This window comes from Bdellovibrio sp. CKG001, assembly GCF_055397465.1.
Genome location: NZ_AP029173.1, coordinates 3096290 through 3323159, shown reverse-complemented (window position 1 = coordinate 3323159; position 226870 = coordinate 3096290). Strand labels below are relative to the sequence as shown.

Genomic DNA, 226870 nt, shown 5'->3' with positions numbered 1-226870 from the left:
ATAGATCATGGATTTGCCATGCTCGGCACACCATTCAAAGATTCTTTGCGTGTAGTGGGTGTTGTTTTCCCATAGGAAGTCCTTGTTGGTTTCAGTCGTGGAAGAACAGGCCCCCATGTGAATGATCCAAGTGACTTTCTTTTTGGCTTCATCGGTTTCAAGAAAAGGCCAAAGCTCATCCTTTAGCAGGAATTTGGAAATCTTTTGTTTGCGAAGAAGGTTGCGTTCGCCCAGACCCACAGAGTCCACGGCGACCACATCGTTGAACCCCTTTTGGTTGAGTTCCCACACCATCACACTGCCAATAAAACCGTTTGCACCTGTTACGATAATCATAGTGATTTTAAGGTATTACAGGCTCTGGGAAAGCTCAAGGCCGGGGGCGTTGTTTAGGGCCTTGGCGAATAGGAAAAAACTTCCAAAATACACCGCCGAAGTGCAACCAATTCGATCTGAGCGGGCATGGCCGTTGCTCTAGGAAAGCCGTCGGGTCGGAGGCTTTGAGTGCTCAGTTCAGCAAGGTTCTTTACAATCTCACTTTCCGTATTGGTTCTGGGGGCCAGCCTGTATTTATGGCGTGTCTCTGGCACGGAAGGCCGCGGGATTAAAACCACAGAAGACTATTGGGCAGAGACGGGACTGGGGCCGGCGGCTCTGGAGGATCTTTTGCAGGATCAGACCTGCAGCAGCTCGCAGCGCTACTTCCTGGCGTGTGCCAATTCCATTTTGACCGTTGCCAATCGCTTCAACCTCAGTCTTGGATTGAATGGCAAACTTGTGCCTGTTCACGAGTCATTGTCCGCCGACATGAGCTCTGAGAAGAAGCAACTGGAGCCTTGGCAGAAGTTCTTTGCCGAGAATACAGACAAGGCCGTGAAGATTTCTTTCCTGAAGGTGTGGAATGAGCTGCAGGAAGAGTACATACCTGAATCTCAGCGTGCGATGATGATCGGGCTGGGGTTGAATGGGTTTATCTCTGTTTTCCGCGATCCTCATACCTACTTCATGCCGGTGTCCCAGTTCCAAGAAGTGATTTCCCGTGCGGACAGTCGCTCTGTCAGTTTGGGGATCTCTCTGGGCACGGCCCATGGGAAATATGTCATTCGTAAGCTGACTGAAGGCAGTCCGGCCAAGCTGGCGGGCTTGCAAAAGGGCGATGTTCTGTTATCGATTAACGGCACTGAAGTGAAGGGCCTTTTGCAGGCACGTGTGTCGGAACTTCTGAAAGGCGAAGTTGGAGAGATCGTTAAGATCCGCGTTTTGCGAGATGGTGAAGAACTCAAGTTCCGTCTGCGCCGTCAGGAGATCACTATTGCCACGGTTTCAACCCGTGTGATTGAAGGCATTAAGCCCATTGCAGTGATCGGCATCAACAAGTTCGCCCGCGGGGCCTGCGAAAAAGTGAAAGAGTCGCTGGATATTTTAAAGAAATCCCATGTTCGTGGTTTGTTGTTGGATTTGCGCGACAATCCGGGTGGTCAGATGGAAGAAGCCGCATGCATTGCCAGCTTGTTTGTCGGACCGGATGAAAAAATCTTTGAAGTTCGTTACCTGGATCCCAGCAAAAAGGCAGAAGAATTTTATGGTGGCGAGGAAAAACGTTTTGATCTGCCGATGGCGGTGTTGATCAACGCGGCATCCGCCAGTGCTTCTGAGATCGTGGCGGGCGCCTTGCGTGATCTGAATCGGGCGGTGCTGGTGGGTGAACGCACCTTCGGCAAGGGCTCGTTCCAGGAGGGTGAGTACTGGTCTCAGAACAAAAAGATCGCCTTGTTTGAAACCAAGGGCTTCTATTATCTGCCTTCGGGCAGATCCCCGCAGATGAAGGGCCTTGAGCCTGACGTGGCGGTGAACTTTGAGGAGATCTCTGTGGTGCGTGAGGCGGAACAGTTCATTCATCCGCTGCGTGCACCGGAACGACAGATTCGTATGCTGGGGAAAGCTTTCGCCACTGGCGACTGTCTGGAGATGGAGGACGCAATGTCTTCTGAAGATATGCAAATGACAAAAGCACGACAGATTTTATTTTGCACAAAAGCGGTCGCTAGGGCAGGGCTATGATCACGACAAACCTTTTTAAGCATAAGTTTATTCCCGCAAAAAAGAAGTCAGACTTTCTGATGATTGTTCTGCATGGTCGCGGGGACAGCATTCGTCCGTTCTTTTCTTTTGATGAAGAACTGAATCTGCCAGAGATGAACTATCTGTTGCTGAATGCTCCCAGAAAGTTCCTGGATGGCTATACCTGGTATGGTGAGCCTCCCTTCCAGGGCCATGGGGTGATGAAGATTCGGGAAAAGCTTTTTGATCTGCTCAACGATCTGGAAAACCAGGGTTGGGACAGTCGTAAGATCTTCCTGTTTGGCTTTTCTCAAGGGTGCCTGATCAGTGCCGATGTCGGGTTGAACTATCCCAAAAAGCTGGGGGGTATTGTCGGCATCAGTGGCTACTTCAATTTCTATCCGCGCTGGCGTAATAATCTGTCCTTAGAGGCCAAGCAGACTCCGTGGTTGTTTACGCACGGTTATCAGGACGACATTCTGCCATTGGAAGAAACCAAATTTGGAGTGGAGAAGTTGAAAGACGCCGGGCTCAAGGTCCAGTGGGTTGAGATGGAAAAAGATCACACTTTGAAAGAAGAAGAGTATCCCATAATAAGACGCTGGGTTCGTGACCAACTTTCTGACCTCAGAAAAAATTAGATCCTTATGATGGCCGTCATGTAGTCCGCTATCCACCCCTCCGATGAGTTAGATGTTACAGAGATTTAACAAACCGGACCAAGGGGAAAAAGATGTCTGATTCATTCTTTAAGTGGGATCAAAGTCGACTGACGACTCATGTGGATGCCATGGACAATGAGCACAAAAAGCTGATTGAAATCATGAACAAGCTTTACGATCGCAACGAAAACAAAGCGGGCAAGGCTGAGCTTGCGGCGATTGTGCGTGAGCTTGCCAGTTGGACGGTGACTCACTTTGAACACGAGGAAAAGTTTTTCGATACACTTCCGTATTCTCATGCGACTGTTCATAAAAAAATCCACCGGGATCTGATCGAGCGACTGAAAGGCCATCAGGCAGAGTTTGAAAAGACGGACACCTTGTCTCAAGCCTTCTTTCAGTTCCTAAAGACCTGGCTGACCGCTCATATTATGGGTATTGACACCAAGTACGGCGAAATTGCAGCCAAGAAGTCGGCCTAAAGAATGTGAAATGCACCTCAAGAGGGTGCATTTCCTGTTTTAGAATCCGCCTTTTTCCAGCAGACTGACCAAGGAATTTGCCTGGGGTTTGATGGGAAGTTCCAGATGATAGATCAAACCTCCTCCGCCGGCTTGCGGGACACTTTCGTACTTGTCGTTGGTGATTCTTCCGACAAGTGCCTTTTGTGTGCCCTCCGGAGAGATGATTTCAATCTCCTCCCCGGGGCGCAGGCGGTGCCGGGCCTCAATCTTTACAAATCCCGGCTGATCTGAATCGCCAATCACGACACCTGCAAACTTCTGACTGTAGTTTCTGGAGGTTGAGTGGCGGTATTCCTGGGCATGATGGCTGAGGTTTCCAGCCACAAAACCTTTGTGGTAGCCACGGTTGGCTATCTTATCCAGCTCCAGCAGCAAACTGCGATCAAACTCTTTACCCGCCATCATATCATCAATGGCTTTACGGTAAATGCGTGAAACCATCGCAGCATAGTAGATGGATTTTGTACGTCCCTCGACTTTGAAGGAACACACCCCGGCGTCGCGCAGTTCGCGCAGATGCTCGATCACGCACAAATCCTTGGCGTTCATGATATAGGTGCCGTTTTCGTCTTCATCGATCTGGTAGAACTGGCCTTTGTTGCGCAAGTCCTCCAGATAGAACTCCTCTTCTTTGCTGGTGTCGGCTTTGTAGATATTGTAGCCATAACGGCAGCTATTGTCGCAAACCCCCTGATTGGCATCTCGATAACTCATGTAGTGTGACAGCAGGCATCGGCCCGAGTAGGCGATGCAGATCGAGCCGTGCACGAAGGCTTCCAGCTCGATGTCGGGCACACGCTCGTGGATCTCTTTGATTTCCTCCAGGCGCAGTTCGCGGCTTAGGATGATGCGGGTGGCACCCTGTTGCTGCCAGAACTTCACGCTTTGCCAGTTCATGCAATTGGATTGAACGCTCAGGTGGATGTTGACATCGGGATCCACTTCTTTGGCGATCATCATCAGGCCGGGGTCGCTCATGATGAAGGCATCCGGTTTCAGATTCACCCATTTTTTGAAGTTTTCGCGGAAGGATTTCAGCTTCAGATTTCGGGCAAAAATATTGGCCGTGACATAGATCTGTTTTCCATTCTCGCGAGCGAATTGAATTCCTTTTTCCAGATCCTCAAAGGTCATTTCATTTTCGCGGGCGCGCAGACTAAAAAGCGGGACTCCGACGTAAACTGCGTCGGCACCGAAGTTGTAAGCGTACTTTAGCTTTTCAAGAGAGCCTGCTGGCATTAGAAGTTCCGGACTCATTCCAACCCCTTTTGGTATTGATTCGAGGGGAGGTTCTAATCCTTTCGCAGCGTGAACTCAACGGAGGGGATGAAAAATACAACCCTGGGGTTGAGGACCGGGCTTTGCAGCCAGGTCCTTTTTTCTTAGATGGATTCCTTGTGCTCTTCCACCAGACTTAAAAGTTTGGCGTAAAGATCCATTTTGACTGCGGGGGTGGCCAGTTGGTCACGATAGAATCGGCTGACCGGAATCTCGGGCATGCCGTTTTGCTCATAAACCAGCTTGTCGACGATTTTCTGAATCTGCTCCATCGGAAGACCTTTTTTCTTTTCGGTGATGATTTCCTCAACCATCTCGATCAAGGCATTTCCGGTGATGCGTTTATCAGAATTCAGTTTTTCGGCTCGTTCGCAGATTCCTTTTAGGATATGTTCCGGTTTGTTGCGACCAGCGGCGGTTTCCACCAGTTCGCGATAGACACGTTGGAAGGCCTCGATATGACGGCGCTGTTTTTCGCCCATGCGAGCGTCGCGGGATTTGGCAAAACCTGAAAGCACGGTCTTAAAGAAAGTGTTTTCCGTCATCCAGCGTTTTTCAAAAGGAAGCGGGCTTTCCATCAGGAAGCGCGGATAGTCCTTCATCAGGGTGCGCATGTTGTAAAGAGCCGGATGATTGACACCGTCGGCGACTTTTTCGGTGTTGCCGCTGACTTTGGCTCTTTCAAAGAACGAGAATTCTTTATCGAAGCGCTCAAACAAACCGTCTTTGGCCATGATATGACTGCGCTGGGTTTCGTTGAAGCCCATACGATATAACAGACGTTCAGCGCGCTTCTGATCAAAGACCTTGTTGAAGTTCAGCACTGCCGAATGCTGGGCGAACTCTCGCAAAGGTTTTTTCTTTTTTGTCTTCAGATAGTCGGCCATTTGAGCAAAGACCTGCACAATCAGACGGGCCTTTTGCTTTTGTTCGTTCAGATTGGTTGAGAATCTTTCCACATCGTCGTAGCGGTATTTATCGTGGCGGATTCCAAACTGGCGAACACTGCCATAATCGATGATACCGGCATCGGCCAACACATTGTCGCCGTCCCAGTCCAGCCATGCGAAGATATAGTCCGTATCCAGAATAGCTGTGAATTCACCGAAGGATTTGGAAATCTCGATCAGCATTTCATCGTATCTTCCCGAACCTTTTGCCTTGATGTCCCAGACTCTGTTATCAATCTGTCGATCAATCATATAGTCGGTTGCCGCTTTCAGGTTGTCCCAGCGTTCCTGCTTCAGATATAGGAACAAGTGCGCCGGACGGATCAGATTTCGCGCAGCGCGAACACCGATGCCGTAACCTTTGCCCAGATCAATCACACACAGCATGCGCTCTGTGCCGATGCCTTGCAGGTGCATGACTTCAGCCAGGATGGAGGCACCTAAAAGCTCGTCGATTTCAGCCAGGCCGCAGCCATAGCCAAACTCGGTGCCACCGGTTTTCAAAGGTTTCTGGGCCTGAACTGCTCCAGGGGCAAGACAGGTCACGCCCGTGCCACGGCTGGATACATCCCAAGTGGTGCCGCGGTGATAGACAGTTCCGTTCCAGATGCCGCGGCCATCGCCGGATGTTTTACCCTGCTTGTTGCTGTGTTGCAGTTGCAGATAGCGGGTGGCCATGTATTTGTGAGGACGAATGGTGGCGGGATCAATGCGACGCTGAGTAAGTTCGTCGTATTCGTTGATGATCTGCAAAGAGAAAGTTTCTATGAGTTTTTGTTGCAGCTCTTCGCTCATCTGATGGGGGTGATCAGGTGGGATCAGTCCCATTTCTTTTGCGAGTATGAAGTTGAAGTAAGCGACCTTGCCCGTGTTGAGTTCCCGAACCCTGTAGGAAACAAACCCGTCTTTGACTGCATCCATCCAAGGATGCACACCATTAAGTTGATCGAAAGACGAATAGAAGTTCGTCAGTTGCTGTAACTTTCGAGTGCCACTATGTTTCATCGTCATGTTGCTTCCACCATCCTTGTAGAAAAATGAGACACTCTCCATATCGGCAAGACTGGCCTGCACTTTAATATTAAGCCCTAAAAAAGTTCTTCCGAATACTAGACTGGACATAATAAGGGGAAACAATGAAGACATCTGGCTTTTTACTTCTGGTGCTGATCTCAACAACTTCGTTTGCCTTCAAAGGGTCACCCCCAGGAAAGCTTCTGCGCCCGCAGTTCACGGCGGCTCCGGCCTGTGGCAGCCGACCCGAGTTTCTGACTGAGCTTCGCAGCGAGCTTGTAGGCTCCCTGAAACGCTTACCAGAAACGGTTTTGGTGGCGCGTGATGTGGAATACTATGTGGAAAGCACCTCTGGCGCGGAAAAGACTCGTTTGCATGGCTATCAGTCCTTTTTAAAGAGCTCCAGTGCCGCGCAAATCCTTTGTGGTAATGTTTCTCAGGACCTTGGCCAGAGGTTTTCTTTATTGGCACCGACCTTGATCGACACGCATAAAAAACATCGCGTCGGCCAGAGTCTTTGGCAGTTTCAGCTGCTGACAGAAGCTCAGCGCTTTTCCTTCTGGAACCTGAAGAGTGCAGCGATGCCTCAGGGGGAAAATCTGGAAGAGTGGCTGGAAGCCAGCGGTGCGCAGTACAAGATCTATCAAAGATCTCACTCCGAGTTTGAACTGATGCTGGTCAAGAAAGAGGGAGACACGTCCCAGTATTTGTCAGTTCGCTACGATGCTGTGCCGTTCAGGCCTTAAGTCGATCAAAACCTGCGGCGAAAATAGCCGGGGTACTCCAGCACCAGACAATCTTTATCCACCTTGAGGTCCGCACTAAAGTGGACCTCTTTTGTTTTTGCGTCGATGGATTCAAAGCGATAGATGCTTTGCTCGGCACCCACCTGAAGCTCTGTGTAGCGTTGTGTGGCGATCTTTGTTTTAAACTGAAGAGCATCCACCCAGGTGACTTCCAGCTCGTAAACCTGCAGGAACTGCGAGCGCATCCATTGAATCGGCAGGGTGTTGGTGAAGGGGGAGGGATAGATGTCCACGAATAGAGATTCAATCAGGTCCGAGGTGCCAACTTTCTTGCTTGGTTCTGTCAGGGAATGAACGTGATAGTTTTGCACGCTGTAGGAATCGTCCAGGGTGATGCTGTACTTGATTCGTTGCAGTTTTCCATTGGCGTCAGGACAGACCAGCAGCGAGTCTGCGAAGATATTCTCGCCTGATTTCTTTATGACCAAATGCTCAAAACCCGGTCCCTGAAGGGATTCCCAGACAACGTCCTGCAGATGCATTTTCACCTCACAAAGAATCATAACACAGTGGGAAGGGATTGCCGGGTCAAAATTTGGGGGGAAATGACGATGTTTTGGACAGCTCAGTTTTTTGCTTCACGCTGAGATAGCCTCTCCGATAAGTAGGGCAGAGGTTGGTTTTTTTATGGGATCCGCATCCATTCTTAGGACATTGCTTGTTCGTTACGGGGTTGAGATCGGCCTTTTGGGTTTGATGGCCCTGGGATACCTGACCTTTCAGCGTCCAGAACTGCTGCAGCTGAGTCAGTATTCAGAGCGCCCCAAAACTGAACTGGCTGATGTTCTGAACAATGTGGAAAGTGTTGTTGCCCGCGCGGATCATTTTCATAAGGTTTTTTTGAGAACCCGAAATGCTCAGGACCTGCAGGAGTACAATGAAAGTATCTCGTCCTTGAATGGGCAGTTGGCGCGTTTGTCGCTAGCCACTAAAAAAGATCCCCCCGTTCAAGCGGAAGCGGTGAAGCTGGGGCATCTGATTCGTCAGCACATCGAAGCGGCCAACGGTCAAATGACAAATCCTGGGCGCAAACCTGCCCAGGCGCAAGAGTCCCTCGAGAAAACCAAATATCAAATTCAGCATCAACTTATCGAAATGAAAGCGGCTTCAGCGCCCTTGCGGTTCAAGCCGACCTCCCAGGGGCTTCAATTTTTGTGGGGTCTGGGGGCTGCGGTTTTTCTGATTCTGGTCAGTCGTGTGCTGCAAAGAAAAGAGCTACGGCAGCGGATGCAGCTTACGCAGAATCTGGAGGGAAAATCCATTCTGCTGGACACAATCTTGAACAGTATGAGCGAAGCCCTGATCGTGGTTGATCAAAATGGCTGGTTCACGCATTACAATGCGGCCGCGCAAAGAATCATCGGATCCAAAATCAAAGAAATTTCCACTGAATCCAGTGTGGAGGCCCTGGGCTTCTATAGTCCTGAAGAAGGGCGTCCCTACACACGCAAAGAGCTTCCTTTGTATCGCGCCTTAAGTGGTGACCGAGTGGATGATCTGGAAATCTTTGTGCAGAATCAGGAGCATCCTGATGGCATGTATATTTCTTTAAGCAGCCGCCCGTTGAATGACATTGACGGTGGAATCTCTGGCGCTTTGATCGTCTTTAAAGATATCAGTCGGCGTAAGATGGTGGAACAAGAATGGATCAGGGCGCGGGAGGCGGCGGTCGAGGCTTCGCAGAAAAAATCGGACTTCCTGGCAGCGATGAGCCACGAGATTCGCACCCCCATGAACGGTGTGATCGGGATGACGACACTTTTGCGTGACACCCACCTGGACCCGGAACAGCAGGATTATGTGGGGAACATCAAACGTTCGGCAGAGTCTTTATTGATGTTGATTAACGATCTTTTGGATCATTCCAAAATTGAAGCCGGAAAAATCCGTTTGGAGCCGCAGCCGCTGGATCTGCAGTTCCTGGTTGAGGATGTGCTCGAGATGTTTAAGCCCACCACCGCGGAAAAAAATATCGGCCTGGAATGTCGTTTTGATGGAAGAGTGTCATGGCACTATCGGGGGGATGGCGGAAGGTTGCGCCAGATTCTGGTGAACCTGATTGGGAATGCAGTGAAGTTCACTGAAAAAGGTTTTGTTCGTATCGAGGTTTCCAGTCGCGGTGATCATGACGGAAGAACCGCTTTGTTGTTTGAAATTAAAGACACCGGGCAGGGATTGCAAGAGCACGAAAAGAAGTCGTTGTTCCAGAAATACTTCCAGGCTGGTGCCGGGATGAAGTTTGGCGGAACGGGCCTGGGCCTTTCTATCTGTAAACAGCTGGTGGATCTGATGGGCGGAACTATCGGTGTGGAAAGTGTGCCCGGTGTAGGCTCAAATTTTTGGTTTCAGGTGGAACTCCCTGTCTGTGCGGAAGATGAATTGACACAATCCTCGGAAACGCGTTTTGCAAAAATCTTCCGAGGTCATGTTTTGGTGGCCGAAGACCAGGTGGTCAATCAACGTGTGGCAGAGTCTTATCTGCGCAAGCTGGGTTTGACTGTGGATATTGCAGGCAATGGCGAAATCGCTTTGAAGAAGCTTCAGGAGCAGAATTACGATCTGGTCTTTATGGATTGTCAGATGCCAGTGATGAATGGCTATCAGGCCACACGTCAACTGCGCCTGTTGGAAAACACGAAAGCTCGCAAAACCCCGGTGATTGCCCTGACCGCGGAGGGAACCAGCGGTGAGCGCAAGTCCTGCTTCGAAGCGGGGATGGATGACTTTTTGACGAAGCCTTTGGAGCTTCATAGACTGATCGAGGTTTTACACCGGTGGAACAAACCCACGGAAAAAACTTTGGATCTGAAGGCTTTGCAAAACCTGAAGGATCTGGTGTCACAGGATCGTGATCTGACGGATGTTTTAATTGAAGATCTGGAACAGTCCGGCCCGGCTTTGTTGCATGAGATTCGCGAGGGCATCAACCAATCCAACCGGGAGCGGGTTTCTGAAGCTGCCCATGCCCTGAAATCCAGCTCGGCAACACTGGGAGCCAAGACTGTGGCTGAACTATGTCAGAAGTTGGAAGACATCGAAGACTTTGTGGAGGCCGAATTCCTGCTCAAACAAGTGGAGCGAAAGTTCTTTGAAAGCTTGTCGGAACTAAAAATGTACTCTGCCAGAACGAAGGTGGCGTGAAATGGCAAAGATACTGATTGTGGATGATCAAAAAAGTGTCCTGCTGACTTTGGAGGCTTTGCTTCTGAAGGACAATCATATTGTCACGTCCTGTACGAATTCCATCGATGCTTTGGATCGCCTGACCACTGAGCCGTTTGATTTGATGATCACGGACGCCATCATGCCGGGGGGCGCGACGGGCTACGCCCTGATTCGCACCGTTCGCAACAATCCCCAGATTGCCAAGATGCCGGTGATTCTTTTGACCGGAAAGCGCGAAAAGGCGGATGTTGAAAAAGGCATTGAGTCCGGTGCGAACGACTATGCGGTCAAACCGATTGATCCCGAACTGTTGCTGGCCAAAATTAAAAATCTTCTGGCGAAAAGCGAAAAAGACACAGCTCACTTTGTGGAAGCTCCGGTTTATGTCAAAGCCGAATGGGAAACCAAGACGGAAATTATGACTGTTTCTGAGCTGGGCATGGTGATTAAGTCCAATGTGCCGATGCCGCTAGGTATGGTTTTGCGTCTGTCGAGCAGTCTTTATGATGATATTGGAATCAGTAAGATGCCCTTACGGATCACGGCTTGCGAGGAAACCAAAACAACGACGGAGACATTCTACCGTATTCAAGTTCACTTTGTTGGACTGACGGAAAAAGAACTGACGCCGTTGCGCCTGTGGATTCGCTCAAAAAAACTATGAACCTTTAAGTACTGTTGCAAAGCCACCATATGGCGTGCGCAGATTCGTCACCTGTCCTTGATACAGACGGGCCAAAATCAGCTGCATGCGCCCCTGGTAAGCATAACAGCGCAAATCGTACTTGAAGGCCTGCGGCCCCTCGGGCGTTTCAAAAGTCTGCTCCGGTGCCGGAACAAACTCTTGTGCGATCATGTCGTGGCCGACGATCTTGTCAAAAGCACTTCGACTGATGGAAGAACCACGATAAGACTGCTTCGAGCCGAAAGCATTTTTTGGCTTGAAGAAGAATCTTTTGCGATCGGCCCAAAGCTCCGCCGCCTTGGACTCGCAGACGTCGTAGGACTCGGGGACGGAAGTGCGGATCAGGTCCAGATCCGAACCTGACAGTCCTTGAGCTTCCAGGAAGCCCGGGACACCCCAGTCAATCAGACGCTGCTTATCAGCCAGCATCAGATATTCAAATGGATTCGGAGACAGACAGACAGCACCGTTCAGGAACTTTTCGCGCAGAACGGAGCTAGAAGGCTCGGTCAGGAAGAAATCCGTGTAACGGTTGTAAATAAAGTCCGGCGAAAAGTCCTTGAACAGATCGCGATAGTCCACAATGCGGGAATCCCAACCATAGGATTTAAACAACTCATTGTAAGCCAGGAATTCCACAAACAAACGTTGCTGAGAAGGGGTTTCGTCAGTGATCGCCACTTTGAGGGGGGCCGACACTGTCTTACCCTGCAAGGACATCTCTGTTTCAATCATGTGGCGGATTTCATCGCGCGTGAAGTCTGCCACTGGCAGGGGATGACCTTTCATCTGGTACATTTCATAGCCCAGAATCAGGAAGGCTGCATTGGTGTTCACCTCGATAAGCTTCAGATTCTGATGCTCATCCAGGTGAAAATCATAGCTCATCATGATCGACTTGTTGCCCGGGTCTTTCAGACCTTTTTCTGCGATCAGATTATCGTAGTGTTTCAGATATGAAGACTGTTCACGCAGATTAAAAAGCAAAGAAACAATTTTTTCGGCTTTTTTGATCACGGTTTCAGGCAGGGTGACGGTAAAGGGAGAAATCAGATTTTCGGAAACCAGATCCTCAAGAGGCTCGTTGGCAAGCCCCTTGTAAGAAGAACGAAGCTGTTGGATGAAATCAGCTTTCAAGTTCATGGTTATTTCAGTGGTGTGATGTGATCATCACCGGCTTTCCATCCCGCCTGGCAAAGCTCGCCGCTTTGACAGCCTTGAAGAACGCGCAGAATTTCTTTCGCGTCGCGACCCACGGACGTGTTGTGAATGCCCATGTACTGAATTTTTTGATCCGGATCGATGATGAAGGTGCCGCGAGTCGCGATACCACGTTCTTCAAACAAGACACCGTAATCGCGGGCGATACGCTTTGTCAGATCCGCCATCAAAGGATAACCCAGGTTGCCCAGATCATCTCGCAACCAGCGTTTGTGAGAATGAACAGAGTCCACGCTGCAGCCAATGACTGTGGCTCCAGCTTTTTGGAAAGATGTGATGTGTTCACGGAACTGAGTCAACTCTGTGGGGCAGACGAATGTGAAGTCCAAAGGATAGAAGAACAGGACAACCCATTTTCCTTTGAAGTCATTTAGGGAAATGTCACGAACTTCACCTCCATCAAAAACAGCCTGTGCGGTGAATTGTGGAGCGGGTTGATTAATCATTGGCATACAGAAGTCTCCTTGCTATTAATTGATGCCTTTGGTGGGCCTTAAAAGGCAAGGAGAAACTGTGAAAATCGTCTCTTGGAATGTGAATGGAATTAGAGCTTGTTACAAGAAGGGATTGATGGATTTTTTAAACACGGAAAAACCGGATATTTTCTGTGTTCAGGAAACAAAAGCTCACATTGATCAGGTTGAGACCGAAACACGCACGCTGCGCTGGGAGCACTCCTACTGGTCCTCGGCCCAACGCAAAGGTTATTCCGGTGTGGCCACGTTCACACACACACCTCCAGCAAATGTGCAGTATCACTTTAATGCGATTCCTGACTATGAGTCCGAAGGACGTATTGTGATGACAGACCATGGTCATTTTGATCTTTACAACATCTATTTCCCCAACGGGGGATCAGGCATTGAACGTCACAACTTCAAACAGCAGTTTTTGAAGGATCTCAACCTTCACCTGAAGGAAAAATTGCAGACGGGTCGTCAGGTGATTGTGGTGGGGGATTACAACGTGGCTCACGAAAATATCGACGTATTTGATCCGGTTCGTCTGTCGAAGGAAAGCGGTTTTTTGCCAGAAGAACGTGTTTGGTTTGATCAGTTCCTGGAGCTGGGCTTTATCGACACCTTCCGTTATTTCAAACCCACCGAAGCAAAGCGTTATTCCTGGTGGGATATGCGCACTTTCGGCCGCATTGCCAATCGCGGTTGGCGCATTGACTATGTTTGTATTTCAAAAGGTCTTGAGAAATACCTGTCTTCAGCGGATATTCTCGAACAAGTTGAGGGCTCTGATCACTGTCCGGTCGTAGCCACATTGGACTTTTAATCCGAAGGAGTCCCCATGCTGATGATTCCATTTCCTTTTGTGATAGCCGAGCTGGTGATTTTCATTCTGGCGGTTCAGAAGTGGGGCTTTCTGAACACGTTGGGTTTGTACTTGTTGCCTTGTCTTCTTGGTTTTTTGATCGTGGCAACAGTCGGGCGTCTGGCGATGATGAATCTGCAAACCTCGATGATGCGGGGGCAGCTGCCTGCGAATAAGATTTTGCATTCCGGGGCCATATTTATTTCTGGTTTGCTGTTCTTGATTCCGTCTTTTTTTGCACGAGTGGCGGCCGTGGTGCTGTTCCTGCCGGGTCTTCGTCATTTTGCTATCTGGAGATTTAAGTTCTATATGGCCAAGAAGATGGCTCAAGGGTCCGCGCGAGTGTTTAACTTTGGCGGCCCCTTCGGATTTGGCGCGGGCATGGGGACGGGCGGCGGTCCAAACAGCTCAGGTGGCTTTAGGTACTATGAGTTCCGCAATAATGGGACCGGTTTTGAGGAAGTGCGTGAGGAGCGGGAGATCAACGCAGAAGTTCTGGATGTAACCCCGTTGGAGATTACTCACGACACGAAGAGCGAAAAAAACAACCCAAACGGAGAGAGTTGATTCAGCACCCTTGAAAAAGTGGGAATAAAAAAAGCGAAATGAGGAGTCTCATTTCGCTTTTTGTTTTTCTGGCGTTGGTGAAAACTAGCGAGAAACGACGCGGCCGCCTTTGGATTGGTTTGAAACCACCGGGCCGAAGTATTTGCGGAACATGGATTGTCCCAGGTGCGCTGACTTGACCGTCCAGAACTTTTTGTTCACGGTGATGGCGGCCACAGCGATCTTGCGTTCGTCATCCAAGGCGTAGCCGACAAACCAGTCTGTGCGGCCACGAGGATTGTCACCGGTAAGGTGTCCCGTCTTGCCACCCATTTCAATTTCACGGAATTTGCGGTCTTTGGTGATGGGGCGGAAGGAACGACGGGAAGTTCCCGCGATCACAGTGCGCTCCATCAGTTCACGAACTTTTGCTGCGGACTCTTTTGTCATGATGTGACCGTTGTTCAAAGTTGCGCCTTCGTACAGCGGTTGACCTTTTTCATCCGTCATGGTGCGAACCAGATAAGGAACCACGACCTGACCATCGTTAGCGACAGAGGCGGCGATCATCGCACCCTGAACCGGGCTCATGCGGTTGGTTTTATTATAGCCGGAAGCCACTTCGGCCATTTCAAAACCCTTGCCAGGAGGAACGTAGGCCACACCCATCTCAACCGGGAAGTCTGCGGGGATTTCCTGATTGAACATGAAGCGGTTGGCGTATTCGTTGAGATCTTCGGGGTGAAGATTCTCGATGCTCAAGCGACCAAATGCGGTGTTAATAGAGCGAGCGAAGGCGTCTTTCAGGGTGATCACATTGGTCCAACGGGTCACTTTGTCAGAAAGAACGTTTTTCTTGTAAAGTGTGTAAGCGCCGCCATTGTAGCGGATCTTGTGTTCCGGGCTGACGCCAGCCTTATCCACGGCCGCGGTGGCGGTCACAACTTTAAATACGGAAGCCGCCGGGAAAGTAGCTTGCAGATTCAGATTCGGAGCATGAGCATCGTCGCGCTGATAGCTGGACATTGCCAGAACCTCGCCCGTCATGGCGTCGATCATAAAGATGGCGCCGTAATCGGGTTTGTAGGCTTTTAAAAGGCGATCCGCTTCGCGCTGAAGAGATTCATCAATCGTGTAGCTGATTTTGACGGCCTGGTTGTCGCCATTCCAAGGGAGTTTAAGAGACTCTGGAAGGTTGTTTGCACGAATCTTTTCACCAAGAGCTTTGGCAAGCTGAGTGCGCTGTTCAAGTTGGGATTGGATCTTCTGATGAGCTTGAGCTTCCTGACTGTCGGCAGAGGACGTGAAACCCAGAAGAGAGTAAAGGCCTATCAGGCTGGCTCCAGAAAAAACGAGCAGTTTTAGTAACTTAGATTTGTTTTTAGATAACATTGTTTTATGGTAGCACCAATTTTTTAACGCTTTCAAGAGCATTCTCAGAAGAAGGCGCGGGAAATGCCATTCTGGTGCGCTTTTCGGGGCATTCTTGCGTGACTCTCGAGGGGACTTGGACTAAAGACTAATATACATGAAGACCAAAGAACGCATTCTCGTTACCTCCATTGAACTCTTCAATCGCAGCGGTGTGGTGGCGATCACGACCAATCACATCGCCAAGGCCATGGATATCAGCCCAGGCAACCTCTATTTTCACTATGACAACAAAGAAGAGATCCTGATTGAGCTGTTTAAGAGAATGGCGAAAGAGACCTACGATGTTTGGCGCCCCAGCCGCACCAAGAAATACACGCCGTTGGCCTTCATCAGCGACAACTTTGATCTGTACTGGCGCTATCGCTTCTTCCATCGGGAAATGTACGCCCTTCGCCGTAAGGATCAGCAGCTGGCGAAGATGTGGCGCAACCATATCCAGAAAATGATGAAGCTGATGGTCATCCTTTACCGCCAATGGGTGAAGGACGGCAAAATGATCAAGATCGCCGAAGTCTCTGAAATGCAGTACATCGCTGAATCCCTGTTGGCGATGGCGACCACCTTCCTGCAGTTCTTTGAATCCGCAGAAAAACAGCCCGGAAAGCGCAGTATCGAGCGTGGTAAACGCCACGTGGCCCGTCTGCTTTTGCCCTACACAGCTGGCGAAACCAAGAACGAGTTTGAAAAATTTCTAAAGTCCTAGCCTAAAATGTCACCTGAGATCGAATATAAGCCGATCTCAGCTGGCAAACTCATTGCTTTAGGTCAGAGTCATCGACACGAAAGGCTCTGACATGAAAACGATTGCTTCCTTCTTTGCAGTTCTTCTTTTTGCTTCCAACTCTATGGCTGCAAGTCAGTGTGCTGAGCTGAAAGCGGAACTGAAAGCCATGCAAAAGGCGCAACAGCAGATCATGGCAAGTCTTGTGAGCAATCACGAAACTTTCGCATCTTCGATGGAAGAATATTCTGTATCTGTGAAATCGGCGCAGGGGGCGACCGTCAAGTCAGTTTCTCAGGATATGGATGATTCCGCCCAAGCCTTCCGCAAGCGCGGTGTTCAGGGGAAAAAAATGGCTGCTCAGCTCAACAACGCCACGGGGGATTTGTTGGCTCGAGTGGCTTCCTGTCTTAAGTAATTAAGACGTTATTTTATAAATACATCCTGTGGGATGGGCTTCTCGGGGGAGAGTCCATTCTGAACTCGAAGGCGACCGAATTGAAGTAGGTCGCCTTTTCTTTTGATTTTCGGCGGTCCCGCCTGTGTCGATGCGCAGTTTTTCTGAATCAGTTTGAGAAAATGGGGGCTCTTCAGGGGCCTGCTCTTTTCTTTTCTTTAAGCCTAAGGCTAGAATATAACGCGTTGCAATTATGAGGCTGGATGTAATCAAGCTTCAGGTTATAATTGTAAGAAGATGACTTAAGAATGAAAAACTGCGGTCGTCCGCTATGGCGCTTCCATGGCCACAGTCAGGGAATCGTTAGGGTTTACAACGCTTTATTTAATTTTAAGTTAATGTAAGATTTTTTACTTGCAAATTTTACAGGTGTAGAACTTAATAGGTCAGTTCCAAATTGGCACTTAAGCTGGAAGGAACTCGAGGGGGCAATATGGCTATCTCTGAAAAGCTTGTCAGCGAATGCAGACACAGACTTTTGCAAACGAAGCAAGATATCCTCAACAGAGTGAAAGAAGCTCGTTTGAACTTGGATCAGAATGAGGAAAAAGGCGGGGACGAAGGGGATCAAACCGTTCGTGTACTGGCGGAACAAGAATTCCTCAGCATGCATGAAAGAATGCGTGGTCAATTGATGGAAGTTGAAAGCGCTCTAGCTCGCATTGAGGGCGGAACTTTCGGTTACTGTGAAGAAACCGAAGAGCCTATCGAGCCGGAAAGACTTCTGGCAATTCCTTGGACTCGCCTAAGCATCGAAGGTGCTGAGATTCGCGAATCCATGAACAAGCGCTACGCTCGCTAGTTTCTGCATTAGCAGCGATATAATAGTTTTAGAATTTCTCGAGGGGAAAAGGGGATGGGCACGAGTGTGCAGCATCCCCTTTGTTTTTGGGGGCGGTCGACGAAAATAGCCCCTTCGACTGCGTTGTCGGTGGCTGTCCTCGCTTCGACGTGCTTGGAGCACGCCTGCGCGCTGCGGGAGCCGCCTCCGCCTTGCGCCTGGGCTATTTTGATCAACCTTTCAAGTTTGTTCTGTGAATACCTGTAAAATTACCATGAGTTAACTCATTGCGTTGGTGGTGAGGGTGGGGTGTGCTATAAGCGCCTCATTCAAAAGTCATTAATAAGGAGTTAAACGATGAAAGTTCTTTCTGTTGTGGCGGCATTGTTGGTCACATCTTCTGCTCAAGCCTGGAGTGATAAATACGTAGACGTTAAAAATGGTCGCACCGTGGCGGTTGAGGCTGTGGGCGCTTCCAGCCAGGATGGCATTGTTTCCTTGCGCGTGGTTGTTAAAAACCAAGCTTTGAACTTGATTGATCCAAAAGCGGTGGTGACCTCTGAGCAAGACGGTTTCACTTGTGATGTTCAGCGCGTGATCCTTTTGAACAGCTCATTTGATTCTGCAACGAAGACATTTACACAAGATTATGAAGTGAAAGTGGCTTGGACTCCGGGTGCGGACTGGAGCTCTTGCACAGTTCAGGTGTTCCATCCCTCTTTGCAGTCCAACAGTGTGGTTCTCTATGTTGAAGGCTCTGGATTGTCTCCAATCGAAGAGCGTCCCAGCGATTGGTACTAGTTCTTCTTTTGCATCTTAGTGAGTGAACTTAAAAACCGCCTGTTCAAGGGCGGTTTTTTTATTTCCGGTATTTAGCAAAGGTGAATTTGCGTTAAAGGCGGGGTTCGCCGGATCTTCAGGCAAAAGTCGAAGGCCACTGGCTGCCCTTGATCAGGATCTCTGCAAACTGCTCCAGTCCTTTTTGATCTTCAAGGTCGAAGCGATTCAGGTTTGGAGAGTCGATGTCTAATACTCCCAGAAGCCGCCCTTCATGAATCAGGGGGATCACAATTTCAGAGCGTGAAGCGCTGTCACACACGATATGCCCCGGGAACTGATCCACATCGGCGACAAGTTGAGTTTGTAATGTCTTCGCCGCAGTCCCGCAGACACCTTTGCCGATTGCAATGCGGGTGCAGGCGGGAAGTCCCTGGAACGAGCTCAGCAGTAATTCGTTGTTGTGATACAAATAGAATCCGACCCAGTTGATGTCGGGCAAATGCTGATTCAACAGCGCAGCGAAATTTGCAAGATTCACAAACCATTCATTTTCACGAAGACCCTGCGCCTCGGAAAGAAGTTCTGAATAAAATTTGGCTTTATTGGCATAGCTGATTCTGTTGGATTGATGCATGAACGAAGGTTATCACAAAAGTGGAATTGATTAAAGGAGCTGCCGCAGGGGGCAGCTCAGTATCTGTACTTAGCCGCGATCGAATTCTTTTAGAGCGGATTTCACTTTGTCACAATCTGCTTTGACCTTTGTACTTTCAATGGTCGTTTCCTTGTAATCCAGTTTAGCTTTGCATGAGACATCGCTGTGCTTGGCGAGGAATTGTTCGCAGGCGTTATGAACCACGCGAATTTGTGAGATGATTTCGGACTCAGAACTGCGAGAGGCAACTTTCATGTTCAGGAGGCTGGCCTCGAGGACAATATCATTATACCTAGAAACAAAATCCAAGCTGCAGTTGCCAGCTGAATCCATGCTCACATTCTGAGTGGGCACTGTGTGAACCTCGGCGCCACCGCTGCCCCCAGCGCATGCAGAAAGTGCCATCATTGCTGCCAGAACGCCCAAAAGTTTGATTGTTGTTTTCATATTACTACCCCTTATTCCGTCCCAAATCCAAGAATCCAGAACTTGATTTAAGAAAATGAGCCGGAATTCTTGGTCCGGACCGCGTATATCCCATTTGGATTACTCGGAGGACCTAAAGAGCAAGGGGGGTGCCACGAGTTGTGGCACAAGATCAGATATTAGAACCTACGGATTAAACCCACGACGATACCGCGGATAGAGACTTCGTCCGGGGAGTACCACATGGATTTCATTGAGGAGTTGGACGGACGTAGCTCCACCATTTTATCTGCGGCCCCAGTTTCCGGGCGGGGACGCAGATAAAAGCGCTTCACGGTGGCTTCGTTATCTACAGTCGCCACGATGATATCGCCGTTGTTGGCAGAATCTTGTTTCTGAATCAGGATGATGTCTTCATCAAAGATCCCGTCTTCAATCATGGAATCACCCTGCACCTTCAGTGCAAAGGACTTGGAAGGATTTCTGACCATGGAAGGGGGAACGTCCACGAACTCGTCGTGTTTGATGGCTTCGATAGGTTGGCCCGCCGCCACTTTCCCGAGAAGGGGAAGTGACAGGACCTCATCACGAGCCTGGAGGAGCTGAGTGCGAGGAGATCCTGTCTTCGTCGAGACTGATTTCGATTGCAGATGCTCTTGCACTGCCGAAGCAGAGTGAAGCACCTGAATGGCTCGCTTCAAGTTCTGGGGATTGGAAATGTATCCCTTATTCGTCAGCTGCTTCAGATAGTTCTGAACAGAGTTGAACGAAGCCAGACCGAAGTGATCCTTGATTTCTTGATACGACGGTGAAACTCCTGAGCTTAGGATGTGCGCCTCGATAAACTCGAGAACGGATTTTTCTTTCGGCGTCAGTGGGGGGAGGGGCGTTTTCATCGTCATAACTTACATACGAACTTACAGTGTAAATTATATGTAAGTCAATAGGCTATTTTCAAAAAAAGAAAGGACCAGCCCAAGGGCCAGTCCTTCGTCCTTTTCGCGCCCAGAAAGGCTTTTATTGGCCTTTAGGGGGTGCTGGAGGTGGTTCCGCAGGCCCCTGAGCCTCGCGAACGCTGTGGCGACGGGCGGCATGGCGATCCTTGCGGGCTGTGTCGATCAACTTCTTGGTCGCCGAATCAACAGGCTTATCCAGAGCTTTCAGGATTTCTGCGATGCGGACGATGTTGCTGCTCCAATCCGTGAAGATGATCTGGTTGGTGGCAGAAACGCTATTCATCTCGCCATCCCTGGATGGCAGAACACGCACTTCGCGCATCACGTCCTCGACAGAAATATTTTTCAGTTTAACGACCCACGCCACCATTCTTTGTGGTGTCACTGATGGAACCTCTGTCGTCACATCAATCAGGTCACGCTGAATGCTGCGTGCAGATTTCACCACCATCACGTCGGCCTGTTTGGAAATGGCAAAGCCGTTGGTGGAAAGGGCCAGGGACAATTGATTGAAGGCCTCGGTCAGCTCGACAGGTTCTTGATTGAAGATCGAAATCTTCCCGCGCACGCCAGGATCCAAAACGAACTTCTGGCCAGTGGCTTTCGAGTAAATCTCGATCACCTTGGAAAGCTCTTCGTTATTGAAATACATTTTGATTTTATCGGTGGCATGAGCTGAAGACAGAGAGAAAAGGCAAATAAACAACGCGCTGCTGACGTACTTAAGCATGGGACCTCCTGCAGCCTTAAAGGCTAGGAGGCGGACGAAGGGACGGCAAGTCCAGCTTTATTAAAGCTGGGCGGCCAAACAAGCCGCCAAGGTTTGCTCTGCGTAAGGGGACAGGGCCATGCGAGAGTGCCCCTGCGGATCTCTGTGTTCCGTATAAAGGTCGCTGGCATCAGTCATGCGTTCAATCATGCAGCCTGTTTTGCGCTGCTGCTGGATTTCCATCTTCACAAGGCAAGTGCGGTTGCGCAAAGAACAGCGGATGTCCTGAAAATGAACCCCTGGGTTCAGGTTTTCTTCATTCAAAGTTTTAAGGATCTGAGCCTTATCCTGAGGGGCAAGAAAAGCATGGGCAGGAGAAGCCACAAAAGCGAAAAGGGCGAGAATGAGTCCGAAAGTGTTGTTCATAGAAGCCTCCTTGTTATGAACTGTTACTTCTTAACGTACAGTTCTAACAAAGGCCCCCATGATGAGTAAAAGGCATATAAAGAATTCGAATATGCACGTAACGAATACTTATTCGTTACGTGGGCATTCTTTTTTCTCGTCGTTGCAGGTGGGCTTGATGTCAGCCACCACGGGTTGTGACTCAGAAGCCACTTGGCGGGTGATCACTGGAACAGTTGTGGTGTTTTTGGCGTGGCTGATCGGGGCCATCGAGCAATTCTGATAGAAAAGTATCACTACGGGATTTATCACCAGCATCGCTACGAAACTAAAACTGCCCTTATTCATCATACTGCCTCCACACTGAGTCCTAATGGTCACACCCTTTCTTTTACGGACGAAAGCCTGCAAGACTTTAGTCAATTTGTAAGGATTCTCACCTTGATTCAAAAAAAGGCACTTTCTCATCTTGAGAGAATCAAAAGACCCAGAGATAATAGCTAAGTGGTGAAGAGGCCTATGAAAGCATTTATCTTGAGCGCGATTACGTTGATGTCATTGGGGGCAAAAGCCGTCGAGTTCCCCAATCTTCAACAAGAGTGTATGAACGAGCTTAAAAAGTTTCCTGGTGCGTGGGATGACAAACTCCTTAAGCAAGCTTGTGACAAAGTACAAATTGATTCCCAGTGTGTTAGCGCCGAAGGGCGCCCCATCTATCACTATGACAAAATGTCATCTGCAACTGGAGCCAAGAAGGTTCTGGTCATCAGTCTGATCCACGGGGATGAAACTCCGGCCGGCACTGTGGGCCGTTATTGGATGGAACGACTTGAAGGGATAGATCCGCGCAACTCTTGGCGTGTGATTCCCATGCTGAATCCTGATGGCGTGAAATATAAAACCCGCTACAACGCCAATAAGATCGATATCAATCGCAACTTCCCAACAAAAGATTGGGATGCGGGGGCTTTGACGGCATGGCGTCGGTCCACGAACTCCAACCCGCGTCGTTTCCCGGGCAACCAAGGGGGCAGTGAGCCTGAAACAAAGTGTGCACTGAAGCACCTTGAGGATTTCCAGCCCGACTTTATCGTTTCTGTGCACACACCTTTGAAGGTGCTTGATTTTGATGGACCAAAAGTGTCCCCACCACCGAAGTTTGATTATCTGCCATGGAAGTCTTTGGGGAATTACCCTGGCAGTCTGGGGCGCTACATGTGGGTTGAAAGACAGACTCCTGTGTTGACGATGGAGTTAAAAGAGAATCTGCCGCCGAATCTGGCACCTTTTGAGCAGCTTCAGGATATTATCGGCTCTTTGGTGATGCTGGAAAACGGCAAAAAAAAAGAGGAGACATCAAACGTCTCCTCTCCAACTAGCTTTTTACCGGTAGCGCTTGAGCACTAGAAATCGCTGATTGAATCTTCCAGGCCAGGGAAATCGATGAATGGATTTCTGTTTCCCTGCATTTTGTGAATCTCATCATTACGATTTAACTCTTCTTCATCAATCGGATCTTCTTTGGACCATTTGCGAAGTGTGGATTCCTGACGGGAATCAATTGGAAGGTCATAGCGGACTGAGAAGTAGAACAAGGCACGAGCCACGTTGCCGCGGTGATTTGCCGGTGGTTCGAACACATCCCCACTGCCGGAAGCCCCTCGGCCGAAGCGGGAGACTTTGCATTTCAATGTCTTTCGATCCTGTACAACCTCGCCAAATGGATTGTTGCCGCGGATGGAGTTCATTTCATTGTCCGTAGGGTACAAGTGGTGCATGTCGGCTTTTTGCATGTTTTTGTTGTGGCGGCCAGAGAAACGGCTTTGTGGCCAGGTGTGCTCAGTGTTGACAACGTTGCCGTCTGGAATCGTGCCGGGGTGAGGAGCGTTGCCGCCGCGGAAATCATCTGAAGTTCTGATCTTGTCACAGTAAACATCTTTGATGGCATAGTCGCCGCTGCCTTGGTCGATCAGGTAGAAGCTGCCCAGAAGGAAGGTGCGGGCGCCATCATAACCCAGGGAAACATGCTGATAGCAGTTTTGACCGTTGCAGCCGTTCACAATCTGATCGTAGCTGCCATTGACACGAAGGTGGAAACTGCGAAGAACAAAATTGATATTCTTTTTTAGATCATCGTTAGAGATTCCAGAGCCCAGATCGCGATAGAATTGTTCGCCGTAATAAGGAACTTCATTGGAAGCGGGAGCTGCAAATACCAACTGTCCGCATAGTGTCGTAACGAGAACCAGAAGAGAAATCAAAGTGGCCTTCACTAAAACCTCCATAGTCAGGCATTTGAGGTGCCTGGTAGAAACGCTGCGCCCTATTCGCAACATATACGGGGAAAATCACAGTGAAGTTATTTCCAAAAGATCTGCGCCTTGCAAGAAGTTAATGAAAACTAACCGTTTACAAACAAATTTGTGCGGCGCAATGGTGATTTTAAACAGAAGAATTGTCGCAAATGAGGTCGGGACGACCCCATTTGTGGAAGGAATTAGCGGATCTTTTCGCACTGAAGTTGAAGGTCCCATCGAGTTTCCCATTTGTTCTGGAAAACCAATGCGGCTTCACGAGACTGAACCACAAGGCGGGCTTTCAGAGTGCGTTTGTCTAGTTCCAATTGGGAACGAATGTCGGGATCATAGGTCAGGGAAGAGCCTTCGAAGAAAGATTGCATTTTTAAGCTCTTGGAATCCTCTTGCAGCTCCTGACCCGCGAAGGCCAAGCCCGTATAAAAGGTCTCAAAGAACTTGTCGTTGATTCCGGCGTCTTTGTTGAAAGGGTTGTTATATTGAGAAAGTGGAATCCACTTGAGCTCCGCATGAGCATAGCGCTGGCCATCCAGATAGGGAACATTCCCAATGCACACTTCAAGGCGGTGCAGTTTGCGGTCTTGAAGCACCTCTGCGCCGACCGTGCAGGCATACCCCTTGTCAGAATGCCATCCTGAAGACAGGAACTTTTCGCATTCATGCGCCCAGGATGAGGCGGGAACAAGTGCTAAGGTGATAACTAATAGATGTTTCATTGAGAGGACTCCGAAGAAAAGCCCCCACACTGTATCGGGGCGATTCGTGTTATTTTTGTTGCAGAATTTGCGACAGGGAATTGCAGCTTGTATGCCAGTTAAAATAACCCCAGATCTGCTATATAAACGGCCTTCGGGATGTGGGTGAAAAAAATACGGGACCGAATAGAGGTTGGGCACCGTGGCTATTGAGGCTGTCGGGACTTTGGCAGCTCCAAAATCCCGACAACTTTTAGTGTGCGGCTTGTTTAGAAACCGGAAACATTTCCGATTTTACGTTCTTTTGAATCCTCAAGAGGCAGGATATCTTCTGCTTCCTTCTTAGGATGCTTCGCCAGCGTTGGCTTGAAGGCCGCCTTGACCGGCGGCTGGGATTTTTTTATTGGTCGGGAAGCTTCACGAGACTTGGTCGCGCCGACTCCATTTATCAGGACTCTTAGGTCTGTCACAAGATCTGCCAGCAAGACGGCTTGAGATGACATTTCTTCAGAGGATGCTGCGACTTCTTCAGATGACGCCGCATTGCCTTGGGTGGCCTGGTCCAACTGATTCATCGCTTTAGAAATCTGTTCAAGCCCTGTGGATTGTTCCTGGCTGGCGACGGAGATCTCGCTGTTTAGATCGGCCACTTTTTTCACGGACATTACGATGTCATGCAGAACCGTACCACTTTGACTTGCTACACGTGCACCGTTTTCACTCTTTGATACATTCTCTTTGATCAAAGAATTGATGTCCTTGGCAGCGGCAGCGCTTCGTTGTGCCAGGTTTCTGACGGCTTCAGCGACTACGGCAAAACCTTTTCCTTGTTCACCAGCGCGCGCAGCTTCTACTGCCGCATTTAAAGCCAGCAAGTTCGTTTGGAAAGCGATATCATCGATGACTGTGATGATCTCCTCGATTTTTTTAGATCCGCTGGCAATGTCTTCCATGGCGCCGATAAGTTTATTGATCTCGCGTTCGCCTTCTTCGGCAGAATCACGTGATTTCGCTGAAAGAGCATTGGCCTCTTTGGCATGATCAGCATTCAGTTTTACCATGCTGGAAAGCTCTTCCAACGATGCGACTGTTTCCTCAAGTGAAGCTGCGGCTTCTGACGAACCTGAAGACAGCTGCTGGCTGGCTGCAGAAAGTTGTGTTCCGGCTGAAGAGGTCTGTTCTGCAGCACCCGAAATATCACCACTGATGCGTCCCAAAGTGCCTGCCAAAGAGTTGGCGAACAGGAAACCTAGCACAGAAGCAAAGATAAAACCGATAGAGATAGTCAGAATGACCAGGATTTCCCCGCGTCGAGACGTGGCTTCGGCAGAAGCTTTTGATTTGCGGACTTCTTCTTCGTGGAACTTCAGTAGTGCATCAAGGCTTGCGACATGCTCATTGCGAAGATCGCGCACTTCCTCGTCCAAAACTTTCTGGGCCAGGGCGCTTTGATCTTCATGTGCGGCAAGCTTTAACACGCGTTCTCCGGCTGACACGTACTTTTTCCAGACGTCATCGACTTTATTGAACAAGGCTTCTTCGCCAGGAAGAAAAGGAGTTTCCAGATATTTTTTTGTGAAGTCGCTATAAATCTGTAAAGACTCTTCGAACTGTTTTTCGTACATAGCGTATTCATTGGGGTTTTTTGCCATCACTGCGCGCAGCATGGTGCGGTTGACTTCTTGCGCGCGATAGCGAATGCGTCCCAGAGCTTGTACATTTGGCAGGTTCTGGTTTGTGATCACGCTATAGATGGAAACAACGTTGCTGTTGGACCACCAGCCGATTCCGCCGACCACCAGGAGCAGCAATGAGATCCCCACAAACCCTGTTAACAATTTCGCCCTTAAACTCAACTTTGCAAACATACCGAAGCCCCTTATATATGACTTTTTTTTATTGAATACGGCGGAATCAACCAGAGTTGTATTTTTGCCGTAAACTCGGGGGCATCTATCGGAGTCGTGTTGGTTTACTTAATAGGTGAATAATAATATTATTCAAATCCGCCAGGATCACTGTCAGATTTGAACAGGTGAGTGTTTCATCGTATTCGATACAAATGTAGGACGGTCGCGGGACAGACTTTTAGTAAGAGAAAATCTTTTTGATATCCTTGTCGATCTCAGGAGTGATTTCGACTTTCAGAGCGCCGAGATTTTCTTGCAGTTGTTCGATGCTGGTGGCCCCCAGAATCACACTGCTGACGCCGTTTTGCGCGGCCGTCCAGGCCAGGGCTAGTTGGGTGCGACTGCACTCTAGCTGGTCAGCGATCTTTTTTAGTTCCCATACGCGCTGGCAGTTTTTTTCTGTGTAGAACGTGTCTTTCAACCAGTCGATGCGTGACAGGCGACCTTCAGTGACGCCTTTGTCGTATTTCCCTGTCAGCATTCCTGATGCCAGTGGAGACCACGTCACTAAACCCATTCCGTGTTGCTGCGCTTTGGGCTGCACGTTGGTTTCAAACTTGTCGCGCACCAAAAGATTGTACTGAGGTTGTTCGACTTGCGGCTTGTAATAGCCGCCTTTATCGCACACATCCATGGCTTCCTGAATCTGTTCGGCGGTCCATTCGCTTGTTCCCCAATATAAAATTTTTCCGTGATGAATCAAGTCGTCCATGATGCGCACAGTTTCTTCGACGGGAGTTTCAGGGTCATAACGATGGCAGAAGTAGATGTCCAGATAATCGGTGCCGATACGTTGCAGGGATTTGTTCACGGATTCCAAAATATGTTTGCGGGAAAGACCTTTGTCGTTGATGTCTTCGCTCATCGGCCAAAAAACTTTTGAGGAAATGACAAGTTCATGGCGAGGGAAGTCTTTCAGGGCTCCCCCCATGATGCGCTCGGATTCGCCTTTGGCGTAGATGTCAGCGATGTCGAAAAAATTGATCCCGGCCTCAAAAGCCACACGCAGAATGCTGCGCACAGAAGTGAAGTCTTTGACGGTGCCACCAAATGTAGTCCAGCCGCCCAATGAATAGGCGCCGATTTTTAAGCCGCAACGGCCAACGCTGCGATAAGGCATGTTAGGATTGAACATCAGGGCCTCCTTGCAGAAGCCCCATTATCTTAATGAAGAACCGGATGTTGCAAGTAATGATTGATTTCGACGATTCTGTCTTGTTGACTGACCACAGAGTCCTGGATCGCGATCAGCTTTTGCATCAGGTTGTGTTTAGCCATGCGAATTGCTTCAAAGATGTCCTCGTGAACGCCTTCAGCCTCGGCCTTCGCGCCGCTTTCGTTCAGAACGATCGCAATGCGGTACAGCTTCTTTAATCCTTCCTTGGTAAACTCGCGACCTTCTGTTTCATACTGGAGCGCCAGTTTTCTTGGGTCCCGGGCTACGACAGCGACCACTGTTTGTGGAGTTACAAAGTGCTCGAACTCCGCGATCTGCTGGTAGATAAAGGACTTAACCTCAGGATTTTGTTCAATAAGCTCAATGGTGGGGTTGAGAAGGGTCGTCATAGGCGGCCTCCTTTTCCTCGTAGTTATAGTGTAACAATGGGGTCGAATTTTGTCTGGTCAAGAAGGTTGGCATTCAAAAAATAATTTGAAATCGAATAGGTTTGCATTAGAATCCCGAACCTGGACCATAGGCTTGTGTCAGATTGAGATCATGGAAAATATTAAATCCGAAATAAAATTAGACTCATCTTGGAAGCAGCATCTTCATCTGGAATTCGAAACGGATCGCATGAAGAGGCTTAAAAGTTTTTTGGCTTCTGAGTACAAAGCCGGCAAGACCATCTACCCGCGGGGGGATGAATACTTTGCAGCTTTGAATCTGACTCCTTTTGACAAGGTGAAGGTCGTCATCGTCGGGCAAGATCCTTATCATGGTCCAGGGCAGGCGCATGGCCTTTGCTTCTCAGTGCGTGAGGGGGTTCGTTTTCCTCCATCTCTTCAGAATATCTACAAAGAGCTGCACAGTGATCTGGGGCTCCCCATCCCTCAAACCGGTTCGCTGACCAAGTGGGCTGAGCAGGGTGTGCTTCTGCTAAATGCGGTACTGACTGTGGAAGATGGCAAAGCGGCGGCTCACCAGGGTAAAGGCTGGGAAGAGTTCACGGATAAGATCATCCATGTGCTGAACGACGAAAAAGAAAATCTGGTATTTATTTTGTGGGGTTCTTACGCGCAGAAAAAAGCGTCCTTTGTGGACCGTAAGAAGCATCTGGTCTTGGAATCTGTGCACCCCTCTCCGCTGTCAGCGCATCGAGGATTCTTTGGGACCAAGCCCTTCTCTAAAACCAATGCCTATCTGAGATCCAAGGGACTTGGTGAAATTGACTGGGATTTGACGAAGCCTTCCTAGGTTCAATTGCAAAAACCGATGCTCTCATCCTGGTACGTGTAGGTCTTCTTTGGTAACCTTCCAAAGGATTTAAATGTCATTCCACCGATTCAAAGGTGCAAAAGCTCTAGCTATGCGGTGGTGCCTTGGTTAAGATTATAGAAGAACCTTTAATCTGAAGGAGAGTATCATGAGATGGCTTCTGGCGGTGGCAATGGTGTCTCTGGGGTTGGTGGTCTCTCACACAGAAAGGTCCGAGGCTGGGCCGGCGATTCGAATTATTGCCAGCGTTGAAACCGTCAAGGTGGCGGACGTGGTTAGAAAACTGCGCAGCGATAAGGATGGTGTCAAAGTGCTGTTGAGCAAGCACCAGGGTTCTTACTATCTTCCCAAAAGCAATCCGCAATTTGCCGAGTTACTGAAAAAACTCGAGTCCAGTCTGAAGACCCAAAAGGCCGTGGATGTCACTGCGGAGCAAGGTCAGCTCAATATTGTTGATGTGAAATAAGCCCGCGTTGTAAACTGGTCTCCATCTTTTAAGGAGATCTTTATGCGCAGTCTTGTTCTGGTTCTTGCTCTTATCTCATTGTCGTCTCATGCCCTGGCCACTTCGGCGGAAGAAGTGAAACAGAAAACAGCGGAAGCTGCATCTGCGGCGGCTGAATATTCCAAAGAACAAAAAGAAGAGTTCCAAAAAGACATGGAAACAAAACTCAATTCCATGAAAAAAGAAATCGCTGAAATGAAGGCGGAAGCCGCCAAGAAAACCGGCGAAGCCAAGGCGGAAATGAATGACCAGATCAAGGCTTTGGAGAAGAAACAAGAGGAAATGAAAAAGGACTTGGCGAAGCTGAAGAAGAGCTCTGGCAAAGCCTGGGGTGAAATGAAAGCTGGTATGAGCAAGGCGTGGGATGCAATCTCCGAGTCCTATGGCAAAGCCAAAGCCCACTTGTCTGAAGAAAAATAATGAAAAAAAGCTCATTGCTCTTTATTAAGGACCTGCCTCGTCTTTCAGATCTGGGAGACGAGCTTTTACTGATCCACGATGAGATTCTTCCCAAGAAATCGGCGGCCTTCCGCAAGTGGATGAAACAGTTCCCGTTGCGTTATCCGGTAAAGGCTGGAGAGTCTTTAAAATCTGTTGATCAGTTCCCTGAACACATCGCCAGAATCGTCCAGCTCTGTGAAGGGGCTTCGGCGCGCCGTTTGACGTTGGTTGTGGCAGGTGGAGGCAGTGTGGGTGACTTTGGCGGCTTTGTGGCCAGCATCCTTAAAAGAGGTGTGGGGTTGGTTCACCTGCCCAGTACCTGGCTGTCGGCTATTGACTCCGCTCACGGCGGTAAGACGGCGCTGAATGTGGGTTCTGCGAAGAACCAGATTGGGACATTCTATCCGGCACAGAAAATCATTCTTTCCAGGGCCCTTTTGATGTCCCAGCCCGAAGCTCGGGCCTTTGAAGGATTCGGAGAGCTGCTGAAGATCGCCCTGATATCGGGTGGTTCTTTGTGGAAGGATCTTTCTCAAGAATACGAAGTTCATGCTGATACTTTGTGGAAGTATCTGGCCCGGTCAATCGAGGCCAAGTACAAGGAAGTGGCCAAAGACCCTGAAGAAAAGTCAGGCCATCGGCATGTTCTGAATCTGGGGCATACCGTGGGGCATGTTCTGGAATCTTTCAATGAACTTCCGCACGGGATTGCGATCAATTACGGTTTGGACTTTGCCTTGCGTTTTAGTCTGCATAAGAAAATCATCACTCCGAAAGACTATGAAAAGCTGATGCTTTCGCCGGTGATGGGTTACTTGCTGTCACCTGTACGAGATGGTTTGTTGCAAAGCAAGGAATCAGTTCTGAAGGATTTCCGCAGGCAGCTTCTAAGTGATAAAAAGAAAACAAGTTCTTCGGATCTGCGTTTTGTGTTTCTAAAAAAGCCGGGACAATGTGTGATTCGTGAAGTTCCCGTGGACGAAATCCTGATGGAAATTGTTCGGCAGAAAGAAGATGAATGGTATGACTGAGTATCGCTTTCGCGGAGAGATTCCGGGTTCCAAATCCATTTTCAACCGGGCCTTGATTGTAAAAAGCTATTTCCCGGTGTTGGATTTGCAAGGTCACGCTGAATGCGATGATGTTCGCTTTATGCGTGAGGGCTTGAAGGGAATCCGCGAACGCAGTCGTATTGATTGCGGAGAGGGTGGCACCACTTTCCGTTTTATGGCACTTCGAGCGTCTCGGGTGCCGGGAATGCACACGCTGGAGGCGACGGCGCGCTTGCTGCAAAGGCCACAGCAGGGACTTTTCGATCTGCTGTCTCAGCTGGGCGTGCAAACTCAAGTCAAAGGGCGTGAGCTATTTATCGCCTCTCAAGGCTGGAAGCGTCCACGCACACCCATCAAGGTCAACACCTCCGAATCCAGTCAGTATGCTTCGGCGTTGATCCTGAACTCCTGGCTTCTGGATTTTGATCTTGAGTTTGAATTGGTGGGTGAGAAGGTTTCTGAATCTTATTTCGAACTGACCGTAAAGATGTTGAAAGAACTGGGCATGCGATTTCAGGTGCAGGGAAATAAGTATTTGATCCCGGCCGGTCAGCGTATCAGTAAACTTGAGTACCGGGTGGAATCAGATCTCAGCTCTGCCTTCACTATGGCGGCGGCCGGGGCTTTAAGCGGTGGGGCAAGACTTGAGAACTTTCCCATCAGAAGTTCTCAGCCGGATGTCGTGTTTCTGGAAATTTTTAAGCGAATGAACATCGCTTGGGAATTCAAAGAGCAAAGTCTTTGCGTCAGCTCCTCGGCGGGACTGCGTGCGACGGACTGTGACTTGTTCCAGTCGCCGGACTTGTTCCCGGTTTTGGCGGTGCTGTGCAGTTGGGCGCAAGGAAGTTCCAAACTGTACAATGCGCCTCATCTGGCAGCGAAAGAATCCAATCGCATTGCCAAGGTGGCGGATCTATTTCAAAAGCTCGGTGTAGCACATGAAGTTCTGCCAGACGGCATGATCATTCACGGAGATCCGGGCCAGGTTTTAAAGAAGGGAATTGTCTTTAATCCTGATCAAGATCACCGCATGGTGATGGCGGCCACTTTGATGAAGCTAAAAGGCCACGAGATCAAGATTGAGCATCCCGAGGCGATCAATAAGAGTTTCCCCGAGTTCTGGGGCATGATAGGAATCAAACCATGATCACTGTCGTTGTTGGGCACCGCGGAACGGGAAAAACCGAGTTGATGAAACGTATGCAAAACTATTTGCGGGACGCTTCGGTTGAGTTCGTGGATCTGGATGAATTAATTGAAGAGAAAATCGGCAAAACCATTCCTGAACTCTTTATGGAGCATGGAGAGGCCTACTTTCGCGAGCTGGAGCGTCAGTTATTCTTAGAAACCCTGCAAAAGCCACACACGGAAATGTATCTGGTTGTGGGGGCGGGATTTGATCTGACGGTCATCCCTGAAGCCGTGCGCGTTTTGTGGGTGCGCAGACAGACGGATCTGGATGGACGTATTTTTCTGAATCGTCCGCGCCTGAATCCTGAGATGTCTCCGTTGGAAGAATTCCAAAAAAGAGCGGTTGTACGCGAGGAAAACTATCGGGCCCATGCCGATGAAGTGTATCTGATGCCAGAGGGTCTTTTTGAAAATCGCCATCATGCGATGGCAGTTGAAAAAGCCCTTCTGACTCACAGCCTGCAGGATATTTCTGGCGTTCTGACTTTGACGCCGGACATTTTTAAATCTGAAAAGCGCTGGAATCTTTTTAAGACCCGTTTCGCCCGCAAAGGCGTGGATCTTTTTGAATTGCGCGATGATCTGCTAAGTTTTGAGCAGATCCAAAAAGCTCTGACCGAAATGTCTTCAGAAAACTTTATCTATTCGTTCCGCACAGCCCGGGAAAACCTTCCGGCTGAGCAGTCCCTGCTGGAGCTTTTAAAAAAAGTGTCTTGGGTGGACTGGGCAATTGAGCTCGGGAGTCCGGAAGTTCTGCTTTCAGTCGTTCCAGGTACGAAAGTGATTCTGTCCCTGCATGAAGAAAAGTTGAAAGACTTGTGGCAGGTTTTTGCCAACCAAGTGGCGCATTTGAAGTATGCGCCTTTGGTGGAAAGTTTTGGGGATCTTTGGGTCGGGCATCAGTGGCAGGCGCAGGATGAGTCTCGTCGCAGCTATCTGCCGAGGTCGCGCACAGGTCGCTGGGAATGGTATCGCCGTTTGCAAAAGGGGCGACAACTGCTGAACTTCTGGAGAGAAGGGGATGGCACGGCGGGGGATCAGCCTTCTTTGTGGGCTTGGATGATGACACCGGGCCGGCCGGCTTCCTTTGCTGCGGTTTTGGGGGATCCTGTTGTGCACAGCTATACCCCCATGGAACATTCTGATTTCTTTTACAAGATGAATCTGCCGGTGTTCGCAGTGGCGATTTACCGGGACGAATGGGATCAGGCTTTCCCGGTCTTGCAAGCCCTGGGGCTTTCACATGCCGCAGTGACATCACCGCATAAAGAGAACGCGGCGAAAAGCTGCCAGCATGAAAATCTGAAAGCTGTGAATACCTTATACCTCGACCGGAAGGCCCATCGTTGGATAGGCACGTCCACTGATGATCAGGGCTTTATGGAACTGATCGAGGGCGTAGGTATGATTGCGCCTTTGCAGAAGGAAATCTTTGTCTGGGGCGGTGGCGGAGTGCTGGAGATGATTGAAAAGGCCCTGCCCCATGCGACTTATTTTTCATCGCGCAGTGGACAGCCCAGAGCGTGTTCGGAAGCTTCCGCGGAGCTGAAGCCTAAGATCGTGATCTGGGCCGCCCCGAGATCCGCAGAAACCCAGCTGCCTCCGGCCGGTTGGAGTCCTGCGATGGTGTTTGATTTAAATTATAAAGAAGATTCAATGGGGCGCGAGTACGCCCAGCGCTGTGGGGCTAATTATCAATCTGGTTTGGTGATGTTCACAGCGCAGGCTCAAGGACAAAGAGCATTTTGGCGAAAGCTTGAGGAAAAATCATGAGTGCAAGTCAGTTCGGGTCTCGCTTTACGATAACGACATTTGGTGAAAGTCACGGGACAGCTCTGGGTGTGGTGATTGATGGGTGCCCCGCCGGTGTTGAATTTGACGAAGCTTTGTTGCGCAAAGAACTGGAGCGTCGTCGTCCCGGGAATCACGGTTCAGGTCAGATTGTGTCTGGTCGTCAGGAAGGGGATTTGCCTGAAGTGTTAAGCGGGGTCTTTGAGGGAAAGACTTTGGGAACTCCGATGGCGATCATTGTGCGCAATCAGGATGCGCGTTCTCAGGACTACGGTGTGATCAAGACTTCTCCGCGTGCGGGGCATGCGGATGATATGTGGAAGCAGAAGTTCGGCCATAGCGACCACCGTGGTGGCGGGCGCTCCTCAGGGCGGGAAACAGTGTCGCGTGTGATGGCAGGGGCCGTGGCGCAGATGATGTTGAAACATGTCAGTGCGCCGACCCAAGTGATCGGCTACGCTTCTCAGATCGGTCCGATCACCCTGACATCAGCGGAACGCGCCGAGGTTCAGAAAAAAGACATAGATTCCTTCCAGGCTCGCTTTCCGTCGGACCGAGATGCCGAAGTGGGAGAGCTTCTAAAAAAAGCCCAGGAAAACGGCGAAAGCCACGGCGGTGTTGCTGAAATTCTGATACAGAATCCGCCGGCCTACTTGGGTCAGCCTGTTTTTCATAAGCTGAAGTCTGATTTGGCTATGGCCTTTCTAAGTGTCGGTGCAACCAATGGCTTTGAGTTGGGTCTGGGCTTTGAGGCCTCCGAGGTGAAGGGGACCGAGTTTCATCAAAACAGCGCAGGTTCACAGTATGGGGGCATCCGGGGTGGGATTTCCACCGGTGAAAGCATTTTGTTGCGCGTGTCTTTCAAGCCCACCAGTTCTATCCTGGATGTGGCTAAGAAAGGTCGACATGATCCGTGCATCGTGACCCGGGCGATTCCGGTTTTAGAGGCGATGACATGGCTGGTGTTGGCAGATCACTATTTGTGGTCTAGAACAGACAGAATATAAGAGGTAATGATGGTTTCAGATATTTTCAATCCCGAATGGTGGACAGAAGTTCCTGGTTTTAAGTTCCAAGATATCACTTATCACCGCGCTAAAGATCAGGGGACTGTGCGTATTGCCTTCAATCGTCCTGAAGTTCGTAATGCCTTCCGCCCGCAAACGGTGGACGAGCTTTACACGGCTCTTGAGCACGCACGCATCACGGCGGACGTGGGTGTGGTTTTGATTACAGGTAACGGACCTTCACCGAAAGATGGTGGTTGGGCGTTCTGTTCCGGTGGTGATCAGCGCATTCGTGGTAAGGACGGTTACAAGTACGAAGAAAAAGAAGCTCAAGGAAAAATGGATCTGGCTCGTCTGGGGCGTTTGCACATTCTGGAAGTTCAGCGCTTGATTCGTTTCATGCCTAAAGTGGTTATGGCCGTGGTTCCTGGTTGGGCTGTGGGTGGTGGTCATTCTTTGCATGTCGTGTGCGATATGACGATCGCCAGTCAGGAACATGCCATCTTCAAACAAACAGATCCAGACGTGGCCAGCTTCGACAGTGGTTATGGTTCTGCGTATCTGGCTCGCATGGTGGGGCAAAAGCGTGCGCGTGAAATCTTCTTCCTGGGACGCAACTATTCTGCCCAAGAAGCCTTCGATATGGGCATGGTGAATGCGGTGGTTCCGCACAAGGATCTGGAAAAGGTCGCATTGGAATGGGCTTATGAAATGAACTCCAAGAGTCCGACAGCGATGCGCATGTTGAAGTACGGTTTCAATATGATTGATGACGGCTTGGTCGGTCAGCAGCTCTTTGCGGGCGAGGCGACTCGTCTGGCTTACGGGACGGAAGAAGCTGTGGAGGGGCGTAATTCCTTCGTGGAAAAGCGTCCGAAGGACTTCTCCAAGTTCCCTTGGCACTACTAGATTCAGCAATAACAGAATATACGCTTCGAAAAAGGAGGACAGATATCCTCCTTTTTTTGTTCACAGGAACTTCGTCGAGCTTCATGTCACTCAACTAGACCTTATTTGAGATTTTCTTGAATACGAGGGTTGCTATTAATTCTTGTAATCTGTGTTTGATCACAAAACAAAAATGGCAAGGAGCCACAAAATGAAATCTACAGGGATGAAGATTCTATTCTCAGCATTGGTACTCACACTCGCAGCCTGCTCCGGCGGTGGCGGCGGCGGAGGCGGAGGCAGCAACAGCGGTGATGTTGCGAACCCGACGCCGACTATCACAAATCCACCAACTAAAGCCAGTGGTACTGCATCGGAGTTGGGTACGATTCTAGGCACCGTTGACGAAGCGGCTACTCAGGTAGCTGTGCAGAATATGGTTGATGATTTTGAGCTTCCTACGACGGGTATGTCCCCTGCTTTGAAGGTTTTATCCTCTGTGCGTGCAGGAGAAAGCTGTATCACAGCAAATGAAGGTTGGGATATTGATGCAGATCACGATCGTTTCTTGGATGATGCTTCTGTTAAGGCTACCAATTGTGAAGTAACTAAGTCGGAAGAGGGAGTAGGAACCTCTTATATGACTGCCAGCCTTCAGTCCAAGGATACAGATACTACAACATTCTGGGCGGATGCTAGTATTGCATACTCCAGTAACATGATTACGAAGAATGCCAGTGGTGCTACAGATGGTCAGTACTATTTCTCATTCAAATCGACTTTAGATATGGCAAAAGGGACTCTGATGATCAATTCAAAAGAGGGTGGTTATGACAAATCTAAAGAAGAGGCACATGAATACTCTGCATTTTGGTTAACTTTCGCTTCGGATGAAGTAGGTGTTATTTCCTTGTCGGGCTATGTTCAGTATTACTCTGAAGGTAAAGGACTTGTTACACTTCAGGTGATTGGAACTGATGGTTCTGTAAATGAGTCGACTGAATGTATCGAAGGGATAAATGTGTCCCTCAAATATGCTAGCGGTGATACGGCAGGCAGTGTGAGTGGTAAAACATTGTGTCTGGCTGGTACCGTTGAGACTGTTACTAAGGCTGGCCTTAAGTAAGTCATCCAGTGTCTGAAAACATCTGCCTCTATTAGGCTCGCAGAGAGACAATAGAGGCATGAAATTCGTTCTCTTCTTCGTATTGCTGGCGGCTGTAGGCTTGGCATTCTGGGGATGCCCGACGAAGAAGTATATCCCGGACCCAACGCCTCCACAGCCTCAGGTCATGCGTTATGATGAGATACTAAGACAAAACGGTCAGGCCCCTCATGTGGGGCCACGGCTGGATCAGCGACGAATGTTGGCATAAAAAAAGACTCCCTAACGGAGTCTTTTTTGTTTTCTCAAATGTCTTTATCAAAGAACTACTTCACAGTGCCTTTGTAGATGTAGGCAATTCCACCAGTCAAAGAGATGTATTCCATATCAGAATAAGCACCGCTTTCTTTCATCAGCTCCAGGAAACCTTCTTTGCACGGGAAGGCTGCAGAGGATTTTTGCAGATACTCGTAAGCTTCCTTCTGACCCGTTACCAGGCCGCCAATTTTAGGCAGAATGTTCTGGGAGTAGAAGTTGTAAAGCGCCCCGAAAACAGGAACGCTGACCTGGCCGAACTCCAAGACCATGACCTTACCACCAGGGCGAGTCACGCGGGCCATTTCTTTGAGTGCTTTCACCGGGTCACCGACGTTGCGGATACCAAAAGAGATGCTGCAAATATCAAAGCTATTATCCGCGTACTGAAGTTGCGTCACATCGGCTTGTTCAAACTTGATGTCCAGACCACGTTCTTGCGCTTTACCCGGTGCTGGAATCATCATCTCAGGGCAGAAGTCTGTGCCGATCACAGCCCCGGTTCCCACCGTCTTCTTGAACTCAATTGCCAGGTCACCCGTGCCAGTCGCACAGTCCAAAACCTGTTGGCCAGCTTTGGCGCCGCTGTATTTGACCAGTTTTTTTCTCCACAAGTGGTGAATCCCCATGGAAAGGACATTGTTGCCCTTGTCATAGTTCGCCGCCACTTTTGAAAACATAGAGCGGATGATTTCAGGATTTGGAGAGTGCTTTTGATTAGTGTGCATGAGCGGTCACCTTGTGAAGAGGGCGGTCAATCGCAGTCAGGATCTTATCCAGTTTGCGCATCATCATCTGGAAGTCATTCAAAGTCAGGGCCTGCATGCCGTCGGAAAGAGCTTCCTCGGGGCGCGGGTGAACTTCCACGATGATACCGTCAGCGCCGACAGCGGCCGCCGCGTAAGCCAGATCCGGAACCAGGGCGCGGATGCCCACGGCATGGGACGGATCGACGATCACGGGAAGGTTGGTGTTTCTTTTCGCAAACGCCACGGCATTTAGATCCAAAGTGTTGCGAGTGGCAGTTTCAAAAGTGCGAATGCCACGTTCACACAGAATCACGTTCTGGTTTCCGCCATTGGTGATGTATTCAGCGGCTTTGATCCATTCTTCGATGTAAGCAGCCAGGCCACGCTTCAAAAGCACAGGCTTTTTCTGGCGACCCAGTTCCTTCAGAAGTTCGTAGTTCTGCATGCTGCGCGAACCCACCTGGAAACATTCAACCAGGTCATAGATTTCTTCGATTTGTCTGACGTCGGTGACTTCAGACACCAAGCTCATGTTCAGTTCTTTGCAAACGGATTTCACGATGTCGAAGGATCCGGAACCCAGGCCTTGGAAGGCTTTGGAAGAGGTGCGCATTTTCCAGATACCACCACGAAGCAAGTGCGCGCCTGCGGCTTTAACTCCGGAAGCAGTTTCCAGGAATTGGGCATGACTCTCGATGGAGCATGGGCCGGCGATCACAGTGAATTGAGGACCCCCGATAGAAAAACCGCCAACATTGACGATTTGGGTTGAGGGACTTGTTTGCATAGTTAGCGTTTCCATAATACGAACTTCTTCTCACCCTGGTTAACGTTTTAACAACTTGAAAGTCGTAAAAAGAGGGTCCTTTTGTGGAACGGCAGAATAGCATAACGCTGGAAGGCATTACAAACTTTTTGGAGGCAGGGGCCCTCTTGCGACATAGAAACCAATGGATTCTCATTGAAGGCCCATTCAGAGCGGCAAAGAGCCCGGATAGTGTCGAAATTTCAGTGTTTTGCCCCGATTTCTATGACCTGAACAGGCCCGCGTTGTGGCACGGAAAGGCCGTCCATAGGCTGTCTTCAGCAGATTTACGCCAGATTTGTGAGGAGTACTTGGCTCAAGGGCCCTCTATTGCGGAGTCCTTAGCGAAGGCCGTGTGGGCGGAACCGCGTAAGGAGGATTTTGCCGAAGCCTTGCGTGTCATTCAGAGCAAAATTCAAAAAAATGAAATTCAAAAAGCAGTCCCTGCAGTCTTTGCGCGCACAACGCAGACAGTGGCAGCGCGCGACCGGGCCGAGATGATTTTGCAACTTCTTCAGGCGCCACAGACCTTGTATGTCTATGGATTCTGGCAACAGGGCGAAGGACTGTTGGGAGCGACACCAGAAGTTCTTTTCGACTATTCGCAGGGTGTCCTGAAGACCATGGCCTTGGCAGGGACCTGCCCCAAAAGCGAAAGCACCGAGCGGGAGTCTCTTCTTAAAGATCCCAAGGAAATGCAAGAACATCAGCTGGTGGTGGAAGATATCGCCAGACTTCTGGGCCAGTGGGGCGAGGTGCAGGCGCAGGGGCCTCACATTCTGGAGTTGCCGATTCTGTATCATCTAAAAACCGACATTCAGGTACAGTGTCAGACGCGCCCTGACTTTGTGGCTTTGGCAAAAAGTCTGCACCCGACACCAGCGCTGGGCGTGGCTCCGCGTTCTCAAGGCTACTTGTGGATGCAAGATCTTCCGGGGCAGGAGGGGCGACGCTATTTCGGGGGGCCTTTTGCATTTATGAATGCGGAGGAGGCTCTGTGTCTTGTTGCGATTCGCAATTTGCAGTGGAGCAAAGACTCTGCGATGATTGGTTCCGGCTGCGGTGTTGTGGCAGCCAGCGAATTGGAAAGAGAATGGCGGGAACTTTATCAAAAGCGCCTGTCAGTAAAAAAAGTATTGGGGCTTGAAGTATGACAAACATGGAACTGGCAGCAAAAGTCATTCAGGAACTGGTTCACACCGGAGTGAGAGAATTCATTCTGTGTGCCGGAGCCCGCAACAGCCCCATGGTTCACATTCTGGACGAATGTAAAAATCTGAAGGTGTACTCGTTCTTTGAAGAACGTTCGGCTGGATTCTTCGCTTTGGGTCGTATTGCCAGCACTCGTCGTCCGGTGGCGGTGATCACCACTTCCGGAACAGCGGTGGCAGAACTTTTGCCGGCAGCGGTGGAAGGTACTTATTCCTCGTTGCCATTGATTCTGGTGACGGCAGACCGCCCGAAGCATTATCGCGGCTCAGGTGCGCCTCAGACGATTGAGCAGGTGGGTATTTTCTCTTACTACAATGAAGTGGCCTTGGATCTGGACAGTGAAAACTCGCACTTGTCGTTTAAGTCCCTGTCCTGGAAAAAGCCGATTCATGTGAATGTGAGTTTTGAAGAGCCTCTGATCGACGGTCCGGTGCCGACAATTCATATTCCCAGCGTTTCAGAAAGAACCAAGCTGCCGGCTCAGATTCCGCTGGGCACGTTAAAGGAAATGGAAGACTTCATCAACTCCCACAAGCCATTGGTGATTGTGGGGATTCTGCCGGAAAAAGCCTATGGCACGGTGCTGGAGTTTTTAAAGCAGTACAAGGCGCCGGTTTACTGCGAAGGTATTTCCAGTTTGCGCGGCCATCCGGACATCAAGGATGTTGAGATCCGTTCGGGCGAAAAAATGATTCATCGTATTCTGGGGATGGGGGTTTGTGATTCCATCCTGCGCATCGGCGGGGTGCCGACGGCACGTGTGTGGCGTGATCTGGAAAGCAAGTACAAGGATCTTCCGGTTTTCTCTGTCAGCTTTAATCACTACACAGGTCTGAGCCGTCCGGGGCAGCATTGCAACTCGTTGGATCTGCTCAGTCAGGTGGAATTCAATTATCCTCACCATGAAAATGTAAAAATCAATATCGAGGATTCTGCGCGGGCCTTGCAGATTCGCCAGCTGCTGGAAAAATATCCTGACTCAGAACAAGGGCAGATCTACGCGCTTTCAAAACGTATGAAGGGGGCTTCGGTTTATCTGGGGAACTCGCTTCCGATTCGGGAATGGGACTCCAGTTCGTCGCACGATTTCCCTCCGGCGCGTGTGGCGGCCAATCGCGGCGCCAATGGTATTGACGGGCAGATTTCCACCTTCCTGGGCTGGGCTCATCCAGAGCTTGAAAACTGGTGTCTTGTTGGAGATTTAACCGCGCTGTATGATTTATCGTCACTTTGGGCAACTTCCCAGTTGGATGCGAAAAAACTGCGTATCGTGGTCATCAACAATGGAGGAGGCCAAATCTTCCATCGCATGTTTAAGAAAGAGATTTTCATAAACAAACACCAGATTTCGTTCGATTCATGGGCAAAGATGTGGAACTGGTCCTATCAGAAGTGGCATACTATTCCAGACGAGGCTGTGACGTTGGACTTTGCAGATCACCAGATCATTGAGCTCTGTCCGAACTGGGAGCACACCCAAGAATTCTGGAAGGAGTACGACTCGTTGTGGAAAGAGTGAATCTCTTTTTTCTTCATGGCTTCTTAGGAAGACCGACGGACTGGGCGCAGGTAAAAGCGCACCTTCCGCAAGTTGAAGGACTGCGCATTTATACGCCTGATTATTTTAAAGAACTGTCTTTGGGGCCCAGCAATTCATTTGAAAGCTGGGCAGAGAACTTCGTTAAACTGGTTGAAACCCACGGATCTGCGGCGGAAAGAAACATTGTCGTGGGCTATTCCCTGGGGGGACGCCTGGCTTTGCATGCTCTGGAAAAGAAGCCCGCCCTGTTTTATAAAGTCGTATTGATATCGACCAATCCCGGCTTCAATGATGTTCATGAAGCTTTCGACCCTATCTCTGAAGAACGTCGTCAGCGCTGGATGAATGATTCCTATTGGGCGGAGGAATTTCTAAAAGCCCCGTGGGACATGGTGCTGCGTAACTGGAATGCGCAGCCTGTATTCGGTGGTGGGGAGGCCGAACCCCTGCGTCTGGAGAAAGACTATTCCCGGGAAACGTTAAGCCTGGCGCTGACCCAGTGGTCCCTGGCTCAACAAAAGAACATGCGTGGTCTGTTGGCCAAGCAGACGCAGAAACTGATCTGGCTGGTCGGTGAACGGGATGAAAAGTTTGTGGAAATGTCCAAGCGTATCGAGGATGAGGTGGCCGGCTTCCAGTTTGAAGTGATTCCGTCCTCATCCCATCGTGTTTTGTTCGACAGCCCCAAGGATCTGGGCGAACGAATTCGGCAGTTAGTTCAAAAGCTTCTTTGATTCCGTGTCGATCCAGGTGCGGAAAGTTTTAACGTTCATATAAATCGACTTCTCTTTGCAGACATCCTTGTTTTGGATGTACTGATTGCGTTCGTCGGCCTTCACTTCGTCAGGAACTGTCCAGGACACAGCAGAGGCTACACCCACGACATAGTCCTTGCCTTGATATCGCATCAACGCTGGACCACCGGAATCACCACTGCAGATGCCCTTGCCGATTTTTTGATCGATGTAAAATTGAGTTTCATCCTGACTGAACTGCTGGATGGCCAGATCCACATGACGAAGCTGGCCCGAGCCCTGTGTGTCCGTCGGAGTGCTGCGTTTGCCGGAGATGCGCCCATAACCAGCCGCCGTGAAAACCTGCCCCTTGCGAATCGGGAAAGAGGCGTCGGCCAGTTCTACGGGGCGATAGTTTGAAGGAGCGGGCTCTTTCATCAAGATCAGTCCCAGGTCGTTACGATCTTTGGAGTTTTGTTTTTTGTATTTATCGTGTGTGGCGGTTTTATAAGCCTGGCGCAGAACATAGTTGCCGGTCAGCGGATTGATCCCAAAAGCCAAAGACAGGTCTGAAGCATTTGCTCCCACGCAATGAGCTGCTGTCAGGATCAGATTTCTTTTGATCAGAGTGCCTGTGCAATAGGTCTTTGTCGGGTTGTCATAGATCAATACGACATAATTGGAAACGGTGTCATTTTTGGTGGTGTTCGCACCACCGACAATAGCGCTGTCATTAGGGACAGGCGAAAAACTGTCCTGAGGTTCCGCACAGGCAGACAATGTTAAAACGATCAAAGAGCCAACGTACAACTTCGCTTTCATAGTCCCTCGGTCAAATAGGCCCATGAAATAACAAAAGGGCTGCTTTTTGAGTAGCAGCCCTTGGCGATTGTGAAAAAATTAGATGCTTATTTTATTAAAGAGCTTGCTCCGGATTGACCAGGGATTTGGACAGTTTGGTGGCCATACGGTTGATCCAGATCTTGTAGTACAACGTGCTGGTAAAGGCGGAGAACTGCGAACAGTCGTTGTTTTCGTCTTTCACTCCGCGGCTGGTGACACCCATCAGGTACAGCTCACCCTTGATTTCAACGTAGGCAGGACCACCCGAATCACCGTGGCAGGCACCAGTGCCCTTGGTTTGGTCAACAAGGAACTCTGAAGTGCTGTAATTCAAGTTACTGATGGTGACTTTGGTAGATCGCAGACGGCCTACACCCTCACCCGTGACGCCGTCAGAAATGCCATACCCTGCAACTGTGATTTCCATGCCTGCTTTTAAGTTGCGTTTGTTTGGCAAGAATTTAACAGGCTTGTATCCAGCAGGCACCGTCCCGGTGAAGTGAATCATGGCGATATCGCCCGTGTCGAATTCTTCATTCTGGCGATTTTCCCAGTAAGGGGAGAACTCAACTTTATCCACCTGGCGACGCTCGCTCAGGGCATTGATTTCTGTACCGAAGAAGACATACATGTCTTCAGTGAAGTAGCCGACACAGTGAGCGGCGGTCAGAACGATGTTGTTTGGAAGCAAAGACCCTGTGCAGATTTCGCCTTCGAAGGCGTCGTAAACAGCGACGATGCTGTTTTGAATCTTGTCGGTGGCTTGTACCTCGGTGCCTCCGATGATTCCGTCTCCATTTGTGATAACGCTGGAATTGTTCGCTTGAGGTGAGCAGGCTGTGAGAGCCAAGCTTGTTAGGATCCCCGAAATTAGCAACTTATTCAGCTTCACTAAAATCCCCCCGGATTGCGATCTACAAATACTGTAGTTCGTGGGCTGAATAAACCCCATTTTGGCACCACATGACAAGATGATAATACTAATGAGAAACATAAGGGGGACTTATCCCCCTTAGGCTTGAAAGACTTACAGGTTTTTGAAGCTGTCGGTGGCCTCAATCAAAGCTGAACGAGTTCCGGGCTCGGCCGCCGCATGGCCTGAGTCAGGAATGATTGTAAATTTTGCCTCCGGCCAGGCCTTATGAAGCTCCCACGCAGAGGTGGCCGGGCAGACCACATCGTAACGGCCTTGAACAATGACCCCGGGGATATGGCGGATTTTATCCACGTTTTCCAGGATCCAGTTATTGGTTGTGAAGAAGGCGTTATTGGTGAAGTAATGGCATTCGATACGGGCAAAGCTCAAGGCATATTCCGGATCATCGAATTCATCCACGGCTTTAGGGTCCACGATCAGGCGGGAGGTGGCGGCCTCCCACTTGCTCCACGCCTTGGCCGCTTCCAGGCGGATGTCGGCATTTTCGTGGGTCAGGCGTTTGTAGTAAGCTGCAACCAGATCATGGCGTTCGTTCTGCGGAATGGGCTTGAGGTATTCATCCCACACATCCGGGAAGATGTTGGAAGCACCCTCTTGATAGAACCATTTGATTTCAGAAGGACGGCACAGGAAGATTCCGCGCAGAACCAGAGCTTTTACGCGGTCAGTGTGAGTGATTGCATAAGTCAGTGCCAGGGTTGAACCCCAGCTCCCGCCGAAGACCACCCATTTGTCGATCTTCAACATCTCGCGAATGGTTTCAATGTCCTTCACTAGGTCCCACGTGGAATTTTCACGCAGTTCTGCGCAAGGAGTGGACTGACCGCTGCCACGCTGGTCGAACAAAATTATTCGGTAGGCCTTTGGATCAAAGAAACGCCGGTGATCCGGCGCAACGCCGCCACCTGGTCCCCCGTGCAGAAAGACGACGGGTTTTCCCTGGGGGTTGCCGCACTCTTCCCAGTAAAGGGTGTGGATATCAGAAACTTTCAGCATGCCTTTGTTGTAAGGCTCGATGGCTGGATAAAATTCGCGCATATTAACCTCGCTGTGAGAGACAAAAAGCCTCTCGCAGATTAGTCTTTAAGTCAAAATGCGCGGAGCCGAAAAGAAGGGGTTGAGAATCAACCCCGATCCTGAGGGAGCTTATTTGGCAATACTGGTGCCGATATCGCGGGGATCAGCCACGCCGTGCAATTTGTCGCCTTCCTTGGTCACGGCCATCACGTTGCATGGAATAGGTTCCACGCGAACGTCATAGCCCATGTCCTTCAGTTCTTTCAGCACTTCAGGTCTTGGTCCTGGAGGATCGATGAACAGCACATCGGGTTGCCATTGCTGGTGATAGCGAACCATCGCGACAGATTCATAAAGCGGAAGTTTGAACTCCACATAATTCAGGATGGTCTGGGCCACGCAACTGATGATGCGAGTCCCGCCGGGAGCTCCCACAGCCATCACGGGCTTATTATTTTCCAGCAAGATCGTCGGTGACATGCTGCTGAGGGGAGTTTTGCGGGGAGCGATGGCGTTGGGTTTACCACCGATGGCGCCGAACAAGTTGGAGGCTCCGACTTGAGCGGCGAAATCATCCATTTCGTTGTTGAGCACAATCCCGGTTCCTGGCGCCACAATGGCGGCACCCATCCAGCCGTTGATGGTTTGCGTGGAAGCCACAGCATTGCCCTGATTGTCGATCAAGGACATATGAGTGGTGTCAGTGGATTCATATTTCAGAGGATCGCCACCATACACTTCCGAAGCTTTGCGGGCGCGTTTTTCTTCAAACTGGGAGCGGCGTTGTTTGAGATAATCCTGCGACAGCAAGCCTTCCACCGGGACGTGGCCGAAGTCAGGATCACCCAGATAAACGGCACGATCTGCAAATGCAGACTGCAGGGCTGAAGCCGCCAAATGAATGGACTTGGTGGAAAGGGGACCGGCTTTGGCCAAAGAATCCTCCTCGAGCAAATCCAGGAACTGAATCACATGCACACCGCCGGAACTTGGAGGTGGCATGGAGATCACCTCAAACTTGCCGACTTTGCCTTCAACGGGTTTTCTGAATTTAACCTCGTAGGTGTCGAAATCTTTCTGGGTCAGCAGTCCCTTTCTTTGTTTGGAAAGTTTCAGGATGGAGTTTGCAACAGGGCCTTTGTAGAAACCGTCTTTGCCTTTTTCGGCAATGAGTCTGAGTGTCTTTGCCAGATCCTTTTGCACAAGTTTTGTGCCGATCGGGGGAACTTTTCCGTCCTTGGTCAGGAAAATGGCTTTGGCGGCGGGATCCTTGGCAAGAACGTCCGCGCGGTCCATCAGGGCACGGTGAAACTCAGGATAAATATCAAAACCGTTTTCAGCCAGCTCAATAGCTGGTTGCATGATGGTTTTCAAAGGTAAAGAGCCGAATCTTTTGTGAATCTCCAAAAGACCTGCCACCATTCCTGGAACAGCGACAGCCAGGATGCCATCTTGGGAAAGTTTGGAATCCGCTTTGCCGTCTTTTCCGATGTACATGTTCTGTGTGGCTTTTAGTGGGGCGCGTTCGCGGAAGTCGATGGCATAGGTGTCTCCGGTTTTTGCTTCATGGAACATCATGAAACCGCCACCGCCGATGCCCGTGGATTGCGGGCGCTCAACTGAAACAGTGAACGATGCCGCCACAGTCGCATCAATGATGTTTCCACCCAGATTAAACATTTTCTCTGCCGCTTGGCTCGAGTATCGCCCTTGGGTGGAAATGGCGAACTGGGTGCCGAAGGCTTCCGCCGTGGCGCGGTCGGGACGCTCTTGAGAAGTGCGAATGACCGGGTTTTGAATTGATTTCGTGCTTTGACAACTGAGAGTCAAAACAGAAAGTGACAGCACGAGCAGCTTTGTTGTTTTCATCAGGCTTTCCTCCAACCTGTTTTATGAGTCCATTCAATGAATTCTTTGTGTCGTTTCATGGGATCGGGTGGGTGATAGTCGCCGTCCATGGGCGTGATCACCAAAGTTTCCAAAGGCGAAAGACCCATCTCGGCTCGACGGGTGTTAAGAAGTTCTTCGTCCTCAACATCCGTAACGCGCAGGATTCCGTTTTCGTCCCAGTCGGCATTGGTGCCATAGATCTGTTTGCGGCCTTCGTAAAAACGAATGCGATCTATCATAAAGGCCACGTAGGGTTTGGGAACTTGCCCGGCCTTTGCAAGATCGGTCAATACCGGTTCCTGTGCGCGCATGAATTCCGGCCAACTGATCGCATGCAGAATTATTCTTAAGGCCGCAGTGCAAGCCTCTTCACCCACCAGTGGAATTGTCGGGAAGCCATTTTTTTCGATCAATTCCTGCAGACGGTGGGCATTGCGCAGATGAATCTTTTCCATCTGCGGGTGATAGCCGTGAAAAAGCTCGCCCGTACTGGCCAGGACTTCTCGCACGGCTTCGTCTTCTCGGATCAGATGAAGAATTTCTTCTGCATAGGTCATCCGAAGAACTCCGCCATCAGACGATTTTTTTCTTGTTCCGGGAAGAAGCTGGCGTCAAAGGCGATTTGATTGCAGCGATGGAAATCAGCCGCGGTGAATCCATGCACGCGGTGAAGAACCTCATAGTCATCACTCAGGCAGGTGGCAAAGACGCCTGGGTCATCCGAGTTGATCGTCACCAAAACTCCGGCATTCATCAGTTGGCGAATTGGATGGGTTTCATAGGTTGGGAAGGACTGGGTCAGGTAGTTGCTGATCGGGCAGACTTCCAACGGAATACGACGGTCCTTCACAAACTCGAGCACAGAGGGGTTGTTGATAATTTGAATCCCGTGGCCGATGCGTTCCGCCCCCAGGATCTCGATACTGTCGCGAACCCAGGATGCGGACTGTGGCTGTGGGGTTTCGCCAGAATGAACCGTGATACGCAGGCCTGCTTTCTTGGCTTTTTGAAAAAGGGGAGCAAATGTTTTCGGGTCAAAACCCTCTTCATTGTCCGCCAGATCCAGAGCCAAAAAGCTGTCCTTGTTGTCGATGGCGAAATCCACGACCTTTTCCGCGATCTCATAAGATTTGATCCTTTGAATGATGCAAATCAGTCCGATAAGCATAGGGAACTGCTTGCGTGCTTTATCGATGCCTTTTAGCAACGAGCGGTGGATTTTCTCAAAAGTCAGGGATTTGTGCCCGTCAGCAATAAAAGTCGGCGCATAACGCAACTCCAAAAGGCGCACGCCGTCGTTAAAAGCGTCTTCACAGGCCTCGTAGGCAACTCGGGTCAGGATCTCTTCACTGGCCAGCACCTTTTGGGCGTTCATGAATTTATTCAGCACAGATCCCAGATCTTTCATGGGGCCTGTGATCAAAAACTGATCCTTTTGTCCCTGTGAAGTGGGGGCTAAGGGAATTCCCACCTGGGGGGCCAGTTCCAAGATGGTGCTCCAACGCACTGAGCAGTCTAAATGGCGATGCAGATCCACCTTCAGGATGTCGCGAATATTGTGAGAATAAAGCCTTTCCATTTGATGTTCCTCGCTGTGGGCAGTAAAACTATATCCTATGACAGAACCTATTCAGATCAAAACAAAACTCGCAGGCAATCCTACCCAAGAACCCCAATTCAAAAGCTTTGTGAAAAGCAAAGACGGACGTCAGATTCCAGTGGCCGATCCTAACGCGACTCGCGCACTAGTTTCTTTGATGGATATGAACGCCGTCCTTGGTGGAGCAGCTTCTCACTACGGTGGTCCTGCGGCCTTGGCTGAACTCATGTCCGCATTGCATGGACATGTTTTTGATGTGGCTCAACGCGAAGGCAAGCAGTGGTATGAGTTGTTCCATATCGTGAACGATGCGGGTCACTGTGAAAATGGTCTGTATGCCCTGAAGGCCAACTACAAAATGGCGGGTTTGACTTTGGACAGCCTGAAAAAGTTCCGCTCCATCGAAAGCGGTCTGACAGGTCACGGAGAGGTTCACTGCTTCCCTGAAGGTGTGTTTATTTCTAACGGCCCTCTGGGGTCTGCGTTCCCACAAACTCAAGGTGTCGCAATGGGTGAGGCTTTGTCCGGTCAAAATCGTGTGACAGTGACAACCATCTCTGACGGCGCCTGCATGGAAGGGGAGGCGAAAGAAGCGTTCGCTGCCATTCCGGGTTTGGCCAAAATTGGTAAGATGGGTCCTTATGTGCTGATCATCAGCGACAACAACACAAAACTGTCCGGTCGTATTGATGCGGAATCTTTCTCGATGGCTCCGACATTTGCGTCGTTGAAGGATCTGGGCTGGGATGTGATCCATCTTCCTGAAGGAAATGATCTGCAAAAGTGCTATGACACTTTGGTGACTGCGATCGAGACAGCCAAAGCCAATCCAAAAGCGCCTGTTGTGATTCATGCAAGAACCATCAAAGGGATCGGCACAAAGAAAACTGCCGAATCGGCTTCGGGCGGTCACGGTTTCCCTCTGAAAAGTCCCTCGGAGCTGCCAGCATTTTTGACAGAAATCTACAATGGCGCGGCACTGCCCGAAGTTTACAACACGTGGATTTCTGAGTTGTTGAAATGGGAAGCGGAAATTAAAGCCAGTGGCGTGAAAGACTCTGGAGAGAAAATCCAAGTGGGTATTTCTTCTGCGATGATTCGTGCCCGTAAGGCGGGTTTGCCGGTTCTGAGTGTGACTTCAGATCTTCCGGGCTCCACAGGGGTTGCGGGCTTCCGTAAAGAATTCCCTCAGGATTCTTTTGACGTCGGTATTGCTGAAAGCAACATGGTTTCCACAGCAGCGGGTCTTTCCAAGTTGGGTTACATCCCGGTGGTGGACACATTCGCTCAGTTTGGTGTAACTAAAGGGGCTCTGCCTTTGACGATGGGGGCTTTGTCTGAAGCGCCGATCATTGCGGTGTATTCTCACACAGGATTCCAGGATGCGGCCGACGGCGCTTCTCACCAGGCGTTGAGCTATGTGGCGATGACTTCTTCGATCCCTCATGTGGATGTTTATTCGTTGTCGTGCAGTGAAGAAGCCGACGCTTTGATGTATTCCGTGATCGAGAACTTTGCCAAAGCTCGCAAAGAAGGCAAGGTTCCCAATTCAGCGGTGTTCTTCCTGGGGCGTGAAAACTTCCCTAAATCCTATGTGGCGGGTGCCACTTACGACTTGAGAAAAGCGCAGGTGCTGGCAGATACAACAGCCGGCAAAGCGAAGTCAGTGACTATCGCTACAACGGGTTCTTTGGTGCCTCAAGCTTTACAGGCGGCTAAAGATCTGGAAACCAAAGGTGTGGGTGCTGTTGTGGTGAATGCGGCTTGTGTGAACCACGTGGACGTGGCGACTTTCAAAGCGGCTTTGGGTAAAACACAAGGTCACTTGATCACAGTGGAAGATCACCAGTTGTTGGGCGGCTTTGGCCAGTTGTTGTGCCATGCCCTGCTGACGGCCGATGTGCCGATGAAAGCAAAAAGCCTGGGTGTGCAAGGTGAGTTCGGTCAGAGCGCTTATACGGCCTTGGATCTGTACCGCAAACACAAGATCGATGCGTCGGCCATCGTGGAAACAGCCGGATCTTTCTTCTAGATTAGCGCTCACGGGGCGATCTTAAAAATTGTAATGTTGAGGCCCACAGTGGAAACGCTGTGGGTTTTTTTGTATGCAAGGCTTTGGTCGCGTAAACAGAACTCGGGACTAGTAGGGTGCAAGGTCCTCGGGAAAAATAGAGATAAGAAACTGTGTTTCCCGAGGAGCCTATGAAGGTGTCGTGCATCCTGGCGTTGTTTTTTTCTGTAACTCCTGTGTGGGCGGCCACGATGCCTGCATTTACGAAGTTTGAAAAAAGCGCGTTTGCGGTTCAGCCAAAGTCTGAAGTTGTTGTGAATATGCCGCGGGTGCAGTCTCAGGATACTCTGGGACTTTGTTATTCCTTTGCCACCTCCGCCATCTTAACTGCTGAAAACTGCCGGATTATGAAAAAAGACTGCAAGAGTCTTCCAGACTCTGAAATTTTCTCTCCGGTGGATGTGGCCCGGTTCGGCAATCAGCCGGATGGGGAGGTGGGATTTGAGTCTTCTTATCGCGGCATTCGGGAAGGTGGGCCCGGTGCATTCACCTTGGAAATTGCGGGGACCTTCGTGGGCAGTTCCGCTTCGCAGGAATGCCTGTCGCTCGATAAGATCCTAGGTAAAATGGGGGGCGCACAGTTTGGTACGGATGCTCAGTTGGCGGCATTTAAACGCCTTCGCAAAAAGTATGATGAGTATCAGAAGATAGATAGGAACTGTGAGACGTGCCTCACAGACTTCTTTGCCACCGCCAAGACCGAAATGGATAAGGATTTCAATCTGGATACAGATCCGACTCGATTGCTGAAGGCTTTCAGTGAGGAAACTTACGAAAAGTTCTTTGATCGCCTGATCTATCCCAAAGAGTGCAGCCGCGCCAAGAATCGCGCCTATTTCGAGGGAAAAGACTCGACGGAATTAAAAGTCTTCCCACAAAAGGGCCAGAAGGCAGATTATGCCAGTGTTATGGCGCAAATTAAAAAGCAACTTGGCAACGGCCATCCGGTGATGATCTCCGGAATCTGCCTGAATGAAAAGTACACAAAGGATTGCTCAGCCCCCGGTGTTGAAGGTGGAAACCAGCATGCCACGGTGATTTCTGGTTATCGTCGTGTCTGTGATAAGGCCAACAAGTGTTACGACGCTCTTCAGATTCATAACAGCTGGGGACAGGCATGGCAGGATATGCATGACGGCGGCTGGGTCGATGCCGAAAGTCTTTTAAAGTACACCGGCTATGAAACCGAGATGCTGGCCTGGCTCGAAGATAAGCCAAAGGGGAAATGATGAAAAAGATGATCGTCATTTTTTCTATGCTGATGTGGACTTTGCGGGCTGAAGCCAGCTTAAAAGTCTTTGATGGGAAAAGCTATCAGCCCTTTAAGGTGCAGGAGTATCAGCAACTGAAGCTTTCGGCGGAATGTTTCAAGGGGCAAAAACCTGATTGTGAGGCTTGGAAGGTGGCTCAGAAAAAAGCGTCCAAAACAAATCTGCCTCAAGCGTTGGGGGGAAACCCCGCAGCTCGCTATTGTCTGGATGCTGGTGGTGAGAACCGCATTGCCAAATCCGATGACGGGACGGAGTATGATTATTGCCGCTTTAAAGATGGCTCCATGATCGAGGCCTGGAGTCTGTACTTCAAGTTTAATCCGGCCAGTGTCAGAAAATAAAAAAGCCCTTGGAAGTCCCAAAGGCTTTTTACTAATGAGCTTAGCTGTGCGCAGGCTTATTTGACGGAAACTTCGCAGGCGAAAGTGCCTACTTCAGTTTGTTCGCCCAAACCCCACCAGTAAACTTTGGCAGTGTGGTCGACAACGCTGATGACCAGTTCGAACTCATAAGAACCTTCAACCCAGAAGTCATAACGAACTTCAGTGTCGGAAGCGGAACTGGATTCTCTTTCCAGTGCAGGACCGTTCATATCCAAAGTGGAGACAGAGTAATCACCAACGCTCAAGGACCAGTTCTTAGCATCTTCGATCAAGAGAACTGTCGGGTTCTTCAGGATGTTGAAATCGGCATTGATTTCAGGGTTTTTGGAAAGCTTGGTTGCCTGGCAGTCAAATACTCTTTGTCCTGCAAAAGAAAGGCTGGAGAAAAGCATCGCAGTCACGAAAAATACTGTTTTCATCGTCTAAGTCCTTTGTTTGATGGGCTCTTGCCTATCAAGACTTTGATGAAAAGTCTGTTTATAATTCTGTTAGCGGAATAAATCGTGAAGTTTTTTGCTGGTTCCGCGGTGGTGACGATCTGGGGGCCCGCTGCGGAGTGGACTAAGTTGCTGTATTTACTGAAAAAAGAAAGCCCGCGCTCTCGGCGCAGGCTTTCGTGGAAATTGCTGTTTTTAAGAGCTTATTAAGCCGCTTTGGCTTCGTCCTGATGGGAGAACTGTGCAATTTGACCCATTTGATCCTGGGAGAACGCCGAAACGATATCCACCAGAATAACCACTTTGTTGTCAACTTTACCCATACCACGCACGAAGGACATGGCGTGTTCATTCCCCAGAACCGGAGATGGTTCGATTTGTGATTCCTGAAGATCCACAACCTCTTTCACGGAATCGACGATCATACCCACCTGACCGATGGAGGTGTCGATCACGATAATGCAAGTGTCACGAGTTGTATCTTGCGCCTGCATGCCAAACTTGATGCGCAGATTCACAACAGGAATGATTTTACCGCGTAGATTCATCACGCCCTTCACATAGTCCGGAGTTCTTGGAACAGGGGTGATTTCACCAAACTGGTTGATCTCGCGCACTGTTTCGATGGCCACGCCATATTGTTCAGACATAAGTTGGAACGTCAGATACTGGCCCGGTTTTGCTTTCATTGATACATCGCTCATTTTTATAGCCTTTCAAAGTCGTAAAGGAAGCTTGACCCTGATCTCATCGCGAAAAAGGGCGAACGACTTAAGAGGATTTCTCGAGGGGGGTTAAAAAATAATATTCTCGGTTCTGGACTGCCTCATCCTGGGTCAATAGTCCTGTCAAACGTGACAACCTTTATACCTTGGGTGGAACCAGTCTCATTCTGGACCAAGGTTGTAAATAGAAGACCTGCGGAGTCTCCGATAGAGGTTTGTGATTTTCTTACCTTATTTGGAGCGACCATGAGCGGTGATAATGCCTTTTTTGAAGAACTACAGATGGATTTCCTGAATGAATCCGCTTTTATGTTGGAGCAGTACGAAGAGTACATGATGAGACTGGAAAACAGTGTCGATCCAGCCAAAGACCTGACAGATATTTTTCGTGTCGCGCACTCGGTAAAAGGAGGAGCCGCAGCGGTCGGTCTTGCGGATCTTTGTAAGTTCGCCCACGTGATGGAAGATCTTTTGGATCTGCTGCGTTCCCGTCCGGAACTGGTGAACTCGAATGTGATTTCTTTGCTTCTGCAATCCGGTGATGAGTTAAAAAATCGAGTGGGAGCTTTGCAGCAGGGACAGAATAATCCCTGGGACCCTTCGGCTTTGACGACTGAGCTGATCACCTTGACTGAACAGCTTTCGGGTAAAACTTCGAAGCACTCTCAGGTTGCAGCGCCTTCTGCTGATGAACCCAAGATTGAAGCGCCTGATGATTTCTTTGCGCAGGCACCGGCAGCAGAAGCTGTGGCTCCCGTCGTCGAAGACGATGTGACCAATCACGATCTTTTAGCCGAACTTCTGGCACAATTGTCACCCGAAGATCAGGCCGAGTTCCACGCCAAAGAAGAGGCCGCGAAACGAGCGGCCGATGAGGCAGTGCCAAAGCCGTCTCCGGTGGCGGCTGTTGCGACTCCGGAGCCTGTTGTTGTTGAAAAGCCAGCTCCAGCCTTAAAGGTTGTTCCATCTGCTCCAGCGACCCCAGCCCCAGCGGCCAGCGCCTCAGCGGGTAACAGTGGCGGCGGCAGCAATAAAGGCGGCAAAAACCTGAACAGCACCATCAAGGTGGATACCGGCCGTGTCGACTCTGTTTTGGATGCTGTGGGTGAGTTGGTTGTTCTGAAAAATCAATTGGTGCATGACGAAACAGTTCGCAGTGGAGTGAATCTGCGCCTGGAAGCCATCGTGGATCAGTTGGACAAGGCTGTGCGCGAGCTTTATGAGAAAACTCTGAGCATCCGCATGACGCCGCTGAAGTCCATGTTTATCAAAATTCAACGTATCGTTCGTGACGTGTCTTTGACTCTGGACAAGCCGGTTGATTTGCAACTGATTGGTGAAGAAACCGAGGTTGAAAGAACCGTGTTTGAGCTTTTGGGGGACCCTTTGGTTCATCTTGTGCGCAACTCGATGGACCACGGTGTGGAGAAAAAAGAAATTCGCCAGGAGCGTGGCAAACCCGCAACTGCCAAAGTGGTGGTTTCTGCCAAACAATCAGGTGGTAATGTCATTATTGATATTTCTGATGACGGTGGTGGTATCAACCGCGAAAAGGTTTTAGGGAAAGCTATTGAAAAAGGCTTTGTACCGGCAGGTGTGGATCCGGCGTCTATCCCGGATGAACAGGTTTTCCAATACATCTTCTATCCGGGATTCTCTACGGCGGATAAGATCTCGGATCTGTCCGGTCGTGGTGTCGGTCTGGATGTGGTGAAATCGAATCTTGATAAAATCAATGGTAAAATCAACATCTATTCCAAAGCAGGTCAGGGCACAACTTTCCGTCTGACCATTCCACTGAGCACGGCAATCACGGATGGCATCATCGTGGCTTTGGATGGGGCTCGCTACATTCTTCCGATTCATTCGATTCGCGAAATTGTGCGTGTTCTGCCAAAGGACTACACGCATGTTTCAGGCGCAGGCAAAGTGGCCAGCATCCGCGGACATCTGCTGCCGGTGATTGATGTGACAAAAACATTGGGTTCTATTAACTGGGCCCTGAACAAGAAAGATGCGCAGTTGGCGCAACGTCGCGAGAACTCTTTAAGTGCGCGCCGTGAAGAAACCATGTTGGTGATTATCGAATCCATGACAGGCCAGATGGCATTCCCGGTGGACGATGTCCTGGGGCAGGCGCAGGTGGTTGTGAAACCAATCACCACCGGTCAGGATATTCCGGAGGTTGCGGGTGCTGCAATTCTGGGTGACGGTAAGACGGTTCTGATTTTGGAACCTGGTGCGTTGGTGAGTAATGTGTCCAAAGGTCGGGAGATCGCAGCATGACGGCTGTTAAGAAGAACGAAATTGTAGGATCTCTGTATGATTTTGAAGAGATCAAGCTTTCAGATAAGATGTTTTTGAAGTTCGCAGAGCGCATGTACAGTCTGGCAGGGGTGGATCTTCCATTGACGCCGAAGAATCATGCTCTGATTCGCAATCGTATTGTGAAGTTGCTGCGTCGTCATTCCCTGAAAAGCTATGAAGAGTACTGGTCCATGCTGGAACGGGGCGGTTCTGACGTGACGTCAGAATTTATCTCGGCACTGACGACCAATATGACGTCGTTCTATCGAGAGTCCAATCATTTTGATTTTCTTAAAAGTGTTCTGCCGGATCTGGCGAAGAAGTTTGGGTCCGATTTGCGCCTGTGGTGTGCTGCGGCCAGCACAGGGCAGGAGCCTTACACCATTGCGATGACTTTGAATGAGGCGGCTGCAGAGATGCCACCGTCCACGAAACCCCGGGTGCTGGCGACAGATATTGATTTGCAGGTTCTGAAAAAAGCCTCGACGGGCACCTATGAAGATCGCGAAATGCAGGGGCTTCCCCCTGCGCAGCGTGCTCGTTACTTTGAAAAGGTCAAGGCTAACGGGGATGAATACTGGAGAGCCAAGGATCAGATTCACGACATGATTCGCTTTGCTCCGTTTAATTTGATGAATCCCAAGTACGAGTTTCAGCATAAGTTCCATGTGATCTTCTGTCGAAATGTACTGATTTACTTTGATGAGCCGACCACCAAAAGAGTCATCGACAATCTGGTGTCCTGTCTGGCACCGGGTGGTTACTTGATCCTGGGGCACTCTGAATCAGGCAATGTGAAGCATCCTGGTTTGAAGCCCATGTCGCGCGCGGTTTATCAAAAACTTTAAAAATAGAGGCCCCTATGGCTCAAAAAATTCGTGTTTTGATTGTGGATGATTCGGCGGTGATTCGTAAGTTGCTGGAGAAAATTTTCTCCACCTGTCCGGACATCGAAGTGGTGGGGACGGCCTCAGACCCGTATATCGCTCGCGATAAGCTGGTGGCTCTGAAGCCGGATGTAATGACTTTGGACGTGGAAATGCCCCGTATGGATGGCATCAGCTTCCTGGAAAAAGTCATGCAGCACTTTCCGACAAGAACGATTATCTTTTCCAGTTTGGCGAAAACAGGCTCTGAAACCTATCTGCGGGCGTTGGAGGCTGGGGCGATTGAAATCATGGAAAAGCCTTCCATCGACGTCAGTCAAAGTCTGGAGTCTTTGTCCCAATCTATTATTGAAAAAGTTAAAGCCGTTTCAAAAGCCCGCATCAATCCGGTAAAAGTTGTGGTGCCTACAGGGGCTGCAGCGGTCAAAAAGCCTGTGACTTCGTTGGCGCGCACGACGCACCAATTGTTGGCCGTGGCCTCTTCGACCGGTGGAACCGAAGCTTTGAAAGTCTTTTTGAGCGGAATGCCGGCGGATATCCCGGGAACTTTGGTGGTGCAGCATATGCCGCCGGGTTTTACCAAGTCCTTTGCTGAAAATCTGAATAAGATGTTCCCTTTCGAAGTCAAAGAGGCTGAAGAAGGGGATCAGGTTGTTCCCGGTCGTGTGTTGATTGCCCCGGGCAACTATCATATGGAAATCACGCGAAGTGGTGCGTTCTACTATGTGAAACTTCACCAGGGGCCGGCATTGCACAGTGTGCGCCCGGCGGCGGACTATCTGATGAAATCCGTGGCGAAGTTCGTTGGTAAGAATGCGATGGGTGTGGTTCTGACCGGTATGGGTAAGGATGGCGCGGAAGGTCTGTTGGAAATGAAGAACGCCGGTGCATACACCGTGGCTCAGAACGAAGAGACCTGTGTGGTATACGGGATGCCTGCCGCAGCGGTGGCTTTAGGGGCGGCGGACAAAGTGCTGCCACTGGATCGCATCGCCAACGATCTGCTGAATCAACTGCAAGCTCGTAACGCAGCTTAAACAATCCACAAATTTTCAGATAAGACCCCTGCATCTTTTGCGGGGGTTTTTTATTGCCCTTTCTAGGATCTGCTTTCTAAAATGTCCGGATCGCAAGGAGCCCGTCGGTGTCCCAGAAATCTTTAGTGTTACTTTTGTCGTCTTTGTTGTTCATTGGTTGCAAATCGTCTGTGGTAAGAAATGAGGTTGAGGCTATGAATCTGAATGATCCCTATATCTGGCTTGAAGAAGTGGAAGGTCCGAAAGCTTTGGAGTTTGCCAAGGCAGAAAACAAACGCACGCTGGAGCACTTTCAGGGCACCTCGACCTACAAAGAAGTGGAGCAGGGTGTTCGTAGGATTCTGCTGGCTAAAGACCGCATTCCCGGTGTCAGTCTGAAAAAGGGCGAGCTTTACAACTTCTGGCAGGATGACAAGCATGTGCGCGGCCTGTGGCGCAAAACCACTTTGAGCAGCTACAAAACGGCGGAACCCAAATGGGATGTGATTCTGGACATTGATGCACTTGCGAAAAAGGAAAAGGAGAACTGGGTGTGGAAGGGCGCCAGCACTCTGGGGCCGAAACATGATCGTGCGCTGGTGTACCTGTCCCGTGGTGGAAAAGATGCGACGGTTGTGCGTGAGTTTGACATGAACACACGACAGTTCGTCAAAGATGGTTTCAACTTACCGGAAGCCAAAACCAATATGTCCTGGAAGGATGAAAACACTGTCTTTGTCGGAACTGATTTTGGCCCGGGCTCTTTGACCGATTCAGGCTATCCCCGTATTGTGAAGCTATGGAAGCGTGGCACACCGCTGTCCGAAGCAACGGTGGTTCAGGAAGCAGCCCCGACAGACATGTCCGCTTATAGCTACATCATGGATGAAAATGACAAACGTTATGTTTTCCACAGCATCCGCAAAGGCTTTTACAGCAGCGCCAACTGGTATGAAGACAAAAGTGGCAACAAAATTCGCCTGCCGATGCCTGAAGATTCCGAATTCTGGGGTGTTTTTGAAGGCAAGCTGTTCTTTGAACTGAAGTCCGATCTGGGCTCTTTCAAAACTGGCAGTATCGTGTTTATGCCCTTGAGTGAAATTACAAAAGGCGAGGCTGCGCAGAAGTCTTTGAAGGCCTTATTTGTGCCGACAGAAAAAAGATTCATTCAGGGGCTAAATCCCACGAAGAATCATATCCTTTTGCATGTAACTGATAATGTTCTGTCACGCATTGAAAAAGTGACGTTCACCTCGCAGGATACCTGGACCACCGAACCCGTGAAGCTGGGTGAAAACGGCATGGCCTACGTCACCTCTACAGAAGAGGAAAGTGACACCTATCTTGCGCAGTATGTGGATTTTCTGACGCCGACTTCCACTTATATCGGAAATGCTTCTGATAAAGGGAATCACCTGGAGCTTTTGAAAAAATCCCCTGAGCGCTTTAATAGCGAAGGGATGAAGACCGAGCGCTTTGAAGCCGTCAGTGCGGACGGAACAAAGATTCCGTACTTTGTGGTTTGCAAGAAGGATCTGAAGCTGAACGGGAAAAATCCGACACTCCTTTATGGATACGGCGGGTTCCAGTCACCGATGCAGCCTTCGTATCTGAACTTTGTTGGCAAAGTGTGGGTGGAAAAAGGTGGCGTTTATGTGCTGAGCAATCTGCGCGGCGGCGGAGAGTTTGGCCCCGCCTGGCATCAGGCAGTGCTGAAGGAAAACCGCTACAAAGTTTATCAGGACAACATTGCCATTGCTGAAGATCTGATCCGTCGTGGAATTACGTCCCCACAGCACCTGGGGATCTCGGGTCGTTCCAACGGGGGGCTTTTGACAGGGGCGACTTTCACAACACGTCCGGATCTGTTCAATGCCGTAATCGTGGGTGTGCCGTTGTTGGACATGCTTCGCTATCACAAACTGCTGGCGGGCGCGAGCTGGATGGATGAATACGGAAACCCGGAAGAACCCAAAATGCGCGAAGCGATCTTGAAGTACTCGCCTTACCAGCGCGTGCAGAAGGATGCCAAGTATCCAGAAGTGCTGATCATGACCAGCACCAAGGACGATCGTGTTCATCCGGGGCATGCACGCAAGATGGTGGCACGTATGAAAGAACAGGGACATCCGGTTTACTATTATGAAAACATGGAAGGTGGTCACGCGGGCAGCGCCAACATCGAACAGGCCATCCTGTGGAACACGCTGGAATACAGCTATCTGTGGGAGAAGCTAAAATAAGGGCTGCCTTGCAGCCCGCTTGGCCGGCGTTTTAGCCTGTGAGGGCTTTGTTGGCCTTTTTAAGGCGCTGGGATAGTGTTTTCACCAATGCCTTGGCCCACGAAGGACGCGCGAAGATCACGTTGTCCAAAGAGCCATTGGGGATGGCAATCAACTCCACCTCTGTGATAGCTTCGACGGTGGCGGAACGGGGTTCGTGATTGAAATGGCCCATTTCGCCGACGAACTCGCCAGGCATGATTTCCCCCAACATCACCTTGTCGCCATCGCTTCCCTCAGAGTAGGCGCGCAGGCTGCCTTTTTTTACGATGTAAGCCACTTCCGTGATGTCACCTTCTTTGAAGAGAACATCACCGGGCTGTAGCTGTTTCAGTTCATACTGCGGTTGATTGGTGTCTGTCTTGGGCGAGATGATCTTTGCAACACAGTCCACCAGCGCTTTTTCCCGGTCCGGTTCCGTCAGGAACTGCACACGACCCGAAGCCACTTCGTTTTTGAAAATATCGTGATCCGCGACGTAAGACATGATGATGATGGCGATGTCGTCGTTGTTTTTCTCTTTCAGAATTTTGGAAACAATGTCAAAGCCTGACCCTTTGGGAAGATACTCATCCACCAGAACCGCTTTGGGGTGAACGTTGTCGAGCTTGTATTTGGCTTCAAACCATTCCGCCCCATGAAAGACCGAGCAGTTTTCAAAATTCCGTTGCAGGCTTTCGGTGCATTTATGGATGCGCGTTTTATCGCCGCTGACAATAAGGAAAGTGTTCTTCTTTTGGTCGTTCCGTCCCATGGGTAAAACCTTCCATCGTTTTACGTGGATCTTTCAGGCAGTCCACGCTGGGTGACACTGCCTTTATTATCTGCTTTTCACAGGGGAGCTTCAATAAGTTGGTCTCAATTCAATTTGAAATGACTTGAATTGAGACGCTGAGGGAACTTAGTGGTGGGTTTCTTCGTGCTTGGCCCGGGCAAAGGCGCCGGAACGGGAAAACTTCTCAAGCTGCTGATTCCAGAACAACATCTGCGCCGGTGACAACGAGAAATCCATGATCGCCAGCTTCATCGCCAGTGGGAAGGCTTCGTTCATCACGAAAGCCGCCTGACGGCGTTCGCCTTTGCGGCTGTACTGCTCGATACGGTGAAGGCCCTGCATGACGTGCAAGGCTTTAAAGAACACAGCGGCTTCCTGTTTGAAGATGCCCATTTCCTCTCGCATGAAGTAGGCAAGCTTGGCATCGTTGGCCAGTTCATCGTGATTCCACGGATCTTCGCCATACTGAGCTTTCATAAAGCCCATCATAAAGGCGGCAAACAGCTCCGTCGGATCATTCTTATCAATGCCGGCGGTATTCATGCGAGCCATATGCAATTCAAAGGTTTCCATCTTCGCGGGGTTTACAAACACAGACTGCAAGCCCGGCAGGATCTGTTCCAGAATATGCAGATCAAACAGCTCCATGAAGGCCAGGTGCGGCTCTTTCAGGCGCATGAACTTCAGCCATTCTTCACGACGGCGCGGAAGAACGGATTTTTTCAGTTCGCCACTGCATTCCGCAATCGCTGCACGCATGCTGGATTCAATGGAAAAATGCAGTTTGTGCGACAGGCGAATGGCGCGCAGAATGCGAATTGGATCTTCGATGAAGCGCTCTTTAGGATCGCCGATCATGCGCAAGACACGATTTTCGATATCCTGAATACCGCCGCAATAATCGATCAGCTTGTGAGCGCCTGGATCATAGAAGACCGCATTGCAGGTAAAGTCGCGGCGAACCGCATCTTCCTGAACCGTTCCGAAATAGTTGTCACCTTCAACACTGTCATCACCTTGCTCAGCCAGTTCTTCCTGGGTCACATTGCGACGGAAGGTCGCGACCTCGAACTGTTGATCACCGCGTTTGACAAGCACCAGCTTGAAGCGGCGGCCAATCACGTAAGCATTGGGAACTTTTTTGCGCACCTGATTGGGGTGGGCACTGGTGGCAATATCAAAATCTTTAGGATGAATCCCTACAAGCAAATCTCGAACGCAACCACCGACAAGGTAGGTTTCAAAACCGGCGTCTTGAAGGTTCCGAACAATTCTTAATGCGTAGGAGTCGATCCAGTCCTCGTGGAGCTGGGGTTTTTGTTGGGCAGTCATTGAGGGTGAATCTACATCCCTTCGCATCAAAATTCAAACGTGAATAATAAAAGACCCGCAGGACAAGTCTTTGATCTTAAGTCCTTGAAATAATTGAGGGTCTTTTGAATAAATCAACATGACGGCGCGGGTTCGGAGGAGTATAAAAAGTTATGTCTTACCTCAATAATTTCTACCATCATGTCTATGGCCCCGAAGACGGGCGCAAATGGGTTTTCGTTCACGGCCTTATGGGCTATGGGCAGAACTGGCGCAAGATCATTCAGGGGCTGGAGGCGACCGAGCGTTGTCTGGCGTTCGATCAACGGGGCCATGGCCGGTCTTTCCAACCGGCAGAAGGTTACAGCCCGGAAGATTATGCCGATGACCTCAAAATGATTGTGGACGAGTTGGGGTGGGATCAGTTCGTTTTGGTCGGCCATTCCATGGGAGGGCGCAATGTTTTGAACTTTGCCTCACGGTTCCCGGAATATGTGTCCCAGTTGGTGATTGAGGACATTGGACCAGAAGCCAACCCCCAGGCTCACGAGTATTACGAATATTTATTGAATTTGGTGCCGACGCCGTTTGCCACCCGAGAAGAGGCCAAACGCTATTTCTTTGAGGACTTTGTGAAAACCGCAAAGACCCGCGAGAACATCCAGGTCATGGCCAATTATTTCTATTCGAATATGACCGAGCAGCCCAATGGCACTGTGGATTGGCGCTTTTCGAAAAAGGGCATTATTGAATCCGTTCGATTGGGAAGAACGGGCGAGAGATGGGATGAGGTGAAGTCCCTGAAAATGCCGACCCTGCTGGTGCGAGGAGCCAACTCCAAGGAACTATCGCAGGAAAATTACGACAAGATGCTGGCTAGCAATCCTATGATGAAGGGCGTCGTAATCCCCGGAGCTGGACATTGGGTCCACTCAGATCAACCTCAGGCTTTTACAGAAGCCTTGAAAATGTTTGTGGGCGGCTTTTAAGCCCCTGCTTTGACTTTTAGCTTCCTGCTAAGTAGCTTGGAAGCTTCAGACCGGAGTAATGAAAGTTGAAATTCTCAGAATTGAATTTAGATTCCCTATTAGTATCTGCAATCCAAAAAATTGGCTACGATGATTGCACCCCAATCCAGGAACAGGCCATGCCTCCTGTTCTTGATGGCAAAGACGTTGCTGGTCTTGCGCAAACAGGCACCGGAAAAACGGCAGCCTTCCTGATTCCTTTGATGGAGCGTATTTTGCGCGCTCGCCCGGCTCAGGGTGAAGTTTCTGAAGAACAAAAAGCCGTGATTGAAAAACGCGCTTTCGCGGATTGGAAACCTCAGAATTTTATTCTGATTCTGGTGCCGACACGTGAGCTGGCCGAGCAGGTTCAGGACAACATTAACAAGTTGAGTGTGGATTCAGGCCTTCGCGGTTTTGCGATTTACGGTGGAACGGGTTACGACAAACAAAAAGAGGCGCTTAAAAACGGTGTTGAGTTTATCGTGGCAACCCCAGGCCGCTTGATTGACCTGTACAAAGAGCACCTTGTTGATTTGAAACAAGTTCGTGCGATTGTTTTCGACGAAGCCGACCGTATGTTCGACATGGGTTTCAAGGACGACATGAAATACATCCTGCAACGTGTTCCTCGTGAACGTCAGTTGCTGGTGTTCAGTGCGACTTTGAACTTTGATGTTTTGAACACGATTTACCAGTTCGGTTCCGAGCCGGTTGAAATCAACATCAGTCGTGACCAGGCCAAAGCAGAAAACGTGAAAGACCAGATTTTCCACGTGGGAAGCGATGAAAAGCCTCAGCACCTTTTGTCTTTGCTGAAAGTGCATAATCCCAAACAAGCCATCATCTTCACGAACTTTAAAATGAGCGTGGAAAGAATTGCGAAGTTCCTGACTGAAAACGGAATTCCGGCGATGGCGATTTCCAGCCTTTTGACTCAAGCTCAGCGCAACCGCGTGATTGAACAATTCAAGGCTGAAAACGACATGAACATTCTTGTTGCTACAGACGTTGCGGCTCGCGGTCTGGACATCAAGGGTGTGGACATGGTTGTGAACTTCGAGCTTCCGATGGACTCTGAATCCTATGTTCACCGTATTGGCCGTACTGGTCGTGCGGGTACAACGGGCCAGGCGTTTTCTTTGGTGGGTGACAAAGATATCGAATCTTTGGCTCGTATCGAAGACTATTTGAAACACAAAATCGAAGTGGGCTATCTGGAAAATGACCAGCTGGTCAAAGAATTCAAACCGATGTCTTCCCACTTCGAAGGTCATTATCCAAAGTCTTTGGATCGTGCACGTGCGCCTCGTGAAGGCGGCCGTGGTGGTGACAGAGGCCCGCGCCGTGAAGGCGACCGTGGCCCTCGCCGTGAACGCGGTGATCGCGGACCTCGTCCAGAGCGTGGTCCACGTCCAGAAGGTCAGCAGAAGTCTGCGCAGGCCGGTGGTCAAGGCCAAGGTCAACCAGGCCGTCAGGACAACCGTCCGAAAAGACAGCATGAAGGCGGACCAAAACGTCAACACGACCAAAAACGTGGTGAGCAGAAACCAAGACAAGAACAGCAGGCTCGCAAGCCGCACGGTCAACCGCAACAACGTCAGGGAGCTTCTGCCAAGAAAAGAGTTCCAGTGGCGGCGCAGAAATCCATCGGCCAAAAGGTCGCAGGATTCTTCAAGCGTCTGTTCTCTTAATCCTTTCCGGGGATTGAAAAAAGAAAAAGCCTGCTCCGAATGGATGCAGGCTTTTTTATTTTCAATGACTCTAATTTTTACTTCTTAATTTTTTTGGCTAAAAGAGCCGTCGTGTCCGCATTGCTGGCTTCTTTTGCCACATCCAATGCAGTCTGACCTTTGGAGTTTTTCAGCTTCAGGTTCGCACCGTGTTTGATCAAGAACTGAATGTCTTCAGGTGTTCCATAGCGGGCTACCGAGAACAAAGCTGTCTCACCCAGTTTATTGGTTTTGTTGATCAGAGCCTTGTTCTTTTTCAGAATGATTTCTGCCGTCTTCTTGTCGTTGGCGGCGGCTCTCATGAATAAAGTGTCCTGCTCGTCACCGGCGACGGTAATATCCACGTTGGCACCAGCGGCGATCAGGGCCTGAGCCACTTCATAGTTGTCATTGGTGACAGCAAAAGCCAGAGCTGTTTCACCACCGTTGTTTTTTAGTTCCAGTTTCACTTTCTTAGAAAGAAGAAACTTTACGATATCCAGGTTCCCGCCCATGGATGCCATCATCAAAGGTGTCATGCCGGTGCTGTCCTGGGCGTTAAGATCGATTTTATTTTTCGTCAGCAAGGACTTCACTTTGGCAAGATCACCTTGCTCAGCAGCCTCGTTCAGAGCCGCGGAAGCCTTGCCGGTTCCGGCAAAGGCTGTTCCGTGAAGAAGTCCGGCGAAGAAGAAGATCAGCGCAGCCAGGACCATGGATTTCTTGCTCATAAATCACCTTCTCTATTTTTTCGCAACCACAGCTGGCGCAGCTGCGGCTACGAGATAAGATTTAGCATCAAATGGCAGAGGCAACTGCTCGGTGTAGCTGATTCTTTTCGGGCCACCGTTGGTGTTGATCAGCTGAGCCACTTTGTTTTTGATCTGCTGGCTGGCAACACCCCAGTCAGAACGATTTTTGTCCTGATCGGTATGCATAAGAACCGCAAAATAAATCTCACCATTTTTAGTGGAAATACTGCCAGCCAGAGTCTTGGCTTTGTTCACGCTGCCTGTCTTTGCAATCGTGGAGGCTGACATGACGCCGCTGTAGTTCTTAACTGTGGAATCACGATCTTTCCCGGCAACAGCCATCACATCACTTAAATCATATCCTTTTTCAGCCAGTTTTTTATCAAGACGATAAAGAACCTTCACCATCATTTCACAAGTGGCTTCGTTGTAAATTGGTCTGGCAACGGAACCTTCGTTGTTTCCGGAACCATTGTAGAAGACGATGTCTTCATCGCTGGCTGCCAAAGTTGTCTTTACATACTGTTCAAATTTATCAGTGCCACCCAGATTCCAGAACAGGGTGTCTGCGATATAGTTATTGGACTGATTGTTCATTCTTTTTAGAATGGAACGAAGAGGTGCCGATCTCAAAAGAACTGTTTTTGTTTGCGCATCTTTTTTGAATGTTGCTTTTGGAACATAAGCGACGTTGCGAATACTGAGGCTTGGCAACGATTCCATTTTAACGCCGATACGGGCCGCTTTGGATTTAAGCGACTGGTACATCAAAGGTTGCACAGCCGTGCCCAAAGCATTGATGATCGTACTGCGCACGACAGAGGCTTGTTGTTCCACCGTTTCGTATTTAGGAGTCGTGCCGGCCACCAAAGGTTTTTCCTCGGCCTTCCAGGTCAGAAGGAAGTTTTCATCGAACGTCATCTTCTCCACTTTTTTGATTTTCATGCGGTTGAGCTCTGAAATCAGGAAGTAGCTAAGATTGCGACCGAACATAGGGTCGCGGCTGCCTTCAATATGAATGTCCACTGAACCATTGGCTGTCGGGGTGATGTGGAGTTTGGTTGTATAGCGGTAGTCAGGCCCAAGACGATCAATGGCCCAAAGTGCGGTTACGACTTTTGAAATCGACGCCAGTGGGAACTTATCATCCTTGTTCTTGTCACCTTGAACAGCACCTTGAGTTGAATTCGCAGCCATGTGGCACATAGAATTCAGATAGACCTTGGCAGATGCCGCGGAACTAATCAGGAGCGTACCAACAGAAACGTGCAGTATTTTTTTGGTTAGACCTGTAAACATCAACAACCTCTCCTTTGAGACAATCCGGTTATTTCACAATCCGTACCAACATGAGATCCTCCTCAGCCACCTCAGAATCAACGAAGATGTCCATCCCGTTGACGAAGGTGCCCCAATTTGTCGGCACCTTGGGGGAGCTAAGGGGAACACCCGTGCAGGGTGCCCAGAGTCTTATGCAGGCTTTGCTCTGACTTATATATGGAAAGGGCATTTTGAACCTTTTCCAGATGAGATCCCGCATCCTGATTCACCCGGATCAGGGTTATCAGTTTTTGGGCTTCAATCGAGGCAATCTGTTCCGACCTGGTCAGGTTAAGGGAAGGATACGCCTGCTTGACGTCAGCCATTTCAACGGAGCTGAACTCGGGAAGAGTGGAGTCCGTTCCAATATAGACGAAGGCTGTTTGCAGAGACTCTTCCCCGCAGATGACATCCAAGTCAGAGCGCCAGAGATATTCGGCCATCATAATGTTTTCGGCCTTCAAGGCTCTTTGTAACAAAGAGCGGAAGCGTGCATTTTCCGGGCGCAGAATCGTGTTCAGGGTCATCTCCGAGATACGCATGGAATCGGGGATTTCAAAACCTGGATCAGCTGTCAGGTGGTGTTCGGCGTAAATGGCTTTTACGGTGTCCGACTGAAGATATACTCCGCGAGCCAGGTTAATATAGAAGGTCGAAGGTTTGACCTTAAATTCGATCAGCATTTTTCCGTAACTTTCAGAAACACTGGGATCAATGGCAAGATAAAGCCCTTCCCCAGCAAAAAGCCCTTTGGCAGCGGAGGCCGGAGCCCAGAACTTTGAGGTCGCATATGAAATGCGGTCTAGCATAATCTTTCGTCGTCCCTCGGGAGAGGTCATTAAGGCCTGAGTGGAGCTGTCCTCTTCACGGTAGATATCAAAGTAATGATACAGGCGCTGTTCTTGTCCGAACTGAATCTTGGCAGCACGCAGGTCGCGGGCCAAAAGTGCTTCCGCCGAAAGCGCCAGGGCGTGGGAGGCGAAGGTCAGGCTCACGGCCGCAAATGCCAGGAATCTTCCAATCTTAATCATAGATAAGCTCACTCTCTTTGAATCTGTTTTAAGTGACTGCAAATCGCAGACCCGGATACGACCTCGGCAGTTGTCTCAAAATGAGATAGTGGTATAGTGCGAAGATCATGATTTTAGCTTTATTGATCCTGCTTTCCTTCCAGCTTTTAGGTGAAGCCGTTGTGCACTTCCTGAATCTTTTTGTTCCCGGGCCGGTTTTGGGGATGGTGTTCTTTTTTGTCGCTCTGGTGCTGAAACCGTCACTGAAGGACAAGGTGGAGTCTCTCAGTCGTTCTATCACGGCACACTTGGCGTTGTTTTTTGTTCCAGCCGGGGTCGGTGTCATAGATTACTTTGATCTTTTCGGGCGCTATGGTGTGGGCATGGTGGTGACGGTTCTGTTAAGCACGGTGATCACTTTGGGAGTGACAGCTATGATCTTTCACCAGTTGATGAAGGTTGGATCCAAAGGGGGCCCAGCATGATTGAGCTTCTGGCACTGATTGTGACCTTGGGTTTTTATCTGGTCGCCCGTCGTCTGAGCAGTTGGGGGAAAGATCATCCGTTGCTAAGTCCACCCGTGCTGACCATGCTCGCGGTGGTGCTGGTTCTGCTTGTCAGTAAAATTCCCTACAAAGACTATTTCCAGGCAGTACGACCGATTCATTTTATGTTGGGACCGGCGACCGTGGCCTTGGCGTTGCCGCTATACAATCAGCTGGAAAAGCTAAAAAAAGTACTGGCCCCTTTGATGGTGGCTTTGGTGATCGGTTCGACAGTGGGTATTTTAAGTGCGGTCTTTTTCGGTGCGCTGTTTGGGCTTCCGCATGAAGTATTGCTGGCGCTGACTCCGAAGTCCGTGACGACTCCGATTGCCATGGGTATTGCTGAAAAGATCGGAGGCGCCCCTTCGCTGGCCACCGTGTTTGTCATGATCACCGGGATTGCCGGAGCTATCATCGCAACGACCGTCATGAAGCTGGTGCGGGTGCAGGATCCGGTGGTGAAAGGATTTGCCATGGGCCTGGCCGCCCACGGTCTGGGAACTGTGCGTGCTTTTCAGATCAGCGAAATGGCGGGGGCTTTTGCCGGTCTTGCCATGGCATTGAATGGCCTGATGACGGCCATTCTGGTGCCACTGCTTTTATCTTTCATTCCTTAGACGGACTTTGTCGGCAGGTTCTGAATCAGCTTGGCGAAGCCTTGAACCCATTGTGGATTTTCATTCACACAAGGAACCAGATAGTAATTTTCACCGCCGAACTCGTGGAAGGTCTCTTGGCCTCCCATGCCGATTTCTTCCAATGTCTCGATACAATCGGCGACAAAGGATGGACAGATCACTGCGATATTCTTCTTACCTGTTTTCGCCAGGACTTCCAGACTGTGATCCGTTGCAGGCTTCAGCCACTCGGCTCGTCCCAAACGTGATTGGAAGGAAACGCTCCAGTGACTTGGTTGCAGATTCAGGGATTCTGCGATCTTGGTGGCTGAGGCAAAACACTGCGCCCGATAACAGTTTTTAGCGCAGGCATTCTTCTCAAAGCAGCAGTCCTCGGAGATCAGGCAGCCTTCAATTCTGCGAATGTGACTTTCCGGCAGACCATGGAAGGAAAACAGATAGTGATCGACTTCCTTGTCCTGTAAGGACTCGCGCGCAATTTCGACAGAGGGCTCGATAAAGGCGGGCTGGTCGAAGAAGGCCGGCAGTCGGCGCAGAGGGATCTTAATTCCCTGAGATTTGACCAGCTCATCGACAAGATTGAAGGAGCTTCCATTGGTGGCTTCCGCGTACTGCGGGAACATCGGAGCCACGATGATTTCATCAACTTTGGCATCCACCAGTTCCTGTAAAGCTGTTTCCACGGAAGGTTCACTGTAACGCAGACCGATTTTAACGACATAGTCATCGCCCAGATGTTTTTTCAGATCATTGGCAAAACGACGCGTGTAAACGGCAATTGGGGAGCCTTCGTCCATCCAGACTTTTTTGTAGTTTTCGGCTGAAAAGGGGGCTCGGCGAGGCACGATCAGCAGGTTTACCAAAGGCCAGCGCAGCAGGAAGGGAAGATTGATCACCTCCTTATCCATCAAAAAGGCTGTCAGGTATTTCTTCACATCCTCGACTTCGTAAGAGCGAGGGCTTCCGATATTAATTAGCAAAAGACCTTTTTTACTCATGTTGACTCGCAATTTTTTCTGCAATGAGGTCACTGCGTTCTAAAATTTTACTTAATCCGATGCCACTTAGATAATTGCCATGCAGGTGAAGATCCTTTGGCAGCTCCACTTGATCAAGATCTGCCAGGGATTCTTCCAGCTGCATATTGTAATAGGGAAGGGCATTCTTCCAGCGGTTGATGCGATAATCCAGCAGACTGTCTTTTTGTCCCAGAATACGGAAGCGCTCTTCCGCGATCAGCTTAAGCAGATCCGCATCGTTCAGATCCAAAAGCTTTTCTTCTTTGGCGCCGCCCAGGATCCAGGTTTCATTGTAAGTTTTGTCGCGGTCCTTAAAGATATAGGAATTCATCAGAACTCCCAGAGCTTTCAGATCAAAACCACGTGGGATCAGGCAGCCAAATCCTTTGAACTTGTCCTGGGCCTTTGCGAAGAACAAAGTCACACTCATCAATGACGACATCTGTATGCGCGAAAGAACCTGAGCCACACTGGGGTAACGAACCTTGGTCAGTTCGGCAGCGGCTTTGGCGGAAGTGGCCACCACAACAGGGCCCTGCAGGTTTTCCAGTTTGATGTTTGTATTCAGGTGGATGTTCACGCCCAATTTACGAAGGCGCTGCTCCAGATGATTCACCAAATCCTGCATGCCTCCCGGGCCTGTCAGAAGACCTTGGTATTTTCCTTTTTTGGTTCGGGAGAAAATCGGCCCCAGAATCAGACTGGCGCTGAGATCGGTGATTTCATTGCCATAGATGCCCTGCATGGCCGGTCCCAGAATAAATCGTGTGGGGGCTTTCCCCAGGTGACGCTCGCCCCAGGTTTGCAGGGTTTCCCCGGCCTGCGGCTTAAAGCCTTTTTTTCCCCGCAGAAAAACCTGTGGCAGAACCCGGGCCAGAGTCGCAAGGGTTTCAAACAAACTTAAAGGCCATGTTTTCGGTGAGCCACGGAACAAGAATCTTTTTTTAGAAGACTCCAAGGGCAGGCTGACCGGAACTCCCAGTTCTTTAAACAGCGCCTCTGATTTTTCGGTGCGGATCAGCGCATTGGCAGCGCGTTCAGCGATACCGTACTCCGTTTGATCGGTGCCCAAAAGGCCACCGACCCGATGGGCGGTTTCATAGAGTTCAACTTGAAAGCCTTTTTGGGCGAGTCTTAGCGAAACCGTCAGTCCCGCAAAGCCCGCGCCGATCACGTGCACTGTTTTCATATGGATTGAGAGAAGATCTTCGTTTGAGGTTGTTTGTTTTTCAAGCGCTCATCAAAAAAGACACAAGCGTTACGCAGGAAGGGGCGACCCTCCTCTTTAACCAACAGTTTGTGATCTTTGACCTCGACCAGGGCATCCTTGATCATTTCAGCAAGGAATTCTTTGGACTTGGCCTCTTGTTCTTCATTGATGAATGACACCTCAAAGTTTGTCATCAGCTGAAGGATTTGCTCGCGGCGGACCTTGTCTTCGTCAGTCAGGATATGACCACGCAGGGTCGGCAGGCGTCCTTCATTCAGAGCGGCTTCATACAGTGGCAGAACTTTTTCATTTTGATGGAAGCTGTAAGGTGTTTCAGAAATAGAGGAAACACCCATGCCCAAAAGAACGTCGGTGCGTTGATCCGTGTAACCCATAAAGTTTCGATGCAAACGCTTTTCATTCATGGCGATGCAAAGATTGTCGGTTGGAAGAGCAAAGTGATCCATGCCGACTTCAACATATCCGCCGTCCAGCAGAATGCCGCGGGCGATCTCATAAAGCTCACGCTTTTCAGCAGACTTTGGCAGATCTTCGTCCTTGAACAGACGCTGTGCGGGCTTGATCCACGGTACAAGCGCAAAGCTGTACAAGGCAATACGATCTGGTCTTAGTGCCACGGTTGCCTTGGCTGTTTCTGTGATGGATTCTGGAGTTTGTTTTGCCAGTCCATAGATCAAGTCAAAGTTCACGGAAGTGTAGCCCATATCGCGGGCTTCCTGAGTCAGCTTCTGAGTGATTTCCAGGGGTTGAATACGATTCACCAGGCGCTGAACTTCGGGGTGGAAATCCTGAACACCCATGCTGACACGGTTAAAGCCCAGCTCACGCAGTGCTTTAAGCTGCTCAACATTGGTTCGACGGGGATCCACTTCGATAGAGCCTTCAAAATCCTTTGTGTCGATTTTCACGCGGGACAAGATGGGCTTAAGTAACTGGGTCAAGGCTTCTGCAGAAAGGAAAGTCGGCGTTCCGCCGCCCAAGTGAATGTGCTTTAGCGGCTTTTCCAGAAGCTCGGGAACACGATCCAGGTAAAGCTGCCATTCTTTCAGCACCATATCCACATAAGGTGTTTCGCGTTTGTGGTCTTTGGTGATGATGTTGTTGCATCCGCAGAAAGTGCAAAGACTTTCACAGAACGGGATGTGCAGATACAACGACCAGCCGCCAGTGCCTTCCTTCAAGGTCGCGCGCAGATGCTGCACCCATTGGTCGGTGGTGGGGTTGGTTTCCCAGTAAGGCACTGTCGGGTAGGAAGTGTAACGGGGAGCCGGAACATCATATTTTGCTAAAAGATCTTTCATCATGACAACACCTCACGAACAGTATCTACGAGCAGCTTTACGTGCTTTTCCGGGGTCTTTGGCAAGACCCCGTGGCCTAGGCCGCAAACCCAGCCTGCGCGTTGTTCAATGCTCATGTCTTTCATTGGTTTCAAGAAGGTCTGAACGGCTTTTTTGAAATCGCTTTCTTCCATGAACAACAGGCTTTGATCGAAGTTTCCTTGCACAAAACCCTTATTCTGGATGTTGAAGCATTCAGGGATATAACAGCGGTGATCAAAGCCCTGCCCCGCCCAAGGAAGCGCGCGGAAGGCTTCGTCAAAGAACACGGCCTGGGTGCCTTTGGAATAGTAACCGATTTTGCCCGGGTAGTCCTGCGACAGACGAGTCAGAACCGGTTGGATCCATTCCTTAAAGAACAGAGGCGACACTTCGCCAGCGGCAGTGTCAAAGATCATCACGATCTCCACGCCGCCTTCCAGTTGCAGACGGATATTTTCTTTAAGCAATGGATACATCTTTTCAAGGAACTGCGGGAACATCGGAGCCAGTTTTTTAGACTGAATCAACGAGCCAGCGTGAGAACCTTCCACCGCATAAACGAACAGTGTCCAAGGGCCGCCGACAAAGCCGATCAGACTTTTGTTGGAAGGCAGAACCGCGCGGGTTGCCTGAACGGCTTCCTTTTGGAAGTGCATGAACTTGACGGCTTCTTCCACGCCGCCAAGCTGACCCAGGGTTTCCGGGTTCAATTTAAAGCCCAGTTGCGGACCGTGATCCGTGTACTCCAGACCCATGCCCAAAGCTTCCAAAGGGAACAGGATGTCGCTGAACAGGATGGACACGTCAAAGTCAAACTCTGCCACCGGACCACGAGCGACTTCCGCTGCCAACTCGGGCTTTTTGCAAAGTTCATCAAAAGAATGATTCGCGCGCATGCCTTGATAGTGTTTGTGATAACGACCGGCCTGACGCATAAACCAGATAGGTGGCACCGCCTGAGGAGTTCTCTTAAGAGCGTTTTGGAATAATGGATTCATGTTGCCTCCTCTGTGGACCACTGATAGCCAACCCCGCGAACTGAACGGATGTGTTTTTCTCCGTCGTCGCCCAGAAGCTGGCGCAAGCGCACAATAATGTTGTCGATAGTTCTATGGCTGGGGTTTTTATCAACGCCCCAGATTTCATTCATAATTTCATCCCGGCTTAGCACGCGGGGTGATTTTTCAATCAAAAGCTGCAGAATCTTCAGATCCGTCACCGGCGGATATTCGATCTGTCCGGTTTTTTTTGTGACCGACATCTGCGTGAAGTTCACGGTGCAGGTCTCAAGCTGCAGTTCACGCGTCGGCGCATGGGCATCCAGAACGTGTTTCACGCGGATCAGAAGTTCTTTCAAATGGAACGGCTTGGGAATGTATTCTTCCGCGCCCAGCTCAAACCCCTTCAGACGGGATTCCGCATCGGCTTGAGCCGTCAAAAACAGGAACAGAATCGGAGAAGTCTGGCGGATCTTTGCCGCCAGTTCAAAGCCGCTGCCATCAGGCAGTCCCACATCCAGAATCGCCAGATCAAAATCCTTGGTCTTTGAGAACAAAGACCAGGCCTCTGAAAGATTTTTGGCCCAGGCGACATCATAGTCGCGCTTCAGGCGTTCGTTCAGAGTTTCACCCAGGGAAATATCGTCCTCGACCAGAAGAATTTTTCTCATGGCAAAGTTCCTTGCAGTTCGATGTGAGATATAAAGCCTTCATTTTCCTTGGACTCAAACCAGATATCGCCCTTCATCTTTTCCAGAAGGCGTTTGGTCAAAAGCAATCCGATACCGTTGCTGCGAACATCCTGCGACATCAGAATTTCAGAACCGAGTTTTTTTAGAATGCCCTTAAAGCCCAGGCCGTTGTCCTGCAAGGTCAGCTCAATACGACCTTCGCCATGCGGACGGACTTTGATTTTTACCGTAGTGGCTTTTCCATGCAAAACTGAGTTTTGCAGCAGATTGCGCAAGACACTCAGCAGGGCACGGCGATCGCCAAGGATTTTGGCTTCACGCTCAAGCTCCACAGTAAGTTCAGAAAACTCACTGCGCAGACTGGAAAGAAGTTCACTCAAGGAAACCTGCTCTTTTAAAAGAGTTCCGGCTTCCAGATTCGCCAGCAACAAGGAATTTTCAAGCTGCAAATCCAGGCGCTGGATATCCTGAATCAGGCGTTTCATGACGGGATGGGAAGTGGTGTTCAGATCCTCTTCCAAAACTTCGGCCTGCAGGCGCAGACGGGCGATGGAGGTCTTGATGTCATGACTGAAGGTCGAAAAGAAGAAACGCAGACGCTGGTGGCGCTTTTGATCACGGTACGTGAAGATCACCAGCGCAATGCCGCCAAACAAGATTGCTGCCAAAAGGATGGAGCCCTCCCACGCAAACATGCGATGGGAAAACTTCATCTCTTCCAGGGATGCATTTTCCGGACTGAGCTTGATCAGGAAGTAAATCCACCACCATCCCACCAGCGAGAACGTAAAGGCGAACCAGAGGATCGCCAATGCCGTCTTGATATGGGGTTTGATGAAGGATTTGGTCATGTTACTCTGCCGCCTCAATAATGATTTGCGCAGCCTGATCCAGAAGATCTTCGGAATGGGCCATGGACACGAAACCTACTTCGTAGGCGTTTGGTGCCAGATACACGCCGTTGTTCAGGGACTTCAGGAACAAGTTCTTGAAAGTGCCACCCTGGTTTTGCGGGATCTGATCAATAGAGCGGATCGGAGCCGGTGTTTGGCCATGAATCCAGAACAAAGAGGCCACCTGGCTGACTTCCAGGTTCAGTCCTTTTTTCGCAAAGCCGGCTTTCAAAGTCTGTGCGAACTTGTGAGTTCTTTTTTCAAGAACATTCCAGCCATCCAGACGCTGCATTTTTTTAAGCGTGGTCAGACCCGCGCGCATCCCAATCGGGTTCGCACTCAAGGTTCCGGCCTGATAAACATCACCACTTGGCGCCACCATGTTCATCAGTTCCGCTTTACCGCCGTAGCAACCCACAGGGAAGCCACCACCGATGATTTTACCGTAAGTCACAAGGTCAGGACGAATGCCGGTTTTTTCAACCATGCCACCCAAACCTACGCGGAAGCCCGAGATCACTTCATCGAAGATCAGCAAGCTGCCGTTTTTCTCGCACAATTCAGCCACTTTACGCAAAAACTCCGGACGCTGAACCAAAAGACCATAGTTCGCCGGAAGAGGTTCAATGATCACGGCGGCAATGTCTTTGCCTTGGGCTGCAAACACTTCCGCCAGTTTCACTTCGTCATCCAACGGGGCCACGACGGTGTGTGCGGCCACTTCTGCCGGAATTCCCGCGCTGGAGGAAGCTGCTGTTCCGGCAAGACCGCTACCGGCTTTCACCAGCAAGTTGTCCACGTGACCGTGGTAACAGCCTTCAAACTTTAAAATCTTTGTGCGACCAGTTGCCGCACGTGCCACACGCAAGGCGCTCATCACGGCTTCTGTGCCGGAAGAAACAAAGCGCAGCTTTTCCATGAACGGCAAAGTGCTGGTGATCCATTCCGCCAGCTCCAAAGAATAAACTTCGGCGGCGCCGAACGTCCAAGCGGTGTCGACCATGCGGTGAACTTCTTCTTTTACCTCTGCATCCAAGTGACCCAGAATCAGCGGGCCAAAGCTTTGGCAGAAGTCGATATATTTTTTGTCTTCAACAGAAGTCAGGAAGGCCCCTTCGGCCTGTTTGAAAAACACAGGGGCGCGATCCAAACCTTTAAAGGAACGAACCGGAGAGTGAACGCCACCAGGGGCAACTTTAAGAGCGCGTTGGAATAATTCTTCCGATGTTACTTTGTGCATTGTTTTCTCCAGTCTTCCTGATCCAAAAATATATGTAAACGCTTGGGATCGTATGATTTTTTATTTTCCAAGTAAGTGCGGATCACCTGGTGGCTGTTGCCGGGGCCTGAAGCGTGGTGTTGGGAAAGAATTTCGGGATTCTCTTCAACCGCTTTCAGGAACTGACTGCCGCTGCTCCAGAAGAAGAACTTTTTACCCTGCAGGGAGTTCTTATCCTGTTGCGCTTTCAGGGTGTAGGTCGGAACCAGGGTTATGTTTGCTTGAGCAGAGTCATAACCGTCTTCGTGGCTCAGCTTGGCCCAGGTCAGTTTTTCACCGGCCAGGATGTCCAAACGGGCTTCTTCCTGCTCGCCAAGGCTTTCCGCACATCCGTGCACCCATATACCTTTTTGAGAGAGGTTTTTCCATGTTTTTAGACCCGCAGTCCACACAAAATCCGACCATTTCAAGTCAGCAGGCCAGGCTTCACTGCGTGCAACGAAAAGCCCTCTGGTGCCAGCTGGAATCTGGTAGGTTTTAAGCGCCTCTCGCTCGGCCGTGACGTCAGAAGACCACAGTTCGTCCGCAGCAAATTGAGGCGCAGGGGATTTTAACTCCAGCTCTCTTTTATCCAGCACCTGGCCTGCGTCCGTCAGGCCCTTCAGTAAGGTGATGCGACCATAAGGGCGGGAAAGCACGGCGATACCGATTTTTTGGTGGCAGCCGCCCCCGAAACTGGAAAGAACATCACGTTCTTTTTGGGCACAGTGGAATGTTTCGGGATCATGAATGGTTTTTAGAATATCCAGAAGATCTGTGCGGGTTTTTAAAACCTCCACAGCCAGGGCTCCTTGTGCTGCCGCATTCGGATTCACAGACAAAGGCAGCACCACCCAGTTCAGTTCCTTGAAGTACTGGCGCAGCTGCTGTTGTCCTTCCAGGAACTCGGGCAAAGAGGCGCTGAACAGGCGGTCAAAAGCGGCTTTGGCCACGATCAGGCCATCTGTTTCCGGTGATTCAATCAGCTTACGCACACGAGTCAGCATGTTGCCGCGCACACTTTCAAATTTGACCTGCTGAAGACCAAAGGGAAGATGTTCCTTGAAGAAACCCGTCAGGTTGTATTCACGGCGTGGCGAAGAGCTGAAAACATTCAATGTCTTGCTGCTTTTGATTTTGTCGAAGTGGGATTTTTTCACCAGCAACAGATCGCGCTGATCGGCGCGCGGCAAAGTCGCGGCAATCACCGTTTCAGATTTGTGTTCGGTCGGAAGGTCTTTCCACGAATGAACCACCAGATCGGTTTCGCCGCGCAAAAGCTCGCCGAAGAAGTCTTCAGTGAAGACGCCTTTTTCGGGAATTTTCCACAAAGGGTCTGTGAGGTTTTTATCCCCCAGAGATTCCCGGAAGCGGTATTCGATCTCGATGTCTGGATTTTTTTCTTTGAGAGCGTCTCCGACCATGTAGGCCTGAAGACGGGCCAGATCACTTTTCCTTGCGGAAATTCTTAAGCGCATATGTCGTCCCAACCAAGTGGGCGAAGCTCTGTCCTTTGTGTGAAGGCCAGGGCTCTTTCAAGAAGAGCGGCTTTAAGGGCCTCCAGTTTAGTTGTTGTATCTTTCTTGGTTTCCTCGATCTCCGCAAAGAATTTGTGAAGACCCATGAAAGCCACATGAGGGAATTGTGTCGCCACGATTTCAGCAAGACGGTTGTCCTCGCCGCGCAGATCATAGACCGCAGAAGGACGGGTGTCTTGTTTGATCATCAGCTCGACAATGCGCTCATCAGTAAGAGGTGCAGCAATTACCAAAGCTTCGCCGTGAATATAAGCATCATTGTAAGTGGAAACAGTCAGGTTGTCGTATTTGTCGGCGAAGACCTGCATTTTGGCAGGATCACGGCAGATCACCTGATTGGACTTCTTCAGGGCCAGCCACGGCAGGATTTCCTGAGCCAGGTGGCCGGAACCGCAGATGGTCACAGAGTCCATGTCTTTGGTGTAGCGACGCAAAAGACTGCCATAGCTTTGTGAGCCCAGTCCCACCAGATGTTGGGCGCGGGTCTTTTTCACTTCAGCCATGACAAAGTTCAACCACTTCTGGTGGTCACCGAAGAGAGGGTCCTGAGCCTGTTTGCGAGATTCGACAAAGAGTTTGAATTGGCCGAACACTTCCGTTTCACCAATGATCGGTGAATGCAGGCCGCACAGAATCTCAAGCAACAAGCTTAATGCGTTTTCGCCACGAAGAATGGTGTCTTCTGGTTCAATGATATCCGCATAGTTGTTCAGCTCCATTTCAGTGCAGAACAAAATCTTGCGCAGGCAGGTTTTAAAGATGGCAGCGTCTTGAAGTGAAGCCGAAAAACCTTCCGCGAAGTTTCTATTGGATTTTCTGTGAACGAGAAGTATATCTTCCATGTGTACGTTAGGTTTATCACTAACCTTTCATTAAAGTGTCATCGAAATGTCATGGACCCTGCGGAAATGAAGCCTAAAAAATAGGCAATGACTCAATATAAGACCCCAGGGTGGAGGCCATATATGAAGCTCACTCAAAGACCGAGACGAAATCGTAATACTGAAGCTTTGCGCCAAATGGTGGCGGAGACCGATTTAAGGGTTTCCCAGCTTGTTTTGCCGCTCTTTCTAGTCGATGGAAAGGGGGAACAGCAAGAGATTAAGACAATGCCGGGCATTTTCCGTCTGAGCCCCGACATGATTTTGAAAGAAGTATCCAAAGCTGTGGATTTAGGGGTTAAGACCTTCGATTTGTTCCCGGCGCTTCCGGAAACACAGAAGGACAAATACGGGACCGAGTCTTTGAATCCGAATGGTTTGGTGCCAACGACCTTGAAAATGATCCGCGACAAGTTCCCCGATGTGACATTGATCACGGATGTGGCATTGGATCCGTATTCCTCGGATGGTCATGATGGCGTTGTGGAAAATGGCAAAATCCTGAATGATGAAACGGTGGAGCTTCTGGCGAAGATGTCTGTGGTCCATGCGCGTGCCGGAGCGGACATCGTGTCGCCTTCGGATATGATGGATGGGCGCGTGGGAGCGATTCGTGAAGCTCTGGACAATGAGGGCTTTATCAACACCGGGATTCTTTCTTACTCTGTGAAATATGCCTCGTGCTTCTATGGCCCGTTCCGTGATGCTTTGGATTCGGCGCCGAAGTTTGGCGACAAAAAAACCTATCAAATGGACTACCGCAATACGCGCGAAGCTCTTCGTGAAATTGATCTGGATGTGGCCGAAGGCGCTGACATGGTGATGGTGAAACCGGCGCTCAGCTATTTGGATGTGATTGCGAAAGTCAAAGCGCACACCCATCTTCCGGTGGCGGCTTACAACGTCAGTGGTGAATACAGTTTGATCAAAGCCGGTCACAAAGCCGGGATCATGGATGAAACACGCGGAATGGTGGAAACGCTTTATTCTATCCGCCGTGCGGGGGCGGATGTGATCTTCACGTACTTTGCTCTGCCGATGGCCGAGTGGCTCAGAAAAAATCAGAACTAAAAAAACAAAAGGGAGTCGGAAGGACTCCCTTTCTTTTTTCGAGCTCCCGCTTTTATCGGCTGCAAGGAGCCATTTTAATGTCGTAAACCCGTATGCCCGTGTCGATCTGGGCAATGATGAGGGTTTTCGTGGCAAGCTCCAGGGTCCTGATGTCGGTCAGTGCAAAATCGCCTCTGTTTTTAATGGTCTTTTGAATGATCTGTTCAATTTCTTCCAGGGTCCCCATGTAGCAGATCTTATCCGTGAGAAGAACATTGGCAGGGATCTTCGTCGCTTGGTCGATAATCGTAATTTCGTTGTAGGCGCTGACGATAATAGCAGCGCGTTGTTTAGCCTGTGCGGCGGTGGCGAACATAAAGGGCAAAGCGGTCAGGAAAAGAAGTTTGCGCATCATGAAAGTCTCCTTGTGTTTTTGTTAAAGCAGTTAAAACAAGGGCTTGCGCGGTTTATGCCAGTTGAGAATGTGGGCATATTTGTACTGAAGGCGTGGCGCCTGTTTAAGCCTCACCGGGAGTGACACCTTTGGGCACTGCGGAAGGTCTGTTTCTGAGGTGACTTATTGCTTTTGGGTCGGAGCGGGAGTCTCTGGTGCTGGTACGCTGGTGGCCGTCTTTTTTTCGTCTTCTTTGGACCAGGCAAAGGACTTCATGATCTGGTTGCAGTTCTTCAAAGACTCGCTAAAGGTGGCTTTGTCATCAAGGCAGGTCATCACAGCCACACGGTCATCATGCTTCAGAATCACCTGGCGGATTTGTTTGTTCTTCGAGCGTGACAACATGTCAACCACCAGCGCCGGACTGCCATTGAGTTCAAAGTTCTTGGCAGAGATCACCTCGAAACCATAGTTCGGGTAATCGCGCATCCATTTGCGTGTGTAAAGATCCAAAGAGGCATTCTTGGCGATTTTATCGGTGCGAATACTCAGAGTGCCTTTGCCGTTTTCCTTGGCAGCAAAGCGGACGGTGTCCAGAATGCTTTGTTCAGAGTTGGCTTGGGGCACCCAGGAGGTGCCCTCGGTTTTCAGCGTAAAGCCCTTATGCAGGAAATAAAGCCCTTTTTCCGGATTGGTCAAGGCCGAGGAGCTGGTCGCCGGGTAAGGCGCCGCCAGGGACATGACAGGAGTTAAAAAAAGAAAGGCAATAAAGGTCTTCACTCCTTGATGGTAGCTTGAGCAGGTGGTTCCAAGCAAGGGCCTAAATCAGATGGCAAAGTCACAATGTAAATTTGTTTCTTGTCCTGAAAATTACGCGTGAAGGCCAGGCGTTCGGTGGACTCATCGGACACGGTTGGGGCCGCTAACGAGTCATTTCCCTTAAAGACGACCTGTGTGCACTGCCTTTCAATGTCATAAACCTCAAGCTGGCTGTGCTTTTCCCCTTTGCGTACGATGCTATAGAAAAGACGCAGTGGGGGGCGGGGCGCAAAGAACAAATCGCGATATTCGCCCTCATTGGATTTCAGGACGGACGGGATTCTTTCTTTCAACTTGAAAAGCACCAGGCTTTCCTCGTGGGTCTTTAAGTTCTTTTCAACCCACGCGACCTGCTTGGTGTCCGGGGTCAATGCCGGGAAGCGCTTTTCCTTGTCTTTTTCCGCAGAGATCAGGCTGACCGGCAGATTCTTCAGGTCCAGTCGGTAAATCCCGGTCAGGCCACCTCGACGAGAGGTGAATAGGATGGCAGGCTTGCTGGGGTGAGGCAGGAAGTTGCTTTGACCGTCATAGCCAGGTTGTTGGGTCAGGCGCAAAATCTGTGTGCCATACAGGTCGCTCATGTACAGATCTGACGGAGGAACTTCTTTGTCGAAGTTTTTGTTCAGCAGGGGGCTTTCCTTGATTTCATCAGTGGTTGAAGAATACAGAATTTCAAAAGGACTGATGTAGATCGCATCGAAGGCATCGCCATCAGAAAACGTGATTCTGCGTTCTTTGTTCTTCACCAGATCCATTTCGTAAATCTGCGAGCCCTTGTGGCCGTTGCGCTGACGGCTGCTGTAAAGCAGTTTGCCGCCATCATCGGAAAATCGCGGATGATTGTTGTCGCCCAGGAAAGTGATCTGTTTGGAACCCTTGGCCAGCAGGTAATCCGGAGTCAGAACATCTTTGGTCACACTGAGGTGGGAGCACCCCACGGAAAGAAAACAAAGAGCCCCGATCGCCTGACTGAACCACAACTTCATATCTCAACCTTGTGCAATACTTTCTGGAGTAGTGAAGAAGGATTCACCTTCTTCAGTTCTTTCAAATTCACCCACTGCAGATTTTTACCTGCCAAGGACTTCTTCTGGGTGATTTGAATAAAGATATCATGATGGGTAATGTTGTGTTTGGCATCATAGGCTTTGGGCTTGTTTTTTTCCATGCTGATTTCCCCGGGGAAAATCAACTGTCCCTTCAGGAATGGAGCATAGTCATTCTGTACCAAAGCCACCTTATGGTCTTTGATCGCGACCAGGGGCTTCCAGACCCAGACCTCGGATTCTTTGCGTGGCTTTTTCAGTGGTAACTTGTCCACCAGATTTTTTTCCCGGGACACACAGCTGGCAGCCCAAGGACACAGCATGCAAGTCACCTTTTGTGGTGTGCAGACAGTCGCTCCGAGCTCCATCAGGGCCTGATTGACCACGTCGGCTTGTCCTAACAGGGAAAGCTGATCAGAGATCTTTTGCAGTTGATCACGTCCCTTACCACTCCACCATTCCAGTTTTAATCCATATCGCCGGGACAGCACACGAATGACGTTGCCGTCCAGAACGCCGACCTTTTCACCAAAAGCAATGCTGGCAACCGCACGGGATGTGTAGGGTCCGAAGCCGGGCAGTTGCAAAAGCTCTGCTGCGGATTGTGGAAAGCCTTTTTCGGCCAAAGCTTTGGCGGCTTTGTGCAGGTTGCGCGCGCGCGAGTAATAACCAAGACCCGCCCAGGCTTCCAGAACTTCACTTTCCGGAGCTGCTGCCAGATCCTGAACGGTGGGAAACTTTGTTAGAAATTTCTCAAAATAAGGGATCACGGCAACCACGGTGGTTTGTTGCAACATCACTTCAGATAGCCAGATTCGATAAGGATTTTTATTTTCCCGCCAAGGCAGGGCGCGATGATTCTTTTTGTACCACTGGGTCAGTTGCTTGTGATCTGTCTTGTAATCGTATGGGGCCGTCATGCGCGGTAATTTAGTCGTCGGGTCATGGCAGAGTCAATGCTGGCCCCAAAACGGGGGAGCGTCATTGCCCAACTCCGGCCTGAGGGGTAGGATAAGACTTACTTTCGATGGAGGAGTTCATCATGGAATACAAACCTCTCAGCGGGCGTGAGTTCCCGCGTTTTTCTGCAATTAAAACTTTCTTCAGATTGCCTTATGTCTCTGTGGATGCTGACTACGAGGTGGGTATCTTTGGCATTCCCTATGACGGGGGAGTTTCTTATCGTCCCGGCGGGCGCTTTGCTCCGGCCAAGGTGCGCGAGGTTTCCAGTTTGGGACGTGGTTTCCATATGACCCGTATGGAAAATTTCTTTGAAAAGCTCAAGGTTGCGGACATCGGGGATTGCCCGACAGTTCCTATTGATCAGCATCAGACTTACGAGCGTATTGAAAAGTTTGTGGGTGAAGTATTAAGTCACAACAAACGCTTCCTGGCCGTGGGAGGAGATCATTCCACGACACTTCCGGTGCTGCGAGCTTTGCGCAAAAAGTACGGTCAACCTCTGGCATTCATTCACTTTGATGCCCACCTGGATACTTATCCGGCGGCCTGGGGGCAGGAATATCATCACGGTGCCTTTGCCCGTCATGCGGTTGAAGAAGGGTTGGTCGATCCTAAAAAAATGGTTCAAATCGGAATTCGTGGCCCTTTGGCGGGCGGGGATGATCTGGACTTTGTGAACAAGCACGGCATCCGTGTCATCACAGTGGATGAAATTCGCAATCAGCCCCTGAATGACTTCCTGCGCACACTGCCGGCGTTTGATGAAACGCCGACCTATATTAGCTACGACATTGATAACTTGGATCCAAGTTGCGCTCCGGGAACGGGGACTCCGGTTCCGGGTGGTCTGACCACCTATGAAGTGCAACGGATTTTCCGTGCTTTGAAAATCCCGAACCTGGTGGGTGGCGACGTGGTGGAAATTTCACCTCCGTTTGATCATGCCGACATCACAGCTTTGGCCGGCATGGACGCCCTGTTTGAGATGTTGCACCTGTTTCAGAAGAAGTAACTAATTGCGTTCGCCGTGGGATATCACCAGAATTTGTGACCTGTTGATGTTCACGGCGATAAAACTGACGGCATTCACGCTGGGAAACCAGTAAGTGTCGGGGTCCACCCAAAAATGCTCCAACCCCTGTTTGAGCTGTAGCAAGAACCAGTGATTTTTGGCTCTTGTTTTTTCCATGATCATTCGATCTGCAGGATCTTCATAGCGATTGATTTGATGATTCATGGAACTCATCAGAGCCTCGACCAGCAGGGGCCAGGAAGCTTGCTGCAGACGCCAGTCGTTGAGGTCCTTGAGTTCCTCCAAATCCTGAAATAAGGCTTGTGGTGAGCTTTGATAGAGTTCAAAACGCAGACAGGCAAAATCCGGAAAAGATTCTTCGACGCGGTCACATTCTGCTCGTAAGGCCATTTGATCAGGAGTTGGCGGGATCTCAGTCAACGCCCAGGCCTGTGCGGAAAAACTCAAGATAAATACAATTATATTCACAGATCTCATAAACACCTCGATGTCTTGCGTGTGCAAGGCAGGATCCCTGCGTGAAAGTTTTGAGAGGCCATTTTCAAGATAGGCCCTGTCCGAGGATTGGATTTGCAGACAAAAACACTGACGACAACTTGAGAAATTCTTTATTTTTCATAATTTGAAAGTTCCGGGCAGGGTTGTTAGGATGGGCACATGAGACTAATTATATTTTTGTTTTGTCTGTGTTCGACGGCGGTCGCTCAAGAGGTCTCCACCCCGAAGCCTTTGGTGATGGGCGTTCCTTTTCAAGTGAAACGGGTCAAATCCATCATGGAGTTCCAGGATTTTATAAGTCAGGCCTTGGCGGATGCGGGCTACAGCGTTGTTATTCAGAACACTCCAGCGCAAAGACCGTATGAGCTTCTCATTGAAGGCAAACTGGATGCGATTCTTTATGATGACAAATCCTTCTCGGAACAAAGGGATCAGACGGTCTCGCTATCCTTTCCTCTGATGCAAACCAGCGGACGAGCCTTCTATCGGGGATCCGACGCGAAGTTTCGAGAGGATCAGCTGAAGGCAGTTAAGGGCGGCATTTCGATCAACAATCATGCTCTGGTGCTGGAGGCCACTCGCCGACGTTTGAAGTTTATCCATACGACGAACCCCATGCAAAGCGTGGCCCTGCTAGTGGATGGAAAAATTGATTACTTTCTGGCGATTCGGGAAGTGGGACTGAGTGCGATAGAGGCCTATCCAGCGGCAAAGGGAAAGGTGGTTATGGGGAAGAAAGACTTTTTGACGCTGCCTTTGTTTCTGACCTTTCATAAAAAGCTGAAGCCGGACCTTCCAAGGATCGAAGCCTCGGTTCGGAAAGCACTGGCGGGGGATCTAAGCAAATATCCGCTGATTCGGGATAATCTGAACAAGAGCCCTTAAAAAGAAAAAACCCGCTGCAGGAACAGCGGGTTTTGTTTTTTTAAGTCGGGGTGACTTCGTTTGGAGGAGTCAGGCCTTTCTTTTTGATCTTCTCCACCAAAGTGGTGCGGTTCAGTCTTAGCAGGGCCGCCGCCTGGTTGCGATTCCAGCCGGTCTTTTCCAGGGCTTTCAGAATCAGCGCGTTTTCATAAGCATCGACTGCCGAGTTGAAGTCCATGCCCGCGTCGGGGATCTCCAGGCCTCCGACTTCCGCTGAAGCCGTCTTGCCGGATTTATATTTCAAAGGAAGATCAGATATGTCCACCTGGCCCTGACCTTTCAGGATGGTCATGCGTTCAACCAGATTTTCCAGTTCACGGATATTTCCAGGCCAAGGATAGTTCACAAGGCAGTCCAAAGCATCGGACGTGATGCCTGTCAGGCCACGGCCTTTGGATTTATTGAAGATATCCATGAAATGATTCAGAAGCATCGGGATGTCGCTCTTACGTTCGCGCAAAGCTGGAACAGTGATGGGAATGACGTTCAGGCGATAGAACAGGTCCTCACGGAACCGCCCATTTTCAACAGCCTCTTCCAGATTCAAGTTTGTCGCTGCGATCACGCGGACATTGACGGTGACAGTTTTGGTGGATCCCACCGGCTCGAAACTGCGCTCTTGCAAGGCGCGCAACAGCTTTACTTGCAAGGACGGTTCAAGATCACCAATTTCATCCAGGAAGATCGTTCCGCCGTCCGCCATTTCAAAACGACCCACGCGGTTGGCAATGGCTCCGGTGAAGGCGCCTTTCATGTGTCCGAAAAGTTCACTTTCCAAAAGTTCAGACGGAATCGCGCCGCAGTTGATCGGTACAAAAGGTCCTTGCGCGCGCGGAGAATTGTAATGAATCGCGCGGGCAATCAATTCTTTACCGGTTCCGGATTCCCCGGTGACCAGTACTGTGGAATCTGAATCCGCCACACGCTCGATCATGCGCAGAACATTCTGGATTTGATCACTGCTGCCGATGATCTGGTCGAATTTGTATTTCTTGTTCAACTCAGAACGCAGCTGCTGGTTTTCCTGCTGCAGTTTTTTGTGAGTCAGAGCTTTTTCGATCAAGCTCATCAGCTCTTCCAAATTGAAGGGCTTGGTCACGAAGTGGAAGGCCCCTTTTTGAGTCGCACGAATCGCAGACTCAATAGTGGCGTGACCGGTCAGGATGATCACTTCCGTGGAAGGGGTCAGGGATTTCAGGTAAGTCATGAACTCGATGCCATCGCCATCCGGCAGATTCAAATCGACGATCGCCAGATCCACCGGGGTGTCGCCCTGGCACAGAACTTTGGCTTCTTCGATTTTGTTGGCAGTGATGACATTCAGGCCTTTGCGATCCAGCACTCTGAACAGAGCTGTGCGGAGCGAGGATTCGTCATCTAATATAAGCACACGTTGATTACGCATGAACCTTCCTTCCATGGTGGGTCCCAGCTGAATTTTCAGCTAGATTTAGGATAGGGGGTTTTTGACGGTACTGTCAAAAAATCCGCGCCTGGCAAGGCTTTCAGGACCTCAAAACTGGACGGGGGAAGGAAATTTTTGCCATATAAGGCTGGCCTAGAGCCGAGGAAAATTCGAGCTCAGCCTCGTGATCTCGCAGAATCTGTGATGCCACGGAAACTCCTAAGCCCATAGGAAGACTTGGATTTTTATCGGTAGGACCATTGTCTTTGATTAAAATAACGGCAGATTCCGTTTCGACATTGATTTCAATGTCGAGAAAAGCTCGAAATCCTTTTTCCTGGCGGATTCTATCTGTCAGGCGGTCGATGGAGTTTTGCAGGACATTCTTCAAAGCCTGCGCCAACAAATTTAAATGTCCTCTGACAGAAACATCATCTGCCGGGAAGTGCAGCTTCACTTCAATACCTTGGGACTTCGTTTGCAGCTCGACAATTTTCAGGGCTCGCAAACAGATTTCTTTCACGCTGACTTCGCCTTCTCGATCGGCATTTGGATCGCGAGTGAAACCCAAAAGATTTTGCACGATCTCTTTGCAGCGTTGAACACCGGCTTCCATTTCCACGACATCAGGATACAGAGGATGCTGCGGGTCCATGTCCATTTTGATCAGCTGGGTGAAGGAAAGAATGCCCCCCAGAGGATTGTTCAGTTCATGTGCGATGCTGGAACCGATGGTTCCCAGCTCTGCCATTTTTGCAGACTCCAGGATCTGTCGCTCCATTTTCAGTTGCTGGGTGATGTCGTGGTAAAGATTCACAAACACCGGTGGTTTTTCCGAATCCAGTAGCAAACTTTGCGAATAGACCTCAAAGGTGCGCGGAGAGGAACTGCGTGACTGAACGCGGAAGTTACTGCCGCGCTGACATCCGGGGCAGGGCTCGTCGCGGTTGTAAAGGACCTTGAAGCACTTGCGTGAAGTTTCCTGGTGCGGCTGTTCTGCCAGTCGTTCTTCCAGAGCCTTGTTGGACTGAATGATGTCGTAGTTCGTATCAATCAACACAACCGGATCGGACATGGAATTAAACGTGGCCTCCCACTGTTCTTTCAGGGACTCGGATTCTTTCAGTTTCTGAATACGATCCAGTGCCAAAGCCACGGCTTCGGCGACACGGTTCAGGAAGTCACTTTCCTCGCGGGAAAAGGGATGATCCTGTGCCCGCAGGAAAAAGATCGAACCAACCTTTTCGTGCTGACGGAAGAGAGGCACCTGGTACTGGGTAAAGCTCAGCTGGCTTTGTACCTGATTGGCAAAAAGTTCGTCCTGTGGATGAAAGAACAGACGAATCCATGAAGTCTGAACCGTCGCTGCCAAAGAATCATTCAAGAGTTGTTCGATTTCCACCACTGAGCTGGCTTCATGCACCGCCATCAGGGCACGTTTGAAGCCTTCGATACGGGAGTTCGTCATAAAGAGTTTGCGGCGGGCTTCCGTCAGGAACTTGGTTCTTTTTTGAACACGTTCTTCCAGTTCAATTTGCAGGCGTTTTAGTTGCGATGTCTGTTCGCGTATCAAAAGAGCCAGATTTTCATCCTGCTTGCGCTGATTGGCCTCTTCCAGGGCGGAAAACAAATGTTGTTCCAGATCAGCATCCTGAAAGCTTTCCATCACACGCAGGAACGAGTATTCCTCGTGCAGCAAGGCCAGTTGGTTGGCGGAAAAATCCGCCGGCACCACGGCGATAAACTGGGTTGCGGGATGGGCGCGTTTTATTTCGTCGTAGAACTCGCGAAACTTCTTTCCCAAAATCAATGTCACGGACAGGGCGACCACGTCATAGGTGGAATCCTGAATCCAGTGCCAGGCCTGGTTTAAGTCCGTGGCAATGTGAGCACCCAGCTCTTGCAGGCGTGGATCCCAGGGGCCAATTAACAAAAATCCGGCCTTTAAAGTCCGCATGTGGCGATCAAATCCTTATGGTGGGAAACGGTGAAATCCGGATGGTCCTCAGGGTATTGCGGTTTTTCGCCGACGTGCTCTCCATAGGCGAAGTAGCAGGTGTCAGCACCAATGCGCTTGCCGTCACGGATCTCGCTGGACAATCGGTTGCCGATGCTAAGCAGATGTTTGGGGTCGTGCCCCTGTTTGCGAACGATGTCGCGGAAGGCGCTGTCTTTTTTCTCGCCCAGAAAACCGTTCAAAATATAGATTCCGTCGAAGAACGGGGCGATGTTCAGGGCCTTGATCTTTTTTTCCTGGGAAGGGATCGAACCGACCGTCACCAGAAACAGTTTGTAGTTGGACTTCAAAGTCTTCAGATTTTCCAGCGCGCCTGCCATCAGCGGCAGGGATTCTGGAACCTGAGGGTTGTAGAATTCTTCCAGAGCATCGTGGACGGCTTTACCCTGTTGGTTGGTGCCAAAGCGATTGACGATGCGGGTGAAGATTTCCGTGTGAGAAAGCTCAGTGGCCAGTTCGGCGCGCGCCTGCATGCATTCATCCAAAGTACAGCGCAAGCCTGCCGCCAGCATGGCCTCGCATGCACGTCGGGACGCCATCGGAACCAGCAGGCCCGAGGTGTCCAAAAGAGTGTCATCCAAATCAAATGCGAGGCTTTTGTATTTCATCAAGAATTCCGTCCTGTGATCAGCATCTGGAGGCCCGTTCTAAAGTGAGGCCATACCAGATTCAGATCGATATTTTCCTGCTCTTCGATGCACACAACCGGTGTTTGTTTTTCCAGCCAGCCGTACTGTCCCAGGCTGCCAGGGGTCGGGTAGCCAATGTCTTCGCGGGCTTCATAGCCCGTGCCGGTTGCAAGAATCTCCGCTGCTATTTTTCCGGGTTGGCCCGTGTAAACAACGCAAGGCTCCCACGAATGAAAGTGTACTATAAGCTGTGGCTTTTCGTCCTCAATGAGTTTTACCAATGCCTGAACTTCCTTTTCACTCCCGGGCGAAGGGCCAGGGTAATATCGAGGGGCCTTGGCTTCCGGGCTCCAGTCTCGGCAGGGGAAGTTGCGATTCAGGTCCACGCCATTGGCATTGGTGCGCTGATTTTGCGCGTAGCCGTCCGGGTTGATGCAGGGAATGAGAATCCAGGGGCGGATTTCCGCACTGCGGGTGGCTTCAGCCTGTTTCAGCCATTGCAGAAATTCTTCGGCCAGGCGGACACCCTCGGGTTCATCACCGTGAACACCGCCAACGAAGAGCACAGGACGCTCGGAAAAACCACTGAGACTGTGTGTTTTTTTATACAGCTCAATCGGCGTTCCCCGAATTGTTGTGGCCCAAGAAGTTTGATGAAAAATTTCTGCTTGCATGAGACAATTAAGCCTGTTTTTTTCAGAGAAGAAAAGCTTTTAAAAGGAAGTTTAAAACATGTCTGCAAATGCATTTGAGAAGTTGACGGTCATCGCTCTTGCGGCAGGAAAAGGGACGCGTATGAAGTCTCCGCTGCCAAAAGTTCTTCATCCTGTCGCGGGCCGTCCCATGATTGAAAAAGTGATTCAAGCTTCCAAACAGGCGGGTGCCGCGGAAGTGCGCGTGATTGTCGGCCATGGTCAAAGTTTGGTGCGTCAGGTGGTGGAGCCCATGGGCGTGGCCTGTTATGTTCAGGACGAGCAGTTGGGAACGGCCCACGCCGTTCGTTGTGCAAAGCCTGAGACGATTGAAGGCATCGTCGTGATCATGAACGGGGATCATCCGCTGATCGAAGCGTCGGATATCAAGGATTTTGTGCGCATCTTCCGTGATGAAAAATGTGACTTGGCGGTTGTGACGGCCACACTGAAGAATCCGGCGGAGTTCGGTCGTATTGTGCGCCACAAGGGTGATCTGGCGGCGATTGTGGAAGCCAAAGATGCTTCCGCGGAAACCTTGAAGATCCGTGAAATCAACACTGGCATCTACGTGGTGAAGGCGTCTATTCTGAGCGAATATCTGCCGAAGATTCAAAATAACAACTCCAAAAAGGAATTCTACATCACCGATCTGATTTCCTTGTGCATTCAGGACAAGTGCCGTGTGCAAGCGATTCAGTCCACACCAAAAGTGGCTGTGGGAGTGAACAATCAGGTGGAACTGGCGAAGGCGACACGTTTGCTGTTTAAGCGCAAAGCCCTGCGTCTGATGGAAGAAGGTGTGCTGATGATCGATCCGCGCACTGTTTATATTGAAGACAGCGTGGAAATCGGCGCCGGGACTGTGATTTATCCCAATGTCTTTATCCGCGGCCGCAGCAAGATCGGTTCTTTCACGGTGATTGAATCCAATGCGTTTATCTCGGATTCAGAGATCGGCGACAGTGTTCAGGTGCGTGGGGGCAGCTACTTGGAAAACTCCAAGCTGCACAACAAAGTGTCTGTCGGACCTTATGCGCGTCTTCGTCCTGAAACAGAGATCTTCGAAGAAGCCCATGTCGGGAACTTCGTGGAAATGAAGAAAGTGAAGTTCGGCAAAAAATCCAAGGCCGGTCATTTGACTTATTTGGGGGATGCTGAAATCGGCGAAGAAGTGAACGTGGGTTGCGGAACTATCACTTGCAATTACGCTGCGGATAAAAAGAAATATAAAACGAAGATCGGCAATCGTGTCTTCGTGGGCAGTGATACTCAGTTTGTGGCTCCCATCGAAGTTGGTGATGATGCCATCATCGGTTCCGGCTCCACGATCACGAAGAACGTGCCAGCCAAGGCTTTGGCTGTGGCGCGTGGAAAACAGTTTGTAAAAGAAAATTATACTGCGAAAGCCCCAGTGGCTGAAGAAAAAGAGTAGGTGAGTTTATGTGCGGAATTGTCGGTTATTTGGGACCACAAAACCCTAAAGATGTGATTGTCAGCGGTTTGAAAAAGCTTGAATACCGCGGCTATGACAGTGCCGGTGTTGCTATTTTGAATCAGGGGAAAACCAAGCGTGTGCGTGCGCCTGGTAAATTGAAAGCCCTGGAAGACAAACTGGCGACAGAAACATTCGACGGTCACATCGGTATTGGTCACACCCGTTGGGCGACTCATGGAAAGCCTTCTGAGCGCAATGCCCATCCCCACCAGGTTCGTGGCATCAGTCTGGTTCACAACGGTATCATCGAAAACTATCTGGAAATCCGCGAGGAGCTTTTGGCCGAAGGGGCGGAGATCACTTCCGACACCGATTCCGAGCTGGTGGCCCACCTGATTTCCAAAGAGGTGGAAATCACCAAGGATCTGTTCAAGGCAGTTCAGAACACTCTGGAAAAAATCCGTGGGGCGTTTTCGATTTTGGTGATGTGGGAGCAAGAGCCCGATCGTTTGGTGGCCTTTAAAGACGGCCCACCGCTGGTTGTCGGCTTGGCGGAAAAAGAGATCTTCGTTGCCAGCGACGTACAGGCATTGATTCAGTACACCAAGAACTTTGTGTATCTTGAGGACCGCGAAGTAGCCTCTATCAAGGGTACGGATGTGCAGTTCTTCTCTGCCAACGGTTTCCCGATTCAGAAAAAAATCGTGGAACTGAACTGGAACCCTGAGATGGTGGAAAAGCAGGGCTATGCGCACTTCATGCTCAAAGAAATCTATGAGCAACCCCGTGCCGTGGCGGCGGCGATCGAGCCGCACGTCAACCCAGAGACCTTCTCTGTTGCATTGAAAAACATTGGCTTCGGTGGACATCCGGTTCAGAAATTGGAAGAACTCGACAGCAAAGCGGACTGGGCTAAAACGCAGGAAGTGTTCAAGGGCATTGAGCGCGTATTTATCATCGCCTGCGGGACCAGCAACTATGCCGGCATGATCGGAAAATACCTGATCGAGCAGTTGGCAAAGGTTCCTGTGGAAGTGGATATTGCCAGTGAGTTCCGTTACCGCAACCCAGTCATCCCGCCAAAAAGTCTGGTGATGACAGTTTCTCAAAGCGGTGAGACGGCTGACACTTTGGCAGCTATTCGCATGGCCAAGGAAATGGGTGCGATCACTTTGAGCATCTGCAACGTGAAGAACTCCACGATTGATCGTGAGGCGCATGGACATTTGTACATGAACTCCGGACCGGAAATCGGTGTGGCTTCCACCAAAGCGTTTACGAGCACGATGGCGGTTCTTAATACCGTGGCTATTGCCATGGCCCGCACTCGCGGTGTGATGAGCGAGGCAGAGGAAAAAGACCTGGTAAAATCCCTTCTGGCTGTTCCAAGCCAGATGGAAGGTGTTTTGGCTTACGACAAATACTTTGAGGAAGCAGCTTCTAAGTTGAAGCTTTTCCGCGGCTTCTTGTACATGGGCCGTGGCACGAGCTTCCCCATCGCAATGGAAGGCGCTCTGAAACTGAAGGAACTGGCCTACATGCACGCGGAAGGTTATGCCGCCGGTGAAATGAAGCACGGTCCTTTGGCACTGATCGATGAACGCATGGCGATTGTGATGGTGGCTCCGACAGATCATCTGTACGAAAAAACCATCAGCAATTTAGAAGAAGCACGTGCTCGCGGCGGTAAAGTGATTTCCATCGGAACAGGCGACAATGAAAAGCTTCGTGGTATCAGTGAATACTATCTGGCGATTCCGAAGGCTCACTGGACTGTGAATGCGATCTTGTCGGTGATTCCATTGCAGTTGATGTCTTACCACCTGGCATGCAATCTGGGGTACGACGTGGATCAGCCACGAAATCTGGCGAAGTCCGTCACCGTAGAATAGATCTCAAAAAACATTTTTTTTATCAAAGACTGGGGCCGGTGATGGATATCACCGGCTTTTTATTTTGGAGTCATAGTTTGGCGATTGAAATAAAGAGCCATCAGAATCAGGATGAATCCCGCTACCATGACCATCATGTGCAGGTACATAAACTGAATCCATTCGTTGCGGATCGAAATCCAGTACACGGGCTCTGGTGCCATGGGATTGGCCCGGTACAGGATTTCGTTAAGTTTGTAGTGCCCCCAGTATGACAGAATGATTTCGTCGACAAGACAGAAGAAGGTCGCTGCGACACAGATGAATTCAAAGCTCTTCCAGAGTCGCCGACGCAGAATCAGCCATAGCGAAGTGCTTAGGATCATGGCGATGTAAAGCGATTGCACCCGGGGCTCAAAGATGGGAACGGCGGTCTGATGGAACTCGATGTATTGGCGCAGCTGCATGGCAAGCAGTGTGGGATTAACGACTGTCACAAAGAAGGTCACGAAGCCCGCAAAAAGGCCTACCAGAAGGACAGTAATAAAAATAGTCGCAGTCAACAGGCGTTCGGCCATTTTGAGCTATTCTATTTTCTGGATTTCAGAATTCAAATTTTAGATCGGTAAGAAAACTAAATGTCGGATGATTTGGGCCAGAGAGGGAGAGCCCTTAGCTGGCAGAGTTCATAAGATTGTAGAAGGACTTCACACGTTCAACAAAGTCCACAGTTTCGTAGCCACGGGCGGGACCGTATTCCAATTCAGCTGCATAATCGGGATCTGCCAGCAATGGCAGGATTTCCCGCATGTGTCTCCAAGAATGAGGATTGCGGCCCATTTTTTCTGCCAACTTTTGTGCGTCCTTCAGATGGGCTAGGCCCACATTGTATGCTGCCAAAGCCAAGGCCAGGCGATCTTTGGGATTCAGGTGGGCAGGGACACGATCCATCAGATAGCGAAGGTACTTGGCTCCACCCCAGATGCTTTGAACGGGGTCGGTGCGATCTTCAATTCCCACATGCAGGGCTGTATCCGTCGTTAACTGCATCAAACCACGCACGCCGGTGTAGCTGCGGGCCTCGGCGTTCCAGTGAGACTCCTGGTAAGCAACAGAGGCGATCAACTGCCATGGCAAATTATGCTCACGAGCTGCTTCACGGAAGGTGTCCTTATAAGTTGGTAAAGTCGAACGTACCTTTTTGAAGAACTGGGCAATGTCACGTTTATCCAACTGGGCCAGATAGGTTTTGTAGCGATCCAGAGTTTGCATGATTTCATCTTCACGCGAAGCTTGCTGATACCAGGACTGCATCAGATGCAATAATGCAGCATTGTCCGGAGACAGTCTCCAGCTGAGAGAGTAGGGGGAAGTCAGAGTCGTCACTTTTTCGATCGAGGTGTGATAGCGGGAGTAGAAGTCGCCACTGAAGTTTTCGGCGATCACACAGTCTGATTTACGTTGAGCCAGATTGGCCATCAGATCTTGGGTTTTTGTGTTTTCCAGAATCTCTACGCGCACTTGCGGGGAAAGCTGGTTCAGGCGTTGGGACAGTCCCAGGTAGTTGTCCTTGTTCAGCAGCGAGATGCTTTTGCCGTTCAAGTCTTTGATGTTCTGAATCTGGGCCTTCCTTTGGCAGTACAGACTCAGGTAAGTTTCTTCGTAAGCTGGGCCCGTCAAAGCCCCCGTACTATTGTGAGGAGTCCTCAAGCGGGCGGCTGCGATATCTCCTTCACCTTTGGAGAGCGCCCGCATCACCGAGTCTTCATCCGGCAGAACTACATACTTCAGTTTAAGTTTGTAATGAGTGGCGAAGTTCTCCAGCAAGTCATGGTCGATCCCGAAGGCGTCGCCACGTTTGGGCTTACTATATATAAGAGGACTTTGTGTGGTCAGGACAACGATCTCACCTTTGGACTGAACCTGAGCCAGGCTCTCCTGTTCGTCCCAGATCATGGCGTCGCAGCCATTCATGGCGACGGTCGTGAACCCAAGAGCTCCTACTAAAAGAGCCCGGGCGATTTTCTGTCGAAATCTTAAAATCGTTCCCATAGCGTGGGGCTTTGGTATCCTTTGGCGCGGCGCCAGTGCAAGCAATAAGCACCTCATTTCCGTCTTTAAATGCGAAAACTTTACGGATCTTGCACAAATTCGTCGCTGAATTGTAAAAAAGTACAGGCTCCGACAGCTCTTACAGGAGGGCGTCACAAAGTCTCAGTTCACTCATTTTTCTAACGCATGACTGTCAAAATTAGGCCAGATCGGGCGTTGACAGCTTTGTCAGATTCCATAATCGTGATTTTAAGAGGGTCACTAAGGGGGGATTTGGTGTCTGAGTTTTCCTATGTCCACAGCCGTGGATGGATTGAAGTTGTTGTAGGTTCCATGTTCAGCGGGAAAACGGAAGAACTGATTCGCCGTCTTCGTCGTGCAGAGTTCGCCCGCCTGCAGATTCAGGTTTTTAAGCCCATTATAGATAAACGCTACAACGACATGGCTGTGACTTCTCACGATCTGACCACCATCAAATCCACACCCATTCAGGATGCCGAAGAAATCTGGTCTTTATTGAAGCCCGACACCAAAGTGGTTGGCATTGATGAAGGTCAGTTTTTCTCTCAGAATCTGGTGCAGATCTGTCAGGACCTGGCGGACCGGGGCTTGCGTGTGATTATCGCGGGCCTGGATACCGACTGGCAGGGGAAGCCGTTTGAGCCGATGCCGACCTTGATGGCGATCGCCGAAAGTGTGACCAAACAGCATGCCGTGTGCGTGGTCTGCGGATCACCGGCCAGCCGCACGCAAAGAACAGCGGGCGGGGATGGCCAGGTTCTGGTCGGCACGCACGATGCCTACGAAGCTCGCTGCCGCCAGCACTTCAAACCGGAAGTCGACGCACCCACGATGGACTGGAAACTAAAACGAGAAATGGAAATCTCCTAAGGTACCTGCTCACCTTTGCAGAAGCATTGCATTAAAGGCCCCATCTGTGGGGCCTTTTTCTTTTTATGGATTCCACTGCTCCATCGCAGCTCTGGCGATGGAGATTTGCTTTTCCTTGCGAATCGTTTTATCGCGCTCTTTTTCAGCCAAGGGTGGCAGTAACGCGAAGTTGATGTTGGTTGGTTGGAAGTGTTCCGCCCGCGTTGGGTCGGTGATCGCTTCCAGCAAAGAGCCAAAGGCGCTTTCGCGCGGTGGTGGATTGAATGGCTGGTCTTTCAATTTTTGGTTCAGGAAGCGGGAAACCATCAAGCCCGTGCACGTGGATTCAAAGTATCCTTCTACACCCGTGATTTGTCCGGCGAAGAACAACCAAGGGTCGTTCTTGCTGGAAAGGTCCTTGTTCAGGCGCTTCGGCGAATTGATGAACAGATTTCTGTGAATGCTTCCCAGCTTCAGGAACTCGGCATTTTCCAATCCAGGAATCATCCGGAAGACGCGCACCTGTTCGCCATAGGCCATGCGGGTTTGGAAACCCACCATGTTGTAGGCGGTGCCTTCTTTGTTGTCCTGACGAAGTTGCACGACAGCCCATGGATAGCGGCCCGTGCGAGGATCATCCAAACCAATCGGCTTCATCGGGCCAAAACGCAACGTCTGAGGCCCACGCTCGACCATCACCTCAATTGGCATGCAGCCCTCAAAAAACTCAGTAGTCTCGAAGTCCTTCGGCTCGATCTTGCGCGCTTTTTGGATTTCCTCGATGAAGCGGTTGTATTCTTCCTTGTTCATCGGACAGTTGTAGTAATCGCCAGTTCCTTTGTCATAGCGGTCCGCTTTCCACGCGATTTCCGTATTGATGGAATCCGCATCAATGATCGGTGCAATGGCATCAAAGAAATACAGGAATTCGTCGCCAAAATGCTGGCGCATGCTTTCGGCCAGATCGTCATGAGTCAAAGGCCCCGTGGCAATAACGGCCGGGCGGGGAATGTCGTTCAAGGACTTCACTACATCGTTGCGAACTTCGATGTTGGGATGATTTTTGACCTTTTCAGTCATGATGGCAGAAAAGACCTCGCGATCCATACCCAAGGCCTGACCGGCAGGAACCTGAGCTTCAAAAGCGGCCTGCAGGATGTGAGAGTTCAGCTTTTTTGCCTCCCATTTCAGTTGGCCGGGAGCAGAGTGTTCACCCAAGCTGCCAAAAGAATTGGAGCACACAAGTTCTGCGAATTTGTGGGTTTTGTGCGCCGGGGTCATGGTTTTATCGCGCATCTCGTAAAGTACGACACTGTATCCCATGTCAGCTAGCTGTAGAGCGCACTCTGAGCCCGCAAGGCCTGCGCCAACGACTGTAATTTTTTGATTTTGAGTGAAATTTGTCATCTTTGTGGTAGACCTTTTCTTACATGGATCCCAATCAGAAACCCAAAGGCAAATTATCTATCGGCTCGGAAGTACTACAGAGACTTTTCGAAAATGGCAAGTCGCCATTGTCCGAGCAGTTTATGCGCTGGAAGCTGTGGGCGAAGTGGGATGAAGTCGTAGGGCCCACAATTGCAAAAAACGCCGAGCCCGTGGGCTTCCAGAGGGGCGTATTGTACGTTTGGGTGCGAAATTCCTCGTGGATGCAGCAGATGATCTTTATGAAAGATCCTATTCGCGACACCATCAACCAGAAGTTTCAGAATAATTTTGTAAAATATATCAAGTTCACTCTGGATCGCCGTGAAGTTCCAACGCAGGATCAGACGGATTTCAAAGAGATGATTTCCAAGATTGCTCCTGAAAGTGATGATGACTAACAGGGTTCTATTTTAAATTTTTAAGAGCTTCCAACCATGGGGCCATCAGACGTTCCAACTGCGGACGGCTTTCTGCTGGCAAGTAGGGTTTTAGATCTTGTAACGCCAGCAGAGTTTGCAGGCGTTCCGGGAAGCTCAGTTTGCTGCCATCGCTGTTGATGTAGAATTCTTCTTTGGCACTGAACAAAGAGCGGTTCATTGCATAGTAAACTTCCTGTGCAGACCACAGGTAAGAATCAATATTCGTCAGTTGATACGCTTTTAGCAGAGCCCGGATAGCATAGGCCTGTTGCACCACCAGGAAGGGTTTTTTGCCGACCGCTTTACGATCACTCAGACCCATCTGTGTGATTGCCAGTTTGTTTTCCTGAATCAACTGATTGGAAATGAAATTAGCCACAGCCAAAGCCAGCAGTTTCATATCTTTGCGACCTGCCAGCAAGACATCCAGAGGCGCTTCGTTGTTGGCATCTTTGCTCAGCAAGATAGAGGATTTGGTTTTTTCAACACCTTCCGTGGCTTCCAGGAATTCGCTCATGGCCAGCAGGAACTGGGCAGTGTCCTTGGTGGTCACAAAATTCAGGCGTTCCCCTTTTTTAATGTCCACGATGCCGGCCATGATGGCTGTGTCCGGAGTGCTGCCATAGCTGTCAGCCCAAAGCAGATTGTTCTCTGTCGTGAGCAGGAAGACGGGTGTCGCCTTTTTTGTGATGTCCTGAAGTAGAACGGCCGCATTTCCCAGATTCAAGGCAAAGAGCATGTCCTTGGGGAATAAAGGCTGCTTCAGATCGTCGTGTTCTGCATCGGTGGTCAGATCCTGAGCCATGATGTGCCCCAGTTGCTGGTCCATGACGGTTTTCTCCCAGTCGCGAGTCAGGCGCATCATGCGGCTCAGCCCACGCACCTGGGCGGCAAAAGCCGCAGCCGAAAAGTCGCGTTCATAGATCATACTAGGATCGGCATGATAGGGGTCCTGCAAAGCGATGGTGTCAGGAATACGGAAAGACAAATCCGGATCTTTGGATTCATCGAAGTTCATAATGTCCAGCAGTTTGCCGCGATGTTGGACTGGCGCCAATAAAGATGGAATCAGATTATTGTCGACATCGCGGTAGCCACCGACTGCCACCAGTTTGTTGACCTGAGCCAGCATATGCGAAAATGCCATCGGTCCCAGATTTCCGTCTTTCATCAGAAGTTCCGCACTGGCGGAAAGCCCGGCCCCCACCGTCTCTCCAGAGACATTCAGGGAAGCCGCAACAGTGCTCAGCTCAGTTTCTTTCCCCGAAGCGATATTGACCTTCACGCGGTGGGTTTCAAAACCAGGCAGGCGGCCCTCGGATTCTGGCAGCACTTTTTTCTGCCAGACCTTGAACAGATTTGAAACGTAGTTGCCATAGCCATCGCGCACACGAGCGATCGCCGCGGCCTTGTCGATGATGGCCGCATCGATGTTGTCAGCAAAGGTTTGTGGCATGGTTTTCACAAACTCAGCCGCGAACGATTCAATCGAACTGATGACATAGCCTCGGGTGGCTTCGTTCATTTCGGTGCGAAGTTTGTCGATGCCGTACTTTTTAATCTTCGGCAGAATGAAAAGTTTCTTGGCAATACCGTTGATAATGCCACCCAGACATCCTTCGGTCTGCAGGCACTCAAGTTCTTTAGCGTCCTGCTTTGTCAGGAAGTCGTACAGATCCTCATTCACCGGCTTGAAGTACTGCGCGCGCTCTTCCGGCGTCAGGATGCGCCAGATGTCCACCAGAACGGCCAAGGAAGTCTGCGGTCCGTTAATGCCATCAAGGCCCTTGGCCAGCTGGCGTCCTTGCTTCATGCTCTTTTGAAGTTCGGGATCCAGTTCAATCTCGAACTTTAAGATGGCCTCGTCAATCAAAGCCAGGGATTGTGTCAGCGTCTTTGTCGCCATCAAACGCTGCAGGAATGCCCGGGCATCGGCAAAAAGAGGTTTGGTTGTGTCGATCAGACCCACTTTCAATCCGTCTTCAATTGTGGGTGTAAGCCCCATGCGTGGGATCTCGGCCAGAACCATATTGGTGAACATCTCCGCTCGAGTCAGCATCGCCCCAAGCCCGGTGACCGGAGTTTGTGGCAGTCCTCCGCCAAGGTTCAGAATGTGAGTGCGGATTGTGGGGCGGGCGGCTTCCAGTTCTACCAGAACTTCCCCAAGTGTGGTGCGCACCTGTTCCTGGGTTTGGCCTGTGGCCAGAGCGGCAAATGGGGATTTAGCCAGCTCAATGGAAAGGGTGGAATCCGGTGTTTTATAGAACTTTCGGATCCAGGAAAGCCCGGTGTCTTTGAGTTGTTCCAGCGAAGTTTTTTCGCCCAACTCAATCAAGGTCTCTGCTTGCTCAAAGTAAGTGGCGGACGAAACAGTGTCCTTCCAAATTAGTGACGGGGCAGCCTGACCGTATTGGCGCAAACGCAGATTGAGCTGCGTGTCTTTGGATTGCGGTCCAAATGTGGTCTTGGGTTGGTCAAAGACACGATCTTCGACTTTGGGGGCACAGGCACTCAGGACAAGGGCGGATGATAGCAATATGTTTAAAGACTTTTTCATACGCCCTCCTTTCTAGAAGAACAACATCAGGTTCATTTCCTGAGCGGTTTGACGTTCGATATTCACGCCTGAGAAAGTGTCAGACACCTGGAAGGAAACCATCAGGGGGATCACGGCTGTTTTTTTGAAATAGGATTTGACCGAACTATAGGTGATCTCGGCCTTCACCCGGTGGGCTGTGGAGGCGGAGTTAGTGGCCAGAAGGTCGTAGCGAGTTCCGCGCTCACCAGTGTATCTGTCAGCATCTTTGGTGGAGTAGTCATAACCGCCCCCCACCATCCAACTGTCAGTTATTTCATAGAAAAGATTGCCGCCCACGGTGGCGATGTTTCCCAGTGTGCGAGTCACATCTTCCTTGGTGTTGGCGTCTGGCAGGGTGTCGTCTTCATTCAGCGGAACCCGGGCCGTGACAGTGTCGGGAATATTAATCAGGTACGAGACATAAGGCACCATCGACAGACGACCGATCAGGTACTGTGAGTAAGCCAATGAGTTGGTGATATTGGTGCGACCAAAAACATTCAAAGAAGCCAGGTCATCGGGATCAAACTTCGGCCCTGTCGGAAGATTCACCTGCGCCTGATAGGTCAGGACCTTTTCGTTCTTTTCGTACAGTTTGTACATGCTGACGACCTGAATATCACCGACGAAGGTTTCATCGCGATTGTTCAAAGCTTTATAGCCTTTGCCAGTCAAAGTTTCGTTGGTGGCTTTGCTCAAGTCCGTGTTCAGGGCGTCATCCAGCTCAGGATTCAGACCCGAGAACTGCTGACGATAGTATTCGATATTGGAAAATTCCTGCGAAAGGGAGATTTTGTTAGTATAAGAAATAATTGGAACACCAACTCCGACGGTCCATCGGTTGGTGATTCCCCGGGCAAAAACCGGAGCTGAATACTGAACACGTGGCATTGTATCAACGCGCAGAACTCCCAGGTTGAATGAGTCCCCTAAAGCGTGGCCGCCAAAACGGTTCAAAGCATCAATCAGGCGTTTGGCATCAGAATTAAATTTGGCCAGATTTTTTGCATCAAAGACTATAGATTTGTAATCTCCCAGATTCATCAGGCTGCCGGATTCTGTGTACTTCTGACCGATGCCGTCGATGATGCCGAAACGGAAAGAAGGGCTGTTAATTCCTTCGGGCAAGGTGCTTGTGGACATCAAGGCCTGAGCGCAAATTGAGCTCATCAGTCCGCAAAATGTTACAAGCAATGCCCGAAAGTTCACAGCATCATCCTCAAGAACGTTATATTGATAATAAAGGCGCAGTTTTAGCGCCTTTTGAAATTAAAGTAAAACTCTTGAAAAACCTGTGCCAGCTGTTCGGACTATTGCATGATGAATTTCGCGGACTCCGTTAAAATCCAGTCTAGATGGAACTGCACATTCATGTACTGACCTTCCAGCATGCACAGATTCCTTTCTTCATCAGGTGCCCACTCCAACTTGTGAGTTGTTTTTGAGGCGACACCCACAACGGTGTTCTTACCGTTGATAAGAGTTATTGCCGGGCCACCGGAATCACCTTGGCAGAACCCTTTTCCTTCTGTCTGATTGACCATGAAGTAAGGAAGGGTCGGATCATACTTCGATACGTTCAGGTCAACTGTGCGCAAAACACCCGCATTTCCAGGTTGCGACGGGCGCCCATCCATTCTGCCATAGCCCGCGGCAGTGACCGAAGTCAGCAGCATCGGGACGTCTTTTTGCGGCAGATTCAAGATCTCAATATCAGGGGTTAGGTCTGATTCCAGATAGGCAAGGGCGACATCGAAGTTCTTGTCACCTTCAAGATACTTTGGATGAATTGCCACTTGAAGGGCTTTGTATGTGATGTTTTGCCCGTCACCATTTTTAATGTCCACGCGATGGGTGGCATCTTCTCTTGGAATAATGCAATGGGCGGCCGTCAGGATCAGACGGGAGCCGATGGCGCTGCCGGTGCATTGAGCGACTTTATAGTAGGTTGTGATGCTCTCGGAGTCTTGTTTCGTGGTAGGGGAATGGAAAACACGGAAATTCAGAGCTTGTTTGGAGACGGGGTCTGAATCATCCACCTGGCGACCACCGACAATGGCGTCGTCAGGTAAAGGCGAGATCTCGCCATTTTGCAGGTTTTCTTGGCAGGCTGTTAGTAGTAAAAGTCCGAATATAAGCAGTTTTCTCATAAGGTGGCTTCTATGCAAAAAAGCAACACACCCCAAGTTGAAGATAACCGCCTTCGGCCTGTCAAAAAGTTAGATAGTGCCGCGAAATGATCAAAAATCCCAGCTGATCTGGGCTGTTGCCCCCAAGTTTTCCGTGTTCATCAGGCTTGAGACCTGAACGGATATAGGGGCTTTTTTGAAGGTCTCAGTCCATGAAAAACGGACTTCTCTTTTCTCGTCTTCGGCGCTTTCTTCATCGTGATAGATTAGTTCCGTGCCAAATCGTTTCTCCTGAAGTCCAGGCAGGGGCACTTCCATACGGTGTTCCTTGGCTTGTGCCGTGCCTGCCAGAATCAGAAGAAGAGTGATGCCTATTGTAATTGCTTCGAGTGTTTTTGATCTTTCCATGAATCTGAGCCTAGAGAGGCGGCCCGTGATTTTCCACTCAGGTTCTTCGCAATTCCGGACTTAGTGGAGGAAGCTTGCAGAATTAAAATGAAGAAGGCCCCAGAAGCATTTCCTAGGGCCAGCTTTAACTAGTCTTTGGTTTCTTTTTCGATCGATGTTCGCAGAAGCGACTCGACGTGGTTTTTGCGGTTTGAACCGCCCAGCATGGATTTCAGGCGGTTGTGAATGGAAGGGTCGTTAATCAAAGCGCCCAGGCTTCCTTCTCCGCGATCAATCTTTGACAGAATGGCATCCAGTTTGTCGATGGATTTCGCCAGCTTTTCGCCGCCGCCATGTGAATTCAATCCCGCCACAAATTTCTGACTGTCCTTGCTGGTTTGTGCCAGGCTGCTGGCCACGGTGTCCAGGTTGTTCATCACGCGCATCATGCGGTTGTCGACATTCATGGCGTGGGTGATTTTATACAGCTCATTGATAATATCAAAAATGCGCGATGTCTCATTGCCACGTTCGGCGATGATACCCAGCACGTCAGTGGGTTTGGCCACCGCCAGGATATCGCCTTCTTTCAGGTTTTCTGCGCGCGGGTCGCCCGGGATGATAAAGACGAATTTGTCACCCAAGGCTCCTTGAGTGCGGATTTCCACCTGTGATCCCTGACGGATGCGATCAATGTAGTCTTCGTTGATCTTCATTTTTACGTCCAAAGAGTTTTTCTCTGGCAGGAAGGTGATGGATTCGACATTTCCGACAGTCACACCGGACAGGGAAACGACACTGCCCACGGCCAACCCTTGAACCTGATCAAAATGGGCGTGAACACGAACGTAAGACGTGAAGATCGCCTTGTCGGCCCCGAGGAAAAAAATCGAGGCTAAGATCAGGAAAATCCCGATGGTCAGGAAGATGCCGACTTTGACTTGGGTGCTGAAGTGAGATTCCATTAAGCACTTTCTCCGTTAATAAACTGACTCATAACACCAGCAGGTTCCTGCTTGAGCTTTTCAATTGTGTATTGTTCACCGATTTTTCCATTCAAGAGCAACGCCACCTTGTCGCAGACGGCATAAACTGTCGGCATATCGTGGGTGACCAGAATGGAAGTCACACCTTTGGCTTTTAGATTTAAGATGGATTCCTGGATACGTTTGGTATTGTAGGGATCCAGCCCTGCCGTGGGTTCATCATACAGAACCACTTCCGGATGCATCATCATGGCACGAGCCAGACCCACGCGCTTTTGCATCCCTCCGGAAAGATTTCCTGGCAGAAGATTTTCCGAACCAGGCAGACCGAATTCCTGCAATTGATCATGGATCTGCTTGGCAATTTCCTCTTCCGTGAAATTGAAATGTTCGCGCAAGGGATAAGCCAGATTTTCATAAACTGACATCGAATCAAAAAGGGCGCCGCCTTGGAAGGCATAGGCCACTTTTTTGCGGATCTCAATAAGCTGCGTTTCGTTCATGGGGGTGATATCTGTACCTTTGATCAGAATCTGGCCCTTGTCCGGCTTTTCCAGGCCGACAAGGCTGCGTAGCAGAACGCTCTTGCCGGTGCCCGAACCTCCAATCAGTCCCAGACATTCGCCTTTGCGCACATAGAAGCTGACACCTTGGTGAACCTTTTTGCTGCCAAAGGATTTATGGAAATCAACGACTTCGATAACGCCATTGCGTTCGTTACTCATATCATTTTCTCCACAATCCAGAAAAGTTTTGACAGGAAGAAGTCACCCACAACAATCAGAATGGATGAAACGACCACGGCTTTGGTGGTCGCGATGCCGACCTCCTTGGTTCCGGCCTTTACATTCAAACCGAAGTAGCAAGAAGGAATCGCGATAAACAAAGCGAAGAAGAAGGTTTTAGCAAACCCTGACAAATAGTCTTGAATCGAAGAGGTGGTCATCACTTTGAGCAAATAGAAGTTTGGGTCCAGATTCAGTTCCGTGGCCCCGACAATGAGACCTCCCAGGTTGCCGACCAGATTGGCGATAGAAACCAGAATAGGCAGGGTGATGAGGCAAGCCAGCACACGGGGGATAACAATTTTCTTGATCGGCGAGGTGCCGAGTGCCCGGATGGCATCAATCTGCTGAGTCACCACCATACTGCCAATCTCGCTGGCGATTCCGGCGCCGACACGCGCTGCCAGCATTAAACTTGTAAAGACCGGACCCATTTCACGCAAGATGGTCACGGCCAGAAGTTTTGGGACATAAAGTTTGCCACCGAATTTTTCCAGCCCCAGACCGAACTGCAGGGACATCACCATGCCAATGCTGACGGCAGTGATCACGATCAAAGGCAAAGAACGCATGCCAATCTGATAGATTTGTTCGGCGATCAGTTTGAAATAGATGCGGCCGTGAATGGTTTCACGTAAAACATCGCGGCTCAGCAAGCCCACTCCACCGATAAAGTGGAAGACTTCCATCATAAAAGCTGTCAGAGGAAGTGCGAGGTTATTCATTAGGGTGCCTTAAACTTTGTTTTAAACTCTTCAAAATAGTTTTGCTCAGCCGCAAACTGTTTCTGAACGCCACCATAGCTAAGAGTGTAGTTGCAGTTGTTTTTCTTAAAGACAACCAAAGCCAGTTGAACAGGTATGCCGTCGACAGTGCCCGTGGCCACGGATTGACGGGCCTCACGGCCATTAAACATCACAGATTCAGAGCTCTTCACATCCAGATTCGAAAGAGCCGCCTGGGACTCCGTTTCCATCTGCTGCAACGAAGGGTCCGCCCCGCCACAGTCAGAAACAAAAGAAATGGTATTGCCCGTGGCCTCACTCAGCCAAGCCTTGTCAGAAGAAGCGGAATCAATAGCTTTAAAGGGCGCCCGAGGAGCAGAAAACTCCACCCCCTTGGCAGGCACGGATTTCCGGCCCGGCAAATTCACCGACACACAGCTCGTAAGCAGCACACTCAAGATGCAAACACCAAAGAAGTTTCTCATAGCACCCATCCATCGGAATAAATTGAGGAAAAATCCAGAGCTTGTCCGTCGAAACAGTGCCTCGGTCTAGGGGAAAGGGGGCCGTGAGCGGCTCATCCCCTTCGGACACATCCTCGCGGACGTGATCCCTGCGGGATCTACTGCTGCGGAACTTGGGGTTGATCCGCTCACGGCCCCCTTTCCCCTAGACCAAGCTCTCTCGTCGTTTAAACAATGCACTTTCCTCTGCTGTTGGCGCACCAAGCCGCAGTCCATCTTCGCGGCAGAAAGCTTGAAGTATCCGAGCCATTCTGTTTCGCGATGTTAAACATGTCGGCACACCAGGATCTTGGCGGAGGGCTGAGGGGAGTCCGACGCAAGTTCCGCAGCAGCAGCCCGAAGGGCGCGTCAGCGAGGACTGTCCGAAGCGGCGGCCTCCCCTCAGCCCTCCGCCAAGGGCCGGGTCGTCAAGCCGTCATTGTTTTGGCGGAGGTGTTGGAAATTCTATGAAACTTTTTGCCCAGCTTGAACTTATTTGCCATCAGGCCTTTGAAAGGGGTGGCACTGTATGTGCAACAGCAAAGCGAAGGGAAGAGAAGGGGTTCAAGGAGTGAACACTTTACGATTTGTGATGATGGCAGGATGCCTGTTCTTTGGTCTAGCTTCGGCAGAAGCTAACAAGGTCAATGGCGTGATCAATTTTCAGGGGGACACGGTTCACCTGGAGCTGACTGGTCAGCAGAACTGGGATTACGACGTTAAGCGCTTGGATAAAAAGGGCCAGACCGTTGTAGAGATGACAGTGCCTGCTCTGGATGAATCCACTATTGATTCTCTTTCTTCTTTTAAAAGTGATTTTGTGACCTCCGTGGCCGTGGATCGCAAGGGGCCGGATGGCAAGAACGTGATTCAGTTCACCTTGTCTGGTGAAGACATTGATACCTTTGATTACCTGACTGATCAGCCGTCGCGTTTGATTATGGACTTTTATGTGAATCCGTCTGCGAAAGCCTCCAAATCGAGCAAAAAAACTGTGGCGGAAAAAGAGAAACAACTTCCCACGGAATTGCCAGCTAAGGTCTTAAAACCTATAGCAAAAAGCAAAACAGACAAGAATCGAAAGCCCGCGACAGCGGACACTTTGGCGATCGCTCAGCAGGGCGGCGTGGCGGTGGCTCAGAATGACAGTGTGAAGTCGGGGATTTTTGACGGAGGAGATCCAGAGTACGAGCGCTTCTCTATTAAAGATTATGAGATCAAAGAAGATGCCCTGATTCGCGCCAAGGATAACTATTATATCCCGTTCCCGATGCTTGAAACTCCTGTCAGCTATTGGGAGAAGATGAAGGTGACGCCGGCAATCTATCAGATCACGCCGAAATCTTCGGAAGAAAACAAACAGGCTCGTCTGCTTTTGACGTTGTTTGAAAAGCAGCGCTATGGCGTTTATCTGAAAACCCAGCAGTGGTTCAAGGATAAGTATCCGCAATCAGAATACAATGAAGTCATCGACTTTATGACCGCCGATGTGCATCTGGCCATGTGGCAGGAAGAGGGTCGTGTAAAAGATTACGATCAGGCGATTCAGAAATACAAAGAAGCCGTGGCGAAGTATCCGCGGTCTCCTTTGGCGGAAAGAACCTCATTGAAGCTGGGCTATCTGGCTTTTGAAAAAGGTGACTATCTGAATTCACTGCGTTTCTTCCAGGAACACATTGAAAATAAGAACTTCGCTGACAAGGAATCCCTGTCCAAGGATCTGGCCCGTTTGGGAATGGGTTTGGATTTCATGAAGTTGAACAAGTGGGACGATGCGATTGCGCACTTTAATCAGGTTGAAAAAGACGCTTTCAATCGTGATCTAAAAGTGGAAGCGGCTTACCGCCGTGGCGATGTCTGGGTTCGCAGCAAAAACTATCCAAAAGCCATCGCTGAATACCAGAGCGCCTTGAAAAAGTATCCGGAAGGTCAGGGACTTTATCCGAATGCTTTCTTCAATCAGGCGGAATCCCTGTTTATGACCAATAAGTATCAGCAAAGTCTGGATACTTACCGTGAATTTGTGAAAAAGTTCCCAAGCAGCAATCATTCGGCTTTTGCCATGACACGCATGGGAGAACTGCTGGATATCTTCGGCGCAGACAAGTCCCGTGTCATGGGAGCTTATCTGGAGACTTATTTCCGCTATGGTGAAACTCCGAATGCTGTGATTGCGCGCTTGCGTTTGCTGAGTGCACGCATGAAAGGCATGAAGCCGAAGGAAGTGAACCATGCCGTGGCAGAAATCATGTCTTTGGCAAAGAAGATTGATCTTCCTAACATTGAACAGTTTGCAACGGTGATGGTGGCCGATGGTTACACCAATCGTGAGGAGCATCAAAAGGCCATTGACCTGCTGTCAAAGTATTACAAAGAGCATCCGACGTCAGTGGATGTTCCTTTGTTGACCAATCGTATTGTGTCCAACATCAACGACAAACTTGAATCTGAGGTCAATGCCGGTAACTTTATTGCGGCTCTGAAGACACACAGTCAATATGCTGACAACTGGCTGAAAAACTCCAGAAGACTGGATACGAAATACAACGTGGGACGCGCATTTGAGATGGCGGGCGTTCCTGTTGAAGCCGAACGTTATTACAAAGATGTTTTGAATCGCACCTACGCGATCCGCGGGACTCCGGAAGCCAAGGAAGTTCAGGTAAAAGAACAGGTGCCCTCCGAGGATGAGTTGAATCTGCGATTGGCAACAGTCTTTACTGAAGAACAAAAATACAATCAGGCCTATGACTATCTAAAGAATATCAAAAATCCAGAGAAGATGGATGAGAACTCTCAGATTGAGCGAGTGAATGTGGCAGTTCGCTTGCTGGAAAAGCGTGGCGACAATGACTCCGCTGTTCGTTACTTGGGTGAGCTGTTGCGCACTTGGAAGGGACAGCCACAACTGGTGGCTGAGCCGTACCTGAAGCTGGCGGATCTTCAGATCAAGCAGGGGAAGTCAGATGAGGCCCTGAGATCCTTGGAGATGATTGATCAGCTGCAAAACGATTCCGGCAATATTGCGCCTGTGATCCACGCGAAAGCTCTTGAGACAATGGGCGATATCTATCTGGAAAAGAAGCAAAGGAATCTGGCTACAGGTTCTTATGAAAAGCTTCTGGAAAAATATGAAGACAGTCGTCCTCTTTCGTCCATTCGCTACAAGCTGGGTCAGATCTACTTCAAGGAAGGTGAGATTCAGAAAGCGGCGGAAGTCTGGAACGAGTTCAAAGGTGATAAGAGCGGCTTCTGGAAGAAGCTGGCTCAAGAACAACTGCAGAATTCGGACTGGAGAGACGGTTACAAGAAATATATCAAAAGAATTCCAGCTATGTCTGAGAACGAACAAGGCCAATAGGAGTTTGGATGTCGTACTTTGATTTTGATGCCCTACACATCGAAGATAGAAGAATGCACGAAGTGAAGCAGTTGAGTCTTCAATTGGCCGGCACCCAGGCCAGTTTGTTGTTGGTAGGTGAAGCCGGTTCGGGGAAAACAAGTCTGGCCCGCTATATTTACACAAAAAGCCGTTCTTCCCGTTTGTATTGTCTGGATTGCAAAAACGCCGGTGGCTTTGATTTTTCGCGTGTGGATGGTGGCACTTTACTGATCGAGGATTTGGATTGTGCGTCTGTGGCCTTGCAAAATGATCTGATGAAACTGGTGGAAAGAACTGACGGCACCCGTCCTCGTTTTATTTCAACAAGTCGTCGCGACATTCGTTCCTTGGTGAAGCAAGAGCAGTTCCGTCAGGATTTGTTCTATAAGTTGGCGGTGGTTCATTTGGAAATTCCAAGACTGGAAGATCGCAGTCTGGATTTCCAGAATATCGTGAACTTTGTGCTGGAAGTATCCCAGATCATGCATGGTAAGTCGGGCTTGCGTTTGACGGCCGAGGCCTATGAGCGCCTGAATGCCTGGAATTGGCCTGGCAATATCCGGGAGCTGGAAAATGTCCTGGAAAGAGCCGTGGTTCTTGCAAAAACTTCAGACATCGGCCCTGAATGTATTCAATTTGAGGCTGAATTTTCGGATATGGACCTGGATTTTGCTCCGGGCATGTCCCTTTCCGAGGTTGAAAAGCGTCTTATTCTACAGACCTTGGAGCTGACGGCCCAGAACCGCACTCGTGCGGCGCAGATGCTGGGAATCAGCATTCGAACATTGAGAAATAAACTTAATGAATACAAGGAAGAAGGTGTTTTATGAGTGGTCTATTCGATAAAACAACCAACGCACTGGCGACCTCATTGCACATGAGGCAGCTTCGTCACAATGTGACGGCGTCAAACATTGCCAATGCGGAAACCCCTGGTTATCACGCCAAGAAGATGGACTTTGAAGGGGCTCTGCAACGAGCTCTGGATCTGGATGGCGCCAACAGCCTGAGCACCAGCAATCCCGAACACTTCTCTGTCGGCGGTGTTTCCGTCGCTAAAACCCGTCCGGATATTTACGATGATCCGGAAGGGGCGGTGAACAACGACGGTAACACTGTGGACGTTGAAAAAGAAATGTCAGCGTTATCCGAGAATGCGATCCTTTACAAAACAGCCCTGCAACTTATCAACAAGAAAATGGCTGCTTTGAAGTATGCGGCTACGGAAGGGCGGTAATAGATGGCTGATTTTTTGACCGGCATGAGAATCAGCAGCAGTGGGATGGCAGCGCAAAGAATGCGCATGAACACCATTGCCAGCAATATCGCCAATATTAACACGACCCAGACGCCGGAGGGTGGTCCGTACCGTCGCAAAGACGTGGTGTTCGAATCCATGCCCGATGCGAAGAACTTTGGTGAGATCATTTCTTCGACGGATCCCGCAGGAAGCTTCCAGCGAGTCCAGGTCACGGATGTGATATCTGACCGAAAGGCTCCGCTGATGAAGTATGAGCCGGACCATCCTGATGCAAATGCAGAAGGGTATGTGGCCTATCCGAATATTAATCTGATGGAAGAAATGACCAATATGATACAGGCGTCGCGTTCTTATGAAGCCAACGTGACAGCGGTGCAGGCGTCCAAGGATATGGCCCTTTCCGCGCTGGAGATAGGCAGGTAATTCCTTCCTAGACCCCGGCAAAATTTAGGGACTTTTTTGTTTTAGTTTATTACAATTTTCATAAGGAGAAGGTGAAGCCATGGAGGGTTTTACTGTATCAAATGCAAACAGGTTTCTCGACACTGGGATCGTTCGTGATTCCAAGTCGTTAAGCATCGAGAACACCCCTTCAACAAGTCCGACATCCGATACGGGCAAAAGCTTCGCCGACACCCTGAAAGACGCCGTTGGCAGTGTGAATGAAATGCAGAAGGCTTCAGACAAAGCCATGCAGAATCTCGCAACTGGCAAGACGGACAATGTGGCCGATGTGATGATCGCCGCGGAAAAAGCAGACATCGCCCTGAAGGTGATGGTGCAAGTGCGCAACAAGATCATTGATGCGTACCAAGAAGTTATGAAGATGCAGGTTTAGTTTCTTAGGCTGGAGGGGTTTCCTTGAATAAGATTTTTGGTGGATTGGTTGTCCAGTTTCGCGAGTTCTTCAAAAACCTGGGTCCGACCAAAAGACTTTCAGTAATTGCGGTTACTGTTATTGCGGCGGTGGCACTTTTCACGATGCTGTTTATGGCTTCAGGGAAAGACTATGTACCTCTGTTCACGAACATTCCGACTGAGCAGGTTTCCACGATCGTGGCAAAACTGAATGAAAAGAATGTGCCTTTCCAGCTGCGTGATGGCGGAAAAACTGTCGCTATTCCAAAAGAGCTTTTGCATTCCACGCAAATGACTTTGATGGCGGAAATCGGTTCTCCTAAAATGGGTTCTATCGGTCTTGAGATCTTTGATAAACAAGATTTCGGCATGAACTCGTACGCTCAAAAGATCAACTATCAAAGAGCTTTGCAGGGCGAGCTTATGCGCGCTATCAACACCTTGACGGCCGTAAAGCAGTCCAAGGTGATTCTGGCTTTGCCGAACAAAAAAACCTTCCTGGAAGAAGGCGGTCAGGCCTCTGCCTCTGTTGTGGTTGAATTGCACCAAGGCAAAGAACTGGCACCGGAACAGGTGCGCGGCATTCGCTATTTGGTGGCAAACTCTGTTGAAGGCATGGACGCTGACAAAGTGACAGTCCTGGACGAGCGTGGGAAGGTTCTAACCCGCGTGGCAGACGGAACTACCGGCGGATCCAATGAACTGCTGGACTTGAAAGCAAAAATTGAAGGTGACCTGGAAGACCGTATTGAAGACATCCTGTCCAAAGTTGTCGGTCATGCGAAGGTGGTGGCTAAAGTCGATGCCACTTTGAATCACCGTGTGATTTCTTCTGTGGAAGAATCTGTGGATCCGGACAAAACCGCGATCCGTTCCCAACAGTCCGAAGAGGAATCTTTGGATGGTTCGCGTACAAATCCAGCCGGAGTTCCGGGTTCCCGTTCCAATTTGCCGGGAGCGGAGGATCAAGGCACGGTGGGCTTCCGTCAGGATGTTAAGAAGGAAATCAAGACGACAAACTATGATGTTCCAAAGACGGTCCGCAATATCCGTGAATCTGCCGGGAATCTGGAGCGTGTCAGCGTCGCCGTCGTTGTTGATGGTGTGATGACGACAACAACGAAAGCAGATGGCACGACAGAAACCACCTGGAAACCACGTTCTGCGGAAGAGCTAAGAAAATACGAAGACCTGGTTAAGAATGCCATCGGGTTCAACACCGCTCGTGGTGACAGTGTTAAGATTGAAAACATCCAGTTCCAGCCGGAAGATTTCTCAGAAGCTGAAAAGATCCTGACGACACTGGAAAGAAAAAAGCTGATCCATGCTTTGTTTAAATGGGCATTGCTGGGCTTCAGTTTGGCGTTGTTCTTCTTCATCGTGGTTCGTCCATTCATGCAGTGGATTACTGACAGCTTCCAGGACTCTGTGGAAGAAATGCTCCCGCGCACCATCGAAGAGCTGGAAGAGCTTCAGTCGGTGGATAACACCCTTCCAGGCATGTCGACGGCTTTGCCGGTGCTTCAGGAATCCATTGATCCTGAGAAGGCTGAAAGTGAATTGTTGAAAGATCGTATCCTGTCATCAATGAGTCGTGATGAGGAAAAAGCAGCCAATGCATTTGGAATGTGGCTGGTTAGGAAGGATGGCTAATGAAACTTCATAAGGCTGAGAATATTGAGTATGAAAATCTCAAAGGCTTCGACAAAGCCGCTATCCTGATCAATTACCTGGGCAAAGATGCCGTGAAGGTGCTTCTGCGCCGCATGGATGACTCTGACATCCGCAAGCTGATCAATCAGATGAGCAAACTGCGTGTGGTGCCGGTGCATGTGACCAAGCGTGTTCTGGAAGAGTATTACGAAATGATCTCTGAGACAGAAGATTATATCTTCTCCGAAAATATCTCTGCCAAGGACACCATCGTGGATGCTCTGGGCGAGGAAAGAGCCCGAGGCATCCTGGGGGGGTTGAATATCTCCACCGGTGGATCTCGCTCTTTAGAGTCCTTGGAGATGGTCGATGCGAAATCACTGGCCACCTTCTTGGTGAATGAGCACCCGCAGACAGTGGCCGTGATTCTGGCCCATTTGGAACCAGAGAAAAAAGGCGAGGTTCTGAAACGTCTGCCAGAGGCTTTACAGGCCGAAGTGGTTTTGCGTATGGCCAATCTGGAACACGTGGACCCTGAGCTTATTGCTGAAATTGACCGCGTTCTGAAAAATCAATTGTCCAATACAGCGACAGTTGAACAGGCGGCTCTGGGTGGTGTTCATCCTGTGGCGGAAATGCTCAACGTGATGGATAAAAACACGGAAACGGCGATCATGTCCCGTCTTGAGGAAAAAGATCCTCTGTTGGCGGAAGAGATCCGTAAGTTGATGTTCGTCTTCGATGACATCGTTAAAATCGATGACCGTGGTATTCAGACTCTTCTTAAGGAAGTGGCCAACGACAAGCTTCTGCTGGCACTGAAAACATCCAGCGAAGAGATTCGCACGAAGATCTTCAAGAATATCTCTGCCCGTGCGGCCGAGATGCTGCGTGAAGATCTGTCGAATATGGGACCTTCGCGTCTGTCCGACGTCGAGTCGGCACAGCAGGAGATCGTGAATGTGGCGCGCCGTCTGGAAGCCGAAGGAAAGATCCTGATCGCAAGAGGTGGTTCAGAAGATGCAATGGTCTAATCGCGCGTCTAAGTCTGTCTTGCCTAAGGAGCTTGCCGAGAACACAGTTCTTGAGTTTGTTCCCATGCGCTTTGACTTGGGGACACCCGAGCAGGCCATGAACTATCTTGCTGAAAAGAAGAAAGGTTCGGACTTCCGCATGAACGATGCCGTGCGTGTGCAGACGGGCATCGACGAAGTCGAAAAAGGCAGCGAAGAGGAAAAAGTAGAAGTCGCTGCTTTGGAAAAGCTTAAGGAAATACAAGAGGCGGCTTACCAGGAAGCTTACAAGCTGGGTCTGGAAGAAGGGCGAAAAGAGGCGTTCGAGCAGATTTCTGCAGAGCTTGCCGAGCGCATGTCCTCTTTGGATACGCTGCTATTGACGATCAAGGATCTGAAGAAGGACATGACTTCGTTCAACGAAGCTCATTTGTTGAAGTTGATGTTCCAGATGGCCGCTCGCTTGGCGAAAACGGAACTTCAAAGTAATAATGAGGCGATGGTTGGTATCCTGCGCGATGCTGTTGGTTTGGCGCAGGACGAAGAGGAGATCACCGTTCATGTATCGCAGGCGCAATTTGATTTCCTGGAGACTTTGAAGCAGGAAACGGGCCGCGAGTTTGAATTTATTAAGAAAATCAACTTCGAACCCAACCCCGATGTGGCTGAAGGTGGATGTATCGTGGAAACCAATTACGGTGAAGTCGATGCCCGCATTGAACAGCGCATAGAACAGTTGTGGTCTGTGCTTTCTGAAAACATGCCAAAAGTAAAAGACAGGATTGCCGGCTGATGAGCGAGCTTGAACTGAATCTGGATAAGTATTCTGAAGTGATTCAGTCCATCCATTTGACCAAGGACAGTGGCAAGGTCACGGAAGTCAATGGGATGCTTATCAAGGGTTATCTGCCCGGAGCCAGTGTTGGCAGTATCGTTTCGATTAATCCCAGCGGGACCGAAAAGTCTTTCCTGGCTGAGGTTGTCGGTTTTAAAGACAAGCACGTACTGATGATGGCCCTCAACGATATGAGAGGCGTTGCTTTGGGGTCCAAGATCGTTTTGGCCCGCCAGATCGCCACGGTCCGTGCCGGGGAAGAGCTTTTAGGGCGTGTTGTGGACGGCTTGGGTCGTCCCCTGGATGCCCTGGGTGAAGTCGAAAATTTCAAAGAAGTTCCTTTATACAGTGAAGTCCGAAATCCCTTGGAGCGCAGACCTATTCGCGAGCCTATTGATCTGGGGATTCGCGCCATCAATGGCGCATTAACCGCAGGTCTAGGCCAGCGTGTCGCAATTATGGCGGGTTCTGGTGTGGGTAAGTCCGTCCTTCTGGGGATGATGGCCCGGAACACCAATGCCGATGTCAACGTGATTGCCATGATTGGTGAACGTGGCCGTGAGGTGCGCGAATTTATTGAACATGATCTGGGACCTGAAGGGATGAAACGATCCGTGGTCGTTTGTGTGACCAGTGATCAAAGTCCTCTGCTGCGTATGCGGGGAGCCTACGTGGCAACGGCCTTGGCTGAATATTTCTCCTCTCAGGGGAAGAACGTTCTGCTGATGATGGATTCGGTGACTCGTTTTGCCATGGCTCAGCGTGAAATCGGTTTGAGCACAGGCGAGCCGCCTTCTCAGAAAGGTTATACGCCGAGCGTGTTTGCAACCTTGCCGAAGTTGTTGGAGCGTGCCGGTTCCTTTGAGGGCGAAGGCAGCATCACCGGATTCTATACGACCCTGGTTGAAGGGGATGACATGAATGACCCGATCGGGGACTCTGTACGTTCCATCGTGGACGGGCACATTGTTCTAAGTCGTGCTTTGGCGCAGAAGGGACACTTCCCGGCCATTGATGTCATGCAAAGTGCCAGCCGTGTGATGCGGGCGGTTTCATCACCAGAGCATGTGAAGCTGGCGCAGAAGCTGCGTGAAACCCTGGCGGTGTACAAAGACGCCGAAGATCTGATCAATATCGGAGCTTATAAACCGGGTTCTAATCCGAAAATTGATAAGGCCGTGAAGGTGATCGATGCGGTGAACGACTTCCTGAAGCAACGTGTGGAGGATCCGACCAACTTCACGCAGACGATCCGCCAAATGCAGCAAATCCTAATGAACGCTTAATGGTCCCATGAGGTTCTACAATGAAGTTTAAGTTTCCCCTTCAGAAAGTTCTGGAGCATCGCAAGATCAAGGAAAATCTGGCGCAAAAGGACTTCCAAGAGGTGGTGACCCAGCTCAATGAAGAACAGGGGCGGCTGGAGGCCATGCTAGGGCAGGTGCAAAACGCCCATCAGCAGGCGGGAAGCCTGTCGCAGGCGGGTGGGGCTCAAGGTCCAGCCCTAAGTCAGATTCATGAATTCCTGAAAGGTCAGGAAGTCCGCATCCAGCGTCAAAGGCAAAAAGTACAAGAAATCGAGAAATTGGTCGAGTCCAAGAGAGAAATTTTGCGACAAGCCGCTCTGGAATATAAAATTATGGAGAAGATGCGTGAGAACAAGTTCGAAGAATATCGGGCTGAGCGTCTTTCTAATGACCAGAAGGAAATGGATGAACAGTCCATTCTGAGGTTCAAAGCTGTGAAGGAATCATAGTCGATGAAAAGCGGATACGATCAGTTCTTTAAGAATGCCCGTCAGGTGGCGGACAACAAATCAGGTGTAAAGTTTCAAAAAAGACCGCAGTCTGCAAAACTTCATCTGGATTTGGCTTCTGAAGACGTCGAACAGCAGATCCGCCGCCGCATGAAAATGTCGGCTCCAAAAAAATCCAAGAAAGTTCCGGTGCCCTGGAAGATGATCGTGTTTTCCTTTGTGGGTTTGCTGGTGGCGATCTGGGGATTCCAGAACTACGAAGAAGTCGAAAATATCGTTAAACGCGTCGAAGTTCAGATGACAGGCGAAGCCATTGCTCAGGCACCGGCACAGCCATCCGCTCCGGCTCCTGGAGATGCGGGACCTCAGTTGGAAAAAACGGAAGCTCCGGCGGCTTTAAGCAGTGTGGAAATTGATCATCTGCAAAAGTTGAATGAAAGAAAAAAAGAGCTTGATGCGCGCGAGGAAGAGCTAAACCGCATGGAAGCCGAACTGGGAACTCAAAAGGTGGAGCTGGAAAAGCGATTGAAGGACCTTGAAGAAATGCGTGCCCGTATTTCATCCATCCTGGAAGAGCGTGTGAAGGCCGATGCGGAGAAAGTCGATACTTTGGTACAGATGTACACCAATATGAAGCCTCCACAGGCGGCCAAAGTCTTTGAGACGATGGACGAGGATTTGGCCATTGAGATACTTGGCCGTATGAAAAAGAAGAATGCTGCTGATATTATGAATTTGTTGAAGCCTGAAAAAGCTCAGATCCTGTCTGAGATGTTTGCGGGCTATAAGCGTCGTGCTCCTGCGAGCGCGAAATAGTAACAACGATTTTTTCCACGGAAGGAGGAAGGTTTGTTACAAAGTATCGTACCCCCTATGGCGGGTGCGACCGAGATGAAGTCACCACCCGGTAAATCGGGGGACAAAGACTTCAAAGGTTCCGGATCCGATTCTTCATTCGGAAAGGCTCTCGAAGAGAAAATAACTTCGAAAAGCCCGAAGGAAGCGAAAGAATCTCCGCAACGGGAAGTGAAGGCAAAGAACGAAAAGCCGGAACAAACCGAAGCGAAGAAGGGGAAAGAACCCGAGGTCAGCCAAAGCGATGGGAAGATAGAAAAGAAGGGAACGGTTCGACAGCAAAAAATTAAAGAATTCATGGACTCCTTCGAGAGTGAATTCGAGATATCCCCCACGCGACTCGTGGAGGCGATGGCCCAGCTGGACGACACCCAACTAGTACAATCCCCGGAAGACACGGCAGAAGCTGTGATCGCGCAATTGGGACTGCCAGAGGAAGACGCTGACAAAGCTCAGGCGATGTACGCTTCCCTGTTGGTGCAATTGCAGCAGGCTCCTGCGCCGGCAAAGGCGCCGCAGTTCACGATAGGCACTGGCGTGACCCAGCAGGGCATGCAGATGCGCGTGGATCAGGCGCAAGCCAAGCAGGATATGCTGGGTGCCACGGTGGATCGTTTAAATCAAAAATTCTGGAAGTCCCCAGAGCCTCAGTCGGCAGCAATGTCCCATCTTGATGCGGGCATGATGCAGAATATGGATCTGGATGAAGCTTCTTTTGAAACGCCAACGGAACTTCCTTTGGCGGAAGATATGGCTTTGCCGGAAATGCCGACTCAGGCGCCGATGGCAAAACTTCCGGAGCTTCCTCCACATCTGCAAGGTCAGATGCAGGAAGTAATGTCTCCGGCGTTGCTGGCGGCATTGGCGGCGAAGAAGGCCGCTGAGGCTCAGGCAGCTCAAGGAGCCGGCGTCGCTGAGGGCATGGCCGCTTCCGAAGAGGGGGCTGAGTTGATGGCGGAGTTCACCCAGGCGCTGAAAGCACCGGAGGCTCCGAAAGTGCCGACTTCTCAGGCTCTGAATCCTTTGCAAGTGCAGGCGAAAATGCAGGATCTGATGCGCAATGAATCACAAGGTTCAATGATGCAACAATCCAACAATTTCATGCAGCAGGGAACAGGCTCTGAGAAAGAGGCGGTCGTTGACAAAATGAACATCAAGTCAGCGGACTTCAAACAAAGTCTGCAGGGACTTGAAGGCATTCATGGCGCTCCGATCAAGGGCGAAACTTTAAGTGTGCCGACAAGTGCGGCTCCGGTTGCCGGCATGGCTCCGCAAGGGCAGGCCAATCCCGCTGAAAACGAAGCAGCGGTGAAGCAGCTGATGAATCAGGCGCAGTACCTGATCAAGCGCGGTGGCGGTGAAATGAAGGTTCAGATGACCCCCGAGGGCATGGGAACCATTCACCTTAAAGTGATGCTCCAGGATGGCAAAGTGAACCTGCAGATGTCAGCAGATACTCAGGAGGCTAAAAAGACCATCGAGTCTAGTCTAGCTGAACTGAAAACCAGTCTTGCTGCTCACAAATTGTCCATGGAGAATGTAAAGGTGGACGTTGTGAACTCGACTTCCGCAGATACGGCGACGCAAAACCAGACGAACATGAACGGCAATCAGCAAAGAGATCAAGCCCGTCAATTCTGGAACCAGTTTAATGAAAACTTCGGTTCACAGGGACGACGTGAATCTTTGACCGATATGCCTTCGTTGAAAGGTTACGGCGGACGTCGGGATCCACTTCAGCCGATCGAGACGCGCTCCACGGCGCCAGCTCGTAAAGTTGAAGGCAAAGGCAGTGGTCTTAATCTAGTGGCATAGCGGCGACAGCCGGCAAAGCTGAAGCCCCGGCAGGGGCGGAAGCTGAAGCAGCAGTAAAGGAGCATAAATGACAATGGTGAATCCGAAATTAGGAGTGAATGCATTCGGAGCGACTCAGGTGAAACCCGAGAACGCTGGCACTTCTAATATCAGTGCCCACGATAAGGATAAGCTTGGCGGCGAAAATGTCGGCGAGGTTCTGAATAAGATTGTCGATGCCAACTGGCAGGATCCTGCGAAAAAAGTTCGTACCACTGGAAATCCAAACCTGGATAAGGATGCTTTCTTCCGCCTGATGATGGCGCAGATGAAAAATCAAGATCCTACGAATCCGTTGAAGAGTCACGAGATGGCGGCACAGCTTGCAAACTTCTCGTCACTTGAGCAGATGCAGAACATGAATCGTACACTTGATGAAATGAAGAATGGCCAAAAGCCTTCTGAAAATTTCCAGGCATTGAATCTGATCGGCAAAGCCGTTGCCGGGGATTCTTCCAAAGTGGTGCGCGGTGTGAATGATAAAGAGCATGACTTTAAATTCAATCTGCCAATGGAAGCCAGTGAAGTGACAGTGAAGGTTCGCGATGCAGAAGGCACTGTTGTGCGCACGTACAACTTGAAAGGCCTGAAGCAAGGTGCGAACAAACTGACATGGAATGGTGAGGATGAAAGAGGCATGAAGTCCCTTCCCGGTGAATACCAATTCATGGCGGAAGCAAAGACAGCAGATGGCAAAAAGATGGGAATTAAGACAGACTTCGACGGAATGATCACAGGTGTGAGTTATTCCTCTGAGGGCCCTGTTCTGCACGTGGGGAATCAGGCGATTCGTTTCTCTGACGTGAAGAAGATTACGGACCCACGTCTTATGACCACTGACCAGAAAGTAAATGATGTAACAAACCTAGACTTGAAGAAAGATGATGCTAAAGGACAAACTGTAAAAGAGGGGAATGCAGAGTTACAAAACTCTTCCATGACTCCTGCTCCTGTAGCAAAATCTAACATCATGAACACTGTGGGTTTGTCCCGCGACATGATGGAAAAGATCGCTAAGGAGACAGCGAAGTAATGGTCGATTTAAAGAAGATACAAACTCTTGATCAACTCATCCCGCAGCAACCAGGGAAGGTGAAACAACCGGATCTGGCTGGGGGACCCTCCTTCCAGGAGACACTGAATCAGGTCGGCGGCGTCAAGCCTCAGAATCTGGGACAGATGCAACCTCCAGGGCTTGCAAAAGCTGTTGAAGGAGTGAAGTTTTCGAATCACGCGATTGAGCGGATGAGAACACGGGGAATTAACTATTCACCGGAGGACATCTCAAGACTCTCAGAGGCGGTTTCGAAAGCGGCGGCGAAAGGCTCCAAGGATTCATTGATTCTGATGAATGACTCGGCACTGATCGTCAGCGTTAAAAACAACACGGTTGTGACAGTGATGGACAAGAATGCATTGAAAGAAAATGTGTTCACGAACATCGACTCAACAGTGGTGCTTTAAACGCAAGCGCTGAAGCTGTCCTGAAGAGACGGATAAAGCGTGGAATCCTCCTTCGCTCATGAATGAGCTACGGCGGATAAATTGTGAAGCTGTCCGGAAGAGGCAGATAAGCAATGATTGCACAATTTAATATTAGGGCTGGTCCTCGTAGAGGAGGCCCTCCAAAACGGTGGTTCTCGACTAGAACTGCCAACGACATGGAGGTCACATGGGTATTCTTTCTTCATTGTACACGGGTGTTTCCGGTATGACTGCTCAAGGCGAGGCTTTGGGTGTTATCGGGGACAATATCGCCAATGCCAACACGACAGGTTTTAAAGCCAGCCGTGCAGAGTTCCAGGACATCATCTCTAAAAATCTTAAAGGTATCCTTGGTGGTAACCAAATCGGCCGTGGTGTGAAGATCGGTGCCGTAAATCCAATCCTGACTCAGGGTAATATCGACGCGACAGAAAAAGTGACTGACTTGGCGATTTCCGGTGACGGTTATTTCAAAGTTAAAGGTTCTGATGGTGAGTCTTACACTCGTGACGGTTCCTTCCACTTTGACCGCGAAGGTTACCTGGTGACTAACGACAATCAGAAAGTTCAAGGTTTCGCAACAGACGAAAAGGGCAATATCGTTAATAAAATGACTGATATCAAGTTCCCTCGTGCCTTGATCCCTGCCAAAGCGACTAAAGAGTTGAAGTTGGATCTGAACCTGGATTCCCGTATGGAGCCAACGAAGAAGTTCGATATCAACGATCCTTACTCCACTTCTCATTACTCTACGGGTGTTGAGATGTACGATTCTCAAGGTAACAAACATCTTGTCAGCTTCTTCTTCAACAAAGTGAATGACCGTGAATGGGAATTCAAAGGTTTGGTTGATGGTAAAGAAGTCACTGGCGGCGAAGACGGAAAAATGTCGGAAGTTGCTGCAGGTAAGTTGACGTTCACTGTTGACGGTAAGTTGGAGTCTCAGGAAACAACTTCCACAAACTTCAACTTCAAAGGTGGTGCTTTGCAGGACCAACAAGTGAAGTTGAACTTCGGTGATGCGATTAAAGAGGGTGGTAAAGGTTTGGACGGTACTAAACAGTACGGTAAAAACTCTGATCTGATCTCTTGGCACCAGGATGGTGCGGCGGCTGGTACGATCACTGGTTTGTCATTCAATGACGACGGTATCCTGACAGCGGTTTACTCCAACGGTCAGGCTTCTGACCTTGCTCAGATCGCTCTGGCGAAGTTCGAAAATCCGGAAGCTCTGTTCAAAGTGGGTAACAACCGTTTGAAAGAATCCAGAGATTCCGGCACAGCGTCTTTGGGCGGCCCGGGCGCTGCTGGTCGTGGTAAGCTGTTCGCAAAATCCTTGGAAAGATCCACTGTTGATTTGGCGACAGAGTTCGTAAACATGATCCAAAATCAACGTGGTTTCCAAGCCAATGCGAAGACAATCACGACGACAGACGAACTATTGAACGAGGTTATCCAGCTTAAGCGTTAATTCTAGATAATCTGCCCTAAACCATAAAAAGACCATGTCACAGGCTCCCTGACCAGGAGCCTGTTTTTTTTGGCATTGCAAGCAAGTTTCAAGGGTGGATTTGTTTCATCTCGGCAATCCTTTGATGGGGAGCGATTAAATCTCTGTAATAATGAGCTTTTCAGGCTACAATATGAATATTCATCCTTTTGTTTAGAAACAAATCTGCTATAAATTGGCTTACAGATATTACATTAGGAACCCGAAACAAAGGTGACTCGAGATGAGATGCTTAGTAGTCGAAGACGATAACGAAATTGCAACGATCGTAAAGCAGGGCTTGGGCGAGCTGGAAGGCGAAGTCGAAGTTGAGTCCAACGGTCGCCGTGCTTACGAACGTGCACTGACGAATCATTACGATATCATTGTATTGGACCTTATGCTTCCGGAAATGGACGGTTACACTTTCGCAAAGTCGTTGCGTGAAAAAGAAGTGAACACTCCAATTCTGATCCTGAGTGCATTGCGCGAGCTGGATGACCGCCTCAAAGGTTTGAGCATGGGTGGTGATGACTATCTGACCAAGCCATTTGCAATGGCTGAACTACAGATCCGCGTGAAGAATCTTTTGAAAAGATCCCAAAAAGCTTCTGAAGTGACTCAGTTGGTGTTCCAGGATCTGAAGTTGAACCGTCTGAATCGTGATGTGGTTCGCGCGGGTCGTAAACTCGACCTTCAGGAAAGAGAATTTGTTCTTCTTGACCTGTTCATGAGCAATCCTAATAAAATCATTGGTAAGCAGACGATCCTGAAGGAAGTCTGGAACTATGATTTTGATCCCCAAACCAACGTGGTAGACGTACTTGTATGCAGACTCAGAAACAAGCTGGAAAAAGATTTCCCTACACGCCTTATCTATACGGTTAGAGGTGTAGGATATGTTCTCAAGTCGTCTTAAGCCGACGCTATTTCGAATCAGCACCAAGTTGACACTTGCGTACTCACTGGTTCTGATTCTGAGTTCCACCGTTATTTTCAGTTTTCTCTATTTTCAAATCAGCCATGGACTGCAAGACCAGGAAAGAGATCTTTTAACGTCAAAGTTGGAAGAGTATCGAAACCGCATTGAGGTGCGGGGGCTGAGCGAATTTAACGATTACTTTCTTTATATTCCCAATTATGACAGGGATGCCGCTTTGTTGGTGACCGTCTTTGCACCCAAAGGCCAGGTCAGCTTCTTTCATGAACCATTTCCCAGCTTCAAGTTGGATGAAGTCGCCTTAAAAAAGGAACTCGATACCCATCGGGGGCAAAACTTCGAATTTGTTATGCAGGCTCTACATGGGGGTGATGCCGTCTTTGTGGTGGGCACGACTTTAAAAGATGGAAGCCGTCTTATCGTCGGGAAAAGCCGCGAAGCCTTAAGCCAGCAGCTGCATAATCTACAAAAGATCTTTTGGTGGCTTTTGGGCCCGGTGGCATTGATCGGCTTTCTTGGGGGCTTGTTCCTTTCAAATAGAACTCTCAGTCCGGTGCGTGAGTTGATCACTTCCATGAAGAAAATTGAAAGCGGATCTCTTTCGACGCGGGTTCCGATCGGGGGGAGCGATGATGAGTTGGAAGAGCTCAAAGTTCTTTTCAACAAGATGCTCGACAAGATCGAAGGCCTGGTCAGTGGCCTCAAAGAAGCCTTTGATCATTTGGCCCACGATATTCGGACTCCGGTGACCCGGCTTCGGGGGCGTGCGGAATTGGCTTTGACCAGTGAAGGGGATGTTGAGTCCTACCGCGAGGCTTTGCAGAGCTGTTACGAGAACTCGGATAAAATTCTGAATTTCTTGCAGGTTCTGACAGACATCACCGAGGCGGAAAATCGCAGCAAACGCCTGAAGCTGGAAAAGAAATTCATCAGCGATCTGGTCAAAGAAATTATGAGTTTGTACGAAATGGCCTTTGAGGAAAAGGACATTAAGGTGATCCAGAAACTCGACAATCACGACTGGGCCATGGTTGATGCAAAACTCATCAGCCGTGTGATCGCCAATTTGCTGGATAATGCTCATAAATACACTCCTTCTGGAGGTCAGGTTACCATTGAGACCATCAATCAAACCGAAAACGTGATTATTCGTGTGACAGATACCGGGCCCGGTATTTCTGCGGATGAACACGGCATGATTTGGCAGAAATTATACCGCAGCGACAAGAGTCGCTCTGAGTATGGCATGGGCCTGGGGCTGACATTTGTGAAAGCCGTGGTCGAAGCTCACGATGGAAAAGTTTCCGTGCGCAGTCCCGTAAAGGATGGCAAAGGAACAGAGTTCGAAGTTCTTCTTCAGAAAATGTCTTAAGGGCCTGCACTATGAATGTTGCTGGAGCTTCGACCAAGGTCAGAGTTCCAGTAGTGTCTAGGAACCGGAAAATATCTGGCCCGTCCATTTCAAGTCGGACATAATAGAAGAACTTCTATGAAAAAACAGATTCTCATTGGATGCCTTCTTGTTATTACCGTCTTGTCCTTTTTTCTGGCAAAGCAGTTTCTGTTCAAGGCCGAGCTGGATACTGAAAATCTGGGGCCAACCTTAGCAGAAGTGCGTCAGGTCAAAAATGAACTGCGCTATAAACATCCTTCGAGCTTCTTCTGGGCCGATGCGACCCAATCCCAAAAACTTTTTGATGGATCAGAAATCTTTACCGGAAGTTCCTCCGAGGCCAAGATTGAGATGCGTAACAAGGATATTGTCCTGGTTCCGGAAAAGACGTTGTTGCGCATTACCGAGAATCCTTCCAGTGGCAGTCTGACTTTAAATTTGGAACAAGGTCAGATTCAGGTCGAGGGGCGCGGTGTTGGCAAGCCAATGAATCTGCGCGTGGGCTCTGCAGAAGTGACTTTAAAGTCTGACTCTGCGTTTGGGATCTTTGCAAAGAAAGACACCTCTGGTGACGTCACGTTGTCGCTGTCCTCGGGGAAAGTGACGTTGGAAGGGGATGGACTGCGCAAGGACTTAACAACGGGACAAAGCGTTGAGTTGAAATCCGTCGAACCAGCGAAACCCGACGGGGCCGCGGTGGCACCTGGCACCGGGAGTACAGGGAGCGCGGGGGCACCGGGCACAGAATCCGACGGCGGCGGTAGCACAGCTGTGACTTCGGCAAAGCCGAAAATTGAAATAAAGGATGTGGAACAAGAGAAAATTGTTCTGCTGGAACCGGCTGCGAAGAAGGTGATCTACGGGCAGCATCTGGAGTTTTTCCGATGGAAGGAAATCCCGGATAAAAAAGTTGTTCTGGAATACAGCAGAACTGCCGACTTCCTGACTGAACCTCAGCGCTTGGATGTTACCGGCACCAAAGAGGCGGTTCTGCCAAAGGATATGGGATCCGGCGAATACTTCTGGCGCCTGGTTGTGGAGGATCAGGGGGTGCCGCAGTTCTCAGAAACCCGCAGCTTCCGCCTGGAGAGCCTGAAAGGCAACAAGATCGGGGATCCGGTCTTAAATTTCAAAGAGCGCGGCAAATGGCAGATGATGGTTCCCGTGGAAGAAGCCAAGGCGGGGGAAAAGTTCCATCTGCAAGTTGGAAAGAACAAAGGCTTTGAAGAGTTGTTTGATGAATACGAAGGCCAGCCTCCGCTGAGGAGCTTTATTGATTCCCCGGGTGAATATCGTGTTCGTGTACGCAAGGCTTACGGAAGCAATCTCTATTCAGACTGGTCAGATGAAAAAAAGATTTTTGTGCGTCCTCCTTTAACGGCTCCGATTCTTTCCAAGACGGATGAAAAGGTCAATGATGCGGGGATGGTGGAAATGGGTCTGTCGTGGACGACGGTGCCCTATGCTTTGGATTATCTCGTCCAGATTGGTGAAGGCCCCAAGTTCACCAGAGTGCTAAAGAATTTGGTGGTGGACAAGTCCCCTTATACGTTAAAGCACAATGAAACTGTTCCAGGTTATATGCGGGTTGTGGCGCGGTCTCCGGAAGGGGAGTATTCTCCACCTTCGGATATTTATCAGGTCAAAGGTGTTTTGCGCGGACCCTCCATTGAAAAGAAAGAAGTACTGCCACCACTCTTTGAGAAGCCTGACAGCACACCTCAGTTTCACTTGGTGTGGACTCATCGTGAGGCGGCCAGCAAGTACCGGGTCGAGCTGAGCCGGGATCCGAAACTGGCCAACTCCCAGATGCTCGAGACAGAAAATGTCGAGTTCTTCCACAGTGTCACAGACGAGGGCTGGTACTATTTCCGGGTTTGGCCGGTGGGTGATAACAGCAAGTATTTCCCGGTGCCGACTCCGATCCTGGCTGTTTCCTACGGAAAGCCAGTGCCTTTGATCACGCCGAATTTGATCACACCAAAGAAGAATGAGGTCTTTTTGATTCCGCGTGGGGTTCCTGTGTCGATCAAGTTCTCTTGGACAGAATCCCCGGAAAATGAATGGTATGCCTTGGAGATGGCCCAGAATCCGGAATTCACCAACGCGACCCATATCAAAGTGGAAGCGCAGGAATATGTTCTGAAGAAACCAATAAGAAATGGACAGTGGTACTTCCGGGTGCGAGGAAGAAATCAATACCGGGCTTCAGCTTGGAGCGAAACAGGAGTGTTCTACTTTGGTGTCTCTAAGTAAGTGTCTTGTCACGTCACTTCTGGTGTTATTTGGTGAATTTGCTCTGGCTCAACAGACAAAGAAGGCTGTTAAGGCCGAGCAAATCATGATGAACAAAGCCGCGGTGGAGGTCATTCCATTTTCGTCCTTGCAAAAGCACATTCATCCTTTCCAGACCGACTGCCGCAATATTCTGCGGGAGCCCAAGGCGGTGTGGGATCAGTTTGAAGCTATCAAGATGCCCAATCAGGAAGTCATGCAATTAAAGATATCTGGAGAACTTCGGGAAGATCTGGACATCCGTTTTTGGAGCCGCCGTATTCTTCTTTACGATAAGGATAAAAAACCACTGGCTCCGGTGATTTTACCTTTGGTGAATTTGCCTTTGAAGGGTGAGTCGGGAAAGTTCCTGATTTCCCTGAACGTCCCCCTGAACGCGCAGATGATCGCGGTGCCATTGGAGCTTTTTGGTACCGACCGCTTCCGGTATCTGATTCAGATCAAAGACATCAGTCGGGAGATGAAAGTTACGGCCAAGCCGATCTTGGATAAGGTTGGTAAGGACTTCTGTTCACGGAACCTAATGTGGGCCGGAGTGGGTTTGATGGGGGCTGCACAAAAGCAGGATACCAGTCCGATTATAACAACTTTGGATCAACAGTCTTTTACCTTCGACACCTTTTCGTTTGAGCGACGGTGGAACTGGAAGGTAGACAGATCCATCCGCGTGAATGGATATACCAGCAGTTTTTCATTTAATAACCTACTGGGGACCTCGGGGACAGAGCGCATCTTCAATATCAAAGGAGATCTGGCTATGACCAAACGTCACTGGACATATCGCAATCCACTGTTCAAAGTGCAGTATGGCTATCTGGTGGGTGGTGATTTTGAAAGACGACCTTATTCATTTGTAAAAAGTGCGTCGGAAGCTGGTATTGGCGTGGGTCAGCACATCAGCGCCACGGCGGGTGGTTATGCGGAACTGTTTTCGCATGATAATAAATGGTACACCGATGTTTCTTTAAGGATGCATCCGTTATACATGGGCATAGACCATACATACAGTGGGCTGGGGGTATCCGGTTCCCTGGGTGTTGCACGACCGCTGGGATATGAACGCTCTGTAGGGGTTTATACCTACGGAACGTTCTTCCAAGGAAAGCACACGGGCTCCGATGACAAAGACAACTCGAATGTCACTATTTTCGAAACCCATCTTGAAGTTCGCTACGGCTGGTTATTTTAGGACGTAGGCTGGCTGCTGGTGGAAGTAGCGATCATGGCCTTCGCCGTAAGCACTGGAGCCCCAGCACTTCAGATCTCCTAACGAAGTCACAGCACAGGCATGTATGGGTGTGGATACAAACCAGGTCCTACCAAGAGTCAGCGATGTCATCTTGGCATATTTAGTTGCCGGCGGCTCTTCCGGAGTGCCAATCCAAGCTGATGGATCAAGAGTCGTCTTTACAATGCCACTGTAATCGGCTCCCCAGCACTTCACTTTACCCGTGGTGAAGAGGGCGCATCCGGTAAAGGAATTCAGCGCCAAAGAGGTCGCCCCACTGAGTTCTGGTACGGCTGTTGGAGTGCTGACATTAGTTCCAAACGGAACGTCCACCGGCATAGCTTTAAAAACATTCCGATAGCCCCAGCACTTCGTTGTGCCATCGTGTATATAGCAGGCGCCCTCATATCCTACAAAGACCGTCACTTCTTTGGTGGTTGTGATAGTATCGATCAGCTGTGGCGTTGACGTGCTATCATTGGCGGGAATCTTTTCGGCAAGCATATTGTTCATGTTTTTACCCCAACAGTAGACCTGCTTTGTGGATCCGGTATTTTTCACGGCACAAGAGTTGTTGATGCCTAAAGAGACACTTTCGACTCCAGAAGACAAACTGGCAATAGGCTGTGGGTAACTCAGCGAGCCACCGGCGTGACCGCTTTCACCGAGACTGTTGTTACCCCAGCAAGTCAGTCCCCCTGTACCTGTGATTGCACACGTGTGATTGGCGCCGACGGCGATATCTTTGACCCCAGCCGCAAGTCCCGTCACACCATTTGAGTAGGTTGGGGGAATGAGATAAGGGGCTAAGACTTTATCTGTAGACGTCGTATTCAGATTGTTACCAATCTGACCGCTGCTGTTAGAGCCCCAACAATAAACCCCGCCTCCTGTGGTGAGCGCACAGAAGTGGGACGAGTGACCTGCCAATTTTTTGATATTCGAGATCGGCAAGGTGTATTGAGGGCGTGAATAGGTGCTTTCAGAGTTGTTGCCCAGTTGCCCCGAGTCGTTGCTGCCCCAGCAGGTGACTGTCTTATTCTCTTTCAAAGCGCAAGTGGAAAACAACCCTGCGACAACTTGTGTGTATTTATCAAATGACCCTGCGACATTTAAAGCCACTGAATTGGAGGTGTCAGCCATCTGCCCATTACCCATTTCGCCGCGTTTATTAACACCCCAGCACTTAATGTTTGTAGTGGTGGTGACGACACAGCTGATGAACTCCGTCAGCTGAAAATCTGTGACCAAGTCACCAGAGATATTTATTTTTACTGGCACATAGCTTTCTTGATATTGGTAAATACTTTGAGCGGCCGGCAGGCCAGAACCCCAACAGTAAAGATTCTGATCTTCGCCCAAGGCGCACGTTGTGTCCGTACCAGCCTGGACCTTGACGGCTTTCACCGGCAAACTCACAGGATTGGCGGAGGTCCATGTCACGGCCCCACTTGAAAGCCCCCGGCGGGACCGGAAGTTACTGCCCCAGCAGTAAACCAAGCCCTGTTCTGACAGCCCACAGCCGTGTCGAACATCGGCAGCGATACTGCCATTGACGGAAATAGACGAGATATCTGCAGGCAATCCTGTGACGGTTACAGGAACTTCGCTGGAGGTGCTTTGAGTTCTTCCCCAGCATTTCACCGATCGTACACCGGTGACTTCATCGATAGCGCAGGCGATTCGATAGCCAGCAGCTATATCCAGTGCCTTGGTGATAGAAGGATACAGTGTAGGTGTATTGACATAGGTCGATGAGGGTTGCCCTGCAGTGCTATCGTTATTGCCACCCCAACATATAACTTGGTCCGAGGAATCAATGCCACAGGTAAAGTTCACACCAACGGCCACGCGCTTGAATGACGTGCCCGTGACTTGAATTGGAGTTGTAGATGAAGTCGTTGAGTTGTTGCCGAGCTGGCGATACCCGTTAAGCCCAAAACAGTAAAGTTTATTGGAATTATCAATATAACAAGTATGATCGCCATAACCTTCGGCGATGTCTCGAATGTTAGAGGCCCCAACGATCTCTTTGGCGGTGAGTTCCAGGAACAGAGATCCGTTGGCGTATCCTGTGGAGCCCCAGCAGTCGAGTTTGTTGTCGGTGCGCAGGCCACACATGTGTCCTCGGGCTCCGCGAACAGCGCGGTAGCCGGAAGCCACTTGGGCTGTGGTGGAGATTTTGCTATTGATCAATTCGACATTTAAGGTGGATGGATCTGCAGCAACCGCATTGATGGTCGACGCAATTTGCATGTTAAAGTTTTTTGTCGGTCCAGGAAGGATGGACGTCATGATCGAAAAGTAGGTTTTCGCAGTTGTCTCACCGGCAGGAATTGTGACTTCAGTCGGAATCACATCCGGGTAAAGAAAGTCCAGACCCGCAATAGCAGAGCCCGAAACAGCCTTCAACGCGACGGTCGTGCTGCTGGGACTTGCTCGCGAAAGTTGAACCGAGATCTCACCCATGGCATTGGACTGATCATAAGAGTTGAGGCCCGTAAAGGTCACAATCGGTCCCACTACGAAGTTCGGGGACTGCTTTTCCAAGCTGACGTTACCGACGTTATCTGTGGCGCGAATCAGGTAGTAATAGGTGTCTGTTTCAGCATCCGGCAAGGTCAAGCCATCAAAGTAAAGGGCGTCTTTGTCTTTTACTTCCCAGTCTTTAACAACAGTTGTGCCGGCTGTCTTCATCAGTTTGATTTCATACTTGGCCACGCCGGAATAAGCGTCGGTTGTCACTGGCGGCAGCAGGCGTGGGGATTGGGTTGTCAAGGAACGGGTGTTGGACAAACTCATGCTGTCGCTGACTGTCGGACCGGACTTATCCAGAACCACTTTGCTGGTGACACAATGACTGCTAAAACCGTCTTTGGTGCGAATCTTTACAGAGACAAAGTGTTGACCTTCGACGTTCGGAAGCGTGACCGTGCGGGAGGAACTGTAAGGCTCCCAGATGTCTGAACAGACGGAACTGTTAGAGAAAGTCATTTCTGTGGTTTCTCTGGAGGTCGTGATCTGCAATGGGACAGAAGTTTGATTGGTGTAGTCTTTGCCCTCGTTGAACTTGAGGGTCAGTGTGGGTGTGTTTTCGCTTGAGAAGATCAACGACATGTCATTCTTGGTGGTGCAAGAACTAAGGAGCCAAACTGTGCAGAGTGCGAGAACGATCCTGATCATGCTCGTCTTTTCGGATTTTGGGAGCAATTATAAAGGCTTAGTCAGCTAGAATCCCGCAATGAGACACGCTTCGAGTTCCCGTGCGCGAAGCTGAGGAACATTTACAGACACTGGTCCAGTAAAAAGACAGTAAATCAGTAAGTAGCTCGAATTTAGACGCCCAAATAGCTCTTTCGAACCACGTCGTTGTTTAGCAGATTCTGTGCTGAGTCCTGCATCACCATGCGACCACATTCAAGAACATAGGCTCGGTGAGAGATCTTCAGAGCCATGCGTGCATTTTGTTCGACCAGCAGAATGGTCATGCCTTCCTGATTCAATTTTTTTACGATGTCAAAAATCTGTGCCACGATCAAGGGGGCCAGTCCCAAAGACGGCTCATCCAACAAAAGTAATTGTGGTTTCGCCATCAGCGCCCGTGAAATGGCCAGCATCTGTTGCTCGCCCCCGGACATGGTTCCTGCCATTTGGGTCAGTCGTTCTTTTATACGGGGGAAAAGTTCCAGGCACATGTCCAGGTCTTTTTTAATTTCGGCCTTGTCCTTGCGGGAATAAGCACCCATTTCAAGATTTTCCAAGACGCTCATCTGTGGGAAAACGCCGCGACCTTCTGGAGACTGAGCAATGCCCAACCCCACTCGACGGAACGTGGCAACGGCTGTAAGGTCCTGATCTTTGAACTGCAGTTTTCCAGAGCAGGGAACAATCCCGGAAATCGCACGCAAGGTGGTGGTTTTACCCGCGCCATTGGCGCCGATTAAAGAAACGACTTCACCTTTGTTGACTTCGAAACTGACGCCTTTTAAGGCATGAATCGAGCCGTAGAAGACATCCAGGTTTTCGACTTTTAAAAGCGGGGAACTCATTCTTTTTCCTCCACGCCCAGATAAGCTTCAATCACTTTGGCAGAGCTTTGCACTTTGGCTGGGGTCCCTTCTTCGATCTTCACACCATGATCCAATACGATGATGTTTTCACAGATGCCCATCACTAACTTCATGTCATGTTCGATCAGAAGAACGGTCAGTTTGAACTCTTCGCGGATTTTGGCGATGGTTTCCATCAGATGATGGGTTTCGGAATGGTTCATTCCGGCCGCGGGTTCATCCAGTAGGATAATTTTTGGATCCGTCGCCAGGGCCCGGACGATCTCAAGTTTACGCTGCTCTCCATATGGTAGTGAGCTGGCGGGTTTGTGAGCTTTGTCTTCCAAGTGAAAGATCTTAAGAAGATCAATGGCTTTGTCCTGCAAACGACTTTCGTCAGTCCGAAAGTTTTCAGTCTGAAAGAGCGTATCAAAAAGTCCGTATTTCACGTGCTGGTGTCCAGCTATTAAAACGTTGTCCAGGACGGTCAGATTTTTGAAAAGACGAATGTTCTGAAATGTACGGGTCACACCACGATGGGAAATTTCGTAAGGCGCCAGACCTTGCAGACTTTGGTCTTCCAGAAGAACTTCGCCTGAAGTGGGTTGATAGACGCCGGTGAGCATATTAAATACGGTGGTTTTTCCGGCGCCATTGGGGCCGATCAGGCCGGCCAATTGACCTTTTTTAATTTGGAACTCCAAAGAATCAACGGCTTTGAGGCCGCCGAAACGCATGGTGATCTTGCGGGCTTCAAGCAGAACGTCTGACATATTTTCTCCAAACATCGCCAAGTTCCATGTCGCCGAAAAGACCTTTGGGTCGCAGAATCATCATCAAGATCAAAGACAAGGAATAAATCACCATGCGCAGATCCACGCCGGTCAGTTCCTGCAAGGGGCGCAGTGCTTCGGGCAGAATTGTGATAATGATCGCGGCCACAATAGATCCGGTCATGGAACCCATGCCTCCCAGAACCACCATGATGACGGCATTTACACTTTGCAGGAAGGTAAAGGATGAGGGATTGATAAAGTTAGTGAAGTGCGCAAACAGGGCCCCCGCCACACCAGCAAAGAAGCTTGAAAGGACAAAAGCTTTCACCTTCATTCGAGTGGTGTTGATACCCATGGCTTCCGCGGCGATTTCATCTTCACGCACGCTAAGGAAGCCACGGCCATGACTGGATCTCATGATGCGCCAGATGGTGAAGAAGCAGATCACAATCCACAAAGAGGCAAATGAGAAGGACCAAAGAAACGACCCAAACCCCGGAATTCCTGAAAGACCGCGGGGGCCTCCTAAAAAGTCCATGTTCAGCAGGGCGACGCGGATGATTTCACCAAAACCCAAAGTCACGATTGCCAGATAGTCGCCCTTCAGTCGCAGGGAGGGCAGTCCCACCAGGAATCCCGCCGCTGCGGCGACAAGGCCGGCCCCTAAAGTGAAGACAAAATATTGAACTATGAGCAGGGATGATGGAGCAAAACTCCAGCGGGTGGAGGCGTAGGCCGAAAAGTAGGCCCCAATAGCCATAAAACCCGCATGACCCAAAGAAAACTGGCCGGTATATCCGTTGACCAGATTCAGGCTCATCGACATCAGGCAGTTCACGCCCGCAAAAAGAAGAATCAATTGAACATAAGCATTCACGCCAAAATTCAGCGCAAGACCCAGAAGACACAAACCCAACAGAGCTAAGGCGGGATTCTTAAGTGCTTTCATCACACCTTCTCCACAGAGTATTTGCCCAGAAGACCTGCAGGCTTGAAGATCAGAATGACAATCAAAATCCCAAAGGCCAAGGCGTCGCGGTAGGTACTGGAAAGATAGGCCACAACCATTTCTTCAGAAAGTCCCATGATCATGGCGCCGATCACTGCGCCACCAACGTTTCCGATGCCACCCAGAACGGCAGCAACGAAGGCTTTAAGTCCGATCATCATGCCCATCAAAGGATCAATTTTCGGGTACTTCATTCCCACCAGTACACTGCCGATGCCAGCCAGGGATGAGCCAACTACAAAGGTGAAGGCAATAATACGATCCGGATTCACGCCCATCAGACTGGCAACCATGGGGTTGGCACTGACGGCCCGCATGGCTCGTCCGATTTTGGTTTTAAACAAAAGAAACTGCAAAGCCAGCATGGCGGCAATGCCCACGCCAAGAACCGTGACATCGAAAGAGCGAACTTCGACATTTCCGATGGTGAAGATCACAAAATCTTTCATCACTTCGGGAAAGACTTTGGGATCGGCACCGAAAACAACCTGTCCGGAATATTCCAGGAACAAACTGACACCGATGGCGGTGATAAGCACATTCAATTTGGGAGAGTTGCGTAAAGGGCGATAAGCCAGGCGCTCAATGACCAATCCCAGCAGACTGCAGCAGATCATGGAAACAACAATCAGGGTCAAAAGAGTGCTCAGACCCGGATCATTTTCAATTCCGATCCAGCGTGCGAAGTAGTAAGCGGCAAAGGCGCCCACCATGTAAACATCTGAGTGGGCGAAGTTGATCATTTTTAAGATTCCGTACACCATCGTGTAACCCAGAGCGATCAAAGCATAAATAGAACCCAGGCTCACTCCATTGATCAGATGCTGTACGAAATCTTGCATGTCAATCCTTACGGGTTGATGGTGGTGATGAATTTGCGATTGTTGCCATCCACCTGAATCACCACGGCGCTTTTAACAGCGTCACGGTTTTCATTTAAAGTGATCTTCCCGGTCACGCCAGGGAAATCCTTAGTCTTTGCCAGTTCATCACGAATGGCTTTTCCTGACAAGTCGGGAGCACGTTCAATCGCGGCCACCAGAATTTTTGCCGCATCATAACCCAAAGCGGCCAATGCGTCCGGAGTTTCGTTGTATTTCGCCTTGAATTTTTTAATGAACTCCGTCACAGCAGGATCTGTGGATTCAGTGGTGTAGTGGTTGGAGTAGTAGTTGCCGTTGATCGCCTCTTTGCCGATCTCGTACAGCTTGTCAGAGTCCCAGCCGTCTCCACCCATTAGGGGAACTTTCAAACCCAGTTGACGTGCCTGCTGGGCAATCAGTCCGACCTCGGTGTAGTAGCCTGGGATGTAAATGGCATCAGGGTTCTTCGAGCGGATCTGAGTCAATTGGGCTTTGAAATCGATGTCACCTGCCTGATAGCTCAGGTCCGAAACAATTTCGCCGCCGCGTTTTTTAAATTCGGCAGAAAACACATCAGCCAGGCCCACACTGTAGTCGTTTTTCACATCACGCAAAATGGCGGCTTTTTTTACCTTCAGGTTTTCGCTGGCAAACTTTGCCATCACCAGTCCTTGGAACGGATCGATGAAGCAAACGCGGAAGACGTAGTCGCCCACCTTTGTGACATCCGGATTTGTCGAAGCCGGGGAAACAAACGGGACACCGTGTGATTGCGCAATCGGAGCCGCCGCTTTGGAGCGACCGCTGGCGACTCCGCCAAGAATGGCGACAACATTGTTTTGTGTGATCAAGCGAGTGGTGGCAGAAGCGGCCTCTTCATTTTTTCCCTGATCGTCCAAAGTGACCAGGCTGATCTTTTTACCTTTGACTCCACCCGCGGCGTTGATTTCATCCAAAGCCAGACGAACGCCTTTGTTGGTGCTTAGACCGAAAGTGGCATCACTTCCAGTCAGGGAGTCATATTCACCAATAACAATTTCATTTTCTTTTTTGGTACATCCGCTCAGAAGCGGAAGAGTCAAAAGCAATGCTAGGAAAAGATTTTTCATGAGGACCTCGCTGTGGTTGCTTGAACGGAATATCCTATAGAATTCAAGCATCTACAGCAGAGGTCAAGATAAAACGTGAGGAAGTTTTAAGTCGCTAAAACGCTGGCCAAAGAAATCAAATCCAATTGATTCTTTTTTTCGTTCTTCGCGACAAGATCCAAAGGCACCTGAATAAGTCTTTCGCCTTCAGTTCCGATCATCACGTCACAGTAGCCTTTGAAAAGAGCGTCCACAGCGGCAGCACCCATGCGGCTTGCAAGAATGCGATCCGCAGCTGTCGGGGATCCCCCGCGCTGTTGGTGTCCAAGGATGCAGACTTTCGCGTCCATGCCGGATTTTTTGCGAATGGCATCGGCTAGATCGTACGCGCGTCCTGGCTTTTGTCCCTCGGCCGTGATGATGATGCTGCTGGTTTTGCCACGCGCTTTGGCATCCATGATGCGATCAATGGCTTTTTCCACGGTGGTGTTGGCATCGGGTGTGAAGATTTCTTCAGCACCGCCTGCAAGTCCTACGTGAGATGCGATGAAGCCTGAGTTTCTGCCCATGACCTCAACAATAAACAGACGATCGTGCGAAGCGGCCGTATCGCGAATGCGGTCAATGGCTTCTAGTGCCGTGTTGACGGCGGTGTCAAAGCCGATGGTTTTGTCACTGCCGAAAATGTCATTGTCGATAGTTCCTGGGACGCCGACAACGGGGATTTGATGTTCTTCCCAAAGGGAGTGGGCACCACGGAATGAACCATCGCCACCAATACATACTAAGGCGTCTATTCCGAGTGCTTTGATGTTGGCTGCGGCACGGGAGCGGCCTTCGGGGCGCATGAACTCAGGGGAGCGTCCTGTCTTCAGGATGGTTCCACCGCGCTGAATGATGTTGGCCATATCACGAAGTTGCAATGGTTCGATTTTGTTTTCCATCATTCCAACGTAGCCGTTGTGAATGCCGTAAACTTCAAGTTTTTGAGAGATTCCAACACGAACAACCGCGCGAATCGCAGCATTCATGCCTGGGGCATCGCCACCGCTTGTGTACACACCGATTTTTTGAATTTGCTTTTGAAATTGAGCCATGCAAAGAGGCTACCGGAGCTTTAGGATATAGACAAAATAAAAAAGGCGTCCTTGTGGGACGCCTTTACCAGGAAATCGAAAGTTCTGGTTAATTACTTAACCATAGCTTTGAATTCAGCACCTGCGCGGAACTTCGGAGCCCATGCAGCAGGGATTTTGATCGCTTTACCAGTTTGTGGGTTGCGACCAGTGCGAGCTTTACGTTTAGCTTTAGTGAATGTACCGAAGCCAACAAGCTTAACATCGTCACCTTTTTTAACGGATTTTTTGATGTTTTCTACTGCGCAATCAAGGATTGCTTCAGCTTGAGCTTTAGAAACTTTTGTTTCAGCTGCGATTTTTTCGATAAGTTGAGCTTTGTTCATTTGAACTCCTCTTTTGGATACGTTTGTGTATCCGATGTTGATAATAAAATCTTGATGATAACTCTTCGTCATCCAATGACAGCCTCATGAAAAGACAAAAAGGCAAATTCGTCAATAGCAAAATATGAAAAGGTCTCTGACTGCGGCTCTCCGCGCGGCTTCTAGTGTTTGTCTTCGCCTGGATAGTCATCATCATCAAGGGAAGTTAAAGCATCACTTGAAGAGTCCTTGACGGGAATTCTGTAGGATTCACTGGCCCATTCACCAAGATCAATCAGTCTGCATCTTTCAGAGCAGAAAGGACGGAAGGGATTTTCGGTTGAGTACAAAGCCAAACGCCCGCACTGCGGGCATTTGACCTGTCGAGATTGAGATTCGGTCATAGTCGAAATTTATTCCATGTCCTGCTGTTGAAGCAAGACGCAGAGTTTATTGGTAACGCTGCAGGGTGCCTGTTGCGAAGACTACGTTTTGGTTTCCGTACTTGTAGCCCAGATCATACTTGATGCTGGTATTTGCAAGTGTTCCCTTGTGTGCTTGGATCTGGATCAGGTATCTGCCAGCCGGAGTTCCGAAAGCTCCTTGAGCGCGGATTTCAAATGCCTGGCTGTGGTTACCGTCTTTGTCCGGGATCAAGTTGAAAGTATTCTGATTGTTCAGGTAAAGCGGGTTGTACGCCGCACCACCGGCACTGATGCCGAAGCTCAAAGCATAGTTGTACCAGTTAGGTGCAGGGTATGCGGTCAAAGTGACCGCCGGTACCATAGATGGCCCGATAGTGAAGCTTAGGAACAAGTAACCGGTAGTCCAGTTGGCGCACTTGGCAAGGCCAGCTTCCCAGCCCCAGATGTTGCGATCGCAGATGAAGAAGGCATCTCTTAGGAAGGCCTCATAAGCGCTTCTGTTAGTAATTCTTAAGTTGCCGTTCAGTTGGCGTCCGCCCATTTGGAAGGAGGTGCTGCCATCAGCAAAACCCACCGTGGTCGTGACTACATTGCCGCCGCCTGGGCCGCCGTTAGGCACCACGCAGGCGCTGCCATTCCATACTGTGCCGGTAGCACACGTCGGAACATTTCCGTTGTTGGAGCCGCCACCATTTTTTCCACACGCCGCTACAAACAGCGCTGTGGAGATCGCGATCATCGAAGCTAAAAGCTTTTTCATAATAAACCTCTCTCTCAAGACTTCTCTTCACTACTAGTGCAATACAGGAGTCGTGCCATCGCATCCACGCGGCCGGATGCAAATAAACCCGTAATGATCATGGCAGCTGTGTTTAAGCTTTACCGAGCACGGCCAAATTGCGTCACTTTGTTCTGAGAGAAGGCAGTGACAGCCAATTCCCTCAAAAAAGCGTAGGCTTGCGAGAGTGTCTCAAATCAAGACAGCTCCCTGCGCATGTGTGAGTGACAAATCCCGGAATCGAATTGCAATCATTAGCTATGGGGTTACAGAAAAACTGAACTTGTGATAGATTACCGGCCGCTATGAGCAAAAAGACAAAGAAGTACTTACCCTATATTTTGGCTGTGATCCTGTTGGTGGGCTTGGTTGTGATGGTGCAAACACAAAAGCCCCTGAAAGCCAGATCCTCCAGTATCTCGTATGCTCAGGATGCGGGATACTTCTATCTTCCACCGGGCAGTGCCAATGTCTCTGATGTGACGGAAGAACAGTATCGTCAGCTCCTTGCAGAGTTTCAGAGTAAGTACATGATGCGTGTCTATCAGCAAACCGGAAAACCTTTGGTTATTTCCTATGATTGGGTCAATCCGTATTTTGCGGGTGGTTCCATGGACAAGGGGACTTATTTGCAGGTGATCTTGTGGGGCGGATTGGCGCGGGCCCCGGGGGCTTCAATGGAAATCCTGGCGGGCATTCTCTGTCATGAGATCGGTCACACGATGGGTGAAGAACCTCGTCAGACCTTTGCTGGGGCCGAGTGGTCTTCTTCCGAAGGGCAAAGTGATTTCTTCACGGGTAGAACGTGTTTACCTGAGTTCTTAAGTGCTCATCCTGAGCTGGCCCAGAATGTCAGTGAGGAAGCCAAGTCCGTCTGTGAGGGCAATTTACTTTGTGCCCGCACAGCTCAGGTTGGTTTGGCAATGACTCAATTCTTTCAAAAGTATGATTCGCAAAAAACCGATGCGGTTTCTTTGTTAACTCCGGCTCCGACGGCGAAAGAACTTTTGCGCAATGTCTATCCGTCAATTCAGTGTCGGCTGGATACTTATGTGGCGGGGGCGAAATGTCAGCTAGGTGGAACTTGTCGTCCCCCGGCCTGCTGGTCTCCGCACTAACAAAAACAGTCCTAAAACTACGATCAGAACGCTGATCCATCCTGAAATCGAAAGTCCCAGCGAAGGACCACGGAAGTCATCGCGGAAGGACTCCATCATCAATCGGCCCAGTCCGTGCAAAACCATCCACAGATAAAAGATGCTGCCAGGATTTTGCAGCCACCGCGGACGAACGGGTCGTGCGATGGCTTCAGTTCCGAGCAGAACACACAAGACCCCCAGTTCCCATAAAGAAGTATAGGCTTGAGTGGGGTGGCGGCCTGCTATCGCCCAGGGAAGTTCGCATGTTTTACCATAGCAGCAGCCCGCAAAAAGACAGGCTATCCGGCCCAGCATGTAAGATAAAGACATCACGGGTGCAAACAAATCCAGATAATCTTCAAAGGGAACCCGGGCAATAAAGATCAGATAGAAAATACTGCACACAGTGGCCAGAAGGGCCCCGCCATAAAAGACGAAGCCGCCATTCCAAAAATAGAGAATGCGCAGATAGTCTTCTTGATAGTAGGGATAACTTTCATAGAAGACGTGAAACAGTCGTCCGCCAATAAAACCACTGATCATGATGATGAGACTTAAGTCCAGAGACACTTTGCGGGAAAGTTCGCGCTGGTCGGCACGACGGGCAACCCAGAGAAGGCCAAGACAAACGGTCAGGCTCAGAATGAGATAATAGGTCGGTATTGATAGACTGGGTGAAATTGAGATGGTGGGAAACAAGCTTCCTCCGCTATACCGACGATAGACTTAATTTTCTTTCATTACAGGAAATATTCAAGACGATTCTAGTCAAGGGCCTGTAACTAAATACATAATAGTTCCTATATGAAATTGCATCCGGCTGAAATTGCCAAAGAAATTCGGGATTTCTCTTTCTTCAAATCCTTTACGGATGATTTGCTTTTGCAAACCTCTGTCATGATTCATACCGAATCATTTGCAGCTGGAACCATGCTTCTGCAAGAGGGATTAACAAACAGTTCCTTATTCTTTTTGCGAACAGGCAAAGTGGAAGTTTCTTTGGCCTCTGAGGTGATTGCCACACTTGATACCCCGGGTGAAGTCTTCGGCGAAATGAGTGTTATCACAAAAAATCCAACCTCGACCACGGTGAGGGCCTTAACGGCGGTGGAATGTTTCGTCATTCGCACCGAGGATTTTGCACACGTTCATCCGAAAGACAAAGATCGTTTCCAAGCTCTTCTATTTCAAATCTACTGTAATGTTCTGACCGAGCGCCTGGTCAAAACCAATGAAAAAGCACGACTTTTTGAAATCCTGAATCGTGAGCTTCACGAGGCTCAGCAGAAAATTGAAAAAGTCGGTGGTCGTGTTCTTTTGGTGGAGCCCGACAAAAAACAGCAACTTCCCGTGCGCATGGCCTTGGGTGGCACTGGTGTTCAGCTGGACATTGCCAATGATTCAGAGGGTGCCCGCCAGTTGTTGGCGGAAAACAAGTATGATCTGGTTCTTTGCGAGGAAGGCTGTGTTGAGATCCTTCAAGAGGTTCATGATAAGAAGGCCGCCAACTATTCCGTGCTTCTGACCAGCAAAGATGTGCAGGGGAATCTGCAGATTCTGCAAACAAATCGTCATGTGGATCATATCGTGTCTCGCGATGCGGAAGATCGCAACACCACCATCAGGTATATTCTGACGGCTTTGGGGAAACTTCTGAACAAGGATCTTTTCGGAATCGAGAAGTATCTGACATGGGGAGTGGAAGTTCAAAGCAAACGGGTGTCCTGTTCCAATCAGCGCGAGGCGCTGCGAGAAGATCTTTACGGTTATTTCAAGAAGATGGGTGTGCGTTCGACGGTCCTGGATCGGGTGAATACTGTCGTTGAAGAAATGTTGATGAATGCCATCTACGATGCTCCGGTGGATTCGCAGGGTAAGTCCATCTTTAACCATGTTTCTCGTAAAGAGGAAATACAGTTGGACACCCATCAGCAATCACAGTTGCGCTATGCCAGTGACGGAGTGTTGTTGGCAGTGGCGGTCAAAGATCCATTTGGATCTCTGACCAAGGATATTATTATCGATTATCTGATTAGCTGTTACAGCGGTCAGGCCGGCAGTATGAATGCTGGCAAAGGTGGCGCGGGTCGTGGACTGCATCAGATCATTGAAAACGCGGATTTAACCATCTTCAACGTAAAAAAAGGCGTTCGCACGGAAGTGATCTGTCTATTTAACATTGACGGACAAAAGCGTGAGGCCCAGCCTTCTTTCCATTACTTCTTTGTATAAAGCAGTAATCCAATCAGCATCTGCCCCAGCAGTACACAAGGCACTGTGGGCAGATTTGTAGATTGTAGAGAAACGATAAACCCAGCTCCGCTCCCTACCAGAGCAATCACCAACATTCTTAAAAGATAACCTTTCAAGTTGCGGCTGCGTGAGGCCGCGAAGCTAGTTGCGATGAAAAGACTTCCCATCGTATACAAATAGCCCATGTTTTGAATGGCCATCGTGGTTAGCAGCAAGGTTCCCAGGTCAAAAAGATGATTCTTCCAGCTATTATGTATGGCGCTGTGATTGGCCAGTTGAAAAGAGCGCAAAGAAAGTTTGTGCCAGTTGGTGATTAGATAGAATCCAAAAACCAGGGCCGCCAACAGGCAGCCAATGGCGCCGGTGTCACTCATCACGGCCAGATCACCAAAGTAAGAGGCGGCAATATGGCTTTCCAATGCCGGAGTCATGTAGCTGACCAAGTAGGTCAAAGACAAAAAGAAAACGAACAAGGTCAGGTAGATATGGTTGCGGTCGGACTTCGATTTAATAAGTAAATCTGTCAGTAACAATGTGACCCATCCCAAGGACAGCCCGATCAGCAGGCTGATACCATGAAAGTCAGTTCCTAAAAGGATATTGATGACAAGCCCCAGGACAATCCCAAGGGAGGCTCCTTGTCCCAAAACAAAGATCTGCGCACTTTTTTCGCGCGCCGTCCACTGTGCGCCGACCAGAGCCAGAACACCTGCCATAAAAACCGAAGAGGGAAGTGACCACTTGTAGATTTGCAGAAGGGGAAGCAATGAGCTCATCGAATCTCCAACGAGCGAAGGTTTTTCCAGACGGAACTTAATGGGCGATGAGATACCAGAATCAGAGAACTTTGAGGGTGTTCATTGAGGAAAAAACTTAAAGCCTCTTCCAGAATATGTCCGGACTCCTGATCAACATGATTGAAAGGCTCATCCAGAATCAGCAGGCGCGGCTTTTTGGCAAGGGCGGAGGTCAGAAGGATCTTTTGTCTTTCTCCTCCGCTGGCGGTGTTCCATTTTTTAGTCAGATCCAGATTCTTCAGCAGTCCTTGATCTGAGGGAACAGCGCCCAGTACATCCTGTAAAGTAAGTGGCAGATGAAAGTGCAAGTTTCCCAACTGCGGCAGATACTGAACATCCTGCAAGGGCACGTGAAACTTGTAAGATCCTTTATAAGGCTTGTGCAGACCCAGCAGTGTTTTCAGGAAAGAAGTTTTCCCGGATCCGTTTTCACCTTTTAAAAGCAACACTTCACCTTCCGCCAGATCAAAACTGATCTCTGGGGACAGAAAATTTCCCTCCGGGCTTAGAACCCGGACTTTTTCAACTTGCAGCAAGGACTTCATTGAATCGCGTTTCCTAAAATTTTCTGAAGGGCTTCGATCGATTTTGCTTCACCTTTGGTTTGCACATAGGAAGGAACAGTCACCACTTTGACCCCCGAAAGCTCTTGGAATCTTTCCAGTGTCTTGTGAGGCGCAGAAGGGCTCGCCAGCAGAACTTTCACATTTTGCTCTTTGGCTAGTTTTGCTGCCATTGCCATGCGAGCTGCTGAAGGAGGCATTCCCGGTTTTTCTTCAAGAGACCCTGCGGATGGCAGTCCATAAGAGCTGAAAAAGTAAGTAAACTCTTTGTGGTATTCCATCACTTTCACCTTCGGAAGACTTTTGCTCACCTGGGCGTGCAGATCTGACATGTTCTTTTTAAACGTATCATAATTCTTCTCAAAGAAAGCTTTCTGCGCGGGCAGTAGTGTCGAAAGAACGCGCACAACTTCCTGGCCTCCCTCTGCCAGCTTCATCGGATCCAGATTAAAATGCGGATTTCCGTGGGCATGAACATCACCCAAAGAGCGATCAATGATGCCTTTGGGAATATCCAAGGGCTTCACGGTTTTGCCCAGAGAGCAAGAGCCAGTGCCGCCCTCTTGGACTTTCGCGTTGCCAGATTTTGAAAGAACTTTAGGAAGCCAGCCAATTTCAAGTTCCAGGCCCATCGCGCAGACAACGTCGGCGCGGTTGACCTTCAGGATATAATCCGGGCGCGCTTCCGCGAAGTGGGGATCTTCAGATCCACTGAGAAGGCTTTGAACCTCCACTTGATCCTGACCGATGGCTCGAACCACTTCAGCAATATCCGGAGTGGTTGTAACGACTTTGATTTTTGCTTCGCTGACAACGGCCAGGCTGATAATGATTGAGCAGATAAAATACTTCATGGTCATCCTTTAGAATGAGTGTGCCGGGTGCGCGCCCAGAATGGCAACCCACTGGAGCTCAAGCTTTTGGTTGATGGTGTCGGATTCACCCTGATAAGTCTGATTATCATAAGTATAAGCAACACGTAACAACGAGAATTCACTGTTTTTGAAAGTCAAAGTTGGTACCGCTGCATAGTTTAAGTTGCCCTGTTTGGAGCCATCGCTCAGTGACGTGCGGTTGAGCTCTGAGAATAGGTCCATACGCAGACCCAGGAAGATTCTTTCAGAAAGGGCTGTTTGTGGAAACACATAGGCACCGACTTCTTCCTTGGTCTCATGTCCTGGCCCACTTTGGTTGCGATACCAGATTTCAGATTGAACCAGCAATTGAGTCGTCTTGCCTTCTGTCTTCTTAAAAACAAAATCAAGCCCGTAGAGCTGCGTTTTTAGCTCTTCGGCATCGGTTCTGCCAAGATAGTTGGCGCCCCACTGCAAAGCTCCTCTTTCACCCATGTCGACGAAGTTCACAGCATGCAGATAGTGGGTGGGAACGTGTGGTCTTTCGCTTTCCTCGTGACCAGGCTCATCGTGGTGTTCATGAGTTCCAAAGGTGTAGCCGTTGGTCACACCGACGGTGATGTCCCAATAGGCGTCTGTTGGCAATAGGGTTGAAAACTCGGCTCCTGTGTCGGCAACACCCTCTTCTCCAAAGAAGTCCGATTGGACGCGGGGAGCGGAGATAAAGGCCCAGTCATGTCGATGAGTCTGATTCAGTTTGCCAACGCCCAGGAAGAATTTTCCCGCGCGGAATCTTGAGTTAGGAATAAGTTTACTGGAGCCCATATAGGCCTCGTGTACTTCTGCCACGAACTCGCCTTCCTCACTGTGAGCTGCGATGTTCAAAGTGGCATCAAAGGTCGGATCAAGTGGGCCGAAGAAAATCAGTTCAGCCGAGCGGACATCCAATTTGTTTTCAGCAGAATCCTCGAAGTGCAAAGGGGCGACGAGGTCGAGGGCAGCAGCTGACTGCATGTTCTGCAAAACTTGAGAGTGCGCTTGAACAGACGTGAGAAGCGAAAAAACAACTATGAGATATTTCATTCGTGAGCATCCTGTGATGGAAAGATGTTGGTGTTCGATCTTGATTCTGCTTGTAGCATTCTCGCTTTTTAAATGCAAGACATTTGCATTTAGACGTAAGGGTGAAGAGAGACTCAGCTCAGTGTATTTGTAAGTGTTCGAAATAACTGAATATACAAGCAACAGAGGGGGCTTCGGAGAGGGGGCTTCGGAGAGGGGGCAGCGAATCGTTGCATTTCAGAGTCTGCGGTTGCGGAGCCCGGTGGGCTCGGCTACAAGAAGGCATGCCTGGATTGATTCGTTTTCGCTGGATTGCCATTGTCTGTTTGTTGCTTGGAACCATCCCACTTTTGCAGTGGGGCTATTTGGACAAGCGTCATTTTCCGTACATCATTGCTGTGCTTGTGCTGCTGGGAATTTTGAATGTACTGGGGCAGGGCATTTGGCCGAAGAAAGAAGAATACAGTCAAAAGCACGTGTTGGTGCACTTGTGGGTGGATCTGCTGGCGGCGGTGGGACTGCTGTTTGTGAGCGGTTCTGCCAATAATCCGTTTGTCAGTATTCTCTGCATTCATTCATTCCTTGGCGGAATGCTTTTAAGAAAGAAGGCCTCTTACCTGTTCGGGGCTTCTGTTTTATTTTTGCTTCTTATTTTACAGTACGAAACTTACCTGGATGCGCAAAAGACAGTGGGAGTGGATTTTTCGGAACTGTCGTTGCGGTTTCTATCTCAGTGGGTGTTGATCACGGCTTCGTGGTTTGTCAGTCATTATTTCTCGGCACTTCTGGCTAAGAAAGAGCGTCGCATCCGCCTGCTGCAGGATCGTCAACATCAAGCGGATCGCCTGAAATCGTTAGGCGCACTGACAGCGGGGTTTTCGCACCAGTTGGCAACTCCGATGAATTCCCTGAAACTTCGAATGGAAAGAGGTTTGCGCAAACTGGACACCGATGTGATGTCGGCGCGGGAGGAATTGCAAAAGGCGCAGAGTTCCCTGGATGAGTGTGTAAACGTTTTTCAGCACATGGCTTCTGTCTTTTCCCGCTCATCACAAAGCGAACTGCAGCATGTTGAGTTGCAGACCTTGGTAAAAGATCTGGTGGCGGTCTGGGAAAAAGAGAATCCTGCGGTTAAAGTGGAAGCGTATCTGACGACAGACGCTTTGCCTTGTCGTTTGCAGACGCTGGCATTTTCGCAGACTCTGTTTGATCTTTTGGACAACGCTTTGGAGGCCTCCGCAGCGGAAGCAATCTTGTATGTTCGTCTTTATCAAAGGGATTCCTGGGCGGTGTTAGAGGTGGTCGACAAAGGTTCGGGAATTTCAGAGGAAATTTTGTCGCGATTGGGAGAGCCCTTTGTCACAGGCAAAGAAGCGGGCAACGGATTGGGTATTTATTCCGCGCAGATGATGGCGCAGGCTTCGGGGGGCGATTTCACGATTGCCAATAACACTTCTGGAAAAGGCGTCACGGCGCAAATCCGTCTGCCTTTGGAGGAGAGATAATATGGAACAGCTGCACACGGCGAAAACTATTCTGCTTGTGGAGGACGACAAAGGCCTCCGTGAGGTTCTGACCGAAGAGCTGCAAGAGCGCGGTTTTCAGGTCAAGGCCTTTGCTGAAACCCCACAGTGGGCTGAAGTCCCACATCTGGATTGGGCGTTGCTGGATCTGCGTGTGGGCAGTGAAAACGGTTTGGATTTTCTGAAAGAGCTTAAAAGTCGCTTTCCGGAAGTCAAAGTCGTCATGATGAGCGGCTTTGGCAGTGTGGCCTCGGCAGTGAAGGCCATGCAACTGGGCGCACACAACTTTATCGCCAAGCCAGTGACCGTGGAAATGATTCTGCGGGCCTTCTCCGATCAGGGCGGCGACACCGAACTGCCGGAAGAAGAGATCTCGTTGGCGCGCATGGAGCGTGAATATATAGACTATGTTCTGCAAAGCTCTGAGGGCAACATCACTCAGGCTGCCAAGAAGCTGGGACTGCATCGTCAGAGCCTGCAAAGAAAGCTGCGCAAAAACATTCCCCGCAAATAAAAAAGGCGCCTATGTGGCGCCTTCTTCTTTTTCGTTATTATCTTTTTTCTTATTTTCCAGGAACATCAATAACAGCAGAAGTCCCACTCCGCCGACAATGGCCATGTCCGCGATATTAAACGCTGGCCAGCTCCAGCGGTTGTAAAGATGGAAATCCAGGAAGTCGATCACATAGCGGAAGCGCACGCGGTCGATGTAGTTTCCAATCGCGCCACCAAAGATGCTGGAAAGAGCGATAATTTGTTTCGTGTCAGTGTCTTTCACTCCACGCAAGATACCCAGGATGATCACCATAGCAATCGGTGGCATGGATAGGAAGAAGATCTCACGGAATGAAGGATGGCTTTCTGCCAGGAAGCCGAAGGCTGCGCCGAAGTTTCTTACATATGTTAGGTTGAAGAAATTCGGGATGACGATCACGGACTCACCCAGGTGGAAATGTGTATGGACGTACACTTTCACCAGTTGATCCATGGCTACCAAGAAGCCGGAAATAAGCACAAGCCAGATATATTTGTTCTTCATATGGGGGGCAGTATAGCCCAACTCCTGTCGGATATTAAATGATTTCGTAGAGATATAAGTTTACTTCAGAAGGGCCTTGGAACGGCTGTAGCCGACTTTGATCAGCATACGAAGGGCTTCAAGGTCTGAACTCAGATTGAATTCAGCTTTGACTTCCTGAATCATGGCTTTGGAGCCACAATCCAGCAGATCCACCAGATCCTGCGTGTGGGATGTCGTGGTCAGCGTCTTTTCGGTGTAGGACATATGGGTTTGTGTGGCAGGCAAAGACGCCGCAGGCGCCGGTTGAGCGACCGGAGTATGGGGAGTCATGACCGTCTGTTGAGCCGGAGCCATCATTGGCTGTGCCTGAACGGCAGCAGCAGCGGCGGCCGTCATGACAGGTCTGTCGAGCTCGCCCATCATGCCTGCCAGACTTTTCAGCTCATTTTTAAAATTCTGTATGGAAGGTCTTTCCAAAGAATGATCACCGTCGCGAGTGGCTTTCAGATACAAACTGACCAGAATGTCCGGAGTCGTCGCCATCTCCTTGATAGAGCTGTTCTGCACCATAAGCCATTGGTAGGCTTTGAGCATCGTCTCTTTCGTGTATGCCTGTGGTGGCAACGGATTCATGGTCATTAATTAAAAACTCCACGGGTGAGGGAGCCCAAACTACAGAGTTCATAACTTTGAGTCAATGCAGACTCGGCACTATTTCCAAACATTATGTGCTCAAAAAATATGCATCTCTAGATAGGGGGCCTGTCTGCCTATTACAAAACTAGAGGCGACGCAGAAAGGCTCTGTTTCTGAAAAACTTTTTCTTGATTTCAACTTTTTCGTGTTTAACGGAACGCCAATGAGATTCGCCTTTTTCCGGGGTGAATGTGTTTCGCACGAAACCCCATTTGGCAGCCATTGGAAGAAAGAAAACTGCCGAGAGGTCCCGGCAGCTTTTAAGTGAATCTAGTTGGAATAGTCTTTCGCGACAATTCCGTACTTTTCGATCTTACGTAGAAGAGTTTTCTTCGGGATGTTCGCATGCAATGCTGTTTGATTGATGCGACCGCGGAAGGTTTTCAATGCCTTGATGATAAATTCTTTTTCAAAGGCTTCTTTCTGCGCATTGAAATCCAGGTTTTCACCAGAGTACGGCACGATCTCGCCATCTTCCAGATCATCCGCATCCAGACCCATGTCACCATCTTCGTCATCACCCAAGGTCGCATGGGCTTGAGCCACAGAACCAAGACCTGCTGCTGCCACCGTCTGCGCTGTTTCCTGAACAGGCGGGATGTCGATCAGGTTCGTGCCTGTCGCCATCAACAACGCTTCCGGCAAAGAAGCAATCGTGATGATGTTGGTCATCTCCAGAACGAAAGCGTGTTCGATCACGTTTTCAAGTTCACGGATATTTCCGGGCCAGGAATGTTTCTTCAAAACCGCCATCGCATCCGGGGCAATTCCATTGATGCGTTTACCGTGAGCCTGATTGAACTTGCGGATAAAGATGTTCACCATGTGTTCCATGTCGTCCTTACGTTCCGCCAAGGCTGGCAGGAATATAGGTACAACGTTCAGGCGATAGAATAAATCTTCACGGAAAGTGCCCGCTTTGATCATTTCTTCCAACGGACGGTTGGTCGCAGCGATGATGCGAACATTGGTTGGGAATTCACGGTTGGAACCCACGGGAGTGAACAGTTTTTCCTGAAGCACACGCAGGATCTTGACCTGCATCAGTTGTGGCATATCGCCGACTTCATCCAGGAACAGGGTGCCGCCTTCGGCAAACTGGAATTTACCGATTTTGCGTTGATCTGCCCCTGTGAACGAACCTTTTTCGTGACCGAAGAGTTCAGATTCAAACAGATTTTCAGGAATGGCAGAGCAGTTGATGGCAACGAACTTTTCGTCTTTGCGGGCCGAGTTGAAGTGAATCGCTTTGGCAACCAGCTCTTTACCCGTACCGGAAGCCCCTCGGATCAGAACGGGAGTGTCAACCTTAGCCAGACGATGGATAATGTTGAAGACTTTTTGCATTTGCGAAGTGTGACCGATGATTTTTCGGCCTTCTTCAACCATAACAGGGGCGGAGGCTGCGATATTGGAAATCAGGGTGTGTGCATTAACGGCTTTGTCGATCAGGGCAATCAGGTCTTCACCAGCCACCGGTTTTTGCAGATAGTTGAAGGCACCATCTTTAACGGCCTGGATGGCGTCGTTCAGGGTCGCATGCGCCGTCATAATCAGGACAATTGTGCCCGGATCAAGTTCTTTGATCTGGCGAAGGGTTTCCAAACCGTTCATGCGAGGCATGTCCACGTCCAGGATCACCACGTCATACTTCTTGTCGCCAGCTTTGATTTTTTCCATGGCATTGACGCCATCGAAAGCCTCATCAACTTCGAAACGCTGAGTGACCGAAAGTGCGGACTTTACCGAAAGTCTTAAGCCCTGATCATCGTCTACAACCAAAACCTTAAGCATGAGTGCCCCCTTGTTCGATGGGTAGTTCTACCGTAAATGTGGAGCCATTACCATGGGAAGATTCTACAAAAATGCTTCCCCGGTGAAGCTCCGTGAAGTATTTCGCCAGATACAGGCCCAATCCAGACCCTTTGATCGGGGAGGATTTGACGTTTTTGGATCTGAAGAACTTCATAAAGATATTCTGCAATTCATCCTGTGGGATGCCCGGTCCCTGATCGGCCACTTGAACGATGACCTTGGTGTCGGTCTCTTCGCTGCTGACCATGATTTTCGTGTCTTCCGGGCTGTATTTGATGGCGTTTTCAACCAGGTTCGAGAAGACCTGCTTCATCAGTTCAGGGTCCACGGGAACAGGGAACATCGGCTCCAGTTCAGACACGATCTGGATGCGTTTCACTTTTGCAAGGAATTCGTGCTTGCGAATGACTTCCTGAAGCAGGTTGTTGATGTCCTTGCTTTGCAAGTTCAGCTGTACACCCTGGCTTTCGATACGCCCATAGCTCAGAATCGCATTGATAAACTTCAAAAGGTCGTCAGAGGAATGTTTGATCGTGTCGACGGCCTCGCGCTGCTGAGCGCTTAGGGCGACATTGTCAGACAGGATCACGTCCGTCATTCCCTGAATTCGCGCAATCGGCGTTTTCAAGTCATGCGACATCATCGAAATGAAGTTGGTTTTAAGTTCTTCCACCTGGCTGAGCAGTTTATTCTTCTGGTAGTACTCCCAACTGCGGCGGTTTTCGACGATCAGGCGATAGGGGATGAAGAAGTAGTAGCAGAGGATTACTGCCAAAAGCGGAGTCCCCATGGATATCCAGTACGAGAACAGCCAGAAGGCAAGATAGCTTAGAGTACAATAGCCCAGCAGAGTGGTGCCCAGAATAATCAAGCCACGGACGGGTTTGACAGTCAGGACCACATGAAGAGTCAGCAGAGAAATAAGAAAGACCAGTAGGATGTTGATCCATTTAGAGTTTTTCTTGATAGCGGAATTGCGGATAACCGTATCCAGCATGTTGGCGTGCATTTCGGCCGTCGTCATTGCGGTAATTTCACGAGAGTAAGGAGTAAGAATGTAGTCCCGGGAATCCAAACCCGTGTCATTCCCGACGATAACTATTTTACCGCCCATAGGGCCCGCCGCATCTTTTGAGCGCAAAAGATCCACAAAGGACGTCTTTGGATAGGTTCCGGTCGGATGGAAGTCGATGAAGACCTGCGAGGAGCCCGCAAATTCAAACTGGCCTTTGATGTTGGAAAGAGCTGTTACTTCTGGGTTGAAGTGCCGGGCTACTTCTGTGTGGATCAGGGGGATTCCCTGATAAGCCAGCAACATCCGGCGCGTAACATTATCTTGGGCAAAAATCTTGGAGTCAGAGGTTTTTGGTCCTGATGCCAGGGGGATCTTTTCGTAGGGGGCATTCAAGCGTGGGAGAGATGACTCACCCTTAACTGCCAGATTGTTGGTCAGAAGGAATAGGCCATCAATCGAAGAGGCAACCTGTGCCAGTTCCTTCTTAGCTTTCTCCGAACCTTCCAGCTCCTCCAGTGGAAGGTCCAAGAGTATGTAGCGGGGGTTATATGATTTAATGTTTTCAAGAGCATTTAGTAAGTGCTCAGCACGCATGCTGCTTTTTAGTTCGCCGCTGGATTTGGTGTCGAATAGTACAAGCTGGATATTGTCTGAGGTGCTGGATGTCGGCTTCGTGCGAAACCGGAGATCATAGAAGAGGCTTTCGATATAGTCGAGATTCAGTTGGGACAAAGCAAAAGTCATCATTGAAGCAAAAAGGAGCTTCAATGCCAATGTGGTATGTCGTCGAAGGCCTTGACTCAGGCCTGACTTCTCATCAAGAGATGGAGGTAATGACATAATGACTTCAGCCTGAGATTATGTGCCGAGAGGAACGCAACCGCCACCACTGCCGCCACCAGGGCCTTTACTGGTTGGGGGGACAGGCTTCTTCGGCGTAACCTTTTTGATGTGTTTTTTCTCTGTCATGGTTAGTCCTTCCTAGCCTCTGCTTCTTTCATAATACAAAAGTGACAGGGCTATCAAGCTTCTAGTTCTTTCGCAGAAGCTCACATGTTTTTTATGTTTATTTCCAGTTAATGACTTGTGAACGAACAGGCAGCCGCCACCACACAGGAATCGAGCCCAGCAGGTTTGGCAGTTGTTCTTCTCAACCAAGCTCTGGCTGAGATCACCCAGGGCTTCAGAATTTAGGCTGGAACCCTCTCCGACCTGCTCTTGGCGATGCCCTACATCCAGGGGGCAGGCGAAAATCTTGTTGTTGGAATCAATGCTCAGCAATGATTTGCCTGTTCCGCAATAATTTTCAGTTCTTCTTTGTGAATCCAGCGCATCAAAGTAGGCGTTGAACATCGAAATCCTACGAAGCGCTGACTCACCACCTTTGGCAAAGGCGATTTCGGCCACTTTGGACATCTCAGCGATGAATTTCTGATTGGCCGCCGCGTCCGCCTCAGTCACGTCAAATGTGAATTCAAATTTATCCACGGGAAATTGGGACAAATATTTGTATGCTTTTTCAACTTCAAGGTTCTGTCTACTGAAGACCGAGTGAACAAGAATTTCACCCAAATCTCCTTTGCGTGACAAAAGGGCCTCAAGTCCCTTGTAGGCTTGTTCCGCAGACCCCTGACCGTTCTTCTGAGGACGAGCTTTGTCGTGCTCTTCCGGTGCTCCATCAATGCTGATGGTTACGTGTGCTTTTATGGAACAAAGAATATCCAGAACCTTCTCATTTATGAGAGTGCCGTTCGTGATCACAGAGAAGGAGGAAGTGACACTTTTCTCAAGGCAAAGTTGTTTGGCATAGTCAGCGATATGCTTAAGAGCATCTGGGTACAACAGGGGCTCACCGCCCAGAAAGATGATCGAGAAAGATTCGTTTGCTTTGAGCTTGTTGATGAAGTAGCTCAGCTGAGGCAGTGTTTTTTCCAAAGAGATTTTGGCCACGGGGTCGCCATAAGTACCATCGCCACCAGCAGCACAGTAAGAACAGTGCAGGTTGCAAATCTGGGTTACATTCAAAGTCAGGGTTTTAACCGTATTGCCGAACGACTTTGTATAAGCCTCCGAGCTATTCTCCTGGTGCCAGTCTTCCAAAGAAAGCAGAGCGGTCGGTTCCACACCCGTTTCGGTAGCTTCCATATTGACGGAAAAAGGATTTGAAAAGGTGGAAGGAGCCATGGAGTTCCAGGCTTCCGGGGAAATCTGAGCGACCTCGAGATTGCGCGCATGGAAAGCAATCGGTGCACTTGCGCCGGCTTTGAACGCTACAATGTCTTTGTGTCTTCTCATAATCATCTGGTGACCCTTTGTCTCTACCCCCTTCCAGTGTGCAATGAATGGGCCAAGTTGAGACCCTCAGTCGATGTAAAATATAACGTAAAAACATATACTTAGGGTTGCCTATGGGCTGGTTTTGGCCAGACGGGTGGTGCGATTTGTAACTACTTCATGATTAGAAAGAGGTTCAACAAGGCCGAAAAATCGGAGAAACTATTATCTGTTTGCGGCAACTGCGGGGCTTGATGTTCAAAAAATACCTTATTTTCTTTCTGGTTTGCGGTCTTTTTGCTTGGGGGGCGGCCACGGTGCGGTGGCCGTCGGCCGATAACTTCTTTTTGGACTGGCACCAGATTTTGATGAACGGAGATCCTCCCGAAAATCCCTTTGTTTTAGTGGACGTCACGGGATTGGCTGATGTGGAGGAAGATTCTCCCTATGCCTTTTCTGAAAATAGATTGCGGAATATCCTGGATATATTGGTCCGGTCAGAGCCTCGGTCCGTGGGGTTGTTGCTGTCATCAGGGGAGGTTGAAAAAGTAGATGTGACCATTCCACATCTGGCTGCGGAAAGCGACTACAGGAAGGTCCGCTTCTTTACAAATGGAACCATTTTTAAAGAGACCAGCTTCAATCGATTTGTTTCTAAAATTCCAGAGGAGCAGAGGCTGTACCTCACACTTTCGCACGATTCTTATTTTGATAAAGTTTCACGTCGGATAGTTCTGTACTTTGGAAGTGATCGTTCGAATCCGGTTTATGCGGGTGAGGAGATCCGTGAGTTTGCTGGCAAGTCATTGCAGCCCGCAGACTTTAAGGGAACTTTTGAATACTTGGATTCGATCCAGGTCTTTATGAAGATATGGCCGCGGGAAAAATGGAACGTTCAGAAGGTGTCCTCGCTGAATGAACTTGAAAAAGTGGCGGCTCAGTTCAAAGGCAAGGCCCTGCTGGTGGGCACACTTTGGTTATACAGTTTCAATTCAACTCCGGGCATTAATGGTCGTTTGAAATGGTTCGGGAGTTACGATATTGAAAAAGAGTTTACTGCTGACTATGAACTGGTCGCGAACTATATGACCAACTGGTATTCGGGAGAATATATAAAAAGCCCGACTCTTTTGCTGCAGCGGTTGTGGATTTTTATTGGACTGGCTGCTGTTCTTGGTGCCGTGTTTTTCTTGCCAATAAAACAGGCTTTACCTGTCAGCTTGCTGATGATTGCTGGATATCTTTTTGTCGGAGCAATGGTGTTTCGTTGGGGCTCTATTGAGATGGATTCAGCGCGGGTGACTTTGGTGGGAATGGTTGCGCAATACTTGATTCTGCCTGTGCGATACCACAGAACGATCACCCGACAGACCAAGGAAAAGTATGAGAGTGAAGCCAGAGCAGTCGATGAAAGAATGAAGTCAAAAGCGATGATTCTGGCCGCTGCTTCGGAAGCTCATATGCGAGTTTCGGCAAAAATCTCCCATGATATTCGCAGCCCCCTGATGGCTCTACGGATCGTAGGCAAATATCTTAGCGAGGATGTTTCAAAAGAAGTGCGCGGGCTTTTTGAAGATGCGACGAATCGAATTGAATTTATCGCGGAAGATACACTCATGCGCTTTCGCAAGGGAGACGGTGTTGGCGATCTTCAGGACGCCTCTGTAAACGATGTGGTATCCAGCCTGGTTGCATCCTTCGTGAAAGTCTGCCCTTCTCTAAAAGTGGAAAACAGTGTGGGGGATCTTCGTGTTGCAATTCCATTTCATTCGTTGCAAAGAACGTTAAGTAACTTGTTCCAAAATTCAATTGATGCCTGTGCTCAGGCTCAAACAAACCCCGTCTTGCGGTTAGAGGCAAGAGAGGAAGGTGACTACATAATTTTGCTCATCAGTGACAATGGAGTAGGCATTGCTGATGAAATACGTTCGCAGCTATTTAAACCACGGGCAACCTTTGGCAAAGCTGGTGGTACAGGTCTGGGCTTGTTCCAGGTCAGAGAAGAGTTGGAATCCTATGGTGCAAGTATTTTCTGTGATAATGTTTCATCGGGCGCTTGTTTCAGTATAAAGATTCCGACAAGTCTTGAGCTGCTTAAGATTTCTCTTGTTGGGACCGTTTACCTGATTGGTGGAGAAGACTTTCTTGCCGCCAATTCGGAACGTTTGGTCAGATTGGGCATTCAGCTGGAAAAGTTCAACTCTTTTGCAGAGGCAGGACAATTCTTAGGGAAAAACCCGGGAAAAATTTCAGTTATTTCTGAACTGTTGGTCGAAGGTGATAGCGACACCGCTTTTGATTTTTTGGATGCGGCTTCCAATGATCGCTTTGATAGGGTGATTGTTTGTTCCGCTTTGGTTGGTAATCGAGAGGTTTACGATCTTGCCGCTAAACGAGGAGTTCTTCTGGTCAGCAGAAACCAGCTTCAGAAAGTCGATTTTGTGAGAAAAAACGCTTCGTTATAGAAATAGGCTGGGGCCTATTCATAGCCGTTGGATCCGACTCAAGGACCAGCATTTCCTTTGATAGAGATGGCTCCGATTTATAAACCAAAAAAAACCCGACATCTTCTGTCGGGTTTTTAGCTTCTTTGACTACATCAGCGGGGCTGGTTTTGTGTGAGTGCGGAACTCACCATTTTCATCAGCATACAGGCGCAGGTCGAAGCTGCGGTTGTGGATGATGTTTTGGATATACATCAAAGAGCGGTATAGCTTTTCTTCAGCGAAGGAACCGAAACCATATTGGATCGGAGTTACGCCCTTGGCAGAAAGAACCATCTCGTAACGCAGAAGCTGGTGCTGAGACGCTTCCGGGATCAAAGACATCAGGAAGCCGATGCCACGCTCTCTCCAGATGCCCATTTCCTGAAGGTCATCAAAGGCCTCAAAGCGTTTTTCAACACTCGTCTTAGGATCAACAATCACCGCCAGGCGTGCGCCCACACGGCGGATGTCACCAGTGAATGCCGCCACCCAGTTGGCAATAGAGCCCTTAGGGATGATAGCGCGGATGGACGGGCCAGAGCGCGGACGGGTCTTGCTGGCGATGTATTTTTCAAAGCGTACAGACAGGGCTTCCTTGCTCAGATTCGGAAGCATGCTCAGTGCCTCAGGGTTGAAGAAGACTTCCTGCTTGAAGTAACCATTTACGATCTTGCCGTTGGCAAAAGACCAGTTGTTCCATGGAATCTTGTTGAATTCCTTGTCGCCGATGGTCTCTTGCACGATTTTTTGAATTTCGCGGAAGTCGTGTTTGGAAACATCACGCATTTTCATTTCGTTGCTTGAAGTCAGGGTCACAAATCGAGCCGGTGCCCATTTGCTGTCCGCAGTGAAAAGAAGATTGGATGTATTCAGTGTCTGTTCGCCGAACAAACCGAACAGGATCTTGCTCTTTTTGAATTTAGAGAAAGTGTCCAGAAGGAAGTATTGCTGCTGATCGTATTTGTCGAAGGAAAGAACTTTGTTTTCCCCGTAAGCACGGCCAGCTTCAAATTTCAACAGGCTCAGGCTGAACTTGGTCTTGGCATCACGATACATCCCTTCAGAAGAACCTTTGAAGATGCGATCAATGCGGCGCTGTTGTGCAGGAATGGTAGAGTCTTCCAAAGCAATCTGCTCAACGTCGGAAAGGTCTGCCAGAAGTTGATTCTGCAGGTCTGTGCGGGAAGCCAGCGGATTCAGGATCTTCACGTCCTTGAACATAACTTTGTTTTGCAGCAGGCTGTCGTAGGCTTGTGCGGCCTGAGGGTTGTTGAGATCAAACACGTAGTCGAGCATGATCACGTCGTTTTTACCCAGGCCTGTGGAGGCCTTTAGGGGAGTGAAGCTCAGCCATTTTTCCAGGCGGTTATCCAGAACGCTGATACCCAGAACTTCAAAGTCCTCGATTTCAACACCGGCGTTGGCCCCAACACCCTCACCGCGTACGGCGATCAGTTTCACGCGCATTTTGTTGTCGGCCATACGGAACATATGAACCATGAAGTTGCCAGACAAGTAAGCGTGGGTCGATGCACCCGCTTCAAAGGTCCCTTTTAGAGTGTCGTAACCCAAAGACAGAACCAGGCTTAACTTTCCTTCAAAAGCCACGAAATCGCCCGGAACCAGACGAGTGATGGCTTTTTCTGCTGTCAGGGGCAGATTTCTCATCGTGTAAGGAAGGGACAAAAGGGAGTCTTTCTGGGACTTGAACTGGCGGGCGAAGATGATTTCAGTGCCCTTATCAATGCCAAAGCTAATGGGGCTATCCATGTCGTTGATCAGATCGCCGACATTCACACCCATATTCATCATGTATTTATCAATACGCGTGTAGTAGCCGTCCACATAAGAGGGTTCGGATTCAATTTTATAGCGAAGAGAAGTGGAAATACCGTCAATGATGTCAGCATTTACCAAAGTCAAAGAACCGCCGATTTCTTGTTTGGCGACTTCTTTTTTGATTTTTTCCCAGGCATTGGCAGGTTTTAGAACTTCCCAGCCCGCAGAAGCAGGAACTGAGGTCAGAATAGAAACTCCTGCGGCCAAGATAGCCGTCAGGAAACTTTTTTTGAGCATCATAAGCTCTCCTTTTACATCCATGAACGAAACCGCAACGACTGTTCGATAAAAAATGCGTTACAGTTCGGCAAGACAGATAATAAAGATTCCCATAAAACACAAAGCAAAAACTCTACATCAGGGGGTTTTGCCTAAATTATGCCCAGCACTAGAAAGGGATTGTCCTCATGTCAGGGGGGTGCTGTGATATTTACATGAAGATTACATATATAATCGGGAAAAAAGAGATAGAAGTCGAAGGGGAGACTGGACGCAGTCTTTTAGACATTGCACTGATGAACCAGTTGAACGCCCCATATTCCTGCCTAGAGGGGCACTGTGGAACCTGTGAGGCGGTCATTGAGACGGGCTCAACAACAGAAGACCACGAGGGAAGTCGAGTTGTTCGCACCTGTCAGGCCCAACCATCGTCTGATTGGGTGATAGTGAATTACGACAAAAGCCCGACCAGATAATATGTATTTGATTCGTGTTTCTAAACAGTTCATCCTGTTAACCATATATGTCTCTCACGATTAAATTTTGGGGCGTACGAGGTTCATTACCTTCCGCTCCTCCACCGACGGATTGGACGTACCATGTAGAAGGAGTTCTAAGGAACTTCTTCTCTGCCGGCTATCGTGACCCGTCCCAGATTTCCCGTTACATTCAAAGCCTTGAAGTCCCTAACGTCGGAGGCTATGGAGCTGCCACAACGTGCGTGGAAATCCAAAGTGCCAAAGGGCAGATTATTTTGGATGGGGGCAGCGGTATCCGCAATCTCAGTGAGCGCATTATGACCGGCACAACCGGCCGGGCCAAAGGACCTTTTCATATCTTCATGACCCACTTCCATTGGGATCATGTGATCGGCCTGCCATTCTTTACTCCACATTTTATTCCTGGTTGCGAGGTGCATTACTATGCTGTGCAGCCGGAACTGGAAAAGCTGATTCGTGGGATCTTCTGTCGTCCGTACTTCCCTGTGCCGTTTGAGGCTTTAAAGGCCAAGATCTTCTTCCATGTGATGGAGCCGCGCAAGCCCGTGCAGTTGGAGGATATGACTTTAACTCCTTACAAGCTGGATCATCCGGATCCGTGCTGGGGGTTGAAGGTCGAGTCTGGTGGAAAGGCCTATGCTCACTGCGTGGATACGGAGGGGACCCGTATTACTCGTGAGGAGCTGGGTGAGGATTTACCGCTTTATCAGAATGTCGATTTGATGTACTTCGATGCTCAGTACACTCTTCCCGAGCTGGCGGAGAAGGCCAACTGGGGGCACAGTGCGGCTCAGGTGGGACTTGATATTGCCCTTCGTGAAGGCATTCAGAAGGTGTTGTTCGCGCATCATGATCCGGGGGCACGGATTGAGCATGTCATGGAATTAAAGCGTCAGACCCGGGAATACTACGAATCCCGGCAGCGGTTTGCTTCTGCCAATAAAGGTGTTTTGCCTGAAGTGGATTGGGATTTTGCCTACGAAGGATTCGAGATCAAAATCTAAGGCGGGCGTTAACCCGCGTTGGCGATACGCTCCAGCTGAGCGGTTTTTTCATTCAAACTTTCAATCAGGTTTCTTTTCTGTTGTTCGGTCAGGGTGACCATCACTTCTATCACCAGCTTCTTTAGCTGATTTTGATAATTCTGATAGGCGTTCTGGTATTCGGGCAAATTCAGGGCTGTCGGATCATTGTAGTATTGCTTCAGGAACTGGCGACGGGCTTCAGCCGTCTTGTTGCCCTGAAGGTACAGCGAGATGATGTGAGCCTTGTTGCGCGCCTTGAGTTCTCCGGGGAATGGGGCCTCGGTTAAATGGGCGTCGATCAGGGCCTGCTGATCTTTGTTGAGTGAGCCCAGAAACATCTCGAAGTATTCCAGATATTTTTCGCGCATGTCCTTGCGGTACTGAGTGGTTTTTTGAAACCTCTCAAAATCCTCCCGTGTTTTTTTCTGGAAGGCTTTGGCAAAGTATTCCAGTTGGTCGTTTTGGGTGTTCGAAATAAAGACATTGGCGGTGTCTGAGAACCGGCCATTGATATGCTCGATGTCTTTCATGAACAAATCGAAATAAAACTGAGTGCGTTCGGGATTCAGATTCCCTGTTTTCATCTCGGATTGAATGCTGCGAAAGCGGGCGACCCACTGAGGGATCAGGTCCGATTTGAGGTCCTTCAGATCTTTCTTGAGGCCGTCCTTTAAAGAGGCGCTTTGCTTGGAGGAAATGTCAAAGTAGTCGTCGACCTTGGAGGCGATGTAGGTGTCAGCCCAGCGGAAAGCCAGGCCCAGTTGGTTGCAACCGGTTAAGCCCAGAAATCCAAGGCATAAAACAGCAGCCAGCACTCTGTTCATGAAATGTTTTTGCTTGCGAGTTCTTCAGACGGCGTAAAATCAAGATGGGGGACCCGGTTTTTGTAAACTCCTTCCTAAGAGCGTATCAGAGGAAGGAGTTGAATCCGGGCGAAAAAAAGAAACTTCCGTTCAAAGGTCCGGAGCTTTGGCTTTGTCAAAAATGAGTTCCACTTGTGTCGGGTCGCCTTCCTTGTAGGCGTTCAGGGACTCCAGAGTTTGTTGATCCAGCACTACTTTTTCGGTGTTTTCCGGCCAAGGGAAGTCATCGGCAGGGAAGCGTGTCCCCATTTTTTTCATAAACTGAGTCCACACGGGCACGGCGCCGTTGGAGCCCGTCAACTTATGCGGCAGATTGTTGTCATAACCCACCCACACCACGGTGGTGATGTAAGGTGTAAAGCCCGCAAACCACGCATCTTTGTTGTCACTGGTTGTTCCGGTTTTACCTGCGGCGGGATTGAAGAAGCCATTCAAAGTGATGGAACGGGCGGTTCCGGACAAAATGGTTTGTTTCATCATACTGACCAGACTTGCCACCGCTGCAGGATCAACTGTTGGTGTCGGACGCGGGTTGTGGACATAGACTTCCTGACCATCAGAATTCAGCGCCCTGCGAATGAAGGACAGGGCGGGTTTTTGCCCCATGGCCGCCAGACTCATATAGCTTTGCAGAACTTCCCGGGGATACATTTCAAAGGCCCCTAATGTCATGGCCGGGAAGGATTTCAGCTCGGAGGTCACCCCCATGGTGTGGGTTACATCAATGATATTTCCAAGCCCCACCGCCAAACCCAGGGACGATGTTGCAGCATTCAGCGAGTTTTTCAAAGCATAGAACATCGGAACCGAGCCAAAATATTTTTTGCCGTAGTTATCTGGCGACCAAGCTTGCCCTTCGTATTTGTATGTGAACTTTTCGTCGTTCAGCAAAGTGATGGGAGTATAGGGTTGATCCGTTTCGGGGTTGTTGTTTATCAGGGCCGTCAGGTAAACGAACGGTTTCATGATGGAGCCAATCTGACGATGTCCATCAATGGCGCGGTTGAACTGAGTCATGCGGAAGTTACGCCCTCCGACGACGACACTGACCAGACCCGTCTTGTTATTGCCAACCAGCACACTGCCTTCCAGGATGTTGCCCTTGGCTTTCAAGCCAGCGATGTGTTTGTTGGACTTTTCAAGATTTTCCAGGTGATTGCGCAAAGAGTCCTGTGCGACCTCCTGAGCCTCCAGATCCAAAGCGGTGTAAATTTTTAGTCCGTCGGGATTCATGCCTTGGCTGGCCAGTTGTTTGCGAACAGCATCAAGATAGTAAGGGGCGGTTTCAGAGGCCGTGCTTCGTGGGGCCCCCGGCAAAGGTTGGCGATCGGCTTCGTTGAACTGTTCTTCGGAAATGTATCCATAGCCTTTCATTTTATCCAAAACCAGATGGCGCCGGCGTTCCGCATTGACCGGTTTTTTGAACGGGTTGTAAAGGCCCGGACTGTTGACGATAGCCGCCATCAGTGCGCACTCACTGATGTTAAGATCTGACAGTTCTTTGCCAAAATAGTAACGTGCAGCCGCGCCGTAACCACGAACCTGGAAGGCGCCATTTTGTCCCAAATAGATGATGTTCAGGTAGGTTTCCAGAATCTGGTCTTTGCTGAAGCGAGACTCCAGCAAAATGGACATGATGAATTCCTGATATTTTCTTTTTAAAGTACGTTCGCTGGTCAGGAAGTAGTTTTTCACAAGCTGTTGGGTGATGGTGCTGCCACCTTGAGCTTTTCGACCGGTGGTGATGTTTTTTACCAAAGCGCGGAAGATGCCTTTGATGCTGACTCCTCCGTGTTCTAGGAATTGCGCATCTTCGATGGACATGATCGCATTTGAGCACATGGGGGGAACTTCCCCCAGGCTGACGGTCTTCTGCATCAAGGGTTCGTTGCCGATATATTGAGCAAGCAGTGGGGCTTCGCTGAGTGCCTCGTGAACCTCCACAAAGGGGGCACCTTTGTAGATTCGAGAAATCAGGCGGTCCTTCTGAATGACCAGAACCTGCAAGGAGCTGTCACTGTTTTGCGTCGGTGTGTCTTGAGTCACCCAACCAATACAGGCCTCTTGGTTTTCATCAAGGCCGACTTGCAGGCGGGCTGCGCACTGTTCGCGATCGGCAATAAAGTAATCCCCCGGCAGAATCCGCTGATCAAAATCTCGACGGCGGTAGTTCTGACGCAAAAGTTGTTTTTCGACGTCGTTAATTTGAATCAGACTTTGTGTTTGAAAAGTCGGCGGAGCTGCATAGAACTCGGTCGGCACAATGAACTTCTTGGACTCCAATTTGGAGACAAGTTCCTTTTCCAGAGCAAAGTAGGAATAGACACCAACCCCAAGTCCGCAGATGATTACAAGCGTCAGAAGGATTGTAAAAGCCAATAAAATAGTCTTTAATCGTGGTCGCAACATAGATAACAGCGTAGTACGAAACTCACTTGCTGAACAACCTTTGAAATGTTTTTCATTAAGTTGCCTTTGTGAAAGGATTGTTTGTGGCTAAGAAGAAATCTTCTGCAAAAAAAGCCAATGTAAAAAAGGCCGTTAAAAAGACGCCTTCCAAAAAAGCTCCCGTAAAAAAATCATCCGCAACCAAGAAAGCGGCGCCTAAAAAGGTGGCTGTGAAAAAGTCCGTCACCAAAAAAACGGTCGCTAAAAAGCCGGTGAAAAAAGCCGTGGTGAAGAAGGCAGCAGTCAAGAAGGCTGCTCCAAAGAAAGTTGCGGCTAAGAAAGCTCCTGTAAAAAAGGCAGCAGCGAAGAAGTCTGTGGCGCCGAAAACGGTGGCTATGCCGACAGCTCATTTGATCAAAAACACAGCTCCGGCAAAGAAATTGGATCTTAGCAACTTTGTGACTCCGTTGGATGATCGTCTGATTGTTCAGGTTTCTGGTGCGGAAAAGATGACTGCGGGCGGATTGTACATCCCTGATACGGTGGCGGACACCTCCGGCAACCTGCAAGGTTATGTCGTTGCGGCTGGACGTGGTCACATCAACAAAAAAGGCCATTTGCGTCCGATGGATGTTCAGGTGGGCGACAAAGTCGTTTTCTCTGAATATGCCGGTACTAAAATCAAAATTCAAAACGAAGACCTCATCATCCTGCGCGAAGGCGACGTGATGGGCGTTGTCTCTAAGTAAAGGAATGAAAATGTTGAACAAGAATCTTCTGAAAGCATTGGGTCTTTCTGTGGCGCTTTTGTCCCCAGCGGCTCATGCGATGTCTTTGGACTGGAGCGGCGGCTACCGTTTTGAATGGACAGAGGTGGATCGTCCGTCCTTGGGGACGCCGACAGAAAGAAAAGCCTACGGTACCAACTATCTTTACCTGAGTCCGAAAGTAATCGCGGCGGATGGCGTGAACGTTGTTTCCCGCTTCGATATTTTGAACAGTCAGGCGTATCCGAATTCTCAATTGGGTGATATCTGGGGATTGAACTCAGGTGCGCCTGCCAACTCTAACAACCAGGGCTCTGCGGATGTGAAGGTCAGCCAGTTGTATTTGACTGTGAACCAAGAATACGGCGCTCTGATCGTGGGTCGTTCGCCGTTTGATTTCGGTTTGGGCATGACCTACAGCTCTGGCAAGGGCATGTTTGATCACTGGTACGACACTCGCGACGTGGTTGCTTACAAAATTGTCGTGGGTGACTGGTTCTTTATGCCATCTGTTGGACGTAAGCAGTCCACAGGTTTTGGTCAGGGTGGATCTGTTACGACCATGGGATTCCAGCTTCAGTATGAAAGCGAAGAAAACAAGTCTCTTCTTGGTATCTATCAGGAAACAACCAAGGGTGTGAAAGAGGCACTGAACTATTCTGCGGATCAAATTGCTGCTTATGGTGGCGACAGTGTTAATTCCAACATGAACGTACAAAGAACCAACTTCGTCTTGGGTCGTGGTTTTGACTCCTTCGACTTCAAATTCGAAGCGGGTTTCCAATCCGGTGAAACAGGTGTGACAAATGGCACGAAAGACATCGGTTTGAACGGTTATGGGTTGGCGATGGAATTCAATGTTCCGGCAAAAGAATCCAAATGGGACTACAGAGTTCGTTTGGGTATGGCAACAGGGAATGACTCTTCAAATGACTTTGGTGGATATGCTTTCAACCGCAACTATGACGTGGCAATGCTTCTTTTCAACCAACGTTTGGGGCAAAAAGACTTCCTGAACACCAATGTGGTTAAAGACGGCACAATGAGCATCGGGAATTCTGCGGATGATGAATCTATCAGCAACACGATGTACTTGGCTCCGTCCGTGAACTATGCTTGGTCCGAAAGAATCGATCTTCGTAACACTTTGGTGTATGCACAATTGATGCAAACCCAAAATTCTTCTGTTGATTCTTCAAAAGATCTGGGCCTAGAATGGGATATCGACGTGGTTTACAAACACAGTGATCGTATCCAGTGGGTGAATCAGGTCGGATTGTTGTTCCCAGGCGAAGCTTGGAAGAACGGCAATGACAACCTGGAAAACGGGTTTACATTTGGATTTGCATCTAAAGCCGCCATCAGCTTTTGATTACAGCATGATTGCAACTTGTACGACAGCTTGATGACTACTTGAAACATCTTGTTTGGTGGTGAGCAGGGCCCGGGGGGCGAAAGTCCCCCGGGATTTTTTTTTGCCTTAAAACATTCTAGACAAGCTTTGGGATCTTTGTAAGATCAGGATTCCAGGAGGCTATCTATGAAAACTTTCGCTCTATCGGCGGTCTTTCTATGGGTTTCAGGTTTCACTTCTTCCGCTCAGGCTTGGACGGAAGTGGCCTATGAAACAATCTTTGCCGACTATCCTGTGTATCAGCAGATCGTTCTGCGTAAAAGCAAGGTCGAATATCAAGAAATCATGGTTCAAGTGATGAATCCAGGTGGCGCCCGCATTCAAAGGGCTGAAGTCATCACAGAAAACGGGTGGTCACTGCCAGCTTGGCGTTTGGAAGGCGATTACCGCTTCGGAATGCAGCAAACCGATATGTTCCAAAAATCCAAGGTTCGCTACGTTAGAATGTACCTGTCCACTCTGCGTCCCCGAGAGCCGGTTCGCCTGCGCGTGATGATGCGCTAAAAAGAAAAAAGGGCCCGTCGTGGGCCCTTCGGAGGATCAAATCTACTTTTCATTCGTACAAATTACTGACGACCGCGGATCTGTTGTCTCATTTGCAGAGCTTCCGCTGTCGCTTCGCGAGGTGTTCCGAAGGAAACTCCGCCACCGCTTGTAGTCAGTGGTGCCGAGAGTGTCGCTCCAGTTCTGGTGGATACCGGATTGGTTCCTGCTGGAACAGTTGTTGTCCCTTGTTGAGGAATCACACCGATCTGGGAGTTCTGTACAGGGGTCACACCTGGAATGACACCGATATTAGCACCGCGACCTGGATTCTGCATTCGGGCACTGAGGTCAATGCTTGGCACGGTCACTTGAGTTGCTGGTGTTGTGCCCCAGTGGATGTTGGCAGCTTCGATATTTAGACGTGACAATAATTCGCGATAAGCTTTTGCATTAGCATCACTGATATTACCAATGAACTGTCCTGCGGAGATGGCCTCGTTGTTGGCTGTTGTGAAAGAGTTTGCAAGGGATGAAGCGCCAATTTGGATTTTATCTTTTTCAACGATTAGTGCCGCGGTCTCATTAGGATCCTTTGAGGCCTTGATTCTATTCACGATGTCCTGATGCAGAGAAGCTTCGTATTTTAGGATCTCTGACTGGGCGATAAATACTTTTTGGCGGATTGTTTCATGCGATGCTGGCATATTCGAAATGAACTTTTCATAGCTGCTTAGGATTTCAGCAAGCTTGCTTTGGCCTTCGGCAACCAATTCTCTGTTTTCAAACGTGTTGAACGCTGGGTTGTTCAGATTTGCTGCATGCGCAGCAAAGTACGCTGCATTTCTTCCCTGAGACAAAGAGCGCAACAACGATGGTTGAACTTCCTTGGTAAAGAACTGATTTGCTTCTTGGGTTGTAATTTTTTTGTTACTTTCAAGCAGATCCGGAAGTCTTTCGGCATAGCAATCGGTCTTCTCTATATCAGAGTCAGAGTTCTTACATGCCTGACGGATGCCAGCGAAATAGTCGACTTTCTTTTTCTCGGCGACTTCTTCGGTGGCCTCAACTGCATCCTCCTCCACTTCTTCTTTCTTTACGACCTTCTTTTTGGAAGCGGCGGATTCTTTGGCAAGTTGCTTCATCAATTCTACATTTAGAGAATCGATGTCGGATTTGTTCTTAACACTCAAAGTAATAGTGTCATATCCGCATTTGTCTGTGCAGATTTTGCCTTCAGTTGTCTTCTTTGGAACCAAGGCCAGGACTTCCTCATCCCCATTATCAATGTATTTAACGGGCATAACACCGTCAGCAGTGTACACCTTGCTTTCCATCAGATCACCGCTTGTGGAAGCGAAGTCTGCGGAAGCAATCCCATCAGAGTGAGAGTTGAAAGATACATTAACACCTAAAACAGCCAGTAAGGCCGTTGTCAGAACCCATTTCTTTTGTGGGTATGTGAATTTCATAAGTCCTCCTGTGTGAAGGGAACATCCAGTCCCTTTTATCTACTCAGATGTAAAGCGAAGGCCGGGCCAAAAGGGGGTGTCTGTGCCACAGGTTCTAAGCGCATGAAATACCTAAGGGTTCTCATGTTGAGAAAGCACATGGGCCCGAAGACGACTGTAAAACTTGTGGTGTCCCAGCCTGAGAACCACAAAAAACCGCGCATTTTCATATAGTTAAAACAGTAAGGGCTGACTTTGTGACGGCCCTTGAAAAGCGCCCCTTTCGGTCACTTTTTGCAAGGTAAAGGGCCTTCTCCTTGCTAAATAGAGCCATTTCCTTCATAAAACAGCCATGAAGTTTCATTTCCCGCGAAGCCCGCGCCCAGAATCTATTGCAGAATCCGATTGGAATAATTGGACCTGGCAGCTTCGTCATTCACTTAAAACGCAGGATGACTTTGCGGCTCACTTCGATTTGAACGAAGATGAAAAAGCGGCGTTTGTCGGTGGGAAAGAACTCTTCAATGTTCGAACGACGCCTTATTATGCAAGCCTTGCCAAGCAAGGTCCCGACGGGCAATCGTTGCGCCAGATTTTGATGCCACATCGATTTGAAATCGAAGAAGGCGATCAGCAGATGCTGGATCCTTTGGGCGAGCGTGTGAATAAAGCAGCACCGCGTTTGATCCATCGCTATTCTGACCGCGTTCTGTTTTTGATCACGGATATTTGCAGTGTCTATTGTCGTTTCTGCACGCGAAAACACTTCACAGGACAAGAGCAGGCTTTTATCCGTAATGAAGAATACGAGCAGGCCCTGGCGTATATTCGCTCGCACACAGGATTGCGCGAGGTGATTCTGTCAGGCGGCGATCCGCTGACCGTCAGCGACAAGCAGCTGGATCGCGTTTTGACAGATCTGCGTGCGATTGAACATGTCGAGATCATCCGTATCGGTTCGCGTATGCCTGTGGTGTGCCCGATGCGTATTACTGACGATCTGGTGCAAATCATGAAGAAGCATAAGCCTGTCTTCCTGATGTCCCACTTCAATCATCCGGCAGAACTCACGGCGGAAGCGGTCGAGGCTCTGGAAAGGCTTGTGGATAACGGAATTCCGGTAATGAATCAGATGGTTCTGCTTAATGGAATCAACAATCATCCGGCGCTGGTGCAGGCTTTAAACCGTCGCTTGTTATATCTGCGCGTGAAGCCGTATTACATGTTCCAGTGTGACCCGTCACAAGGCACAGATCATTTGCGAACTTCTGTGGAAGATTCATTGGAAATTCAAAAAGAGCTGTGGGGGCATTTGTCAGGTCTGGCGATGCCGAATCTGTCTTTGGATATTCCCAACGGCGGTGGCAAAACTTACCTTGTTCCGAACTTTGAGGTCGGGCAGGAGGGTCGAACTCGCCATTATGTCGGCTGGGACGGCGTCAAAGCCGAGTACATCAGCCCTGCTCCGGAAAGAATCCGCAAGCCCGATGCTTCTTTGTACGAAGCCGAATGGGCGCACTTGAAAAACAGTAAATCCGGTCCTTCTTAAAAAAGAAAACTCTTTTCCTACGCCCAACAGTCTTCTCGGTCTGAGACAACGGAGATGTATTCTTCCGGGAAAGAAAACAAGTTCTCGTAGAACAATCAGCCCTTCGCAGAGGTCGTGTCTTGTTAACGACCGGTAAAATTCGTTCCATAGTCTCGTGAAGTACTTAGCTGAACTCCCGAAAAGTTTTGTAAGGAACAAGTCGTCAACTCGGATGTTGGCGATGAACTGTACAGGGAGGCCGTGGCTATGATGATGACAGACTGATGGGGAAGTAAGAAATGGGAATGAGAGTAACAACCAACATTGCGGCACTCAACGCACAAAGAAATCTGGTGGGCGCGCAAAGAGTCGTTAATGACTCAATGGCCAAGCTCGCCTCCGGAAGTCGTATCAACAAAGCAGCAGATGATGCTGCAGGCTTGGCAATTTCCGAGGGCTTAAAGGCGCAGATCCGTTCCGCAGCTCAGGCACAGCGTAATGCAAACGATGGTATTTCCATGATTCAAACGGCCGAAGGTGGTTTGAACGAAGTGGGGAACATCATTGTTCGCTTGCGTGAACTGGGTATTCAGGCGGCTTCTGATACGGTCGGTGAAACTGAACGTGGCATGCTCAACAAAGAAGTGCAGCAGTTGACCAGCGAGATGCAAAGAATCGCCAAGTCCACGACTTGGGGGACGACGAAGCTTTTGGATGGCTCTGCGCCGAACTTCGATTTCCAGGTGGGAATTGGCAACGATCCGTTTGCAGATCGAATTTCTTTTGAAGCAGGTAAGCACGCAGCTACTTTGGATGCCCTGGGATTGGACGGTTTGGACTTCTCTACAAAAGAGGGAGCTCAAACAGCCTTGAAGAGATTGGATGATGCGCAGACAAATGTCAGTGGCACCCGAGCGTATTTGGGAGCTTTGCAGAATCGTCTGACATCCACAGCAGACAACTTGGGTGTGACGCAGGAAAACCTGTCCGCTGCCAACAGCCGTATCCGTGATACTGACGTAGCGGCCGCTTCCAGCGAGATGGTTAGAAATAATATTTTATTGCAGGCAGGAACTTCGGTTCTGTCGCAAGCAAATCAGGCAAATCAATTGGCACTCAAGCTGATTGGCTAGCCGAAACTCCGTTAATGAAAAGGGGGATCTCGTTTGAGATCCCCCTTTTTTTTATGCTGCTTTATGTCCTTCGATCAGATCGCGCAAATCTGTGATTAATCGGTCCACTGCCTCGGTCTTCTCGTTGAGGTCCCGAGCAATCTGGGACACCTGCTCAGAGGCTTTGGTGTTGTCCTGAGAGGTGGAATCAAGGCTGAGCAAAGCATCACTGACCTGTCGAATGCCCACTCTTTGTTCTTCGCTGGTGGAGGCGATATTCTGATTGTAGGACGATACTTGTTCGATGCTCTTTTGAATGGTCGTTAAGACATTCTGGCTTTGTTCGGCCTTGGCGACGCCATCTTGGATCGAGTGGGCACTAGCCGTTATGAGTTCTGAGATTTCTTTGGCCGAAACAGAGCTTCTTTGCGCCAGGGTTCGTACAGCGTCCGCGACAACAGCAAAGCCTCGGCCAGCTTCTCCTGCGCGTGCGGCTTCTACAGCAGCATTCAGTGCCAGTAGGTTTGTTTGAAAGGCGATGTCTTCGATGATATTGATGATCTCCTGCATTTTGCGTGAGCTGGAGTTTATTTCATTCATCGATTGCATCAGTTGGTGAACTGTTTTCGAACCATCTGCTGCAGAAGTCATGGATTGTTCCGAAGCCTGCTTGGCGTGAAGGGCGTTTTCGTTGCTGATTCTGACAATGGACTCAATTTGTGTGATGGAGGCTGTGCTTGCTTCCAGCATTGAGGCCGCTTTGTTGGCTCCATCATGGACGGTTGAGCTTGCGTCAGAAAGGTTGCTTGCAGCGCGGTGGACTTCCGTGGAATTCAAAGCCAAAGCATCACAGATATTTTTGACCCTTCTTGCGATAGAGATCGAAGCCAGGAATGAAACAATTCCCGCAAGTGCGATAGCAACAAGAGAGAAAATACTGACCCATGATCGGGCATTCGCTTCGGCATTCTGAGCATTACCAGCTGAGCTGTCAGCATAGTCCACCTGATATTTTGTTTCTACCAGCAGGGGTTTGTAGATGGCTGCGGCCTTGACTTCGCAGATATCGCGGATCAAGGTGACAATCCGGTCCTCATTGTTTTTATAGTCCTTTGCCAGAGTCAGGACCTCGGTTCCAAACTCCTTGAACTCCTGCCAGCTTTTAAGGAACTCCTGAAAACTTTTTCGATTCTTAGATTGGCGGTCAATCTGAGTGTAGGCTTCTATGTGCTTTTCGAAAGAAGTGATTTGCATTTTGGATTGTTCAATATAGTGGTCTACATCCTCCTGTGAATTTCCTGCCAGGCCTATGCTGCGAACATGGATGCGGAGTTCACGGATGGTGGATCTTAAGTCGGCGAGCTCTTTCAAAGAGGGCAGGTTGTCTTGGGCGACAACTTTGTATTCGGCACTGACTTTGTGAAGGAAGTAGAATCCGATTGCGCCGCTACTTGCCGAAAGCAAAGCCACAAACAGGCCCATTGATGTTAACTTTGCTTTTAAACTCCACGACTTGATCATCACATTCCCTTGAAGATGTTAAAATAACTTAACATCGCATCGGGTGATTGCCCTAGGGACATGAGCTAATACTTGACGGCATTTTGAATGCGTTGGCGAACTGGACGAATTCTCCTCTTACAGAATTGTTCGGCCAGCTATCTTCCAGATGATCGTGAAGCTTCCTCGGAGAGATCTTCGGGGGACGAATAACATTTGTGAGGTAAAAAAAAGCCCGGGGGTGCCGGGCTTTCGCGAACGTGATTGTATCTTGCAATTAGAAATTGAAAGAGTACACAACCGAAGTGAAGGCTGTGCTAGAGAATGTGTCGCTGTCAAACCAGTTCCACGCTTCGAAGCGCTCAAGACCTAAAGCGCCAGCGCCGTTGGGAAGTTTCAACTGGCCACCATAACGGAAGCTTGGGCCCACAACAGTTTTATCATCCATGCCATCCATCTTGATCATGGAAATACCAAAACCTGGCGCCAGATAAGCGGTGGCATTGGAGGCTTCAACAAGTCTCAACATAGAGTGAGCACCGAAAGTAAGAACCTGAGGAACGTTGGCATCTTTCTTTTCAGTTTGCAGGAAGATGTAAGCGCCCAAGGCACCCTGATCGTTGTCGAATTCCATTCTGCCGCCGATGTTCAAAGCGGAGCTGGACATACCCAGGTTGATGCTTGCTGTTTTACCGGAATAGGCAGCCACGTTTCTAGCTGCAAAGGACATGGAAGAAGACAATAGGCACAAAGCCACGATTAGTTTTTTCATTTAAGACTCCTTTAGTTTGTACGCCAAAGAAGTCTGTCATGATTCATTTTTTTGGCAAGCCAAAACGCGCTTAGACGCGCTCCAGTCGGGCATATTTAACGACAAACTTTTTCACCGTATTGTCCGTGAACATGACACTGACCTTGAAGTTCTCGCCAGTGCCTTCCGTTGCGTAGACAGTGCCCACCCCAAAGGTGGGGTGTCGGACGCGCATGCCTTTTGAAAACGGGGCGCCGCCAGAACTGTCCCCATCGTAGTCCGGGAAGTCCTGCACATCATCATAGCTTTGACTGCGGGCTTTGTTGCGCTCAAAGCCTCCGCCGCCGGTGTTGCCCCACTTGCCAGCGCCGCCGCCAAAGTCTGAATCGTAAGAACTGGAGCCATAGCGGGATACGAAGCGGGGAGCTTCGGCCGATGTTTTGAAATCGATCAAATTCTGCGGGATCTCTTTGATGAACCGGGATGGCGGATTGAACTGTTCCTGCCCCCAAACCCGGCGCATTTTTGCGTAGGTCAGCCAGAGCTTCTGGCGAGCGCGGGTCATGCCCACGTATGCCAAGCGGCGTTCTTCCTCGACGTCCTCTTCACTGTCGCTTTCAGCGCTGCGAGCACTCGGGAACAGATTCTCTTCCATTCCAACGACAAAGACATAAGGGTACTCCAGGCCTTTGGAGATATGCAAAGTCATCATTGTGACCGAGTTCTGTTCCTGATCCAAAGAATCCACATCGTTCACCAGGGCCATCTCTTCAAGGAAGCTTGTCAAAGTGGATTCTTCACCGCGCTCTTTGACGAATTGAGCAATAGCATTATCCAACTCTTCCAAGTTTTCGATCCGCGCTTGCGCTTCCGGGGATTCGTCTTTTTTCAGGGCCGCCAGATATTCGGTGCGATCCAGAACGATATGATAGAAGTCCACCAACTTGAAGTCCTTGGCGTTCGCTTGAAGCTCGGTCATCAGCTCCAGGAAACGACGAATCTTGCCGGTCGTTCCCGCATTGAACAGGCGTTCATCGCAGGCTTTAAAGGCCGCTTCGAACATGCTTAGGTTTTTATGGGCTGCGTACTCTTCAATCTTTTCGATCGTGGTCTTGCCGATACCACGTGCCGGGACGTTGATAATACGTTTCAAGGCAATATCGTCCGCCGGATTGATGGACAGCTTCATGTAAGAAAGCATGTCTTTGATTTCCATACGCTCATAGAAGCGCACGCCACCGACCAGGCGATACGGAATCCCCATGGTGCGAAGTTGTTCTTCCAGCACGCGCGACTGCGCATTGGTGCGATAGAAGATCGCATAGTCGTTATAGGACCCTTCGCCTTCATTCATCATGGACTGGATGGTCTTTGCAACAAAGCGTCCTTCTTCGTATTCGTTCTTTTCTTCGCGAACGTGAATCAAGTCACCGGCATCGTTGGAGGTGAAAAGAGTTTTATCTTTTCGTTGAGAGTTGTTTTTGATAACCGCCGTGGCGCCATTGACGATATTCGCAGAGGAACGATAGTTTTCCTCCAGCTTCACCACCTTGGCATCGCGGAAGTCTTTCTCAAAATCCAGGATGTTTTTAATATCCGCCCCACGCCAGCTGTAGATCGACTGATCCTCGTCACCAACCACGCAAAGATTTCGATGGGCAGAAGCCAGCATTTGCACCAGCAGGTACTGGATGTGATTGGTGTCCTGATACTCGTCGACCATGATGTAGCGGAACTTCTTCTGATACATCTGCAAAACATCCGGATACATGCGGAAAAGATCGTAAGTCTTCAGCAGCAAATCATCGAAGTCCAAACTGTTGGCCTTCTTCATTTCGTTTTCGTAGGCCTTGTACACCTGCACGGTCTTTTGATCCATCAGGCGCTTGGAGGACTTCTCAAGCCCGTCCGGAGAAAGTCCCATCATTTTCGCACTGCTGATGCGGCTTTGAAAGCTCTTCGCCGGATACATCTTGTCGTTGATGTCCAGAGCCGTCATGACCTTCTTGATCTGACTGAGCTGATCGGAAGAATCATAGATCCCGAAGAAGGGTTTGTAGTCGAGCAAAGTGATGTGTTGGCGCAGGACACGCACGCAGAAGCTGTGGAAAGTGCTGATCCAAAGCTGGGAATGAATCATGGCGCCCATGTCAGACAGGATCTTGTAAATACGGTGCTCCATCTCTTTGGCGGCCTTGTTTGTGAAGGTCACGCAAAGGATCTCGTCCGGGGCGGCCACCCCTTGACCGATGATATTGGCCATACGGTGAGTCAGAACGCGGGTCTTGCCAGAACCAGCACCGGCAAGAATCAGCAAAGGGCCTTCCAGGGTTTCAACGGCATCCTTCTGGGCGGGGTTCAGATTTTTGGTAACAAAATCAAGTACATCCATGGCGGCTTCCTTCACCTGCGTTCTCGGGGCTGTCAAACTTGTAGTGAGACTGACAAAGTTTGTCTATCTCTAAGTTTTTATTGAGGTTTTGGAGTTTTTTCACTATAACTATAACGCAATAAGTCAAGTGAGCGAGAGAACCCTCCCGTTTATAGAGCTTAGAGAGGACTTTGTGAAGCGCGTTTTTAGCCGGATCACCGCAACAATTTTAGCTGTCGGGACTTTAAGTGCCTGCGCTCCTCAGTCGGAAACGGCCGAGGAAAAAGGCACGGTCCGTGTTCTGGCTCCACAGTCGGATTCCCAATCAGGATATGCGCTAAAGACGGTGGATTTGTTAGGGATCAGTGATCTGCAAACCGTGTCCGGTAAATTTGTGCGCTTCTTTATGAGCCCTCGAATCGTGAAAGGCAAACTCACGGGCCGCCCGGCCGTCAGCCGTTTTATCAAAAACCCAGAGGGCGAGTTTATTCCGGCAAATGAGATGACCCAGCAGTTGGTGGCAATCTATGCCCACACTCAGCGACTGGCTCAGTTGGATGATGAGCTGGGGGCTGGTGGCATCAATAGCTGGCCGCGTGACGTGGGTGTCGGTGTTCGCGTCAAGGGTGGGCAGAACAACAATGCCTATTATGACGGTGACACGGATTCCATGCTGGTGGTGCCATACAATCAAGCGGGTCTGCCGATTGCGATCAATGGCGGAATTCTGGCTCACGAACACTTCCACTCCCTGTTCTACAAAGTGGTTATCAAAGACACAGCTGAAACCAAAGCCACTGCGCACACTCTTGAGAACTTCATTGGAACAACGTCGATTGTGGCCGAAGATCTGACTGCCAGAGGCCGGCTGAAGCCTTCTGACATTGAAGGGGCTGATCTGGAAGAGGCTTCTTTGCAAAAATACTATCGCCAAGCAATGCTGCGCGGTCTGAACGAAGGCCTGGCGGATTACTGGGGTTGGATGTACACCGGAAATCCGGACTTCATCGCACAGTCATTGCCGAAAGAAAAAATGAATCGTTCCATGAATGTGGATGGAGTCTTTGCGACTTACGAACTGCCAAGTGCAACCACAATTAAAAACAGCATTCAGGTGTTCTATAAAGCCGGTGATACCAAGAAATTTGAAAGTTATGTGACTGGCTATGCATATGTTATCGGGACGCAGTTTTCCCGCATGTTGAAAGGTTTTACGGAAGTTTCAGCCAAGGAACGCGGACTGGAATCATTAGCAGCCCGCAAGGACGTGGCGAAAGTGATTCTGCGCACGTTGAGCACTTTAAAGACTGAACTGATTGAAGGTGAAGCTCCCTACTATCCTGCTGAAAAGTATGTCATGAGCTTTGCCAAGGAACTTCCGGAAATGAAGCAGGCAGAATGTGAATTCCTGGCTGGTGTTATGAATGATTCCACCGATGAGGCCAACACAAGATATTCCTGCAAGAAGAACGCGTCGGGCTTGAGTATTGAATCCAACACCATCAGCTCTCAGGAAGTTGTGGAATGAGAATTCTTATCGTACTACTTATTCTGGCGATATCAGGAGGGGCTGGGGCTCAGGAATCCCGCATGAAGATCAAAGCTGAAGACACCGTGTCTTTGCTGGCTCTGTATCCCCTGACCTATGAAATGCGCTATGAGCGGGGTAATTCCCAGGATCTTGAAAGCCGTCAGCCTGTTAACTTCGGATTGGGCTATCACCGCAGTCGTTACAGTGTGCTTTTTGAATACAGTCATTTTTCTAATGAGACCGGCAACAGCACCTCGTCCATTGAACGAAAGCATAAGGACTTGTTGATGTGGGGGCGTTACAATCTGGTTTCCGGAGCCGAAGAGCATATGCGTGGTATTGTGTATCTGGGGGCGGGACTGGGGGGCTATGAAGAGGAAGTGATTACGACTTTCATGGGCTCCTCCCGCAGTGACAAGACCGGAATGAAAGTGATGGGCGGAGCAAGTGCTGGCCTGGAGATGTTTATGACCGGCCGCTATGGTGGCGTCTCGGCGGCTCTTGAGACTCGGGCTTTGATGGGCCCTGATTTTGATCCCAATCCAGTCTTCGGCGTTATTCTGCGCCTGGGTTTGGTTCTGCCTTTATAAAATAAAAAAGCCCCGCTTGTGGCGAGGCTTCTTTAAGGAATTTTAAAAGCGGTACTTCTAAAAACTATTCAGTGATTTTCTGAACAATTGCAGAGCCAACTTTGGCTTTCGTCACAAGCTCTGTGCGGTAAGCCTGAGCTTCTTTTTGTGTGGCGAACTGGCCAACACTGACGCGGAACCAGGTTTTGCCTTTGATGTTCGCAGGAACGTAGAAGGCGCTGTAGCCTTTGTTTTTAAGGTCAGAAGCCATTTTCTGTGCTTCTCCTTCATCCGCGTAAGAAGCCACTTGCACAGTGAATTTGCCCACTGCGAACTGAGCGACATCTTTCGGCAAAGAGGATGGCAGACGGTCTTCTTTGGCAGCCACTTTTTTATCTACAGCTTCCAAAGAGGCCGGGGACTTGCCTGCTGCCACAGTTTTTGCCGCTTCAGATGGCTCGTGGTTCTGAGTCACAGGTGTCTTGTCGGCTTTGATAGGCATTGGTTTGTGCGGATCTTTTGGTTCTACTTTTGTTTCAGTTTTGCTTTCAGCCACTTCAGCGTGGTGACCTTCAGTTGCAGGGGCTGTGGCTTCGCCAGCAGCGACCGGCGTGGTTTCGTCAGCCACAAATTCTTCAGCCAGTTTGGCAATTTCTTCATCTGTCATTGCGCCCACTTTGCCTTCAGAGGTCGGCTCAGAAGAAGGAACAGATGCAACTTCGCGTTCAGTGTGAGAAGACTTTTGCGGCTCCAAAGCAGATAGAGCGTGTTGGTTGTCACTATACTTTTTGCCGGCAAAAATACCGATGGAGAAGGACAACAAAGAGATAGAGAAAACTAATGTTAGTTTTACCACGACATCCATTTTAGAACCCATTTTTTCAATCCTCATAATTTTTAAACCCGCTTGAATGCTTAAGTTTCGGGCCCTTCCTTTGGCCCTTCAAACATGGTAGCGTTAATCCGCTAAACTGGTCAATCATCCAAGGGTCTGGCCCAAAGGGGAAAGCGTGGAAAACAGCGTAAAATCAAGGGATTGGAAGCAGGTCTTAGGTCAAGCTATCAAGGCTGTCAGTCTAGGGCGGGAAGTGCTTCTCAATTATTTCGGTAACTTAGAGCACGTGGAAGAAAAGTTCCAGGCGGGTCTTGTCAGTGAAGCCGATAAAGAATCAGAAAGAGTCATCGCAGAGCATCTTAGGAAAAATTTTCCTGAAATTGAATTTTTGGGCGAGGAAGCCTTTGCCGCTTCTCATGGAACCGGGACCAATGTCGCGTTGAGCAAGGCCGGCCCCAACGGGCGCTGGATCCTCGATCCGCTGGATGGAACCACGAACTATGTTCATCGCTTTCCGATTTTCTGCATCAGTCTAGGGCTGGAAATTGACGGTCAGATTCAGTTGGCTGTGATTGATGTGCCTATTCTAAAGGAAACTTACACGGCGATTCGTGGCCACGGAGCCTTCGTCAACGGGCGCCGTTTAAGTGTCAGCAAAAACACGGAACTCAAAAAAGGTCTGCTGGCGACGGGTTTTGTGTCAGAGCATGAGCATGTGATCTCAGAGCAGTTGCGCATCTTCGATGAGATGGTCCGCAAATGCCGAGGTGTGCGTCGTCCTGGGGCTGCCGCCTATGATCTTGCGCAAGTGGCTCGGGGTGTGTTTGATGGCTACTGGGAACGAAATATCCAGCCGTGGGATGCGGCTGCGGGAATTCTGCTGGTGGAAGAAGCCGGTGGTGTTGTGCAGACTTATCGCGGAGACAAGTACACGCCTTATAAGAATTCGATAGTGGCAGGCAATGCGGCGATGGTGGCAGAGATACAAAAGGTGCTGGTGCCCCATTTGAGCGAAGGCACCAACTAGAAAGATCGACGGTTACTTTGGATTTGTGCCAACGACCAGTCGGCCGCTTTGTGATTCATCCAGCAAAGTGGAGTGGTAGTGGAAAATCACACTGCCTTTTTGCAGGTAAGGAATCAGTTTGTCAGCCATGGAAAGGGAGAGTGCTGGGCAACCCCAGCTAAGCCCCAGGCGGCCGAAAGGCTGACCGGTCTTTGGATTTTTCATATTTATAAAGTCCTCGCCCACATACCAGGCTCCGTGGACAACGATGTCACGGTTATAAGCCTGATCATTGGATTTTTGCAGACCATACATGCGCAAGGTCTTGCCGTAAGAGCCTGTGTAGATCTCTCCCGTCAGGTAGAAACCCAGAGAGGTCTGGCGGGAATCTTTGGTGTTACTAAATTTATAAGCGTAGTTGCCCTCACCACTGCCGATGCCGTGAGAGGCATAATATTTCTGCACATCCCCGGTGCGCATATTTATGAAGTAAAAACGACGTTGAGTGGAAGGGGCAGTATAATCCACGATAGCCACATACTGAGGGTTTTGCAGCGTGACCGTCTTGCTGCTGCGGATACGCTTGTTTTCTTCACAAGGACGGACGCTGGCCGGATCTTTTCCTTCGCAGATGTAGGTGTCCTGATTGAAGCTGCGGCCACGGTTTTCATACATGAATTTAGTCAGTCGAGAGAGCGCGTCGGCCGGAACCCCCGCACTGAGGATCTTTTTGGTGATGGCACTACCGGAAGATTGAGCGTGGGCCGTCAGCCCCAGAGTGCAAATCAGTCCGCCTAAAACCAGATTCAAATACAATTTCATTGGGTCTCCTACTAAATAGGAACCCGTTATAGTATGGCTTGGACAGAATGAAAACTGTCAGGATTTTAGACAGGAATAAAACACAAAAAAGGGACGGAAATTCGCTCTATTGCACCTGGTGTTCGCAAAAAAAATAGGAGAGGGGTTGCCTCTCCTATTCTTCGGGTCAGTGGCTGAGTTTGTTTTTGATATCAGCTAATTTATCGCCCACTTTGTCGCCCCATTTTTCCATGAAGCCTTTGACGGTTGAGTCATCAATGCCGACAGTGCTCATGACCTGATGAACACGCTTGTCCGCTTCGTCCCGGGGAATGCCGGTTTTAGCGGAAACCAAGGACACCAGCTCGTCGGGGTTCTTTAAGGCTTTTCGAATTTCCTCATCGGTCAGATTAAGACCTGCGAACTTCTGTTTCAAAGCGCTGGAGAAAGCTCCGAATTTATTTTCGAAGGATTGCTTGTCCATAGATGCTCCTTCCTCGACCTGGGTCGGGATGTGCTAGTGAGACAACTTACTTTTTATTTTGTCGATTTTTTCATTCACTTTGTCGCTGGCTTTATCTGCACCGCTGGTAAATTTTCTATCCAGGCCCGACATGAAGTCTTTGACCTGACGGGAGGCTTCCTCTTTGGACAGGCCGATCTTTTGTTGAACCAGTCCGCTTAATGCTTCCAAATTGCCTTTTGTTTTTTGGATGTCATCATCGGTGAGGGCGCCCCATTTTTTGCGAATCTCGCCAGAGATCTCTTTAATTTTTCCCTGGAATATGTCTTTGTTCATAAGTACCTCCTTGAGTGGATTCGGCTATCTTTAGGAGGCTCCCGTTTGGTCAAATAGTCAAATTTCTGCGCCAAAACTTTGACTACTGTCATAGAATTACTACCCGGCAAACATTCACTACAGGGGCAAATTTTGCCTGAAATCAAATGTGTTGGACCGCAGTCTTCCTGACAGGACTTGGGTCCTGTTGGCATCTCTGTTGCTTTCAATCTTGATAGGACCACTATGTGGTCATTCATCATGGAGGATGAAGTGGCTGAAGAAAAAGCGGCAGCATCGGAAGCAGTGTCAGCTCCGAGCGGGGGATCTGGACAAAAGCCTATACTACTTATTGCCCTGGCGGTCATTAATATGCTCGTCGTTGCCGGCGTGGGTTTCATGCTTTATTCAAACCGAAAAAAAGAGGCAGCAGAGCCTAAAATCGAACACGTCATTAAAGGTGAGGCGGAAGCTCAACACAAAGAAGCGACCGAAGAGAAGGAAGTCATCGGCAAGGTGGTTCCTTTGGAAACCTTTATCGTTAATCTGGCTGGTTCTAAAGGCCGTCAGGTGGCCAAGGTGAACATGGAGCTGGAAGTGACCGGCACCCATGCCATGGAGGAACTGGAAAAGCGCAAGGCCCAGATCCGCGATATCATTATTATTATCCTTTCCAGCAAGACTTACGCGGAAGTTTCGTCCCGCGAAGGCAAAGACAGCTTAAGAAGTGAAATCAAGGACACCATTAACTCTTTCCTGGTCCAGGGGAAGATTTCAAACGTGTTCTTCACAGAGTTTATCTATAACTAAGGCAGGACTATGAATCAGGTTCTTTCACAAAGTGAAGTGGATGCTCTGTTAGCGGCGGTCTCCGATGGGGATGTCGCCTCTTCAGAAACATCCAAGCCCGAAGCTCAGAACGTCGGCAAGGTGGACGAGCGCAAGATCGTTTCTTACGATCTGACCAGTCAGGATCGTATTATTCGTGGCCGTCTTCCTCAATTGGAAGTTATCTACGAAAAATTCATGCGGGCCTTCCGGGTGTCGTTGTCCTCGGCGCTTCGTAAGATCGCGTCTATCACACTGACCTCCACAGAGTTCTTAAAGTTTGGCGAGTTTATCAATACACTTCCCATGCCCACGTGCATGAGCGTTCTGCGTTTCGGTAATCTGCGTGGTTCTGCCTTGTTTGTTATAGAGAGCAAGCTGGCTTACGCGCTGGTGGACAGCTTCTTCGGTGGGGCGGATCGTCCTTATACAAAAATTGACGGTAAAGACTTCACCCCGATTGAGCTTTCGATTGTCCAAAAGGTGGTGGGGCTGGCGATCAATGACATGGAAATGGCCTGGGCCTCCATTGAAAAGATCGGTTGTTCTTTTGTGCGTACCGAGGTGAATCCGCAGTTCGTGGGGATTGTGCCACCGACGGACGTGGTTATTGCCTCCACATTTGACGTGGAATTGGAAAATGCGACGGGCACGATTTCCATCGTGATTCCTTACGCGACCATCGAGCCGATCAAACAGAAGCTACAGACTGGTTTCCAGGTGGAAACGGACCAGACGGACAAAAAGCTTTGGACGGCGATCATTCAGGAGCAGTTGCTGGAAACAGATATGGAAATCAAAGTGAACCTGGGTGAAACCGAAATCAAGTTGCGTGATCTGATGAATCTGAAGGTGGGCGATGTGATCCCGTTGGATCAGGATGCGTCCGGTGAATTCGACGTGGCTGTCGAAGGTGTTAGAAAGTTTAAAGGTTATTACGGAATACATCATGGAACCGTGGCTGTCCAAGTGACCAGACCGGTGGAAAAGTAGGGGGATGAATGAGCGACGATACATTGGACAACCTGGCAGATCAGCTGGTGGCCGAAGCCGCAGGAATGGCTGAAGCTGGCAGTAAAAGAGCCTCCAGCGAAATGCCGACACATAAAGACAGAAACTTGAACCTGATCCTGGATATTCCTCTCAAGGTTTCCGTGGAGCTGGGGCGTACCAAAATGCCGGTCAGCGAGCTTTTGAACCTGACTCAAGGCTCTGTGATTGAGCTGAGCAAATTGGCGGGGGAGCCGATGGAAGTGTACGTGAACGACAAGTTGATCGCACGCGGTGAGGCCGTGGTGGTGAACGAGAAGTTCGGTGTGCGTTTGACTGATATTATTTCTCCTGCTGAGCGTGTGGAACAGCTCAGATAAGAGGTATGAAAATGCGTTGGTTGCTTTCTTTGATCCTTGTTGTGTCAGTTTCTGCCCAGGCTTCTGAAAAGACGGCAGGCGCTGTTGTTGAGGAGACGACCTTGACGGCCCCGGTGGATTCTGAATCCCAGGAGCTGTCAGCGGCGGCTACGGCGGATCCAAAAGATCTGCCAAAAGTGGACAATCGCAAAGAGTCAGAAATTCTTCTGAATCTGGAAAGTAAAAAGACAGCCTCCAACGAAGGCAGTGGTGTGTTCCGTATTCTGTTTACGTTGTCCCTGTTGGGTATTGTGGGCACCGGAGCTTACTTCTTCCTGAAAAAATACAAAATCCCGCGCGCGATGAAACATCAGACGCAGATCAAGGTTTTGCAGCAGCACTATCTGGGGCCTAAAAAAAGTCTGGCGATTGTGCGTGTGGCGGGTGAATCCATCCTGATTGGCGTGACAGATCATAATATCTCCATGATCAAGTCGCTGTCTCTTTTGGATGATGAGGTTCCGGAAGAGGCTCCACAAAGCTTCGGGAAGGTTCTGGGGCAGTCCGCTCAAGACGCGGACTTTGATGAGACCGAAGAAGAAGTGCCAGCCCCCCGCAAGCGCAGTGCCAAGGACATGGACCTGGATGAAGAGTTCGCCATCAGTGGTATTAAAGACATCGTCTCCAAACGCCTGAAAGGCATGAGGTCTCTTCAGTGATTAAGAATAAATGGGCTCTTTGGAGTCTGCTTCTTTTGCCTCTGACTATCTTTCTGGCAAGTTCGCCTGCGTTGGCGCAGGTCACATTGCCAACAATGAATCTGGGATTTAAGACCACAGACAACCCTAATGAGGTTGTGAATGCTGTGAAACTTATCATGGTCATGACGGTCCTGACCTTGGCTCCGGCCATTTTGATCATGATGACGGGCTTTACCCGTATTATCATCGTACTGTCTTTCCTAAGACAGGCGATGGGGGTTCAACAGATGCCACCCAACCAGCTTCTGGTGGGTCTGGCTTTGTTTTTGACTTTCTTTGTGATGCAGCCGGCGTTCAATGAAATGAACACCAATGGTATTCAGCCCTATATGGCCGGGAAGATCTCTCAGGATCAGGCGCTGGAAAACACGTTGGCTCCGCTGCGTAAGTTTATGTTCCATCAAACTCGTGATTCGGATTTGGCGTTGTTCCTGAAGCTTTCCAAAGTGGATAAACCAAAAACCCGCGCGGATGTGCCGACGATGGTTTTGGTTCCGGCTTTTGTGGTTTCCGAGTTGAAGACGGCATTCCAGATCGGTTTTATCATCTTCCTGCCATTCCTGGTGATCGACATCGTCGCCGCCAGTGTTTTGATGGCCATGGGTATGATGATGCTTCCTCCAGTCGTCATTTCGTTGCCGTTTAAAATTATGCTCTTTGTTCTTGTGGATGGATGGGGTCTGCTTATCGGTTCCATGGTTAAGAGTTTCGGGTGAGGTGAAAAGTGACAGATGAATTGGTGATTCGACTGGGACAGGATGCGCTTCGAACAACTGCCATGTTGGCGGCACCGCTTTTGATCAGCACATTGGTTGTGGGTCTGGCCGTGAGTGTGTTCCAGGCTTTGACTCAGATCAATGAGGCGACTTTGACGTTCATTCCAAAAATGATCGTGGTGGCGGCGGTGTTTATCCTGGCCGGCCCGTGGATGATGGACGTGATGAGTACTTACACCGTGAATTTATTTGAAAATATTGCCGTGATGGTGAGGGAATAGAGTGCTGAACTGGAGTGCGTTGACAGAGGCTCAGATTCTTCTTTTTGCGTTGGTTCTACTGCGCATGATTGCCTATGTCGTGTCCTCTTCGTTCTTTGGCTCTCCGCTGGTGAATGCACCTATTAAGGTCCTGCTTTCACTGGTTTTAGCCATGGTTATTTTTCCAGTGGTGAAGGTTGGAAATGTTGATTATGGGCTAATTTCCAATGAAATCATCGGTTTGGCCGTGCGAGAGCTGCTGGTTGGATTGACCTTGGGTTTTTTAACCCGACTGTTCTTCTTTGTGGTCAGTATGACAGGGGATCTGGTTTCCATGAGCGTGGGTTTAAGTGCCGCTCAAATCTATAACCCGATGATGGGTTCCCAAGGGGGCGTCGTCGAGCAATTCTACTCCGCTATGGCCACCCTGGTGTTCCTGGCGATCAACGGGCACCACATGCTTTTGACCGCGATTGCGCAAAGCTATGAGCTGGTTCCGGTGAGTTCTTTGGCTTTAAATATCGGGCCGTTTGCAGAAATCGCCGTTTACGGCCAGGCGGTTCTGGTCATGGCGATTAAAATGTGCGCCCCGATTCTGGTGGCGATTTTGATTGTGAATTTGGCGATGGGTATTCTGGGAAGAGCCGTGCCCCAGATCAACGTCCTGGTCACAAGTATGCCAGTGACGATTATGATGGGAATGGCGGTGGTTTTCATCTGCCTTCCTTTGTTGGTTATGGAAATGAATGGAGTTGTTGAAATCACAGCTAGCAAACTGTTCGATGTGATGAAACACTTATAGGGTAAGGCTTTTAAGTTCTAGGAAGGAACGAGATGGCTGAGGATAACGGCGAAAAGTCCGAAGAAGCAACGGACGCGAGACGGGAAGAGTTTCGCAAAAAAGGGAACGTTGCACATACAAAGGAGCTGGCGTCGGCAGTAATTTTACTGGCCGCGGCTGGTGGCGTGTATGCTTTGGGTCGCTTTTTCTTTCAGAACATCTTTGAGATCTTCCAGCATTCCTTCGGGGATGACATGGTCAAGATGGTGCGAGAAGGAAACTTTGTAGAGGCTTTCAAATATTGCGGGATCAAAGCCATGATCCTTGTGGCGCCCGTTTTGCTGTTTACCGGTATTATCGGTGCTGCTTCCTCGATTGTTCAGATCGGCTTCCTTCAGGTCGAAGACGCTGTTTCTCCTAATTTTGAAAAATTGAATCCGGCTGAAGGCTTCAAACGCATCTTCAGCCTTCGTGCCGTTGTTGAGGCCCTGAAATCCATTCTGAAAATGGGCACCGTGGGTGTGATCCTCTATTTCCTTCTGCGCAGTGAAGTGAATCAGGTTCCTTATATGCTGACGTACTCCATCGAACAGATCATCGCCTACGTGGGTGTTGTCGTGGTGAAGCTGCTTGGTGGTGTTGGTGGCGTGATGCTGGTGATTGCTGGCGCGGATTACTTCTATCAGCGCTATGATCTTGAAAAGAAAATGATGATGACCAAGCAAGAGGTCAAAGAAGAGCACAAGCAGCGTGAGGGTGATCCGCTGATCAAATCCCGCATCCGTCGAATCCAGCGTGAAATGGCGAGTAAGCGCATGATGTCGGAAATTCCCAAGGCCGATGTGGTCATCACCAATCCTACGCACATCGCGGTGGTTCTGAAATACACCGACAATCTGCCGGCACCACAGATCGTGGCCATGGGGGCGGATCATGTTGCGGAAAAAATCAAAGAAGTGGCGCGCGAGCACAATGTGCCGATCGTGGAAAACAAGCCACTGGCGCGCACGATCTTTAAGACTTTGAAAATTGGACAAGTTATTCCCCGGGAGCTTTTTGTGGCTGTGGCCGAAGTGCTTTCGTACGTTTACCGTTTGCGTAGGAAGAAAAGATAATGGATCAGTTGTTTCAGTTTCTAAAACGATTCGATAAGATCACGAAGAATACGGATCTTTTCATTGCTGTGGGTCTGTTGGCAGTCCTTGCGGTGATGATCATTCCTTTGCCTCCGGTAATGCTGGATTTGACCCTGACTTTCTCTTTGGCCATCAGCATTTTGATCCTGTTGGTTAGTATTTACACTGACAGAGCTTTGGATTTCACATCTTTCCCGTCATTGCTTCTGATGACGACCTTGTTCCGTCTGGCCCTGAACGTGGCCACGACGCGTTTGATTTTGACTCACGGGCATGAAGGGGAGCAGGCCGCCGGTCACGTGATCGCATCGTTTGCGAACTTTGTGGTGGGTGGAAACTATGTGATCGGTTTTGTGATGTTCTTGATCCTGATGGTCATCAACTTCATGGTTATCACCAAGGGTTCCGGGCGCGTGGCGGAAGTTGCAGCTCGCTTCACCTTGGATGCGATGCCTGGTAAGCAAATGTCCATCGATGCGGAACTGAATGCGGGTCATATCACCGAAGCCGAGGCTCGTAAACGCCGTAAGCAGGTCGAAGGCGAAGCGGACTTCTATGGCGCAATGGATGGTGCCTCCAAGTTTGTTCGCGGTGATGCCATTGCCGGTATCATCATCACCATGATCAATATCATTGGTGGTTTGGCGATCGGGGTTATTCAAAAGGGTCTTGATGTCGGAACGGCTGCGAAATACTACACCATGCTGACCATTGGTGACGGTTTGCTTTCCCAGATCCCGGCGTTGGTGATCTCGACAGCTGCCGGTATTATCGTGACTCGTACTTCCAACTCTGAAAAAGACGTTGGTGAGGAAGTCACCGGTCAGTTGTTTGTGAAACCTCGTGCGGTGATGATCTCCGGTGCGGTTTTGATCCTGATGGGTCTGGTGCCGGGTCTTCCAACCATCCCATTCTTGTTGATGGGTGGTTTGTTGTGTGGAACTGCCTGGGTTATTAAAAAAGCCCGTGCCGAGCAGGCCGAAGTGGCGAAAAGACAGTCCGAAGCGGCTTTGTCAGCGCCGAAGAAAGAAAACATCGAAACGATGCTTCCGCTGGACATGGTCGAGCTGGAAGTGGGCTATGGCCTTATCAATATTGTTGAATCCGATCAAAGCGGTGACTTGCTTGAACGTATTGTCAGCATCCGCAAGCAGTTTGCTCTGGATCTGGGAATTTTGGTTCCAAGTATTCACATCCGCGACAATCTGCAACTGGCACCGGGCGAATACCGCCTGATGATCAAGGGCAATCGCGTCGGGGGCGGGACTCTTCGTCCGGAAGCTTTGCTGGCGATGGATCCGGGCAATGTGGCTGAAAGAATCGAAGGTATTCCGACAAAAGAGCCGGCATTTGGCTTGGATGCCCTTTGGATTTCGCCTGCGCGTAAAGAGGATGCAGAACTGGCTGGATACACCGTGGTGGATCTGCCGACAGTCATGGCAACTCACTTGACAGAAATCATCCGCACCCATGCGCATGAGCTTCTGGGTCGTCAAGAAGCCTCGGCGCTTATTGAAAACTTCAAGAAGTCTCATCCGAAAGTGGTGGAAGAACTGATCCCGGATCTGCTTCCATTGGGATCTGTGGTGCGTGTCCTTCAGAACCTGTTGAAGGAACAAGTGTCCATTCGTGATCTGCTGACGATCTTTGAAACACTGGCGGATGATGCTCCTCGCACGAAGGACATCGAGGTACTGACAGAGCAGGTTCGCCGCGCTCTGGCTCGTGGTATCACGGCGAAGTACACGACGGAGATGGGCAATATCCCGGTTATGACATTGCATCCTCATATTGAGGAATTGATCGCCAATTCGTTGCTGCAAACTGAGCAAGGGGTGCAGTTGGTGATGGATCCGAACACGGCACATCGTTTGATCAACGAAATTGCCCGCACGGTGGAAAACCATCCTGAAGTGGCCAGTCAGCCGATTCTGCTGACCAGCCCAACGTCACGTCGTCATTTATATAAATTAACGTCCCGCTTTATTCCTCAGTTGGTTGTGCTTTCACACAATGAATTGTCGTCGGATGCGGATGTGAACTCTGTTGCACTCGTGGAGATGAGCCATGCAGGTTAAGAAATTTGAAGCACGTACCATGAAAGAAGCTTTGGAGATGGTCAAGACCCAGCTGGGGCCTGATGCCATCATCCTGTCGGCGCGCGACAACAATAAAAGCTTCGGTCTTGTCGGAGAGGGCAGCGTGGAGATTACAGCCGCCGTTTCTGAAGAGACTTTGCAAAAAAAGAAGTTTGCTGAATCCAGATTGCGCGAACAGGACCGGGTTAAGTTCAATAACAGTTCTGCCAGACAGCAGAAAGAGCTGATCCAGAAGATGGTGGAAAAGCATGTGCAAAAGGCGGCGCCGGCTCAGGCTCAGCCCATCACACAAAGACGATACATTGATATCGAAGATGAACATGAGTTGAATCGGCAGAACCGAGTGTCTGAAGAACGAGTGCGTTCTGCGGCACAAAGAGCGTTGAATGCCTTCCAGGAGCAGGATGAAATATTCTCTCGTGGTGGAAATGCCGTAAAAAAGACCAATCCCCAGACAAAAACAACCGCGCCGCAGGCACGGCCAGCGGCTCCGGTGGCGGTTGAAACGCCTGAAATTCAGGCCCTGAAAAATGAAATTGCCAGTCTGAAACAAGTTATCAGCCAGTTCCAGCAGATGCCTCAAACCTTTGCCGGATCTCATCCGGGTGCAGATTATGGCATTAATTATGACCTGAGCTTTGTCTACTCCAAATTGACCGGTGCAGGAATGGCGCCCGAGATCGCGGCGGAAATCCTGACTCAGGCACAGGAAACACTTCCGGCTCTGAAGCTGAAGAATCGATCTTTGGTCGAAGCTTGGGTGGCTCGTCATGTTCTGGATGCCACAAAGATCGCAACCAATCCAGGTCAGGGGAAGATTCATTGTTTTGTCGGCCCGGCAGGAAGCGGCAAAACCTCGGCCTTGATTAAAATGGCCAGCCACATGGTGGTTCGTGAAGGCAAAAAGATTGCCTTGTTCACGACAGACACCTTTAAGGTGGGGGCGGCCGATCAAATGAAAATTTACGCGCAGATTTTGAATGTCCCGTTCTCGGTGATTCGCACTCAGCAGGATTGGACGAATTTGATGCGTTATCTGGCAAATGTGGATTGCGTGTTGGTCGACTACACAGGTTTGAGCCTTAAGAGCAACGACGAGATTCAGATGTTGAAGAGTCTTCTGCCGCCTGCGGCACTGAACCCGAACATTCATCTGACTCTGTCCACCAATGCCAAGGACAGTGACTGCACTGAACTGGGTCGTCGTTATTCCGTTCTGGGGTATAAAGATGTGATTTTCACATCTTTGGATGAATCCACCCAGCATGGGACCATTTATAACTTTATGAAGAGATTCGATGTGCCATTGCACTCGTTCGGGATCGGGCCTCGTGTTCCAGAGGACTTCGAGTTTGCAACCAAAGAACGTTTGCTGGATCTGATTTTCCGTATCACAAAACTTAAACAACAGGACTCTGAAGCTGTATGAGCAGAATGAATTCTTTCAATATGCAGCGCACGCGCACGATCAGTATCACATCCGGCAAAGGGGGTGTGGGTAAAACCACATTGGTCGCGAACATGGCACTGACCCTGGCGCAAAAAGGCAAAAAGGTTTTGATCCTCGATGGTGACCTGGGTATGGCTAATGTGGATATTCTGTTTGGTGTTCGTCCGACAGGAAATTTGCATGACATCATCGCCGGTCGCAAAGAGATGCGCGACATCCTGATGGAAGTTTCCAAGGATGTGTTCTTGATCCCTGGCGGCAGTGGCATCGTGGAATTCAATCATCTGAATCATTTTGAAAGAAGAGCAATGGTGGAGGCGGTCAGCGCACTTCCCTTGGGCTTTGACTATTTATTGATCGATACCGCTCCGGGAATCGCTGAAAATGTTTTGTTCCTAAACTCTGCGGCACAGACCGTGTCCGTGGTGATCACGCCAGATCCTGCCAGTTTTGCGGATGCCTATGCGTTGATCAAAGTTTTACATAAGCAATACAAGGTCAATCATTTCTCCATCATCTGCAATCAAGTGCGTGATGAACAGGAGGGGTTGGGACTGTATCAACGCTTCAATGATGTGGTTAATAAGTTCCTCTACATAGGTCTGGATTATTGGGGTTCGGTTCCCAATGATGTGGTTCTGCGTAAGGCAAACCAAATGCAGCGTCTCATTGTGAGACATGAAATCGGGGCGGAATCTTCAAAGGCTATTCGTCAAATTTGTAATCAGGTGGAGAAGTCCTGCAAACAGATTGAGTGCGTCGGTGGCATGCAGATGTTTTGGGACCAGGTCGTCGGAAGTGCGTAGGTCCGAGTTTCCAATTCTGAGAGAATTGGACTTTTAGGGCACCGACCTGTTTGATAACATAGATTTCAAGAGGGAAAAATATGGGGAAAAATGCGGCATTGTTGAAGAAATATAAGGAAGAGCCACGTAAGCTCGCTCCCACTCAGAAAGATGACCTTATACGTGAATATGCGCCGTTGATTAAATTCATCGCTCAAAAGATTGCCGTCAGACTTCCCTCTAACATCGAACTGGATGATTTGATCTCTGCGGGTGTGATCGGTTTGATGGATGCCATCGAAAAATATGACTCCACCCGTGACAATAAGTTTAAAACCTATGCTGAATTCCGTATCCGTGGAGCGATTCTGGATGAATTGCGCGCTCAGGACTGGGTGCCTCGTTCGATTCGTGACAAAGCCAAGCTTTTGGATAAAACCATGGTTCAGTTGGAAGCGGATCTGGGGCGCACACCTTCAGATGAAGAAGTGGCTAAGGCGTTGAATGTCAGCATTGACGAATTCCACGATCTTGTGAATCAGGTTCGCCCGGTCAGCTTGTTGCCTATTGATCAGGCGACGAGCTTTAGTAATACCGATAAAAAGTCCATCATGGATATTCTGGAAGGTTCCCGCACGAACAGTCCTTTCAATCAGTTGAATGTGAAGAACATCAAAGAAGTTGTGGCTCAGGCGATCGAAGAGCTGCCTGAAAGACAACGTCTGGTTCTATCTTTGTATTATTACGAGGATTTGAATCTGAAGGAAATCGGCCAGGTCTTGCGTGTGACAGAGTCCCGCGTGTCTCAGTTGCATGCACAGGCTGTCGCCCGATTGCGTGCGAAGCTTGCGGCCACTATCGGTGCCGGTGAACTGGAAATCGCGTAACATCCTTTGAAATAATTTGATTTTAAGCAAAAGCCTCCCAAGATATTTTTTCGGGAGGATTTTTTTGTTTCTGAAGCCTGTGTTAAACAACTCATGGCAGGGTCTTTGCTTTGGGAAGAGAATATAAGCAAGCAAGCTTATATCAAAGCCAAGGAGGAACTCTATGGGCACAGAAAGAACGAACCGGCCACAGCAGCCAGATTCATCCCGAGAAAGAACTCAAAGAGAAGAAAGCAGCAGACATGAAAGATCTGAGCGCTCCTCTTCCTCTGAGCGGAGTTCAAAGGAGCCTCAAAGACCACAGACAGATAGAAGTGAAAGAAGAAACCCAAGTCGCTAAGTATGGCGATGGACTTCTGGATTCCGAAAGGATCTCTTCCAGCTGAAGAGATCCTTTTTTATTTTCTGAAGCACTGTGCGGCAGCAGGGGCCCATCACCCCGGGCGAAGGGGCGAATTGTCTCCAAGCCATGATATGAAATTTTCTTCATGCTGGAAAATGGTTTTGCGGTCGTCCAAGGGACCCTTCAGAATGAGGGTAACCAGGAGGTACTTATGAAAATTCTGCCATTTCTTTTCTTAGGTCTTCTCCTCGCTTCTCCCGTTCAGGCACAAGAGGGGTCCGAAAGCGTTTACGAACACAACCATGAGATTGTCTTTGGTGACGGAGTCCAAGCTCAGGATAGGGACTACTATTTTAACTTTGGAAGAGTTCGTCTTTTTCGTGAAGTACGCGCGAACTTCTATCTACGCAACAACACCAGCATTCCCATTTATATCAATGACCTCGATTTGAACGGAAGCGGCGCCTTCAGTTTTCGCGACAATTGCCCTCGCCTTCTTTTTCGGGGGCAACAATGCCGCATTCGGGTCTTTTTTGAGCCGCGCTACTTAGGTTTGCATCGTGGTGATTTGGAATTGGAACTGACTCCACAGGAAGACATTGTCCTGCATTTGCGTGGTCGCGGAGTTCTTCGTTAGCCTTCGGAGTTCTCTTCCATTTTGGCTTTGATCTTTTTCATCAGGCGGGCCTCCATCTGACGGACGGCCTCGCGGGTGATTCCATATTTTTCACCGATCTCCTGCAGAGTCAGAGGATCGTCATTCAAAATACGCTCATCCAGGATGATCTTTTCCCGGTCAGAAAGCTCCGGGCGGATCTCTTCGATCTTTTGTTTCAGGATTTCCAGTTGTTCATTGTGCGCCAGCGCTTCATCCAGGGGTTGATCGGACTGATGGCGCTGCAAGTCCCCCAGGCTTGTACCGGAGTCCTCGTCAACCGGGCGGTCCAGACTGACATCGCGGCCGGACATTCTCATGGTCATGTCGCGGACCTCGTCTTCCGGAATGCCAAGACGACTGCTGATCAGGGCTGTGTTGGGCTCAATACCCATGGCATCCAGTGCGTCTTTTTCTTTTTGCAACTGATAGAAAAGCTTGCGTTGGTTCTGAGTCGTTCCAATGCGCACCATCGAGTACTGGCGCATCAGGAATTCCTGGATATAACCGCGAATCCACCAGACGGCGTATGTTATCAAACGAGCGCCCTTGTAAGGATTGAATTCACGAACTGCATGCATCAGGCCGACATTGCCTTCCTGAATAAGATCGATCATTTTGGAGCCAAATTTGGAGTATTCAGCCGCAATTTTTACGACAAAACGCAGATTGGCTTTGACTAGTGCCTGGGCGGCTTCGGGATCCTTGCTTTCAAAATACTTCTTAGCCAAAGCCATTTCCTCTTCACGGGTCAGGACTTTATAGCGGCGTATTTCATTCAGATACATGACCAACGGATCCGCCGAGGTCAGGGCCTTGGAAGAATCCGCCAGAGCAAGGGCTTTGCTGTCTTCTTCGATCTCGGGAAGCTCTTCCTCGGGGGCAGGAACCGCGTAGGCTTTTTCAGCTTCCACCGTAGGGCGAATGTCGTCGGTTTGGACGTCTTCGACCAATTCCGCAACGACAGGCTTGGATTCCACCGTGGTCTTGACGGATTTGCGCGCAGGTGTTTTTGCAGCAGCTTTTTTAGGAGCTGCTTTTTTAACCGATGCGGTTTTACTGGAAGAGGTGGATTTTGCCTTCGTTTTCGCCATTATGAATGTTTAGCCAAGGTATTTAGCCAATTTCCTTTGCAAGGTCTCGGTGACTTTACCTTTGAAGGGAGTCAGCATCAATGGCAGATCCACTGTGACAGAGACTTTGCTCCCTGCGCCAGCTGTGGCCACGGTCATATCCGCTTTAAATTGGGATCCTTTAAGGTTGGCGCATTTGCTTCCATCGTCGAAGGAGCACTGAATTTTTGGGTCAAAGCGTCGAATGTCCTGATCGTTCGAAAGGAATTCTTTAATCTTTTTGTAAGCTTCCTCTGCGGAATGGCTGCTGGAATGATCAATAGTAAACTTAGGCATCTCTTCTCCTCGGCTGTTGAAAACGACACATCCGACGGCGTTGTCGGGGGACCTTCTTCGCTCCGACGTGCTTAGAGCGCGCTTGCGCCTCGAAGGGCCCCCTCCGCCTTGCGGCTGCATCGTTTTAAACAGCCGAAACAGAGGCGGGGATGTTTCAATTCTGAAATTATAAGGGGAAATTTATTGCAAATGAAGCAGAATGCCTGGGGTCGAGGGGGCTCTCTGAAGGTTTTGTTATGGAGGATATAAGAATATGGTTTTTGACTGGGATGGCACAATATGTAAATCTGGGCCCACGAACAAGGTAGATATATGAAGTTTGTTAAAGAGCTAAAAAGAACACATTATTGCGGAAGTCTGAGCCTTTCTCAGGCAGGTCAAAAAGTTGTATTGATGGGTTGGGTGGATGTTCGACGCGACCACGGAAGTCTGGTTTTCATCGACTTGCGTGACCGTGAAGGCATTGTGCAAGTGGTTCTGGACCCAAACAAACCTGAAACATCTTCTGCAAAGAATCTTCGCGGCGAATTTGTCCTGGCCGTGGAAGGTGTGGTTCGTGCTCGCCCGGACGGCATGAAAAATGCCAAGATCAAAACAGGCGAAGTGGAAGTCGAAGCGGTTCGCTGCGAGATTCTCAATGAATCCGCTGTGCCTCCATTCCAGGTCAGCGACACCAACGTCAACGAGATGTTGCGACTGAAATATCGTTATCTTGATTTGCGATCTCCACGTCTGGCAGGGCATCTGATCACTCGTCACAAGGTGGCGCAGTTGGTTCGTCGCTTCCTTTCTGACAATGGCTTCCTGGAAGTGGAAACTCCGATTCTTTACAAGTCCACACCGGAAGGGGCGCGTGACTATCTTGTTCCGTCTCGTGTGAATCCGGGGCATTTCTATGCGCTGCCTCAGTCTCCGCAGACTTTGAAGCAGCTTTTGATGATCTCTGGCTACGACAGATACTTCCAGATCGCCCGCTGCTTCCGTGACGAAGATTTGCGCGCGGACCGTCAGCCGGAATTCTCCCAGATCGATATGGAGATGTCCTACATCGATCAGGAAGACATTATGGAGATGAATGAAAAGATGCTGCGCATGATCTGGAAAGAGATCAAAGGCATCGACGTGGGTGCCATTCCTCGCATGACCTATCAGGAAGCGATGGACAGATATGGCATCGACAAACCGGACACACGCTTTGGTGTTGAAATCAAGGATCTGAAATCCGTCGTAACGGGTTCTGGATTCAAGGTCTTTGACGATGTTCTGGCGCGCGGTGGGATTGTTCGTGGTATCGCGGCTCCAAAAGGTGGCAGTTATTCTCGCGGTCAGTTGGATAAACTGACGGATATGGCAAAACGCGCGGGGGCCAAGGGTCTGGTGTGGATCAAGTCCGAAGCCGATGGCACGTTGTCTTCTTCTGTTTCCAAGTTCTTCAGCCCTGAAAAGCTGGCTGAAATGTTCAAGACTTGTGGTGGGGAGCCCGGTGACTGTGCTTTGATCGTCGCCGACGATTTCGACACCGCTTGTGCGGCCTTGTCCACTTTGCGTCTGCATTTGGGCCGAGAACTGGGTCTTATCGACAACAGCCAGTACAAGTTCCTGTGGGTTGTGGACTTCCCGCTGCTTGAGTACTCTCCGGATGAAAAACGTTGGGTGGCTCGTCACCATCCGTTTACGTCTCCGAAGGATGAGTTTGCTCAGGACCTGATCAACAACAACGAAGCGGCTTACGGCAAAATGCTGGCCAAAGCTTACGACCTTGTTTGTAACGGTTATGAGATGGGCGGGGGCAGTATCCGTATCTATCGTAATGAGATTCAGCAGGGCATGTTCCGTTTGTTGGGCATGAGCGAGCAGGAAACTCAGCACAAGTTTGGATATTTCCTGGAGGCTTTGAAGTACGGAACGCCTCCTCACGGTGGTATTGCCTGGGGAATGGACCGTCTGGTGATGTTGCTTTGTGAAACGGATGCGATCCGTGAAGTGATCGCCTTCCCGAAAACGGCCAAAGCAACAGATCTGATGTCTGAATGTCCAAGCGATGTCAGTCGCGAGCAGTTGGCGGAAGTGGGAATTCGCTTAAGTCCCATGGCTGAAAAGCATCTGGAAGAATCAAAAAAGGTGTAGTGAACGAAAACCCGCCGATGATAAGGCGGGTTTTTTTATTCCTGAGGTTCAACTGTGATCGCACCTTCCACGGTGCGAACTTGAATGTGGCCGACGTTCTGCGGCTCTACCTGCAGGGAAGGGGATGTTTCCATGCGGTTTGAAATGATCCCTTGCACAGACTGCAGGTCCAATTCATACAAAGCATCCTTCGGAAGATGCAAGGTGACGGCGCCTTCCTGGGTTTCAATGTTAATATGGTTTTTGTAGGATTCTGGCAGATAGATTTCGGCTTTAAGTTGAGAATCTGTCGTCTTGCTCAGTTCCTGACCATTGACGTTCATTTGAATCCAGTGACTTGCCAGGGGCTCCAGGAAGGTGACTTGCAGACGGTTCTTCTCAGTGGTTTGTAAGATGAATTTTCCCTCTTCAAAACGGGGAACTTTGCCTGAAAGACGAACTTTCAAAGTACTGCCTTTGTGAAAGCGCACTTCCATCTCAACACGGCGTGAAGAAAGCTGAAGTTCTTCCATGCCCTGCAGAAAAAACTCCTCATTTTCTTCATGTGCTTCACCTTGCAAGAAGCGGTCAGCAACCGAGTTGAAAGCATTGAATACTGTGCCCGGGTTATTAAAGACGTAACCCATTAAGAGCATCAGTCCGCCAGCAAGAATAAAGAAAAGGGCCACAGCAGCCATCAGTAGTTTCTTTAGCATGCGAAGAAACTAACACATTGAAAAGGCATTGAAAACGTAATTGAATGAAGGAGTGTCGTCGGGCTTCTGAAAATAAGGAGGAGTGTATGCAGCGTATATTGCCAGAGACAGATCTTGAACGAAAGCTGATGTCACTGGGTGCTCCTTTTATTGAAGAAAATCAAGTTCTTGATGAGCTGTTTCAAGTTTTGGGACATGACCTTGGTGAAGACCAGGAATTGTCCCCGGAAACCAAAGAACAGGTGTTGGATGAGATCGGCGAGTACTTCTTTCGTTTGGATATGAACTACGGTCCGGAGATCAAGGCTGACTGCATCGGGATCCTTGAAGAGTTTTGGAGCGTTGTGGATCGTGAGAGCTGCCAAAAAACTTTGGAAAATATCCGCACCCAAGGACATCGCACAAAGTTCAATGTCCTAAGATCAGCTCTGCCTGTGGATGGCAGCATAGATGCGGTCTCTATGGAAAAATTCCGTCAGATTTTCAATTTCGATTTGGAAGACGGGCAGGATCTGCAGATGACAGAGGCCGACTACAGCAAGCTGGCCCTGTGGGTGCAACGGACTAACAAATATCTTAAAGAGCCGGGTATTCTGGCCTGGGATGTCTCCCGCTATATCCACTTGGTTCGTCTCAGTTTTGTCGCAGGTTATCTGTCTGATATTCAGGCATGGTCTGAAATCTTGAAGCTGGCACCGATCGTGGAAGGGAAGTTTGAAAACTGGATGGATTTTTCCCAGAGCTTTCTGATTGGTCGCACCTTCTGGTCGGGGGCGGATGACCCCCGGGTGAAGAATATCTGCGAGAAGCTTCTGGGCCATCCGGCAAGTCCGTGGCAGTTTATTTCGTGGACTTAGGTCCAGAAATCCTTTTTTCGTCTCAAGTTTAAACGTTCGATTCCGATACGTTTCCTGTGAAGTGAAGACCAGGATGGCCTTCAAACACGCACACACGGAGGTGTGATATGGAAAAAATCAGCGGAATCCTGCCGGCTTCGGCGCGGACCAGAGCGATTGACACTTCGGCATCCCAGCCTGCGCGTCCCGGCGCTTTGGCCTTGGGGCGACCGATGGGAAAGAACTCGCTGGGAGATCGCATCACCTTAAGCAAACAAATGGAAGAGATGCGGGCGACCGGTCAACTTCCAGAGCTGGAAGCCTCTCCCGTCTATAAAAATCCAGCTGAAGTCAAAAAGCTCAAGGTGATCGAAGACCTGAATCAGAAGTTCTTCAATAATCCGAAATCCGTGGCTCGGGAAGGGGATCAGACCAAGTCTGAAGAAGCCTTCACCAAAGCCAGCGAAAATGAAGGGCTGTTCTATGTGGAAAAGGATCTCAGGGCGGAAGCCGCTCCTTTGACGCCACAGAAAGACACCACTAAAGTTGCTTAAAAATAGAAACCCGGAAGGCGCCCCTCGCTTTCCGGGTTTTTAGTTTCAGATTTCCTTTTCCAGAAGAAATCCATTTTCTTCCAATGAACAAAGGCGATAAACACCTTTGAGTCTGCGCTGGCCTGTTGGTGTGCGCTCGGCCACGATCACGTAATCCAAAGACATCTGAATCAGTCGTCGAATGGCGGTCAGACTCCATTGCGGAGCCCCCATTTGAATCAGCATTTCGAGACGGATCAGGGCCTGCGCCGCATCTTGCGCGTGCAAGGTTCCGAAACTTCCGCTGTGCCCGGTGGCCAGTGCCATCAGAAAATCTTTGGCCTCGGGCCCACGAACTTCCCCCATGACCAGACGATCCGGGCGTAAGCGCAGAGATCGACGCACCAGTTGCCCTTGTTCGACGGACGGAAGCACACCTTGCGGATCCTCGCGTGTTAAGAGTTTCAGGCTGGCGTTGTTCGGCAGCGATATTTCAGAGGTGTCTTCGATAACGACAAGACGCTCGTTGGCAGGCATCAGATTCAGAAACGAATTTAAGACCGAGGTCTTTCCAGAGCCGGTGGGACCGACAACCAGAAAGTTCTTTCGTTCCGCAATTAGACGGGCCAAAGCATGGACCTGTTCATTCGAGCACCATTGGTGTTCCGCTAGGCGGGGGAAGGTCCAAGGGTTCTTCGGATGGCGTCTTAAAGTCAGATGTGGATAGCTTTGGGTGAGCTCTGCCCCCACGAGACTGAGGCGGAAGTCAGCAAAGCGCCCATCGGCGCAGGGAAACTCGGTGGTGATGTGAGCCTTGGCCGCATGACTGATCCGATCCAGGAAATTGCGGTAACTGAGATCCGAGAAAAAAATATCTTGATGGTGATGCAGTTGTCCTTGGCGTTCAAACCAAATTGCCATGGGACCGTTCACCAGGATTTCAGTGATACTTTCATCCGCTAACAAGTTCTCCAAAGGCCCCCACGAATGAAATTCGCTCAAGACACGGGCTTTGACTTTTTCTGAGGCAGTCTGCGTGTGCGTCGCCAGAAGGTTTTCCACTCTTTGGGAGCGCAGCAGATTTTCATCATCACTACTCAGCAGAAACTCATTCAAGGGGAGGCGCTGAATGTCCTCGTGAATGCGTTCATAAATTCTTTGGGCCTCCTGAATCATTGAATGCCTCCGCGATAGGTTTTCAGGTGCTGGGGGGACTCCTCTTGTTCTTCCCCTTCATGAACGATGGAGGGGCGAACAAAAATGACCAGCTCGGTGCGATTTTCCAAAAAATCATTGCTGGAAAAAAGCGCGCCCAGAATCGGCAAACGCGACAGAAAGGGCAGACCTTCATGGCCTTTGGCGTCTTCGTTTTTGATTAAGCCTGAAAGAGCAATCGTCTGGGGACGTGTCAGGTCAAAGTGGCTTGAAACCCGGTTGGTCAAAATGCCCGGAATGTCGCCCACAGCAGTGGCTTTGTCCATGGTGGAAACCTCGGTTTCAATCGACAGACTCATGCGTCCGGCAGCATCGGCCTTGGGCTTCACCCGCAGCAGAATTCCGTAGCGCTTCCAGACGATATCCTGAATTTTATAGTTCATGATTTTGATGGGGAACTCGCCGCCGGCCAGGAATTCGGCTTCTTTTCCACTGCGGCATAGAATATTCGGACTGGCTAAAATCTTCCCCAAACCCTTTTGTTCCATGGCGCGCAGGTTAAATGGCAGCTCGTCCTGCGAAAAACCTCCGGCCGGCAAAAGGCGGGCCGAATAAGCCTCGGGCCATTGCAGTCCATACTTCAGGGCAAGATTTTTTCTGATCTCAGCCACTGTGATTTGCACTTTGATGGTGGGAGCTACATCCAAACTGTTTTCATCGCGCAGGACCTGAACTCCATAGGGCGTCAACAACTTTACGTATTTCTTAAAGGCCAGATCGCTGGAGCTGATGCGTACCTCCAGCGAGGGCTCAAAGATCAAAGTTTGCGGGGGCAGTTTGGCTTTTTGAAAGAGCTGTTCGAAATAGGCCTGCGCCTCTTGTTGGCGTGCACTGGTCATTTGGGCCCGCATTTGGTATGAAAGACTTTTGTTTTTCATAAAGTCCGCCAGCTGCACCCAGTCCTGCAAGCGGTACAGATTTCCCTGAATCAGCAGGTCTCCTTCACTGAGGGCTGCTTTCAGGCCCAGGTGATTTTTGAGCTGGGTCTGCAAAGCGCTGAACGAGGATTTTTTAGAGGGGTGCAAGACCTGAACGGAATAAAGTTCCGTGCCAATCTTGATTGTGGTTTGCCCTTCCTGGCGCCCACGGATTTGCAAGTTGCGTCCCTGGCCTTCGGCAGTCAGGATGTTTCTGTCCTGAATCCAGATTCGATCCTGGGACCTTACGGACAAGGTGATCTGTTCCCCGAGGCCCAAAGTCAGTTCTGTCTGGGCCGAGGCAAAGGAAGCGCAAAAGAATGTCAAAGTGATAAGAAGTGTTTTCATACGGGGGCTGTGAAGCAACCCCCGTGCAATGATCAAGACCTAAGTTTTTGAGAAGACAGACGGCTTTCGGACAATCAGACCAGAGGCAACTCAAAGAACACCATCACTCCCTGTGCGGTGTTTTTAAACTGAAGGGTTGAGTTGTGAGATTTTAAGATCGACTGACAAATGGTCAGACCTAGCCCGGTGCCGGTGGAGTGATGCATGACATCCTCGTCGATATAGAACGGCTTCATGATCTTGTCGGAAACGGAAGAGGGAAGCTGGGGACCCATATTGGAAACAACAAAACGCAGATTAGAGCCGCTTTTCAGGCTTTCCACATGAATCTCGCTGCCGTCATTTCCAAATTTCGCCGCGTTGTGAATCAGGCGCAACATGACCTGTTTGATCAGGCGAACGTCTGCGTGAACGGCCAGGGGCTCAAGCTTGCTGACAAGTTTTTGCTGCTTCTTTGCGATCAGGTCCACGACTTCTTTTGAAAGCGCCTCATCAAACTGAGTAAACGCCACCTGCTGCATATCGATTTTAAGCTGATTGGTTTCCGCACGAACCACCAGCAAAACATCATCCACGAGTGTTTTCAGCCGGTCGGCGCTTTTCATGATTCGATTGACCATCAGTTTGTCTTCGTCATTGAGTTTGGATTCAGCCAGCAAAGACGAAAAGCTCAGGATGGAGGTCAGTGGAGTCTTCAGTTCGTGATTGATCAGAATCATAAAGTTGGATTTTGCAACATCCAGACTTTTTAATTCTTCCAGGGCGCGCGCCAGCTCCTGATTTTTTTGCTTGAGTTCCTGTCCCAGAGCAAAGCGGTCGATCGCATGTTCTACAGTATTGGAAAGATCCGTCGGGTCCCACGGCTTTGTCAGATAGCGGAAGATCTGACCTTTATTCACAGCCATGATCACAGACTCAAGATCCGTGTATCCGGTCAGCAGAATTCGCACTGTCTCAGGATGAGACTCCAGAGTTTTCTCTAAAAATTCCACCCCGGTCATCTCCGGCATTCTTTGATCCGTGATGATGAGTGCAACAGGACCTCGATGTTCGTCGAGAACAGCCAAGGCTTCTTTTCCTGAGGTGGCCTTTAGTACGGTGTACTTCTTCCGGAAGAGCCTCTCAAGCGCATCTACGTTATCTATTTCATCATCTACACAAAGAATTGTGTGCTTAGTCATAGAAGCTAGTGTAGGATTGTGGAAAGATCTGTGCAAAGTATTTTGTGCGGGTTTGTTGTCATGGATGACGATGCGGAAAAATTGCAGAAAACTATGCTGGCCATCAGTCTAGTTTCACAATGTTTCAATACTTTTGCTCAAGAATGAGTCAAGTTCAAGTCGACTCCTGACGATAATAAAGACGATAGAAGTATTTTTATCCTTTTCAGGAGATCGTGTATGAAGTTTTGGATGCGCATTGCAGCTCCCGTCACACTGGTGATGAGTATTGCAGGTGGTGCTCAAGCTCAAATGTGGGGTACGGGGATGTACGGAGGCATGCAAGCATGTCCTTATAACTATTCCGCCGGTGCCGGTTCCTCCAGCTATCTTGATGAAATCAAAGAAGCACAGGCTGAAATCAGTGAAGCTCAAAAGCAGCTTCGCTCCAAGCAGTCCGAACTGAAGAAGATCGACAGAGCTTTGAAGCGCTCTAGCGACGCTGTGAATGGTGTGGTTTCCGGTGACTACACAGAATTCATGTTCGAGCACATCTCCAACAACGTGAACTGTAAAGAGTATAAAGGCCTGGGGGCGGGTGATGAGTTCATCGCTCAAGGACAGGAAGGTGATGCTTCCATCCAGGCGCCAGCCACACGTGAAGTGTACGGCTTCCAGATCCAGGAATGGGCGCGTCTGTGCGATGCAAACAAAAATGGTTCCGTTTCCGGCGCTGTCTGTGAAAATCCAAAATATCGTCAGGGTGAAAAAGGCCGCTTTACAACCGCAGACTGTAAAAAAGGTCTGACGGACATGAGAAAGAGCTATGCGGAACGCAACAAAGTCACTCGTGAAATCGATGCTTTGAAAGCCCTTATCGAAAACAGAAAAGAAGACATCAAAATCGCCAAAGAAGACTATGCTGACGAACAACGTGAAAGACGTCGTGAGCAGTTGGAAGGTGGCGTTTGTATCGACTGTATCGCGCAAGGTTCCGGTTATCAGTATCAGAAACCAGAAACAAACTGGGGATCTGTGGTTGGTAACGTGGCGTTGGGCCTTGGTTCGATCTTCCTTGGTTACAAAACAAATCAAATGGTTGCTGACGCAAACTCCAACATCGGCTGGCCAACAGACCCTTGGGCATCCACGGGTTATGGTTATGGGTTGGGAGCGATCGGAACTGGTATCGGTCAGATGATCGGCGGTGGTAGCGGTATCTACGGCTCTATCGGCGGTGGTATCGGTGCGGGGGCCTTCGGTTGTGCCGGTAACAACGGTGGACCTTACGGTATGATGGGTCCTTATGGTGGTATGAACGCTGGCGGTATGTGGGGTAACCCGTATGCAATGGCAGGCCTTGGAATGGGCGGCATGGGCGGCGGTATCTTCATGCCGGGTATGGGTCCTTGGGGTATGGCCGGTCCTTGGGGCATGGGCGGACCTATGGGCGGTATGGGTGGCATGATGGGTGCTTACCCTGGCGCGATGATCGGTGGTTTCGGTGGCGGTCTCATGGGCGCATATCCTGGCGCTATGATGGGCGGCATGGCTGGTATGGGCGGCATGATGGGAGCTTACCCAGGTTCTATGATGGGTGGTATGGCCGGTATGATGGGCGCTTACCCAGGTGGAATGATGGGCATGGGTGCCTTGGCTAGCGGAATTATCGGCGCTTATCCTGGTGCAATGATGGGTGGTTACCCTGGCGCGATGATGGGCGGCATGGCCGGTATGGGCGGAGCTTTCCCAGGCGGCATGGTTGGCGGCATCGGTGGCGGTCTTATGGGCGCATACCCTGGTGGTATGGGCATGATGGGTGGTTACCCTGGCGCGATGATGGGCGGCATGGCCGGTATGGGCGGAGCTTTCCCAGGTGGCATGGTTGGCGGCATCGGCGGTGGTATCATGGGAGCCTTCCCGGGCGCCATGGCTGGTGGTATGGCCGGTATGATGGGTGCTTACCCTGGCGCGATGGTCGGAATGGGCGGTCTTGCTGGTGGCATGATGGGCGCATATCCTGGCGCGATGATGGGTGGTATGGCCGGCGGTATGGCTGGTGGCATGGCAGGCAGCTTGGGTATGTTGCAAATGCAACAACAGATGATGCAAATGCAGATGCAGCAGTACCAACAGTACATCCAGCAGCAGCAGTCTTATATGCAACAACAAATGCAAAGACAGCAGGTTGTGGCAAGCTTGCAGCAGGAACTTTATGGTCTGTTGTATAGAATCCAGCAGGTTCAGTACGGTGTGGGCGGCGTTGGCGGCTCTATCGGAATCGGCGGTGGCATCGGTGGAGGTATTGGTGGCGGAGTCGTACCAACGCCAATCGGTGGTGGTACGGGCAGCCCAATTCCAGTTCCAGTTGGAAATGGCACGGGTACCGGCACTGCTCCAATCCCGTCTGCACGATAATTTAAACAAAACAGTTAAATAAACGAAGGCCCTCTGCTAAAACAGAGGGCCTTATGCTTTTCAGAATCCCGCGTCTATATGACAGTCACACTCACTTTCTGGCCACCGGCGAATTCGCCTCGGGCCTGCGTTTGGAGGATGTCAACTCCAAGCAGGATTTGCAGAATATTGTGCGAACCAATCCGGGTTACTATCGCCGTCATTGGCTTTTGGGCTTTGGCTGGGATGAGCGCAAGTGGCCAGCCTCTGAACAGCCACACAAGAATCTTTTAGACGAAGTTTTCCCTGACATTCCTGTTTTCTTTGCGCGCCTGGATGGTCACAGTTGCTGGTTGAACTCCAAGGCTTTGCAAGAAATGAATCTTCAGTCTGAAAATGGAATTCTGACAGAAAAAGATCATTTGCGCGCCTGGGACCAGCTTCCTGGTTTCACTAAGGAACAGGAGCGCTCTCACATCCTGCAAGCCTGCCGCACTTTCAACAAAGCCGGATTCACGCACGTGCGCGATATGAGCTGCACGGAATCCCTGTGGAGTATGCTGTGTGAAGTGGCCGACGCGGGTGATCTGACCCTGGCGATCGAGGAAAACTTCACCTCTCACGACATGAATGATTTTGAAACCATGCTGAAACTGGCAAAGTACGCCCGCCAGAACGAGCGTCCATTACTGCGGGCCAAAGGCATCAAGGTTTTCTATGACGGCTCTTTGGGTTCAGAAACCGCGTTGTTATCCAAACCTTACAACGGTATTCGTGGTGGCAATCAGGGGCGTGTGCTGTGGGATTTGGCGGACATTGAAAATATCATGAAACAAACCTGGGCAGCGGGTTTGGAGTTTTCCGTTCATGCGATCGGGGATGAGGCGTCTCATCACATCGTGCAGACGGCGCGCAAAATTTCGGCGCAGGGGGCATTGGGGCGTTTGAATCTGGAACACGCCCAAGTTCTGCGTCCGGAAACAATTCAGATGATGAAGCCTTTGCATGTGCGCTGTCACATGCAGCCTTGCCACTGGCTGAGCGACCGGGTGTGGTTGTCGGACAAACTCAAAGACCTCTATCCCTATGCCTTCCCGTGGGAAGCGCTGCGCGCGGCGCAGATTCCAATTTCCTTTGGCTGTGACAGTCCTGTGGAGCCGTCTTCGTTCTGGCGCAATAAGATCGCATTGGATGAAAGCCCGAAAGAAAGGATCCGTAAGTTCACGGGTGATTTGACTGTTGTGCACGCGCATCCCGATAAAACTTTTGCGGATTCTTACACAGTCATTGAGGATGGCGTCGTCAAAGAAATCAACTTCAATGGAAAGCCCTTGTCACTTGAATGACGACGTATCAATCACCAGTTTTTTATCTTTCATAGCATAGATCCCACCGCCGATCAGTAAAGCTGCCGTGGGATAAAGCCAGGCTTTATTGCGCTGAATCCAACTTCGCTCTGATAAGTCGCTGTCTTGTCCTTCTGGCAGGCGACGCAGGCACTGGGGACCCCAAAAAACAGATCCTTGGTTTAAAACAGTCATGTTTTCAATATCAGCCTGAAAGCTTTCGCAGGTTCCAGAGACCAAGCCAGTGATTGTCAGATGTTGAGCCCTAAGCTCTGCATAAGTGCCATAAAAACTGACGGGCTTGTGCGTATTGGACAGCAGAGTGAAGTGATAGCGCGCTGAAGAGATCAGCAAAAGCCGACGGTTGTCCTCTAACGGGTAAACAACACTTTCCACCATCAGTGTGTCCGCCCAAGAGTTTCTGATGCGCAGCTCTTTCAGGTCCACCTGTTCTAAGGGACATTCAGAAGACGCAGCATTTTCCCCAAGCAGAAAGTTCACTTTGCAGGAAAGCTGAGTGACCGAACTTTTGGTGAACTTGCTTTGAGGTGTGACCGCAAGCCAGCGCCCCAGCAGGTCTTTTAAAAATTGCAGACTTAAGCTTGAAAGAGCGGTCTTTCGATTGATTTGCTCAACGGTTTCAAGGCCGGATTGAATATCGGAGGGGGGTAGATCCGCAAGAGCAAAAAGCTTTTGCTCTTGCGCTGGTTGATTCTGCATTTCCTCGATAGTGAATTTTTGAAATGACTGAACCCGGGGATTCAGGCTCAGATAATTTTCAAACTCTTTCGGGGAAGTGCCCGGTCCTTGTACAAGAATTTGTGACTGGCCCAGCAAAGGCCAGAACATCGTCAGCACAACCATAAGTTTTTTCATGGGAACTTCCTTAGTTTTGATATTCCACTTTTAATCGCGGAACAGAAGTTGATTTGGTAACCTCGGTGCCTTTCTCTTCGGGGTTTTGCACGACTGCGATAAAGGGACCGTTGAAGCTGAGCAAACGGGGACTTTCGGTGTCTTTCACCAGAACGGCGTATTGGTCAGGGTTCAGTGGGGCTCGCAACAGCTTCAGTTTGCTGCCCACTTTCAGTCCGCCTTTTTGCCGATCGTTGGAGGCCAGGTAAAGATCCACGACGCCTCCCATGTCGCCGACAAGGGAAGCCAGGGATTCAGCGTTGCTGATTTCCAAAGGCACCAGCACGAAACCTCGGGGGATGTAGGTGTCTACAGAAGCCGGTGAAGGAACAGTCTGAAGCGCATCCTCTTTTTCGGATTTTGGACTTGAGATAAAGGCCACCAATCCAACAAGAATAAAACCTGTTAAAGGCCAATTACTTTTTAACTGGGAAAGTGTCTTTTGAAACATAAGACTTCTCCTTGATAAACTGGTGTTTGCGTTGGGCGGTTTTAAGTTCAGAGATTTTTGAAATAGCGGCAAAAAATATTAAGAAGATCAGGCTCATCACCAGACAGACTTCAATGAGTATTTGCCCTTTGTTATCAGAGTGCTCCATCCACGTACTTCCCGGGTTAGTGTGACTGCGCAGGCTTTTTCGAACTGGAATGAACCAGATAGAAAGTAAGACAGAGGCCCGCGCGGCGTGAGCTGGTACTGCCAACGGTGCGCCAGGGCCTGACGTGTTTCAAAATTTTCTTCGGGGCTGTAAGTCGGAGCAATATCCGGTGAGTCCGGACGGACAGCCAGACGAGGCGGGCTTTCGGGAAGAGCGCGAAGGCTTAAGTTCAAAAAGAAAAAACGGTTTTGTATTTCCATCGATCTTTGTCGAATCTGATAGCCAGTGGAGCTGTGGTGGCGAGCCAGTGAAATATTGCTTTGCTGGATAAGCTGCTTTTGGCGGATGTCCAGTTCCTGCTGCCTCTGCTTTACCGCTGCCAGTTTGACTTTCAAGGCAGCAATAAGAGGCAGGTTCCCCGCGGCGGTGGCTGTCGCTAGTTTTGTCAGTAAGACGGTTTCCTGCATTTTCAAGGTTGTCGCCAGAGGGTTCAGCGCCAGCAGAGTTGTCAAATGAGGACGGACAGCGGCCTGGCCACTGAGTCCTCCCGTGCGGCATCGATGTTTCAGCTCCAGATCGATCTGCAGAAAACTCATCAGGACTGTGATTAGAAAAAATCCCGCCAACAGGCAAGGGAGTAAAGACACAATAAGAATCGCAGCAAAGCCGTGATTTGATTTTAATGATGCCATGAGGGGTCCTAGTGTGGAAGAGTCAGCTCTTTGGTGATTTTCATCGCCGGATGAAGGTGAATGGTGACTTCTCCGGAGGATCGGTATTTTTGCAATCGCACGGCCACGACCGTTTGGGCCGGAAGAATTTTACTCATCTGATTCTTCAGGTGACTTTCGCAGGAATAAGTCGTTTCGGAAGCTCCGCAAAGCAGAGCCTCGTGCAGGTGATAGTCAGCGATATAAAAGACCAAAGATCGATACAGCAGTAAAGTCAGCACGCTGCCCAGCAGGAAAAGTAAGGGCAAAACCAGCACGGATTCCAGCAGACCTTGTCCTTGTTGTGTCTTCAGGAAATTCATGCTGATTTACTTTTTGTCGGCTTTGGAGTCGTTGACTGAGCCTTCAAAGAAATCACTGAAATCGCGTTTTTTATACATGCTTTCAGTCACAGCGTGTGCAGTCTTTTTGCGGCTGTCCGTACCGCCCAATGCTTGGGCCACATTGGCAAATTGAACGTCGATATTGGCGCCGACAACTTTGATGACCGAGATGCTGCCGATAGCAACGATCGCCACGATAATCAGATATTCGACCAAACCTTGGCCTCTTTTATTTTTAATATGGGACTTGTTTTTCATAGAACCTCCGAATGGGAGGCCTAGCAAGGTCTGTACGGCTGTGGGGTGCGTTTAAACCAAAAAAGAAAGTCCGGAAGATCCGGACTTTGTAAGCTTATTTCTTTTTGCCTTTTGCTTCGGCTTTTTTAGCAGCAGCTTTTTCTTCTTTAGCAGCGGCAGCCGCCTCTTTCTTTGCGCCGGCTTTCTTCGCCTTACGCTGGAAGATAATACGATCCAAAATATCGAAAGCTTCTTTTTGCAGGTCGTTTTCGAAGATAAAGCGATAGAAGCCCTCGATCTCAGGACTTTGACGGAACTTTTTTAGAGACGTAGGAAGGCTGTCAGATTGAACGAAGTCAATGGAACTACCGTCTTTTGAGAGTTTTACTTTTTCAGCCATTCGAAAATCCCCTAGTGTTTTAAAGGGTTTGTACAACGGAGGAGGGGGCGGAAGCAAGAAAAAAAGCCCCTTAGAGTGGTGAAAAAGGCCTATCTGACTGTGGGGCCCGCCCGCGCTGCGAGGGCCTACCTCCGCCTTGCCTATGAACCTTTTTGGTGGGTCTCGATGGGGGCTGGGGACTTTCCTAATAACTATTGAATTTCTTTGGGAAATAGCGGAGATTTAAGACTTCAAAAACGGGAGGTCTTTCGGTGCTGATTCTTAACGGAAAAGAAGTCGCAAAGGAAGTGCGTTCTGCCCTCGTTCCCCGGGTTGCAAACTTCAAAGATAAAGCCGGCCGGCCCCCGCACTTGTCAGTGGTCATTGTGGGCGACGATCCCGCCAGTCATACCTATGTAAAAAACAAGAAAATTGCCTGCGAAAAGGTGGGGATGACTTCCACGATTCACAGTATGCCGGCGACGACGACTCAGGCGCAGTTGAACGAGGCCTTGAAAAAGCTGAATGCTGATTCTGAGGTGGATGGAATTCTGGTTCAGTTCCCGCTTCCGAAGCACTTGAGTTCCCACGAGGTTCTGAAGTTGGTGTCCCCGGAAAAGGATGCTGACGGACTGACCTATGCTTCTTTGGGGTACTTCTTTGCTGGAAGGCCCTTTGTCAGTCCCTGCACCCCGGCTGGAGTTATGCAGATTCTGAAGCACTATCAAATTTCGGTGCAAGGTCGAAATGCCGTGGTCGTCGGGCGCAGCAATATTGTTGGCAAACCGATGGCGCACATGTTGACAGAGGCTCATGCGACAGTCACATTGTGCCACTCAAAAACAGAGAACCTGTCCGAGATGACTCGTCAGGCAGATCTGGTTGTGGTGGCCGCCGGCAAGGCTCGCTTCCTGGGTAAAGAGGACTTTAAAAAAGACGCCATCGTGATCGACGTGGGAATGCACGGTTCTGGTCAGGGCGGCAAACTGTGCGGCGATGTCCGCTTTGAAGAACTGGATGGCTGGGTGAAAGCCGCTACGCCGGTTCCAGGCGGTGTCGGCCCAATGACGATTGCGATGCTATTGCAGAACACCTGTCTGCTGGCGGAAAAGCGCGCCGGATTTTAGTTTGTACGTGAGGATTTTATGTTCAGTGGATTCTTGAAAAATGTTTGGTATGTGGGACTTCCAAGTGCAGAGCTGGCTGTGAACAAAGCCACTTCTCGCAAGATCATGAATGAACCGATTGTGTTCTATCGCGACTCCAAAGGAAAAGTTTCCGCCATGCGCGACATCTGTCCTCATCGTGGAATTCCACTGAGCTATGGGCGTGTGGTGAATGATCAAATTGAGTGTCCTTACCATGGCTGGAAGTTTGATGGCACCGGCATGTGCACAGAGATTCCCTCCCTGTGTCCTGATCAGGATTTAAATCCGAATAAAATCAAAGTGCGCGGTTATCCTGTTCACGAAGCTCAAGGTTTGATCTGGGTGTTCGTGGGTGACAAGGATTACGATGTTTCCAAGGCTCCGGCGATTCCGGTGATGAAAGCCTTCCCTGCGGACGTGAAGCCGAAGCTGACCTATGTGGTGAACTTCCCTTGCCACGTCGATCATGCGGTGATTGGTTTGATGGATCCTGCTCACGGGCCTTACGTGCATAAAAGCTGGTTCTGGCGTTCTGAAAAGACCATGCTGGAAAAGAAAAAGAAGTTTGCTCCGGTCAATTACGGCTTCCAGATGGTGCGCCACCAGCCTTCGAAGAATTCCAAGGCTTATAAAATTTTAGGTGGAGCCCCGACGACCGAGATCACTTTCACTTTACCATGTGTTCGGGTTGAGCACATCGAAGTGGGGCCTCGTAATTTCTATTCTTACACCGCATTGACTCCGGTGGATGAAAACAACACACGGGTGACCCAGTTGGCGTATTGGGACATCCCATGGTTGAGTCTGATTAAGCCTGCGATCAACAGCTTCTCTAAAACCTTCCTGGGGCAGGACATGGATGCGGTGACCAAACAGCAAGATGGTCTTCGTTATGATCCAAGTCTGATGTTGATCAAAGATGCCGATACTCAGGCGAAGTGGTACTATGCTTTGAAGACAGAGTATCATGATCATCTTCAGGAAAAGCGCGACTTCAATCACCCGGTTAAAGAAACTGAGCTTCGCTGGAGAAGTTAGTATGTCTTTTCTGCCCCACGCTCTGCTGGTTTTATTCTTAGGCGGACAGGCTCAGGCACTCAGTCTGAGCTATGTGGGGGAAACATCCATTAAAACAGGCACGGAGTTTCAAAAGACCACCATTGGCGGTCTTTCTGGTATCGTCTGGCGTGATGGCAGGCTGCTGGCGCTTTCTGATGACAAGGGTCGCATGGGCGAGCCGCGTTTTTATGAGTTCGATTTAAAAATATCGTCTTCCGCGGTCTCTTTAAAACCACAGAAAGTTCATTTTATTTCAGGGCTTCCGTTGACTGGGGAAAAGAAGGCTTCTTTGGACCCTGAGGGCCTGGCAGGTCTTCCTTCCGGGGATCTGTTGATTTCCTCTGAAGGCAATAACGACTCCAAACCCCGCGAAATGCCAAGAGTTTTCCAGGTCTCTGCCGCGGGAACGTGGAAGACGGATCTGCCTGTGCCGGACAAGTTTTTGCCAGAGCCCACGGGGCAGCAGAAAAAGGGTGTGCAGAACAACGCCGCGTTTGAAGGGCTGTCTGTGACCGCGGATGGCAAGCATGCCTTTGTGGGTGTAGAAACTTCTCTTTTTCAGGATTATGTGATCGGCGAAGAAGAAAAAGGCGACTGGATTCGAATTCTCAAGTACGAAGAGAAATCGGAAAAAGGTTTTCAGCCGGTGGGGGAGTACGCTTATCGCATTGAGCCTCTGAAGGATGCTCATGGCGGCAAGGAAGTCTTCCGCGGGGTTTCGGAAGTTCTGGCGGTCAGTGATACAAAGCTGCTGGTTTTGGAAAGAGGCGTTCGCCTTTTCCCCAAAAAGATCTGGGCCAACACCGTGGCTTTGTATGAAGTGGATCTCAGCAAGGGCAGTGATGTTTCGGGTTTCAATAAGCTGGAAGGGGCCAAGTTCACCGGAGTCAGCAAAAAACTGCTGGTGGATTTTGAGGTGGATCTGAAAGATCGCAAGGATAAAAAAGTTCAAAACTTTGAATCTTTGTCCTGGGGACCGAAACTTTCCGAGGGACGTCGCAGTTTGCTGGTGATGTCCGATAATAATTTTTCAAAAAAAGAAATCACCGAGTTAGTGGTTTTCGCAGTTGAGGGTGAATAGTTTATGATGACAGTGTGGCGTCTTCGTCCGGGTGCTGATAAAAGAATTCGCAGCGGACATCCTTGGGTGTTCTCCAATGAACTTTCCGCAAGTCCCAAAGGGCATCCTGCCGGAACTCCGGTGGAGCTTCAGGATGCAAAGGGGCAGTTTCTGGCCCGTGGATACGGCAATCCTCATTCCTTGATTGCGTTCCGGGCTTTGAGCTTTAATAGTCAGGATAAAGAACCCACCAGTTTTGATTTCCTTCACGAAAAAATCTTCAACTCTTGGCGCGTGCGCAAAGCGGCAGGTTTCCGTGGCAGTTTCCGTCTGGCTTTTGGTGAGTCTGATTTTATTCCGGGCCTTGTGCTGGATTACTACGTCATAGAACAAAACGGCAAGAAGGCTCAACTGTTTGCAGCCCAACTGGTGACCGCTGGGATGAATGAAGCTTTGAAGGATGCTGAAGGCTTCTTTAAAGGCTTGGCCGAAAAAGCCCATGCTCAGGGTTTGTCCCAGTTTTCATGGGAACAAACAGCCGTTGTGATTCGCAACGACGTAGGTGTGCGTAAGCTGGAAGGTCTGCAAGTCGAAGAACCGCGCCTGATCAAAGATCTTCCGGAGATGAATCTTCGCGATGTCGAAATTCTTTTGAATGCCGCGGGCGATGAAGGCCTTGTAAAAATGAACTGTGATCTGGTGGAGGGTCAAAAAACGGGCTTCTTCCTGGATCAGACTCATAATATCTTCCTGGCGGTGGGGCTTTTCAAAAACTGGGCGAAAACTCAAACTCCACGCAAGATCCGCGTTCTGGATCTATGCTGTTATGTGGGCCACTGGTCCACGCAGATCACACGCGCGCTGAAATCTCAGGGCTTTGAGGTGGAGGTGTCATTGGCGGATATCTCCAAGACAGCTCTGGCCTTTGCGAAAAAGAATGCGGAACGTGAAGGTGCTGAAGTCATTGTGCATGAGATGGACGTGTCTGAAGGATTGACTCAACTTCCAAGTACACACTACGACATTGTGATCGCAGATCCGCCAGCGTTTATTAAGTCCAAAAAAGATATTCCTATTGGAAAACATGCTTACTTGAAAATGAACACTCACGCTTTCCGTCTGGTGAAAAAGAACGGCTTCGTGGCGTCTTGTTCTTGTTCTGGCTTGTTGGAAGAAGAAGAGTTCCGCGATGCCATTCGCAAGGCATCTTTAAGAAATTACGCTGAACTTCGCAGCGTTCTGCGCGGCGGTCACGCGGCAGATCATCCGACGCTCATGCAATTTCCAGAGGGTTTCTACCTAAAAATGTACGTCCACTATATTCATTAAGCGGTCGGTGAAAAAGGCCCATCTGACTTCGTTGGAGCTGGGCCTTTTTGACCGACCTTGAATCCTTGGTTCTCGTGGCTTTTAAGGCGGCTTTATTGAGCAGACGGGAGTGAATTTCCTGGCGCCGTTGCAATTTGTTTTAACAGGCGAAGATATCAATCCCTAACTAAGCGACTTCTTTTTTATCCAGATACTTTCGTTCAAACCAGAAAGTGCCTGCTGGCAAGACAGAGGCTACGAAAGCCAGAAGTCTGGTTTTCATTGACCAGTTCAATTCACCGGCAATGAAGTTCGCCATCAGGACATAACCGATGAACAGGAAGCCGTGGATGGGACCCAAGGACTTAACCAGGGCGGGATTGCCGGCCATGTATTTTACGGGCATGGCGATCAAAAGAAGAGCCAGGAAAGAAAGTCCTTCGAGCCAGCCTAGAATACGGAATGCTTGAATCATTTATCACCTCTCAACACGGGGTTGATACTCACTTTTACTCTATTATGCAGCTTAAAAGTGCTTCTTGAGGCGCAACATATTACTGCGTCTGGTAAGAACTCAATCTTTTAAACAACTTGCTGCCCATTGGCGACGAATCCCGCGGCCTCGGTCAGTCCGGAAAGAACCGAGTGGAAGTGGGACTGAGTCTGCAAACGTTGTGGGCCGAAGCGTTTTTCAAATTCTTTCTGGATGAACGGCACCTTGGCCGTGCCTCCGGTCAGGCAGACTAAATCCACCTGATCCACGGTGACATTGGCGTCTTTTAAGCACTGATCCAAAGAGTTGAATATATTCTGTCGGGTCTCTTCTGCCCATTCCACAAACATTTTGCTGGTAAAGTGCTCCCGAATTTCAAGGCCTGGATAGTCGAAGGTAAATTCAGTTTCCTCTGAATTCGAAAGTGCTCGTTTGGTTCTTTCGATGTTCTCAAAGAACGGGAAGATCTGCTGGTCTTCAATAAGGATGAATAATCTTTCAACCGCCGAGGCGTCTTTGGCGGTTAATGAGCACTTCTTCACCTCACGAATGAACTCGTAGGTGTCTTTTTCTTTCAAGTGAACGATGTGAGCCGGATGATTCAGACGCAAGGTCACACCCTTGGGCATCGTCATCACGTTGCTTCCCATCGGCAGTCGATAGCGGGATTTCGCGCCGAAATACTCATTGAGCTTGTGGCTCATGAACACACTGTCCAAAGCATCTCCCGCCAGGGGGCAACCATCGATTGCCAGAACATCTTCCTTGGAAAAACCAGAAGGGCGAAGTTTGATCAAGGTGAAATCTGACGTTCCCCCGCCGAAGTCACCGATCAGAACGATTTTTTCTGCTGTCAGCTCACGCCGATAATCAAAGGCTGCTGCCAGCGGTTCCGGGACAAAATGAACTTCTTTAAAGCCGGCAAAGGCTGCGGCCTTCTGCATGCGATGAAGGGCAAAACCATCTGCGACGGAATCCATGGAATAACGAGCCGGACGACCGATCACGGCTTTTTCGACCGAAGTGTCTAAAGTTTGTTCAGCTCTTTTTTTCAGTTCCAGCAGGAAGGTCCCGATCATGCTTTCCAAAGTCAGGATGCGATTGTCCAGAACGGTTCCCAGATAGTTCTGGTTCGGCAGATGGGATTTGAAGGATCTAAACAGGCGGCCTTCCATGTCCTGTTCAATGTATTGCTCAATGGCTTCAGATCCGTAATAGCACAGGTCCGGATTGGGGAAGTACAGCAGTGTGCGCATCATGGTGGGATCGTTGGCTTTTTTGTCCAACGTGAGGGCTTCGTAACGTTTTCCCTGATGGTAGGCACCCACCAAAGAGTTGCTGGTCCCGAAGTCAATAGAGAGATAAGTGTCTGTGCTCATAGGCTTACAAGTGTAGCATGGCACCATATTTCACAGGTAACTATTTTCGGCACCGGATTTTTCTTCTTTTCAAGTGATTCGTAATTCTCCCGCAAGATCCCAGGGAATTGTTATTCTCGCTCTTGTCTTTAGGTTAGGAGTTTAAATATGACAGGGAAACATATTAAAATACCTACACTAATTTTCGCTCTTCTGGCTCTTGCGGCTTGTGGAAATATGAATGTTGGTGTCACTTCCTTTGAAGCGAATTCTCAGGGCTCGCCTTACGGGCAGCAGGTTGATCAAGGGCCTGCGCAGCAAGCGGATCTGGGCAGCAGCGGTTACTATGGTTATGAAGAGGCCATGGACACCTACGAAGAGGTGGTACAGGAAACTCTTGCCCCGGCGAAAGACAAAAAAGACGCCAAGACAACGTCGCCGGCACCAACCAAGTCCAGCTCTGCCAAGAATGAAGCTGAACCTGCACAAGAGACCGAGGAAAAAACTCCTGGCAAGTCTTCAGAGGTTGCTGAAGAAAAAGCAGAGCCCAAGTCCGAACCTAAAAAGGGCGACCAACCAGCGCCTAAAACAGAAGAACCAGTACTTTCTAAAACTCCCAATGCCCCTCGCAGTGAAGTGGTTGGGCCTGGGGTTTTGAAGCCCACAGTTTATTTCTTTGCGATTCTTAATGAAGATAAAAATGGCTGTAAGCCAGAGACCAGAAGAACATTGCATGGAGCTGGCAGCAAGCCTCTGTTGAAGGTCTGCCCGAAAACGGCAGCAGCATGTTCCCTGCAGGGTTCCTGCGGTGTCATTCAAAAAGGCAAAATGCACACCTTCAATATTATCGGCCGCTTTGACGGGCAGGATCGCTATTTTGAAATTCCGGAAGATGGTTGTCGCTTCGGTTACGGTGTGAACAGCAGCTGTCTTGATCCGTTTTATACTTTGGCAGCGGATCTATCCATCTACAAACCCGGTGAAGTGATCTTCGTTCCTGCAGTTGTTGGCTTGGAGCTTCCGGATGGAAGCAAACACAACGGTTATTTTGTCATTCGGGATAAGGGGCGCGGCATCAAGGGAATGGGACGTTTTGATTTCTTCTCTGGTCACTACAGCTGGAATGATTCTGAAAATCCGTTTAAGAAAATTGGATTGGGTGATGTGAACACCAATATCCCTTACTACAGAATCAAAGGGGAGGCGGCGAAGAAAGTGCAGGCTTCCCGAGCCTTCCCAAGCTTGCCACCACATGCGGTGACAGAATAAAAAAAAGCCCGGTTCTTACCGGGCTTTTTTCGTTTAGACATTGGATTGTTGCTGTTGCTGTTGCTGCGGGGCCTGTTGCTGCATTTGTACTGAGCTGCCCCCTTGAACCTGAGCGGCAGCGGCTTGAGCCATCTGCGCCACAGTCATTTGCGCCTGCTGAGCCTGTTGGTGGTAGTAGTTCAGCTTCGCCACGTATTCTTTCAAGGCTCCATTTTCCTGCTTTAGAACCCCCAGTTGGGTGAGGGCCTGTTGCAGATGACTGTAGTAGTCCTGCGCTTCCAGAGCCTTTTTATCCAGAGCCAGTTTCATTTCCACAATCTTGGTTTCAGCCACCGACATCAAGTTCTTCAGGACATCGTTCTGCTGTTGGGCAGAGGCTTCCACTTCGCTAAAGGAAGTCGAGATTTTTTCAATCTCTTCGTTCAAAGAGGAAATCGTAGAGTCTCTGTTAGCCACCGTCATCTGTAGCTCTTCGACGTTCTGTTGCAGGTTCTGACGTTCTTCCTTCAGGCTGTGGATTTCTTTTTCAAACTGTTCGCGCTGTTCTTCCCAAAGTTCCTGTTCTTTGGTGAAAGCACTTTTGGCTTTCATCAGTTCCATCGCGGTTTCGTCTTTCAGGGCCTGATTCAGTTCCAGGTCTCTTTGCAGTTGTTTGTTCTTTTCAAACAAAGCCTGGCTGTATTTCTTTTCTTCGCTTTGCATTTGCAGGGCGCGCGCTTTCAGGCCTTGAATCTCTAGTTGAAGCTGAAGGCTCAGCTCCAATGACTTCGCCAGATCACCACTGAGTTTGGTGTTATTTGCGCGCTCTGCGATCAATTGGTTTGCCAATTGTTGCAGTTGTGCGTCCAACGTTTCAGCACCGTAAGACACGTTTTCCAGGGATTTGATCTTCTCGCGAAGTTCTTCCTGGCTGCCTTTCAGGTCTGAATGGAATTTTTTCATTTGAACCTGCATTTGCTCATACTTTGGTGGAGGCGGGACTAGACCCTCTTCAGGGGTGGTGCCCAGCTCGTTAAGTTTGCTGCAGATCTCATCAAAAAGTTTTTCGTGCTCAGGAACGGAGTTCGTCATAGACTTCATTGTGAGGCACAGACAGAAGTCAAGTCATCGAAATTTATTGACATGAGTCCAGCCTCTCGATTTAGGTCCAGTGTTGAATAGTCATGATTTGGGAGAGTTAAAATGAGTATCCAAAAGTCTTTGCAGTTTGTGATGGCTGTTTTAATGACGATCACTTGTGTAAGCACCGCGTACGGACAGCAGGAACTGGGGTTGCTAAGTGACATCAAGCCGCCTCAACAATCATCGGAATATATTTTCCGCTCCTCCCCCAAAGAATCCTTGATCAGTGTCCAGTTGCTGGGGGCGGTTTACAAGCCGGGGATCTATTACATTCCGGCTAACACGGAATTGCTCAAGCTTCTTACGTTGGCTGGTGGAACCACCAATGGCGGGGACCTTTCCGAGATTCTGGTGCGTAAGTCAGAGCCGAAATCCTGGGCGGACCTCAAAATGAAGGCTATCAATGAATACCAGGGCGCATACGAAGTCGATGCTGAAAAAATCATCAAGTTTGGTGGGGGCAAGAATCTGAAACTGGGGCAGGATGATTTTGTCTATGTTCCACCACGCACTCCTTGGATCAGCAGCGAGGCCTCCCGAGGGATCACGATCGTTTCTGTGGTTCTGGGGATTGTGTTAACGGCTGTCCTTATTGATAAAAACACCGGGAAGTAAAGATGGTTGGGGCCCGCGACGGTCGAATTTTATTTTTGATCAAAGCCCTTGTGGCCCTGCTGTTTATCTCCAAAATTTCTTTGGGAAGCTTTTTGCTTCCTGTTCCACACAGTTTTTCCTATCTGATCTTCCAGCAGGGGCTGCATCCGTATGTGAACGTCTTTCTGTGTTTTCTGCTGGGGCTTCCGCTGGCCTTGTTATGGCTGAAGGTCCGAGACCGACATCATCTCAGCGGCTTTTATAAGCTCTTTATCTTCCTTCTGATGCTGACGCTGATTGTGCAGACTCTTTTACAGATCAGCTATGTGAATACGGATGAATCTCCGGTTATGCAGGTGGGGGCCTTGCTGGTGTCCCTGTTCATGATCGTGGTCTATGGGGTTTTGATCCCAAGTCTTTGGGATGTTCGCGACTTTATGCGCTTTGTGCAGAAGTGGTCGGGTGTGCTGGTACTTATCTCTCTGCTTTTGTGGGTGGTGGCCGGTGGCGCCGTCTTCAAGGGGGGACGCTTTGTCGGTGTTTTTAAACACATTCCCCACATGGTGACCTGTGCTACCGTGGCCTTTATTTTCTCTTTGGGAACCTTGCTGGATGACAGTAAAATGAAACATAAGGTTTGGGATGTCCTGGTGCTTGCAGGAAGTTTTCTGGCCATCATCCTGACAGGAACCCGTTCTTCCGCGGCGGCTGCCCTGATGGCCTTTGTTGTGACAATGGTTCTGCATAAAACGGCAACCAATCAAGGGCGGATCTTTAAGTTTGCCTTTTTGTCTTTGCTTGTGACCTTCACCCTGTTCTTTGGGAATCAGGTCTATGACTTCGCCCGCGGGATTGCGACGGGCCAGAACTCTTTGGGATCTCGCGAGGCCCAGGACGGCATTGCCTCTCGTTGGGAAGAGGTCGAGCGTGGCAGTCAGATTTTCCTTCAGGAGCCTTGGCTGGGGCATGGACTGCTTTCCAAATTTGCGGCTGGCAATGAGGTGGATGTTTCCAACTACAATGCCATGAAGGATCCGCACAATATCTTTATCTCGGCCGGGGTGATCGGTGGCTGGCCCCTTCTTGTGTTAGCGGGCATTTCATTGATTCTGATGGTTGTCGGTTCTTTCAAAGCGCTTTTGAGTTTTGACATTTCTAAACGGCAAGTGGCGATCTATTTGCTGTCCCATATTCCTATTCTCATTATCTATCACATACACTTATCCATTGGGGGCATGGCCGATCGTCTTTATTGGATGGTCTTTGGCTTTATTGCGGCGTCGGTCTCCAGGATAGGAAAGAAATGAAAGGTCCTGGCTACGGCTTTGCGGAATTGGGAATCAACTGCGTTGAGATCTTCCTGCGTCTACATTTGCTGGTCTTCTATACTCAGGAAGTGGGATTGAGCTCTTCGTGGGCCGGATTGGCTTTGGGGCTCTCCATTTTTTGGGATGCGTTGATTGATCCGCTCATCGGTTACTATTCTGACCGCGTTCGATCCCGTCGGGGAGAGCGTTATTCGTTCTTACCCTGGGGGCTGGTATTTTTGTCAGTTTCCATGATGGGTTTGCTGAATCCTCCTCCGATGACCTCCATGGCGTCGAAGTTTTTCTATCTGCTGACGTTTTCCCTTTTGGTGAACACGGCCTACACCTGTTTAAGTGTGCCCTATTCCGCTTTGGTTGGTGATCTGGCTGGGGATTCCGCCGAACGCTCTCGTTTGATTGGCTGGCGACTGGCATTTGGAAATCTTGGCGCTATTTTTGGTATCGCAGTGCCAGGGTATTTTTTGATAGCCAGAGATTCCAAACCTTACGCGCAGGCTGCATGGATGATTGTTGGGCTGTTGTGTATCGGCACGCTGGTGTCCTGGTTGACGGCTCTGAAGTACAACCGTCCTTTGGCAGAGGGCAAAGCAAGCGCCAAGTTTTCAATGTGGCAGCCTTTGCACAATAAGAACTTTGTACCACTTTTACTGGCGTACTTTGTTGCCAATATCGGGCTGACTTTTAACTCCTCTGTGGCGCTTTACTTTTATCGGGAAGGTCTTCGATTTTCTGAGACGGAAATCACCACCGTTCTGTTGTTGTTCCTGCTTTCATTTACTTTGTCGATTCCGGGCTGGCTGTATTTGATTCGCTATGTGCCCAAGCGCAAAGCGCTGATGTGGGGAGTGTTTTTGTTGGGAATGGTCAGCTGCTTTATATACCCCATCCTGCCAGTGGCGCAAGTGGGGTGGGCGCTGCTGTGGGCCTCTTTAATCGGTGGGGTTCTGGTGGGCTCGGCAGTGCTTTTAGAGTCCTTGCTGACAGATATCGTGAAGGCGGAAGAAGAGCGCACCGGGCATGACGAACTGGGCCTGTATTTCGGGGTCTGGAAAATGGTCGGCAAAATCTCTCGCGGGTTGGCGTTGGCTGTTACGGGACAGCTCCTGACCTGGGCGCTGACAAAAGAGCCAGAAACCACACATTTTCGATTGAGTCTCGCCTTTGGCCCCCTGGTGGGCGGTCTTTTTATTCTGGCGGTCCTTGTGCTGTGGAAGCTGTCAAATGGGCGCCCTGCCGTGAAGTAATTTCAAACTCTTAATCCTCATTGCACATTAAACACAGGCCAAGGCTGAAAAACGGTGGCACAACCAATGCTTACGGTCTGTTAGATGAAAAGGTGGGGAAATATGAGTGATCAGCATATGGAACCGGAACTCACGGTAGGCGAAATTATCAAACTGTACTTATCTCATTGGCGGATGTTTGCCGTCTTTACGGCCGTGCTGTTTGCTATCAGTGTTCTTGTTTATATCGTTAAAATTCCGTTTGTGGCGAATTCCACGATAGTTATTCACGATTCCCAGAACTCGTCTTTGCAAGCCTTTTCCAATCAGTTCTATGGACTTTCAAAATCCGTTCAAGAGTCCAAAAAGGGCAGTAGTGTCTTATCCAAACACATCGAATACCTTAAAACCCGTGAGTTCTATGAGGCCCTTTTAAAGCGCATTGAAGAGCGCGGAAACAGCCAGGAAATCACTCTAGAGGAACGTAAAGGATTTGAGATCTTCCGTGACAAATATTTGAAGGACCTGGAAGGCAACCCTGAAGGCCGGGTTCAATTATTGCAAGTGCTGAATGCTTGGACTCGCATAAATCTGGATTCAGATTTCGAGATCCGTGTGGCAGCTGTGACCCCCGTAAAATCCATGTCCTTGTTCCTTTCGAACACGGCATCGGAACTGGCGGCAGATATGCTGAAAAAACGGGAACTGGCGGAAATCAACCGTGTGGAAGATTTCATGTCCAAACAAAAAGTCGATGCTGATCAGAAGCTGGTGGCCCTTGGGAAGCAACTGGCAGAGATGCAGAATAAAGATGAAAACCTTTTACCTTTGGCTTCCAAAGATAAAATGGGTGATTACGTGTCTGACCTTTTGGTGCGATCCAATGAGATCAAACTGAAGATGGCAGAAAATAGAAAAATGATCGACTACCTTCAAGCAGGACGTGGGAAGCAGAAGGAAAGTGCCCTTTATGGTGTTGGTGGTCGTATCGAAGCATTAAAAATTGAAAACAACATCCTGGCCGGGAAACTTGGCCAGGTGCAGGCTTCTATTGCGCGCTTGAAGAAGGAAGTGAAGGATCTACCGTTCGCAGCGCAAATGGTGGAAGACCTGAAAAAGAAGTCCGAGCTGGAGTTCAACCGCTATAAGGAACTGAGCACAGCTTTGACCAAATTGGATGCGATGAAAATTTCCATCGACACTCGTTTTGAAGTGTTGGAGCGTGCTCGTTGGGAGACGACATTGCCACAGATCGGACTTTTAAGTCTGGGGCTGTTGTCCTTGCTATTAAGTCAGTTTGTGGGCTCCTTGGTAATTTATTTCCGTTACCTGTGGAATCCGCACGTGGTGACAGCGCAGGCGTCCCGCAACCTGGTTATTTTCGACAATCACTCTGTGGATCCACGGGTGATTATTGAGAATTCCAAAATTAAGTTTAGTTTGAAGAAACCGGAAACCAAGAAGGATGAAGTTAACGAGGACGAACAGCAGAAGATGGCTTGGAACGTTCTTAATGTCGGTCAAGGGACCGATGTTTCGCAGTAGGTGACTATGAAGAAGTTTGTTTTCGGGGGTATGATTTTGTTATCTGCGACTTCCCTGGTGGGGTGTGGAAGTCAGATTGGCAGCAGTGTTCGTCAGGCAGTGACGGTCAACCAAGAGGCTAAGAACCTGGTTGAATGGGAAAATTCTGAAGCCAACCCGGAAGCCTTGTTCGCCAACTGGCGCCACGAGTTCATGGTTGATTCCACAAAGCGTGAAGCCATGAAAGAAGAGTTGTGCACGGAGCTGAACAAACTTGATGGTCAGTCCTTGACGATCTTTGAGAATGAAATCCGTGATGAAAATAACCGTGCTCTGGTCAGCTCTTGTAAAGAGGAGCTGTTGCAGAAGGTGGATGAACACTTCGACAAAGAACGTGAGACTTTGGACGTTCCAGGTCACGCCCTTAAGGCGGTTTACTCTGGCAACAACTTCCAGTTCCCGACGAATATTCAAAAACGTGACACGTCCAAGGGTTATCACGCAGTGACCGGAGATGTGGCGCGCAAGGAAGTGATCATCACTTTTGATGATGGTCCGAATGGTCAGTACACTGATGCAATCCTGCGTGCCTTCAGGGAAGTAAATGCGAAAGCGATCTTCTTCCACATGGGTAAGGCGGTCCGCGCAAACCCTGACATCGTGAAGCGAGTTGCGGCAGATGGTCACTCTATCGGAACGCACTCGACGACACACGCGTGCTTGGGCAGCAGCTCTGCCTGCCGTAAGACCAATGGTCGCAACCTGACTTTTGATGAAGCCGTGGCTGAAATCAAAGGCGGACACCAGGCTGTTTATGATGCGATTGGTTGGGTGGATCCGTTCTTCCGTTTCCCTTATGGTGAGGGTTCCCCGGAGCTTAAGAACTTCCTGAAGAACAACTCCACAGGTGAATTCTTCTGGTCGATCGACAGCAATGACTGGAGAGCTCAGACGAATGAAAATCTGCTGCGCACCACAATCGCGGAGATTGAAAAGCGAGGCCGTGGGCAGGTTCTGTTCCATGACATCCAAAGGAAAACGGCGGAAATCATGCCTCAGTTCCTGCGTGAGCTTTACAACCGTGGCTACAGTATTGTACTAATTCAGCCCGCAGATTTGTCTGCGCGATACAACAGCAAGCTGGTTAAGAAAAGACTGCCATAGTTTTAAAAGTTCATGAGAAAAACGGATATCGATCGTCCATCAACCTGGAAGCCCTATAAGACGGGGATGTGCAATGGCTGCTTCGGCGGCTGCTGCACAATGCCGGTTGAAATCAAACTCTCGGACCTCATCCGACTTGGTGTTGCCACCGAGGATGAGGCCCAAACCTCGATTAAAAAGTTAGCAAAAAGACTGATAAAAGAAGGCATTATCGTCTCGTATCGATCCGGGACAGAGTTCTTTATGCTCTCTCAGAAGGCCAACCGGGACTGCCTGTTTTTAGATTCTAAAACGCGCCTGTGTACGGTCTATGAGAAGCGCCCGGACACCTGCCGTCAGTTCCCTTCCATTGGCCCCCGTCCGGGGTTCTGCCCGGGCTAGTTGTCGAAAATTCTGACAGGGGGGTGCTCTTGTTGGGCTCTGTCTCAGGGTGGGGCGTGCCAAGACCTTTATATTCGCTCTGAAGTGGCATAAGCGCTGCTCTTACTCCTGATAAGAACAGGAGGCCCTTATGAGCTTCACAGATAAAAAACTCGAAATCGCGATTGCAGGCTTTGCCCTTCTTATGATTGGCGGGATGGGTTATCTGCTGAAGTCCCCTGTTCAAAGCGCTATCGGCGAGATGGAAGTGATCTACGAGATGCCTCGTCCTAAATCCATTCTGGCGGCGTTGTTTGATCTGGGGGATCGAGAGATTTCGCGCGATTATAAGAATCCGTTTGCAAAGAAGAAAGCTGACGAAAAGAAAGTGGAGGCAAAGGCGGCAGCGCCTCAGCAGGCTCCGGCAAAAGCTGTTGCCAAGAAAGCGGACTCTAAAAAAACTCCAACTGCTATCAAAAAGCCTTCTGTGGAAGTGAATGTGGTCGATGCAGCACCCGCTTCTGGCTTGACCTCTGACGACATCACCGTGGGTGATGGCAATGTTCCGCAGAACTATCAGCAAAATACAAACAAAACAAATACAGCCAATACGACTGACACCAAGAACACTCTTTCTGGTGACCAGTGGAGAGCCCTGTTGCAGGCTCAGCCGACCAAAGAAAACCTGGATAAGCTGATTGCCGCTTACAGCGCAAAAGAAGTGGATGATCAGACGTTCTATACAATCGTGACAGAGCTTCTTCGCAGCAATAAAACAGAGACGCAGGATCTGGGCTTGGCGGCGCTCAAGGGCACTTACAGTCAAAAAAGTTTCGCCGTGGCCGCTCAGTATTTCGATCAGGTGGCTCCGGAAGTGCAGACAAAGCTTCATTCCTACATGTTGAGCTATGCGGTTTCCGGTCGCATGGGAATTCTGATGTCTGTTCTGAAAAGCGACAATTCAGAATTAGTGACGGTGGCAACTCAGGTAGTGATGGAAGGTTATGTGGCGGCTAAGGCGGGCACGAACTTGAATGATCCCCGTGGGTCTCGCGGTGATGTGGCTATTAACTCTGTGGCTGGGTATGCGAAGTTTATCCCCGTCTTCCAGCAGTTGGCGCAAAGCCAGGACAGTGAAATCGCCAGCTTGGCCTCTGCAGCCTTGAGTCAAATCCAAACCTCGGCCGTTGCGGCTCTTTAAAACTGGACAGGCCCGCCTGTTTTCGACGAGAATAAGCCCATATTTATGGGCTTTCTTCATTTCTGGCGAAACATTCTTGTGATAACTTTGATAGCTGGGACCTCTCAGGTCTTTGCGGCTACAGATTTGCCTAGAAATTTGAATGCCAAAGATCAGACACGCGCCCTGCAGATACTGGGATTTGGTTCGGCCTCCAAGATTCTGGACAATCCCTATCCTCTGGGTGGTTACACTGGAATTGAAGTGGGACTGTCCTCTGAATTTATTCCCGCCGAAGATTTGGCAAGTCTGGGAAGCAAGACCGAAGACAAAGGGGAGTTTAACTTCTACACCCTGACTGTCGGCAAAGGCCTTTACTACAACATCGACACCCTGTTTTATTTCACACCCACGATTCAGGGCGAGAAAATGCAGAACTACGGCGCTCAGTTGCGCTGGGGCTTTTATGAAGCCAGCTTCTTTCCTTTGAGTCTGACTGCGATGTTGTATGGTGGTGGAGCCAGTTTTTCCAACCTGATCAATGTTTCCACGATGGGGCTGGATCTGATTGCGACCGTGGCGATGGATCGACTTGCCATCTATACGGGATTTGGACGTGTCCGTGCGACGGGAACTTTCATCGGTGGAGCGGACGGCATCACGGCCGATCAGAATACGGTGACTCAGGATATCGTAGAGGATCACGCTGTGTTTGGGCTTAACATCGATATTTCCAAGATGTTCTTGGCGATGCAAATTGATCGTTATTCGGACTCGGTCTATAGCGCCAAAATAGGCTTCCGCTTTTAGATCGGTGAAAAAGGCCCATCCGACGTCGTTGGAAGGCAACCTTCTCGCTCCGACGTGCATTGAGCACGCCTGCGCTGCGAGGGTTACCTTCCGCCTCGCGGCTGAACCTTTTTGACCGATCTAAACTTATGATCTAGTTGGGTAGATTTTTTATTTTTGGGCTTTTTCGATGAGTTTGGTGGTGGATTTTCCGTCCACAAACTGCAAGGACATGACTTTTCCGCCGTAGGACATAACAAACGGCGCGCCGACGATGGAGTCAATTTTCCAGTCGCCGCCTTTGACTAAGATGTCAGGCTTCACTTTGTGAATCAGATTTTCGGGAGTGTCTTCGGTGAAGATCACCGTGAAATTCACAGCACCCAAGGCTGCCAGAATCTCTGCGCGGTCGTTTTCAATTTGGACCGGGCGGGTAGGGCCTTTCAGGCGTTTGACGCTGGCATCAGAGTTCACACCCACAACCAGGACATCGCCCAGGCGCTGGGCTTCCTGCAAGTAGCGAACATGCCCTACGTGCAGAAGATCAAAGCAGCCATTGGTGAAAACGATTTTTTTGCCTTGAGCGCGAATCGGGGCCAGAGTTTCTTCAATATTTTCAAATGTGCAAACCTGACCCATAGATGTCTTTTATGCTTTCTTGTAAAGCTGTGCGCCCGTGATAGCGCCCGCGAAGTCTTTATTAAACAGAACAGATAGAATTGGCATCACCACGAAACCTGTCGCGATCACGAGCAGGCTGCGGGCAACCACTTTCAAAGAGTAAGCGGCTTTGTTCAGCTCTTCCGGCTTGCCGATTCTTTGATCAAACGCCCACTCTCCCGGAGTGCAGCCCACAAAGATACGATTCACTGTCAGATAAATGAACGCCACACCCGCAAACAGGCAGAAGGTGGAAAGATAGATCATGCCTTGAGCATCTGGATTGGTCAGATTGCCGATCAGATCTACTTTAGTGATCACCAAAAGGATGATCATGCACAGCAAGCTCGCAGCGATCACCAACATTCCGTCCAAAAGCGCTGCCGAGAAGCTCCAGGTCGTCTTTTTGAATTCTTCTCTGGCTGCCGTTCCAGTGATTTTTTGAGGCGCTTTGTCCAAATCCAAACGGCGATTTTTTTGCAGTGTCTTCAGGATCTCATCAACGGCTGTGGATGAAGCCGCACCATCACCGCCCACTTCGGTCAATGAACCCGGAGCTGGTGGGACAGGGGAGGCTTTTTTGCGAGGAAGTGGTGGAC

The 226870-nt window shown here is 49.6% G+C and carries 218 protein-coding genes, 1 pseudogene and 1 riboswitch (2 of these 220 cut by a window edge); of the genes and pseudogenes, 109 read left to right on the top strand and 110 right to left on the bottom strand.

Annotated elements, in window-relative coordinates:
* Window positions 1-336 carry the 5' portion of an ADP-glyceromanno-heptose 6-epimerase gene (gene rfaD / locus ACZ50P_RS15645; protein WP_464132226.1) on the bottom strand. It extends 633 nt beyond the left edge of the window, so only the first 336 of its 969 coding nucleotides appear in the window; it begins with the start codon at window positions 334-336; its stop codon lies beyond the left edge, outside the window.
* Window positions 337-504: 168 nt separating this feature from the next.
* Between rfaD and ACZ50P_RS15640 the strand changes: the two genes are divergently transcribed.
* The 3 genes from ACZ50P_RS15640 (at window position 505) to ACZ50P_RS15630 (ending at window position 3205) form a co-directional block, all read left to right on the top strand.
* Entirely contained in the window at window positions 505-2061 is a 1557-nt protein-coding gene (locus tag ACZ50P_RS15640; RefSeq protein WP_464132224.1) for a S41 family peptidase, read from the top strand.
* Window positions 2058-2702 (top strand): alpha/beta hydrolase, encoded by a 645-nt coding sequence (locus ACZ50P_RS15635; RefSeq protein WP_464118669.1) that lies wholly within the window; start codon window positions 2058-2060, stop codon window positions 2700-2702. Before ACZ50P_RS15640 ends, ACZ50P_RS15635 begins: the two co-directional genes overlap by 4 nt.
* 92 nt (window positions 2703-2794) lie before the next feature.
* Window positions 2795-3205, top strand: a complete 411-nt coding sequence (locus tag ACZ50P_RS15630) for a bacteriohemerythrin (protein WP_464118668.1) — start codon at window positions 2795-2797, stop codon at window positions 3203-3205.
* 39 nt (window positions 3206-3244) lie between these two features.
* Here the strand turns inward: ACZ50P_RS15630 and ACZ50P_RS15625 are convergent, their stop codons facing one another.
* The gene (locus ACZ50P_RS15625) at window positions 3245-4504 is read right to left on the bottom strand and encodes a U32 family peptidase C-terminal domain-containing protein (RefSeq protein WP_464132222.1); all 1260 of its coding nucleotides are present in this window, start codon (window positions 4502-4504) and stop codon (window positions 3245-3247) included.
* Between the two features lie 125 nt (window positions 4505-4629).
* Entirely contained in the window at window positions 4630-6486 is a 1857-nt protein-coding gene (locus tag ACZ50P_RS15620) for a hypothetical protein (protein WP_464132221.1), read from the bottom strand.
* Between the two features lie 125 nt (window positions 6487-6611).
* Here ACZ50P_RS15620 and ACZ50P_RS15615 point away from each other — a divergent pair, with 125 nt between their 5' ends.
* Complete coding sequence (locus tag ACZ50P_RS15615; RefSeq protein ID WP_464132219.1) at window positions 6612-7235, top strand: hypothetical protein; 624 nt, start codon at window positions 6612-6614, stop codon at window positions 7233-7235.
* 5 nt (window positions 7236-7240) lie between these two features.
* Here ACZ50P_RS15615 and ACZ50P_RS15610 read toward each other — a convergent pair whose 3' ends face one another.
* Window positions 7241-7777 (bottom strand): putative glycolipid-binding domain-containing protein, encoded by a 537-nt coding sequence (locus ACZ50P_RS15610; protein WP_464132217.1) that lies wholly within the window; start codon window positions 7775-7777, stop codon window positions 7241-7243.
* A 145-nt stretch (window positions 7778-7922) separates the two neighbouring features.
* Here ACZ50P_RS15610 and ACZ50P_RS15605 point away from each other — a divergent pair, with 145 nt between their 5' ends.
* Window positions 7923-10436, top strand: coding sequence for a response regulator (locus tag ACZ50P_RS15605; protein WP_464132215.1), 2514 nt, complete (start codon window positions 7923-7925; stop codon window positions 10434-10436).
* Between the two features lies 1 nt (window position 10437).
* Entirely contained in the window at window positions 10438-11124 is a 687-nt protein-coding gene (locus tag ACZ50P_RS15600; RefSeq protein WP_464118662.1) for a response regulator transcription factor, read from the top strand.
* Here ACZ50P_RS15600 and ACZ50P_RS15595 read toward each other — a convergent pair.
* Entirely contained in the window at window positions 11119-12288 is a 1170-nt protein-coding gene (locus ACZ50P_RS15595) for a hypothetical protein (RefSeq protein ID WP_464132213.1), read from the bottom strand. The two genes, ACZ50P_RS15600 and ACZ50P_RS15595, sit on opposite strands and share 6 nt — an antisense overlap.
* Window positions 12289-12290: 2 nt before the next feature.
* Window positions 12291-12818 carry a peroxiredoxin gene (locus tag ACZ50P_RS15590; protein ID WP_464132211.1) on the bottom strand — a complete coding sequence of 176 codons (528 nt, stop codon included), beginning with the start codon at window positions 12816-12818 and terminating at the stop codon, window positions 12291-12293.
* 61 nt (window positions 12819-12879) lie between these two features.
* On the opposite strand from ACZ50P_RS15590, the gene ACZ50P_RS15585 reads away from it, so the two are divergent.
* Window positions 12880-13650 (top strand): exodeoxyribonuclease III, encoded by a 771-nt coding sequence (locus tag ACZ50P_RS15585; RefSeq protein WP_464118659.1) that lies wholly within the window; start codon window positions 12880-12882, stop codon window positions 13648-13650.
* Between the two features lie 15 nt (window positions 13651-13665).
* Window positions 13666-14256 carry an FxsA family protein gene (locus tag ACZ50P_RS15580; RefSeq protein WP_464132210.1) on the top strand — a complete coding sequence of 197 codons (591 nt, stop codon included), beginning with the start codon at window positions 13666-13668 and terminating at the stop codon, window positions 14254-14256.
* Window positions 14257-14340: 84 nt separating this feature from the next.
* Here ACZ50P_RS15580 and ACZ50P_RS15575 read toward each other — a convergent pair whose 3' ends face one another.
* A complete protein-coding gene (locus tag ACZ50P_RS15575; RefSeq protein ID WP_464132209.1) occupies window positions 14341-15627 on the bottom strand; it encodes a penicillin-binding transpeptidase domain-containing protein in 1287 nt (428 codons plus the stop codon).
* A 136-nt stretch (window positions 15628-15763) separates the two neighbouring features.
* On the opposite strand from ACZ50P_RS15575, the gene ACZ50P_RS15570 reads away from it, so the two are divergent.
* The 4 genes from ACZ50P_RS15570 to ACZ50P_RS15555 all read left to right on the top strand — a co-directional run bounded on the left by ACZ50P_RS15570 (window position 15764) and on the right by ACZ50P_RS15555 (window position 18429).
* Entirely contained in the window at window positions 15764-16372 is a 609-nt protein-coding gene (locus tag ACZ50P_RS15570; protein ID WP_464118656.1) for a TetR/AcrR family transcriptional regulator, read from the top strand.
* A gap of 91 nt (window positions 16373-16463) precedes the next feature.
* Window positions 16464-16808: a hypothetical protein gene (locus ACZ50P_RS15565; RefSeq protein ID WP_464118655.1), complete on the top strand. Its 345-nt coding sequence runs from the start codon at window positions 16464-16466 to the stop codon at window positions 16806-16808.
* A 472-nt stretch (window positions 16809-17280) separates the two neighbouring features.
* Window positions 17281-17649, top strand: a complete 369-nt coding sequence (locus ACZ50P_RS15560; protein ID WP_262552809.1) for a TraR/DksA family transcriptional regulator — start codon at window positions 17281-17283, stop codon at window positions 17647-17649.
* Window positions 17650-17985: 336 nt separating this feature from the next.
* Window positions 17986-18429, top strand: coding sequence for a hypothetical protein (locus ACZ50P_RS15555; protein ID WP_464132207.1), 444 nt, complete (start codon window positions 17986-17988; stop codon window positions 18427-18429).
* A gap of 115 nt (window positions 18430-18544) precedes the next feature.
* On the opposite strand, the gene ACZ50P_RS15550 is transcribed toward ACZ50P_RS15555, so the two are convergent.
* From ACZ50P_RS15550 to ACZ50P_RS15525, 6 genes are all read right to left on the bottom strand, one after another.
* Window positions 18545-19042: a GAF domain-containing protein gene (locus tag ACZ50P_RS15550; RefSeq protein WP_464132206.1), complete on the bottom strand. Its 498-nt coding sequence runs from the start codon at window positions 19040-19042 to the stop codon at window positions 18545-18547.
* 69 nt (window positions 19043-19111) lie between these two features.
* Window positions 19112-19510, bottom strand: coding sequence for a hypothetical protein (locus tag ACZ50P_RS15545; protein ID WP_464132204.1), 399 nt, complete (start codon window positions 19508-19510; stop codon window positions 19112-19114).
* Window positions 19511-19668: 158 nt separating this feature from the next.
* A complete protein-coding gene (gene lexA / locus ACZ50P_RS15540) occupies window positions 19669-20385 on the bottom strand; it encodes a transcriptional repressor LexA (RefSeq protein ID WP_464132202.1) in 717 nt (238 codons plus the stop codon).
* Window positions 20386-20506: 121 nt separating this feature from the next.
* Window positions 20507-21175: a hypothetical protein gene (locus ACZ50P_RS15535; protein ID WP_464132201.1), complete on the bottom strand. Its 669-nt coding sequence runs from the start codon at window positions 21173-21175 to the stop codon at window positions 20507-20509.
* Window positions 21176-21235: 60 nt separating this feature from the next.
* Entirely contained in the window at window positions 21236-21580 is a 345-nt protein-coding gene (locus ACZ50P_RS15530; protein WP_464132200.1) for a hypothetical protein, read from the bottom strand.
* Window positions 21581-21688: 108 nt separating this feature from the next.
* Window positions 21689-21910 (bottom strand): hypothetical protein, encoded by a 222-nt coding sequence (locus tag ACZ50P_RS15525; protein ID WP_464132198.1) that lies wholly within the window; start codon window positions 21908-21910, stop codon window positions 21689-21691.
* A 168-nt stretch (window positions 21911-22078) separates the two neighbouring features.
* On the opposite strand from ACZ50P_RS15525, the gene ACZ50P_RS15520 reads away from it, so the two are divergent.
* Window positions 22079-22966, top strand: coding sequence for a M14 family zinc carboxypeptidase (locus ACZ50P_RS15520; RefSeq protein WP_464132197.1), 888 nt, complete (start codon window positions 22079-22081; stop codon window positions 22964-22966).
* Here ACZ50P_RS15520 and ACZ50P_RS15515 read toward each other — a convergent pair.
* From ACZ50P_RS15515 to ACZ50P_RS15495, 5 genes are all read right to left on the bottom strand, one after another.
* Window positions 22963-23832: an endonuclease I family protein gene (locus ACZ50P_RS15515; protein ID WP_464132195.1), complete on the bottom strand. Its 870-nt coding sequence runs from the start codon at window positions 23830-23832 to the stop codon at window positions 22963-22965. The genes ACZ50P_RS15520 and ACZ50P_RS15515 overlap by 4 nt on opposite strands.
* Window positions 23824-23921: riboswitch (purine riboswitch) on the bottom strand. (Overlaps the previous gene by 9 nt.)
* 135 nt (window positions 23922-24056) lie before the next feature.
* Window positions 24057-24590 carry a hypothetical protein gene (locus ACZ50P_RS15510; RefSeq protein WP_464132194.1) on the bottom strand — a complete coding sequence of 178 codons (534 nt, stop codon included), beginning with the start codon at window positions 24588-24590 and terminating at the stop codon, window positions 24057-24059.
* Between the two features lie 248 nt (window positions 24591-24838).
* On the bottom strand, window positions 24839-26437 hold the full coding sequence (locus ACZ50P_RS15505) for a HAMP domain-containing methyl-accepting chemotaxis protein (protein WP_464132192.1): 1599 nt from the start codon (window positions 26435-26437) through the stop codon (window positions 24839-24841).
* 220 nt (window positions 26438-26657) lie between these two features.
* Window positions 26658-27614 carry an aldo/keto reductase family protein gene (locus ACZ50P_RS15500; RefSeq protein WP_464132191.1) on the bottom strand — a complete coding sequence of 319 codons (957 nt, stop codon included), beginning with the start codon at window positions 27612-27614 and terminating at the stop codon, window positions 26658-26660.
* 29 nt (window positions 27615-27643) lie between these two features.
* Window positions 27644-28045: a hypothetical protein gene (locus ACZ50P_RS15495; protein WP_464132190.1), complete on the bottom strand. Its 402-nt coding sequence runs from the start codon at window positions 28043-28045 to the stop codon at window positions 27644-27646.
* Window positions 28046-28196: 151 nt separating this feature from the next.
* Between ACZ50P_RS15495 and ung the strand changes: the two genes are divergently transcribed.
* The 10 genes from ung (at window position 28197) to ACZ50P_RS15445 (ending at window position 37167) form a co-directional block, all read left to right on the top strand.
* Entirely contained in the window at window positions 28197-28895 is a 699-nt protein-coding gene (gene ung, locus ACZ50P_RS15490; RefSeq protein ID WP_464132188.1) for a uracil-DNA glycosylase, read from the top strand.
* Between the two features lie 169 nt (window positions 28896-29064).
* The gene (locus ACZ50P_RS15485) at window positions 29065-29382 is read left to right on the top strand and encodes a hypothetical protein (RefSeq protein WP_464132186.1); all 318 of its coding nucleotides are present in this window, start codon (window positions 29065-29067) and stop codon (window positions 29380-29382) included.
* Between the two features lie 42 nt (window positions 29383-29424).
* Window positions 29425-29841, top strand: a complete 417-nt coding sequence (locus ACZ50P_RS15480; RefSeq protein WP_464132184.1) for a sll1863 family stress response protein — start codon at window positions 29425-29427, stop codon at window positions 29839-29841.
* Window positions 29841-30893 (top strand): 3-dehydroquinate synthase family protein, encoded by a 1053-nt coding sequence (locus tag ACZ50P_RS15475; protein WP_464132183.1) that lies wholly within the window; start codon window positions 29841-29843, stop codon window positions 30891-30893. Before ACZ50P_RS15480 ends, ACZ50P_RS15475 begins: the two co-directional genes overlap by 1 nt.
* Window positions 30886-32061 (top strand): 3-phosphoshikimate 1-carboxyvinyltransferase, encoded by a 1176-nt coding sequence (locus tag ACZ50P_RS15470; RefSeq protein WP_464132181.1) that lies wholly within the window; start codon window positions 30886-30888, stop codon window positions 32059-32061. Before ACZ50P_RS15475 ends, ACZ50P_RS15470 begins: the two co-directional genes overlap by 8 nt.
* Window positions 32058-33878, top strand: a complete 1821-nt coding sequence (locus ACZ50P_RS15465; protein ID WP_464132179.1) for a shikimate kinase — start codon at window positions 32058-32060, stop codon at window positions 33876-33878. The genes ACZ50P_RS15470 and ACZ50P_RS15465 overlap by 4 nt, the downstream gene beginning before the upstream one ends.
* Complete coding sequence (gene aroC, locus ACZ50P_RS15460; protein WP_464132177.1) at window positions 33875-34903, top strand: chorismate synthase; 1029 nt, start codon at window positions 33875-33877, stop codon at window positions 34901-34903. The genes ACZ50P_RS15465 and aroC overlap by 4 nt, the downstream gene beginning before the upstream one ends.
* Window positions 34904-34912: 9 nt before the next feature.
* Window positions 34913-35812 carry a 1,4-dihydroxy-2-naphthoyl-CoA synthase gene (locus ACZ50P_RS15455; protein WP_464135220.1) on the top strand — a complete coding sequence of 300 codons (900 nt, stop codon included), beginning with the start codon at window positions 34913-34915 and terminating at the stop codon, window positions 35810-35812.
* A 190-nt stretch (window positions 35813-36002) separates the two neighbouring features.
* Window positions 36003-36917 (top strand): hypothetical protein, encoded by a 915-nt coding sequence (locus ACZ50P_RS15450; RefSeq protein WP_464132176.1) that lies wholly within the window; start codon window positions 36003-36005, stop codon window positions 36915-36917.
* 58 nt (window positions 36918-36975) lie between these two features.
* Window positions 36976-37167 carry a hypothetical protein gene (locus ACZ50P_RS15445; protein WP_464132175.1) on the top strand — a complete coding sequence of 64 codons (192 nt, stop codon included), beginning with the start codon at window positions 36976-36978 and terminating at the stop codon, window positions 37165-37167.
* A gap of 55 nt (window positions 37168-37222) precedes the next feature.
* On the opposite strand, the gene ubiE is transcribed toward ACZ50P_RS15445, so the two are convergent.
* Complete coding sequence (ubiE, locus tag ACZ50P_RS15440) at window positions 37223-37939, bottom strand: bifunctional demethylmenaquinone methyltransferase/2-methoxy-6-polyprenyl-1,4-benzoquinol methylase UbiE (protein WP_464132174.1); 717 nt, start codon at window positions 37937-37939, stop codon at window positions 37223-37225.
* Window positions 37929-38762, bottom strand: a complete 834-nt coding sequence (aroF, locus tag ACZ50P_RS15435) for a 3-deoxy-7-phosphoheptulonate synthase (RefSeq protein WP_464118630.1) — start codon at window positions 38760-38762, stop codon at window positions 37929-37931. The genes ubiE and aroF overlap by 11 nt, the downstream gene beginning before the upstream one ends.
* 356 nt (window positions 38763-39118) lie before the next feature.
* On the opposite strand from aroF, the gene ACZ50P_RS15430 reads away from it, so the two are divergent.
* From ACZ50P_RS15430 to ACZ50P_RS15420, 3 genes are read left to right on the top strand one after another with little or no spacing between them, the layout of a single operon-like run.
* On the top strand, window positions 39119-39919 hold the full coding sequence (locus ACZ50P_RS15430; protein ID WP_464132172.1) for a chorismate-binding protein: 801 nt from the start codon (window positions 39119-39121) through the stop codon (window positions 39917-39919).
* The gene (menD, locus tag ACZ50P_RS15425) at window positions 39916-41496 is read left to right on the top strand and encodes a 2-succinyl-5-enolpyruvyl-6-hydroxy-3-cyclohexene-1-carboxylic-acid synthase (RefSeq protein ID WP_464132171.1); all 1581 of its coding nucleotides are present in this window, start codon (window positions 39916-39918) and stop codon (window positions 41494-41496) included. Before ACZ50P_RS15430 ends, menD begins: the two co-directional genes overlap by 4 nt.
* On the top strand, window positions 41484-42251 hold the full coding sequence (locus ACZ50P_RS15420; protein ID WP_464118627.1) for an alpha/beta fold hydrolase: 768 nt from the start codon (window positions 41484-41486) through the stop codon (window positions 42249-42251). The genes menD and ACZ50P_RS15420 overlap by 13 nt, the downstream gene beginning before the upstream one ends.
* Here the strand turns inward: ACZ50P_RS15420 and ACZ50P_RS15415 are convergent.
* The 6 genes from ACZ50P_RS15415 to add form a co-directional block, all read right to left on the bottom strand.
* Window positions 42231-43073: a S1 family peptidase gene (locus ACZ50P_RS15415; protein ID WP_464118626.1), complete on the bottom strand. Its 843-nt coding sequence runs from the start codon at window positions 43071-43073 to the stop codon at window positions 42231-42233. The genes ACZ50P_RS15420 and ACZ50P_RS15415 overlap by 21 nt on opposite strands.
* A 94-nt stretch (window positions 43074-43167) precedes the next feature.
* A complete protein-coding gene (locus ACZ50P_RS15410) occupies window positions 43168-43986 on the bottom strand; it encodes a S1 family peptidase (protein WP_464132170.1) in 819 nt (272 codons plus the stop codon).
* Between the two features lie 135 nt (window positions 43987-44121).
* The gene (gene pip, locus ACZ50P_RS15405) at window positions 44122-45069 is read right to left on the bottom strand and encodes a prolyl aminopeptidase (protein WP_464118624.1); all 948 of its coding nucleotides are present in this window, start codon (window positions 45067-45069) and stop codon (window positions 44122-44124) included.
* 108 nt (window positions 45070-45177) lie between these two features.
* Window positions 45178-46917, bottom strand: a complete 1740-nt coding sequence (gene ggt / locus ACZ50P_RS15400) for a gamma-glutamyltransferase (RefSeq protein ID WP_464132168.1) — start codon at window positions 46915-46917, stop codon at window positions 45178-45180.
* Entirely contained in the window at window positions 46917-47495 is a 579-nt protein-coding gene (locus tag ACZ50P_RS15395; protein ID WP_464132167.1) for a DUF6624 domain-containing protein, read from the bottom strand. The genes ggt and ACZ50P_RS15395 overlap by 1 nt, the downstream gene beginning before the upstream one ends.
* Window positions 47492-48517 (bottom strand): adenosine deaminase, encoded by a 1026-nt coding sequence (gene add, locus ACZ50P_RS15390; RefSeq protein ID WP_464132166.1) that lies wholly within the window; start codon window positions 48515-48517, stop codon window positions 47492-47494. The genes ACZ50P_RS15395 and add overlap by 4 nt, the downstream gene beginning before the upstream one ends.
* Window positions 48518-48554: 37 nt before the next feature.
* Between add and ACZ50P_RS15385 the strand changes: the two genes are divergently transcribed.
* The 3 genes from ACZ50P_RS15385 (at window position 48555) to ACZ50P_RS15375 (ending at window position 52221) form a co-directional block, all read left to right on the top strand.
* On the top strand, window positions 48555-50570 hold the full coding sequence (locus ACZ50P_RS15385; protein WP_464132164.1) for a transketolase C-terminal domain-containing protein: 2016 nt from the start codon (window positions 48555-48557) through the stop codon (window positions 50568-50570).
* A 170-nt stretch (window positions 50571-50740) separates the two neighbouring features.
* On the top strand, window positions 50741-51838 hold the full coding sequence (locus tag ACZ50P_RS15380) for a hypothetical protein (RefSeq protein ID WP_464132162.1): 1098 nt from the start codon (window positions 50741-50743) through the stop codon (window positions 51836-51838).
* Window positions 51835-52221, top strand: coding sequence for a putative hemolysin (locus ACZ50P_RS15375; protein WP_464132160.1), 387 nt, complete (start codon window positions 51835-51837; stop codon window positions 52219-52221). Before ACZ50P_RS15380 ends, ACZ50P_RS15375 begins: the two co-directional genes overlap by 4 nt.
* A 56-nt stretch (window positions 52222-52277) precedes the next feature.
* On the opposite strand, the gene ACZ50P_RS15370 is transcribed toward ACZ50P_RS15375, so the two are convergent.
* Together ACZ50P_RS15370 and ACZ50P_RS15365 are read right to left on the bottom strand one after the other, a co-directional pair.
* Complete coding sequence (locus tag ACZ50P_RS15370; protein WP_464132158.1) at window positions 52278-52682, bottom strand: hypothetical protein; 405 nt, start codon at window positions 52680-52682, stop codon at window positions 52278-52280.
* A 224-nt stretch (window positions 52683-52906) separates the two neighbouring features.
* On the bottom strand, window positions 52907-53389 hold the full coding sequence (locus tag ACZ50P_RS15365; RefSeq protein WP_464132156.1) for a chemotaxis protein CheW: 483 nt from the start codon (window positions 53387-53389) through the stop codon (window positions 52907-52909).
* A gap of 282 nt (window positions 53390-53671) precedes the next feature.
* Here ACZ50P_RS15365 and ACZ50P_RS15360 point away from each other — a divergent pair, with 282 nt between their 5' ends.
* From ACZ50P_RS15360 to ACZ50P_RS15345, 4 genes are all read left to right on the top strand, one after another.
* Window positions 53672-55711 carry a chemotaxis protein CheA gene (locus ACZ50P_RS15360; protein WP_464132155.1) on the top strand — a complete coding sequence of 680 codons (2040 nt, stop codon included), beginning with the start codon at window positions 53672-53674 and terminating at the stop codon, window positions 55709-55711.
* On the top strand, window positions 55708-56580 hold the full coding sequence (locus ACZ50P_RS15355; RefSeq protein WP_464132154.1) for a CheR family methyltransferase: 873 nt from the start codon (window positions 55708-55710) through the stop codon (window positions 56578-56580). Before ACZ50P_RS15360 ends, ACZ50P_RS15355 begins: the two co-directional genes overlap by 4 nt.
* A gap of 14 nt (window positions 56581-56594) precedes the next feature.
* The gene (locus ACZ50P_RS15350) at window positions 56595-57656 is read left to right on the top strand and encodes a protein-glutamate methylesterase/protein-glutamine glutaminase (RefSeq protein ID WP_464118612.1); all 1062 of its coding nucleotides are present in this window, start codon (window positions 56595-56597) and stop codon (window positions 57654-57656) included.
* A 194-nt stretch (window positions 57657-57850) separates the two neighbouring features.
* On the top strand, window positions 57851-59878 hold the full coding sequence (locus tag ACZ50P_RS15345; RefSeq protein WP_464132152.1) for a prolyl oligopeptidase family serine peptidase: 2028 nt from the start codon (window positions 57851-57853) through the stop codon (window positions 59876-59878).
* Window positions 59879-59909: 31 nt separating this feature from the next.
* Here the strand turns inward: ACZ50P_RS15345 and ACZ50P_RS15340 are convergent, their stop codons facing one another.
* Entirely contained in the window at window positions 59910-60671 is a 762-nt protein-coding gene (locus ACZ50P_RS15340; RefSeq protein ID WP_464118610.1) for a cyclic nucleotide-binding domain-containing protein, read from the bottom strand.
* Window positions 60672-60818: 147 nt separating this feature from the next.
* A complete protein-coding gene (locus tag ACZ50P_RS15335) occupies window positions 60819-62024 on the bottom strand; it encodes a CCA tRNA nucleotidyltransferase (RefSeq protein WP_464132151.1) in 1206 nt (401 codons plus the stop codon).
* Window positions 62025-62176: 152 nt separating this feature from the next.
* On the opposite strand from ACZ50P_RS15335, the gene ACZ50P_RS15330 reads away from it, so the two are divergent.
* Together ACZ50P_RS15330 and ACZ50P_RS15325 are read left to right on the top strand one after the other, a co-directional pair.
* Complete coding sequence (locus ACZ50P_RS15330; RefSeq protein WP_464132150.1) at window positions 62177-62992, top strand: alpha/beta fold hydrolase; 816 nt, start codon at window positions 62177-62179, stop codon at window positions 62990-62992.
* Window positions 62993-63057: 65 nt separating this feature from the next.
* Window positions 63058-64704 (top strand): DEAD/DEAH box helicase, encoded by a 1647-nt coding sequence (locus ACZ50P_RS15325; protein WP_464132148.1) that lies wholly within the window; start codon window positions 63058-63060, stop codon window positions 64702-64704.
* A gap of 77 nt (window positions 64705-64781) precedes the next feature.
* Here the strand turns inward: ACZ50P_RS15325 and ACZ50P_RS15320 are convergent, their stop codons facing one another.
* The 3 genes from ACZ50P_RS15320 to ACZ50P_RS15310 form a co-directional block, all read right to left on the bottom strand.
* Entirely contained in the window at window positions 64782-65453 is a 672-nt protein-coding gene (locus tag ACZ50P_RS15320; RefSeq protein ID WP_464118606.1) for an ankyrin repeat domain-containing protein, read from the bottom strand.
* A gap of 12 nt (window positions 65454-65465) precedes the next feature.
* On the bottom strand, window positions 65466-66773 hold the full coding sequence (locus ACZ50P_RS15315; RefSeq protein ID WP_464118605.1) for a D-alanyl-D-alanine carboxypeptidase: 1308 nt from the start codon (window positions 66771-66773) through the stop codon (window positions 65466-65468).
* A 137-nt stretch (window positions 66774-66910) separates the two neighbouring features.
* Complete coding sequence (locus ACZ50P_RS15310) at window positions 66911-67825, bottom strand: hypothetical protein (RefSeq protein ID WP_464132147.1); 915 nt, start codon at window positions 67823-67825, stop codon at window positions 66911-66913.
* Between the two features lie 107 nt (window positions 67826-67932).
* Here ACZ50P_RS15310 and ACZ50P_RS15305 point away from each other — a divergent pair, with 107 nt between their 5' ends.
* Together ACZ50P_RS15305 and ACZ50P_RS15300 are read left to right on the top strand one after the other, a co-directional pair.
* Window positions 67933-68289, top strand: coding sequence for a CidA/LrgA family protein (locus tag ACZ50P_RS15305; protein WP_464132145.1), 357 nt, complete (start codon window positions 67933-67935; stop codon window positions 68287-68289).
* Window positions 68286-68966 (top strand): LrgB family protein, encoded by a 681-nt coding sequence (locus tag ACZ50P_RS15300; RefSeq protein ID WP_464118602.1) that lies wholly within the window; start codon window positions 68286-68288, stop codon window positions 68964-68966. Before ACZ50P_RS15305 ends, ACZ50P_RS15300 begins: the two co-directional genes overlap by 4 nt.
* Here ACZ50P_RS15300 and hemH read toward each other — a convergent pair.
* The 9 genes from hemH to ACZ50P_RS15255 are packed head-to-tail and all read right to left on the bottom strand — an operon-like array spanning window position 68963 to window position 78780.
* Window positions 68963-69985 carry a ferrochelatase gene (gene hemH, locus ACZ50P_RS15295; protein ID WP_464132144.1) on the bottom strand — a complete coding sequence of 341 codons (1023 nt, stop codon included), beginning with the start codon at window positions 69983-69985 and terminating at the stop codon, window positions 68963-68965. The genes ACZ50P_RS15300 and hemH overlap by 4 nt on opposite strands.
* The gene (locus ACZ50P_RS15290; RefSeq protein WP_464132142.1) at window positions 69978-71195 is read right to left on the bottom strand and encodes a protoporphyrinogen/coproporphyrinogen oxidase; all 1218 of its coding nucleotides are present in this window, start codon (window positions 71193-71195) and stop codon (window positions 69978-69980) included. The genes hemH and ACZ50P_RS15290 overlap by 8 nt, the downstream gene beginning before the upstream one ends.
* Complete coding sequence (gene hemN / locus ACZ50P_RS15285; RefSeq protein WP_464132140.1) at window positions 71192-72541, bottom strand: oxygen-independent coproporphyrinogen III oxidase; 1350 nt, start codon at window positions 72539-72541, stop codon at window positions 71192-71194. The genes ACZ50P_RS15290 and hemN overlap by 4 nt, the downstream gene beginning before the upstream one ends.
* Complete coding sequence (locus ACZ50P_RS15280) at window positions 72538-73557, bottom strand: uroporphyrinogen decarboxylase family protein (protein ID WP_464132139.1); 1020 nt, start codon at window positions 73555-73557, stop codon at window positions 72538-72540. Before ACZ50P_RS15280 ends, hemN begins: the two co-directional genes overlap by 4 nt.
* Window positions 73554-74228: a response regulator transcription factor gene (locus tag ACZ50P_RS15275; protein WP_464118597.1), complete on the bottom strand. Its 675-nt coding sequence runs from the start codon at window positions 74226-74228 to the stop codon at window positions 73554-73556. The genes ACZ50P_RS15280 and ACZ50P_RS15275 overlap by 4 nt, the downstream gene beginning before the upstream one ends.
* Window positions 74225-75100, bottom strand: coding sequence for a sensor histidine kinase (locus ACZ50P_RS15270; RefSeq protein ID WP_464132137.1), 876 nt, complete (start codon window positions 75098-75100; stop codon window positions 74225-74227). The genes ACZ50P_RS15275 and ACZ50P_RS15270 overlap by 4 nt, the downstream gene beginning before the upstream one ends.
* Window position 75101: 1 nt before the next feature.
* The gene (hemL, locus tag ACZ50P_RS15265) at window positions 75102-76382 is read right to left on the bottom strand and encodes a glutamate-1-semialdehyde 2,1-aminomutase (RefSeq protein ID WP_464118595.1); all 1281 of its coding nucleotides are present in this window, start codon (window positions 76380-76382) and stop codon (window positions 75102-75104) included.
* The gene (gene hemC / locus ACZ50P_RS15260; RefSeq protein ID WP_464118594.1) at window positions 76370-77878 is read right to left on the bottom strand and encodes a hydroxymethylbilane synthase; all 1509 of its coding nucleotides are present in this window, start codon (window positions 77876-77878) and stop codon (window positions 76370-76372) included. The genes hemL and hemC overlap by 13 nt, the downstream gene beginning before the upstream one ends.
* Entirely contained in the window at window positions 77869-78780 is a 912-nt protein-coding gene (locus tag ACZ50P_RS15255) for a Rossmann-fold NAD(P)-binding domain-containing protein (protein ID WP_464118593.1), read from the bottom strand. The genes hemC and ACZ50P_RS15255 overlap by 10 nt, the downstream gene beginning before the upstream one ends.
* Before the next feature lie 123 nt (window positions 78781-78903).
* Here ACZ50P_RS15255 and hemB point away from each other — a divergent pair, with 123 nt between their 5' ends.
* Window positions 78904-79890, top strand: a complete 987-nt coding sequence (gene hemB / locus ACZ50P_RS15250) for a porphobilinogen synthase (RefSeq protein ID WP_464118592.1) — start codon at window positions 78904-78906, stop codon at window positions 79888-79890.
* 52 nt (window positions 79891-79942) lie between these two features.
* Here hemB and ACZ50P_RS15245 read toward each other — a convergent pair whose 3' ends face one another.
* The 4 genes from ACZ50P_RS15245 to ACZ50P_RS15230 form a co-directional block, all read right to left on the bottom strand.
* On the bottom strand, window positions 79943-80284 hold the full coding sequence (locus tag ACZ50P_RS15245; protein ID WP_464118591.1) for a hypothetical protein: 342 nt from the start codon (window positions 80282-80284) through the stop codon (window positions 79943-79945).
* Between the two features lie 162 nt (window positions 80285-80446).
* Window positions 80447-81043, bottom strand: a complete 597-nt coding sequence (locus ACZ50P_RS15240; RefSeq protein ID WP_464118590.1) for a hypothetical protein — start codon at window positions 81041-81043, stop codon at window positions 80447-80449.
* Window positions 81040-82068, bottom strand: a complete 1029-nt coding sequence (locus ACZ50P_RS15235; protein WP_464132136.1) for a TolB family protein — start codon at window positions 82066-82068, stop codon at window positions 81040-81042. The genes ACZ50P_RS15240 and ACZ50P_RS15235 overlap by 4 nt, the downstream gene beginning before the upstream one ends.
* Entirely contained in the window at window positions 82065-83048 is a 984-nt protein-coding gene (locus tag ACZ50P_RS15230; RefSeq protein ID WP_464118588.1) for an A/G-specific adenine glycosylase, read from the bottom strand. Before ACZ50P_RS15230 ends, ACZ50P_RS15235 begins: the two co-directional genes overlap by 4 nt.
* A gap of 122 nt (window positions 83049-83170) precedes the next feature.
* Between ACZ50P_RS15230 and speB the strand changes: the two genes are divergently transcribed.
* Window positions 83171-84103 (top strand): agmatinase, encoded by a 933-nt coding sequence (gene speB, locus ACZ50P_RS15225; protein WP_464118587.1) that lies wholly within the window; start codon window positions 83171-83173, stop codon window positions 84101-84103.
* Here the strand turns inward: speB and ACZ50P_RS15220 are convergent, their stop codons facing one another.
* Window positions 84104-84601 carry a hypothetical protein gene (locus tag ACZ50P_RS15220; protein ID WP_464132134.1) on the bottom strand — a complete coding sequence of 166 codons (498 nt, stop codon included), beginning with the start codon at window positions 84599-84601 and terminating at the stop codon, window positions 84104-84106.
* A gap of 180 nt (window positions 84602-84781) precedes the next feature.
* On the opposite strand from ACZ50P_RS15220, the gene ACZ50P_RS15215 reads away from it, so the two are divergent.
* Window positions 84782-85507: a substrate-binding periplasmic protein gene (locus ACZ50P_RS15215; protein ID WP_464132133.1), complete on the top strand. Its 726-nt coding sequence runs from the start codon at window positions 84782-84784 to the stop codon at window positions 85505-85507.
* Window positions 85508-85547: 40 nt separating this feature from the next.
* On the opposite strand, the gene ACZ50P_RS15210 is transcribed toward ACZ50P_RS15215, so the two are convergent.
* From ACZ50P_RS15210 to ACZ50P_RS15195, 4 genes are all read right to left on the bottom strand, one after another.
* Window positions 85548-86951 (bottom strand): sigma-54-dependent transcriptional regulator, encoded by a 1404-nt coding sequence (locus tag ACZ50P_RS15210; RefSeq protein ID WP_464118584.1) that lies wholly within the window; start codon window positions 86949-86951, stop codon window positions 85548-85550.
* A gap of 100 nt (window positions 86952-87051) precedes the next feature.
* The gene (locus ACZ50P_RS15205; protein ID WP_464132132.1) at window positions 87052-88908 is read right to left on the bottom strand and encodes a PAS domain-containing sensor histidine kinase; all 1857 of its coding nucleotides are present in this window, start codon (window positions 88906-88908) and stop codon (window positions 87052-87054) included.
* A complete protein-coding gene (locus ACZ50P_RS15200; RefSeq protein WP_464118582.1) occupies window positions 88896-89576 on the bottom strand; it encodes an HAD hydrolase-like protein in 681 nt (226 codons plus the stop codon). The genes ACZ50P_RS15205 and ACZ50P_RS15200 overlap by 13 nt, the downstream gene beginning before the upstream one ends.
* Window positions 89576-90271: a M14 family murein peptide amidase A gene (locus ACZ50P_RS15195; RefSeq protein ID WP_464118581.1), complete on the bottom strand. Its 696-nt coding sequence runs from the start codon at window positions 90269-90271 to the stop codon at window positions 89576-89578. The genes ACZ50P_RS15200 and ACZ50P_RS15195 overlap by 1 nt, the downstream gene beginning before the upstream one ends.
* A 58-nt stretch (window positions 90272-90329) precedes the next feature.
* Between ACZ50P_RS15195 and glmU the strand changes: the two genes are divergently transcribed.
* Both glmU and glmS read left to right on the top strand, forming a co-directional pair.
* Window positions 90330-91724 carry a bifunctional UDP-N-acetylglucosamine diphosphorylase/glucosamine-1-phosphate N-acetyltransferase GlmU gene (gene glmU, locus ACZ50P_RS15190; RefSeq protein WP_464132131.1) on the top strand — a complete coding sequence of 465 codons (1395 nt, stop codon included), beginning with the start codon at window positions 90330-90332 and terminating at the stop codon, window positions 91722-91724.
* 8 nt (window positions 91725-91732) lie between these two features.
* Window positions 91733-93619 (top strand): glutamine--fructose-6-phosphate transaminase (isomerizing), encoded by a 1887-nt coding sequence (gene glmS / locus ACZ50P_RS15185; protein WP_464118579.1) that lies wholly within the window; start codon window positions 91733-91735, stop codon window positions 93617-93619.
* 59 nt (window positions 93620-93678) lie between these two features.
* On the opposite strand, the gene ACZ50P_RS15180 is transcribed toward glmS, so the two are convergent.
* A complete protein-coding gene (locus ACZ50P_RS15180; protein WP_464118578.1) occupies window positions 93679-94176 on the bottom strand; it encodes a hypothetical protein in 498 nt (165 codons plus the stop codon).
* Window positions 94177-94270: 94 nt separating this feature from the next.
* Complete coding sequence (mltF, locus tag ACZ50P_RS15175) at window positions 94271-95650, bottom strand: membrane-bound lytic murein transglycosylase MltF (RefSeq protein ID WP_464132129.1); 1380 nt, start codon at window positions 95648-95650, stop codon at window positions 94271-94273.
* Window positions 95651-95926: 276 nt separating this feature from the next.
* Here mltF and ACZ50P_RS15170 point away from each other — a divergent pair, with 276 nt between their 5' ends.
* Window positions 95927-96541, top strand: a complete 615-nt coding sequence (locus ACZ50P_RS15170) for a thymidine kinase (RefSeq protein ID WP_464132128.1) — start codon at window positions 95927-95929, stop codon at window positions 96539-96541.
* Window positions 96542-96604: 63 nt separating this feature from the next.
* Here the strand turns inward: ACZ50P_RS15170 and trmFO are convergent, their stop codons facing one another.
* Entirely contained in the window at window positions 96605-97927 is a 1323-nt protein-coding gene (trmFO, locus tag ACZ50P_RS15165) for a methylenetetrahydrofolate--tRNA-(uracil(54)-C(5))-methyltransferase (FADH(2)-oxidizing) TrmFO (protein ID WP_464132126.1), read from the bottom strand.
* 23 nt (window positions 97928-97950) lie between these two features.
* On the opposite strand from trmFO, the gene ACZ50P_RS15160 reads away from it, so the two are divergent.
* Window positions 97951-98346, top strand: a complete 396-nt coding sequence (locus ACZ50P_RS15160; protein WP_464118574.1) for a DciA family protein — start codon at window positions 97951-97953, stop codon at window positions 98344-98346.
* A gap of 7 nt (window positions 98347-98353) precedes the next feature.
* Here the strand turns inward: ACZ50P_RS15160 and ACZ50P_RS15155 are convergent, their stop codons facing one another.
* The 8 genes from ACZ50P_RS15155 to ACZ50P_RS15120 form a co-directional block, all read right to left on the bottom strand.
* A complete protein-coding gene (locus tag ACZ50P_RS15155) occupies window positions 98354-100924 on the bottom strand; it encodes a hypothetical protein (protein WP_464132124.1) in 2571 nt (856 codons plus the stop codon).
* Between the two features lie 12 nt (window positions 100925-100936).
* Window positions 100937-102115, bottom strand: a complete 1179-nt coding sequence (locus tag ACZ50P_RS15150) for a hypothetical protein (protein WP_464132123.1) — start codon at window positions 102113-102115, stop codon at window positions 100937-100939.
* Window positions 102116-102255: 140 nt separating this feature from the next.
* Window positions 102256-103095, bottom strand: a complete 840-nt coding sequence (locus ACZ50P_RS15145; RefSeq protein WP_464132122.1) for a S1 family peptidase — start codon at window positions 103093-103095, stop codon at window positions 102256-102258.
* Between the two features lie 90 nt (window positions 103096-103185).
* Window positions 103186-103482 carry a hypothetical protein gene (locus tag ACZ50P_RS15140; RefSeq protein WP_464132120.1) on the bottom strand — a complete coding sequence of 99 codons (297 nt, stop codon included), beginning with the start codon at window positions 103480-103482 and terminating at the stop codon, window positions 103186-103188.
* 128 nt (window positions 103483-103610) lie between these two features.
* Window positions 103611-104426: an MlaD family protein gene (locus ACZ50P_RS15135; RefSeq protein WP_464118569.1), complete on the bottom strand. Its 816-nt coding sequence runs from the start codon at window positions 104424-104426 to the stop codon at window positions 103611-103613.
* Window positions 104426-105172: an ABC transporter ATP-binding protein gene (locus ACZ50P_RS15130; RefSeq protein ID WP_464118568.1), complete on the bottom strand. Its 747-nt coding sequence runs from the start codon at window positions 105170-105172 to the stop codon at window positions 104426-104428. The genes ACZ50P_RS15135 and ACZ50P_RS15130 overlap by 1 nt, the downstream gene beginning before the upstream one ends.
* Window positions 105169-105957 carry an MlaE family ABC transporter permease gene (locus tag ACZ50P_RS15125; RefSeq protein WP_464118567.1) on the bottom strand — a complete coding sequence of 263 codons (789 nt, stop codon included), beginning with the start codon at window positions 105955-105957 and terminating at the stop codon, window positions 105169-105171. Before ACZ50P_RS15125 ends, ACZ50P_RS15130 begins: the two co-directional genes overlap by 4 nt.
* Entirely contained in the window at window positions 105957-106442 is a 486-nt protein-coding gene (locus ACZ50P_RS15120) for a hypothetical protein (protein ID WP_464118566.1), read from the bottom strand. Before ACZ50P_RS15120 ends, ACZ50P_RS15125 begins: the two co-directional genes overlap by 1 nt.
* Window positions 106443-107031: 589 nt before the next feature.
* Here ACZ50P_RS15120 and ACZ50P_RS15115 point away from each other — a divergent pair.
* The 19 genes from ACZ50P_RS15115 (at window position 107032) to ACZ50P_RS15025 (ending at window position 128718) form a co-directional block, all read left to right on the top strand.
* Complete coding sequence (locus ACZ50P_RS15115) at window positions 107032-109821, top strand: tetratricopeptide repeat protein (protein ID WP_464132119.1); 2790 nt, start codon at window positions 107032-107034, stop codon at window positions 109819-109821.
* An 8-nt stretch (window positions 109822-109829) separates the two neighbouring features.
* Complete coding sequence (locus ACZ50P_RS15110) at window positions 109830-110672, top strand: sigma 54-interacting transcriptional regulator (protein ID WP_464118564.1); 843 nt, start codon at window positions 109830-109832, stop codon at window positions 110670-110672.
* Window positions 110669-111079, top strand: coding sequence for a flagellar basal body rod protein FlgB (gene flgB / locus ACZ50P_RS15105; protein ID WP_464118563.1), 411 nt, complete (start codon window positions 110669-110671; stop codon window positions 111077-111079). Before ACZ50P_RS15110 ends, flgB begins: the two co-directional genes overlap by 4 nt.
* 3 nt (window positions 111080-111082) lie before the next feature.
* Window positions 111083-111526 carry a flagellar basal body rod protein FlgC gene (gene flgC, locus ACZ50P_RS15100; RefSeq protein WP_464118562.1) on the top strand — a complete coding sequence of 148 codons (444 nt, stop codon included), beginning with the start codon at window positions 111083-111085 and terminating at the stop codon, window positions 111524-111526.
* A 79-nt stretch (window positions 111527-111605) separates the two neighbouring features.
* Window positions 111606-111941 (top strand): flagellar hook-basal body complex protein FliE, encoded by a 336-nt coding sequence (gene fliE / locus ACZ50P_RS15095; protein WP_464132117.1) that lies wholly within the window; start codon window positions 111606-111608, stop codon window positions 111939-111941.
* Between the two features lie 23 nt (window positions 111942-111964).
* The gene (gene fliF / locus ACZ50P_RS15090) at window positions 111965-113614 is read left to right on the top strand and encodes a flagellar basal-body MS-ring/collar protein FliF (RefSeq protein WP_464118561.1); all 1650 of its coding nucleotides are present in this window, start codon (window positions 111965-111967) and stop codon (window positions 113612-113614) included.
* A complete protein-coding gene (gene fliG, locus ACZ50P_RS15085) occupies window positions 113614-114648 on the top strand; it encodes a flagellar motor switch protein FliG (RefSeq protein WP_464118560.1) in 1035 nt (344 codons plus the stop codon). The genes fliF and fliG overlap by 1 nt, the downstream gene beginning before the upstream one ends.
* Window positions 114635-115420: a FliH/SctL family protein gene (locus tag ACZ50P_RS15080; RefSeq protein ID WP_464132115.1), complete on the top strand. Its 786-nt coding sequence runs from the start codon at window positions 114635-114637 to the stop codon at window positions 115418-115420. Before fliG ends, ACZ50P_RS15080 begins: the two co-directional genes overlap by 14 nt.
* Window positions 115420-116748 carry a FliI/YscN family ATPase gene (locus ACZ50P_RS15075; protein ID WP_464132113.1) on the top strand — a complete coding sequence of 443 codons (1329 nt, stop codon included), beginning with the start codon at window positions 115420-115422 and terminating at the stop codon, window positions 116746-116748. The genes ACZ50P_RS15080 and ACZ50P_RS15075 overlap by 1 nt, the downstream gene beginning before the upstream one ends.
* A gap of 20 nt (window positions 116749-116768) precedes the next feature.
* The gene (fliJ, locus tag ACZ50P_RS15070; RefSeq protein ID WP_464118557.1) at window positions 116769-117218 is read left to right on the top strand and encodes a flagellar export protein FliJ; all 450 of its coding nucleotides are present in this window, start codon (window positions 116769-116771) and stop codon (window positions 117216-117218) included.
* Between the two features lie 3 nt (window positions 117219-117221).
* Complete coding sequence (locus ACZ50P_RS15065) at window positions 117222-118034, top strand: MotE family protein (RefSeq protein WP_464132111.1); 813 nt, start codon at window positions 117222-117224, stop codon at window positions 118032-118034.
* 33 nt (window positions 118035-118067) lie between these two features.
* Window positions 118068-119888 (top strand): flagellar hook-length control protein FliK, encoded by a 1821-nt coding sequence (locus ACZ50P_RS15060; protein ID WP_464132109.1) that lies wholly within the window; start codon window positions 118068-118070, stop codon window positions 119886-119888.
* Window positions 119889-119955: 67 nt separating this feature from the next.
* On the top strand, window positions 119956-120960 hold the full coding sequence (locus tag ACZ50P_RS15055; protein WP_464132107.1) for a flagellar hook assembly protein FlgD: 1005 nt from the start codon (window positions 119956-119958) through the stop codon (window positions 120958-120960).
* Window positions 120960-121391 (top strand): TIGR02530 family flagellar biosynthesis protein, encoded by a 432-nt coding sequence (locus ACZ50P_RS15050; protein WP_464132105.1) that lies wholly within the window; start codon window positions 120960-120962, stop codon window positions 121389-121391. The genes ACZ50P_RS15055 and ACZ50P_RS15050 overlap by 1 nt, the downstream gene beginning before the upstream one ends.
* Window positions 121392-121599: 208 nt before the next feature.
* Window positions 121600-122883 (top strand): flagellar hook protein FlgE, encoded by a 1284-nt coding sequence (locus tag ACZ50P_RS15045; RefSeq protein WP_464118552.1) that lies wholly within the window; start codon window positions 121600-121602, stop codon window positions 122881-122883.
* Between the two features lie 262 nt (window positions 122884-123145).
* Complete coding sequence (locus tag ACZ50P_RS15040) at window positions 123146-123820, top strand: response regulator (RefSeq protein WP_262552925.1); 675 nt, start codon at window positions 123146-123148, stop codon at window positions 123818-123820.
* Window positions 123801-125213: a sensor histidine kinase gene (locus ACZ50P_RS15035; RefSeq protein WP_464132104.1), complete on the top strand. Its 1413-nt coding sequence runs from the start codon at window positions 123801-123803 to the stop codon at window positions 125211-125213. The genes ACZ50P_RS15040 and ACZ50P_RS15035 overlap by 20 nt, the downstream gene beginning before the upstream one ends.
* 117 nt (window positions 125214-125330) lie before the next feature.
* The gene (locus ACZ50P_RS15030; protein ID WP_464132102.1) at window positions 125331-127490 is read left to right on the top strand and encodes a FecR domain-containing protein; all 2160 of its coding nucleotides are present in this window, start codon (window positions 125331-125333) and stop codon (window positions 127488-127490) included.
* Window positions 127477-128718 (top strand): hypothetical protein, encoded by a 1242-nt coding sequence (locus tag ACZ50P_RS15025; RefSeq protein WP_464132100.1) that lies wholly within the window; start codon window positions 127477-127479, stop codon window positions 128716-128718. Before ACZ50P_RS15030 ends, ACZ50P_RS15025 begins: the two co-directional genes overlap by 14 nt.
* On the opposite strand, the gene ACZ50P_RS15020 is transcribed toward ACZ50P_RS15025, so the two are convergent.
* From ACZ50P_RS15020 to ACZ50P_RS14975, 10 genes are all read right to left on the bottom strand, one after another.
* Window positions 128710-131874 carry an RCC1 domain-containing protein gene (locus ACZ50P_RS15020; RefSeq protein WP_464132099.1) on the bottom strand — a complete coding sequence of 1055 codons (3165 nt, stop codon included), beginning with the start codon at window positions 131872-131874 and terminating at the stop codon, window positions 128710-128712. The genes ACZ50P_RS15025 and ACZ50P_RS15020 overlap by 9 nt on opposite strands.
* 218 nt (window positions 131875-132092) lie before the next feature.
* The gene (locus ACZ50P_RS15015; RefSeq protein WP_464132097.1) at window positions 132093-132806 is read right to left on the bottom strand and encodes an ABC transporter ATP-binding protein; all 714 of its coding nucleotides are present in this window, start codon (window positions 132804-132806) and stop codon (window positions 132093-132095) included.
* Window positions 132803-133579, bottom strand: coding sequence for an ABC transporter ATP-binding protein (locus tag ACZ50P_RS15010; protein WP_464132095.1), 777 nt, complete (start codon window positions 133577-133579; stop codon window positions 132803-132805). Before ACZ50P_RS15010 ends, ACZ50P_RS15015 begins: the two co-directional genes overlap by 4 nt.
* Entirely contained in the window at window positions 133560-134531 is a 972-nt protein-coding gene (locus ACZ50P_RS15005) for a branched-chain amino acid ABC transporter permease (RefSeq protein WP_464118547.1), read from the bottom strand. Before ACZ50P_RS15005 ends, ACZ50P_RS15010 begins: the two co-directional genes overlap by 20 nt.
* Window positions 134531-135433, bottom strand: a complete 903-nt coding sequence (locus ACZ50P_RS15000; RefSeq protein WP_464118546.1) for a branched-chain amino acid ABC transporter permease — start codon at window positions 135431-135433, stop codon at window positions 134531-134533. The genes ACZ50P_RS15005 and ACZ50P_RS15000 overlap by 1 nt, the downstream gene beginning before the upstream one ends.
* A gap of 8 nt (window positions 135434-135441) precedes the next feature.
* Complete coding sequence (locus ACZ50P_RS14995; protein ID WP_464118545.1) at window positions 135442-136563, bottom strand: ABC transporter substrate-binding protein; 1122 nt, start codon at window positions 136561-136563, stop codon at window positions 135442-135444.
* 86 nt (window positions 136564-136649) lie between these two features.
* Window positions 136650-137639 carry a 6-phosphofructokinase gene (pfkA, locus tag ACZ50P_RS14990; protein ID WP_464118544.1) on the bottom strand — a complete coding sequence of 330 codons (990 nt, stop codon included), beginning with the start codon at window positions 137637-137639 and terminating at the stop codon, window positions 136650-136652.
* Between the two features lie 92 nt (window positions 137640-137731).
* On the bottom strand, window positions 137732-138004 hold the full coding sequence (locus ACZ50P_RS14985; RefSeq protein ID WP_464118543.1) for an HU family DNA-binding protein: 273 nt from the start codon (window positions 138002-138004) through the stop codon (window positions 137732-137734).
* 161 nt (window positions 138005-138165) lie between these two features.
* Window positions 138166-138387, bottom strand: coding sequence for a DNA gyrase inhibitor YacG (locus ACZ50P_RS14980; protein WP_464132093.1), 222 nt, complete (start codon window positions 138385-138387; stop codon window positions 138166-138168).
* A gap of 46 nt (window positions 138388-138433) precedes the next feature.
* Entirely contained in the window at window positions 138434-139168 is a 735-nt protein-coding gene (locus tag ACZ50P_RS14975; protein ID WP_464132091.1) for a hypothetical protein, read from the bottom strand.
* Between the two features lie 323 nt (window positions 139169-139491).
* Between ACZ50P_RS14975 and ACZ50P_RS14970 the strand changes: the two genes are divergently transcribed.
* Entirely contained in the window at window positions 139492-140304 is an 813-nt protein-coding gene (locus ACZ50P_RS14970) for a hypothetical protein (protein ID WP_464118540.1), read from the top strand.
* Here ACZ50P_RS14970 and ACZ50P_RS14965 read toward each other — a convergent pair.
* Window positions 140260-141024, bottom strand: coding sequence for a prolipoprotein diacylglyceryl transferase (locus ACZ50P_RS14965; RefSeq protein ID WP_464132089.1), 765 nt, complete (start codon window positions 141022-141024; stop codon window positions 140260-140262). The two genes, ACZ50P_RS14970 and ACZ50P_RS14965, sit on opposite strands and share 45 nt — an antisense overlap.
* A 105-nt stretch (window positions 141025-141129) precedes the next feature.
* Here ACZ50P_RS14965 and ACZ50P_RS14960 point away from each other — a divergent pair, with 105 nt between their 5' ends.
* Window positions 141130-142557 carry a cyclic nucleotide-binding domain-containing protein gene (locus ACZ50P_RS14960; RefSeq protein WP_464132087.1) on the top strand — a complete coding sequence of 476 codons (1428 nt, stop codon included), beginning with the start codon at window positions 141130-141132 and terminating at the stop codon, window positions 142555-142557.
* Here the strand turns inward: ACZ50P_RS14960 and ACZ50P_RS14955 are convergent.
* Genes ACZ50P_RS14955 through ACZ50P_RS14940 form a run of 4 tightly spaced genes read right to left on the bottom strand, consistent with a single transcriptional unit; the run spans window position 142542 to window position 145875 of the window.
* Entirely contained in the window at window positions 142542-143354 is an 813-nt protein-coding gene (locus ACZ50P_RS14955; protein ID WP_464118535.1) for a metal ABC transporter permease, read from the bottom strand. The genes ACZ50P_RS14960 and ACZ50P_RS14955 overlap by 16 nt on opposite strands.
* On the bottom strand, window positions 143351-143920 hold the full coding sequence (locus ACZ50P_RS14950; RefSeq protein WP_464132085.1) for an ATP-binding cassette domain-containing protein: 570 nt from the start codon (window positions 143918-143920) through the stop codon (window positions 143351-143353). The genes ACZ50P_RS14955 and ACZ50P_RS14950 overlap by 4 nt, the downstream gene beginning before the upstream one ends.
* Window positions 143917-144792 carry a metal ABC transporter substrate-binding protein gene (locus ACZ50P_RS14945; RefSeq protein ID WP_464118532.1) on the bottom strand — a complete coding sequence of 292 codons (876 nt, stop codon included), beginning with the start codon at window positions 144790-144792 and terminating at the stop codon, window positions 143917-143919. Before ACZ50P_RS14945 ends, ACZ50P_RS14950 begins: the two co-directional genes overlap by 4 nt.
* 9 nt (window positions 144793-144801) lie before the next feature.
* Window positions 144802-145875 (bottom strand): outer membrane beta-barrel protein, encoded by a 1074-nt coding sequence (locus ACZ50P_RS14940; RefSeq protein WP_464132083.1) that lies wholly within the window; start codon window positions 145873-145875, stop codon window positions 144802-144804.
* A gap of 263 nt (window positions 145876-146138) precedes the next feature.
* Here ACZ50P_RS14940 and ACZ50P_RS14935 point away from each other — a divergent pair, with 263 nt between their 5' ends.
* Complete coding sequence (locus tag ACZ50P_RS14935) at window positions 146139-147359, top strand: sensor histidine kinase (RefSeq protein ID WP_464132081.1); 1221 nt, start codon at window positions 146139-146141, stop codon at window positions 147357-147359.
* A gap of 1 nt (window position 147360) precedes the next feature.
* Window positions 147361-147891 (top strand): response regulator transcription factor, encoded by a 531-nt coding sequence (locus ACZ50P_RS14930; protein WP_464132080.1) that lies wholly within the window; start codon window positions 147361-147363, stop codon window positions 147889-147891.
* Between the two features lie 9 nt (window positions 147892-147900).
* Here the strand turns inward: ACZ50P_RS14930 and lspA are convergent, their stop codons facing one another.
* The 5 genes from lspA to ACZ50P_RS14905 all read right to left on the bottom strand — a co-directional run bounded on the left by lspA (window position 147901) and on the right by ACZ50P_RS14905 (window position 154225).
* The gene (gene lspA, locus ACZ50P_RS14925) at window positions 147901-148416 is read right to left on the bottom strand and encodes a signal peptidase II (protein ID WP_464132078.1); all 516 of its coding nucleotides are present in this window, start codon (window positions 148414-148416) and stop codon (window positions 147901-147903) included.
* Window positions 148417-148476: 60 nt separating this feature from the next.
* On the bottom strand, window positions 148477-149037 hold the full coding sequence (locus ACZ50P_RS14920) for a hypothetical protein (RefSeq protein WP_464132076.1): 561 nt from the start codon (window positions 149035-149037) through the stop codon (window positions 148477-148479).
* 327 nt (window positions 149038-149364) lie between these two features.
* Window positions 149365-150888, bottom strand: a complete 1524-nt coding sequence (locus tag ACZ50P_RS14915) for a sigma-54-dependent transcriptional regulator (RefSeq protein WP_464118525.1) — start codon at window positions 150886-150888, stop codon at window positions 149365-149367.
* On the bottom strand, window positions 150881-152671 hold the full coding sequence (locus ACZ50P_RS14910) for an ATP-binding protein (RefSeq protein WP_464132074.1): 1791 nt from the start codon (window positions 152669-152671) through the stop codon (window positions 150881-150883). The genes ACZ50P_RS14915 and ACZ50P_RS14910 overlap by 8 nt, the downstream gene beginning before the upstream one ends.
* Window positions 152672-152905: 234 nt before the next feature.
* Complete coding sequence (locus tag ACZ50P_RS14905; RefSeq protein WP_464132072.1) at window positions 152906-154225, bottom strand: radical SAM protein; 1320 nt, start codon at window positions 154223-154225, stop codon at window positions 152906-152908.
* Window positions 154226-154452: 227 nt separating this feature from the next.
* On the opposite strand from ACZ50P_RS14905, the gene ACZ50P_RS14900 reads away from it, so the two are divergent.
* The gene (locus ACZ50P_RS14900; RefSeq protein WP_464132070.1) at window positions 154453-156663 is read left to right on the top strand and encodes an ATP-binding protein; all 2211 of its coding nucleotides are present in this window, start codon (window positions 154453-154455) and stop codon (window positions 156661-156663) included.
* Between the two features lie 129 nt (window positions 156664-156792).
* Here the strand turns inward: ACZ50P_RS14900 and ACZ50P_RS14895 are convergent, their stop codons facing one another.
* Window positions 156793-158763: a hypothetical protein gene (locus ACZ50P_RS14895; RefSeq protein WP_464132068.1), complete on the bottom strand. Its 1971-nt coding sequence runs from the start codon at window positions 158761-158763 to the stop codon at window positions 156793-156795.
* Window positions 158764-158930: 167 nt separating this feature from the next.
* Here ACZ50P_RS14895 and ACZ50P_RS14890 point away from each other — a divergent pair, with 167 nt between their 5' ends.
* The gene (locus ACZ50P_RS14890) at window positions 158931-159218 is read left to right on the top strand and encodes a 2Fe-2S iron-sulfur cluster binding domain-containing protein (RefSeq protein ID WP_464132067.1); all 288 of its coding nucleotides are present in this window, start codon (window positions 158931-158933) and stop codon (window positions 159216-159218) included.
* A gap of 47 nt (window positions 159219-159265) precedes the next feature.
* Window positions 159266-160246: an MBL fold metallo-hydrolase gene (locus tag ACZ50P_RS14885; protein WP_464132066.1), complete on the top strand. Its 981-nt coding sequence runs from the start codon at window positions 159266-159268 to the stop codon at window positions 160244-160246.
* Window positions 160247-160254: 8 nt separating this feature from the next.
* On the opposite strand, the gene ACZ50P_RS14880 is transcribed toward ACZ50P_RS14885, so the two are convergent.
* A complete protein-coding gene (locus tag ACZ50P_RS14880; protein WP_464132064.1) occupies window positions 160255-161091 on the bottom strand; it encodes a DUF6279 family lipoprotein in 837 nt (278 codons plus the stop codon).
* 129 nt (window positions 161092-161220) lie between these two features.
* Window positions 161221-163509 carry a transglycosylase domain-containing protein gene (locus tag ACZ50P_RS14875; RefSeq protein ID WP_464132062.1) on the bottom strand — a complete coding sequence of 763 codons (2289 nt, stop codon included), beginning with the start codon at window positions 163507-163509 and terminating at the stop codon, window positions 161221-161223.
* Window positions 163510-163622: 113 nt separating this feature from the next.
* Here ACZ50P_RS14875 and ACZ50P_RS14870 point away from each other — a divergent pair, with 113 nt between their 5' ends.
* From ACZ50P_RS14870 to ACZ50P_RS14860, 3 genes are all read left to right on the top strand, one after another.
* Window positions 163623-164267 (top strand): co-chaperone GroES, encoded by a 645-nt coding sequence (locus tag ACZ50P_RS14870; RefSeq protein WP_464132060.1) that lies wholly within the window; start codon window positions 163623-163625, stop codon window positions 164265-164267.
* Between the two features lie 10 nt (window positions 164268-164277).
* Window positions 164278-165657 (top strand): alginate export family protein, encoded by a 1380-nt coding sequence (locus tag ACZ50P_RS14865; protein WP_464118513.1) that lies wholly within the window; start codon window positions 164278-164280, stop codon window positions 165655-165657.
* 168 nt (window positions 165658-165825) lie between these two features.
* The gene (locus tag ACZ50P_RS14860) at window positions 165826-166203 is read left to right on the top strand and encodes a hypothetical protein (protein WP_464132058.1); all 378 of its coding nucleotides are present in this window, start codon (window positions 165826-165828) and stop codon (window positions 166201-166203) included.
* A 62-nt stretch (window positions 166204-166265) separates the two neighbouring features.
* On the opposite strand, the gene ACZ50P_RS14855 is transcribed toward ACZ50P_RS14860, so the two are convergent.
* Window positions 166266-167654, bottom strand: coding sequence for a hypothetical protein (locus tag ACZ50P_RS14855; protein WP_464132057.1), 1389 nt, complete (start codon window positions 167652-167654; stop codon window positions 166266-166268).
* Between the two features lie 331 nt (window positions 167655-167985).
* Here ACZ50P_RS14855 and ACZ50P_RS14850 point away from each other — a divergent pair, with 331 nt between their 5' ends.
* Window positions 167986-169182 (top strand): KamA family radical SAM protein, encoded by a 1197-nt coding sequence (locus ACZ50P_RS14850; RefSeq protein ID WP_464132056.1) that lies wholly within the window; start codon window positions 167986-167988, stop codon window positions 169180-169182.
* A 278-nt stretch (window positions 169183-169460) separates the two neighbouring features.
* On the top strand, window positions 169461-170294 hold the full coding sequence (locus tag ACZ50P_RS14845) for a flagellin N-terminal helical domain-containing protein (RefSeq protein WP_464118505.1): 834 nt from the start codon (window positions 169461-169463) through the stop codon (window positions 170292-170294).
* Between the two features lie 51 nt (window positions 170295-170345).
* Here the strand turns inward: ACZ50P_RS14845 and ACZ50P_RS14840 are convergent, their stop codons facing one another.
* From ACZ50P_RS14840 to ACZ50P_RS14830, 3 genes are all read right to left on the bottom strand, one after another.
* Window positions 170346-171794 carry a HAMP domain-containing methyl-accepting chemotaxis protein gene (locus ACZ50P_RS14840; RefSeq protein WP_464132054.1) on the bottom strand — a complete coding sequence of 483 codons (1449 nt, stop codon included), beginning with the start codon at window positions 171792-171794 and terminating at the stop codon, window positions 170346-170348.
* Between the two features lie 256 nt (window positions 171795-172050).
* On the bottom strand, window positions 172051-172545 hold the full coding sequence (locus ACZ50P_RS14835) for a hypothetical protein (RefSeq protein WP_464132053.1): 495 nt from the start codon (window positions 172543-172545) through the stop codon (window positions 172051-172053).
* Between the two features lie 70 nt (window positions 172546-172615).
* A complete protein-coding gene (locus ACZ50P_RS14830; protein WP_464118502.1) occupies window positions 172616-174916 on the bottom strand; it encodes an ATP-dependent helicase in 2301 nt (766 codons plus the stop codon).
* Window positions 174917-175088: 172 nt separating this feature from the next.
* Between ACZ50P_RS14830 and ACZ50P_RS14825 the strand changes: the two genes are divergently transcribed.
* Window positions 175089-176423: a hypothetical protein gene (locus ACZ50P_RS14825; protein WP_464132052.1), complete on the top strand. Its 1335-nt coding sequence runs from the start codon at window positions 175089-175091 to the stop codon at window positions 176421-176423.
* Window positions 176420-177016 carry a hypothetical protein gene (locus tag ACZ50P_RS14820; protein WP_464132051.1) on the top strand — a complete coding sequence of 199 codons (597 nt, stop codon included), beginning with the start codon at window positions 176420-176422 and terminating at the stop codon, window positions 177014-177016. Before ACZ50P_RS14825 ends, ACZ50P_RS14820 begins: the two co-directional genes overlap by 4 nt.
* A 64-nt stretch (window positions 177017-177080) precedes the next feature.
* Here ACZ50P_RS14820 and ACZ50P_RS14815 read toward each other — a convergent pair whose 3' ends face one another.
* On the bottom strand, window positions 177081-177872 hold the full coding sequence (locus ACZ50P_RS14815) for an SPOR domain-containing protein (protein WP_464132050.1): 792 nt from the start codon (window positions 177870-177872) through the stop codon (window positions 177081-177083).
* 133 nt (window positions 177873-178005) lie between these two features.
* Here ACZ50P_RS14815 and ACZ50P_RS14810 point away from each other — a divergent pair, with 133 nt between their 5' ends.
* Complete coding sequence (locus tag ACZ50P_RS14810) at window positions 178006-178857, top strand: inositol monophosphatase family protein (RefSeq protein WP_464132048.1); 852 nt, start codon at window positions 178006-178008, stop codon at window positions 178855-178857.
* Between the two features lie 12 nt (window positions 178858-178869).
* Here the strand turns inward: ACZ50P_RS14810 and ACZ50P_RS14805 are convergent, their stop codons facing one another.
* The 3 genes from ACZ50P_RS14805 to ACZ50P_RS14795 all read right to left on the bottom strand — a co-directional run bounded on the left by ACZ50P_RS14805 (window position 178870) and on the right by ACZ50P_RS14795 (window position 180436).
* Window positions 178870-179658: a murein L,D-transpeptidase catalytic domain family protein gene (locus ACZ50P_RS14805; protein ID WP_464118494.1), complete on the bottom strand. Its 789-nt coding sequence runs from the start codon at window positions 179656-179658 to the stop codon at window positions 178870-178872.
* A 166-nt stretch (window positions 179659-179824) separates the two neighbouring features.
* Window positions 179825-180121 carry a hypothetical protein gene (locus ACZ50P_RS14800; RefSeq protein ID WP_464118493.1) on the bottom strand — a complete coding sequence of 99 codons (297 nt, stop codon included), beginning with the start codon at window positions 180119-180121 and terminating at the stop codon, window positions 179825-179827.
* 33 nt (window positions 180122-180154) lie between these two features.
* Window positions 180155-180436 carry a CsbD family protein gene (locus tag ACZ50P_RS14795; protein ID WP_464132047.1) on the bottom strand — a complete coding sequence of 94 codons (282 nt, stop codon included), beginning with the start codon at window positions 180434-180436 and terminating at the stop codon, window positions 180155-180157.
* Between the two features lie 225 nt (window positions 180437-180661).
* Here ACZ50P_RS14795 and ACZ50P_RS14790 point away from each other — a divergent pair, with 225 nt between their 5' ends.
* The 13 genes and pseudogenes from ACZ50P_RS14790 to ACZ50P_RS14730 all read left to right on the top strand — a co-directional run bounded on the left by ACZ50P_RS14790 (window position 180662) and on the right by ACZ50P_RS14730 (window position 192447).
* Window positions 180662-181225: a flagellar basal body-associated FliL family protein gene (locus tag ACZ50P_RS14790; RefSeq protein WP_464132046.1), complete on the top strand. Its 564-nt coding sequence runs from the start codon at window positions 180662-180664 to the stop codon at window positions 181223-181225.
* A gap of 9 nt (window positions 181226-181234) precedes the next feature.
* Complete coding sequence (gene fliM / locus ACZ50P_RS14785; RefSeq protein ID WP_464118489.1) at window positions 181235-182236, top strand: flagellar motor switch protein FliM; 1002 nt, start codon at window positions 181235-181237, stop codon at window positions 182234-182236.
* Window positions 182237-182361: 125 nt separating this feature from the next.
* Window positions 182362-182613 (top strand): annotated as a pseudogene (gene fliN / locus ACZ50P_RS14780) (flagellar motor switch protein FliN); the annotation flags it as partial.
* 5 nt (window positions 182614-182618) lie between these two features.
* Entirely contained in the window at window positions 182619-183311 is a 693-nt protein-coding gene (locus ACZ50P_RS14775) for a FliO/MopB family protein (RefSeq protein ID WP_464132045.1), read from the top strand.
* The gene (gene fliP / locus ACZ50P_RS14770) at window positions 183308-184069 is read left to right on the top strand and encodes a flagellar type III secretion system pore protein FliP (RefSeq protein ID WP_464118485.1); all 762 of its coding nucleotides are present in this window, start codon (window positions 183308-183310) and stop codon (window positions 184067-184069) included. Before ACZ50P_RS14775 ends, fliP begins: the two co-directional genes overlap by 4 nt.
* An 8-nt stretch (window positions 184070-184077) precedes the next feature.
* Window positions 184078-184350: a flagellar biosynthesis protein FliQ gene (gene fliQ, locus ACZ50P_RS14765; protein WP_262553001.1), complete on the top strand. Its 273-nt coding sequence runs from the start codon at window positions 184078-184080 to the stop codon at window positions 184348-184350.
* A 1-nt stretch (window position 184351) separates the two neighbouring features.
* Window positions 184352-185131, top strand: a complete 780-nt coding sequence (fliR, locus tag ACZ50P_RS14760; protein WP_464118484.1) for a flagellar biosynthetic protein FliR — start codon at window positions 184352-184354, stop codon at window positions 185129-185131.
* Between the two features lie 32 nt (window positions 185132-185163).
* Window positions 185164-186225, top strand: a complete 1062-nt coding sequence (gene flhB / locus ACZ50P_RS14755) for a flagellar biosynthesis protein FlhB (RefSeq protein ID WP_464132044.1) — start codon at window positions 185164-185166, stop codon at window positions 186223-186225.
* Complete coding sequence (flhA, locus tag ACZ50P_RS14750; protein WP_464132042.1) at window positions 186225-188324, top strand: flagellar biosynthesis protein FlhA; 2100 nt, start codon at window positions 186225-186227, stop codon at window positions 188322-188324. The genes flhB and flhA overlap by 1 nt, the downstream gene beginning before the upstream one ends.
* Window positions 188314-189774 carry a flagellar biosynthesis protein FlhF gene (gene flhF, locus ACZ50P_RS14745; protein WP_464132041.1) on the top strand — a complete coding sequence of 487 codons (1461 nt, stop codon included), beginning with the start codon at window positions 188314-188316 and terminating at the stop codon, window positions 189772-189774. The genes flhA and flhF overlap by 11 nt, the downstream gene beginning before the upstream one ends.
* Window positions 189771-190601: a MinD/ParA family protein gene (locus ACZ50P_RS14740; RefSeq protein WP_464118480.1), complete on the top strand. Its 831-nt coding sequence runs from the start codon at window positions 189771-189773 to the stop codon at window positions 190599-190601. The genes flhF and ACZ50P_RS14740 overlap by 4 nt, the downstream gene beginning before the upstream one ends.
* 80 nt (window positions 190602-190681) lie before the next feature.
* Window positions 190682-191467: a FliA/WhiG family RNA polymerase sigma factor gene (locus tag ACZ50P_RS14735; protein WP_011165664.1), complete on the top strand. Its 786-nt coding sequence runs from the start codon at window positions 190682-190684 to the stop codon at window positions 191465-191467.
* Window positions 191468-192021: 554 nt separating this feature from the next.
* A complete protein-coding gene (locus ACZ50P_RS14730; RefSeq protein ID WP_464132039.1) occupies window positions 192022-192447 on the top strand; it encodes an Ig-like domain-containing protein in 426 nt (141 codons plus the stop codon).
* Here the strand turns inward: ACZ50P_RS14730 and ACZ50P_RS14725 are convergent.
* On the bottom strand, window positions 192444-193559 hold the full coding sequence (locus tag ACZ50P_RS14725; RefSeq protein WP_464132038.1) for a sigma-70 family RNA polymerase sigma factor: 1116 nt from the start codon (window positions 193557-193559) through the stop codon (window positions 192444-192446). The genes ACZ50P_RS14730 and ACZ50P_RS14725 overlap by 4 nt on opposite strands.
* Before the next feature lie 9 nt (window positions 193560-193568).
* Window positions 193569-193874: a polyhydroxyalkanoic acid system family protein gene (locus ACZ50P_RS14720; protein WP_464132036.1), complete on the bottom strand. Its 306-nt coding sequence runs from the start codon at window positions 193872-193874 to the stop codon at window positions 193569-193571.
* Between the two features lie 312 nt (window positions 193875-194186).
* On the opposite strand from ACZ50P_RS14720, the gene aspS reads away from it, so the two are divergent.
* Window positions 194187-196001, top strand: a complete 1815-nt coding sequence (aspS, locus tag ACZ50P_RS14715; RefSeq protein ID WP_464132035.1) for an aspartate--tRNA ligase — start codon at window positions 194187-194189, stop codon at window positions 195999-196001.
* Between the two features lie 35 nt (window positions 196002-196036).
* On the opposite strand, the gene ACZ50P_RS14710 is transcribed toward aspS, so the two are convergent.
* On the bottom strand, window positions 196037-196696 hold the full coding sequence (locus ACZ50P_RS14710; protein ID WP_464132033.1) for a hypothetical protein: 660 nt from the start codon (window positions 196694-196696) through the stop codon (window positions 196037-196039).
* Window positions 196697-196782: 86 nt separating this feature from the next.
* On the opposite strand from ACZ50P_RS14710, the gene ACZ50P_RS14705 reads away from it, so the two are divergent.
* Both ACZ50P_RS14705 and ACZ50P_RS14700 read left to right on the top strand, forming a co-directional pair.
* Window positions 196783-197553 (top strand): DUF1266 domain-containing protein, encoded by a 771-nt coding sequence (locus tag ACZ50P_RS14705; RefSeq protein ID WP_464118473.1) that lies wholly within the window; start codon window positions 196783-196785, stop codon window positions 197551-197553.
* Window positions 197554-197660: 107 nt separating this feature from the next.
* Window positions 197661-198086: a hypothetical protein gene (locus tag ACZ50P_RS14700; RefSeq protein WP_464118472.1), complete on the top strand. Its 426-nt coding sequence runs from the start codon at window positions 197661-197663 to the stop codon at window positions 198084-198086.
* A 45-nt stretch (window positions 198087-198131) separates the two neighbouring features.
* On the opposite strand, the gene ACZ50P_RS14695 is transcribed toward ACZ50P_RS14700, so the two are convergent.
* The 3 genes from ACZ50P_RS14695 to ACZ50P_RS14685 all read right to left on the bottom strand — a co-directional run bounded on the left by ACZ50P_RS14695 (window position 198132) and on the right by ACZ50P_RS14685 (window position 201726).
* The gene (locus tag ACZ50P_RS14695) at window positions 198132-199241 is read right to left on the bottom strand and encodes a CpaF family protein (RefSeq protein ID WP_464132031.1); all 1110 of its coding nucleotides are present in this window, start codon (window positions 199239-199241) and stop codon (window positions 198132-198134) included.
* Window positions 199238-200545: a type II and III secretion system protein family protein gene (locus ACZ50P_RS14690; protein ID WP_464132029.1), complete on the bottom strand. Its 1308-nt coding sequence runs from the start codon at window positions 200543-200545 to the stop codon at window positions 199238-199240. The genes ACZ50P_RS14695 and ACZ50P_RS14690 overlap by 4 nt, the downstream gene beginning before the upstream one ends.
* Before the next feature lie 74 nt (window positions 200546-200619).
* Complete coding sequence (locus ACZ50P_RS14685) at window positions 200620-201726, bottom strand: response regulator (protein ID WP_464132027.1); 1107 nt, start codon at window positions 201724-201726, stop codon at window positions 200620-200622.
* A 219-nt stretch (window positions 201727-201945) separates the two neighbouring features.
* On the opposite strand from ACZ50P_RS14685, the gene ACZ50P_RS14680 reads away from it, so the two are divergent.
* Entirely contained in the window at window positions 201946-204123 is a 2178-nt protein-coding gene (locus ACZ50P_RS14680) for a hypothetical protein (protein WP_464132026.1), read from the top strand.
* 53 nt (window positions 204124-204176) lie between these two features.
* Window positions 204177-205448: an amidohydrolase gene (locus ACZ50P_RS14675; RefSeq protein ID WP_464132024.1), complete on the top strand. Its 1272-nt coding sequence runs from the start codon at window positions 204177-204179 to the stop codon at window positions 205446-205448.
* Here ACZ50P_RS14675 and ACZ50P_RS14670 read toward each other — a convergent pair.
* The 6 genes from ACZ50P_RS14670 to ACZ50P_RS14645 form a co-directional block, all read right to left on the bottom strand.
* Window positions 205437-206324 (bottom strand): hypothetical protein, encoded by an 888-nt coding sequence (locus ACZ50P_RS14670; RefSeq protein ID WP_464132023.1) that lies wholly within the window; start codon window positions 206322-206324, stop codon window positions 205437-205439. The two genes, ACZ50P_RS14675 and ACZ50P_RS14670, sit on opposite strands and share 12 nt — an antisense overlap.
* Window positions 206325-206334: 10 nt before the next feature.
* Window positions 206335-206814: a hypothetical protein gene (locus ACZ50P_RS14665; RefSeq protein WP_464132022.1), complete on the bottom strand. Its 480-nt coding sequence runs from the start codon at window positions 206812-206814 to the stop codon at window positions 206335-206337.
* 96 nt (window positions 206815-206910) lie between these two features.
* On the bottom strand, window positions 206911-207654 hold the full coding sequence (locus ACZ50P_RS14660) for a hypothetical protein (protein WP_464118461.1): 744 nt from the start codon (window positions 207652-207654) through the stop codon (window positions 206911-206913).
* A gap of 8 nt (window positions 207655-207662) precedes the next feature.
* Complete coding sequence (locus ACZ50P_RS14655) at window positions 207663-207995, bottom strand: hypothetical protein (protein WP_464132020.1); 333 nt, start codon at window positions 207993-207995, stop codon at window positions 207663-207665.
* 6 nt (window positions 207996-208001) lie between these two features.
* On the bottom strand, window positions 208002-208274 hold the full coding sequence (locus tag ACZ50P_RS14650) for a Flp family type IVb pilin (protein WP_464118459.1): 273 nt from the start codon (window positions 208272-208274) through the stop codon (window positions 208002-208004).
* Between the two features lie 94 nt (window positions 208275-208368).
* Window positions 208369-208653 (bottom strand): hypothetical protein, encoded by a 285-nt coding sequence (locus tag ACZ50P_RS14645; RefSeq protein ID WP_262553026.1) that lies wholly within the window; start codon window positions 208651-208653, stop codon window positions 208369-208371.
* 251 nt (window positions 208654-208904) lie between these two features.
* Between ACZ50P_RS14645 and folD the strand changes: the two genes are divergently transcribed.
* The 4 genes from folD to ACZ50P_RS14625 are packed head-to-tail and all read left to right on the top strand — an operon-like array spanning window position 208905 to window position 213228.
* Window positions 208905-209759 (top strand): bifunctional methylenetetrahydrofolate dehydrogenase/methenyltetrahydrofolate cyclohydrolase FolD, encoded by an 855-nt coding sequence (gene folD / locus ACZ50P_RS14640; RefSeq protein WP_464132019.1) that lies wholly within the window; start codon window positions 208905-208907, stop codon window positions 209757-209759.
* 18 nt (window positions 209760-209777) lie between these two features.
* Entirely contained in the window at window positions 209778-210818 is a 1041-nt protein-coding gene (locus ACZ50P_RS14635; RefSeq protein WP_464132018.1) for a Rieske 2Fe-2S domain-containing protein, read from the top strand.
* Between the two features lies 1 nt (window position 210819).
* Window positions 210820-211920, top strand: coding sequence for an esterase-like activity of phytase family protein (locus tag ACZ50P_RS14630; protein ID WP_464132016.1), 1101 nt, complete (start codon window positions 210820-210822; stop codon window positions 211918-211920).
* Between the two features lie 3 nt (window positions 211921-211923).
* A complete protein-coding gene (locus ACZ50P_RS14625) occupies window positions 211924-213228 on the top strand; it encodes a class I SAM-dependent rRNA methyltransferase (RefSeq protein ID WP_464132015.1) in 1305 nt (434 codons plus the stop codon).
* Window positions 213229-213394: 166 nt separating this feature from the next.
* On the opposite strand, the gene ACZ50P_RS14620 is transcribed toward ACZ50P_RS14625, so the two are convergent.
* Both ACZ50P_RS14620 and ACZ50P_RS14615 read right to left on the bottom strand, forming a co-directional pair.
* Window positions 213395-213682, bottom strand: coding sequence for a DUF3817 domain-containing protein (locus tag ACZ50P_RS14620; RefSeq protein ID WP_464118452.1), 288 nt, complete (start codon window positions 213680-213682; stop codon window positions 213395-213397).
* A gap of 107 nt (window positions 213683-213789) precedes the next feature.
* A complete protein-coding gene (locus ACZ50P_RS14615) occupies window positions 213790-215079 on the bottom strand; it encodes an Hsp70 family protein (protein ID WP_464132014.1) in 1290 nt (429 codons plus the stop codon).
* A gap of 147 nt (window positions 215080-215226) precedes the next feature.
* On the opposite strand from ACZ50P_RS14615, the gene ACZ50P_RS14610 reads away from it, so the two are divergent.
* Window positions 215227-216327 (top strand): 3D domain-containing protein, encoded by a 1101-nt coding sequence (locus tag ACZ50P_RS14610; RefSeq protein ID WP_464132012.1) that lies wholly within the window; start codon window positions 215227-215229, stop codon window positions 216325-216327.
* Between the two features lie 33 nt (window positions 216328-216360).
* On the opposite strand, the gene ACZ50P_RS14605 is transcribed toward ACZ50P_RS14610, so the two are convergent.
* A complete protein-coding gene (locus ACZ50P_RS14605) occupies window positions 216361-217398 on the bottom strand; it encodes a hypothetical protein (RefSeq protein ID WP_464132010.1) in 1038 nt (345 codons plus the stop codon).
* A 111-nt stretch (window positions 217399-217509) separates the two neighbouring features.
* On the opposite strand from ACZ50P_RS14605, the gene ACZ50P_RS14600 reads away from it, so the two are divergent.
* From ACZ50P_RS14600 to ACZ50P_RS14565, 8 genes are all read left to right on the top strand, one after another.
* On the top strand, window positions 217510-218064 hold the full coding sequence (locus ACZ50P_RS14600; RefSeq protein ID WP_464132008.1) for an SLBB domain-containing protein: 555 nt from the start codon (window positions 217510-217512) through the stop codon (window positions 218062-218064).
* Window positions 218065-218066: 2 nt separating this feature from the next.
* Window positions 218067-219350, top strand: a complete 1284-nt coding sequence (locus tag ACZ50P_RS14595) for an O-antigen ligase family protein (RefSeq protein ID WP_464132006.1) — start codon at window positions 218067-218069, stop codon at window positions 219348-219350.
* Window positions 219347-220615, top strand: a complete 1269-nt coding sequence (locus ACZ50P_RS14590; RefSeq protein ID WP_464132005.1) for an MFS transporter — start codon at window positions 219347-219349, stop codon at window positions 220613-220615. Before ACZ50P_RS14595 ends, ACZ50P_RS14590 begins: the two co-directional genes overlap by 4 nt.
* Window positions 220616-220717: 102 nt before the next feature.
* Window positions 220718-222139 carry a GumC domain-containing protein gene (locus ACZ50P_RS14585; protein WP_464118443.1) on the top strand — a complete coding sequence of 474 codons (1422 nt, stop codon included), beginning with the start codon at window positions 220718-220720 and terminating at the stop codon, window positions 222137-222139.
* Between the two features lie 6 nt (window positions 222140-222145).
* Window positions 222146-223282 carry a polysaccharide deacetylase family protein gene (locus ACZ50P_RS14580; protein ID WP_464132003.1) on the top strand — a complete coding sequence of 379 codons (1137 nt, stop codon included), beginning with the start codon at window positions 222146-222148 and terminating at the stop codon, window positions 223280-223282.
* A gap of 12 nt (window positions 223283-223294) precedes the next feature.
* Window positions 223295-223663: a YkgJ family cysteine cluster protein gene (locus ACZ50P_RS14575; RefSeq protein WP_464118440.1), complete on the top strand. Its 369-nt coding sequence runs from the start codon at window positions 223295-223297 to the stop codon at window positions 223661-223663.
* 130 nt (window positions 223664-223793) lie between these two features.
* Window positions 223794-224843 carry a hypothetical protein gene (locus tag ACZ50P_RS14570; protein WP_464132002.1) on the top strand — a complete coding sequence of 350 codons (1050 nt, stop codon included), beginning with the start codon at window positions 223794-223796 and terminating at the stop codon, window positions 224841-224843.
* A gap of 45 nt (window positions 224844-224888) precedes the next feature.
* Window positions 224889-225632: a hypothetical protein gene (locus tag ACZ50P_RS14565; protein WP_464132000.1), complete on the top strand. Its 744-nt coding sequence runs from the start codon at window positions 224889-224891 to the stop codon at window positions 225630-225632.
* A gap of 150 nt (window positions 225633-225782) precedes the next feature.
* Here the strand turns inward: ACZ50P_RS14565 and rfaE2 are convergent, their stop codons facing one another.
* Window positions 225783-226250, bottom strand: a complete 468-nt coding sequence (rfaE2, locus tag ACZ50P_RS14560; RefSeq protein WP_464131999.1) for a D-glycero-beta-D-manno-heptose 1-phosphate adenylyltransferase — start codon at window positions 226248-226250, stop codon at window positions 225783-225785.
* 9 nt (window positions 226251-226259) lie between these two features.
* Window positions 226260-226870 carry the 3' portion of a metalloendopeptidase gene (locus ACZ50P_RS14555; RefSeq protein ID WP_464118435.1) on the bottom strand. It continues 172 nt past the right edge of the window, so only the last 611 of its 783 coding nucleotides appear in the window; the start codon falls outside the window, past its right edge; the stop codon is at window positions 226260-226262.

Bases quoted from the DNA above. Each gene is read 5' to 3' on its own strand.
- ACZ50P_RS15510 (WP_464132194.1), bottom strand. From the start codon at position 24,590: ATGAAACATCTATTAGTTATCACCTTAGCACTTGTTCCCGCCTCATCC.
- ACZ50P_RS14800 (WP_464118493.1), bottom strand. From the start codon at position 180,121: ATGGACAAGCAATCCTTCGAAAATAAATTCGGAGCTTTCTCCAGCGCT.
- fliE (WP_464132117.1), top strand. From the start codon at position 111,606: ATGGAGGGTTTTACTGTATCAAATGCAAACAGGTTTCTCGACACTGGG.
- ACZ50P_RS14960 (WP_464132087.1), top strand. From the start codon at position 141,130: ATGAAATTGCATCCGGCTGAAATTGCCAAAGAAATTCGGGATTTCTCT.
- ACZ50P_RS15160 (WP_464118574.1), top strand. From the start codon at position 97,951: ATGGATCCCAATCAGAAACCCAAAGGCAAATTATCTATCGGCTCGGAA.
- ACZ50P_RS14655 (WP_464132020.1), bottom strand. From the start codon at position 207,995: ATGAATTTCCTGAAGACACAACAAGGACAAGGTCTGCTGGAATCCGTG.
- ACZ50P_RS15375 (WP_464132160.1), top strand. From the start codon at position 51,835: ATGATGAAAAAGATGATCGTCATTTTTTCTATGCTGATGTGGACTTTG.
- ACZ50P_RS15200 (WP_464118582.1), bottom strand. From the start codon at position 89,576: ATGAAATACAAAAGCCTCGCATTTGATTTGGATGACACTCTTTTGGAC.
- ACZ50P_RS15255 (WP_464118593.1), bottom strand. From the start codon at position 78,780: ATGGAAGATATACTTCTCGTTCACAGAAAATCCAATAGAAACTTCGCG.
- ACZ50P_RS14795 (WP_464132047.1), bottom strand. From the start codon at position 180,436: ATGAACAAAGACATATTCCAGGGAAAAATTAAAGAGATCTCTGGCGAG.
- fliG (WP_464118560.1), top strand. From the start codon at position 113,614: ATGAAACTTCATAAGGCTGAGAATATTGAGTATGAAAATCTCAAAGGC.
- ACZ50P_RS15220 (WP_464132134.1), bottom strand. From the start codon at position 84,601: ATGAGATCTGTGAATATAATTGTATTTATCTTGAGTTTTTCCGCACAG.
- ACZ50P_RS15575 (WP_464132209.1), bottom strand. From the start codon at position 15,627: ATGTTATCTAAAAACAAATCTAAGTTACTAAAACTGCTCGTTTTTTCT.
- ACZ50P_RS14775 (WP_464132045.1), top strand. From the start codon at position 182,619: ATGAAAATGCGTTGGTTGCTTTCTTTGATCCTTGTTGTGTCAGTTTCT.
- ACZ50P_RS15010 (WP_464132095.1), bottom strand. From the start codon at position 133,579: ATGTCAGACGTTCTGCTTGAAGCCCGCAAGATCACCATGCGTTTCGGC.
- aspS (WP_464132035.1), top strand. From the start codon at position 194,187: ATGAAGTTTGTTAAAGAGCTAAAAAGAACACATTATTGCGGAAGTCTG.
- ACZ50P_RS15150 (WP_464132123.1), bottom strand. From the start codon at position 102,115: ATGAGCTCAATTTGCGCTCAGGCCTTGATGTCCACAAGCACCTTGCCC.
- ACZ50P_RS15600 (WP_464118662.1), top strand. From the start codon at position 10,438: ATGGCAAAGATACTGATTGTGGATGATCAAAAAAGTGTCCTGCTGACT.
- ACZ50P_RS15050 (WP_464132105.1), top strand. From the start codon at position 120,960: ATGGTCGATTTAAAGAAGATACAAACTCTTGATCAACTCATCCCGCAG.
- ACZ50P_RS15055 (WP_464132107.1), top strand. From the start codon at position 119,956: ATGACAATGGTGAATCCGAAATTAGGAGTGAATGCATTCGGAGCGACT.
- ACZ50P_RS14650 (WP_464118459.1), bottom strand. From the start codon at position 208,274: ATGAAAAACAAGTCCCATATTAAAAATAAAAGAGGCCAAGGTTTGGTC.
- ACZ50P_RS15350 (WP_464118612.1), top strand. From the start codon at position 56,595: ATGGCTCAAAAAATTCGTGTTTTGATTGTGGATGATTCGGCGGTGATT.
- ACZ50P_RS14595 (WP_464132006.1), top strand. From the start codon at position 218,067: ATGGTTGGGGCCCGCGACGGTCGAATTTTATTTTTGATCAAAGCCCTT.
- ACZ50P_RS14885 (WP_464132066.1), top strand. From the start codon at position 159,266: ATGTCTCTCACGATTAAATTTTGGGGCGTACGAGGTTCATTACCTTCC.
- ACZ50P_RS14980 (WP_464132093.1), bottom strand. From the start codon at position 138,387: ATGACCGAATCTCAATCTCGACAGGTCAAATGCCCGCAGTGCGGGCGT.
- ACZ50P_RS14915 (WP_464118525.1), bottom strand. From the start codon at position 150,888: ATGCTTAAGGTTTTGGTTGTAGACGATGATCAGGGCTTAAGACTTTCG.
- ACZ50P_RS15630 (WP_464118668.1), top strand. From the start codon at position 2,795: ATGTCTGATTCATTCTTTAAGTGGGATCAAAGTCGACTGACGACTCAT.
- ACZ50P_RS15530 (WP_464132200.1), bottom strand. From the start codon at position 21,580: ATGAACAACACTTTCGGACTCATTCTCGCCCTTTTCGCTTTTGTGGCT.
- ACZ50P_RS14720 (WP_464132036.1), bottom strand. From the start codon at position 193,874: ATGCCTAAGTTTACTATTGATCATTCCAGCAGCCATTCCGCAGAGGAA.
- ACZ50P_RS14835 (WP_464132053.1), bottom strand. From the start codon at position 172,545: ATGAAAAAACTAATCGTGGCTTTGTGCCTATTGTCTTCTTCCATGTCC.
- ACZ50P_RS15500 (WP_464132191.1), bottom strand. From the start codon at position 27,614: ATGTTCAATCCTAACATGCCTTATCGCAGCGTTGGCCGTTGCGGCTTA.
- ACZ50P_RS14670 (WP_464132023.1), bottom strand. From the start codon at position 206,324: ATGAAAAAACTTATGGTTGTGCTGACGATGTTCTGGCCTTTGCTGGGC.
- ACZ50P_RS14890 (WP_464132067.1), top strand. From the start codon at position 158,931: ATGTCAGGGGGGTGCTGTGATATTTACATGAAGATTACATATATAATC.
- glmU (WP_464132131.1), top strand. From the start codon at position 90,330: ATGTCTGCAAATGCATTTGAGAAGTTGACGGTCATCGCTCTTGCGGCA.
- ACZ50P_RS14625 (WP_464132015.1), top strand. From the start codon at position 211,924: ATGATGACAGTGTGGCGTCTTCGTCCGGGTGCTGATAAAAGAATTCGC.
- ACZ50P_RS15075 (WP_464132113.1), top strand. From the start codon at position 115,420: ATGAGCGAGCTTGAACTGAATCTGGATAAGTATTCTGAAGTGATTCAG.
- ACZ50P_RS14725 (WP_464132038.1), bottom strand. From the start codon at position 193,559: ATGGCGAAAACGAAGGCAAAATCCACCTCTTCCAGTAAAACCGCATCG.
- ACZ50P_RS15395 (WP_464132167.1), bottom strand. From the start codon at position 47,495: ATGACCTATGCAGAAGAAATTCTTCATCTGATCCGAGAAGACGAAGCC.
- ACZ50P_RS14645 (WP_262553026.1), bottom strand. From the start codon at position 208,653: ATGGCTGAAAAAGTAAAACTCTCAAAAGACGGTAGTTCCATTGACTTC.
- ACZ50P_RS14565 (WP_464132000.1), top strand. From the start codon at position 224,889: ATGGGCTTTCTTCATTTCTGGCGAAACATTCTTGTGATAACTTTGATA.
- ACZ50P_RS14695 (WP_464132031.1), bottom strand. From the start codon at position 199,241: ATGATTCAGGAGGCCCAAAGAATTTATGAACGCATTCACGAGGACATT.
- ACZ50P_RS14690 (WP_464132029.1), bottom strand. From the start codon at position 200,545: ATGAAAACACTTCTTATCACTTTGACATTCTTTTGCGCTTCCTTTGCC.
- ACZ50P_RS15495 (WP_464132190.1), bottom strand. From the start codon at position 28,045: ATGACGACCCTTCTCAACCCCACCATTGAGCTTATTGAACAAAATCCT.
- ACZ50P_RS15005 (WP_464118547.1), bottom strand. From the start codon at position 134,531: ATGAAAGCACTTAAGAATCCCGCCTTAGCTCTGTTGGGTTTGTGTCTT.
- hemN (WP_464132140.1), bottom strand. From the start codon at position 72,541: ATGATGAAAGATCTTTTAGCAAAATATGATGTTCCGGCTCCCCGTTAC.
- flhA (WP_464132042.1), top strand. From the start codon at position 186,225: ATGGATCAGTTGTTTCAGTTTCTAAAACGATTCGATAAGATCACGAAG.
- ACZ50P_RS14660 (WP_464118461.1), bottom strand. From the start codon at position 207,654: ATGGCATCATTAAAATCAAATCACGGCTTTGCTGCGATTCTTATTGTG.
- ACZ50P_RS14920 (WP_464132076.1), bottom strand. From the start codon at position 149,037: ATGACCATGAATCCGTTGCCACCACAGGCATACACGAAAGAGACGATG.
- ACZ50P_RS14935 (WP_464132081.1), top strand. From the start codon at position 146,139: ATGCCTGGATTGATTCGTTTTCGCTGGATTGCCATTGTCTGTTTGTTG.
- lspA (WP_464132078.1), bottom strand. From the start codon at position 148,416: ATGAAGAACAAATATATCTGGCTTGTGCTTATTTCCGGCTTCTTGGTA.
- ACZ50P_RS14830 (WP_464118502.1), bottom strand. From the start codon at position 174,916: ATGGATGTACTTGATTTTGTTACCAAAAATCTGAACCCCGCCCAGAAG.
- ACZ50P_RS15065 (WP_464132111.1), top strand. From the start codon at position 117,222: ATGAAAAGCGGATACGATCAGTTCTTTAAGAATGCCCGTCAGGTGGCG.
- ACZ50P_RS14705 (WP_464118473.1), top strand. From the start codon at position 196,783: ATGCAGCGTATATTGCCAGAGACAGATCTTGAACGAAAGCTGATGTCA.
- ACZ50P_RS15040 (WP_262552925.1), top strand. From the start codon at position 123,146: ATGAGATGCTTAGTAGTCGAAGACGATAACGAAATTGCAACGATCGTA.
- ACZ50P_RS14585 (WP_464118443.1), top strand. From the start codon at position 220,718: ATGAGTGATCAGCATATGGAACCGGAACTCACGGTAGGCGAAATTATC.
- ACZ50P_RS15505 (WP_464132192.1), bottom strand. From the start codon at position 26,437: ATGTTTGCAAAGTTGAGTTTAAGGGCGAAATTGTTAACAGGGTTTGTG.
- ACZ50P_RS14950 (WP_464132085.1), bottom strand. From the start codon at position 143,920: ATGAAGTCCTTGCTGCAAGTTGAAAAAGTCCGGGTTCTAAGCCCGGAG.
- ACZ50P_RS14880 (WP_464132064.1), bottom strand. From the start codon at position 161,091: ATGAACAGAGTGCTGGCTGCTGTTTTATGCCTTGGATTTCTGGGCTTA.
- ACZ50P_RS15480 (WP_464132184.1), top strand. From the start codon at position 29,425: ATGCGCAGTCTTGTTCTGGTTCTTGCTCTTATCTCATTGTCGTCTCAT.
- add (WP_464132166.1), bottom strand. From the start codon at position 48,517: ATGGAAAGGCTTTATTCTCACAATATTCGCGACATCCTGAAGGTGGAT.
- ACZ50P_RS14665 (WP_464132022.1), bottom strand. From the start codon at position 206,814: ATGTTTCAAAAGACACTTTCCCAGTTAAAAAGTAATTGGCCTTTAACA.
- ACZ50P_RS15565 (WP_464118655.1), top strand. From the start codon at position 16,464: ATGAAAACGATTGCTTCCTTCTTTGCAGTTCTTCTTTTTGCTTCCAAC.
- ACZ50P_RS15135 (WP_464118569.1), bottom strand. From the start codon at position 104,426: ATGGAATCTCACTTCAGCACCCAAGTCAAAGTCGGCATCTTCCTGACC.
- ACZ50P_RS15080 (WP_464132115.1), top strand. From the start codon at position 114,635: ATGCAATGGTCTAATCGCGCGTCTAAGTCTGTCTTGCCTAAGGAGCTT.
- ACZ50P_RS15605 (WP_464132215.1), top strand. From the start codon at position 7,923: ATGGGATCCGCATCCATTCTTAGGACATTGCTTGTTCGTTACGGGGTT.
- ACZ50P_RS15570 (WP_464118656.1), top strand. From the start codon at position 15,764: ATGAAGACCAAAGAACGCATTCTCGTTACCTCCATTGAACTCTTCAAT.
- ACZ50P_RS15635 (WP_464118669.1), top strand. From the start codon at position 2,058: ATGATCACGACAAACCTTTTTAAGCATAAGTTTATTCCCGCAAAAAAG.
- menD (WP_464132171.1), top strand. From the start codon at position 39,916: ATGACAAACATGGAACTGGCAGCAAAAGTCATTCAGGAACTGGTTCAC.
- ACZ50P_RS15310 (WP_464132147.1), bottom strand. From the start codon at position 67,825: ATGATTAAGATTGGAAGATTCCTGGCATTTGCGGCCGTGAGCCTGACC.
- ACZ50P_RS15520 (WP_464132197.1), top strand. From the start codon at position 22,079: ATGAAAGCATTTATCTTGAGCGCGATTACGTTGATGTCATTGGGGGCA.
- ACZ50P_RS14600 (WP_464132008.1), top strand. From the start codon at position 217,510: ATGAGTATCCAAAAGTCTTTGCAGTTTGTGATGGCTGTTTTAATGACG.
- ACZ50P_RS14895 (WP_464132068.1), bottom strand. From the start codon at position 158,763: ATGATGCTCAAAAAAAGTTTCCTGACGGCTATCTTGGCCGCAGGAGTT.
- ACZ50P_RS14710 (WP_464132033.1), bottom strand. From the start codon at position 196,696: ATGCTAAAGAAACTACTGATGGCTGCTGTGGCCCTTTTCTTTATTCTT.
- ACZ50P_RS15015 (WP_464132097.1), bottom strand. From the start codon at position 132,806: ATGAGTTCCCCGCTTTTAAAAGTCGAAAACCTGGATGTCTTCTACGGC.
- ACZ50P_RS14820 (WP_464132051.1), top strand. From the start codon at position 176,420: ATGAGAATTCTTATCGTACTACTTATTCTGGCGATATCAGGAGGGGCT.
- ACZ50P_RS15380 (WP_464132162.1), top strand. From the start codon at position 50,741: ATGAAGGTGTCGTGCATCCTGGCGTTGTTTTTTTCTGTAACTCCTGTG.
- ACZ50P_RS14620 (WP_464118452.1), bottom strand. From the start codon at position 213,682: ATGATTCAAGCATTCCGTATTCTAGGCTGGCTCGAAGGACTTTCTTTC.
- aroC (WP_464132177.1), top strand. From the start codon at position 33,875: ATGAGTGCAAGTCAGTTCGGGTCTCGCTTTACGATAACGACATTTGGT.
- ACZ50P_RS15475 (WP_464132183.1), top strand. From the start codon at position 29,841: ATGAAAAAAAGCTCATTGCTCTTTATTAAGGACCTGCCTCGTCTTTCA.
- ACZ50P_RS15450 (WP_464132176.1), top strand. From the start codon at position 36,003: ATGAAATCTACAGGGATGAAGATTCTATTCTCAGCATTGGTACTCACA.
- pfkA (WP_464118544.1), bottom strand. From the start codon at position 137,639: ATGGCTCAATTTCAAAAGCAAATTCAAAAAATCGGTGTGTACACAAGC.
- ACZ50P_RS15035 (WP_464132104.1), top strand. From the start codon at position 123,801: ATGTTCTCAAGTCGTCTTAAGCCGACGCTATTTCGAATCAGCACCAAG.
- ACZ50P_RS15125 (WP_464118567.1), bottom strand. From the start codon at position 105,957: ATGAATAACCTCGCACTTCCTCTGACAGCTTTTATGATGGAAGTCTTC.
- ACZ50P_RS14850 (WP_464132056.1), top strand. From the start codon at position 167,986: ATGAAGTTTCATTTCCCGCGAAGCCCGCGCCCAGAATCTATTGCAGAA.
- ACZ50P_RS15555 (WP_464132207.1), top strand. From the start codon at position 17,986: ATGAAAGTTCTTTCTGTTGTGGCGGCATTGTTGGTCACATCTTCTGCT.
- ACZ50P_RS15525 (WP_464132198.1), bottom strand. From the start codon at position 21,910: ATGATGAATAAGGGCAGTTTTAGTTTCGTAGCGATGCTGGTGATAAAT.
- speB (WP_464118587.1), top strand. From the start codon at position 83,171: ATGGAATACAAACCTCTCAGCGGGCGTGAGTTCCCGCGTTTTTCTGCA.
- ACZ50P_RS14575 (WP_464118440.1), top strand. From the start codon at position 223,295: ATGAGAAAAACGGATATCGATCGTCCATCAACCTGGAAGCCCTATAAG.
- fliJ (WP_464118557.1), top strand. From the start codon at position 116,769: ATGAAGTTTAAGTTTCCCCTTCAGAAAGTTCTGGAGCATCGCAAGATC.
- ACZ50P_RS14985 (WP_464118543.1), bottom strand. From the start codon at position 138,004: ATGAACAAAGCTCAACTTATCGAAAAAATCGCAGCTGAAACAAAAGTT.
- ACZ50P_RS14905 (WP_464132072.1), bottom strand. From the start codon at position 154,225: ATGATTATGAGAAGACACAAAGACATTGTAGCGTTCAAAGCCGGCGCA.
- ACZ50P_RS15385 (WP_464132164.1), top strand. From the start codon at position 48,555: ATGACAGAACCTATTCAGATCAAAACAAAACTCGCAGGCAATCCTACC.
- ACZ50P_RS14590 (WP_464132005.1), top strand. From the start codon at position 219,347: ATGAAAGGTCCTGGCTACGGCTTTGCGGAATTGGGAATCAACTGCGTT.
- ACZ50P_RS15280 (WP_464132139.1), bottom strand. From the start codon at position 73,557: ATGAATCCATTATTCCAAAACGCTCTTAAGAGAACTCCTCAGGCGGTG.
- ubiE (WP_464132174.1), bottom strand. From the start codon at position 37,939: ATGCACACTAATCAAAAGCACTCTCCAAATCCTGAAATCATCCGCTCT.
- ACZ50P_RS14955 (WP_464118535.1), bottom strand. From the start codon at position 143,354: ATGAGCTCATTGCTTCCCCTTCTGCAAATCTACAAGTGGTCACTTCCC.
- ACZ50P_RS15415 (WP_464118626.1), bottom strand. From the start codon at position 43,073: ATGAAAGCGAAGTTGTACGTTGGCTCTTTGATCGTTTTAACATTGTCT.
- ACZ50P_RS15465 (WP_464132179.1), top strand. From the start codon at position 32,058: ATGATCACTGTCGTTGTTGGGCACCGCGGAACGGGAAAAACCGAGTTG.
- ACZ50P_RS15470 (WP_464132181.1), top strand. From the start codon at position 30,886: ATGACTGAGTATCGCTTTCGCGGAGAGATTCCGGGTTCCAAATCCATT.
- fliM (WP_464118489.1), top strand. From the start codon at position 181,235: ATGAATCAGGTTCTTTCACAAAGTGAAGTGGATGCTCTGTTAGCGGCG.
- ACZ50P_RS15000 (WP_464118546.1), bottom strand. From the start codon at position 135,433: ATGCAAGATTTCGTACAGCATCTGATCAATGGAGTGAGCCTGGGTTCT.
- flgB (WP_464118563.1), top strand. From the start codon at position 110,669: ATGAGTGGTCTATTCGATAAAACAACCAACGCACTGGCGACCTCATTG.
- ACZ50P_RS15230 (WP_464118588.1), bottom strand. From the start codon at position 83,048: ATGACGGCCCCATACGATTACAAGACAGATCACAAGCAACTGACCCAG.
- ACZ50P_RS15545 (WP_464132204.1), bottom strand. From the start codon at position 19,510: ATGAAAACAACAATCAAACTTTTGGGCGTTCTGGCAGCAATGATGGCA.
- ACZ50P_RS15205 (WP_464132132.1), bottom strand. From the start codon at position 88,908: ATGCGGACTTTAAAGGCCGGATTTTTGTTAATTGGCCCCTGGGATCCA.
- ACZ50P_RS15445 (WP_464132175.1), top strand. From the start codon at position 36,976: ATGAAATTCGTTCTCTTCTTCGTATTGCTGGCGGCTGTAGGCTTGGCA.
- ACZ50P_RS15455 (WP_464135220.1), top strand. From the start codon at position 34,913: ATGGTTTCAGATATTTTCAATCCCGAATGGTGGACAGAAGTTCCTGGT.
- ACZ50P_RS14975 (WP_464132091.1), bottom strand. From the start codon at position 139,168: ATGAAAAAGCTTTTAGCTTCGATGATCGCGATCTCCACAGCGCTGTTT.
- ACZ50P_RS15535 (WP_464132201.1), bottom strand. From the start codon at position 21,175: ATGCTTAAGTACGTCAGCAGCGCGTTGTTTATTTGCCTTTTCTCTCTG.
- ACZ50P_RS15360 (WP_464132155.1), top strand. From the start codon at position 53,672: ATGAGCGGTGATAATGCCTTTTTTGAAGAACTACAGATGGATTTCCTG.
- ACZ50P_RS14605 (WP_464132010.1), bottom strand. From the start codon at position 217,398: ATGACGAACTCCGTTCCTGAGCACGAAAAACTTTTTGATGAGATCTGC.
- aroF (WP_464118630.1), bottom strand. From the start codon at position 38,762: ATGGAAACGCTAACTATGCAAACAAGTCCCTCAACCCAAATCGTCAAT.
- ACZ50P_RS14900 (WP_464132070.1), top strand. From the start codon at position 154,453: ATGTTCAAAAAATACCTTATTTTCTTTCTGGTTTGCGGTCTTTTTGCT.
- ACZ50P_RS14945 (WP_464118532.1), bottom strand. From the start codon at position 144,792: ATGAAGTATTTTATCTGCTCAATCATTATCAGCCTGGCCGTTGTCAGC.
- ACZ50P_RS14995 (WP_464118545.1), bottom strand. From the start codon at position 136,563: ATGAAAAATCTTTTCCTAGCATTGCTTTTGACTCTTCCGCTTCTGAGC.
- ACZ50P_RS14730 (WP_464132039.1), top strand. From the start codon at position 192,022: ATGAAAATTCTGCCATTTCTTTTCTTAGGTCTTCTCCTCGCTTCTCCC.
- ACZ50P_RS14840 (WP_464132054.1), bottom strand. From the start codon at position 171,794: ATGATCAAGTCGTGGAGTTTAAAAGCAAAGTTAACATCAATGGGCCTG.
- ACZ50P_RS14855 (WP_464132057.1), bottom strand. From the start codon at position 167,654: ATGAAATTCACATACCCACAAAAGAAATGGGTTCTGACAACGGCCTTA.
- ACZ50P_RS15195 (WP_464118581.1), bottom strand. From the start codon at position 90,271: ATGCAAGCAGAAATTTTTCATCAAACTTCTTGGGCCACAACAATTCGG.
- ACZ50P_RS15155 (WP_464132124.1), bottom strand. From the start codon at position 100,924: ATGAAAAAGTCTTTAAACATATTGCTATCATCCGCCCTTGTCCTGAGT.
- ACZ50P_RS15140 (WP_464132120.1), bottom strand. From the start codon at position 103,482: ATGGAAAGATCAAAAACACTCGAAGCAATTACAATAGGCATCACTCTT.
- ACZ50P_RS15110 (WP_464118564.1), top strand. From the start codon at position 109,830: ATGTCGTACTTTGATTTTGATGCCCTACACATCGAAGATAGAAGAATG.
- ACZ50P_RS14685 (WP_464132027.1), bottom strand. From the start codon at position 201,726: ATGACTAAGCACACAATTCTTTGTGTAGATGATGAAATAGATAACGTA.
- ACZ50P_RS15560 (WP_262552809.1), top strand. From the start codon at position 17,281: ATGGCTATCTCTGAAAAGCTTGTCAGCGAATGCAGACACAGACTTTTG.
- ACZ50P_RS14700 (WP_464118472.1), top strand. From the start codon at position 197,661: ATGGAAAAAATCAGCGGAATCCTGCCGGCTTCGGCGCGGACCAGAGCG.
- ACZ50P_RS15045 (WP_464118552.1), top strand. From the start codon at position 121,600: ATGGGTATTCTTTCTTCATTGTACACGGGTGTTTCCGGTATGACTGCT.
- ACZ50P_RS15305 (WP_464132145.1), top strand. From the start codon at position 67,933: ATGATTTTAGCTTTATTGATCCTGCTTTCCTTCCAGCTTTTAGGTGAA.
- ACZ50P_RS15180 (WP_464118578.1), bottom strand. From the start codon at position 94,176: ATGGCCGAACGCCTGTTGACTGCGACTATTTTTATTACTGTCCTTCTG.
- flgC (WP_464118562.1), top strand. From the start codon at position 111,083: ATGGCTGATTTTTTGACCGGCATGAGAATCAGCAGCAGTGGGATGGCA.
- ACZ50P_RS15620 (WP_464132221.1), bottom strand. From the start codon at position 6,486: ATGACGATGAAACATAGTGGCACTCGAAAGTTACAGCAACTGACGAAC.
- ACZ50P_RS15215 (WP_464132133.1), top strand. From the start codon at position 84,782: ATGAGACTAATTATATTTTTGTTTTGTCTGTGTTCGACGGCGGTCGCT.
- trmFO (WP_464132126.1), bottom strand. From the start codon at position 97,927: ATGACAAATTTCACTCAAAATCAAAAAATTACAGTCGTTGGCGCAGGC.
- ACZ50P_RS14805 (WP_464118494.1), bottom strand. From the start codon at position 179,658: ATGAAATTGTATTTGAATCTGGTTTTAGGCGGACTGATTTGCACTCTG.
- ACZ50P_RS14930 (WP_464132080.1), top strand. From the start codon at position 147,361: ATGGAACAGCTGCACACGGCGAAAACTATTCTGCTTGTGGAGGACGAC.
- flhF (WP_464132041.1), top strand. From the start codon at position 188,314: ATGCAGGTTAAGAAATTTGAAGCACGTACCATGAAAGAAGCTTTGGAG.
- ggt (WP_464132168.1), bottom strand. From the start codon at position 46,917: ATGAAAACAACAAAGCTGCTCGTGCTGTCACTTTCTGTTTTGACTCTC.
- ACZ50P_RS15290 (WP_464132142.1), bottom strand. From the start codon at position 71,195: ATGAAAACAGTGCACGTGATCGGCGCGGGCTTTGCGGGACTGACGGTT.
- ACZ50P_RS15595 (WP_464132213.1), bottom strand. From the start codon at position 12,288: ATGAACTTGAAAGCTGATTTCATCCAACAGCTTCGTTCTTCTTACAAG.
- ACZ50P_RS15235 (WP_464132136.1), bottom strand. From the start codon at position 82,068: ATGAAGTTGTGGTTCAGTCAGGCGATCGGGGCTCTTTGTTTTCTTTCC.
- ACZ50P_RS15270 (WP_464132137.1), bottom strand. From the start codon at position 75,100: ATGACCAAATCCTTCATCAAACCCCATATCAAGACGGCATTGGCGATC.
- ACZ50P_RS15485 (WP_464132186.1), top strand. From the start codon at position 29,065: ATGAGATGGCTTCTGGCGGTGGCAATGGTGTCTCTGGGGTTGGTGGTC.
- ACZ50P_RS14845 (WP_464118505.1), top strand. From the start codon at position 169,461: ATGGGAATGAGAGTAACAACCAACATTGCGGCACTCAACGCACAAAGA.
- ACZ50P_RS15315 (WP_464118605.1), bottom strand. From the start codon at position 66,773: ATGTTTACAGGTCTAACCAAAAAAATACTGCACGTTTCTGTTGGTACG.
- ACZ50P_RS14860 (WP_464132058.1), top strand. From the start codon at position 165,826: ATGAAAACTTTCGCTCTATCGGCGGTCTTTCTATGGGTTTCAGGTTTC.
- ACZ50P_RS14615 (WP_464132014.1), bottom strand. From the start codon at position 215,079: ATGAGCACAGACACTTATCTCTCTATTGACTTCGGGACCAGCAACTCT.
- ACZ50P_RS14790 (WP_464132046.1), top strand. From the start codon at position 180,662: ATGTGGTCATTCATCATGGAGGATGAAGTGGCTGAAGAAAAAGCGGCA.
- ACZ50P_RS14680 (WP_464132026.1), top strand. From the start codon at position 201,946: ATGAAGTTTTGGATGCGCATTGCAGCTCCCGTCACACTGGTGATGAGT.
- ACZ50P_RS14940 (WP_464132083.1), bottom strand. From the start codon at position 145,875: ATGAAATATCTCATAGTTGTTTTTTCGCTTCTCACGTCTGTTCAAGCG.
- ACZ50P_RS15625 (WP_464132222.1), bottom strand. From the start codon at position 4,504: ATGAGTCCGGAACTTCTAATGCCAGCAGGCTCTCTTGAAAAGCTAAAG.
- glmS (WP_464118579.1), top strand. From the start codon at position 91,733: ATGTGCGGAATTGTCGGTTATTTGGGACCACAAAACCCTAAAGATGTG.
- hemB (WP_464118592.1), top strand. From the start codon at position 78,904: ATGAAGCTCACTCAAAGACCGAGACGAAATCGTAATACTGAAGCTTTG.
- ACZ50P_RS14970 (WP_464118540.1), top strand. From the start codon at position 139,492: ATGAGCAAAAAGACAAAGAAGTACTTACCCTATATTTTGGCTGTGATC.
- ACZ50P_RS15020 (WP_464132099.1), bottom strand. From the start codon at position 131,874: ATGTCGTTGATCTTCTCAAGCGAAAACACACCCACACTGACCCTCAAG.
- ACZ50P_RS15345 (WP_464132152.1), top strand. From the start codon at position 57,851: ATGAATCTGAATGATCCCTATATCTGGCTTGAAGAAGTGGAAGGTCCG.
- hemC (WP_464118594.1), bottom strand. From the start codon at position 77,878: ATGCGCTTAAGAATTTCCGCAAGGAAAAGTGATCTGGCCCGTCTTCAG.
- lexA (WP_464132202.1), bottom strand. From the start codon at position 20,385: ATGAAAACGCCCCTCCCCCCACTGACGCCGAAAGAAAAATCCGTTCTC.
- ACZ50P_RS15590 (WP_464132211.1), bottom strand. From the start codon at position 12,818: ATGCCAATGATTAATCAACCCGCTCCACAATTCACCGCACAGGCTGTT.
- ACZ50P_RS15210 (WP_464118584.1), bottom strand. From the start codon at position 86,951: ATGCGTAATCAACGTGTGCTTATATTAGATGACGAATCCTCGCTCCGC.
- ACZ50P_RS15370 (WP_464132158.1), bottom strand. From the start codon at position 52,682: ATGAAAACAGTATTTTTCGTGACTGCGATGCTTTTCTCCAGCCTTTCT.
- ACZ50P_RS14740 (WP_464118480.1), top strand. From the start codon at position 189,771: ATGAGCAGAATGAATTCTTTCAATATGCAGCGCACGCGCACGATCAGT.
- ACZ50P_RS14630 (WP_464132016.1), top strand. From the start codon at position 210,820: ATGTCTTTTCTGCCCCACGCTCTGCTGGTTTTATTCTTAGGCGGACAG.
- ACZ50P_RS15145 (WP_464132122.1), bottom strand. From the start codon at position 103,095: ATGAGAAAACTGCTTATATTCGGACTTTTACTACTAACAGCCTGCCAA.
- ACZ50P_RS15550 (WP_464132206.1), bottom strand. From the start codon at position 19,042: ATGCATCAATCCAACAGAATCAGCTATGCCAATAAAGCCAAATTTTAT.
- ACZ50P_RS15030 (WP_464132102.1), top strand. From the start codon at position 125,331: ATGAAAAAACAGATTCTCATTGGATGCCTTCTTGTTATTACCGTCTTG.
- ACZ50P_RS15245 (WP_464118591.1), bottom strand. From the start codon at position 80,284: ATGATGCGCAAACTTCTTTTCCTGACCGCTTTGCCCTTTATGTTCGCC.
- ACZ50P_RS15300 (WP_464118602.1), top strand. From the start codon at position 68,286: ATGATTGAGCTTCTGGCACTGATTGTGACCTTGGGTTTTTATCTGGTC.
- ACZ50P_RS15120 (WP_464118566.1), bottom strand. From the start codon at position 106,442: ATGAGAAACTTCTTTGGTGTTTGCATCTTGAGTGTGCTGCTTACGAGC.
- ACZ50P_RS14675 (WP_464132024.1), top strand. From the start codon at position 204,177: ATGCTTTTCAGAATCCCGCGTCTATATGACAGTCACACTCACTTTCTG.
- pip (WP_464118624.1), bottom strand. From the start codon at position 45,069: ATGCGCGAATTTTATCCAGCCATCGAGCCTTACAACAAAGGCATGCTG.
- ACZ50P_RS14580 (WP_464132003.1), top strand. From the start codon at position 222,146: ATGAAGAAGTTTGTTTTCGGGGGTATGATTTTGTTATCTGCGACTTCC.
- ACZ50P_RS15340 (WP_464118610.1), bottom strand. From the start codon at position 60,671: ATGGGACGGAACGACCAAAAGAAGAACACTTTCCTTATTGTCAGCGGC.
- ACZ50P_RS15130 (WP_464118568.1), bottom strand. From the start codon at position 105,172: ATGAGTAACGAACGCAATGGCGTTATCGAAGTCGTTGATTTCCATAAA.
- ung (WP_464132188.1), top strand. From the start codon at position 28,197: ATGGAAAATATTAAATCCGAAATAAAATTAGACTCATCTTGGAAGCAG.
- ACZ50P_RS15365 (WP_464132156.1), bottom strand. From the start codon at position 53,389: ATGAAAGCAAAACCGGGCCAGTATCTGACGTTCCAACTTATGTCTGAA.
- ACZ50P_RS14815 (WP_464132050.1), bottom strand. From the start codon at position 177,872: ATGGGTTCTAAAATGGATGTCGTGGTAAAACTAACATTAGTTTTCTCT.
- ACZ50P_RS15330 (WP_464132150.1), top strand. From the start codon at position 62,177: ATGTCTTACCTCAATAATTTCTACCATCATGTCTATGGCCCCGAAGAC.
- ACZ50P_RS15355 (WP_464132154.1), top strand. From the start codon at position 55,708: ATGACGGCTGTTAAGAAGAACGAAATTGTAGGATCTCTGTATGATTTT.
- rfaE2 (WP_464131999.1), bottom strand. From the start codon at position 226,250: ATGGGTCAGGTTTGCACATTTGAAAATATTGAAGAAACTCTGGCCCCG.
- ACZ50P_RS14735 (WP_011165664.1), top strand. From the start codon at position 190,682: ATGGGGAAAAATGCGGCATTGTTGAAGAAATATAAGGAAGAGCCACGT.
- ACZ50P_RS15615 (WP_464132219.1), top strand. From the start codon at position 6,612: ATGAAGACATCTGGCTTTTTACTTCTGGTGCTGATCTCAACAACTTCG.
- hemL (WP_464118595.1), bottom strand. From the start codon at position 76,382: ATGCACAAAGTAACATCGGAAGAATTATTCCAACGCGCTCTTAAAGTT.
- ACZ50P_RS14910 (WP_464132074.1), bottom strand. From the start codon at position 152,671: ATGATGACTTTTGCTTTGTCCCAACTGAATCTCGACTATATCGAAAGC.
- ACZ50P_RS15335 (WP_464132151.1), bottom strand. From the start codon at position 62,024: ATGACTGCCCAACAAAAACCCCAGCTCCACGAGGACTGGATCGACTCC.
- ACZ50P_RS14865 (WP_464118513.1), top strand. From the start codon at position 164,278: ATGTTGAACAAGAATCTTCTGAAAGCATTGGGTCTTTCTGTGGCGCTT.
- ACZ50P_RS15320 (WP_464118606.1), bottom strand. From the start codon at position 65,453: ATGAGCAAGAAATCCATGGTCCTGGCTGCGCTGATCTTCTTCTTCGCC.
- ACZ50P_RS15610 (WP_464132217.1), bottom strand. From the start codon at position 7,777: ATGCATCTGCAGGACGTTGTCTGGGAATCCCTTCAGGGACCGGGTTTT.
- ACZ50P_RS14635 (WP_464132018.1), top strand. From the start codon at position 209,778: ATGTTCAGTGGATTCTTGAAAAATGTTTGGTATGTGGGACTTCCAAGT.
- ACZ50P_RS14570 (WP_464132002.1), top strand. From the start codon at position 223,794: ATGAGCTTCACAGATAAAAAACTCGAAATCGCGATTGCAGGCTTTGCC.
- ACZ50P_RS14610 (WP_464132012.1), top strand. From the start codon at position 215,227: ATGACAGGGAAACATATTAAAATACCTACACTAATTTTCGCTCTTCTG.
- flhB (WP_464132044.1), top strand. From the start codon at position 185,164: ATGGCTGAGGATAACGGCGAAAAGTCCGAAGAAGCAACGGACGCGAGA.
- ACZ50P_RS15275 (WP_464118597.1), bottom strand. From the start codon at position 74,228: ATGAGAAAAATTCTTCTGGTCGAGGACGATATTTCCCTGGGTGAAACT.
- ACZ50P_RS15580 (WP_464132210.1), top strand. From the start codon at position 13,666: ATGCTGATGATTCCATTTCCTTTTGTGATAGCCGAGCTGGTGATTTTC.
- mltF (WP_464132129.1), bottom strand. From the start codon at position 95,650: ATGGGAACGATTTTAAGATTTCGACAGAAAATCGCCCGGGCTCTTTTA.
- hemH (WP_464132144.1), bottom strand. From the start codon at position 69,985: ATGAGTAAAAAAGGTCTTTTGCTAATTAATATCGGAAGCCCTCGCTCT.